The 219,041-nt window shown below is 67.9% G+C and carries 217 protein-coding genes and 3 pseudogenes (1 of these 220 running past the window's edge); 123 read left to right on the forward strand and 97 right to left on the reverse strand.

Features of this window, described 5'->3' with window-relative positions; all coding sequences use genetic code 11:
- Window positions 1-194: 194 nt before the first annotated feature.
- From dnaA to PHLH3_RS00025, 5 genes are all read left to right on the forward strand, one after another.
- A complete protein-coding gene (gene dnaA / locus PHLH3_RS00005) occupies window positions 195-1,658 on the forward strand; it encodes a chromosomal replication initiator protein DnaA (protein WP_213627395.1) in 1,464 nt (487 codons plus the stop codon).
- A gap of 38 nt (window positions 1,659-1,696) precedes the next feature.
- The gene (dnaN, locus tag PHLH3_RS00010) at window positions 1,697-2,800 is read left to right on the forward strand and encodes a DNA polymerase III subunit beta (protein ID WP_173174623.1); all 1,104 of its coding nucleotides are present in this window, start codon (window positions 1,697-1,699) and stop codon (window positions 2,798-2,800) included.
- A 7-nt stretch (window positions 2,801-2,807) separates the two neighbouring features.
- Complete coding sequence (gene recF, locus PHLH3_RS00015) at window positions 2,808-3,917, forward strand: DNA replication/repair protein RecF (RefSeq protein WP_213627396.1); 1,110 nt, start codon at window positions 2,808-2,810, stop codon at window positions 3,915-3,917.
- Window positions 3,914-6,334: a DNA topoisomerase (ATP-hydrolyzing) subunit B gene (gyrB, locus tag PHLH3_RS00020; protein WP_213627398.1), complete on the forward strand. Its 2,421-nt coding sequence runs from the start codon at window positions 3,914-3,916 to the stop codon at window positions 6,332-6,334. Before recF ends, gyrB begins: the two co-directional genes overlap by 4 nt.
- Before the next feature lie 79 nt (window positions 6,335-6,413).
- Window positions 6,414-6,605, forward strand: a complete 192-nt coding sequence (locus PHLH3_RS00025; RefSeq protein ID WP_173174627.1) for a hypothetical protein — start codon at window positions 6,414-6,416, stop codon at window positions 6,603-6,605.
- 129 nt (window positions 6,606-6,734) lie between these two features.
- On the opposite strand, the gene PHLH3_RS00030 is transcribed toward PHLH3_RS00025, so the two are convergent.
- The 4 genes from PHLH3_RS00030 to glyQ all read right to left on the reverse strand — a co-directional run bounded on the left by PHLH3_RS00030 (window position 6,735) and on the right by glyQ (window position 11,132).
- Window positions 6,735-7,505 carry a lysophospholipid acyltransferase family protein gene (locus tag PHLH3_RS00030; protein ID WP_173174629.1) on the reverse strand — a complete coding sequence of 257 codons (771 nt, stop codon included), beginning with the start codon at window positions 7,503-7,505 and terminating at the stop codon, window positions 6,735-6,737.
- A 13-nt stretch (window positions 7,506-7,518) separates the two neighbouring features.
- Window positions 7,519-8,055: a D-glycero-beta-D-manno-heptose 1,7-bisphosphate 7-phosphatase gene (gene gmhB, locus PHLH3_RS00035; RefSeq protein WP_213627400.1), complete on the reverse strand. Its 537-nt coding sequence runs from the start codon at window positions 8,053-8,055 to the stop codon at window positions 7,519-7,521.
- Window positions 8,056-8,133: 78 nt separating this feature from the next.
- The gene (gene glyS, locus PHLH3_RS00040) at window positions 8,134-10,188 is read right to left on the reverse strand and encodes a glycine--tRNA ligase subunit beta (protein ID WP_213627402.1); all 2,055 of its coding nucleotides are present in this window, start codon (window positions 10,186-10,188) and stop codon (window positions 8,134-8,136) included.
- On the reverse strand, window positions 10,185-11,132 hold the full coding sequence (gene glyQ / locus PHLH3_RS00045; RefSeq protein WP_111259243.1) for a glycine--tRNA ligase subunit alpha: 948 nt from the start codon (window positions 11,130-11,132) through the stop codon (window positions 10,185-10,187). The genes glyS and glyQ overlap by 4 nt, the downstream gene beginning before the upstream one ends.
- Before the next feature lie 207 nt (window positions 11,133-11,339).
- Between glyQ and PHLH3_RS00050 the strand changes: the two genes are divergently transcribed.
- From PHLH3_RS00050 to PHLH3_RS00060, 3 genes are all read left to right on the forward strand, one after another.
- Window positions 11,340-11,891, forward strand: coding sequence for a DNA-3-methyladenine glycosylase I (locus PHLH3_RS00050; RefSeq protein ID WP_173174633.1), 552 nt, complete (start codon window positions 11,340-11,342; stop codon window positions 11,889-11,891).
- 82 nt (window positions 11,892-11,973) lie between these two features.
- The gene (locus PHLH3_RS00055; RefSeq protein WP_173174635.1) at window positions 11,974-12,861 is read left to right on the forward strand and encodes a lysophospholipid acyltransferase; all 888 of its coding nucleotides are present in this window, start codon (window positions 11,974-11,976) and stop codon (window positions 12,859-12,861) included.
- A 94-nt stretch (window positions 12,862-12,955) separates the two neighbouring features.
- The gene (locus PHLH3_RS00060) at window positions 12,956-13,219 is read left to right on the forward strand and encodes a PilZ domain-containing protein (RefSeq protein ID WP_173174637.1); all 264 of its coding nucleotides are present in this window, start codon (window positions 12,956-12,958) and stop codon (window positions 13,217-13,219) included.
- Here the strand turns inward: PHLH3_RS00060 and PHLH3_RS00065 are convergent.
- The 6 genes from PHLH3_RS00065 to def all read right to left on the reverse strand — a co-directional run bounded on the left by PHLH3_RS00065 (window position 13,216) and on the right by def (window position 18,228).
- Window positions 13,216-13,647 (reverse strand): hypothetical protein, encoded by a 432-nt coding sequence (locus PHLH3_RS00065; RefSeq protein WP_213627404.1) that lies wholly within the window; start codon window positions 13,645-13,647, stop codon window positions 13,216-13,218. The genes PHLH3_RS00060 and PHLH3_RS00065 overlap by 4 nt on opposite strands.
- Before the next feature lie 8 nt (window positions 13,648-13,655).
- The gene (locus tag PHLH3_RS00070; protein WP_213627406.1) at window positions 13,656-13,976 is read right to left on the reverse strand and encodes a tetratricopeptide repeat protein; all 321 of its coding nucleotides are present in this window, start codon (window positions 13,974-13,976) and stop codon (window positions 13,656-13,658) included.
- 38 nt (window positions 13,977-14,014) lie between these two features.
- Window positions 14,015-15,388 (reverse strand): Trk system potassium transporter TrkA, encoded by a 1,374-nt coding sequence (gene trkA / locus PHLH3_RS00075; protein WP_021219935.1) that lies wholly within the window; start codon window positions 15,386-15,388, stop codon window positions 14,015-14,017.
- Between the two features lie 11 nt (window positions 15,389-15,399).
- Window positions 15,400-16,713 carry a 16S rRNA (cytosine(967)-C(5))-methyltransferase RsmB gene (rsmB, locus tag PHLH3_RS00080; protein ID WP_213627408.1) on the reverse strand — a complete coding sequence of 438 codons (1,314 nt, stop codon included), beginning with the start codon at window positions 16,711-16,713 and terminating at the stop codon, window positions 15,400-15,402.
- Window positions 16,710-17,654 carry a methionyl-tRNA formyltransferase gene (fmt, locus tag PHLH3_RS00085; protein WP_213627410.1) on the reverse strand — a complete coding sequence of 315 codons (945 nt, stop codon included), beginning with the start codon at window positions 17,652-17,654 and terminating at the stop codon, window positions 16,710-16,712. Before fmt ends, rsmB begins: the two co-directional genes overlap by 4 nt.
- A 67-nt stretch (window positions 17,655-17,721) precedes the next feature.
- Window positions 17,722-18,228: a peptide deformylase gene (gene def / locus PHLH3_RS00090; protein ID WP_213627412.1), complete on the reverse strand. Its 507-nt coding sequence runs from the start codon at window positions 18,226-18,228 to the stop codon at window positions 17,722-17,724.
- 141 nt (window positions 18,229-18,369) lie between these two features.
- Here def and PHLH3_RS00095 point away from each other — a divergent pair, with 141 nt between their 5' ends.
- The 3 genes from PHLH3_RS00095 to PHLH3_RS00105 all read left to right on the forward strand — a co-directional run bounded on the left by PHLH3_RS00095 (window position 18,370) and on the right by PHLH3_RS00105 (window position 21,171).
- Entirely contained in the window at window positions 18,370-19,395 is a 1,026-nt protein-coding gene (locus PHLH3_RS00095; protein WP_213627414.1) for a LysM peptidoglycan-binding domain-containing protein, read from the forward strand.
- Window positions 19,396-19,478: 83 nt separating this feature from the next.
- Complete coding sequence (gene dprA, locus PHLH3_RS00100; RefSeq protein WP_213627416.1) at window positions 19,479-20,573, forward strand: DNA-processing protein DprA; 1,095 nt, start codon at window positions 19,479-19,481, stop codon at window positions 20,571-20,573.
- A gap of 40 nt (window positions 20,574-20,613) precedes the next feature.
- Window positions 20,614-21,171 carry a Sua5/YciO/YrdC/YwlC family protein gene (locus PHLH3_RS00105; protein ID WP_213627419.1) on the forward strand — a complete coding sequence of 186 codons (558 nt, stop codon included), beginning with the start codon at window positions 20,614-20,616 and terminating at the stop codon, window positions 21,169-21,171.
- Here PHLH3_RS00105 and PHLH3_RS00110 read toward each other — a convergent pair whose 3' ends face one another.
- A complete protein-coding gene (locus PHLH3_RS00110; RefSeq protein WP_213627420.1) occupies window positions 21,172-22,149 on the reverse strand; it encodes a quinone oxidoreductase in 978 nt (325 codons plus the stop codon).
- A 156-nt stretch (window positions 22,150-22,305) separates the two neighbouring features.
- Here PHLH3_RS00110 and hemF point away from each other — a divergent pair, with 156 nt between their 5' ends.
- Both hemF and aroE read left to right on the forward strand, forming a co-directional pair.
- Window positions 22,306-23,226, forward strand: a complete 921-nt coding sequence (hemF, locus tag PHLH3_RS00115; RefSeq protein ID WP_213627422.1) for an oxygen-dependent coproporphyrinogen oxidase — start codon at window positions 22,306-22,308, stop codon at window positions 23,224-23,226.
- On the forward strand, window positions 23,226-24,050 hold the full coding sequence (aroE, locus tag PHLH3_RS00120; RefSeq protein ID WP_173174671.1) for a shikimate dehydrogenase: 825 nt from the start codon (window positions 23,226-23,228) through the stop codon (window positions 24,048-24,050). The genes hemF and aroE overlap by 1 nt, the downstream gene beginning before the upstream one ends.
- A gap of 61 nt (window positions 24,051-24,111) precedes the next feature.
- Here the strand turns inward: aroE and PHLH3_RS00125 are convergent, their stop codons facing one another.
- The 3 genes from PHLH3_RS00125 to betC form a co-directional block, all read right to left on the reverse strand.
- Window positions 24,112-25,671, reverse strand: a complete 1,560-nt coding sequence (locus PHLH3_RS00125; protein WP_213627424.1) for a SulP family inorganic anion transporter — start codon at window positions 25,669-25,671, stop codon at window positions 24,112-24,114.
- 374 nt (window positions 25,672-26,045) lie between these two features.
- A complete protein-coding gene (gene choX, locus PHLH3_RS00130) occupies window positions 26,046-26,972 on the reverse strand; it encodes a choline ABC transporter substrate-binding protein (RefSeq protein ID WP_213627426.1) in 927 nt (308 codons plus the stop codon).
- A 52-nt stretch (window positions 26,973-27,024) separates the two neighbouring features.
- On the reverse strand, window positions 27,025-28,530 hold the full coding sequence (betC, locus tag PHLH3_RS00135) for a choline-sulfatase (protein ID WP_213627428.1): 1,506 nt from the start codon (window positions 28,528-28,530) through the stop codon (window positions 27,025-27,027).
- A 112-nt stretch (window positions 28,531-28,642) separates the two neighbouring features.
- On the opposite strand from betC, the gene PHLH3_RS00140 reads away from it, so the two are divergent.
- Both PHLH3_RS00140 and PHLH3_RS00145 read left to right on the forward strand, forming a co-directional pair.
- Window positions 28,643-29,596 (forward strand): LysR family transcriptional regulator, encoded by a 954-nt coding sequence (locus PHLH3_RS00140; RefSeq protein WP_213627430.1) that lies wholly within the window; start codon window positions 28,643-28,645, stop codon window positions 29,594-29,596.
- An 82-nt stretch (window positions 29,597-29,678) separates the two neighbouring features.
- A complete protein-coding gene (locus PHLH3_RS00145) occupies window positions 29,679-30,047 on the forward strand; it encodes a DOPA 4,5-dioxygenase family protein (protein WP_213627432.1) in 369 nt (122 codons plus the stop codon).
- Between the two features lie 51 nt (window positions 30,048-30,098).
- Here PHLH3_RS00145 and PHLH3_RS00150 read toward each other — a convergent pair whose 3' ends face one another.
- Entirely contained in the window at window positions 30,099-31,538 is a 1,440-nt protein-coding gene (locus PHLH3_RS00150; protein WP_213627434.1) for an FAD-dependent oxidoreductase, read from the reverse strand.
- Window positions 31,539-31,605: 67 nt separating this feature from the next.
- On the reverse strand, window positions 31,606-32,286 hold the full coding sequence (locus PHLH3_RS30595; protein WP_213627436.1) for a GntR family transcriptional regulator: 681 nt from the start codon (window positions 32,284-32,286) through the stop codon (window positions 31,606-31,608).
- A 107-nt stretch (window positions 32,287-32,393) separates the two neighbouring features.
- Here PHLH3_RS30595 and PHLH3_RS00160 point away from each other — a divergent pair, with 107 nt between their 5' ends.
- Window positions 32,394-33,248, forward strand: a complete 855-nt coding sequence (locus PHLH3_RS00160; protein WP_213627438.1) for a carboxylate/amino acid/amine transporter — start codon at window positions 32,394-32,396, stop codon at window positions 33,246-33,248.
- A 90-nt stretch (window positions 33,249-33,338) separates the two neighbouring features.
- On the opposite strand, the gene PHLH3_RS00165 is transcribed toward PHLH3_RS00160, so the two are convergent.
- The 3 genes from PHLH3_RS00165 to trpB all read right to left on the reverse strand — a co-directional run bounded on the left by PHLH3_RS00165 (window position 33,339) and on the right by trpB (window position 35,971).
- Window positions 33,339-33,863 (reverse strand): transposase, encoded by a 525-nt coding sequence (locus PHLH3_RS00165; protein WP_213627440.1) that lies wholly within the window; start codon window positions 33,861-33,863, stop codon window positions 33,339-33,341.
- A gap of 93 nt (window positions 33,864-33,956) precedes the next feature.
- Window positions 33,957-34,766, reverse strand: a complete 810-nt coding sequence (gene trpA / locus PHLH3_RS00170; protein WP_213627442.1) for a tryptophan synthase subunit alpha — start codon at window positions 34,764-34,766, stop codon at window positions 33,957-33,959.
- A complete protein-coding gene (gene trpB / locus PHLH3_RS00175) occupies window positions 34,763-35,971 on the reverse strand; it encodes a tryptophan synthase subunit beta (protein WP_173174685.1) in 1,209 nt (402 codons plus the stop codon). Before trpB ends, trpA begins: the two co-directional genes overlap by 4 nt.
- Window positions 35,972-36,078: 107 nt before the next feature.
- Between trpB and PHLH3_RS00180 the strand changes: the two genes are divergently transcribed.
- Window positions 36,079-36,972 (forward strand): LysR family transcriptional regulator, encoded by an 894-nt coding sequence (locus PHLH3_RS00180; protein ID WP_213627444.1) that lies wholly within the window; start codon window positions 36,079-36,081, stop codon window positions 36,970-36,972.
- Between the two features lie 190 nt (window positions 36,973-37,162).
- Here PHLH3_RS00180 and PHLH3_RS00185 read toward each other — a convergent pair whose 3' ends face one another.
- Window positions 37,163-37,483, reverse strand: a complete 321-nt coding sequence (locus PHLH3_RS00185) for a DUF883 domain-containing protein (protein WP_213627446.1) — start codon at window positions 37,481-37,483, stop codon at window positions 37,163-37,165.
- A 138-nt stretch (window positions 37,484-37,621) separates the two neighbouring features.
- On the opposite strand from PHLH3_RS00185, the gene PHLH3_RS00190 reads away from it, so the two are divergent.
- The 3 genes from PHLH3_RS00190 (at window position 37,622) to PHLH3_RS00200 (ending at window position 39,409) form a co-directional block, all read left to right on the forward strand.
- On the forward strand, window positions 37,622-37,837 hold the full coding sequence (locus PHLH3_RS00190; protein ID WP_043241890.1) for a dodecin: 216 nt from the start codon (window positions 37,622-37,624) through the stop codon (window positions 37,835-37,837).
- A 157-nt stretch (window positions 37,838-37,994) separates the two neighbouring features.
- The gene (locus PHLH3_RS00195; RefSeq protein WP_213627448.1) at window positions 37,995-38,219 is read left to right on the forward strand and encodes a DUF1161 domain-containing protein; all 225 of its coding nucleotides are present in this window, start codon (window positions 37,995-37,997) and stop codon (window positions 38,217-38,219) included.
- 191 nt (window positions 38,220-38,410) lie between these two features.
- Window positions 38,411-39,409 (forward strand): LLM class flavin-dependent oxidoreductase, encoded by a 999-nt coding sequence (locus PHLH3_RS00200; protein ID WP_213627450.1) that lies wholly within the window; start codon window positions 38,411-38,413, stop codon window positions 39,407-39,409.
- A gap of 2 nt (window positions 39,410-39,411) precedes the next feature.
- On the opposite strand, the gene PHLH3_RS00205 is transcribed toward PHLH3_RS00200, so the two are convergent.
- A complete protein-coding gene (locus PHLH3_RS00205) occupies window positions 39,412-39,831 on the reverse strand; it encodes a hypothetical protein (RefSeq protein WP_213627452.1) in 420 nt (139 codons plus the stop codon).
- Between the two features lie 51 nt (window positions 39,832-39,882).
- Window positions 39,883-40,299: a hypothetical protein gene (locus PHLH3_RS00210; protein WP_173174697.1), complete on the reverse strand. Its 417-nt coding sequence runs from the start codon at window positions 40,297-40,299 to the stop codon at window positions 39,883-39,885.
- A gap of 49 nt (window positions 40,300-40,348) precedes the next feature.
- On the opposite strand from PHLH3_RS00210, the gene PHLH3_RS00215 reads away from it, so the two are divergent.
- Both PHLH3_RS00215 and PHLH3_RS00220 read left to right on the forward strand, forming a co-directional pair.
- Complete coding sequence (locus tag PHLH3_RS00215; protein WP_213627454.1) at window positions 40,349-41,446, forward strand: aminopeptidase; 1,098 nt, start codon at window positions 40,349-40,351, stop codon at window positions 41,444-41,446.
- Between the two features lie 29 nt (window positions 41,447-41,475).
- Window positions 41,476-41,709: a DUF1161 domain-containing protein gene (locus tag PHLH3_RS00220; protein WP_213627455.1), complete on the forward strand. Its 234-nt coding sequence runs from the start codon at window positions 41,476-41,478 to the stop codon at window positions 41,707-41,709.
- A gap of 36 nt (window positions 41,710-41,745) precedes the next feature.
- Here PHLH3_RS00220 and PHLH3_RS00225 read toward each other — a convergent pair whose 3' ends face one another.
- Together PHLH3_RS00225 and PHLH3_RS00230 are read right to left on the reverse strand one after the other, a co-directional pair.
- On the reverse strand, window positions 41,746-42,396 hold the full coding sequence (locus PHLH3_RS00225; RefSeq protein ID WP_213627458.1) for an HAD family hydrolase: 651 nt from the start codon (window positions 42,394-42,396) through the stop codon (window positions 41,746-41,748).
- 91 nt (window positions 42,397-42,487) lie between these two features.
- Complete coding sequence (locus PHLH3_RS00230; protein WP_213627460.1) at window positions 42,488-43,033, reverse strand: gamma carbonic anhydrase family protein; 546 nt, start codon at window positions 43,031-43,033, stop codon at window positions 42,488-42,490.
- A gap of 165 nt (window positions 43,034-43,198) precedes the next feature.
- Here PHLH3_RS00230 and PHLH3_RS00235 point away from each other — a divergent pair, with 165 nt between their 5' ends.
- From PHLH3_RS00235 to PHLH3_RS00285, 12 genes and pseudogenes are all read left to right on the forward strand, one after another.
- The gene (locus tag PHLH3_RS00235) at window positions 43,199-43,387 is read left to right on the forward strand and encodes a hypothetical protein (RefSeq protein WP_173174710.1); all 189 of its coding nucleotides are present in this window, start codon (window positions 43,199-43,201) and stop codon (window positions 43,385-43,387) included.
- Between the two features lie 81 nt (window positions 43,388-43,468).
- Window positions 43,469-45,517, forward strand: a complete 2,049-nt coding sequence (gene prlC, locus PHLH3_RS00240; protein WP_213627462.1) for an oligopeptidase A — start codon at window positions 43,469-43,471, stop codon at window positions 45,515-45,517.
- Window positions 45,514-45,795, forward strand: coding sequence for a YheV family putative zinc ribbon protein (locus PHLH3_RS00245; RefSeq protein ID WP_021219893.1), 282 nt, complete (start codon window positions 45,514-45,516; stop codon window positions 45,793-45,795). Before prlC ends, PHLH3_RS00245 begins: the two co-directional genes overlap by 4 nt.
- Before the next feature lie 22 nt (window positions 45,796-45,817).
- Window positions 45,818-46,596 (forward strand): annotated as a pseudogene (locus tag PHLH3_RS00250) (DUF3658 domain-containing protein).
- Window positions 46,597-46,632: 36 nt separating this feature from the next.
- On the forward strand, window positions 46,633-47,034 hold the full coding sequence (locus tag PHLH3_RS00255) for a hypothetical protein (RefSeq protein WP_244862961.1): 402 nt from the start codon (window positions 46,633-46,635) through the stop codon (window positions 47,032-47,034).
- Window positions 47,031-47,273 carry a hypothetical protein gene (locus PHLH3_RS30235; protein ID WP_244862962.1) on the forward strand — a complete coding sequence of 81 codons (243 nt, stop codon included), beginning with the start codon at window positions 47,031-47,033 and terminating at the stop codon, window positions 47,271-47,273. The genes PHLH3_RS00255 and PHLH3_RS30235 overlap by 4 nt, the downstream gene beginning before the upstream one ends.
- Window positions 47,274-47,400: 127 nt before the next feature.
- Window positions 47,401-48,225 carry a hypothetical protein gene (locus PHLH3_RS00260; RefSeq protein ID WP_213627464.1) on the forward strand — a complete coding sequence of 275 codons (825 nt, stop codon included), beginning with the start codon at window positions 47,401-47,403 and terminating at the stop codon, window positions 48,223-48,225.
- Window positions 48,222-48,737: a hypothetical protein gene (locus PHLH3_RS00265; protein ID WP_213627466.1), complete on the forward strand. Its 516-nt coding sequence runs from the start codon at window positions 48,222-48,224 to the stop codon at window positions 48,735-48,737. The genes PHLH3_RS00260 and PHLH3_RS00265 overlap by 4 nt, the downstream gene beginning before the upstream one ends.
- Window positions 48,738-48,819: 82 nt before the next feature.
- Window positions 48,820-49,878, forward strand: coding sequence for a PA0069 family radical SAM protein (locus tag PHLH3_RS00270; protein ID WP_213627468.1), 1,059 nt, complete (start codon window positions 48,820-48,822; stop codon window positions 49,876-49,878).
- Window positions 49,879-50,026: 148 nt separating this feature from the next.
- The gene (locus PHLH3_RS00275) at window positions 50,027-50,731 is read left to right on the forward strand and encodes a carbonic anhydrase (RefSeq protein WP_213627470.1); all 705 of its coding nucleotides are present in this window, start codon (window positions 50,027-50,029) and stop codon (window positions 50,729-50,731) included.
- A gap of 361 nt (window positions 50,732-51,092) precedes the next feature.
- The gene (locus tag PHLH3_RS00280) at window positions 51,093-51,743 is read left to right on the forward strand and encodes a carbonic anhydrase (protein WP_213630372.1); all 651 of its coding nucleotides are present in this window, start codon (window positions 51,093-51,095) and stop codon (window positions 51,741-51,743) included.
- Window positions 51,744-51,810: 67 nt separating this feature from the next.
- Window positions 51,811-53,340, forward strand: coding sequence for a SulP family inorganic anion transporter (locus PHLH3_RS00285; RefSeq protein ID WP_213627472.1), 1,530 nt, complete (start codon window positions 51,811-51,813; stop codon window positions 53,338-53,340).
- A gap of 3 nt (window positions 53,341-53,343) precedes the next feature.
- On the opposite strand, the gene PHLH3_RS00290 is transcribed toward PHLH3_RS00285, so the two are convergent.
- Window positions 53,344-54,003: a hypothetical protein gene (locus tag PHLH3_RS00290; protein WP_213627474.1), complete on the reverse strand. Its 660-nt coding sequence runs from the start codon at window positions 54,001-54,003 to the stop codon at window positions 53,344-53,346.
- 376 nt (window positions 54,004-54,379) lie between these two features.
- On the opposite strand from PHLH3_RS00290, the gene coxB reads away from it, so the two are divergent.
- Genes coxB through PHLH3_RS00310 form a run of 4 tightly spaced genes read left to right on the forward strand, consistent with a single transcriptional unit; the run spans window position 54,380 to window position 58,564 of the window.
- Window positions 54,380-55,507, forward strand: coding sequence for a cytochrome c oxidase subunit II (gene coxB, locus PHLH3_RS00295; RefSeq protein WP_213627476.1), 1,128 nt, complete (start codon window positions 54,380-54,382; stop codon window positions 55,505-55,507).
- Between the two features lies 1 nt (window position 55,508).
- Window positions 55,509-57,098 carry a cytochrome c oxidase subunit I gene (gene ctaD / locus PHLH3_RS00300; protein WP_021219881.1) on the forward strand — a complete coding sequence of 530 codons (1,590 nt, stop codon included), beginning with the start codon at window positions 55,509-55,511 and terminating at the stop codon, window positions 57,096-57,098.
- A gap of 1 nt (window position 57,099) precedes the next feature.
- Entirely contained in the window at window positions 57,100-57,651 is a 552-nt protein-coding gene (locus tag PHLH3_RS00305) for a cytochrome c oxidase assembly protein (RefSeq protein WP_213627478.1), read from the forward strand.
- A gap of 25 nt (window positions 57,652-57,676) precedes the next feature.
- Window positions 57,677-58,564 carry a cytochrome c oxidase subunit 3 gene (locus tag PHLH3_RS00310; RefSeq protein WP_173174735.1) on the forward strand — a complete coding sequence of 296 codons (888 nt, stop codon included), beginning with the start codon at window positions 57,677-57,679 and terminating at the stop codon, window positions 58,562-58,564.
- A gap of 78 nt (window positions 58,565-58,642) precedes the next feature.
- On the opposite strand, the gene PHLH3_RS00315 is transcribed toward PHLH3_RS00310, so the two are convergent.
- On the reverse strand, window positions 58,643-58,846 hold the full coding sequence (locus PHLH3_RS00315) for a twin transmembrane helix small protein (protein ID WP_111259294.1): 204 nt from the start codon (window positions 58,844-58,846) through the stop codon (window positions 58,643-58,645).
- A gap of 71 nt (window positions 58,847-58,917) precedes the next feature.
- Between PHLH3_RS00315 and PHLH3_RS00320 the strand changes: the two genes are divergently transcribed.
- The 14 genes and pseudogenes from PHLH3_RS00320 (at window position 58,918) to PHLH3_RS00385 (ending at window position 73,948) form a co-directional block, all read left to right on the forward strand.
- Complete coding sequence (locus tag PHLH3_RS00320; protein WP_213627480.1) at window positions 58,918-59,646, forward strand: SURF1 family protein; 729 nt, start codon at window positions 58,918-58,920, stop codon at window positions 59,644-59,646.
- Entirely contained in the window at window positions 59,621-60,208 is a 588-nt protein-coding gene (locus PHLH3_RS00325; RefSeq protein ID WP_213627482.1) for a hypothetical protein, read from the forward strand. Before PHLH3_RS00320 ends, PHLH3_RS00325 begins: the two co-directional genes overlap by 26 nt.
- Window positions 60,209-60,322: 114 nt before the next feature.
- Window positions 60,323-61,309, forward strand: a pseudogene (locus PHLH3_RS00330) (COX15/CtaA family protein); the annotation flags it as partial.
- An 80-nt stretch (window positions 61,310-61,389) separates the two neighbouring features.
- The gene (cyoE, locus tag PHLH3_RS00335; protein ID WP_213627487.1) at window positions 61,390-62,295 is read left to right on the forward strand and encodes a heme o synthase; all 906 of its coding nucleotides are present in this window, start codon (window positions 61,390-61,392) and stop codon (window positions 62,293-62,295) included.
- Window positions 62,296-62,385: 90 nt separating this feature from the next.
- Window positions 62,386-63,021, forward strand: coding sequence for an SCO family protein (locus PHLH3_RS00340; protein WP_173174743.1), 636 nt, complete (start codon window positions 62,386-62,388; stop codon window positions 63,019-63,021).
- An 81-nt stretch (window positions 63,022-63,102) separates the two neighbouring features.
- Window positions 63,103-63,618 carry an RNA polymerase sigma factor gene (locus PHLH3_RS00345; RefSeq protein WP_213627489.1) on the forward strand — a complete coding sequence of 172 codons (516 nt, stop codon included), beginning with the start codon at window positions 63,103-63,105 and terminating at the stop codon, window positions 63,616-63,618.
- Window positions 63,615-64,694 (forward strand): FecR family protein, encoded by a 1,080-nt coding sequence (locus PHLH3_RS00350; protein ID WP_213627491.1) that lies wholly within the window; start codon window positions 63,615-63,617, stop codon window positions 64,692-64,694. Before PHLH3_RS00345 ends, PHLH3_RS00350 begins: the two co-directional genes overlap by 4 nt.
- 206 nt (window positions 64,695-64,900) lie before the next feature.
- Window positions 64,901-67,504, forward strand: a complete 2,604-nt coding sequence (locus PHLH3_RS00355; protein ID WP_244863109.1) for a TonB-dependent receptor — start codon at window positions 64,901-64,903, stop codon at window positions 67,502-67,504.
- Between the two features lie 86 nt (window positions 67,505-67,590).
- Window positions 67,591-68,190 carry a heme acquisition protein HasA gene (locus PHLH3_RS00360; protein WP_173174751.1) on the forward strand — a complete coding sequence of 200 codons (600 nt, stop codon included), beginning with the start codon at window positions 67,591-67,593 and terminating at the stop codon, window positions 68,188-68,190.
- Between the two features lie 159 nt (window positions 68,191-68,349).
- The gene (locus PHLH3_RS00365) at window positions 68,350-70,125 is read left to right on the forward strand and encodes a type I secretion system permease/ATPase (protein ID WP_213627495.1); all 1,776 of its coding nucleotides are present in this window, start codon (window positions 68,350-68,352) and stop codon (window positions 70,123-70,125) included.
- A gap of 3 nt (window positions 70,126-70,128) precedes the next feature.
- Entirely contained in the window at window positions 70,129-71,469 is a 1,341-nt protein-coding gene (locus tag PHLH3_RS00370; protein ID WP_213627497.1) for an HlyD family type I secretion periplasmic adaptor subunit, read from the forward strand.
- Window positions 71,470-71,474: 5 nt separating this feature from the next.
- The gene (locus tag PHLH3_RS00375) at window positions 71,475-72,803 is read left to right on the forward strand and encodes a TolC family outer membrane protein (protein ID WP_213627499.1); all 1,329 of its coding nucleotides are present in this window, start codon (window positions 71,475-71,477) and stop codon (window positions 72,801-72,803) included.
- Between the two features lie 166 nt (window positions 72,804-72,969).
- On the forward strand, window positions 72,970-73,563 hold the full coding sequence (locus PHLH3_RS00380; RefSeq protein ID WP_173174759.1) for a biliverdin-producing heme oxygenase: 594 nt from the start codon (window positions 72,970-72,972) through the stop codon (window positions 73,561-73,563).
- Complete coding sequence (locus tag PHLH3_RS00385; RefSeq protein ID WP_213627501.1) at window positions 73,556-73,948, forward strand: YbaN family protein; 393 nt, start codon at window positions 73,556-73,558, stop codon at window positions 73,946-73,948. The genes PHLH3_RS00380 and PHLH3_RS00385 overlap by 8 nt, the downstream gene beginning before the upstream one ends.
- 517 nt (window positions 73,949-74,465) lie before the next feature.
- Here PHLH3_RS00385 and PHLH3_RS00390 read toward each other — a convergent pair.
- The 4 genes from PHLH3_RS00390 to PHLH3_RS00405 all read right to left on the reverse strand — a co-directional run bounded on the left by PHLH3_RS00390 (window position 74,466) and on the right by PHLH3_RS00405 (window position 77,958).
- Window positions 74,466-75,236 (reverse strand): MetQ/NlpA family ABC transporter substrate-binding protein, encoded by a 771-nt coding sequence (locus PHLH3_RS00390; protein WP_213627503.1) that lies wholly within the window; start codon window positions 75,234-75,236, stop codon window positions 74,466-74,468.
- A 55-nt stretch (window positions 75,237-75,291) separates the two neighbouring features.
- Complete coding sequence (locus PHLH3_RS00395) at window positions 75,292-75,957, reverse strand: methionine ABC transporter permease (protein WP_173174765.1); 666 nt, start codon at window positions 75,955-75,957, stop codon at window positions 75,292-75,294.
- A complete protein-coding gene (locus PHLH3_RS00400; protein WP_173174767.1) occupies window positions 75,957-76,964 on the reverse strand; it encodes a methionine ABC transporter ATP-binding protein in 1,008 nt (335 codons plus the stop codon). The genes PHLH3_RS00395 and PHLH3_RS00400 overlap by 1 nt, the downstream gene beginning before the upstream one ends.
- Before the next feature lie 241 nt (window positions 76,965-77,205).
- Window positions 77,206-77,958, reverse strand: a complete 753-nt coding sequence (locus PHLH3_RS00405) for a hypothetical protein (RefSeq protein ID WP_280527447.1) — start codon at window positions 77,956-77,958, stop codon at window positions 77,206-77,208.
- Between the two features lie 279 nt (window positions 77,959-78,237).
- Here PHLH3_RS00405 and PHLH3_RS00410 point away from each other — a divergent pair, with 279 nt between their 5' ends.
- Window positions 78,238-79,884: a GMC family oxidoreductase N-terminal domain-containing protein gene (locus PHLH3_RS00410; protein WP_213627507.1), complete on the forward strand. Its 1,647-nt coding sequence runs from the start codon at window positions 78,238-78,240 to the stop codon at window positions 79,882-79,884.
- On the opposite strand, the gene znuB is transcribed toward PHLH3_RS00410, so the two are convergent.
- From znuB to PHLH3_RS00425, 3 genes are read right to left on the reverse strand one after another with little or no spacing between them, the layout of a single operon-like run.
- Window positions 79,881-80,666, reverse strand: coding sequence for a zinc ABC transporter permease subunit ZnuB (znuB, locus tag PHLH3_RS00415; RefSeq protein ID WP_021219858.1), 786 nt, complete (start codon window positions 80,664-80,666; stop codon window positions 79,881-79,883). The genes PHLH3_RS00410 and znuB overlap by 4 nt on opposite strands.
- Window positions 80,659-81,462, reverse strand: coding sequence for a zinc ABC transporter ATP-binding protein ZnuC (gene znuC, locus PHLH3_RS00420; RefSeq protein ID WP_213627509.1), 804 nt, complete (start codon window positions 81,460-81,462; stop codon window positions 80,659-80,661). Before znuC ends, znuB begins: the two co-directional genes overlap by 8 nt.
- The gene (locus PHLH3_RS00425) at window positions 81,459-81,959 is read right to left on the reverse strand and encodes a Fur family transcriptional regulator (RefSeq protein WP_173174775.1); all 501 of its coding nucleotides are present in this window, start codon (window positions 81,957-81,959) and stop codon (window positions 81,459-81,461) included. The genes znuC and PHLH3_RS00425 overlap by 4 nt, the downstream gene beginning before the upstream one ends.
- Window positions 81,960-82,022: 63 nt before the next feature.
- On the opposite strand from PHLH3_RS00425, the gene PHLH3_RS00430 reads away from it, so the two are divergent.
- The 4 genes from PHLH3_RS00430 (at window position 82,023) to PHLH3_RS00445 (ending at window position 87,589) form a co-directional block, all read left to right on the forward strand.
- The gene (locus PHLH3_RS00430; protein WP_244862963.1) at window positions 82,023-82,937 is read left to right on the forward strand and encodes a zinc ABC transporter substrate-binding protein; all 915 of its coding nucleotides are present in this window, start codon (window positions 82,023-82,025) and stop codon (window positions 82,935-82,937) included.
- A gap of 167 nt (window positions 82,938-83,104) precedes the next feature.
- Window positions 83,105-85,240 carry an adenosylcobalamin-dependent ribonucleoside-diphosphate reductase gene (locus tag PHLH3_RS00435; protein WP_213627513.1) on the forward strand — a complete coding sequence of 712 codons (2,136 nt, stop codon included), beginning with the start codon at window positions 83,105-83,107 and terminating at the stop codon, window positions 85,238-85,240.
- 15 nt (window positions 85,241-85,255) lie between these two features.
- A complete protein-coding gene (locus PHLH3_RS00440) occupies window positions 85,256-85,942 on the forward strand; it encodes an NrdJb (protein ID WP_213627515.1) in 687 nt (228 codons plus the stop codon).
- 567 nt (window positions 85,943-86,509) lie between these two features.
- A complete protein-coding gene (locus PHLH3_RS00445; RefSeq protein WP_213627517.1) occupies window positions 86,510-87,589 on the forward strand; it encodes a DUF4419 domain-containing protein in 1,080 nt (359 codons plus the stop codon).
- On the opposite strand, the gene PHLH3_RS00450 is transcribed toward PHLH3_RS00445, so the two are convergent.
- Together PHLH3_RS00450 and PHLH3_RS00455 are read right to left on the reverse strand one after the other, a co-directional pair.
- Window positions 87,586-88,536 (reverse strand): homoserine kinase, encoded by a 951-nt coding sequence (locus PHLH3_RS00450; RefSeq protein ID WP_213627519.1) that lies wholly within the window; start codon window positions 88,534-88,536, stop codon window positions 87,586-87,588. The genes PHLH3_RS00445 and PHLH3_RS00450 overlap by 4 nt on opposite strands.
- A gap of 32 nt (window positions 88,537-88,568) precedes the next feature.
- Window positions 88,569-88,853 carry a DUF2782 domain-containing protein gene (locus PHLH3_RS00455; RefSeq protein ID WP_111259321.1) on the reverse strand — a complete coding sequence of 95 codons (285 nt, stop codon included), beginning with the start codon at window positions 88,851-88,853 and terminating at the stop codon, window positions 88,569-88,571.
- 77 nt (window positions 88,854-88,930) lie between these two features.
- On the opposite strand from PHLH3_RS00455, the gene polA reads away from it, so the two are divergent.
- A complete protein-coding gene (polA, locus tag PHLH3_RS00460) occupies window positions 88,931-91,678 on the forward strand; it encodes a DNA polymerase I (protein WP_213627521.1) in 2,748 nt (915 codons plus the stop codon).
- 251 nt (window positions 91,679-91,929) lie between these two features.
- Here the strand turns inward: polA and yihA are convergent, their stop codons facing one another.
- On the reverse strand, window positions 91,930-92,577 hold the full coding sequence (yihA, locus tag PHLH3_RS00465; protein ID WP_173174797.1) for a ribosome biogenesis GTP-binding protein YihA/YsxC: 648 nt from the start codon (window positions 92,575-92,577) through the stop codon (window positions 91,930-91,932).
- A 175-nt stretch (window positions 92,578-92,752) separates the two neighbouring features.
- Here yihA and PHLH3_RS00470 point away from each other — a divergent pair, with 175 nt between their 5' ends.
- The 5 genes from PHLH3_RS00470 to PHLH3_RS00490 all read left to right on the forward strand — a co-directional run bounded on the left by PHLH3_RS00470 (window position 92,753) and on the right by PHLH3_RS00490 (window position 97,433).
- Window positions 92,753-93,043, forward strand: a complete 291-nt coding sequence (locus tag PHLH3_RS00470; protein WP_111259379.1) for a c-type cytochrome — start codon at window positions 92,753-92,755, stop codon at window positions 93,041-93,043.
- Window positions 93,044-93,096: 53 nt separating this feature from the next.
- Window positions 93,097-93,702 (forward strand): c-type cytochrome, encoded by a 606-nt coding sequence (locus PHLH3_RS00475; RefSeq protein WP_111259324.1) that lies wholly within the window; start codon window positions 93,097-93,099, stop codon window positions 93,700-93,702.
- Between the two features lie 153 nt (window positions 93,703-93,855).
- Window positions 93,856-94,485 carry a thiol:disulfide interchange protein DsbA/DsbL gene (locus tag PHLH3_RS00480; protein WP_213627523.1) on the forward strand — a complete coding sequence of 210 codons (630 nt, stop codon included), beginning with the start codon at window positions 93,856-93,858 and terminating at the stop codon, window positions 94,483-94,485.
- 21 nt (window positions 94,486-94,506) lie between these two features.
- Window positions 94,507-95,385 carry an endonuclease/exonuclease/phosphatase family protein gene (locus PHLH3_RS00485; protein ID WP_213627525.1) on the forward strand — a complete coding sequence of 293 codons (879 nt, stop codon included), beginning with the start codon at window positions 94,507-94,509 and terminating at the stop codon, window positions 95,383-95,385.
- Window positions 95,382-97,433 (forward strand): GGDEF domain-containing protein, encoded by a 2,052-nt coding sequence (locus PHLH3_RS00490; protein WP_213627527.1) that lies wholly within the window; start codon window positions 95,382-95,384, stop codon window positions 97,431-97,433. The genes PHLH3_RS00485 and PHLH3_RS00490 overlap by 4 nt, the downstream gene beginning before the upstream one ends.
- A 6-nt stretch (window positions 97,434-97,439) precedes the next feature.
- On the opposite strand, the gene PHLH3_RS00495 is transcribed toward PHLH3_RS00490, so the two are convergent.
- Entirely contained in the window at window positions 97,440-98,861 is a 1,422-nt protein-coding gene (locus tag PHLH3_RS00495) for a DASH family cryptochrome (protein WP_213627529.1), read from the reverse strand.
- A gap of 196 nt (window positions 98,862-99,057) precedes the next feature.
- Here PHLH3_RS00495 and PHLH3_RS00500 point away from each other — a divergent pair, with 196 nt between their 5' ends.
- From PHLH3_RS00500 to PHLH3_RS00515, 4 genes are all read left to right on the forward strand, one after another.
- Window positions 99,058-99,738: a hypothetical protein gene (locus PHLH3_RS00500; protein ID WP_213627531.1), complete on the forward strand. Its 681-nt coding sequence runs from the start codon at window positions 99,058-99,060 to the stop codon at window positions 99,736-99,738.
- A gap of 74 nt (window positions 99,739-99,812) precedes the next feature.
- The gene (locus tag PHLH3_RS00505; protein ID WP_111259329.1) at window positions 99,813-100,406 is read left to right on the forward strand and encodes a MarC family protein; all 594 of its coding nucleotides are present in this window, start codon (window positions 99,813-99,815) and stop codon (window positions 100,404-100,406) included.
- The gene (locus tag PHLH3_RS00510; RefSeq protein ID WP_213627533.1) at window positions 100,403-101,215 is read left to right on the forward strand and encodes an N-acetylmuramoyl-L-alanine amidase; all 813 of its coding nucleotides are present in this window, start codon (window positions 100,403-100,405) and stop codon (window positions 101,213-101,215) included. The genes PHLH3_RS00505 and PHLH3_RS00510 overlap by 4 nt, the downstream gene beginning before the upstream one ends.
- A 96-nt stretch (window positions 101,216-101,311) precedes the next feature.
- Complete coding sequence (locus PHLH3_RS00515) at window positions 101,312-102,616, forward strand: EAL domain-containing protein (RefSeq protein ID WP_213627535.1); 1,305 nt, start codon at window positions 101,312-101,314, stop codon at window positions 102,614-102,616.
- 137 nt (window positions 102,617-102,753) lie between these two features.
- On the opposite strand, the gene PHLH3_RS00520 is transcribed toward PHLH3_RS00515, so the two are convergent.
- On the reverse strand, window positions 102,754-104,529 hold the full coding sequence (locus PHLH3_RS00520; RefSeq protein WP_213627537.1) for an ATP-binding protein: 1,776 nt from the start codon (window positions 104,527-104,529) through the stop codon (window positions 102,754-102,756).
- On the reverse strand, window positions 104,526-105,872 hold the full coding sequence (algB, locus tag PHLH3_RS00525) for a sigma-54-dependent response regulator transcription factor AlgB (protein ID WP_213627539.1): 1,347 nt from the start codon (window positions 105,870-105,872) through the stop codon (window positions 104,526-104,528). Before algB ends, PHLH3_RS00520 begins: the two co-directional genes overlap by 4 nt.
- A gap of 228 nt (window positions 105,873-106,100) precedes the next feature.
- On the opposite strand from algB, the gene PHLH3_RS00530 reads away from it, so the two are divergent.
- The 6 genes from PHLH3_RS00530 to PHLH3_RS00555 all read left to right on the forward strand — a co-directional run bounded on the left by PHLH3_RS00530 (window position 106,101) and on the right by PHLH3_RS00555 (window position 108,793).
- Window positions 106,101-106,934 carry a BON domain-containing protein gene (locus PHLH3_RS00530; RefSeq protein ID WP_213627541.1) on the forward strand — a complete coding sequence of 278 codons (834 nt, stop codon included), beginning with the start codon at window positions 106,101-106,103 and terminating at the stop codon, window positions 106,932-106,934.
- 29 nt (window positions 106,935-106,963) lie between these two features.
- Complete coding sequence (locus tag PHLH3_RS00535; RefSeq protein WP_213627543.1) at window positions 106,964-107,398, forward strand: PA2169 family four-helix-bundle protein; 435 nt, start codon at window positions 106,964-106,966, stop codon at window positions 107,396-107,398.
- Between the two features lie 250 nt (window positions 107,399-107,648).
- Window positions 107,649-107,912, forward strand: coding sequence for a hypothetical protein (locus tag PHLH3_RS00540; RefSeq protein WP_173174818.1), 264 nt, complete (start codon window positions 107,649-107,651; stop codon window positions 107,910-107,912).
- 19 nt (window positions 107,913-107,931) lie between these two features.
- Entirely contained in the window at window positions 107,932-108,126 is a 195-nt protein-coding gene (locus tag PHLH3_RS00545) for a hypothetical protein (RefSeq protein ID WP_213627545.1), read from the forward strand.
- A 31-nt stretch (window positions 108,127-108,157) separates the two neighbouring features.
- The gene (locus PHLH3_RS00550) at window positions 108,158-108,319 is read left to right on the forward strand and encodes a DUF1328 domain-containing protein (protein WP_021218842.1); all 162 of its coding nucleotides are present in this window, start codon (window positions 108,158-108,160) and stop codon (window positions 108,317-108,319) included.
- Window positions 108,320-108,328: 9 nt separating this feature from the next.
- Window positions 108,329-108,793 (forward strand): inhibitor of vertebrate lysozyme family protein, encoded by a 465-nt coding sequence (locus PHLH3_RS00555; RefSeq protein WP_111259338.1) that lies wholly within the window; start codon window positions 108,329-108,331, stop codon window positions 108,791-108,793.
- Window positions 108,794-109,078: 285 nt separating this feature from the next.
- Here PHLH3_RS00555 and wrbA read toward each other — a convergent pair whose 3' ends face one another.
- On the reverse strand, window positions 109,079-109,675 hold the full coding sequence (gene wrbA, locus PHLH3_RS00560; RefSeq protein ID WP_213627547.1) for an NAD(P)H:quinone oxidoreductase: 597 nt from the start codon (window positions 109,673-109,675) through the stop codon (window positions 109,079-109,081).
- Between the two features lie 139 nt (window positions 109,676-109,814).
- Between wrbA and PHLH3_RS00565 the strand changes: the two genes are divergently transcribed.
- Window positions 109,815-111,041, forward strand: a complete 1,227-nt coding sequence (locus tag PHLH3_RS00565) for a spore maturation protein (RefSeq protein ID WP_213627549.1) — start codon at window positions 109,815-109,817, stop codon at window positions 111,039-111,041.
- 152 nt (window positions 111,042-111,193) lie between these two features.
- Here PHLH3_RS00565 and PHLH3_RS00570 read toward each other — a convergent pair whose 3' ends face one another.
- The 6 genes from PHLH3_RS00570 to PHLH3_RS00595 all read right to left on the reverse strand — a co-directional run bounded on the left by PHLH3_RS00570 (window position 111,194) and on the right by PHLH3_RS00595 (window position 119,300).
- Window positions 111,194-112,219, reverse strand: coding sequence for a DUF6602 domain-containing protein (locus tag PHLH3_RS00570; RefSeq protein ID WP_213627551.1), 1,026 nt, complete (start codon window positions 112,217-112,219; stop codon window positions 111,194-111,196).
- Window positions 112,220-112,438: 219 nt separating this feature from the next.
- Complete coding sequence (locus PHLH3_RS00575) at window positions 112,439-113,476, reverse strand: DUF5924 family protein (RefSeq protein ID WP_213627553.1); 1,038 nt, start codon at window positions 113,474-113,476, stop codon at window positions 112,439-112,441.
- Between the two features lie 91 nt (window positions 113,477-113,567).
- On the reverse strand, window positions 113,568-114,959 hold the full coding sequence (locus PHLH3_RS00580; protein WP_213627555.1) for a pitrilysin family protein: 1,392 nt from the start codon (window positions 114,957-114,959) through the stop codon (window positions 113,568-113,570).
- Window positions 114,960-115,019: 60 nt separating this feature from the next.
- Window positions 115,020-116,603 (reverse strand): methyl-accepting chemotaxis protein, encoded by a 1,584-nt coding sequence (locus tag PHLH3_RS00585; RefSeq protein ID WP_213627557.1) that lies wholly within the window; start codon window positions 116,601-116,603, stop codon window positions 115,020-115,022.
- The gene (locus PHLH3_RS00590) at window positions 116,600-118,831 is read right to left on the reverse strand and encodes an EAL domain-containing protein (RefSeq protein WP_213627559.1); all 2,232 of its coding nucleotides are present in this window, start codon (window positions 118,829-118,831) and stop codon (window positions 116,600-116,602) included. The genes PHLH3_RS00585 and PHLH3_RS00590 overlap by 4 nt, the downstream gene beginning before the upstream one ends.
- A 163-nt stretch (window positions 118,832-118,994) precedes the next feature.
- Entirely contained in the window at window positions 118,995-119,300 is a 306-nt protein-coding gene (locus tag PHLH3_RS00595; protein ID WP_213627560.1) for a hypothetical protein, read from the reverse strand.
- Window positions 119,301-119,480: 180 nt separating this feature from the next.
- Here PHLH3_RS00595 and PHLH3_RS00600 point away from each other — a divergent pair, with 180 nt between their 5' ends.
- Both PHLH3_RS00600 and PHLH3_RS00605 read left to right on the forward strand, forming a co-directional pair.
- On the forward strand, window positions 119,481-120,398 hold the full coding sequence (locus tag PHLH3_RS00600) for a bile acid:sodium symporter family protein (protein ID WP_213627561.1): 918 nt from the start codon (window positions 119,481-119,483) through the stop codon (window positions 120,396-120,398).
- Window positions 120,386-121,348 carry an NAD-dependent epimerase/dehydratase family protein gene (locus PHLH3_RS00605; RefSeq protein WP_213627562.1) on the forward strand — a complete coding sequence of 321 codons (963 nt, stop codon included), beginning with the start codon at window positions 120,386-120,388 and terminating at the stop codon, window positions 121,346-121,348. Before PHLH3_RS00600 ends, PHLH3_RS00605 begins: the two co-directional genes overlap by 13 nt.
- Window positions 121,349-121,363: 15 nt before the next feature.
- Here PHLH3_RS00605 and PHLH3_RS00610 read toward each other — a convergent pair whose 3' ends face one another.
- Together PHLH3_RS00610 and PHLH3_RS00615 are read right to left on the reverse strand one after the other, a co-directional pair.
- A complete protein-coding gene (locus PHLH3_RS00610) occupies window positions 121,364-122,404 on the reverse strand; it encodes an AraC family transcriptional regulator (RefSeq protein WP_213627563.1) in 1,041 nt (346 codons plus the stop codon).
- Window positions 122,405-122,449: 45 nt separating this feature from the next.
- Complete coding sequence (locus PHLH3_RS00615) at window positions 122,450-124,147, reverse strand: Na/Pi cotransporter family protein (RefSeq protein WP_213627564.1); 1,698 nt, start codon at window positions 124,145-124,147, stop codon at window positions 122,450-122,452.
- A 263-nt stretch (window positions 124,148-124,410) separates the two neighbouring features.
- On the opposite strand from PHLH3_RS00615, the pseudogene recC reads away from it, so the two are divergent.
- The 3 genes and pseudogenes from recC to recD all read left to right on the forward strand — a co-directional run bounded on the left by recC (window position 124,411) and on the right by recD (window position 133,041).
- Window positions 124,411-127,658: pseudogene (recC, locus tag PHLH3_RS00620) on the forward strand (exodeoxyribonuclease V subunit gamma).
- Window positions 127,655-131,194: an exodeoxyribonuclease V subunit beta gene (gene recB, locus PHLH3_RS00625; RefSeq protein ID WP_213627565.1), complete on the forward strand. Its 3,540-nt coding sequence runs from the start codon at window positions 127,655-127,657 to the stop codon at window positions 131,192-131,194. The pseudogene recC and the gene recB overlap by 4 nt, the downstream one beginning before the upstream one ends.
- Complete coding sequence (gene recD / locus PHLH3_RS00630) at window positions 131,191-133,041, forward strand: exodeoxyribonuclease V subunit alpha (RefSeq protein ID WP_213627566.1); 1,851 nt, start codon at window positions 131,191-131,193, stop codon at window positions 133,039-133,041. Before recB ends, recD begins: the two co-directional genes overlap by 4 nt.
- A 10-nt stretch (window positions 133,042-133,051) precedes the next feature.
- Here the strand turns inward: recD and PHLH3_RS00635 are convergent, their stop codons facing one another.
- The 4 genes from PHLH3_RS00635 to phoB form a co-directional block, all read right to left on the reverse strand.
- Entirely contained in the window at window positions 133,052-133,849 is a 798-nt protein-coding gene (locus PHLH3_RS00635) for an alpha/beta hydrolase (RefSeq protein ID WP_213627568.1), read from the reverse strand.
- A gap of 270 nt (window positions 133,850-134,119) precedes the next feature.
- Complete coding sequence (locus tag PHLH3_RS00640) at window positions 134,120-135,460, reverse strand: hemolysin family protein (RefSeq protein ID WP_173174856.1); 1,341 nt, start codon at window positions 135,458-135,460, stop codon at window positions 134,120-134,122.
- 101 nt (window positions 135,461-135,561) lie between these two features.
- Window positions 135,562-136,866 (reverse strand): phosphate regulon sensor histidine kinase PhoR, encoded by a 1,305-nt coding sequence (gene phoR / locus PHLH3_RS00645; protein WP_213627570.1) that lies wholly within the window; start codon window positions 136,864-136,866, stop codon window positions 135,562-135,564.
- A 24-nt stretch (window positions 136,867-136,890) separates the two neighbouring features.
- Window positions 136,891-137,580 (reverse strand): phosphate regulon transcriptional regulator PhoB, encoded by a 690-nt coding sequence (phoB, locus tag PHLH3_RS00650; RefSeq protein WP_111259356.1) that lies wholly within the window; start codon window positions 137,578-137,580, stop codon window positions 136,891-136,893.
- Window positions 137,581-137,849: 269 nt separating this feature from the next.
- On the opposite strand from phoB, the gene PHLH3_RS00655 reads away from it, so the two are divergent.
- Window positions 137,850-138,221, forward strand: coding sequence for a hypothetical protein (locus PHLH3_RS00655; RefSeq protein ID WP_213627572.1), 372 nt, complete (start codon window positions 137,850-137,852; stop codon window positions 138,219-138,221).
- Window positions 138,222-138,256: 35 nt separating this feature from the next.
- Here PHLH3_RS00655 and ubiA read toward each other — a convergent pair whose 3' ends face one another.
- Together ubiA and PHLH3_RS00665 are read right to left on the reverse strand one after the other, a co-directional pair.
- Window positions 138,257-139,147: a 4-hydroxybenzoate octaprenyltransferase gene (gene ubiA / locus PHLH3_RS00660; RefSeq protein WP_213627574.1), complete on the reverse strand. Its 891-nt coding sequence runs from the start codon at window positions 139,145-139,147 to the stop codon at window positions 138,257-138,259.
- Window positions 139,148-139,174: 27 nt separating this feature from the next.
- On the reverse strand, window positions 139,175-139,729 hold the full coding sequence (locus PHLH3_RS00665; RefSeq protein WP_213627576.1) for a chorismate lyase: 555 nt from the start codon (window positions 139,727-139,729) through the stop codon (window positions 139,175-139,177).
- Window positions 139,730-139,897: 168 nt separating this feature from the next.
- Between PHLH3_RS00665 and PHLH3_RS00670 the strand changes: the two genes are divergently transcribed.
- Window positions 139,898-140,065: a rubredoxin gene (locus tag PHLH3_RS00670; protein ID WP_021218867.1), complete on the forward strand. Its 168-nt coding sequence runs from the start codon at window positions 139,898-139,900 to the stop codon at window positions 140,063-140,065.
- Between the two features lie 49 nt (window positions 140,066-140,114).
- On the opposite strand, the gene PHLH3_RS00675 is transcribed toward PHLH3_RS00670, so the two are convergent.
- A complete protein-coding gene (locus PHLH3_RS00675; protein ID WP_173174866.1) occupies window positions 140,115-140,489 on the reverse strand; it encodes a winged helix DNA-binding protein in 375 nt (124 codons plus the stop codon).
- Window positions 140,490-140,701: 212 nt separating this feature from the next.
- Here PHLH3_RS00675 and PHLH3_RS00680 point away from each other — a divergent pair, with 212 nt between their 5' ends.
- The 7 genes from PHLH3_RS00680 (at window position 140,702) to PHLH3_RS00710 (ending at window position 145,850) form a co-directional block, all read left to right on the forward strand.
- Window positions 140,702-141,550: a TIM barrel protein gene (locus PHLH3_RS00680; protein WP_213627577.1), complete on the forward strand. Its 849-nt coding sequence runs from the start codon at window positions 140,702-140,704 to the stop codon at window positions 141,548-141,550.
- Window positions 141,547-142,548 carry a fatty acid desaturase gene (locus tag PHLH3_RS00685; protein ID WP_213627579.1) on the forward strand — a complete coding sequence of 334 codons (1,002 nt, stop codon included), beginning with the start codon at window positions 141,547-141,549 and terminating at the stop codon, window positions 142,546-142,548. Before PHLH3_RS00680 ends, PHLH3_RS00685 begins: the two co-directional genes overlap by 4 nt.
- A gap of 93 nt (window positions 142,549-142,641) precedes the next feature.
- The gene (locus PHLH3_RS00690) at window positions 142,642-142,809 is read left to right on the forward strand and encodes a rubredoxin (RefSeq protein WP_111259362.1); all 168 of its coding nucleotides are present in this window, start codon (window positions 142,642-142,644) and stop codon (window positions 142,807-142,809) included.
- A gap of 72 nt (window positions 142,810-142,881) precedes the next feature.
- On the forward strand, window positions 142,882-144,030 hold the full coding sequence (locus PHLH3_RS00695) for an FAD-dependent oxidoreductase (RefSeq protein WP_213627582.1): 1,149 nt from the start codon (window positions 142,882-142,884) through the stop codon (window positions 144,028-144,030).
- Between the two features lie 188 nt (window positions 144,031-144,218).
- On the forward strand, window positions 144,219-144,491 hold the full coding sequence (locus PHLH3_RS00700; RefSeq protein ID WP_021218870.1) for an HU family DNA-binding protein: 273 nt from the start codon (window positions 144,219-144,221) through the stop codon (window positions 144,489-144,491).
- 136 nt (window positions 144,492-144,627) lie between these two features.
- The gene (locus tag PHLH3_RS00705) at window positions 144,628-145,020 is read left to right on the forward strand and encodes a helicase (RefSeq protein WP_213627583.1); all 393 of its coding nucleotides are present in this window, start codon (window positions 144,628-144,630) and stop codon (window positions 145,018-145,020) included.
- A gap of 107 nt (window positions 145,021-145,127) precedes the next feature.
- Complete coding sequence (locus tag PHLH3_RS00710; RefSeq protein WP_213627585.1) at window positions 145,128-145,850, forward strand: hypothetical protein; 723 nt, start codon at window positions 145,128-145,130, stop codon at window positions 145,848-145,850.
- Between the two features lie 67 nt (window positions 145,851-145,917).
- Here PHLH3_RS00710 and PHLH3_RS00715 read toward each other — a convergent pair whose 3' ends face one another.
- The 6 genes from PHLH3_RS00715 to exbB all read right to left on the reverse strand — a co-directional run bounded on the left by PHLH3_RS00715 (window position 145,918) and on the right by exbB (window position 152,839).
- Window positions 145,918-147,324 carry an aminoacyl-tRNA deacylase and HDOD domain-containing protein gene (locus PHLH3_RS00715; RefSeq protein WP_213627587.1) on the reverse strand — a complete coding sequence of 469 codons (1,407 nt, stop codon included), beginning with the start codon at window positions 147,322-147,324 and terminating at the stop codon, window positions 145,918-145,920.
- 91 nt (window positions 147,325-147,415) lie between these two features.
- A complete protein-coding gene (gene recG / locus PHLH3_RS00720; RefSeq protein ID WP_213627589.1) occupies window positions 147,416-149,491 on the reverse strand; it encodes an ATP-dependent DNA helicase RecG in 2,076 nt (691 codons plus the stop codon).
- Complete coding sequence (locus PHLH3_RS00725) at window positions 149,488-150,429, reverse strand: hydrogen peroxide-inducible genes activator (RefSeq protein ID WP_213627591.1); 942 nt, start codon at window positions 150,427-150,429, stop codon at window positions 149,488-149,490. Before PHLH3_RS00725 ends, recG begins: the two co-directional genes overlap by 4 nt.
- An 87-nt stretch (window positions 150,430-150,516) precedes the next feature.
- The gene (locus tag PHLH3_RS00730; protein ID WP_173178555.1) at window positions 150,517-151,257 is read right to left on the reverse strand and encodes a TonB family protein; all 741 of its coding nucleotides are present in this window, start codon (window positions 151,255-151,257) and stop codon (window positions 150,517-150,519) included.
- Window positions 151,258-151,680, reverse strand: coding sequence for a TonB system transport protein ExbD (exbD, locus tag PHLH3_RS00735; RefSeq protein WP_173178554.1), 423 nt, complete (start codon window positions 151,678-151,680; stop codon window positions 151,258-151,260).
- Between the two features lie 4 nt (window positions 151,681-151,684).
- Window positions 151,685-152,839: a tonB-system energizer ExbB gene (gene exbB / locus PHLH3_RS00740; protein ID WP_213627600.1), complete on the reverse strand. Its 1,155-nt coding sequence runs from the start codon at window positions 152,837-152,839 to the stop codon at window positions 151,685-151,687.
- Window positions 152,840-153,041: 202 nt separating this feature from the next.
- Here exbB and PHLH3_RS00745 point away from each other — a divergent pair, with 202 nt between their 5' ends.
- From PHLH3_RS00745 to PHLH3_RS00755, 3 genes are all read left to right on the forward strand, one after another.
- Entirely contained in the window at window positions 153,042-153,899 is an 858-nt protein-coding gene (locus PHLH3_RS00745) for an SDR family oxidoreductase (protein WP_213627602.1), read from the forward strand.
- A 2-nt stretch (window positions 153,900-153,901) separates the two neighbouring features.
- Window positions 153,902-154,702, forward strand: a complete 801-nt coding sequence (locus tag PHLH3_RS00750; protein ID WP_213630374.1) for an AraC family transcriptional regulator — start codon at window positions 153,902-153,904, stop codon at window positions 154,700-154,702.
- 66 nt (window positions 154,703-154,768) lie between these two features.
- Complete coding sequence (locus PHLH3_RS00755; RefSeq protein ID WP_213627604.1) at window positions 154,769-155,389, forward strand: LysE family translocator; 621 nt, start codon at window positions 154,769-154,771, stop codon at window positions 155,387-155,389.
- A 4-nt stretch (window positions 155,390-155,393) separates the two neighbouring features.
- On the opposite strand, the gene PHLH3_RS00760 is transcribed toward PHLH3_RS00755, so the two are convergent.
- From PHLH3_RS00760 to PHLH3_RS00785, 6 genes are all read right to left on the reverse strand, one after another.
- Complete coding sequence (locus tag PHLH3_RS00760; RefSeq protein ID WP_213627606.1) at window positions 155,394-156,131, reverse strand: hypothetical protein; 738 nt, start codon at window positions 156,129-156,131, stop codon at window positions 155,394-155,396.
- A 59-nt stretch (window positions 156,132-156,190) separates the two neighbouring features.
- Window positions 156,191-156,571: a RidA family protein gene (locus PHLH3_RS00765; RefSeq protein ID WP_021218912.1), complete on the reverse strand. Its 381-nt coding sequence runs from the start codon at window positions 156,569-156,571 to the stop codon at window positions 156,191-156,193.
- Window positions 156,572-156,599: 28 nt separating this feature from the next.
- Complete coding sequence (gene spoT, locus PHLH3_RS00770) at window positions 156,600-158,708, reverse strand: bifunctional GTP diphosphokinase/guanosine-3',5'-bis pyrophosphate 3'-pyrophosphohydrolase (protein WP_111262950.1); 2,109 nt, start codon at window positions 158,706-158,708, stop codon at window positions 156,600-156,602.
- A gap of 60 nt (window positions 158,709-158,768) precedes the next feature.
- Window positions 158,769-159,032, reverse strand: coding sequence for a DNA-directed RNA polymerase subunit omega (gene rpoZ, locus PHLH3_RS00775; protein WP_111262951.1), 264 nt, complete (start codon window positions 159,030-159,032; stop codon window positions 158,769-158,771).
- Window positions 159,033-159,154: 122 nt separating this feature from the next.
- Window positions 159,155-159,775: a guanylate kinase gene (gene gmk, locus PHLH3_RS00780; protein ID WP_213627608.1), complete on the reverse strand. Its 621-nt coding sequence runs from the start codon at window positions 159,773-159,775 to the stop codon at window positions 159,155-159,157.
- Window positions 159,776-159,786: 11 nt separating this feature from the next.
- Window positions 159,787-160,650: a YicC/YloC family endoribonuclease gene (locus tag PHLH3_RS00785; protein ID WP_213627610.1), complete on the reverse strand. Its 864-nt coding sequence runs from the start codon at window positions 160,648-160,650 to the stop codon at window positions 159,787-159,789.
- Window positions 160,651-160,788: 138 nt separating this feature from the next.
- Between PHLH3_RS00785 and rph the strand changes: the two genes are divergently transcribed.
- Window positions 160,789-161,508, forward strand: a complete 720-nt coding sequence (gene rph, locus PHLH3_RS00790; RefSeq protein ID WP_111262954.1) for a ribonuclease PH — start codon at window positions 160,789-160,791, stop codon at window positions 161,506-161,508.
- Between the two features lie 22 nt (window positions 161,509-161,530).
- Window positions 161,531-161,896, forward strand: coding sequence for a DUF4870 domain-containing protein (locus PHLH3_RS00795; RefSeq protein WP_111262955.1), 366 nt, complete (start codon window positions 161,531-161,533; stop codon window positions 161,894-161,896).
- A 54-nt stretch (window positions 161,897-161,950) separates the two neighbouring features.
- On the opposite strand, the gene PHLH3_RS00800 is transcribed toward PHLH3_RS00795, so the two are convergent.
- Window positions 161,951-162,730: an exodeoxyribonuclease III gene (locus PHLH3_RS00800; protein ID WP_031287526.1), complete on the reverse strand. Its 780-nt coding sequence runs from the start codon at window positions 162,728-162,730 to the stop codon at window positions 161,951-161,953.
- 81 nt (window positions 162,731-162,811) lie between these two features.
- Here PHLH3_RS00800 and pyrE point away from each other — a divergent pair, with 81 nt between their 5' ends.
- Window positions 162,812-163,453: an orotate phosphoribosyltransferase gene (gene pyrE, locus PHLH3_RS00805; RefSeq protein WP_111262956.1), complete on the forward strand. Its 642-nt coding sequence runs from the start codon at window positions 162,812-162,814 to the stop codon at window positions 163,451-163,453.
- 26 nt (window positions 163,454-163,479) lie between these two features.
- Window positions 163,480-164,064, forward strand: coding sequence for a DUF4124 domain-containing protein (locus tag PHLH3_RS00810; protein ID WP_173178546.1), 585 nt, complete (start codon window positions 163,480-163,482; stop codon window positions 164,062-164,064).
- Window positions 164,065-164,070: 6 nt separating this feature from the next.
- On the opposite strand, the gene PHLH3_RS00815 is transcribed toward PHLH3_RS00810, so the two are convergent.
- From PHLH3_RS00815 to coaBC, 5 genes are all read right to left on the reverse strand, one after another.
- Complete coding sequence (locus tag PHLH3_RS00815) at window positions 164,071-164,520, reverse strand: thioesterase family protein (protein ID WP_213627612.1); 450 nt, start codon at window positions 164,518-164,520, stop codon at window positions 164,071-164,073.
- A gap of 136 nt (window positions 164,521-164,656) precedes the next feature.
- On the reverse strand, window positions 164,657-165,562 hold the full coding sequence (argB, locus tag PHLH3_RS00820; RefSeq protein ID WP_111262959.1) for an acetylglutamate kinase: 906 nt from the start codon (window positions 165,560-165,562) through the stop codon (window positions 164,657-164,659).
- 16 nt (window positions 165,563-165,578) lie between these two features.
- The gene (gene algC, locus PHLH3_RS00825) at window positions 165,579-166,973 is read right to left on the reverse strand and encodes a phosphomannomutase/phosphoglucomutase (RefSeq protein WP_213630375.1); all 1,395 of its coding nucleotides are present in this window, start codon (window positions 166,971-166,973) and stop codon (window positions 165,579-165,581) included.
- Window positions 166,974-168,221: 1,248 nt separating this feature from the next.
- Window positions 168,222-168,677, reverse strand: a complete 456-nt coding sequence (gene dut / locus PHLH3_RS00830) for a dUTP diphosphatase (protein ID WP_111262961.1) — start codon at window positions 168,675-168,677, stop codon at window positions 168,222-168,224.
- Window positions 168,678-168,683: 6 nt separating this feature from the next.
- Window positions 168,684-169,892 carry a bifunctional phosphopantothenoylcysteine decarboxylase/phosphopantothenate--cysteine ligase CoaBC gene (gene coaBC / locus PHLH3_RS00835; RefSeq protein WP_111262962.1) on the reverse strand — a complete coding sequence of 403 codons (1,209 nt, stop codon included), beginning with the start codon at window positions 169,890-169,892 and terminating at the stop codon, window positions 168,684-168,686.
- 136 nt (window positions 169,893-170,028) lie between these two features.
- On the opposite strand from coaBC, the gene radC reads away from it, so the two are divergent.
- Entirely contained in the window at window positions 170,029-170,703 is a 675-nt protein-coding gene (radC, locus tag PHLH3_RS00840) for a DNA repair protein RadC (protein WP_111262963.1), read from the forward strand.
- Here radC and PHLH3_RS00845 read toward each other — a convergent pair.
- Complete coding sequence (locus tag PHLH3_RS00845; RefSeq protein WP_173178543.1) at window positions 170,700-171,257, reverse strand: hypothetical protein; 558 nt, start codon at window positions 171,255-171,257, stop codon at window positions 170,700-170,702. The two genes, radC and PHLH3_RS00845, sit on opposite strands and share 4 nt — an antisense overlap.
- Window positions 171,257-172,834: an ABC transporter substrate-binding protein gene (locus tag PHLH3_RS00850; protein ID WP_213627614.1), complete on the reverse strand. Its 1,578-nt coding sequence runs from the start codon at window positions 172,832-172,834 to the stop codon at window positions 171,257-171,259. Before PHLH3_RS00850 ends, PHLH3_RS00845 begins: the two co-directional genes overlap by 1 nt.
- 354 nt (window positions 172,835-173,188) lie before the next feature.
- Here PHLH3_RS00850 and rpmB point away from each other — a divergent pair, with 354 nt between their 5' ends.
- Both rpmB and rpmG read left to right on the forward strand, forming a co-directional pair.
- Entirely contained in the window at window positions 173,189-173,425 is a 237-nt protein-coding gene (gene rpmB, locus PHLH3_RS00855; protein ID WP_039806568.1) for a 50S ribosomal protein L28, read from the forward strand.
- A gap of 10 nt (window positions 173,426-173,435) precedes the next feature.
- A complete protein-coding gene (gene rpmG, locus PHLH3_RS00860; RefSeq protein WP_003457707.1) occupies window positions 173,436-173,591 on the forward strand; it encodes a 50S ribosomal protein L33 in 156 nt (51 codons plus the stop codon).
- A gap of 143 nt (window positions 173,592-173,734) precedes the next feature.
- On the opposite strand, the gene PHLH3_RS00865 is transcribed toward rpmG, so the two are convergent.
- Window positions 173,735-174,097: a cupin domain-containing protein gene (locus PHLH3_RS00865; protein WP_111262965.1), complete on the reverse strand. Its 363-nt coding sequence runs from the start codon at window positions 174,095-174,097 to the stop codon at window positions 173,735-173,737.
- Window positions 174,098-174,405: 308 nt separating this feature from the next.
- Here PHLH3_RS00865 and PHLH3_RS00870 point away from each other — a divergent pair, with 308 nt between their 5' ends.
- Window positions 174,406-175,899: an aldehyde dehydrogenase gene (locus tag PHLH3_RS00870; protein WP_173178541.1), complete on the forward strand. Its 1,494-nt coding sequence runs from the start codon at window positions 174,406-174,408 to the stop codon at window positions 175,897-175,899.
- Window positions 175,900-176,065: 166 nt separating this feature from the next.
- Window positions 176,066-177,229 (forward strand): MFS transporter, encoded by a 1,164-nt coding sequence (locus PHLH3_RS00875; RefSeq protein ID WP_213627616.1) that lies wholly within the window; start codon window positions 176,066-176,068, stop codon window positions 177,227-177,229.
- 1 nt (window position 177,230) lies between these two features.
- Here the strand turns inward: PHLH3_RS00875 and PHLH3_RS00880 are convergent, their stop codons facing one another.
- From PHLH3_RS00880 to PHLH3_RS00890, 3 genes are all read right to left on the reverse strand, one after another.
- Window positions 177,231-178,763 carry a phospholipase D family protein gene (locus PHLH3_RS00880; RefSeq protein ID WP_244863110.1) on the reverse strand — a complete coding sequence of 511 codons (1,533 nt, stop codon included), beginning with the start codon at window positions 178,761-178,763 and terminating at the stop codon, window positions 177,231-177,233.
- Between the two features lie 103 nt (window positions 178,764-178,866).
- Window positions 178,867-180,198 carry an FAD-binding oxidoreductase gene (locus PHLH3_RS00885; protein ID WP_213627620.1) on the reverse strand — a complete coding sequence of 444 codons (1,332 nt, stop codon included), beginning with the start codon at window positions 180,196-180,198 and terminating at the stop codon, window positions 178,867-178,869.
- Window positions 180,199-180,334: 136 nt separating this feature from the next.
- Window positions 180,335-180,823 carry an Lrp/AsnC ligand binding domain-containing protein gene (locus PHLH3_RS00890; protein ID WP_031287530.1) on the reverse strand — a complete coding sequence of 163 codons (489 nt, stop codon included), beginning with the start codon at window positions 180,821-180,823 and terminating at the stop codon, window positions 180,335-180,337.
- Window positions 180,824-180,981: 158 nt separating this feature from the next.
- Here PHLH3_RS00890 and dadA point away from each other — a divergent pair, with 158 nt between their 5' ends.
- From dadA to PHLH3_RS00920, 6 genes are all read left to right on the forward strand, one after another.
- Complete coding sequence (dadA, locus tag PHLH3_RS00895; RefSeq protein ID WP_173178537.1) at window positions 180,982-182,280, forward strand: D-amino acid dehydrogenase; 1,299 nt, start codon at window positions 180,982-180,984, stop codon at window positions 182,278-182,280.
- Window positions 182,255-182,608, forward strand: coding sequence for a RidA family protein (locus PHLH3_RS00900; protein WP_111262971.1), 354 nt, complete (start codon window positions 182,255-182,257; stop codon window positions 182,606-182,608). The genes dadA and PHLH3_RS00900 overlap by 26 nt, the downstream gene beginning before the upstream one ends.
- A gap of 59 nt (window positions 182,609-182,667) precedes the next feature.
- Window positions 182,668-183,735: an alanine racemase gene (gene alr, locus PHLH3_RS00905; protein ID WP_213627622.1), complete on the forward strand. Its 1,068-nt coding sequence runs from the start codon at window positions 182,668-182,670 to the stop codon at window positions 183,733-183,735.
- Window positions 183,736-183,923: 188 nt separating this feature from the next.
- Complete coding sequence (locus tag PHLH3_RS00910) at window positions 183,924-184,472, forward strand: cupin domain-containing protein (RefSeq protein ID WP_111262973.1); 549 nt, start codon at window positions 183,924-183,926, stop codon at window positions 184,470-184,472.
- Window positions 184,473-184,638: 166 nt separating this feature from the next.
- On the forward strand, window positions 184,639-185,169 hold the full coding sequence (locus PHLH3_RS00915; RefSeq protein ID WP_213627624.1) for a sterol desaturase family protein: 531 nt from the start codon (window positions 184,639-184,641) through the stop codon (window positions 185,167-185,169).
- A 142-nt stretch (window positions 185,170-185,311) separates the two neighbouring features.
- Window positions 185,312-185,734, forward strand: a complete 423-nt coding sequence (locus PHLH3_RS00920) for a c-type cytochrome (protein ID WP_111262975.1) — start codon at window positions 185,312-185,314, stop codon at window positions 185,732-185,734.
- Window positions 185,735-185,817: 83 nt separating this feature from the next.
- Here the strand turns inward: PHLH3_RS00920 and PHLH3_RS00925 are convergent, their stop codons facing one another.
- Together PHLH3_RS00925 and rep are read right to left on the reverse strand one after the other, a co-directional pair.
- Complete coding sequence (locus PHLH3_RS00925) at window positions 185,818-186,390, reverse strand: xanthine phosphoribosyltransferase (protein WP_111262976.1); 573 nt, start codon at window positions 186,388-186,390, stop codon at window positions 185,818-185,820.
- A 127-nt stretch (window positions 186,391-186,517) separates the two neighbouring features.
- On the reverse strand, window positions 186,518-188,530 hold the full coding sequence (gene rep / locus PHLH3_RS00930; protein ID WP_213627626.1) for a DNA helicase Rep: 2,013 nt from the start codon (window positions 188,528-188,530) through the stop codon (window positions 186,518-186,520).
- Between the two features lie 277 nt (window positions 188,531-188,807).
- On the opposite strand from rep, the gene PHLH3_RS00935 reads away from it, so the two are divergent.
- A complete protein-coding gene (locus PHLH3_RS00935; protein WP_213627628.1) occupies window positions 188,808-190,484 on the forward strand; it encodes a bifunctional diguanylate cyclase/phosphodiesterase in 1,677 nt (558 codons plus the stop codon).
- Here the strand turns inward: PHLH3_RS00935 and PHLH3_RS00940 are convergent.
- Window positions 190,481-191,869, reverse strand: coding sequence for a NorM family multidrug efflux MATE transporter (locus PHLH3_RS00940; RefSeq protein ID WP_213627629.1), 1,389 nt, complete (start codon window positions 191,867-191,869; stop codon window positions 190,481-190,483). The genes PHLH3_RS00935 and PHLH3_RS00940 overlap by 4 nt on opposite strands.
- A 137-nt stretch (window positions 191,870-192,006) precedes the next feature.
- Between PHLH3_RS00940 and PHLH3_RS00945 the strand changes: the two genes are divergently transcribed.
- Both PHLH3_RS00945 and PHLH3_RS00950 read left to right on the forward strand, forming a co-directional pair.
- The gene (locus tag PHLH3_RS00945) at window positions 192,007-192,927 is read left to right on the forward strand and encodes a LysR substrate-binding domain-containing protein (RefSeq protein ID WP_173178530.1); all 921 of its coding nucleotides are present in this window, start codon (window positions 192,007-192,009) and stop codon (window positions 192,925-192,927) included.
- 150 nt (window positions 192,928-193,077) lie between these two features.
- On the forward strand, window positions 193,078-195,054 hold the full coding sequence (locus PHLH3_RS00950; RefSeq protein WP_213627631.1) for a methyl-accepting chemotaxis protein: 1,977 nt from the start codon (window positions 193,078-193,080) through the stop codon (window positions 195,052-195,054).
- A gap of 73 nt (window positions 195,055-195,127) precedes the next feature.
- Here PHLH3_RS00950 and PHLH3_RS00955 read toward each other — a convergent pair whose 3' ends face one another.
- The 3 genes from PHLH3_RS00955 to PHLH3_RS00965 all read right to left on the reverse strand — a co-directional run bounded on the left by PHLH3_RS00955 (window position 195,128) and on the right by PHLH3_RS00965 (window position 197,819).
- Entirely contained in the window at window positions 195,128-195,934 is an 807-nt protein-coding gene (locus PHLH3_RS00955) for a TlpA disulfide reductase family protein (protein ID WP_213627633.1), read from the reverse strand.
- A 90-nt stretch (window positions 195,935-196,024) separates the two neighbouring features.
- A complete protein-coding gene (locus PHLH3_RS00960; protein WP_213627636.1) occupies window positions 196,025-197,521 on the reverse strand; it encodes a YifB family Mg chelatase-like AAA ATPase in 1,497 nt (498 codons plus the stop codon).
- Window positions 197,522-197,555: 34 nt separating this feature from the next.
- Complete coding sequence (locus tag PHLH3_RS00965; RefSeq protein ID WP_213627638.1) at window positions 197,556-197,819, reverse strand: accessory factor UbiK family protein; 264 nt, start codon at window positions 197,817-197,819, stop codon at window positions 197,556-197,558.
- A gap of 409 nt (window positions 197,820-198,228) precedes the next feature.
- Between PHLH3_RS00965 and glnK the strand changes: the two genes are divergently transcribed.
- The 4 genes from glnK (at window position 198,229) to sutA (ending at window position 200,955) form a co-directional block, all read left to right on the forward strand.
- Entirely contained in the window at window positions 198,229-198,567 is a 339-nt protein-coding gene (glnK, locus tag PHLH3_RS00970) for a P-II family nitrogen regulator (RefSeq protein WP_003457590.1), read from the forward strand.
- Window positions 198,568-198,601: 34 nt separating this feature from the next.
- Window positions 198,602-199,921, forward strand: coding sequence for an ammonium transporter (locus PHLH3_RS00975; RefSeq protein WP_111261183.1), 1,320 nt, complete (start codon window positions 198,602-198,604; stop codon window positions 199,919-199,921).
- Between the two features lie 208 nt (window positions 199,922-200,129).
- The gene (locus tag PHLH3_RS00980) at window positions 200,130-200,603 is read left to right on the forward strand and encodes a secondary thiamine-phosphate synthase enzyme YjbQ (protein ID WP_213627640.1); all 474 of its coding nucleotides are present in this window, start codon (window positions 200,130-200,132) and stop codon (window positions 200,601-200,603) included.
- Window positions 200,604-200,631: 28 nt separating this feature from the next.
- The gene (gene sutA / locus PHLH3_RS00985) at window positions 200,632-200,955 is read left to right on the forward strand and encodes a transcriptional regulator SutA (protein ID WP_111261181.1); all 324 of its coding nucleotides are present in this window, start codon (window positions 200,632-200,634) and stop codon (window positions 200,953-200,955) included.
- Window positions 200,956-201,014: 59 nt separating this feature from the next.
- Here sutA and PHLH3_RS00990 read toward each other — a convergent pair whose 3' ends face one another.
- The 6 genes from PHLH3_RS00990 to PHLH3_RS01015 are packed head-to-tail and all read right to left on the reverse strand — an operon-like array spanning window position 201,015 to window position 205,587.
- The gene (locus tag PHLH3_RS00990; RefSeq protein WP_213627642.1) at window positions 201,015-201,719 is read right to left on the reverse strand and encodes an HAD family hydrolase; all 705 of its coding nucleotides are present in this window, start codon (window positions 201,717-201,719) and stop codon (window positions 201,015-201,017) included.
- Complete coding sequence (gene xerC / locus PHLH3_RS00995; RefSeq protein WP_173176749.1) at window positions 201,716-202,615, reverse strand: tyrosine recombinase XerC; 900 nt, start codon at window positions 202,613-202,615, stop codon at window positions 201,716-201,718. Before xerC ends, PHLH3_RS00990 begins: the two co-directional genes overlap by 4 nt.
- A 35-nt stretch (window positions 202,616-202,650) precedes the next feature.
- Complete coding sequence (locus tag PHLH3_RS01000) at window positions 202,651-203,352, reverse strand: DUF484 family protein (RefSeq protein WP_213627644.1); 702 nt, start codon at window positions 203,350-203,352, stop codon at window positions 202,651-202,653.
- Window positions 203,353-203,365: 13 nt separating this feature from the next.
- Entirely contained in the window at window positions 203,366-204,196 is an 831-nt protein-coding gene (gene dapF / locus PHLH3_RS01005; RefSeq protein ID WP_213627646.1) for a diaminopimelate epimerase, read from the reverse strand.
- A gap of 4 nt (window positions 204,197-204,200) precedes the next feature.
- Window positions 204,201-205,448, reverse strand: a complete 1,248-nt coding sequence (gene lysA / locus PHLH3_RS01010) for a diaminopimelate decarboxylase (RefSeq protein ID WP_213627648.1) — start codon at window positions 205,446-205,448, stop codon at window positions 204,201-204,203.
- A 10-nt stretch (window positions 205,449-205,458) separates the two neighbouring features.
- Window positions 205,459-205,587 carry a lipoprotein gene (locus PHLH3_RS01015; protein ID WP_173176741.1) on the reverse strand — a complete coding sequence of 43 codons (129 nt, stop codon included), beginning with the start codon at window positions 205,585-205,587 and terminating at the stop codon, window positions 205,459-205,461.
- Between the two features lie 151 nt (window positions 205,588-205,738).
- Between PHLH3_RS01015 and PHLH3_RS01020 the strand changes: the two genes are divergently transcribed.
- The 4 genes from PHLH3_RS01020 (at window position 205,739) to rnk (ending at window position 207,855) form a co-directional block, all read left to right on the forward strand.
- Window positions 205,739-206,782: an AraC family transcriptional regulator gene (locus PHLH3_RS01020; RefSeq protein ID WP_173176739.1), complete on the forward strand. Its 1,044-nt coding sequence runs from the start codon at window positions 205,739-205,741 to the stop codon at window positions 206,780-206,782.
- 10 nt (window positions 206,783-206,792) lie between these two features.
- Window positions 206,793-207,125 (forward strand): iron donor protein CyaY, encoded by a 333-nt coding sequence (cyaY, locus tag PHLH3_RS01025; RefSeq protein WP_111261173.1) that lies wholly within the window; start codon window positions 206,793-206,795, stop codon window positions 207,123-207,125.
- Window positions 207,106-207,303 (forward strand): DUF1289 domain-containing protein, encoded by a 198-nt coding sequence (locus PHLH3_RS01030; protein ID WP_213627650.1) that lies wholly within the window; start codon window positions 207,106-207,108, stop codon window positions 207,301-207,303. The genes cyaY and PHLH3_RS01030 overlap by 20 nt, the downstream gene beginning before the upstream one ends.
- A 144-nt stretch (window positions 207,304-207,447) precedes the next feature.
- Window positions 207,448-207,855 (forward strand): nucleoside diphosphate kinase regulator, encoded by a 408-nt coding sequence (gene rnk / locus PHLH3_RS01035; RefSeq protein WP_213627652.1) that lies wholly within the window; start codon window positions 207,448-207,450, stop codon window positions 207,853-207,855.
- Window positions 207,856-207,882: 27 nt separating this feature from the next.
- Here rnk and PHLH3_RS01040 read toward each other — a convergent pair whose 3' ends face one another.
- The 4 genes from PHLH3_RS01040 to PHLH3_RS01055 all read right to left on the reverse strand — a co-directional run bounded on the left by PHLH3_RS01040 (window position 207,883) and on the right by PHLH3_RS01055 (window position 212,296).
- On the reverse strand, window positions 207,883-210,729 hold the full coding sequence (locus PHLH3_RS01040) for a class I adenylate cyclase (protein ID WP_213627654.1): 2,847 nt from the start codon (window positions 210,727-210,729) through the stop codon (window positions 207,883-207,885).
- 88 nt (window positions 210,730-210,817) lie between these two features.
- Complete coding sequence (locus tag PHLH3_RS01045) at window positions 210,818-211,069, reverse strand: TIGR02647 family protein (protein WP_111261169.1); 252 nt, start codon at window positions 211,067-211,069, stop codon at window positions 210,818-210,820.
- Between the two features lie 72 nt (window positions 211,070-211,141).
- Window positions 211,142-211,927 (reverse strand): transporter substrate-binding domain-containing protein, encoded by a 786-nt coding sequence (locus tag PHLH3_RS01050; protein WP_213627656.1) that lies wholly within the window; start codon window positions 211,925-211,927, stop codon window positions 211,142-211,144.
- A 78-nt stretch (window positions 211,928-212,005) separates the two neighbouring features.
- Window positions 212,006-212,296: a hypothetical protein gene (locus tag PHLH3_RS01055; protein WP_213627658.1), complete on the reverse strand. Its 291-nt coding sequence runs from the start codon at window positions 212,294-212,296 to the stop codon at window positions 212,006-212,008.
- A gap of 136 nt (window positions 212,297-212,432) precedes the next feature.
- Between PHLH3_RS01055 and PHLH3_RS01060 the strand changes: the two genes are divergently transcribed.
- Entirely contained in the window at window positions 212,433-213,098 is a 666-nt protein-coding gene (locus PHLH3_RS01060) for a glutathione S-transferase (RefSeq protein ID WP_213627660.1), read from the forward strand.
- A 9-nt stretch (window positions 213,099-213,107) separates the two neighbouring features.
- Here the strand turns inward: PHLH3_RS01060 and PHLH3_RS01065 are convergent, their stop codons facing one another.
- Complete coding sequence (locus PHLH3_RS01065) at window positions 213,108-213,680, reverse strand: AAA family ATPase (protein WP_213627662.1); 573 nt, start codon at window positions 213,678-213,680, stop codon at window positions 213,108-213,110.
- Window positions 213,681-213,714: 34 nt separating this feature from the next.
- Window positions 213,715-215,109 carry an argininosuccinate lyase gene (gene argH, locus PHLH3_RS01070; RefSeq protein WP_213627664.1) on the reverse strand — a complete coding sequence of 465 codons (1,395 nt, stop codon included), beginning with the start codon at window positions 215,107-215,109 and terminating at the stop codon, window positions 213,715-213,717.
- 226 nt (window positions 215,110-215,335) lie between these two features.
- On the opposite strand from argH, the gene PHLH3_RS01075 reads away from it, so the two are divergent.
- The 5 genes from PHLH3_RS01075 to PHLH3_RS01095 all read left to right on the forward strand — a co-directional run.
- Complete coding sequence (locus PHLH3_RS01075) at window positions 215,336-216,418, forward strand: sensor histidine kinase (RefSeq protein ID WP_213627666.1); 1,083 nt, start codon at window positions 215,336-215,338, stop codon at window positions 216,416-216,418.
- The gene (locus PHLH3_RS01080; protein WP_173176722.1) at window positions 216,415-217,161 is read left to right on the forward strand and encodes a LytTR family DNA-binding domain-containing protein; all 747 of its coding nucleotides are present in this window, start codon (window positions 216,415-216,417) and stop codon (window positions 217,159-217,161) included. The genes PHLH3_RS01075 and PHLH3_RS01080 overlap by 4 nt, the downstream gene beginning before the upstream one ends.
- 97 nt (window positions 217,162-217,258) lie before the next feature.
- Window positions 217,259-218,197 (forward strand): hydroxymethylbilane synthase, encoded by a 939-nt coding sequence (hemC, locus tag PHLH3_RS01085; protein ID WP_173176720.1) that lies wholly within the window; start codon window positions 217,259-217,261, stop codon window positions 218,195-218,197.
- The gene (locus PHLH3_RS01090) at window positions 218,194-218,964 is read left to right on the forward strand and encodes a uroporphyrinogen-III synthase (RefSeq protein WP_213627668.1); all 771 of its coding nucleotides are present in this window, start codon (window positions 218,194-218,196) and stop codon (window positions 218,962-218,964) included. The genes hemC and PHLH3_RS01090 overlap by 4 nt, the downstream gene beginning before the upstream one ends.
- Before the next feature lie 16 nt (window positions 218,965-218,980).
- A protein-coding gene (locus PHLH3_RS01095; protein ID WP_213627671.1) for a uroporphyrinogen-III C-methyltransferase crosses the window boundary here: on the forward strand, window positions 218,981-219,041 show its 5' portion. It continues 1,100 nt past the right edge of the window; only the first 61 of its 1,161 coding nucleotides appear in the window; it begins with the start codon at window positions 218,981-218,983; the stop codon falls past the right edge of the window.

A 219,041-nucleotide genomic window follows, 5' to 3' on the forward strand; every position in this document is an offset into this window, starting at 1 on the left:
GGGGGCGGTTGTCCAGAGGGTTGTTGCGTGGTTATCCACAAAGTTCCGGTATCTTTGCAATGGCACGTAGATATCCAATAACGTCTTGATTTTCCTTGGTGAAATGGCGTTCTTCATGTGGATAACTTTTTCCCCGGCAGCTACAATGACGCCTGTTTTTTCGCGTCGTACTCCTTTCCTTTTGGGGGATATCCGTGTCAGTGGAACTTTGGCAGCAGTGCGTCGAGCTACTGCGTGACGAGCTGCCCGCCCAGCAATTCAACACCTGGATCCGCCCGCTGCAGGTTGAGGCCGAGGGAGACGAGCTTCGTGTCTATGCGCCCAACCGTTTCGTGCTGGACTGGGTCAATGAAAAGTACATGGGGCGCCTTCTCGAACTGCTCGGTGAGCGTGGCAACGGGCTTGCACCCGCCCTCTCCTTATTAATAGGCAGCAAGCGCAGCATGCCGCCGCGTGTGGCGCCGGTCCCTCTCTCCGCCCCTCCGGTCATGGCGGCGCCCCCCGTGGCACCGGTCGCCGCGCAGCGGGTCGAGACGGTGGAAGACTCCCGTGGCGGTTTCGATCCCCTCGCCTCGGTATCCGCTCCTCCGGCCGTGCGCACCGAGCGCGCGGTGCAGGTTGAAGGTGCGCTCAAGCACACCAGCTACCTGAACCGTACCTTCACCTTCGAGAACTTCGTCGAGGGCAAGTCCAACCAGCTGGCCCGTGCGGCGGCCTGGCAGGTCGCCGACAACCCCAAGCACGGATACAACCCGCTGTTCCTCTATGGCGGCGTTGGCCTCGGCAAGACGCACCTCATGCACGCGGTGGGCAACCACCTGCTGAAGAAGAACCCCAACGCCAAGATCGTCTACCTGCATTCCGAGCGTTTCGTGGCGGACATGGTCAAGGCGCTGCAGCTGAACGCGATCAACGAGTTCAAGCGGTTCTACCGTTCGGTTGACGCGCTGCTGATCGACGACATCCAGTTCTTCGCCCGCAAGGAGCGCTCCCAGGAGGAGTTCTTCCACACCTTCAACGCCCTTCTTGAGGGCGGCCAGCAGGTGATCCTCACCAGCGACCGCTATCCGAAGGAGATCGAAGGCCTGGAGGAGCGGCTCAAGTCCCGCTTTGGCTGGGGCCTGACCGTTGCCGTCGAGCCGCCCGAACTTGAGACCCGCGTCGCCATCCTGATGAAGAAGGCCGAGCAGGCGAAGGTCGACCTGCCGCACGATGCCGCGTTCTTCATCGCCCAACGCATCCGTTCCAACGTCCGTGAGCTGGAAGGTGCACTGAAGCGGGTGATTGCCCACGCCCACTTCATGGGACGCGATATCACCATCGAGCTGATCCGCGAGTCGCTCAAGGACCTATTGGCCCTGCAGGACAAGCTGGTCAGCATCGACAACATCCAGCGCACGGTGGTCGAGTACTACAAGATCAAGATCTCGGACATGCTCTCCAAGCGCCGCTCGCGCTCGGTGGCGCGTCCACGCCAGGTGGCCATGGCCCTTTCCAAGGAGCTGACCAACCACAGCTTGCCGGAGATCGGCGACGCCTTTGGCGGACGAGACCACACCACAGTTCTGCACGCCTGTCGTAAGATTGCGGAACTCAGGGAATCCGACGCGGATATCCGCGAGGACTACAAGAACCTGCTGCGTACGCTCACCACTTGATAGCTCAAGCGCAGCCCATTGAGGCAAGGGACTAGACCATGCATTTCACCATTCAACGCGAAGCCCTGTTGAAACCCCTGCAACTGGTCGCCGGCGTCGTCGAGCGCCGCCAGACCTTGCCGGTTCTATCCAACGTCCTGCTGGTGGTCGAAGGCCAACAGCTGTCGCTGACCGGCACCGACCTCGAAGTCGAGCTGGTTGGCCGAGTGACCCTGGAAGAGACCGCCGAGCCTGGCGAGATCACCGTACCGGCGCGCAAGCTGATGGACATCTGCAAGAGCCTGCCGAGCGACGCGCTCATCGATATCCGTGTCGATGAGCAGAAGCTGTTGATCAAGGCCGGGCGCAGCAAGTTCACCCTGTCCACCCTGCCGGCCAACGATTTCCCCACAGTCGAGGAAGGCCCGGGTTCCCTCACCTTCAGCCTGGTACAGAGCAAGCTGCGTCGTCTCATCGAGCGCACCAGTTTCGCCATGGCCCAGCAGGACGTCCGCTACTACCTGAACGGCATGCTGCTGGAAGTCAGCGCCAACCTGCTGCGTGCCGTCGCCACCGATGGCCACCGCCTGGCGATGTGCTCCATGGAGTCCGGCATCGAGCAGGCCGACCGTCACCAGGTCATCGTGCCGCGCAAGGGCATCCTCGAACTGGCCCGCCTGCTCACCGAGCAGGATGGTGAGGTACGCATCGTGCTCGGTCAGCACCACATCCGCGCTACCACCGGCGAGTTCACCTTCACCTCCAAACTGGTGGACGGCAAGTTCCCCGATTACGAGCGTGTGCTGCCTCGCGGTGGCGACAAGCTTGTGGTCGGTGATCGCCAGGCACTGCGCGAAGCGTTCAGCCGCACCGCGATTCTTTCCAACGAGAAGTACCGGGGCATTCGCCTGCAGCTCGCCTCCAGCCTGCTGAAGATCCAGGCCAACAACCCGGAGCAGGAGGAGGCCGAGGAAGAAGTGGCCGTCGAGTACAACGGCAGCAACCTGGAAATCGGTTTCAACGTCAGCTACCTGCTGGACGTTCTGGGTGTGATGACCACTGACCAGGTGCGTCTGATCCTCTCCGACTCCAACAGCAGCGCCCTGCTCCAGGAAGCGGGCAACGACGACTCCGCTTACGTCGTCATGCCGATGCGCCTGTAACCACTCGATGTCCCTTAGCCGCGTCACTGTCACCGCGGTGCGAAATCTGCACCCGGTGACACTCTCCCCCTCCCCTCGCATCAACATCATTCACGGCGCAAACGGCAGCGGAAAAACCAGCCTGCTCGAAGCGATCTATCTCCTCGGTCTCGCCCGCTCCTTCCGCAGCGCCAAGCTGCAGCCAGTCATCCAGTATGAACAACCGGCCTGCACCGTTTTTGGCCAGGTCGAACTGCTTGAAGGGCGTACCAGTAGCCTGGGCATTTCCCGAGATCGCCAGGGTGAGTTCCAGATCAGGATCGACGGGCAGAACGCCAAGAGCGCCGCGCAACTCGCCGAAACCCTGCCGTTGCAGGTGATCAATCCGGATAGTTTTCGCTTGCTGGAAGGCGCGCCGAAGATCAGGAGACAGTTCCTCGACTGGGGAGTGTTCCACGTGGAACCTCGTTTCCTTCCAGCCTGGCAACGCCTGCAGAAGGCCCTGAGACAGCGGAACTCGTGGCTCCGGCATGGTACACTTGACGCCGTTTCGCAAGCGGCTTGGGACCGGGAACTGTGCTTGGCCAGCGATGAAATCGATGGCTACCGAAGGGCTTACATACAGGCGCTGAAGCCGGTTTTCGAACGCACCCTGGGTGAGTTGGTCGAGCTCGACACCCTCAGCCTGAGTTACTACCGCGGCTGGGACAAGGACAGAGAGCTTGCAGAAGTACTCGCGTCCTCCCTCCTCCGGGACCAGCAGATGGGGCACACCCAGGCTGGCCCTCAACGAGCCGACTTGCGACTGCGCTTTGGAGCGCACAATGCGGCCGACATCCTCTCGCGTGGTCAGCAGAAGCTGGTGGTCTGTGCGTTACGAATCGCACAAGGCCATCTGTTGAACCAGGCGAAGCACGGCCAATGTATCTATCTGGTCGACGATCTTCCGTCTGAACTGGATGAGCAGCATCGACGCGCGTTGTGTCGATTGCTGGACGATTTGGATTGCCAGGTGTTCATTACCTGTGTCGATCGAGAACTAATGAGGGACGGCTGGCGAACGGATACGCCGGTAGCCATGTTCCACGTGGAACATGGCGGTATCACCCAGACCTTTGATCATCGGAGTGAAGCATGAGCGAGAACAACACGTACGACTCTTCCAGCATCAAGGTGCTGAAGGGACTGGACGCCGTACGCAAGCGCCCCGGTATGTACATCGGCGATACCGATGATGGTACCGGTCTGCACCACATGGTGTTCGAGGTCGTCGATAACTCCATCGACGAAGCGCTGGCGGGCTTCTGCTCCGAGATCAGCATCACCATCCATACCGACGAATCCATCACCGTCCGAGACAATGGCCGTGGGATTCCTGTGGATATCCACAAGGAAGAAGGCGTCTCGGCAGCTGAAGTCATCATGACCGTGCTTCACGCCGGCGGTAAGTTCGACGACAACACCTACAAGGTGTCCGGTGGCCTGCACGGTGTCGGTGTGTCGGTGGTGAACGCGCTTTCCGAAGAGCTGCGCCTGACCATTCGCCGCGCTGGCCAGGTCTGGGAGCAGATCTACCACCATGGTGTCCCGCAGTTCCCGCTGCGCCCGGTCGGCGAGACCGATGGAACCGGTACGGAGGTCCACTTCAAGGCTTCCAGCCAGACCTTCAACAATATCCATTTCAGCTGGGATATCCTGGCGAAGCGCCTGCGTGAGCTGTCTTTCCTCAACTCGGGCGTGGGGATCGTCCTGCGTGACGAGCGCTCCGGCAAGGAGGAGCTGTTCAAGTACGAGGGCGGCCTGAAGGCGTTCGTCGAGTACCTGAACACCAACAAGTCCGTGGTGAACCAGATCTTCCACTTCAACATGCAGCGCGAGGAAGATGGCGTTGGCGTCGAAGTGGCCCTGCAGTGGAACGACAGCTTCAACGAGAACATCCTCTGCTTCACCAACAACATTCCCCAGCGCGACGGTGGCACCCACCTGGCGGGCTTCCGCTCGGCGCTGACCCGTAACCTGAACAACTACATCGAGCAGGAAGGGCTGGCGAAGAAATTCAAGATCGCCACCACCGGCGACGACGCTCGCGAAGGTCTCACCGCCATCATCTCGGTCAAGGTTCCGGACCCGAAATTCAGCTCGCAGACCAAGGACAAGCTGGTTTCCAGCGAGGTCAAAACTGCGGTGGAACAGGAAATGGGCAAGTATTTCGCCGACTTCCTGCTGGAAAACCCCAACGAAGCCAAGGCTGTGGTCGGCAAGATGATCGATGCCGCGCGCGCCCGTGAAGCGGCACGCAAGGCCCGTGAGATGACCCGCCGCAAAGGCGCCCTGGATATCGCAGGCTTGCCCGGCAAGCTGGCGGACTGCCAGGAGAAGGACCCTGCCCTCTCCGAACTCTACATAGTGGAGGGTGACTCCGCGGGCGGTTCTGCCAAGCAGGGCCGTAACCGCAGGACCCAGGCGATCCTGCCGCTCAAGGGCAAGATCCTCAACGTCGAGAAAGCCCGTTTCGACAAGATGCTGTCCTCGCAGGAAGTCGGCACCCTGATCACCGCGCTCGGTTGCGGTATCGGGCGTGAGGAATACAACATCGAGAAACTGCGTTATCACAACATCATCATCATGACCGACGCCGACGTCGACGGTTCGCACATCCGTACCCTGCTGCTGACCTTCTTCTTCCGTCAGATGCCCGAGCTGATCGAGCGTGGCTACATCTACATCGCCCAGCCGCCGCTCTACAAGGTCAAGCGTGGCAAGCAGGAGCAGTACATCAAGGACGACGAGGCCATGGACGAATACATGACCCAGTCGGCCCTGGAAGATGCCAGCGTGCATGTCAACGAGAGCGCCCCTGGCCTTGCCGGTGAAGCCCTGGAGCGCCTGGTCAACGAGTACCGCGTGGTGATGCGTACCCTCAAGCGCCTGTCGCGCCTGTACCCGCAGGAACTCACCGAGCACATGATCTACCTGCCCCGTGTGAGCCCGGAGCAACTGGCTGACCAGGCTGCCATGCAGTCCTGGCTGGAAGCCTTCCAGGAGCGCCTGAGGGCCTCCGAGAAGTCGGGCCTCACCTATTCCGCCAGCCTGCGTGAAGACCGCGAGCGCCACCTGTGGCTGCCGGAAGTGGAGCAGGTTGCGCACGGCCTGTCCCACTACATCACCTTCAACCGCGACTTCTTCGCCAGCAATGACTACAAGATGGTGACCGCGCTCGGCGACCAGTTGAACAATCTGCTGGAAGAGGATGCATTCGTGCAGCGTGGTGAGCGCCGCAAGGCCATCTCCAGCTTCAAGGAAGCCCTGGGCTGGTTGATGACGGAGAGCACCAAGCGTCACACCATCCAGCGATACAAAGGCTTGGGCGAGATGAACCCGGAGCAGCTCTGGGAAACCACGATGGATCCGAACGTGCGCCGCATGCTCAAGGTCACCATCGAGGACGCCATCGGTGCCGACCAGATCTTCAACACCCTGATGGGTGATGCGGTCGAGCCCCGTCGCGACTTCATCGAAAGCAATGCCCTGGCTGTGTCCAACCTCGACGTCTGAGTCCGGATCTGGAATGGCTCGAAGAAGAAGCCCCGGCATGTCCGGGGCTTTTTATTGGATTGGAAAGAAGGAAGACGCGATGAGCGATGCAGATCGGAATGCAGTGCCCAGCGACGAGGAGATCGCCGCCTACATGCAGCGACTGGTGCGTTCGGGAAGGGTGAAAGCGGCGGTGCTGGTAGCCCAGACGGAGAAGCAATTTCCGACGGCGGGAAGAGACAGGATCATTCGCTGCTACAACGCGCTGGACTCGAAATACCTCAAGGGTTAGCGCGATCGGAAAGAAGCTTATGCACTTTTTCCCGAGATTTCCTGTTGCTGCTGAAAGCCGCGCCAACCGGGGCTTTCAGCGATTCAAATGGCACAAAGCCGGTATTTAATCCACAGCTTATCCACAAATTCAGGCCTGGCTGGAAACCGGCTCGTCCAAGGGCTGTTGCTGGCCTTCGATTTCACGCTGGGCTTGTTCTACCCAGGCGTGGGCGCGGTCGTTGAGCTCGGCGATGGCGCGGGGGCCGGTGCCTTCGGCGAACATCAGCGGTCCGATGACGACCTGGATGGTGCCGGGGTACTTCGCCCAGCCTTCCTTGGGCCAGAAGCTGCCGGCGTTGTGGGCGATGGGCAGTACCGGCATGCCGGCATTCACCGCCAGCGCCGTGCCGCCACGGGAGAACTTGCCCATCTGCCCCACCGGGACGCGGGTGCCCTCCGGGAAGACCAGCACCCAGGCACCCTGCTTCAGGCGTTCGTCACCCTGCTTGGCCAGTTGCTTAAGTGCGGCCTTGGGGTTGTTGCGGTCGATGGCGATCGGCTTGAGCAGCGCCATGGCCCAGCCGAAGAACGGCACGAACAGCAGCTCGCGCTTGACCACCTGGCTCAGTGGCTCGAAGAAGCCGGAGAGGAAGAAGGTCTCCCAGGTGCTCTGGTGCTTGGCCAGGATCACACAGGGTTCGGCGGGTACGTTCTCCAGTCCGTGCACCTCATAGCGCACGCCGGCCACCACCCGGGCCAGCCAGGTCGCGAAGCGACACCAGCGCCAGACGACGAAGCGGTAGCGGGCCCGGAACGGCAGGAAGGGGGCGACGAAGAAGCTCAGCGTGCCCCAGACGAAGGCGCTGGACGACAGCAGCAGGTAGAAGAAGAAGGTTCTGATTGCCTGCACTGTCGTCATGGTGTCCTTGGCCTTAGTTGAGAAGGTGTGCGGCTATCGCCGCCAGATCGTCGAATAACAGGGTATCGCCCGGCAAACCCTTCGCCAGGGTGATCTCGCCCTTGCCGGTCCTAACCAGAACGGGCTGACAATCGACGGCCCGAGCGGCTTCCAGGTCACCACTGCTGTCGCCGACGAACCACACGCCGACCAGAGGTACGCCGTAGTGCGCAGCGATCTGGTGCAGCATGCCGGGCTTCGGCTTGCGGCACTCGCACCCGTCGTCCGGGCCATGGGGGCAATGCACGATCAGCCCCACTTCCCCGCCCTGCTCCGCCACCAGCTCGCGCAGGCGTGCGTGCATGGCATCGAGGGTTGCCAGGGGGTAGTAGCCGCGGGCGATGCCCGACTGGTTGGTGGCCACGGCCACGGTCCAGCCAGCACGTGACAGGCGCGCGATGGCCTCGATGGAGCCCGGGATGGGGATCCATTCGTCGACCGACTTGATGTACGCGTCGGAGTCCTGGTTGATGACACCGTCGCGATCGAGGATGAGTAACTTCATTAACAAGCCTCAAGCGGCAAGCCACAAGCTGCAAGCGTGCTCAAGACCAGGTCTTGTGGCTTGCTGCTTGTGGCTTGCAACCGCTTATCCCAATACCGAAATATCGGCGACGCCGAGGAACAGCCCGCGAAGCTTCGCCAGCAGGGCGTAGCGGTTGGCGCGGACGGCGGCATCTTCGGCGTTGACCAGCACCGCTTCGAAGAAGGCGTCCACCGGCTCGCGCAGGCTCGCCAAGTGGGCCAGGGCTTCGCTGTAGCAGCGAGCCGCCGCCATGGGCTGCACGGCACGCTCGGCGGCCGCCACGGCCTCGGCCAGGGCCTTCTCGGTGGCTTCCTGCAGCAGGGCTGCATCGACACTGGTCGGCACCGCGCCTTCGGCCTTGCTCAGCAGGTTGGACACGCGCTTGTTGGCGGCGGCCAGGCTGGCGGCTTCCGGCAGCTTGCGGAAGGCCTGCACGGCCTGCACGCGCTGGTCGAAGTCCAGGGCCGAGGTGGGTTGCAGCGCGCGCACCGAGAGGTACACGGCAACATCCACGCCTTCGTCTTCATAGCGTGCGCGCAGGCGGTCGAAGATGAAGTCCTGCACCTGGGCGGACAGGCCTTCGGCCTTCACCTTGGCACCGTACTGGGCGATGGCGAAGTCCACGGCGGCGGCGAGGTCCAGGTCGAGCTGTTTCTCGATGAGGATGCGCAGCACCCCCAGGGCCTGGCGACGCAGGGCGAAGGGGTCCTTGCTGCCGGTGGGCAGCATGCCGATGCCGAAGATGCCCACCAGGGTATCCAGCTTGTCGGCCACGGCCAGGGCGGCCCCGGTCAGGGTCTGCGGCAGCTCGGCGCCGGCACCGCGCGGCATGTACTGCTCGTTCAGCGCCTGGGCGACGTCGTCGGCCTCACCGTCGTTCTTCGCGTAGTAGTAGCCCGCGATGCCCTGCATCTCGGGGAACTCGCCGACCATCTCGGTGGCCAGGTCGCACTTGGCGAGGATGCCGGCACGGGCCGCCTTGACCGGGTCGGCGCCAACCTGCTCGGCGACGTAGGCGGCCAGCGCTGAAACGCGCTCGGCCTTCTCGAACACGGTGCCGAGCTGGGCCTGGAACACCACGTTCTTCAGGCGCTCGTTGAAGGTCTCGAGCTTGTGCTTCTTGTCCTGCTTGAAGAAGAACTCGGCGTCGGTCAGGCGCGGGCGCACGACCTTCTCGTTGCCCGAGATGATCTGTGCCGGGTCCTTGCTCTCGACGTTGGCCACGGTGATGAAGCGCGGCAGCAGCTTGCCGTTGGCATCCAGCAGGCAGAAGTACTTCTGGTTGTCCTGCATGGTGGTGATCAGCGCTTCCTGGGGCACCTCGAGGAAGCGTTCCTCGAAGGAGCACACCAGCGGGACCGGCCACTCGACCAGCGCGGTGACCTCGTCCAGCAGGTCGGCGGGCACCACGGCGCTGCCCTTCTGCTCGGCCGCCAGCTCGGCGACGCGGCGGGCGATGATTTCGCGCCGCTCGGCGAAGTCGGCCAGCACGTGGGCGGCGCGCAGGTCGTCCAGGTAGCTGGCGGGGCTGCCGATGCGCACCTGGTCGGGATGGTGGAAGCGATGGCCACGGGATTCGCGGCCCGCCTTCTGGGCGAGGATCTCGCACTCGACCACGTCATCGCCGAACAGCACGACCAGCCACTGGGTGGGGCGCACGAACTCCTCGCGACGTGCCGCCCAGCGCATGCGCTTGGGGATCGGCAGGGCGGCCAGGGAGGCCTCGATGATGCCAGCCAGCAGGCCGGCCGCGGCCTGGCCGGGGATGGTCTGGCTGAACTTCAGCTTGGGGCCGCTCTTGTCGATCTGTTCGAGGTCGACGCCGCACTTCTTGGCGAAGCCGAGGGCGGCCTGGGTCGGGTTGCCGGCGGCGTCGAAGGCGGCCTGCAGCGGCGGGCCGTCGAGGTTGACGCTGCGGTCGGGCTGCTGGGTGGCCAGCTGCTCGATCTGCACCGCCAGGCGACGCGGGGCGGCGTAGACGCGGGCGGCGCCGTGGCTCAGGCCGGCGCTCTTGAGGCCGGCGAGGATGCCGGCGAGGAAGGCGTCACCGAGGGCCTTGAGGGCCTTGGGCGGCAGCTCTTCGGTGCCCAGTTCGACGAGGAAATCTTGTGCACTCATTCTGCCGCCTCCAGCTTGGCCAGTACTTCGTCACGCAGTTCGGGGGTGGCCATGGGGAAGCCCAGGCGCGCGCGCGCCTGCAGGTAGCTTTGCGCCACGGCGCGGGCCAGCGTGCGTACGCGCAGGATGTAGCGCTGGCGCTCGGTCACCGAGATGGCGCGGCGGGCATCCAGCAGGTTGAAGGTGTGGGAGGCCTTGAGGACCATCTCGTAGGTCGGCAGCGGCAGCTGCAGCTCGATCAGGCGGTTGGCCTCGCTCTCGTAGAAGTCGAACAGTTCGAACAGCTTCGGCACGTTGGCGTGCTCGAAGTTGAAGGTGGACTGCTCCACCTCGTTCTGGTGGAACACATCGCCGTAGGTGACGGTGCCGAACGGGCCGTCGGTCCAGATCAGGTCGTAGACCGAGTCCACGCCCTGCAAGTACATGGCCAGGCGCTCCAGGCCGTAGGTGATCTCGCCGGTCACCGGGTAGCACTCGATGCCACCGACCTGCTGGAAGTAGGTGAACTGGGTGACTTCCATGCCGTTCAGCCAGATTTCCCAACCCAGGCCCCAGGCGCCGAGCGTGGGGGATTCCCAGTTGTCCTCGACGAAGCGGATGTCGTGAACCAGCGGATCGATGCCGATGCGCTTGAGCGAGCCCAGGTACAGCTCCTGGAAGTTCTCCGGGTTCGGCTTGAGTACCACCTGGAACTGGTAGTAGTGCTGCAGGCGGTTGGGGTTCTCGCCATAGCGGCCGTCGGTCGGACGGCGGGAGGGCTGCACGTAGGCGGCGTTCCAGGTTTCCGGGCCGATGGCACGGAGGAAGGTTGCGGTGTGGAAGGTGCCGGCGCCAACTTCCATATCGTAGGGCTGCAGCACCACGCAACCCTGCTCCGCCCAGTACTGCTGCAGGGCGAGGATCAGGTCTTGGAAGGTGCGCACGGCAGGCATAGTCTGGCTCACGAAATTTACCTGTGCTGAGGCTGCGACAAAGCCGGGGAGTATACCCGATCGAATCCCGCCGGACCCAGCAGCCACAGGCGTTTCGCTGATTGATCCACAGGCGGCCGGCGCGCGCTTCCCACGCTCGTTTTCCGGCTCTTCCATTACTGGTTTTTTATACAGTCGGGTGCGTATAGTGCGCTTTTTCCCGTTCCAGGAAGGAATGCCATGCCCCGCTGCTTCTGGTGCAACGACGACCCGCTCTACATCGACTACCACGACACCGAATGGGGCGTGCCCCAGCGCGATCCGCAGTGGCTCTTCGAGATGCTGCTGCTGGAAGGCTTCCAGGCCGGGCTGTCGTGGATCACCGTGCTGAGGAAGCGCGAGCGCTACCGCCAGGTGATGTTCGGCTTCGATGCGGCGCGCCTGGCACGCATGAGCGACGAGGAGATCGAGGAGCGCATGCAGGACCCCGGCATCATCCGCAACCTGGCCAAGCTCAGGGCCGCGCGGCAGAACGCCCAGGCCTGGCTGCGCCTGGAGGACCCGGTGGCGCTGCTCTGGTCCTTCGTCGGCGGCACGCCGCGCATCAACCACTTCAGTGGGCGTGGCGAGGTGCCTGCAGTGACGCCCGAGGCGGAGGCCATGAGCAAGGCGCTGAAGAAGGCCGGCTTCACCTTCGTCGGGCCGACCATCTGCTACGCCTTCATGCAGGCCGCCGGGATGGTCATGGACCACACCACCGACTGCGATCGCTACCAGGCGCTGAAGGGCTGAAGTCTCCGTCTGGACCAATTGGTCATCGACGCTGGCGCGCGGCTGGTTAGAATACGCGCCTCGTCGATTCCTGGAGTTGCCCGTGGAGAAGTTCAAAGGCGCGCTGGTCGTGGGGTTTCTGCGGCTCTTCGCTCTGCTGCCCTGGGGCGTGGTCCAGCGCCTGGGGGCCGCCATCGGCTGGCTGATGTGGCGCCTGCCGAACCGCTCGCGCGAGGTGGTGCGCATCAACCTGTCCAAGTGCTTCCCGGAGCTGAGCGCTGCGGAGCTGGACGAACGCACCCGTCTCAGCCTCATGGACATCGGCCGCACCCTGACCGAAAGCGCCTGCGCCTGGATCTGGCCTGCGCAGAAGTCCATCGGCCTGGTGCGCGAGGTGGAAGGCCTGGACGTGCTGCAGGAGGCCTTGGCCAGCGGCAAGGGCGTGGTGGGCATCACCAGCCACCTGGGCAACTGGGAAGTGCTCAACCACTTCTATTGCGACCAGTGCAAACCGATCATCTTCTACCGCCCGCCGAAGCTGAAGGCGGTGGACGAGCTGCTGCGCAAGCAGCGCGTGCAACTGGGCAACCGCGTGGCCCCCTCCACCCGCGAAGGCATCCTCAGCGTCATCAAGGAAGTGCGCCGGGGCGGTGCCGTGGGCATTCCGGCCGACCCGGAGCCGAGCCTCTCCAGCGGCCTTTTCGTGCCCTTCCTCGGCACCACCGCGCTGACCAGCAAGTTCGTCCACGGCATGCTCGCCGGCGGCAAGGCCCGTGGCGTGTTCCTGCATGCGCTGCGCCTGCCCGACGGCACAGGCTTCAAGGTCATACTCGAAGCGGCGCCCGAGGCGATGTACAGCGAGGACGTGGAGACCTCGGTCGCGGCCATGAGTGGCGTGGTGGAGCGCTACGTGCGTGCCTACCCGACCCAGTACATGTGGAGCATGAAGCGTTTCAAGAAGCGCCCCGAGGGCGAGCAACGCTGGTATTGAGGCGCCTTATGGCGCCTTTTTTCCGTCACCGCTGTGCGGCGCCCCGGTTTTAGGCTATTAACGGCACACCACGGCTGAGGATGGCGAACAGACGATGTCGAACCAGCGGCAGTACCCGCGCACTCCGATGAAGTGCCGCATCAAGATCAGTCACGAGAGCTTCGGCGAACTCTTCGCCCAGACCCGCGACCTCTCCGACGGCGGCGTCTATGTGCGTCATCCCGATCTGGTCGCGTTGCCCCTGGGCACCGTGGTCACCGGCCAGGTGCAGGACCTGCCCTTCGAGGCGCCGGTGTTGCAGATGGAGATCATGCGTGCCGATGGCGAAGGCGTCGGGTTGCGCTTCCTCGACCGCTAGTCCGCTTCGGCCGCCATCAGCACCAGGTCTTCACAGCCCTTGCGGCGGCAACCCCAGCGATACTCTTCCCGCGTCGGCCCGTCGCCGCGCCAGGTGGTGGCCGTGGCGGCGCCGTTGATGCGGAAGTTCCACACCTGCCCCGCCCCATCGTGCAGGCGCCCCTCGATGCTGCACGGCAGCCAGTAGAACTGGTGGTGCAGCACCACGCCGTCGAGCAGCTCGCCCAGCTGGAAGAAGCGCTCGACCTGTTTCGGCGACAGCGACCACTGCTTGCAGGCATCGGCCATCGCCATGTCGGAATTACTGACCCCCTCGAACAGTGGGCGCGAGGCGTCGAGCACCGTGAACGGGCCCCTGGGGTCGGCGGCCTGGGCACCAGGCGGCAGGGCCAGCGCCAGGGCGAGGGCGAAGGGACGATGCATCCGCATGAGGGCGCTCAACTGGCGGGCGCCTGTCGGTCCAGGCGCTTGAGGAACACCGATATCTCCTTCTCGGCCTGCTTGTCGCCATGGGCCCGGGCGGCGGCCAGGCCGCGCTCCCAGGCATCGCGGGCAGCCGAGTCGTCACCACTGGCCTGCAATGCCTTGCCCAGCAGCTTCCAGGCGGCGGAGTACTTCGGGTCCTGCTCCACGCAGCGGGCCAGGTGCCCGGCCGCGCGGGTGGCGTCGCCCTGGTCGAGGTAGCCCTTGCCCAGGCCGAAGCGCAGCAGCGGGTTGTCGGTGCCCTTGGCGAGCATCTTCTCCAGTCCTTCGAGCATGGCGCTCTCCTTGTTGGCGGCGATCCGGCGGGCAGGCCTCAGAAGAAGGTGAGGCCCACCTGGAACAGACGCTCGGCGTCGCGGATGTACTTCTTGTCGACGAGGAACAGGATCACATGGTCGCCGGACTCGATCACCGTATCGTCGTGGGCGATCAGCACCTCGTCGTTGCGGATGATGGCGCCGATGGTGGTGCCCGGCGGCAGGGCGATGTCCTCGATCATGCGGCCCACCACCTTGCTCGACTTGGCGTCGCCATGGGCGATGGCCTCGATGGCTTCGGCCGCCCCGCGGCGCAGGGAGTGCACGCTGACGATGTCGCCACGGCGCACGTGGGTCAGCAGGGTGCCGATGGTGGCCAGCTGCGGGCTGATGGCGATGTCGATGTCGCCGCCCTGCACCAGGTCGACGTAGGCGGGGTTGTTGATGATGGTCATCACCTTGCGCGCGCCCAGGCGCTTGGCCAGCAGCGAGGACATGATGTTGGCCTCGTCGTCGTTGGTCAGCGCCAGGAAGATGTCGGCATCGTTGATGTTCTCCTCTACCAGCAGGTCGCGGTCGGAGGCGCTGCCCTGCAGCACCACGGTGCTGTCGAGGGTGTCGGAGAGGTAGCGGCAGCGGGCCGGGTTCATCTCGATGATCTTCACCTGGTAGCGGCTCTCGATGGCCTCCGCCAGGCGCTCGCCGATGTGGCCGCCACCGGCGATGACCACGCGCTTGTAGCTGTCCTCCAGGCGGCGCATCTCGCTCATCACCGCACGGATGTGCGCCTTGGCGGCGATGAAGAACACCTCGTCGTCGGCCTCGATCACCGTGTCGCCCTGGGGCGTGATCGGGCGGTTGCGACGGAAGATTGCGGCGACGCGGGTATCGACGTTGGGCATGTGCTGGCGCAACTGGCGCAGCTCCTGCCCCACCAGCGGGCCGCCGTAGTAGGCCTTGACGCCCACCAGCTGGGCCTTGCCCTCGGCGAAGTCGATCACCTGCAGCGCACCGGGGTATTCGATCAGGCGCTTGATGTAGTTGGTGACCACCTGCTCGGGGCTGATCAGCACGTCCACCGGGATGGCCTCGTTGTCGAACAGGCCGGCTCGGGTCAGGTAGGCCGCCTCGCGCACGCGGGCGATCTTGGTCGGCGTATGGAACAGGGTGTAGGCGACCTGGCAGGCCACCATGTTCACCTCGTCGCTGTTGGTCACCGCCACCAGCATGTCGGCGTCGTCGGCGCCGGCCTGGCGCAGCACGGTGGGGAAGGAACCCCGCCCTTGCACGGTGCGGATATCGAGACGGTCGCCGAGGTCGCGCAGGCGGTCGCCGTCGGTGTCCACCACCGTGATGTCGTTGGCTTCGCCGGACAGGTGCTCGGCGAGGGTGCCGCCGACCTGTCCCGCACCGAGGATGATGATCTTCACTGATCGCTCCGTTAGCCGCGCGGTGAGGCGGCGATCTTTATCAGCTTGGCATAGTAGAAGCCGTCGTGGCCGTTCTCCCGGGCCAGCAACTGGCGCCCGTGGGGCTGCTTGAGGCCGAAGGTGCCGGCGATGTCCAGTTCGCGCGCGCCAGGGGTGCGCTGGAGGAAGGCGGCGATGTTCTCGCTGTTCTCCCTCGGCAACGTGGAACAGGTGGCGTAGACGAGGATGCCGCCGACCTCCAGGGTCGGCCAGAGGGCATCGAGCAGCTCGCCCTGCAGCTGCGCCAGGGCGGGTATGTCCTCGGCCTGGCGGGTCAGCTTGATGTCCGGATGGCGGCGGATCACGCCGGTGGCCGAACAGGGGGCATCGAGGAGGATGCGCTGGAACGGCTTGCCGTCCCACCAGGCGCCGGTATCGCGGCCATCGGCGGCGATCAGCGTGGCCTCCAGGCCGAGGCGCTGGAGGTTCTCGCGTACCCGCGCCAGGCGGCTTTCCTCCAGGTCGACGGCCACCACGCCAGCCAGGCCGGGCTCGGCTTCCAGCAGGTGGCAGGTCTTGCCGCCGGGGGCACAGCAGGCGTCGAGCACGCGCTGGCCGGGGGCGAGTTCGAGCAGGTCGGCGGCCAGTTGCGCGGCTTCGTCCTGCACGCTGACGCGCCCTTCGGCGAAGCCGGGCAGGGTCTTCACGTCACGCGCTTCGATCAGGCGGATGCCGTCGCGGCTGAATTCGCAGGGCTCGGCTTCGATGCCCGCCGTGCGCAGCTCGGCGAGGTAGGCATCGCGCTCGCCATGGCGGCGGTTGACCCGCAGGATCAGCGGCGGGTGGGCGTTGTTGGCGGCGCAGATGGCCTCCCAGTGCTCGGGCCAGGCGGCCTTGAGTGCCTTCTGCAGCCAGCGCGGGTGGGCGGTGCGCACCATCGGGTCGCGCTCCAGCTCGGCGAGGATCGCCTCGCCATCGCGTTGCGCATTGCGCAGCACGGCGTTGAGCAGGCCCTTGGCCCAGGGCTTCTTCAGCTTCTCGGCGGCGCCCACGGTCTCGCCGATGGCGGCATGGGCGGGGATGCGGCTGTAGAACAGCTGGTAGAGGCCGACCAGCAGCAGCGCCTCCACGTCCTTGTCGGCCGTCTTGAAGGGCTTTTGCAGCAGGCGCTCGGCCAGCGCGCCGAGGCGTGGTTGCCAGCGCGCGGCGCCGAAGGCCAGGTCCTGGGCGAGGCCGCGGTCGCGCGGGTCGACCTTGTCCAGCTGCGCGGGCAGGCTGCCGCCCAGCGAGGCCTTGCCGGAGAGGACGGCGGTCAGCGCGCGGGCCGCGGCGAGACGTGGGTTCATGCGCCGAGCACCTGGCCGGCGGCGAACTGCTCGCGGCGGCTGTTGAACAGGTCGGCGAAATTCAGCGGCTTGCCGCCGGGCAATTGCAGGCGGGTCAGGCGCAGGGCGCCGCTGCCGCAGGCCACGGTCAGGCCATCCTTGCTGGCGGCGAGAATCTGCCCGGGCTGGCCGCTGCCGTCGGCGAGCTGCGCGGCGAGCACTTTCAGCGGCTCGCCGCCGAGGGTGCTGTGGCAGATCGGCCAGGGATTGAAGGCGCGAACCAGGCGTTCCAGCTCCTCGGCGGGGCGGTTCCAGTCGAGGCGTGCCTCGTCCTTGTTCAGCTTGTGCGCGTAGGTGGCCAGGGCGTCGTCCTGCACGTCGCCCACCAGGGTGCCGGCGGCGAGCTGGGCGATGGCCTGCACCACGGCCTGCGGGCCGAGGCTGGCGAGACGGTCATGGAGGGTGCCGCCGGTGTCTTCGGAGGAGATCGGGGTGGCGACCTTGAGCAGCATCGGCCCGGTGTCCAGGCCCGCTTCCATCTGCATCACGGTCACGCCGCTCTCGGCATCGCCGGCCTCTACCGCGCGCTGGATCGGCGCGGCGCCCCGCCAGCGTGGAAGCAGGGAGGCGTGGCTGTTGATGCAGCCGAGGCGCGGGGTGTCGAGCACCACCTGGGGCAGGATCAGGCCGTAGGCGACCACCACCATCAGGTCGGCACCGAGGGCCTTGAGCTCGGCCTGGGCGTCGGCATCGCGCAGGGTGGGCGGCTGCAGGACGGGAATGCCGTGCTGCAGGGCGAGCTGCTTGACCGGGCTCGGCATCAGCTTCTGGCCGCGACCCGCCGGGCGATCGGGCTGGGTGTAGACGGCGACGATGCTGTGCGGCGTATCGAGCAGGGCCTTGAGGTGCTCGGCGGCGAATTCCGGGGTGCCGGCGAAGACGAGGCGCAGGGCTTGGGTCATGCGGGGCTCACTTGGTCACTCTGAAAAAGAAAAAGGCTTGCCGGAGCAAGCCTTTGGGGTTCGGCGATCAAGCCTGCTGGCGGTGCTGCTTTTCCAGCTTCTTCTTGATCCGGTCACGCTTGAGGGTCGACAGGTAGTCGACGAACAGCTTGCCGTTGAGGTGGTCGCACTCGTGCTGGATGCACACCGCGAGCAACCCTTCGGCAACCAGTTCGTAAGGCTTGCCGTCGCGGTCCAGGGCCTTGATGCGGACCTTCTGCGGGCGGTCGACGTTCTCAAAGAAGCCCGGCACCGAGAGGCAGCCTTCCTGGTACTGGTCCATCTCGTCTGTCAGGGATTCGAACTCGGGGTTGATGAAGACCATGGGCTCCGACTTGTCTTCGGACAGGTCCATCACCACCACGCGCTTGTGCACGTTGACCTGGGTGGCGGCGAGGCCGATACCCGGTGCGTCGTACATGGTTTCGAACATGTCGTCGATCAACTGGCGCACAGCGTCGTCCACCACGTCCACCGGTTTGGCGATGGTACGCAGGCGTGGATCGGGAAATTCGAGGATGTTCAGGATCGCCATATGCGTTTGTGATGCACTTGTAGAATAAAGTCAAAATCCGCTGCTAAGATGATGAGCAGCATTGAAAAACGCCTGCAAAGCCCGGTTGGGGCGGCTTTCAGGCCGTTTCGCGTGAACGCACATAATAAAGGGATTCACCGCATGAGGAAATCACTACTCGCCCTGCTGCTCCTTGCTGCCAGTGGGTTGGCACAGGCTGCGGTGGAACTCAAGGATGGCCACCCGGAGCACTACACGGTAGTGCGCGGGGATACCCTCTGGGATATCTCGGGCAAGTTCCTGCGCGAACCCTGGAAATGGCCGGAAATCTGGCACGCCAACCCGCAGATCGAGAACCCGCACCTGATCTACCCGGGCGACACCCTGAGCCTCGTCTACGTCGACGGCCAGCCTCGCCTGATGCTGGATCGCGGCGCATCCCGCGGCACCATCAAGCTGTCGCCCCAGGTGCGCAGCACGCCGATGGCCGAAGCCATTCCGACCATCCCGCTCGAAGCCATCAACAGCTTCCTGCTGAGCAACCGCATCGTCGACACGCCCGAGCAGTTCAAAGGCGCTCCCTACATCGTCGCCGGCAATGCCGAGCGCGTGGTGAGCGGCGCGGGTGACCGCGTCTATGCCCGCGGCAGCTTCGACGAGCAGAACCCCACCTACGGCATCTTCCGCCAGGGCAAGACCTACATCGATCCCGATACCAAGGAATTCCTCGGCATCAACGCCGACGATATCGGTGGCGGTGACCTGGTCGCCCAGGAAGGCGACGTGGCGACCATGACCCTCACCCGCTCGACCCAGGAAGTCCGCCTGGGCGACCGCCTGTTCCCGACCGAACAGCGCTCGGTGAACTCCACCTTCATGCCCAGCTCGCCGACCATCGACGTCAAGGGCCTGATCCTCGACGTGCCGCGCGGCGTGAACCAGATCGGCCAGTTCGACGTGGTGACCATCAACAAGGGCAAGCGCGACGGCCTGGTCGAAGGCAACGTGCTGGCGGTCTACAAGACCGGCGAGACCGTACGCGACCGCATCACCGGCGAATCGGTGAAGATCCCCGACGAGCGCGCCGGCCTGCTGATGGTGTTCCGCACCTACGACAAGCTCAGCTACGGGCTGGTCCTGGCGGCCAGCCGACAGCTGGCGGTGATGGACAAGGTGCACAATCCCTAAGCAAACCAAGCCCCCGTCCTACGGGGGCTTGTTGTATACAGGGCGGCCTGCCGCCCTGCGCGGCGCTGGTCAAGGACGATCCCATGCCGCCCCCCTCCCCGGCCGAACTCGAAGCACGCCTGCGTCTGCACAGCCTTCCCGAACTCGGCCCCCGCCGCTTCCGCATCCTCATCGACGCCTTCGGCAGTGCCTCCGCCGCCCTCAGCGCCCCTGCCGCCGCCTGGCGTTCGTTACGCCTGCCCGACGCCTGCGCCGGCCCCCGGCGCAGTGAAGAGGTGCGCACCCGCGCCGCCCGGTCACTGGCCTGGCTGGACGCGACGGACAACCACCTGCTGATGTGGGACGACCCCCGCTACCCCGCCCTGCTCGCCGAGCTGCCCGACGCGCCGCCGCTCCTGTTCGTCCGTGGCGTCCCGACGCTGCTCGAGCGTCCGCAACTGGCCATGGTCGGCAGCCGTCGCGCCTCGCGGGCCGGGCTGGATAACGCCCATGCCTTCGCCCGCAGCCTGGCGGCCGGAGGCTTCTGCATCACCAGCGGCCTCGCCCTCGGGATCGACGGCGCCGCCCACCAGGGTGCGCTGGATGCCGGCGGGCATACGGTCGCCGTGCTCGGCACGGGCCTGGAGCGCATCTACCCGAACCGGCACAAGGGCCTGGCCAAGGCGATAGTCGCCGGCGGCGGCGCGCTGGTTTCAGAGCTGCCGCTGGACTGCGCGCCCCAGGCCAGCAACTTCCCCCGCCGCAACCGCATCATCAGCGGGCTCTCCGTTGGCGTTCTCGTGGTCGAGGCAAGCCCTGCCAGCGGCTCGCTGATCACCGCGCGCCTGGCCGCCGAGCAGGGGCGCGAGGTCTATGCCATCCCCGGCTCCATCCATCATCCCGGGGCGCGTGGTTGCCACCAGCTGATCCGCGACGGCGCCACACTGGTGGAAACCGTCGGCCACGTGCTCGAGGCCCTGCGCGGCTGGCAGGCGCTCGCGCCCGGTCCCGCCGAGCCGAGTGCCCAGCTGCATGACCACGCCCTGCTCGACCTGCTACGCGCCGCGCCCTACAGCAGCGAGGCCCTGGCCGCCGCCAGCGGCTGGGACCTGCCCCGCGTACTGGCCGCGCTCACCGACCTCGAGCTCGATGGCTGCATCGCCCGTGACGCCGGGCTTTGGGTTCATCGGCGCGGTTGAGGGCTGTACACTCGCGCCATCGTTTTTCCGGGAGTGGGCAATGGTCAGCAACTGGCAGGTTCGGCAAGTGGCGCGGGTGGTACGGGGCGGCGGTGTGATCGCCTATCCGACGGAGGCCGTGTGGGGGCTCGGCTGCGACCCCTGGAACGAGGAGGCCGTCTATCGCCTGCTGGCGCTCAAGGCGCGACCGGTGGAGAAGGGGCTGATCCTGGTGGCCGACGCCATCGAGCAGTTCGATTTCCTCCTCGATGACCTGCCCGATGCCTGGAAGGAGACGCTGGCCGCCTCCTGGCCCGGTCCCAACACCTGGCTGGTGCCGCACCGGGACATGCTGCCCGAGTGGATCACCGGCAAGCACGACAGCGTCGCCCTGCGCGTCAGCGACCACCCCCTGGTGCGCCGCCTGTGCGCCGAGGTCGGCCCGCTGGTCTCCACTTCCGCCAACCCCGCCGGGCGGCCCTCCGCCGTATCGCGCCTGCGCGTGCAGCAGTACTTCCCCGGCGAGCTGGATGCCGTGCTCTGCGGCGCCCTCGGTGGGCGCCGCAACCCCAGCACCATCCGCGACCTGGTCACCGGGCGGGTCGTGCGCGCTTCCTGATCAGGGCAGCAGCACGCTCGAACCGCGCGTGCGCCGGCCGGCCAGGTCGGCATGGGCGCGAGCGATGTCGGCCAGTGCATAACGCTGGCCGATCTCCACCTTCAGTGCGCCGCTGGCGATCATCCCGAACAGCTCGTCGGCCATGGCCTGCAGGTTCTCCGGGGTGTCGGCGTAGCTGCCCAGGGTGGGCCGGGTCACGTAGATCGACCCCTTCTGCGCCAGCACCCCGAGGTTGACCCCGGTGACCGCCCCCGAGGCGTTGCCGAAGCTCACCAGCAGGCCGCGCGGGGCCACGCAATCCAGCGAGATTTCCCAGGTGTCCTTGCCCACCGAGTCGTAGACCACCGGGCACTTGCGCCCGTCGGTCAGCTCCAGCACCCGTTGCACCACGTCCTCGCGGCTGCTGTCGATGCACGCCCAGGCACCCAGCGCCTTGGCACGCTCGGCCTTCTCGGCGGAACCGGCGACCCCGATCAGGCGCGCGCCGATGGCCTTGGCCCACTGGCAGGCGATGGAGCCGACACCCCCGACGGCGGCATGGAACAGCACCGTCTCGCCGGCCTTCAGCGCGTGGGTCTGGCGCAGCAGGTACTGCACCGTCAGGCCCTTGAGCATCACCGCGGCGGCCTGCTCGTAGCCGATGGCGTCCGGCAGCTTCACCAGGTTGGCCGCCGGCAGCACGTGGTACTCGCCGTAGGCGCCCAGGGGGCCGGTGCCGTAGCCGACCCGGTCGCCCACCTTCAGGTGCTCGACGCCCGCGCCCAGGGCATCCACCTCGCCCGCGCCCTCGTTGCCCAGCCCGGAGGGCAGCGACGCCGCCGGGTAGAGCCCGCTGCGGAAATAGGTCTCGATGAAGTTGAGGCCGATGGCGTGGTTGCGTACCCGCACCTGGCCAGGGCCGGGTTCGGCGACTGGCGCCTCCACCAGTTCGAGCACCTCGGGACCGCCGTACTGGGAAAACTGCACACGCCTGGCCATGGTCGACTCTCCTTCCGGGAAAAGCCTCAATCCAAGCCTTCCGCTTGATCGGCGTCAAGCCACCGCGAGCCGCTCGCGGTGGTATGCTTGCGCCCTCTTTTTTCCCTGCAAGCCCCGTCCTGCGGCGCGCGCAAGCCGATCCAAGGTGCATTCGACGTGAGTAAACACATTGAGGCCGTGAAGGCCTACCTGCTCGATCTGCAAGACCGTATCTGTGCCGAACTGGCGGCCGAGGACGGCGGTGCCGGCTTCGTCGAGGACGCCTGGGAGCGCCCCGCCGGCGGTGGCGGTCGCACCCGCGTGCTGGAGAACGGCAAGCTGATCGAAAAGGGCGGGGTCAACTTCTCCCATGTGTTCGGCAGCAGCCTGCCGCCTTCGGCCAGCGCCCATCGCCCGGAGTTGGCCGGCCGTGGCTTCCAGGCCCTCGGCGTGTCCCTGGTGATCCACCCGGAGAACCCGCACATCCCCACTTCCCACGCCAACGTGCGTTTCTTCATCGCCGAGAAGGACGGCGAGGAGCCGGTCTGGTGGTTCGGCGGCGGCTTCGACCTGACCCCCTACTACGCCCATGAGGAAGACTGCGTGCTCTGGCACCAGGTCGCCCGCGACGCCTGCGCCCCCTTCGGCGCGGACGTCTACCCGCGCTACAAGGAATGGTGCGACCGCTACTTCCACCTCAAGCACCGCAACGAGCCGCGCGGCATCGGCGGCCTGTTCTTCGACGACCTGAACCAATGGGACTTCGACACCAGCTTCGCCTTCATGCGTGCCATAGGCGATGCCTACATCCAGGCCTACCTGCCCATCGTGCGCAAGCGTCGCAACACCCCCTTCACCGAGCAGCAGCGCGAATTCCAGGCCTTCCGCCGTGGGCGCTACGTGGAATTCAACCTGGTGTTCGACCGCGGCACCCTGTTCGGCCTGCAGTCGGGCGGGCGCACCGAATCCATCCTCATGTCCCTGCCGCCGCACGTGCGCTGGGGCTATGACTGGAAGCCCGAGCCGGGCAGCGAGGAAGCGCGCCTGACGGAGTACTTCCTGCAGGACCGCAACTGGCTCGGGGAGGCGGGGCTCTGATGGACCGCTACGCCGTCTTCGGCAACCCCATCGGCCACAGCAAGTCGCCGCTGATCCACCGCCTGTTCGCCGCGCAGACCGGCCAGGCGCTGGAGTACGAGGCGCTGCTGGCGCCCCTGGACGACTTCACCGGTTTCGCCCGCGCCTTCTTCGCGCAGGGCCTGGGCGGCAACGTCACCGTGCCCTTCAAGGAACAGGCCTTCCAGATGGCCGACAGCCTCAGCGAGCGCGCTCGTCGCGCCGGCGCGGTGAACACCCTCAAGCGCCTGGATGACGGCCGCCTGCTGGGCGACAACACCGACGGCGCCGGCCTGGTGGGCGACCTGGTGCGCAACGCCGGGCTCGAACTCGCCGGCAAGCGCATCCTCCTGCTCGGCGCCGGTGGTGCCGTGCGCGGCGTGCTCGAACCCCTGCTGGCGCAGCGCCCGGCGGCGGTGGTGGTGGCCAACCGCACGGTGGAGAAGGCCGAGCAGCTGGCCCGTGAGTTCGCCGACCTGGGTCCGGTGCTGGCCAGTGGTTTCGACTGGCTGGAAGAACCGGTGGACCTGATCGTCAACGGCACTTCCGCGAGCCTGGCCGGCGAGCTGCCGCCGATCTCGCCAAGCCTGATCGAGGCCGGCCACACGGTCTGCTACGACATGATGTACGGCGCGCAAACCACCGCCTTCAACCGCTGGGCCCATGAGCAGGGCGCCGCGCGCACCCTCGATGGCCTGGGCATGCTGGTGGAGCAGGCGGCCGAAGCCTTCCTGCTCTGGCGCGGTGTGCGCCCGGATACCGCACCGGTCCTCGCCGAGCTGCGCCGGCTGCTCGCCCAGGGCTGAGTGGATCGTCCCGGACGTAGGATGAGTAGAGCGCAGCGAAACCCATGCTGCTGCGCCTGTTCTAGCCCTCGATCACCAACCGGCTCTGCTCGTCCTCCAGCTTGCGCAGCTCGCGTTCCACCTGCGGCCGGGCGCGGCGCAGCACCAGGGTGCGGCCCTGCCCGTGCAGGCGACGGGCCTCGTTGTGCAGCAGGCTCACCCCGGCGAAGTCGATGAAGTTGATGTGGTGGGCGTCCAGCACCAGGCGCTTGCCCTGGCTGCGCTGGATCAGCCGCTGCACGTAGGGGCAGGCGCCGAAGAAGATCGAGCCCTCGATGCGCAGCACCTCCTCCTCGGCATCACCCGATTGCAGCACGCGCGGCCGCGAGGTGCGCTTGAGGTAGAAGAACAGCGACGCCAGCACCCCCGCATAGATCGCCGTCTGCAGCTCCAGCACCAGCGTGGCGAGGGCCGTCAGCGCCATCACCACGAACTCCGCCCGGCTCACCCGCCACAGCTGGCGCATGCCCGGCACATCGATCAGGTTCCAGCAGATCAGCAGGATGCTCGCCGCCATCGCCGGCAGCGGGATATGCGCGATCAGGCCGGCGCCCACCAGGGCGAACAGCGCCACCCATAGCGCCGAGCACACCCCGGCCAGGGGCGAGTGGGCGCCGGCCTGCAGGTTCAGCGCCGAGCGGGTGAAGGAGCCGCTGGAGAGGTAGCCGGAGAACCAGGCCCCGACCAGGTTGGACAGGCCCTGGCCACGGGTTTCCCGGTTGGCGTCCAGCACCTGCTGCGACTGGGTGGCCAGGGCCCGGGCGATGGCCAGGCTCATCACCAGGCCGAGCAGCCCGCAGGCCACCGCCGAAGGCAGCAGGCGGAGGATGTCGTCGAGGTCGAAACGCAAGGCCGTGAACGGCGGCAGGCGGCCCTCGAAAGGCGGCACCAGCGGCACGCCGGCCATGCTCCCGGGCAGCGCCAGCACCAGCAGGCTGCCCGCCAGCAGGCCCAGCAGCAGCGCCGGCAGGCGCGGGGCGAAGCGCCGCAGCAGCAGTGTCACCACCAGGGTGGCCATGGCCACCAGTACGGATGGCCCATGCACCTCGCGCACGTGCCCCGCCAGCTCCAGTGCACCTTGCAGCGCCGTGGCGCGGCCCTCCAGGCTCGGCAGGCCGAGCAGGTTGGGAATCTGCCCCAGGGCGATGACCAGCGCCGCGCCGCCGGTGAAGCCGATCACGACCGACTGCGAGACGAAGTTGGCCAGCGCGCCGAAGCGCAATGCGCCGAGCAGCCACTGGAACAGCCCGGCGAGGAAGGTCAGCAGCAGTACCAGGGCGATGTAGTCGCCGCTGCCGGGCAGGGCCAGGGGGCTGACGCTGGCGAACAGCACCACCGAGATCGCCGCCGTCGGGCCGCCGATCAGGTGCCAGGACGAGCCCCAGAGGCAGGCGATGATCACCGGCACCACGGCGGCGTAGAGGCCGTATTCCGCTGGCAGGCCGGCGATCAGCGCATAGGCGATGGATTGCGGCAGGGCGAGGATGGCGCCGGTCAGGCCGACCAGTGCGTCACGCCCCAGGCTGCGCCCGGTGGTCCGGGGCAGCCAGTCGAGGAAGGGGAAGAGGGTGGTGATTTTCATCGTGGGACGGGGCCCGGTCTCGTCGGCAGTGTGGGTGGGCGAATTCATTCGAACGTGGGAAACCACGTCCTTACGACGTGGTCATCAGACATCGGTTCTGCCCGTGACGATTCGAGCCGAGGCGTCGACAGGATGCGCTCGTGCCGTAGGGTGTGCCATGCGCACCGCCGCACGGTGCTTCCGGCGAGTCCCAGGTGCGCGCAGCACACCCTACGTCCGGAGTGAGTCGCGGGCTGCAACTCCGATGTCGGGTTGCGCACCCTTCCAGGGCACCAAAAGCAAATCCGCGCCTTGAGAACCTGGATTTTCACTCGCGACGGGCAGCGACCGTACGCCACCTCTTGTGGAAAGGGCCATGCCATCGGCCCCATGAATCACAGTTTCGCCTTCACCGCCGCCAGTGCGTCGCCGCCCTCGCGGGTGGTCACGCCCTGCAGCCAGCCCTCGACCACCTGCGGGTTGGCCTTGAGCCAGGCCTTCACCGCCTCGTCGTTGCCGGCGTTCTTGCTCAGCACTTCGTTCATCACCGCGTTCTCCATCTCCTGGGTGAACGCCAGGTTGGCCAGCAGCTTGCCGACGTTGGGGCACTGCTGGGCGTAGCCCTTGCGCGCCAGGGTGTTCACCGTGCCGCTTTCACCGAAGTACTTCTCGCCGCCCTTGAGGTACTTCATGTCGTACTGCACGTTCATCGGGTGCGGCGTCCAGCCCAGGAACACCACGAAGTCCTTGCGCTTCACCGCACGGCCCACCTGCACCAGCATCGCCTGCTCGCTGGATTCCACCAGCTTCCAGTCGCCGAGGCCGAATTCGTCGCCCTTGATCATGTCCTGGATGGAGATGTTGGCCGGGGAGCCGGCGGCGATGCCGTAGAGGGTGTGCTTGAACTTGTCGGCGTGCTTGTCCAGGTCGGCGAAGGTCTTCACCCCCGCGTCATAGGCGTAGCTCGGCACGGCCAGGGTGTACTCGGTGCCACCGAGGTTCTGCGCCACCTTGTCCACCTCGCCGGAGGCGACGAACTTGTCGTAGTTGCTCTGCTGGGCCGGCATCCAGTTGCCGAGGAAGACGTCCACCTGGCCCTTCTGCAGGCCGGCGAAGATGATCGGCACCGCCAGGGTCTGGGTCTCGGCCTTGTAGCCCAGGCCGTCGAGGAGCAGGCGGGCGACGCCGTTGGTGACGGCGATGTCGCTCCAGCCCGGGTCGCCCAGCTTCACGGTCGCGCAGCGGGCGTCCTCGGCGTGGGCGGTGGCGATCAGGGCGCTGCAGAGCAGCGTGGCGGCGAACAGCGTGGTGGTGGTCTTCATGCCTTTTCCTTGTGAGTGGAGGTGTGGCCGGCCGTGGGTTCGTCCCCTCTGGTCATGGCTGTGGATAACGTGCGCGGCGCTCCAGATCGTCGAGGTCGATGTGGTTGCGCATGTACTGCTGGCTGGCGTCCACCCAGGGCTGGTGGTCCCAGCTGGTGAGCCGGCCCTGCTCCAGGGCACCGGCGACGAAGCGGCGGCGACGCTGGCTGGCGAGGGTGGCGCCGTGGATCGCGGGGATGTCCCAGCGTGCCCGGGCTTCGGCGAGGAAGGCCGCGAGCACCTCGCGGTGGCTGGCGGAGGCCGCCAGGTTCTCCAGCTCGCGGGGGTCGCTTTCCAGGTTGAAGAGCAGCAGCGGGTCCTGCTCCGAGTAGATGAATTTCCAGGGGCCGCGACGGATCATCATCAGCGGGCCGGTGGTGCCTTCGGCCATGTATTCGCCGAACACCTCGTCGTGCCCGCCCTCGCCCGCCAGGTGCGGCAACAGCGAGCGGCCATCCAGTGGCAACTGCGGGTCCAGGGTGCCGCCGGCCAGCTCCACCAGGGTCGGCAGCAGGTCCATGGTCGACACCGAGGCCTTCACCCGGCGCGGCGCGAAACGCCGTGGCGCATGCACCAGCATCGGCACCCGCGCGGCCATCTCGAACCAGTGCATCTTGTACCAGAGGCCGCGCTCGCCAAGCATGTCGCCGTGATCGCCGGAGAACACCACCAGGGTGTCCTCGGCCAGGCCGCAGTCCTCCAGCGTCGCGAGCAGCGCGCCGACCTGCGCGTCGATGTAGCTGCAGGCGCCGAAGTAGGCGCGGCGGGCATCGATGACCTTGGACTCGGGCAGCGGCTTGTCCCACAGGTCGATGACCTTGAGCAGGCGCTGCGAGTGCGGGTCCTGCTCGTGCTGGGCCAACTGCACCGAGGGCAGCGGGATGTCGTCCTCGCGGTACAGGTCCCAGTACGCGCGGGGGATGGTGTAGGGGTCGTGCGGGTGGGTCATCGACACCGTCAGGCAGAACGGCCGCCCGGCCTGCTCGCGCACGTGGTCGTAGAGGTACTGGCGGGCCTTGAACACCACCTCCTCGTCGAAGTCCAGCTGGTTGGTGCGCACGCAGGGCCCGGCCTGCAGCACCGAGGACATGTTGTGGTACCAGCTCGGGCGCACGTCCGGCTCGTCCCAGTTCACCGCCCAGCCGTAGTCGGCGGGGTAGATGTCGCTGGTCAGGCGCTCCTCGTAGCCGTGCAACTGGTCCGGGCCGCAGAAGTGCATCTTGCCGGACAGCGCGGTGCGGTAGCCCAGGCGGCGCAGGTGATGGGCGTAGGTGGGCACGTCGGCGGGGAAGTCCGCCGCGTTGTCGTAGGCGCCGATCTTCGAGGGCAACTGGCCGCTCACCAGGGTGAAGCGCGAGGGCGCGCACAGCGGGCTGTTGCAGTAGGCCGAGTCGAACACCACGGCCGCTTCGGCCAGGCGTGAAAGGTTGGGCATGTGCAGGGGCAGGCCGCCGTGGAAGGGCATCAGCGGCGCGGCCATCTGGTCGGCCATGATGAAGAGGATGTTGGGGCGGGTCATGGGGCCTTCATCCATACGATCGGTTTATGCGAGAGTGCTGGCGTCGATCATGGAATCCCGGAAGTCCTCCGGTAAACCGCATGTGCGCACATGCCTCGGATAAGTGAATCTTATGGCAGACCTGCAACCCGAACTCTCCCTCGACCTGCTGCGCGTGTTCGAGGCGGCCGCTCGGCACCTGAGCTTCACCGCTGCGGCGGTGGAGCTGGGCACCACCCAGCCGGCGGTGAGCCAGCAGATCCAGCGCCTGGAGAAGCAGTTGGCCACGCGGCTGTTCGACCGTGTCTACCGCGGCATCGAACTGACTGACAGCGGGCGCCTACTCTTCGTTCATGTGCAGGATGGCCTGCGCGCCATCAACCTCGGGCTCGAGGCCGTCGGTGCGCGGACCCAGCACGAGGTGCTGCAGGTGGCCACCGACTTCGCCTTCGCCGCCTACTGGCTGATGCCGCGCCTGCATCGCTTCCACGAGTCCCACCCGGAGATCGACGTCAGCCTGGTGACCAGCGACCGCACCATGAACATGCTGCGCTCGGAGATCGACGTCGGCATCGCCTTCGGCGACGGTCGCTTCAAGCACGGCGATGCGCTGCTGCTGTTCCGCGAGGAGGTGTTCCCGATCTGCAGCCCGCGCCTGCTCAAGGACCAGGCAGCCCCCCTGCCCGCCGCCGCGCTCGCCCAGCTGCCGCTGCTGCATCTCAAGCCCGAGGTGCGCACCCGCTGGTTCGACTGGGAGGCGTTGTTCCGCGGCTTGGGCATCGACCGGCCACCGGGCTCCGGGTCGCTGCGCTTCGACAACTACACCCTGCTGGTGCAGGCCGCCATCGCCGGCCAGGGCGTCGCCATCGGCTGGCGCTACCTGGTCGACGAGCTGATCGACCAGGGCCTGCTGGCGCGGGTGATCGAGGGCAGCCTCACCTCCGACTTCGGCTATTACGTGGTGCTGCCCGAGCGCAAGCGCCGTGCGCGGGTGGTGGCCTGTTTCGTCCAATGGCTGCAGCAGGAGCTGGGCGACGGCGCCGACCCGGTACAGAGGATCCGCCATCGCGAAGGCATCGCCGTCTGAGCCCTGCCCCTGGCGAACCCCGAGCGGAGCCGCTCGGCTTGCGGGTACCATGCGAGCTTGCCGGTACCCGAGAGAGGCGAACATGCAGGCCGCATCCCAACCCCGCATCAAGGGCTTCCACGCCCATGTCTACTACGACGCCGAAAGCTACGAGCAGGCGCGCGAACTCTGCGAAGAGGCCGCGCGCCGTTTTCCCCTGAAGATGGGCCGCCTGCACCGCGAGCCGGTCGGCCCGCACCCGGACTGGAGCTGCCAGCTGGCCTTCCGCCCCGAGCTGTTCGGCGAGCTGGTCCCCTGGCTCGCCCTCAACCGCGCGGGCCTCAACGTGCTGGTGCATCCCATCACCGGCAGCGACCTGCGTGACCACCGCGACTACCCACTGTGGATGGGCGAGGTGCGGCCGCTGGACCTTTCCGATCTCAGCGACGGCGCCGTCGAGTACGACTTCTAGCAGGCCGCCTGAAAACCTGGACGAGGCAGCCGATGCAGGCGTGCCAGCCACTCAGTCCGGGTGCAACGCCGCCAGCACCTCATCGGCCGCCCGCCGGCCGGCGCGCACCGCGCCCTCCAGGTAGCCGCACCAGACTGGCGATGTCTCGCTGCCGGCCCAGTGCAGGTTGCCCAGCGGGGCACGCAGGTGGTGGCCATGGCGGCTCAGCAGGCCCGGCGGCAGGGGGGATACGCAGCCGGCGGTCCAGGGCTCGCGGTTCCAGTCCTGCTCCACGTACGCCAGTGGCCGGCCCGCTTCCTCGCCGAACAGTTGCACCAACTCCTTCAGCACCCGGGCCTGGCGCTTGCGCGGGTTGTTCCCCGCCCGCGCCGGGTCGAGGAAGGCCAGCAGCACGCCCAGGCCCTGGTCGGAAGGGCTGCTGTCGAAGGTCATCTGCACCAGAGCGGTGTCGATGAAGCCGGCGCCCGATAGCTGCGCCTCCCGCCAGAAGGGGCGCGCATAGCTGAGGTGCACCTTCATGCCGCTGCCGCCGGTCCAGCCCTTCTGCAAGGCGGCGCGACCTTTTGGCAGCGCCGGGGCGAAGCCGATACGGGCCATGTCGGCGGGCATCATCGCGACTATCACGCGGCGGGCACCTACGCGGCCCAGGGTGCAATCCAGGGTGACCGCTTCCCGGTCCCAGCCCTCGATGCGCCGCACCGGCGCGCCCAGCAGCACCGAGGGCCCGAGCTGCTGCGCCAGGTTCAGGGACAGCCGCTGGGCGCCGCCCTGCAGGCGGAACTGCTGGGCCTGGTCGTCCAGCGCGGCGAAACCGCCAGCGGAGTGCAGGTAGAACAGGAACCACAAGAGCGAGACCCGTGCCGGCGCGCTGTTCAGGGTGGTGGCGACCGTGGTGGACACCGCCTCGACCGCCTCGGCGTCGGCGCGCTCGGCCCTGAGCCAGGCGGCCAGGCTCCAACGGTCCCACTCCTCGGCATGGGGCGCAGCCCAGGGCGCTTCCAGGGGCACCTGCTGGGTCATGGCCTCCAGCCGCAGCTGAAGTGCGCGAACGGCCTCTCCCGGCGGCTCGTCGGCATCGAAGGTGTAGCGTTCGCCGCCCAGCAGGGCGGCCATCTGCCCTGCGCGGTACTGCGGCACCAGGGGCACGCCCAGGTCACCGGCCAGGGCCATCACCATCGGCTGGTCGCCGCCGACCCACTGGCCGCCGCCGTCCACTTCCAGGCCCTCGCCCAGCGGCTGGTTGACGGTGCGCCCGCCGACCCGCTCGCGCGCCTCCAGCACCACCACCCTCAGGCCGCTGCCGGCCAGGTGTCGTGCCGCCACCAGCCCGGACAGGCCTGCGCCGATGACCGCGACGTCCACATCCAGGACGGAAGGCTCGGGCACCGCCGCGCGGCCGGTCCGGGTGACGGCTGCGAGCAATGCCGCGCCGCTGAGGCACAGCAGGTGCCGGCGGGTCAGGGAAGGGGTTTCGAGCAGTCGATAGCGCATGGTGTTCTCCACTTGGTAACCAAGTTGCCGGAGGCAAAAAAACGACCGCTTCCCGCGGTCGTCGGGTTCAGGCCGAGGGGGTACGCACCGAGGCCAGGTAGAAGGGCACGGGGTCCTGGCGCGCCAGCAGCTGGCGGGACAGGGTCAGGTAGAACCAGCGCAGCTCGGCAGGGTCGTCGTCGGTGGCGTCGCGGTCGTCGGTCCAGCGCTGCCAGAGCGCCATTTCCATCTGCAGGATGCGATTGCGGCCGATGGCGGTGATGCGTTTCCAGAACGCGTCTTCCAGGCGCTGCGCCCCTGCGGCATCGAGCGTGGCCGGGCATGCCTCGACCTGCAGCAGCAACTGCTCCCGCTCGGCGTCCGTGGCATGGCGCGAGGCCGCCTCCAGCAGGCCGATGGCATAGAGCTGCTGGTATTCGGCCAGATCCCGCAACAGGCGCGAGGCGGCGTCGGACTGCAGCCGGTCGGCGCAGCGCAGCAGCAGCTCGAAGATCCGCGCATCGGCCCGGCCCGGGTCCAGCACGCGGCTGGCACCGCCCTGGCGGACTTCCACCAGGCCGGCGTCCTTCAGCTTGTGCACGGCCTGGCGCACGGTGATGCGCGAGACGCCGTAGCGCTCGGCCAGCAGGCGCTCCGCCGGCAGCGATTCACCGGGCGCAAGGTGACCGTCGAGTATCTCGATGAACAGGCCTTCCAGCGCGGCGTCAGCGGCGTGCCCCCTGGGGGCGGGTGTCTTGGATTCGTTCATGGCGGGAAAATCTACTTGGTTACCAAGTTAAGTCAAGGCCCCGTGGCGAATCGACGCGCAGACAGCCACACCCTATGATCCGCCGCCTGTTTTCGTGGAGTCCCGCCATGCGCCATCTGCTCGTCGTCACCCTGCTCTGGGCCTTTTCCTTCAGCCTCATAGGCGAGTACCTGGCCGGGCGGGTGGACAGCGATTTCGCCGTGCTGGCGCGGGTGCTGATCGCCGCCCTGGTGTTCCTCCCCTTCACCCGCTGGCGCGGCTTGCCGGCCAGGCTGCTGGCGGGGTTCTGGCTGGCCGGGGCGCTGCAGTTCGGCATCACCTACCTGTGCCTGTACCGCAGCTTCGCCGTGCTCACGGTGCCGGAGGTGCTGCTGTTCACCGTGCTCACGCCCATCTACGTGACCCTGCTGGACGATGCCCTCGCCCGGCGCTTCAGCCCCTGGGCGCTGTTGGCTGCGCTGGTGGCGGTGGGCGGCGGGGTGATCATCCGCTTCGATCGCCTGGAGGGTGACTACCTGCAGGGCTTCATCCTCCTGCAGGTGGCCAACGCCACCTTCGCCGCCGGCCAGGTGCTGTGCCGCCGCCTGCTGGTGCGTCACCCGGTGGAGCAGCCGCTGCACCGCTTCTTCGGCCACTTCTTCCTCGGCGCGCTGCTGCTGGCGCTGCCCTCCTACCTGCTCTTCGGCAACCCGGAGCGCCTGCCGCAGACGGCCGTGCAATGGGGAGTGCTGGTGTGGATGGGCCTGTTCGCCACGGCCCTGGGCATGTTCTGGTGGGTGAAGGGCAGCACCGCCGTGAGCGCCGGCACCCTGGCGGTGATGAACGAACTCCACGTCCCCGCCGGCCTGGTGGTCAACCTGCTGATCTGGAACCGCGACGCCGATCTCCCCCGCCTCGCCCTGGGCGGATTGGTGATCCTCGCCTCCCTGTGGATAAGCCGCTTCGGTCGGGCCCGGGCCTAGGGCTGGTGGGCTGAAGCCCACCCTACGTCTGAAGCAGAGTGCCCCCCGGCTGGATCGTAGGGTGGGCTTCAGCCCACCGAGATGCTTTTGCTACTCACCGAAGCCACCGGCATCTCCCCCGATCCCGGCCCAGTCCTCTGGCAGCAACCCATCACGCACGTAACGGTGGAAGCTTGAATAGGGCCAGTCCTTCGCTTGAGTGACCAGCCCATGCTTCACCGGGTTGTAGTGGATGTAGTCGACGTGCCGTTCCAGGTCGGCCTGGTCCCTTATCTGGTGCTCCCAGAAGCGCCGTTGCCAGATGCCTTTCTCCCGCCGGTTCGCCTTGCTTGCCGAGCGCGGGGACGGGGGAAGCGTCATGGAGAACTGGCTCTTGATCAGGCTCCAGCGGCGGGAGAAGTCAGCATCCCCGGGCGGCAGGGTCCAGATGGCGTGCAGATGGTCCGGCAGTACGCAGATGGCGACGGTGTCGAAGGGCATGCGTTGCAGGGCGATGGAGTAGGCCCGGCGCAACGAAGGGATGGCATCGGTCAGCAGAGTGGCGCGGCGATCGGCCAGGGTGATCGTGAAAAAGAAGGTGCCGCCGGGCACCAGGCTTCGGCGGTAGTTCGACATGGCAATCCGTTGCCTCGTGATCGGGTCCCATTCGGTGGGCTGAAGCGGAACGCCGCCCGGCCCACCCTACGGGCTTCAGCTCACTCGTATGGCTCAGGCGCGGGCGCTGCGCACGCCATCGGCCAGGGTCTTGCAGAGGGTGAGAACGCCGTCGACGGCCTGTTCGGCGGTCTCGGCCTTGGCGATCTGGTCGACCAGGGCGGAGCCCACCACCACGCCGTCGGCGAGGCGGGCGATGCTGGCGGCGTGTTCCGCGGTGCGGATGCCGAAGCCGATGGCCACCGGCAGGTCGGTATGGCGACGCAGGCGGGCCACCGCGTCCTGCACGTGTTCCAGGGTGGCGGAGCCGGCACCGGTGACGCCGGCCACGGAGACGTAGTAGACGAAGCCGGAGCTGCCTTCGAGCACGGTGGGCAGGCGCTTGTCGTCGGTGGTCGGGGTGGTCAGGCGGATGAAGTCGATGCCTGCGGCCTGGGCCGGGTGGCAGAGGTCTTCGTTATGTTCCGGGGGCAGGTCGACGACGATCAGGCCGTCCACGCCGGCTTCCCTGGCATCACCGATGAAGCGCTCGACGCCGTAGTGGTGGATGGGGTTGAAGTAGCCCATCAGCACCAGCGGGGTGCTCTGGTTGCCTTCGCGGAACTCGCGGACCATCTGCAGGGTTTTCACCAGGTTCTGCTTGGCCGCCAGGGCGCGGATGTTGGCCAGCTGGATCGACGGACCGTCGGCCATCGGGTCGGTGAAGGGCATGCCCAGTTCGATCACGTCGGCGCCGGCGTCCGGCAGGCCCTTGAGGATCGCCAGGGAGGCGTCGTAGCCCGGGTCGCCGGCGGTGACGAAGGTCACCAGGGCGGCGCGGTTCTGCTGTTTCAGTTCGGCAAAGCGGGTCTGCAAGCGGCTCATGCCTGGGGCTCCTGTTGCATGTGGTGCATCACGGTCTGCATGTCCTTGTCGCCACGGCCGGAGAGGTTGACCACCATGATGTGGTCCTTCGGCAGGTTCGGCGCGCGCTTGAACACTTCGGCCAGGGCGTGGGAGCTCTCCAGGGCCGGGATGATGCCTTCGAGGCGGCAGCACTGGTGGAAGGCGTCCAGGGCTTCGTCGTCGGTGATGGAGGTGTACTCGACGCGGCCGATGTCGTGCAGCCAGGCGTGTTCCGGGCCGATGCCGGGGTAGTCCAGGCCGGCGGAGATGGAGTGGGCGTCGATGATCTGGCCGTCCTCGTCCTGCAGCAGGAAGGTGCGGTTGCCGTGCAGCACGCCGGGGATGCCGCCGTTGAGGCTGGCGGCGTGCTTGCCGGTCTCGATGCCGTGGCCGGCCGCCTCGACGCCGATGATCGCCACGCTCTGGTCATCGAGGAAGGGGTGGAACAGGCCCATGGCGTTGGAACCGCCGCCGATGCAGGCGACCAGGGAGTCGGGCAGGCGCCCTTCCTTCTCGGCCAGCTGCTCGCGGGTTTCCTTGCCGATCACCGCCTGGAAGTCGCGGACCATGGCCGGGTACGGGTGCGGCCCGGCGACGGTGCCGATCAGGTAGAAGGTGTTGTGGACGTTGGTCACCCAGTCGCGCAGCGCTTCGTTCATCGCGTCCTTGAGGGTGCCGGTGCCAGCGGTGACCGGGATCACGGTGGCGCCGAGGAGCTTCATGCGGAACACGTTGGCCTGCTGGCGATCGATGTCCGTGGTGCCCATGAAGATCACGCATTCCATGCCGAAGCGCGCGGCCACGGTGGCGGTGGCCACGCCGTGCATGCCGGCGCCGGTCTCGGCGATGATGCGTTTCTTGCCCATCCGCTTGGCCAGCAGGATCTGGCCGATGCAGTTGTTGATCTTGTGCGCGCCGGTGTGGTTCAGCTCTTCGCGCTTGAGGTAGATCTTCGCGCCGCCGCAGTGCTCGGTGAGGCGCTCGGCGAAGTACAGCGGGCTCGGGCGGCCGACGTAGTCGCGCTGGAAGTAGGCCAGTTCCTTGAGGAATTCCGGGTCGTCCTTGGCGGCTTCGTACTCGCGGGCCAGGTCGTGGATCAGCGGCATCAGGGTTTCGGCGACGTATTGGCCGCCGAAGGAGCCGAACAGGCCCTTGGCGTCGGGGCCGGTGCGCAGTGAAGTCATGGTGGAACTCCTGGGAGTGGTGTCCGATGGCCGCCATTCTAACGCTGGCCGCTCCCGGGAAAAGCGATTAGATTGCGCTGACCTGTCAGTAAAACTCACATATAGCCATGAGCCGCGACCTCCCTCCCCTGAATGCCCTGAAGGCTTTCGAAAGCGCCGCCCGCCTGCTCAGCGTAAGCCGAGCGGCAGAGGAGCTGCATGTCACCCATGGCGCGGTGAGCCGGCAGGTGCGCGCGTTGGAGGATCAGCTGGGCGTGGCCCTCGTGGCCAAGGACGGGCGTGGCATAAAACTCACGGATGCCGGCCAGCGCCTCGCCGAGGCGGCGGGGGATGCCTTCGAGCGCCTGCGCGGCGTCTGCGCCGACCTGCGGCGCCAGGAAGAGGACCGTCCCTTCGTCCTCGGTTGCCCCGGCAGCCTGTTGGCGCGCTGGTTCATCCCGCGCCTGGACCGCCTCGACCGCGAGCTGCCGGAGCTACGCCTGCAGCTTTCCAGCAGCCAGGGCGAGCTGGACCCGCGCAGCCCGCAGCTGGACGCCACCCTGCTCTTCGCCGAACCGCCCTGGCCGGCGGACATGCAGGTGTTCGAGCTGGCCGGCGAGCGCATCGGCCCGGTGTTGAGTCCGCGCTACGCCGGGTTCGCGGAGCTGGAGCAGGCGCCGCCGCAGCGCCTGTTGCAGCGCGCCCTGCTGCACACGGCGTCACGCCCCCAGGCCTGGCCGCAATGGGCCCGGGCCGAAGGGCTGGACGAGGGGGGGGTGCAGCTGGGCCAGGGCTTCGAGCACCTGTACTACCTGCTGGAGGCGGCGGTGGCCGGCCTGGGCGTGGCCATCGCGCCGCAGCAACTGGTGGCCGACGACCTGGCCGCCGGCCGCCTGGTGGCGCCCTGGGGCTTCGTCGACACCCCGGCGCGGCTGGCGCTGTGGGTGCCGCTCGGGCGCCAGGGCCCACGTGCCGAGCGCCTGGCGCAGTGGCTGCGCCAGGCTTTTGTCCAGCCTGGCTGAGGTCCCCTACGCGCAGCATGGGAGAAGAGGCGGGCACGGGAGAGGACGGATGAAATGGGATTGGTCGCCTTTTGTAGAGATGGCGGCCGCTCTCGTGATCCTCCCCGTTCAAGCACCGGGCCGGCCCCGTGGCGGGGCCGGCCCGGTGAGGTACTGCATGGGGCCGGATGGCCACGCAGGTGCGTCGGGCTCAGCTCCGCTGGCGCAGCATGTAGGTGGCCAGTGCCACCACGCCCACGGCGCCCGCTGCCATTCCGGCGGTGGCCAGCGGGTGCTCGCGGCTGTAGTCGCGGGTGGCGATACCGGCCTTGGCCGTGCGCTCCCAGGCCTGGCCGGCGAGGTCGCGAGAGCGGCTCAGGGTATGCAGGGCGCTGCTCTGGATGGCGTCGAGCGAGTGCTGCGACTCGGCCTCCACCACGTTCTTGATGCGTTCGATACCGCTGCGCAGCTGTTCGATTTCCTGCTCGATGCCCTGCAGGGTGGATTTCTTGCGAGACATGAAGAGAGCCATGTCGTACCTCCTTTTTCGGGTTGGGGTATGAAGTCCGACCCCTGTATCGCCGAGGAGTGCAGCTAATCTGAACTTATTCGCGGAATCCCGGGCCTGAGATGGCAAGTGGCCCATTTCTGAAACGCAAGGAGAACATCCATGTCGGATCATCACACCTACAAGAAGATCGAGATTGTCGGCTCCTCCCGCACCAGCATCGACGAGGCGATCAACAACGCCCTGGCCGAGGCGGCCAAGTCCATCCGCAATCTCGACTGGTTCGAGGTAGTGGAGACCCGGGGGCACATCGAGAACGGCAAGGTGGGCCATTACCAGGTCACCTTGAAGGTCGGCTTCCGACTCAGCGATAGCTGATCGTCTTACAGATAACGCCCGGTCTCTGGGCTAGGCTCACACAGGTTTGGCCATGTGGTGTCGAATCGAACAAGACCACAGATGCCATCCCCTTGGAGACGGCTGGTCTCCGCGGCTCGCTCGAGCCTTTCTTTTCTACAACGAGGGAGCGTTACCGATGAAGAAACTGTTGTTGGCCATTGGCCTGTTCACCCTTGCCGGCTCCGCCTTCGCCGCGGGCAAGCCCTGTGAAGAGCTGAAGTCCGAGATCGACGCGAAGATCAAGGCGAACGGAGCGACCTCCTACACCCTTGAGATCGTCGACAAGGGCAGCGCGACCGACAAGAAGGTGGTCGGCAGCTGCGAAGCGGGTACCAAGGAAATCGTCTACCAGCGCAATTGATCGCGCGATCAGCAGTCAAGCCGGCGTCCGCGCCGGCTTTTTCATGGGCGCTCGCCGGCCCGCCTTGCTTACCCCGAGGTGCCCTGGTTACCGAAAAGTGCCTTCTGGTGGCTGCCTGCGGGTCGGCCTAGAGTAGGTCCCCTGTGTCACGTGGAAGGCGCGAGTCTTCCCCTCAGTAAGGTCCCTTCGCTATGTCAGCCCTTTCTTCCCTGCCCCTTTCCGTCCTCGACCTGGCGCCCATCCGCGACGATGGCGGCCCCGCCCAGGCGCTGCACAACTCCCTGGCCCTGGCGCGCCATGTGGAGCAGCTCGGCTTCTCGCGCTTCTGGGTGGCCGAGCACCACAACATGGAAGGCATCGCCAGTTCCGCCACCTCGGTGCTGCTGGGTTACCTGGCGGCCAATACCTCGACGCTGCGCCTGGGTTCGGGCGGGATCATGCTGCCGAACCACGCGCCGCTGGTGATCGCCGAGCAGTTCGGCACCCTCGCGACGCTCTACCCGGGGCGCATCGAGCTGGGCCTTGGCCGTGCGCCGGGCGCCGATCATCTGACCGCCCGCGCCCTGCGTCGCGAACGTTCAGGCAGCGCCGACGATTTCCCCCAGGACGTGGAGGAACTGGAGTTGCTGCTCGGCCCGCGCCTGGAAGGACAGAAAGTCATCGCCATGCCCGGCATGGACACCCGGGTGCCGATCTGGCTGCTCGGCTCCAGCCTGTTCAGCGCGCAGCTGGCCGGGCAGAAGGGTCTGCCCTACGCCTTCGCCTCGCACTTCGCGCCGCGCTACATGCACGAGGCGATCCGCGTCTACCGCAACCATTTCCGTCCCTCGGCGGTGCTCGACTCGCCCTACGTGATGCTCGGCGTGCCGCTGGTGGCGGCGCCCACCGACGAGGAAGCGGATTTCCTCGCCACCACCGTCTACCAGCGGGTGCTGAGCCTGATGCGCGGCGAGAGCCTGGTGTTGCGCCCGCCGGTGGACAGCATGGCCGGGCGCTGGCTGCCCCACGAGAAGGAAGCGGTCGGCAGCTTCCTGGCGATGGCCATGGTCGGCGGGCCGGAGAAGATCCGCGGCAAGCTGGAGGTGCTGCTGGAACAGACCGGCGCGGACGAGCTGATCTTCACCTGCGACGTCTACGAGCATGAACATCGCTTGCGCGCCTTCGACATCCTCGCTGGCCTGCGCGGCTGAGGTCAGATAGGACCGCAGCCCAGCGTCTCGCCACGCGCCACCACCTGGCGTCGGGCGTCGTACATCAGCACCTGCGGGCGCATGACGATGGGGCGTGCGTCGATGCGGTAGCGCTCGCCGGCGGCGAATCCGTCATAGCGGATGCGCACATGGCAGGTGAGCTGGAAGGGGCCTGCGTCGCTGTTGAGGCCGCCGCCACTGGAAACCTCGAACTGGTAGCGCATCTCCAGTTCATGGCGACCGGGGGTGACCTGGTAGTAGCGGCCGTCGGCGGTGCGCCCGCCGTCCAGGCGGTCGGCCATGAAGGTGGTGCCCGGCTCGCCGCGCAGGTCGATCCAGGCCTGGCCGGGGTCGGGTTGGGGAAGCGGGCCGGCGCAGGCCGTCAGGCTGGCCAGCAGGCACGCGGCAGGTAGCTTGCGCATGGCGGAATCCTCGGAAGGGCGTGGCGTTCAGGATAAACCCGGCGCCCGTCTTCAGACATCGCCGCAGCGACTTTCCCGTGCCCGCGCCACCTCGCGGTTGTCTTCGCTGTAGAGCCGCGCCCAGGGGCGGAAGCCGATGCCGCCGGCCTTGAGCTGGTAGCGCTGGCCGGCGGTGAACTCCGGGTAGTCCAGCTTCAGCAGGCAGGTGCGGGTCATGGGCTCGCGCTGGGGGCCGATGTCGTCGCCGTCCACGTCGAAACTGAAGCGCACTTCCAGCTCGTGGTTGCCGGGGGTGACCTGGAAGTAGCGGTCGTCCTGCAGCGGCTGGCGGTCGACGCGGGTCGCCTGCAAGGCATGCCTTTGCGGCGGGTCCAGGTCGATCCAGGCCTGGTCGGGGTCGGGGCTGGGCATGATCAGCGAGCAACCGCCGAGATTGAGCAGCAGGACAGTGGGAAGCAGGCGACGCATGCGGCAACTCCTTGTGGCGTGCTTTGGGGCCATGCGCTAGCTTCACGCCATGCCGGCCCCCATTCTTCTAGCCTTTCTCGACCGCGCCCGCGCCCTTGCGGTTCCGTTGCTGCTCGCCCTGGCGCTGAACGGTTGCTCCAGCCTGGACTACTACGGCCAGCTGGCCAGCGGACAGTTCCAGCTGCTGCGCGCCCGCGAGCCGGTAGCGCAGGTGCTCGCCGATCCCGCCCGCGATGCCGCGTTGCGCCAGCGCCTGGCGCTGTCGCAACGGGCGCGGGATTTCGCCAGCGCCGAACTGGCCCTGCCGGACAACGGCAGCTACCGCGTCTATGCCGATATCCACCGGCCCTTCGTGGTGTGGAACGTCTTCGCCACGCCGGCGCTGTCCCTGGCGCCGATCACCCACTGCTTCCCCATCGCCGGTTGCGTCGCCTACCGCGGCTACTACCAGCCCGGCCGTGCACGCGGCGCCGCGGCGCTGATGCGCGAGCAGGGGCTCGATACCTGGATCGGCGGCGTCGAGGCCTATTCCACCCTGGGCTGGTTCGACGACCCGATCCTCAGCAGCATGGCGCGCTGGGACGATGACCGGCTGGCGGCCGTGATCTTCCACGAGCTGGCGCACCAGAAGCTGTATGTCGCCGACGACAGCGCCTTCAACGAGTCCTTCGCCAGCTTCGTCGAGCGCGAGGGCCTGCGTCGGTGGCGTGCCAGCCAGGGCCTGCCGGTCGGCGGCGAGGACGGCGTGCGCCAGCGCGAGCAATTCACCGCGCTGGTGCTGGCCTGTCGCGAGCGCCTGGAGCGGCTCTACGCCAGCGACCTGCCCGAGGCGCAGAAGCACAGGGCCAAGCAGGCCGAGTTCGAGCGCCTGCGTCTCGACTATCGCCAGCTGCGTGACAGCCAGTGGCAAGGCGTGGGCCGCTACGACGGCTGGATCGAAAGCCCGCTGAACAACGCCAAGCTGCTGCCTTTCGGCCTTTACGATCGTTGGGTGCCGGCCTTCGCCGAGCTGTATCGGCGTAGCGCCGGCTGGGCGGATTTCCACGGGCGGGTGGCGGCGCTGGCGGCGCGTCCGCCGGTCGAGCGCCAGGCCGCCCTGGCCGAGCTGATGGCGGAGAACTCGCCGGTGGCCGCATCGGTCGAATGAACGCGGATTCGCCTGACAGGAGGTGTGCGATGAACAGATGGGGATTGGCCGTGCTGCTCGGCCTGCTGGGGAGCTCCGCCGTGGCGGCGCCCAAGCCGTGCGAGGCGCTCAAGCAGGAGATCGAGGTGAAGATCCAGGCCGCCGGGGTGACCGCCTACACCCTGGAAATCGTGCCGGCCGCGGAGGTGGAAGACCCGAACATGGTGGTCGGCACCTGCGAGAACGGCACGAAGAAGATCGTCTACCAGCGCAACGGGACCTGAGCCCGCAGCCCTGGAATCCCCGGACTGAAGCCCGGGCTACACGCCTTCGAAGGCCTGGTGCATTTCCGCAAGGGTGGCGAAGTACCAGGCCGGTGATTCCGCCATCAGCTCCTCGTGGCTGCCGAAGCCGTAGCCGACGCCGATGGCCTGCAGGCCATTCTCCCGGGCGCCGATCAGGTCGTGCTTGCGGTCGCCGATCATCAGCGTCTGCGCCGGGTCCAGCCCCTCCTCGTCCAGCAGGTGGCGGATCAGCTCCACCTTGTTGGTGCGGGTGCCGTCCAGCTCGCTGCCGTAGATCACCTTGAAATGCCTGGCGAAGTCGAAGTGCCGCGCAATCTCGCGGGCGAACACCGCCGGCTTGCTGGTGGCGATGTACAACGTGCGGCCCTGCTCGCCGAGCATCCCCAGCAACTGGGCGACGCCGTCGAACACACGGTTCTCGTAGAGCCCGGTGACCTTGAAGCGATCGCGGTAGTGGTTCACCGCCTCCCAGGCGCGGGGCTCGTCGAAACCGTAGGTCTGCATGAAGCACTGCAACAGCGGCGGGCCGATGAAATGCTCCAGGCGGGTGAGGTCCGGCTCGTGGATATCCAGCTTGCCCAGGGCGTACTGGATGGAGCGGGTGATGCCCTCGCGCGGGTCGGTGAGGGTGCCGTCGAGGTCGAAGAGGATGTTCTGCTGGTGCATGGCGGTCAGGCGGTCCGGTCTCGGGGCTGGCAGGATATCCGGGTTGGCGGGCCATTCCGAGCATGCGCTGGAAGCGGCCCGCCTCACGGCGTCAGCGGTCGTACCCCTCGGCGATATGCAGGTCCTTCAGCTTCACGTAGTTGGCGGCGCTGTAGGTGAAGAAGGCCCTTTCCTTGTCGCTCAGCGGGCGGGCCTGTTTCACCGGGCTGCCGATGTAGAGGAAGCCGCTCTCCAGGCGCTTGCCCGGCGGCACCAGGCTGCCGGCGCCGATCACCACCTCGTCCTCGACCACGGCGCCGTCCATGACGATGCTGCCCATGCCCACCAGGATGCGGTTGCCGAGGGTGCAGCCGTGCAGGGTCACCTTGTGGCCGATGGTCACGTCGTCGCCGATGAGAAGGGGAAAGCCGTCCGGGTTGAAGGGACCGGCATGGGTGATATGCAGGACACTGCCGTCCTGTACGCTGGTCCGTGCCCCGATGCGGATGCGATGCATGTCGCCGCGTATCAGGGCGAAGGGCCAGACCGAGCTGTCCTCGCCCAGTTCGACATCGCCGATGACGACCGCGGATCGATCGACGAAAACCCGCTGGCCCAGCTGGGGGGCGGTGCCGCGGTAGGTTCGTATCGCGCTCATAGAAAGTCCTGTGGCTGCGTTGTGCGCCGATTGTAATTAAGATGTTCGCCGTCGACCCGGGTTAAACCTCGCGGCCCGATGGTTGTCCCACTCTTCAGTCCCTTCCCGAAAGGCCCGTCAAAATTCTGGCATAGTGGCCGGCCGTCTCTGGAAAGGAGAGTGTCCATGACCACCTTGCGTTTCAGATCTTCCGCGAATCGTTCCAAGGCCGCAGCGGCCACGGTGACCCGCGAAGCCCTCGAGGCCCATGTAGCCGCCTATCTGCGGCGCGGAGGGCAGATCCAGAAGATCGCCAAGGGCGTGAGCGGTATGCCACTGAACGGCTCCTGGCATCTGTCCAGGCGCGGGAAATGATTTGCGGAGGGGGCCTTGTGCCCCTCTCTCTTTCCCGGTATCAACGATCCATCAACTTTCCAGACGCAACAGGTGAATGCCGTGAGTTCCAGCAATCCCCTCCTTCAGGATTTCGACCTGCCGCCCTACTCCAGCATCCGTCCGGAACATGTAGAGCCCGCCATCGACACCATCCTCGCCGACAGCCGTGCCGCCATCGATGCGCTGCTCGCCGGCCAGCAGGGCACGCCGACCTGGCAGGGCCTGGTGCTGGCGCTGGACGAGCTCGGCGAGCGCCTGGGCCGTGCGTGGAGCCCGGTCAGCCACCTCAACGCCGTGTGCAACAGCGCCGAGCTGCGCGGCGCCTATGAGGCCTGCCTGCCCAAGCTCTCCGAGTACTGGACGGAACTCGGCCAGAACCGCGAACTGTTCCAGGCCTACGAGGCACTGGCCGGCAGCCCCGAGGCCGCCGGCTTCGACGTGGCGCAGAAGACCATCCTCGAACACGCCCTGCGTGACTTCCGTCTCTCCGGCATCGACCTGCCGGCCGACAAGCAGCAGCGCTACGGCGAGATCCAGATGAAGCTCTCCGAGCTCACCAGCCGCTTCTCCAACCAGTTGCTGGACGCCACCCAGGCCTGGACCAAGCACGTCACCGACGAAGCCGTGCTCGACGGGCTCACCGAGTCCGCCCGCGCGCAGATGGCCCAGGCCGCCCAGGCCAAGGGCCTGGATGGCTGGCTGATCAGCCTGGAGTTCCCCAGCTACTACGCGGTGATGACCTACGCCAACGACCGCGCGCTGCGCGAAGAGGTCTACACCGCCTACTGCACCCGCGCCTCCGACCAGGGGCCGAACGCCGGCCAGAACGACAACGGCCCGGTGATGGAGCAGATCCTCGACCTGCGCCAGGAGCTGGCCGGCCTGCTCGGTTTCGCCAGCTACGCCGAGCTGAGCCTGGCGACCAAGATGGCCGAGTCCAGCGACCAGGTGCTGAGCTTCCTCCGCGACCTGGCCGTGCGCAGCAAGCCCTTCGCCCGGCAGGACCTCGACGAGCTCAAGGCCTTCGCCGCCGAACAGGGCCTGGACGACCTGCAGAGCTGGGACACCGGCTACTACAGCGAGAAGCTGCGCGAACAGCGCTACAGCATCTCCCAGGAAATCCTCCGCGCCTATTTCCCCATCGACAAGGTGCTCACCGGCCTCTTCGCCATCGTGCAGAAGCTCTATGGCATCGAGATCCGCGAGCTGTCGGGCTTCGACACCTGGCACCCGGATGTCCGCCTCTTCGAGATCCGCGAGAACGGCCAGCACGTCGGACGCTTCTTCTTCGACCTCTATGCCCGCGCCAACAAGCGTGGCGGCGCGTGGATGGACGGTGCCCGCGACAAGCGCCGCACCTCCGCCGGCAAGCTGGTCAGCCCGGTGGCCAACCTGGTGTGCAACTTCACCCCGGCCGTCGGCGGCAAGCCCGCGCTGCTGACCCACGACGAAGTCACCACCCTGTTCCATGAATTCGGCCACGGCCTGCACCACCTGCTGACCCGCGTCGAGCACGCCGGGGCCTCCGGCATCAACGGCGTGGCTTGGGACGCGGTCGAGCTGCCCAGCCAGTTCATGGAGAACTGGTGCTGGGAGCCGGAAGGCCTGGCGCTGATCTCCGGCCACTACCAGACCGGCGAACCCCTGCCCCAGGACCTGCTGGACAAGATGCTGGCGGCGAAGAACTTCCAGTCCGGCCTGATGATGGTGCGCCAGCTGGAGTTCTCCCTGTTCGACTTCGAGCTGCATGCCACCCACGGCGATGGCCGCAGCGTGCTGGAGGTGCTCGAAGGCATACGTGCCGAGGTCTCGGTGATGCGCCCGCCGGCCTTCAACCGCTTCGCCAACAGCTTCGCGCACATCTTCGCCGGTGGTTACGCAGCCGGTTACTACAGCTACAAGTGGGCGGAAGTGCTCTCCGCCGACGCCTTCTCGAAATTCGAGGAAGAGGGCGTGTTCAACGCCGACACCGGCCGCGCCTTCCGCGAGGCCATCCTCGCCCGGGGCGGCTCCCAGGAGCCGATGGTGCTGTTCGTCGATTTCCGCGGTCGTGAGCCCTCCATCGACGCCCTGTTGCGCCACCTCGGCCTGTCGTCGGAGGCCGCATGAGCGAAGGTCCCGTGAACGTCACCAAGAAGCGCTTCATCGCCGGTGCCGTGTGCCCGGCTTGCAGCGAGCAGGACCGCATCCAGATGTGGGACGAGGACGGCGTGCCGCACCGCCAGTGCGTCGCCTGCGGCTATGCCGACACCCTCAACGCGCAAGGCCAGTCGGTGCCCAAGGAACTGGGCACGCGGGTCAACAAGGCCGTGCCCAAGCCGGCCGACCCGAAGGTCCAGGGCGTGCAGTTCTTCCCCAATCCGAAACTGAAGAAGCCCAGCGAATAGCGTCGAGGCCAAGGAGGGCGTGATGTGGCACCTGGTATGCGGTGACAACGCGGTCGAAGGCGTCGCGTCCGTGCTGGGCGAAGACGTGGCGCGCAGCTTCCTGCGGGTGCTGCCCGAGACCTCGCGGTCGGCCCGCTGAAGGACATCGAACAGCCGCCCTGCACCCGCCGCGCCGCCTTCTGGCGGGCGGTCTGGCCAGCGGCGGTGCAGCCGGTGCCGGATTTCGAAGCAGGCCTGGGCGAAGACGCGCAATGGCTCGCCGGCCTCGCCCTGCAGAGCCACGCGGTTACCGTCTGGCATGGCGACAGCGCCTCCGAGCAGCTGTTGCTGGCACGGGTCGCGGCGGCGCTGGAACACAGCCAGCTGCCGCTCTGGGAAGTGCCCTGCGGCAGCGGCGATAGCCGCGTGGAAAGCCGTCGCGCCGTGGCCATGCATGCGCCGGACGAGCTGGCCGAGCTCTACCTGCCCAGGCTGATCGAGGCGGAGCGCCGGCAGGCGCTGGCCGCCCAGTGGCGCGGCGCGCTGGCCGAAGGCGCGGGCATCCGCCGCTGGCGCGGAGGGGCTTTCCATGGCGAGGACTTCAGCTTCATCGATGCCGACCTGATCGGCTCCTGCACGTCGGAGTGGCGCTCGCTGGGCCGCGCGATGGCCGACGTCATGGCCCGTTGCGATGGCTTCTTCGCCACCGACTTCTTCCTCTTCTGGCGCGCCCGTGAACTGGCCGCCCAGGGCCGTGTCGAGATCCAGGGCGAGCCCGGGGCCAATGGCTACGGCGGCCTGCAGGTGCGCCTGCAAGGCTGACCCGGGCGGCACCCACCCCCACGAGCCGGAGGCTCCATGCACGGACCCGACCCCCGCAACCCGCACCCCATGGCGGGCTTCCCCCAGGTCTGCTTCATCCGCAACACGGTGAGCAACCCGCAGATCGAGATCGGCGAGTACACCTACTACGACGACCCGGAGGATTCGGAGAACTTCGAGCGCAACGTCCTCTATCTGTACCCCTTCATCGGCGATCGCCTGGTGATCGGGCGCTTCTGCGCCATCGCGCGCGGGGTGAAGTTCATCATGAACGGCGCCAACCACAAGCTCTCCGGCTTCTCCACCTACCCTTTCCAGATCTTCGGCGGTGGCTGGGAGCGGCACATGCCGGAGCTGTCCGAGTTTCCCAACAAGGGCGACACCCTGATCGGCAACGACGTGTGGATCGGCTACGAGGCGCTGATCATGCCCGGGTGAAGATCGGCGACGGTGCCATCATCTCCTCGCGCTCGGTGGTGACCCGCGACGTGCCGCCCTACACCCTGGTCGGCGGCAACCCGGCCGAGCCGCTCAAGCAGCGCTTTCCCGACGCGGTGGTGGAGCGCCTGCTGGCCATTGCCTGGTGGGACTGGCCGGTGGAGAGAATCAGCCGGCACCTGGGGGCGATCATGGCGGCGGACCTCGATGCCCTGGAGCGCTGCGCCCGCGAAGACTGAGGCGAACTGCGTCACTTCCGCCGACCGGGCGCCTTGCCGCAGCGCGGGGCCGGGAGTAATTTTCCCTGCTGTGCCCCGCTGCACAGGGAGCCGCCGCAGAGGGCGGCGATACAGCAAGGAGACCCAGGTGCCCACCTTTACCCGCAACAAACTTCCGGTCGTCGGCAGCCTCGAACTGGTGGTCGGCAACGTCCTCAAGCTGAAGCTCAACGGCCTGGGCCCGGGCAAGAAGCACTACCGGGTCAAGAGCGCCAACACCTGCCTGGAAGTGAAGCAGGACGCGAACGATCGCCAGAGCGAGCAGAGCATCACCATCAAGGCGCTGCGCGCCTGCCAGTCGGTGCGCGTGGAAGCCTTTTCCGCCACCGACGACCTGCCTTCCGGCATCCACGTGGTGATCACCGTGCTGGAAGCGTTGACGCTGCCCGATGCCAGTACCGACGAAGGCTGCCTCGCCCGCCTGCTGCTGGCCGAATCGGTGGTGCCGAAGAATGCCGGCGGCCTGGAGGAAGCCCTGTTCTCCATGCAGCTGATGCGGCAGGTCATCGAGAACCGCATGGCGTTCTCCGAACCCAAGCACTTCGGCAAGCCGGCCAACAAGACCATGACGGGCTTCATCACCGCCCGCGATCCGCTGCAGTTCGAGGGGTTCGGCAACTACCCGTCCATCGGCAGCAAGGAAGGCAAGATCGACAGCTACCTGCGCCTGGCCAACGACGGTTCCGACCTGCGCTTCTCCTTCGTCCGCCAGCATGTGCAGAACGCACTGGACGTGGCGGCGGGCAAGAGCCTGGCCAAGCCCTACAAGCCGCCGGTCTACGGCTGGATGACCGAAGGCAGCAACCCGGGCGGCTATTTCATCAAGGCGGTCGACAAGGGAGGCCAGACCTTCTTCAGCCTCACCCAGGCCTTCATCGACAACCCCAACAACCCCGGTAAACCGAAGAAATGAACAGCCCACGCCTGGCCGGACTCTTCCCCGGCGCCCTGCTCCTCGTCGCCCTCGGTGCCTGCGCGGCCGAGTCCTTCGGCCCGTCGATCTACAGCGGCCAGGTGGCGCGCTTCGACATCGCCCAGGACAAGGCCTTCGCCGATCCCGAGCAGGACATGCGCTTCCTGCTGGTGCAGGCCAAGCGCAACGACAGCGCCAATCACTTCTGCGTGATCGGCTACCAGTGGCCGGACGGCAAACGCAAGGCGGCGGTGCACTGGCAGGAAGGCCAGCGCATCGTCCTCTGGACCGGCAAGTCCGGCTGGGGCGATGACTTCAAGTACGCCGACTCGATGGCCATGGCCAACAGCGTGGACCTCAAGGACGGCCTGGTGGATACCGACGAGCAGCGCTTCGGCAGCAGCTTCCTGCAACTGCGCTCCTCCGCCGAAGGCACCCTCGCCGACTGCAAGGCCCATGGCCGCCAGTACCTGATCGAGCCGTTCACGCCGCCGGTGGACGAAGACGAGTAGGGCTTTCCGACGAAAACCGGCTGGCGCAGGACGCTGTAAGAATATACTGTTCATGCATACAGTATTTTCGGAGCGCCCCGCCATGTCCGTCACCCTTCCGCCCCGTGGCCGTGGAACCGGTAGCAACCCCTACAACCGCTTCGCCCCGACTCTCTCGGTGGCCGAGGACGACGGCTGGTACCAGGAGGTGCCGCCGACCCGCGCCACCGAGGTGCGCATCGAGACGGCCAAGAGCATCATCGCCCGCAACCAGTCGCCGGACCTGCCCTTCGACCGTTCCATCAACCCCTACCGTGGCTGCGAGCACGGCTGCATCTATTGCTACGCGCGGCCCAGCCACGCCTACTGGGACCTGTCGCCGGGCATCGACTTCGAGACCCGGCTGATCGCCAAGACCAACGCCGCCGCCCTGCTGGAGCAGCAGTTGAGCAAGCCCGGCTACCAGTGCGCGCCCATCGCCCTGGGCGCCAACACCGACCCCTACCAGCCCATCGAGCGCGAGCACCGCATCACCCGCCAGGTACTGGAAGTGCTGCTGCGCTACCGCCATCCGCTGACCATCGTCACCAAGGGCTCGCTGCTGTTGCGCGACCTCGACCTGCTGACCCAACTGGCCGAGCAGCGCCTGGTCAAGGTGATGATCAGCCTCACCACCCTCGACGATGAGCTCAAGCGCATCCTCGAACCACGTGCGGCGGCGCCCTCCGCGCGGCTGCGGGCGATCCGCGTGCTGCGCGAGAACCGCGTGCCGGTGGGCGTGCTCTGCTCGCCGATGATCCCGATGATCAACGACAGCGAACTGGAGAGCCTGCTGGAGGCGGCCCGCGATGCCGGCGCGCGCAGTGCCTCCTACATGCTGGTGCGCCTGCCCCGGGAGGTGGCGCCGCTGTTCGAGGAATGGCTCCAGGCCCACTACCCGCAACGCGCGGCCCACGTGATGAGCATCATCCGCCAGTGCCGGGGCGGCGAGGTGTACGACAGCCGCTTCGGCAAGCGCTTCAGCGGCGAAGGCGCCTTCGCCGAGCTGCTGGCCCAGCGCTTCGCCGTGGCCATGCGTCGCCTGGGCCTGGAGAAGCGCGGCGACGTGGCGCTGGATTGCTCGCGCTTCTGTCCGCCCGGCGGGCAGATGGCCCTGCTGTGAGCGAAAGGATGGGCGGAAGGGCTTTTGCGGGGCCGAAGTGTGACCGGAACGCGCCGAACGGTGTCCTGTAGGGGGGCGGATAAATCCGACCATGTCGGTAAAGTAATCCCACCTACCCCTACAGAGTCCCAAGGCGAACGAGGTCGGCATGAGCGACGAGCACGATACCCCGCAAACCCAGGAAAGCGCTGAAGAAGCGCTGCGCAACATCGTCGAAGGTTTCCAGCGTTTCCGCGACCAGGTCTACCCGGAGCAGGAAGAACTGTTCAAACGCCTGGCCCATGAGCAGAAACCCCGCGCCATGTTCATCACCTGCGCCGACTCGCGCATCGTCCCGGAGCTGATCACCCAGAGCTCCCCCGGCGACCTGTTCGTCACCCGCAACGTCGGCAACGTGGTGCCGCCCTATGGGCAGATGAATGGCGGTGTTTCCACCGCCATCGAGTTCGCCGTGATGGCGCTCGGCGTTCACCACATCATCATCTGCGGCCACTCCGATTGCGGCGCCATGAAGGCGGTGCTCAACCCCGAGCAACTGGAGCGCATGCCCACCGTCAAGGCCTGGCTGCGCCACGCCGAAGTGGCCCGTACCGTGGTCGCCGAGAACTGCGGCTGCGCCAACCACGAGACCCTGGGTGTGTTGACCGAGGAGAACGTGGTGGCCCAGCTGGACCACCTGCGCACCCACCCCTCGGTGGCGGCGCGACTGGCCAGCGGCCAGCTGTTCATCCACGGCTGGGTGTACGACATCGAGACTGCCGCCATCCGCGCCTACGATGCCGAGAGCGGCCACTTCCGCACCATCGGCGACGGCCCGCTGCCGATGGCCACGCCCCGCGCCCGCTACCTGTGACCCTGGTGCCCCGGTTTCGGCCGGGGCACCGTCCGTTTCTTCCTCCCTTTCGCGGATGCGCCTTCGCCGCGTCGAGCGCCTGCACGGTGGTCCCATCGCCGGCCCGGGCTGGCAGACTGCTATCGGCCATTCGTCTGTAATGCTCATTCCAGAGCGGTTTCTTCAGTTTGAGTTAAGTCTTCGCGCCTAAGGTTTTTCTCCATCCCGACTGCCCGGTCGGGTTGCAGGCCGCCATCAATCGGCAGGTCACGAGGGCCAACGGCCCGCTCGGAAAGCAAACAGGAGAAAGCATGAAACAGGACATCCGCAGCATCCCGCCCGCCCCCAGGCAGATAGTGACGCCGCAACCACCTTCGACACCCTGGTGCGTGGCTGCCGGCGCTTTCGCGAGGAGACCTTTCCCCAGCAACGCGGCCTCTTCCAGCGCCTGGCCCGGCAGCAGTCGCCGCGCGCCATGTTCATCACCTGCGCCGACTCGCGGGTGGCGCCGGAGCTGATCACCCACAGCTCGCCCGGCGATCTGTTCGTCACCCGCAACGTCGGCAACCTGGTGCCGCCCTACGGCCAGATGAACGGTGGCGTCTCCACCGCCATCGAGTACGCGGTCATGGCCCTTGGCGTGCATCACATCATCGTCTGCGGGCACTCCGACTGCGGCGCGATGAAGGCCGTGCTGGCTCCGGATGCCCTGCGCGGCATGCCCACCGTCAGCGCCTGGCTGCGCCATGCCGAGGTGGCTCGCAGCCTGGTGGAGCGCAACTGCGATTGCGCCGGGCACGATGCCCTGGGTGTGCTGACCGAGGAGAACGTGGTGGCCCAGCTGGACCACCTGCGCACCCATCCCGCCGTGGCGGCGCGCATGGCCGCCGGGCAGCTGTTCATCCATGGCTGGGTCTACGACATCGAGACCGCCGCCATCCGAGCCTATGACGCCGAAGCCGGGGGCTTCCTGCCGCTGCAGCAGGGCCGCGTCGCCATGGCCACGCCCCGCCCGCGCTACCTGGCGTCCTGACACCCTCCCCATACGCCGTGGCGGCCGAGACCGCCGCGCCCCCCTTCGTGCCGCAGGAGATCGCGACATGCGCCTTGCTTCCTTGAAATCCACCTTGCCCCGGGACCTGCTGGCCTCGGTGGTCGTCTTTCTCGTCGCCCTGCCGCTGTGCATGGGCATCGCCATCGCGTCCGGCATGCCGCCGGCCAAGGGGCTGATCACCGGCATCGTCGGCGGCCTGGTGGTCGGCTGGCTGGCGGGCTCGCCCTTGCAGGTCAGCGGCCCGGCGGCCGGCCTCGCCGTGCTGGTCTTCGAACTGGTGCGCGAGCACGGCATGGCCATGCTCGGGCCCATCCTGGTGCTGGCCGGGCTGTTGCAGTTGTGCGCGGGGCGCCTGCGCCTGGGCTGCTGGTTCCGGGTCACGGCGCCGGCGGTGGTCTACGGCATGCTCGCCGGCATCGGCGCGCTCATCGTGATGTCGCAGGTACATGTGATGTTCGATGCCAGGCCCCAGGCATCGGGGCTGGAAAACCTGCTGGCGTTCCCCGAGACGCTGATCAACGCGCTCGCCCAGGTCGGTCCCGGCGGCGGCCTGGCGGCTGCCGCGCTGGGCCTTGGCACCATCGCCTGCATGTGGGGCTGGGAGCGCTGGCGCCCGCAGTCGCTGCACTTCCTGCCCGGCGCGCTGATCGGCGTCGGCTTGGCGACCCTGGCCAGCCTGGCCCTGGCGCTCGATGTGCAGCGGGTCAGCGTGCCGGCGACCCTGGGCGAGGCCATCGACTGGTTGCGCCCGGCCGACCTGCTCGGCCTGGCCGACCCGCAGATCCTCCTGGCGGCGCTGGTGGTGGCCTTCGTCGCCAGTGCCGAGACGCTGCTCTCCGCCGCAGCGGTGGACCGCATGCATGGCGGGCCGCGTTCCGACCTCGACCGTGAGCTGTCGGCCCAGGGCGTGGGCAACCTGCTGTGTGGCGTCCTGGGCGCGTTGCCCATGACCGGGGTGATCGTGCGCAGTTCCGCCAACGTCCAGGCCGGCGCCCGCACGCGCCTGTCCGCCGTGCTGCACGGTGGCTGGCTGCTGGCCTTCGTCGCCCTGCTGCCGATGGTGCTGCAGAGCATTCCGGTGGCGGCGCTGGCCGGCGTGCTGGTCTTCACCGGCTGCAAGCTGGTGGATGCCAAGGCCATGCGTAATCTCTCGCGCTATGGCCGTGCCCCGCTGCTGATCTACGCGGCCACCGCGTTGGGGATCGTCGCCCTCGACCTGCTCAGCGGGGTGCTGATCGGCTTCGCCCTGACCCTGGCCAAGCTGGCCTGGAAGGCGTCGCGCCTGAAGATCGTCCTGGTGCACGGCGCTCCCGGCGAGGCGGAGCTGCGCCTGGCCGGCGCGGCCACCTTCCTGCGGGTGCCGCAACTGGCGCGGGTGCTGGAGGGCGTGGCGCCGGGCACGCGGCTGCAGGTGCCGCTGGATAACCTCAGCTACATCGACCACGCCTGCATGGAGCTGCTGGAGGACTGGGGGCGGGCCGCGCAGCGACAGGGTGGGGCCCTGCAGATCGAGCCCCGTGCCCTGAACCGGCGCCTGGAAGGACGGCTGCTCAGCCTGCGCGGCCGCGCCGTCTGAAGTTCAGCCGGCGGCGCGTTGCGCCTGGTCCAGCTGCAGTTCGACGCCGAGCTGGCGCGAGAGGCAGGGCCAGCACTTCCACGCCGCTTCCACCTTTGGGTCGTGCAGCCTGTCGCGGTAGTGCTGCACCGAGGCGCGCTCGAACACCGCCTCCTCGAGCATGCCGTCCACCGCGTGGTGCACCGCCTCGTCGAGCTGGTTGGCGAAGGGTTCGCCGATCAGCTGGTGGGCGATGAGGTTGGCCACGGTGGTGTCCAGCGGGATCAGCGGCTCGCCGAGGTGGGCGATGTAGCGGTCGTTCACTTCCTCCACCAGGCGGTGGGCGAGGTAGGCCTCGTCGAGCAGGCCGTCCAGGCCCTCGTGGCCGTCCACCATGCTCGGCGGCTGCAGGAAGAACTGCTCGGCGACCTTAAGCACCGGCTTCACCTGCGCCTCGATGCCGGCCTCGCGGGCAACGTTGGCGGCGGCGTCGAGCACATCCGGCACCTGCTCGATGTAGGCGCTGACGAAGCGCGCCAGCACGCCTTCGGCGTCGCTGGCGGGCAGGTGGATGGCTGGGTGGAGGCGGTCCATCTGGGTTGCGAGGATGCGTGCCAGATGCCCGCTTTGGGCTTCCTGTTCGTGGGCTCGCTGGATGAGTTCGCGCAGGGCGAGGGTATTCATGACTGCTCCTGGGTAGGACATGGATCGAAGGGTGGGGAAGACACAACTTAGCTCGCCGCCGCGCTCAGCTAAGACCCGATTGTCATAATGAAGAAATACTTATGCATGGTCGCGATAACGTCGGCCCCTCATCTGCGTCAACCCCGCGCCAGCCGTGGCGTTTAGGACAAGGCTTGTGGCCCTTGCGCCAATTTTTCCGTCGCGTTGCCAGCTTCAAGTCGGTGTCTATACTCCGACTCGAAAGGCGTTACCTGATGACACCCGACTGCGCACCACCGTGCTGAAGGTCGGCCGTTAAAGTCAGCCGTATTAACGACCGCTCCCTTAGCCGCTGGCCCAGCCGGCGGGATAACAAGAACGATAAGGGGAACCCGCAATGATGCGACATCCACGAGTCTGGATGGGACTCCTGCTGTGGTCGATTTTCAGCCAGGCGCAGGCCGCCTGGACCGTCAACATGGCACCTGGTGCCACCGAGGTCAGCCGTACCGTTTTCGATCTGCACATGACGATCTTCTGGATCTGCGTCGTGATCGGCGTGATCGTGTTCGGCGCCATGTTCTGGTCGATGATCATCCACCGCCGCTCCACCGGCCAGGAACCTGCGCATTTCCACGAGAGCACCACGGTGGAGATCCTCTGGACGGTCGTGCCCTTCGTCATCCTGGTGCTGATGGCGATACCCGCCACCAAGACCCTGATCGACATCTACGACAGTTCCGAATCCGAGCTGGACATCCAGGTCACCGGCTACCAGTGGAAGTGGAACTACAAGTACCTGGGCCAGGACGTCGAATTCTTCAGCAACCTCGCCACGCCCGCCGAGCAGATCCACAACAAGGCGGAGAAGGACGAGCACTACTTGCTGGAGGTGGACGAGCCGCTGGTGATCCCGGTGGGCACCAAGGTGCGCTTCCTGATCACTGCCGCCGACGTCATCCACTCCTGGTGGGTGCCGGCGCTGGCGGTCAAGCGCGACGCCATCCCCGGCTTCGTCAACGAGGCCTGGACGCGCATCGACAAGCCCGGCATCTACCGCGGGCAGTGCGCCGAGCTGTGCGGCAAGGACCACGGCTTCATGCCCATCGTGGTCGAGGCCAAGTCCAAGGAGGACTTCGCCAAGTGGCTCGCCGGTCGCAAGGAGGAGGTCGCCAAGCTCAAGGAGCTGACCGACAAGGAGTGGACGCTCGAAGAGCTCTCCGCCCGTGGCGACAAGGTCTACCACACCACCTGCGCCGCCTGTCACCAGCCCGAGGGCCAGGGCATGCCGCCGATGTTCCCGGCGCTCAAGGGCTCGAAGATCGCCACCGGGCCGAAGGAAGACCACCTCAGCATCGTCTTCCACGGCAAGCCCGGCACGGCCATGGCCGCCTTCGGCAAGCAGCTGTCGGAAGTCGACATCGCCGCCGTCATCACCTACGAACGCAACGCCTGGGGCAACGCCAAGGGCGACATGGTGACGCCGAAAGAAGTGCTTGCGCTCAAGCAAGCCGAGGAGAAATGACATGAGTGCAGTGATCGACCACGATCATGCCGGGCATGATCACCACCACGGCCCGGCCAAGGGCCTTATGCGCTGGGTGCTCACCACCAACCACAAGGACATCGGCACCATGTACCTGTGGTTCGCCTTCGCCATGTTCCTCCTCGGAGGTTCCATGGCGATGGTGATCCGCGCCGAGCTGTTCCAGCCCGGCCTGCAGATCGTCGAGCCGGCCTTCTTCAACCAGATGACCACCATGCACGGCCTGATCATGGTCTTCGGCGCGGTGATGCCGGCCTTCGTCGGCCTGGCCAACTGGATGATCCCGCTGATGGTCGGCGCGCCGGACATGGCCCTGCCGCGCATGAACAACTTCAGCTTCTGGCTGCTGCCGGCGGCCTTCGGCCTGCTCATCAGCACCCTGTTCACCGCCGGCGGCGGGCCCAACTTCGGCTGGACCTTCTACGCGCCGCTGTCCACCACCTACGCGCCGGAGAGCGTCACCTACTTCATCTTCGCCATCCACCTGATGGGCATCAGCTCGATCATGGGCGCGATCAACGTGATCGCCACCATCCTCAACCTGCGCGCCCCGGGCATGACCCTGATGAAGATGCCGCTGTTCGTCTGGACCTGGCTGATCACCGCCTTCCTGCTGATCGCGGTGATGCCGGTGCTGGCGGGCTGCGTGACCATGATGCTGATGGACATCCACTTCGGCACCAGCTTCTTCAGCGCGGCCGGTGGCGGCGACCCGGTGCTGTTCCAGCACGTGTTCTGGTTCTTCGGCCACCCCGAGGTGTACATCATGATCCTGCCCGCCTTCGGCGCGGTCAGCTCGATCATCCCGGCCTTCGCGCGCAAGCCGCTGTTCGGCTACACCTCGATGGTCTACGCCACCGCCTCCATCGCCTTCCTGTCCTTCATCGTCTGGGCGCACCACATGTTCGTGGTCGGCATCCCGCTGACCGGTGAGCTGTTCTTCATGTACGCCACCATGCTGATCGCCGTGCCCACCGGGGTGAAGGTGTTCAACTGGGCCAGCACCATGTGGCAGGGCTCGATGACCTTCGAGACACCGATGCTGTTCGCGGTGGCCTTCGTCATCCTCTTCACCATCGGCGGCTTCTCCGGGCTGATGCTGGCCATCGCCCCGGCGGACTTCCAGTACCACGACACCTACTTCGTGGTGGCCCACTTCCACTACGTGCTGGTGCCCGGCGCCATCTTCGGCATCTTCGCCTCGGCCTATTACTGGCTGCCGAAGTGGACCGGCCACATGTACGACGAGACCCTCGGCAAGCTGCACTTCTGGATGAGCTTCATCGGCATGAACATGGCGTTCTTCCCCATGCACTTCGTGGGGCTGGCCGGCATGCCGCGACGCATCCCGGACTACAACCTGCAGTTCGCCGACTTCAACATGATCTCCTCCATCGGTGCCTTCACCTTCGGCGCCACCCAGCTGCTGTTCCTGTTCATCGTCATCAAGTGCATCCGTGGCGGCAAACCCGCACCGGCCAAGCCCTGGGACGGTGCCGAGGGGCTGGAGTGGACCGTGCCCTCGCCGGCGCCCTACCACACCTTCAGCACCCCGCCGGAGGTGAAGTGAGATGAGCGGGGAACTGGACAATCGCCGCCTCATCCCGCGCCTCCTGGTGCTGGTGGTGGCGATGTTCGGCTTCGGTTTCGCCCTGGTGCCCATCTACGAAGTGATGTGCGTGGCCTTCGGCATCAACGGCAAGACCAACGCCAACGCCTACGAAGGCAGCCAGGCGCTGGACGAGAAGCGCCAGGTGCGGGTGCAGTTCCTCGCCACCAATGCGGCGGACATGACCTGGGAATTCCGCTCCAAGGCGGACGACCTGGTGGTGCACCCGGGGGCGAGCAACGAAATGCTGTTCATCGCCCACAACACCACCGACAAGCCCATGACCGCCCAGGCGGTGCCGAGCATCTCGCCGTCCAAGGCCGCCGCGTACTTCCACAAGACCGAATGCTTCTGCTTCACCCAGCAGGTCCTGCAGCCGGGCGAGCGCATCGAGATGCCGGTGCGCTTCATCGTCGACCGCGACCTGCCGCCCGACGTGCACCACCTGACACTCGCTTACACGCTGTTCGATATCACGGCCCGCAAGCCCCCGGTCGCCAAGACCGGCAGCTGACGCGCCGACAAGGAGAACAACAACGATGGCAAGTCACGAGCAGTACTACGTTCCCGCCCAGAGCAAATGGCCGATCATCGCCACCATCGGCATGCTCGTCACCGTCTACGGCCTGGGCACCTGGTTCAACGACCTCAAGGCTGCGCGCCCGGATTCAAACGGCCCGCTGATCTTCTTCGTCGGCGCCCTGTGCCTGGCGTACATGCTGTTCGGCTGGTTCGGCGCGGTGATCAAGGAAAGCCGCGGCGGACTCTACAGCCCGCAGATGGACCGCTCGTTCCGCTGGGGCATGAGCTGGTTCATCTTCTCCGAGGTGATGTTCTTCGCCGCCTTCTTCGGGGCGCTGTTCTACGTGCGCGCCTGGGCCGGCCCCTGGCTGGGCGGTGAAGGCGACAAGGGCGTGGCCAACATGCTCTGGCCCAACTTCCAGTACACCTGGCCCCTGCTCAACACCCCCGACCCGAAACTCTTCCCCGGGCCGAAGGAAGTGATCGACCCGTGGCACCTGCCGCTGATCAACACCATCCTGCTGGTGACCTCCAGCTTCACCGTCACCTTCGCCCACCACGCGCTGAAGAAGGCCAACCGCAAGCTGCTGAAGATCTGGCTGGGGCTGACCATCCTGCTGGGCGTGTCCTTCCTCGCCCTGCAGGTCGAGGAATACGTCCACGCCTACACCGAGCTGGGCCTGACCCTGGGCTCGGGCATCTACGGCGCCACCTTCTTCATGCTCACCGGCTTCCACGGCGCCCACGTGACCATGGGCACGCTGATCCTCACCGTGATGCTGGTGCGCATCCTGCGCGGCCACTTCGACGCCGACCACCACTTCGGCTTCGAGGCCGCCAGCTGGTACTGGCACTTTGTGGACGTGGTCTGGGTGGGGCTGTTCATCTTTGTGTATGTGCTTTGAAGAGGCAGCTGCAAGGGGCAAGTGGTGGCTGAGCCCGGCTTTTCTTGCAGCTTGAAACTTGCAGCTTGCAGCTCCGACCTACCAGGTCGTATGCGATACCAGCTGTCCGCTGTAGAAGCCCCAGGCCACCAGGCCGATGGTGAGGGCGGCAAGGATGACGCGGACGGTGAGGGCGTTGACCACGCGTGAGCCGCGGCCCTCGTCCTTGACCAGGAAGAACAGGCCGCTGAACAGGCTGACCACGGTGGCCAGCAGCAAGAGAACGATGAGCGCCTTGAGCATGGGGCGACTCCGGGGGCAAGGGGGATGTCGTGCAGTATAGCCAGAGCTTTCCAGGCTCCAGGCCTCGCCGGGTGAGGTCTTTCCGGCCCGGCCTCGTGCCCACCCTCGTGGTGCTGGCGCTGCTGCCCGTGCTTGTCGGGCTGGGCATCTGGCAGCTCTCCCGCGCGGAGGAGAAGCGCCAGCTGCTGGCCGGCTACGAGGCGCGCCGCAATGCCGAGCCCATCGCCATCACCGATCTGGAGCGCCTGCCCGACCCGGCCTATGCGCGGGTGCGCCTGCAGGGCCATTTCGATGACCAGCACAGCCTGCTGCTGGACAGCCGCATCCGCGCCGGCAAGCCCGGCGTCGAGCTGCTGCAACCCTTCTACGACCAGGCCAGCGGGCTCTGGCTGCTGGTCAACCGCGGCTGGCTGCCCTGGCCGGACCGGCGCACCCCGCCGCAATTTGACACCCCGCACCAGGCCCTGGCCCTCGACGCCTGGGTCTACGTGCCGCCGGGGGCCAGCTTCGAGCTCAAGCACGTCGAAGGCACCGAATGGCCGCAACTGGTCAACCAGGTCGAGCCGCGCAGCCTATGGCAGAAGCTCGGCCGTGGCGGCCTGCCCTTCGAGCTGCGCATCGAGCCCGGTCTTGCCGCCTACGAGGCCGACTGGCCGGTGGTGGCCATGGGGCCGGAGAAGCACCTCGGCTACGCCGTGCAGTGGTTCGCCATGGCGGCGGCCCTCTGCGCGCTCTTCATCTATTTCGGTTTTCGCCAAGCACGGGAGACAACGGATGAATCCAGCACTCGCTCTGCCTGATACGCCGCCGCGCCGCTCGCGCGGGCGCCTGCAACTGCTGCTGATCCTCGCAGTGGTGATCGGGCCCATGGTGCTGGCATCGGCCATGTACCACCTGCGCTTCTGGGTGCCGGACGGGCGCAGCTACCACGGCGCGCTGATCGGCAACGGCCAGACCCGCACCGACCTCGGCGTGCAGGGCGCGGGGGACGAGGCGCTGTGGCAGCTGCTGGTCACCGCACCGCAAGGCTGCGAGGCCGACTGCCAGCAACTGGTCTACGTCGCCCGGCAGATCCATATCGGCCTCGGCCGTGAGGCCGGGCGCGCCAGCCACGCCTTCGCCGTCGGCCAGCCATTGTCGGCGGACTACCAGCAGACCCTGGAACGCGAATACCCGCGCCTGCAGCGCTACGGCCTGGACCCGGCCGTGTACGGCAAGGCGGTGGAAAGCGACGTCACCGGCCCGCAGCTGTGGATAGTCGACCCCCACGGCAACCTGGTGCTGCGCTACGACGCCAGGATCAAGGGCAAGCAGATCCTCAACGACCTGCGGCACCTGATGAAGCTTTCGAATATAGGGTGAGGGCAGCGGCAAGCTTCAAGCTACAAGCGGCAAGTCATGAAGCGAGCGCAAGCGTGCAGCTTTTTCTTGCAGCTTGAAGCTTGCAACTTGCAACTGAGAAAACGGAGTTCTCCCATGCAACGATCGTCCCGTCCCGGTTTCTACCTTGCGGTGCTGGCCACCGCGCTGGCTGTGGTGGTGGTGCTGCTGGGCGCCTACACCCGGCTGACCCATGCCGGCCTCGGTTGCCCCGACTGGCCGGGCTGCTATGGCTTCATCGGCGTGCCCAAGACCGAAGCCCAGCTGGCCCACGCCGAGGTGCATTTCCCCGAGGCGCCGGTGGAGGCCGACAAGGGCTGGAACGAGATGATCCACCGCTACTTCGCCGGCACCCTGGGCCTGGCCATTCTCGGCCTCGCGGTGCACGCCCTGGTGCGGCGCGGGCGTGACGGCCAGCCGCGCAAGCTGCCGCTGCTGCTGCTCGGCGTGGCCATCGCCCAGGCCGCCTTCGGCATGTGGACGGTGACCCTCAAGCTCTGGCCCCAGGTGGTCACCGCGCATTTGCTCGGCGGCTTCACCACCCTGGCGCTGCTGTTCCTGCTCAGCCTGCGCCTGTCCGGCGCCTTCGCCCCGCTGCAACTGCCCGCGCGGCTGCGGCGCCTGGCGGCACTCGGCCTGTTGCTGGTGATCGGGCAGATCGCCCTCGGCGGCTGGGTCAGCTCCAACTACGCGGCGGTGGCCTGCGTCGACCTGCCCACCTGCCACGGCCAGTGGTGGCCGGCGATGGACTTCGCCAACGGCTTCCACCTCAGCCAGCACATCGGCCCCAACTACCTGGGCGGGCAGCTGGACAGCGACGCCCGCACCGCCATCCACATGACCCACCGCCTCGGCGCCCTGGTGGTGACCCTCACCCTGCTGGCGCTCGCCTGGCGCCTGCGCGGGGCCGGTCTCGGCCGCCTCGCCGCGCTCGTGCTCGGCGCCCTGGCGCTGCAGGTCGGCCTGGGCATCAGCAACGTGATCTTCCACCTGCCGCTGCCGGTGGCGGTGGCCCACAACGGCGGCGGCGCGTTGCTGCTGCTGACGCTGGTGCTGGTGAACTACCGCGTGCGCGCGCCGGCCCTCGCCGCCGAACGCTCGACAACGGCTGTCCGGCTGCACGCCGGCAAGCCCGCCTGAACACAAGAAGAAGGAGAGACGCCATGGCCATTCTGCTCAGTGAACGCCAGGCCCGGGTCCACGCCAGCTGGCGCGATTACCTTGAGCTGACCAAGCCCAAGGTGCTGGTGCTGATGCTCATCACCTCCCTGGTGGGGATGTTCCTCGCCACCCGCGCGGGCGTGGCCTGGGAGGTGCTGATCTTCGGCAACCTCGGCATCGCCCTGTGCGCCGGGTCGGCGGCGGCGGTGAACCACGTGGTGGACCGGCGCATCGACTCGATCATGGCGCGTACCCTCAAGCGCCCGGTGGTCAATGGCCGCGTCTCGCCCGCCGCGGCGCTGGTCTTCGCCCTGAGCCTGGCGGTGGCCGGGCAGGTGCTGCTGCTGCACTTCACCAACGAACTCACCGCCTGGCTGACCCTCGCCTCGCTGCTGGGCTACGCGGTGATCTACACCGGCTTCCTCAAGCGCGCCACGCCGCAGAACATCGTCATCGGCGGCCTCGCCGGCGCCGCCCCGCCGATGCTCGGCTGGGTCGCGGTCACCGGCCACCTGTCCGCCGAGCCGCTGCTGCTGGTGCTGATCATCTTCGCCTGGACCCCGCCGCACTTCTGGGCCCTGGCCATCCACCGCAAGGAGGAATACGCCAAGGCCGACATCCCCATGCTGCCGGTGACCCATGGCGAGCACTACACCAAAGTGCACATCCTGCTCTACACCCTGGTGATGTTCGCCGTGAGCCTGCTGCCCTACGCCATCCACATGAGCGGCATGCTCTACCTGGTCTGCGCCATCGTCCTGGGCGGGCGCTTCCTGCAATGGGCCTGGGTGCTCTACCGCGACAGCCGACCGCACGCCGCGATCAAGACCTTCAAGTACTCTATCGCCTACCTGTTCCTGCTGTTCATCGCCCTCCTGGTGGATCACTACCTGCTGCTGAACATCTGACTCCAAAGGCTGTTACACCGCGGACCGTGCCATCGGCACGCTTCGCGGTTAGTCTTGCCGCCACCGAATTCCCCGAGTGAAGACCGCCCCATGACCCGTGTGCAGAAAACCGTATTCGTCCTCATCGCCCTGGTGGCGCTGGTGCTCGGCCTGACCGTGCACAAGGTGCTCAACAACCAGCGCCAGGCCGACCCGACCCAGTTGCTCGACGCCGGCATCGTGCTGCTGCCGCAGAGCCGCACCCTGCCGTCCATCAGCCTCACCGACCAGGACGGCAAGCCGGTGGCGGTCAACGAGCTCAAGGACAAGTGGAGCCTGCTGTTCTTCGGCTACACCTTCTGCCCGGACATCTGCCCCACCACCCTGGCGCAGATGCGCGAGCTCAAGGGCCTGCTGCCGGAGGCGGCGCGCAACAACCTGCGCGTGGTGCTGGTCAGCGTCGACCCCAACCGCGACACCCCGCAGCAGCTCAAGCAGTACCTGGGCTACTTCGACCCGGCCTTCGTCGGCTACACCGGCGAGCTGGCCTCGATCCAGAAGCTCGCCAATGCCGTGAGCATCCCCTTCATCCCGGCCGACACCAGCAAGGAAAACTACACCGTCGACCACAGCGGCAACCTCGTGGTGATCGGCCCGGATGGCACCCAGCGCGGCTTCATCCGCGCGCCGCTGAACAACCAGAAGCTCAAGGACCAGTTGCCGACCCTGCTGGCGCCGGCCAGCTGAGAAGTTTCTTTCTCAATTGCAACTAATTCTCAATAAAAATAAGATGGCGCTCCCTCACCCTCCGCCAGTCAGGGAGCGCGCTTGTCGGAGCCCGATCTCAAGAGCCTTTTCATCAAGCATGCGAAGGCCCTGCAAAGCCTGTTGACGCGCAAGGTGCGCGACCCGCAGCTGGCCGCCGACCTGGTCCAGGAGAGCTTCCTGCGCCTGGCCGAACAGCGCGGCAAGGAACGCATCGACAACAGCCCCGCGTACCTCTACCGCACCGCCCACAACCTGATGATCGACCACGCCCGGCAACAGTCGCGGCGCAGGACCGAGTCGGTGCCCCACGAGGCGCTGGAGGAGGTAGTCGAGGAGCGCCCCGGTCTCGATGACCAGGCCGCCGAGGCCCAGCACATGCGCAGGCTGCGCGAGGCGGTGGCGGAACTGCCGCCGCGCACCCGCGAGATCTTCCGCCTCAACCGCCTCGAAGGCCTGACCCATGCCGAGGTCGCGCGGCGACTGGAGATCTCCGACAGTTCGGTGCAGAAGCACCTGTCCCGGGCCCTTGCGCATGTCATGCAGCGCCTGCAGGACGACGCCCGGGACGCCACATGACCAACGGTTTACCGAGTATCGGCCCCTCGGACGTCAGCATTCCTATAACGAGAACTCGAGAGACCGACGTGATCAGCCACGACCTGCGCGAGCAGGAAATCCGCCAGCAAGCCGCCGACTGGGCCGTCCGCCTCGGTGCCGGGCCCCTGGACGCCGAACAGGCGCGGGCCCTGGCCCTCTGGCAGGCCGAGGACGCACGCCACCCGCCCGCCTTGCAGTTCGCCCAGCGCACCTGGGCCGACCTCGCGCGCCTGGGCGAGATGCCCGCGCCCGCCCATGCGCCCGCCGCGCAGGCGACACACCTGGCCCGGCCGCGCCTGTCTACACGCCGTCGCCCGCGCCTGCGCTGGGTGGCCAGCGCCGCCGCCGTGCTGCTGCTGGCGGGGCTCGGCGTGGAGCAGGGCCGGCAGATGCTGCGGCCGCTGCTCGCCGACCACGCCACCGCCAAGGGCGAGGTGCGCCAGGTGCAGTTGCCGGACGGCAGCCGGGTGGAGCTCGACACCCGCAGCGCCATCGACCTGGAATTCAGCGACACCGAGCGCCGGGTGCGCCTGCTCGGCGGTGATGCCTATTTCACCGTGGCACCGCTGGGGCCGAACGAGTCGCGCCCCTTCGTGGTCGAGAGCGCCGGGGGCACCACCCGCGCGCTGGGCACCCAGTTCCTGGTCAGCCAGGACGATGCGCGCGGCGCCTGGGTCGGCGTCACCGAACACAGCGTCGCCCTGGCGCTGGAACAGGCGCCCGAGCGGGGGGCGCGCGAGCAGGTCCTGCAGGAGGGCCAGAGCGCCCGCTACGACGCCCTTGGCGGTATCGAGGCCCTCGCCCCGCGTGACTTGCAGCGTGCCACCAGCTGGCGACGCGGCGTGCTGGTGTTCGAGCGCGTGCCCCTGGGGCAGGTCGCCGAGCAGCTCAACCGCTACCGGCCCGGCCGCGTGCTGATCAGCGACTCCGCCCTGGCCGGTCGCGAGGTCAGCGGCGTGTTCCGCCTCGACATCCTCGACGAGGCCCTGGACACCCTCACCCACGAACTCAAGGTCAGCCGGCTCGACCTGCCCGGCGTCACCTTTCTCTACTGAGCCGGCAGCCCGCCCGGTGCGGGCTCCGGCGTCCCCCCTGCAAGAATCCCGAAAAAAAACTTACTGAGTTTTCCCGGCTGGCTCGTCTTGGTGTTGAGAGTGATTTTCATTCACCAAACACGAAGCCGTAAGGAAGACCGATGAACGTATGCAAGGGGCCGGGCCAGCGATGCCGTCGTGCGCTGCTCGCCTTGGGGGGAAGCTGGATGCTGGCCTGCGTGGGGGCGCTGCAGGCCGCCGAGTCCGATCCGCTGGCGACGCAGGCGCAGCAGGTCCTGGTCGCCTTCGACATTCCGGCGCAGCCGCTGGACAGCGCGGTGCTGGCCTTCGCCGAGCAGTCCGGCGTGCAGGTGATCTTCGACGCCGCCCTGCTCGAAGGGCTGCAGGGCAATGCGGTGCACGGTCGCCTCGACGTGCGAGCGGGCCTGCGGGCCCTGCTGCTTGGCCACCCGGTGAGCTACAGCTTCGCCTCGCCGCGCCAGGTGAGCCTGAGCCGTACCTACGCCGAGGCGGATGGCCGGGCCCTGCAACTGGGCGCCACCCATGTGCAGGGGCAGGCGATCGCCGATGACTGGGTCTATGAGGCGCCCCGCTCCGTCGCCGTGATCGGTCGCGAGCAGATCGACCGCAACCCGCCGCGCCATGCCGCCGACATGCTCGAACAGAGCGCCGGCGTGTACACCGCCGTCAGCCAGCAGGACCCGGGGCTTTCGGTGAACATCCGCGGCCTGCAGGACTATGGCCGGGTCAACATGAACATCGACGGCATGCGCCAGAACTTCCAGCAGAGTGGCCACCAGCAGCGCAACGGCACGATGTACATCGACCCGGAGCTGCTCTCCGCCGTGACCATCGAGAAGGGCGCCACCTCGGGCATGGGCGGCGCCGGGGTGATCGGTGGCGTGGCCGAGTTCAGCACCCTCGATGCCCGCGAATTCATCCACCCGGGCAAGGAGTTCGGGGGCCGCCTGCGCGCCACCAGCGGGCTCGGTGGCCATGCCAATGGCACCGACTTCATCGGCAGCAGCGCCTTCGCCCTGGGCAACGAGATCGGCGACATCCTCGTCGCGGCCAGCGAGCGCCACCTGGGCGACTACGATCCCGGCACCCACGGCAGCATCGGCGCGCTGCGCACCGGTTCCGCGAGCGACCCCGGCATCGCCGACCGCATCAAGCACTCGACCGTCGCCTACTCCGGCTCCACCATGCGCTCGCGCCTGGCCAAGCTGGGCTGGAACCTGCCCGCCGACCAGCGCCTCCAGTTCGCCTACCTGCGCACCCAGGTCTCCTACGACGACGCCAACATGATGAACGTGCAGAACGCCGAGCTCTGGGAAAAGCTCGGCAGCAGCAACGTGGTGTCGCAGAACTTCGCCCTGGACTACAGCTACAGCCCGGACGACCCGCTGGTCGACCTCAAGGCCAAGCTCTATTACGTCGACAATCGCAATGAGCAGAGCACCCTGACCCGCGGCACCGCTGCCGGCTACGACGTCACCTACCAGACCGACACCTACGGCCTGCAGCTGCAGAACACCTCGACCCTCGCGTTGCTCGACCATGCCGGCCTGAAGGCCAACTATGGCCTCGAGTACTTCCTCGACAAGGTCCGCCCCGACTCCACCCAGGCCACGGCCGCCAGCTCGGCGGTGGACTATCCGGTATCCGAAGGCATGACGCCCCGGGGCGAGCGCGCCATGGGCAGCCTGTTCGGCAACCTCGAATTCGACTACGACGACTGGCTGACGCTGAGCGCGGGCCTGCGTTACGACCGCTATCGCCTCGAGGGCGAGACCGGCATGAACATCAGCACCTTCGCCCTCGGCACCACCCAGCAGGTCACGGTGCCGCTGCGCTATGACGTGGACCGGGAAGAGGGCCGGTTTTCCCCGACCTTCGGCATCTCGGTCAGGCCCGGAGTGGACTGGCTGCAGCTGTTCGCCCGCTACGGCGAAGGCTGGCGCCCGCCGGCGGTGACCGAGACGCTGATCTCCGGGCGCCCCCACGGCGGCAGCGCGGAGACCCTGTACCCCAACCCGCTCCTCGAGCCGGAGCGCTCGCAGTCCTGGGAGGTGGGGTTCAACGTCTTCACGCGGAGCCTCATCACCGAGGGCGATGCCCTGGGCCTGAAGGTCGCCTATTTCGACACGCGCATCGAAGACTTCACCTTCATGTCGGTCGGCCTGCAGCGCCCCGGCTATGGCCTGCCCGCGCTGGGCATCGCCGCCTACGTGAACGACCTCAGCAGCACGCGCTTCCGGGGCGTCGAATACGCCCTCGACTACGACACGGGCGGCTACTACGGCAACCTCACCTACACCCACATGATCGGCGAGAACCAGTACTGCCGGAACCAGGCCTGGCTGGGTGGCGTCACCTCGCCGGTGTACGGCACCGGGCGCCGCCCGCCGGTCATCGGCATGGTGCCGAACCAGGCCGCGAACGCCATGGTCGGCTGTGGCGGGATGATGGGCACCGCCGAGCACATGCCCATGGACCGCGGCAGCCTCACCCTCGGCACCCGCCTGCTCGACCGCCGCCTGGATGTCGGCGTCCGCGCCCGCTACAGCGAAGGCTACGCCCTGGACAGCGGGGACCCGGATGCCCGCGACCAGATCTACCCCGCCGACTGGAAGTCCTACACCGTCTACGACCTCTTCGGCAGCTACCGCGCCAGTGACTCCCTGACCCTGCGCCTGGCCCTCGACAACGTCACCGACCGCGCCTACCTGGTGCCGCTGGGCGACGTGCTGGCCTTCACCCTCGGCCGTGGCCGCACCTTGCAGGGGACCGTGGAATACAGCTTTTGAGCCGCATTTGCCCATGAAGGGCAAAACCGCCGTGCGGCTGCCTGCCGTGCGGCGCCAACCTGTGAAACCTCAATCGGAGAACGAGCATGAGCCTTTCCATCACCTACTCCACCACCTACTCCAGCTGGACCATCAGCGATTACCTGGCCGACTGGGCGGGCTACTTCGGTGACGCCAACCATCGCGTCGGTGAAGTCGAGGACGGCGTGAACACCGGTGGTTTCTACCCGGGCACCCTCAGCGGTACCCAGTACGCGCTGACCAGCCCGAACAGCGATGCCGGCTTCGTCGCCGAAGGCAACCTGACCTACTCGCTGTTCTCAGCGCCGGCCCACACCCTGTACGGCTCGCTGGACACCGTCTCGCTGGGCACCGACGTCACCCGGGATGCGTCCGGCTTCGGCTTCAGCGGCGGCGCGGAAGCCAGCTTCAGCGGCCTGGGCCTGTCCAGCCTGCTCAGCGAAGGCCATGCCGGCATCGTCCACCAGGTCGTCTACGGCCTGATGAGCGGCGACGCCACCGCCTTGCAGGGCGTGCTCGACGGCCTGCTGGACGACTACGGCGTGGACACCGGCGACACCTTCGACGTGGTGGCCGCCGCCCTGGCCGCCGGCCCGCTGAGCCTGGCTCCGGCCGAGGCGGTGGGCGTGCAGGCGCCGGTCGAGGACCTGGCCCTGGCCGCCTGAGCCCGGGCGTAAAAAAAGCGAATGGAAGATCACGCCTCCATTCGCTCCGTTGACGCCACCGCAGCCCGTGTCTTGCAGGGCCCAGGCTGCGGTGGCGCGAATTCTGTGGCCGCGCCCGGCAGGCGTCAATCGCCGGGCGCGGCTCTTCTGGGGGCTTAGATGAAGCGCATGCCTTCTACCAAGCCGGACGACCTGCTGCAGGCCCTCGGGGGTTGCAGGGCCGCCCTGCTCAACATCGGCCTGTTCACCGCCGTGACCAACCTGCTGATGCTCGCCCCGGCGATCTACATGCTGCAGGTCTACGACCGGGTGCTGTCGTCCGGCAACGAGATGACCCTGCTGATGCTCAGCATCATGGTGCTCGGCCTGTTCGCCTTCATGGGCGTGCTGGAGTGGGTGCGCAGCCTGGTGGTGATCCGCCTCGGCAGCCGGTTGGACATGCAGCTCAACCCTCGCGTCTTCGCGGCCGCCTTCGAGGCCAGCCTGGCGGCGGACGGCCGGGGCGCGGCGTCACAGGCCCTGGGCGACCTCAATGCCTTGCGCCAGTTCGCCACCGGGCAGGCGCTGTTCGCCTTCTTCGATGCGCCCTGGTTCCCGCTCTACCTGCTGGTGATGTTCATGTTCAGCCCCTGGCTGGGGCTGCTGGCGCTGGCCGGTGCCCTGGCACTGATGGCGCTGGCCTGGCTCAACGAGCGCGTCACGCTGGAGCCCCTGAGCGAGGCCGGGCGGCTCTCGCAGCTGGCCGGGCAGCAGGCTGCCGCCAACCTGCGCAACGCCGAGGTGGCCGAGGCCATGGGCATGTTCGCGGCCCTGCGCCAGCAGTGGACGGGCCTGCACCAGGGCTTCCTGGCACGGCAGAGCCAGGCCAGCGAGCGCATGGCGGCCATCACCGCGCTGTCCAAGGTCGCGCGCCTGGCCCTGCAGTCGCTGGTGCTGGGGCTGGGGGCCTGGCTGGCCATCGAGCAACTGATCAGCCCCGGGATGATGATCGCCGGCTCCATCCTCATGGCCCGGGTGCTGGCCCCCATCGACCAGCTCATCGCCGTCTGGCGGCAATGGAGCTCCGCGCGCCTGGCCTATGCCCGGCTGCGCGACCTGCTCCAGGCCCAGCCGCCGCGCAGCGCCGGCATGCCGTTGCCGCCGCCCGAGGGGCGCCTGGCGGTCGAGCAGCTCGCAGCGATGCAGCCCGGCACCCGCAAACCCTGCCTGGCCAACATCGGCTTCGAGCTGGCCGCGGGCGAGACCCTGGGCATTCTCGGCGCCTCCGGCTCGGGCAAGTCCACCCTCGCCCGCCTGCTGGTGGGCGCGGCGCAGCCCGCCTCCGGCAAGGTGCGCCTGGATGGCGCCGACCTGCAGCACTGGGACAGGGGCGCACTCGGCCCGCATATCGGCTACCTGCCCCAGGACGTGCAGCTGTTCGCCGGCAGCATCGCCGAGAACATCGCGCGCCTGGGTGCCGTCGACCCGGCCGGGGTGGTCGAGGCGGCCCGGCTCGCGGGTGTGCACGAGCTGATCCTCAAGCTGCCGCAGGGCTACGACACCCGTCTCGGCGAAGGCGGCGCGGGGCTCTCCGGCGGCCAGCGCCAGCGTATCGGCCTCGCCCGCGCGCTCTACGGCCTGCCGGCGCTGATCGTGCTGGACGAACCCAACGCCAACCTGGACGAGGCGGGCGAACAGGCGCTGCTGGCCGCCATCGCCCGGCTGCGCGCGTGCAGGCGCACCCTGGTCCTCATCACCCACAAGCCGGCCCTGATCGCCGGTGCCGACCAGTTGCTGGTGCTGCGGGGCGGGCAGATGCAGGCCTTCGGGCCCGCCGCCCGGGTGCTGCAGGACCTGCAGCGCGGCGCCCGGCCCGCGCCGACCGCCCCTCAACCGGCCCCGGCCCTGCGGGTCGCGCCCACCATCAGCATGAGCTACGGCTCCCCGGGTAACTGACCGATGACCGCCTTGCACAGCTCGCCCCTCCCGCCGCGCCCCGCCCTGCACGAAGCCCCCCGGGTGGATGATCGCCACCCTGCCCGGCTCGGGCTCTGGCTGGTGTTGCTCGGCTTCGGCGGCCTGCTCCTGTGGGCCGCCCTGGCCCCGCTCGACAAGGGCGTACCGGTGGCGGGCACCGTGGTCGTCTCCGGTCATCGCCAGGCCGTGCAGCACCCGCTGGGCGGCGTGGTCGAGCGCCTGCTGGTGCGGGACGGCGACCGCGTGCAGGCCGGGCAGGTGCTGCTGCGGATGGACACCACCCGGGCGCGCGCCCAGCGCGATGCCCTGCGGGCGCAGTACCTCAACGCCCGCGCCAGCGAGGCCCGCCTGCGCGCCGAGCGCGAGGGCAGCGTGCGCATCGCCTTCCCCGAGGCGCTGCGTGCCGATGCCGGCGAGCCCTGGGTGAACGATGCCCTGGCGTTGCAGGAAGCGCTTCGCGCCAGCCGCCACGAAACGCTGGAGAGCGAACTGGACGGCCTGCGCGAAAGCATCGCCGGCGCCCGGGCGATGCTCCAGGGCATCACCGCCTCGATGGCCCACAAGGAAGAGCAGCGCGCCGCCCTGCAGGAGCAGTTGGGCGGCCTGCGCGCGCTGGCCCGGGACGGCTATATCGCGCGCAACCGCTTGCTGGACAACGAGCGGCTCTACGCCCAGGTCAACGGTGCGATCGCCGAGGACCTCGGCAACATCGGCCGCACCCGGCGGCAGATTCTCGAGCTGAAGCTGCGCATCCAGCAGCGCCGGCAGGAATTCCAGCGCGACGTGCACCAGCAGCTCGCCGATACCCAGGCCAGCGCCGAAGACCTGGCCAGCCGCCTGCGCAGCGCCGAGGCCGAGCTGGCGGCCACCCAGGTGCGGGCACCGGCCAGCGGCACCGTGGTCGGCCTCGCCGTGTTCACCGAGGGCGGTGTGGTCGCGGCCGGCCAGCAGCTGATGGAGATCGTCCCGGCCGATGCGCCCCTGCTGGTGGACGCACGGGCCCCGGTGGAGCTGGTGGACCGGCTGCGCCCCGGGCTGCCGGTGGAGCTGCGCTTCGTCGCCTTCAACCAGAGCCGCACGCCACGGGTGGACGGCGAGGTGGCGCTGGTCTCGGCCGACAGGCTGCTGGACGAGGCCACGCAGCAGCCCTACTACCAGGTGCGGGTCAAGGTCGCCGGCGCAGGCATGCGCCAGCTCGCCGGCGAGGACATCCGCCCCGGCATGCCGGTGGAGGCCTTCGTGCGCACCGGCGAGCGCTCGCTGCTCAACTACCTGTTCAAGCCGCTGACCGACCGCGCCCACGTCGCGCTGGCGGAGGAGTGAGCCCGATGCGCCTGTTGCTGGCCATGCTCCTGCTGCTGCCCTGCCTCCCCGCCGTGGCCCTCGACCTGCGCGACGCCTACGCCCTGGCGCTGCGCAACGACCCGACCTTCCACGCCGCCCTCGCCGAGCGCGACGCCGGCCACGAAGAGCGGGTGATCGGTCGGGCCGCGCTGTTGCCCAGGCTGTCCTACAGCTACAACAGCGGTCGCAATGACTCCGAGGTGACCCAGTCCACCGCCCTCGGCGACATCACCAGCGAGCGCGACTACCGCAGCTACTCCTCCACCTTCACCCTGCAGCAGCCGCTGTTCGACTACGCCGCCTGGGCCGAGTACCGCCAGGGCCAGGCCAAGGCGCTGCTGGCCGACGAGCGCCTGCGCAGCCGCAGCCAGGAGCTGGCGGTGCGCCTGTTCAACGCCTATTGCGAGGCGCTGTTCGCCCACGAGCAGATCGCCCTCGCGCAAGCCCAGCGCCGCGCCTACGCCGAGCAGCTGCAGCTCAACCAGCGCCTGTTCGAGGCTGGCGAGGGCACCCGCACCGACCTGCTGGAGACCCGTGCCCGCCATGACCTCGCCCAGGCCCAGGAGATCGAGGCCGCGGACAACCTCGATGCGGCCCTGCGCGAGCTGCAGGCCATCGTCGGCGAGCCGCTGGATATCCAGGACCTCGCGCCCCTGGCCGACGGCTTCCGCGTGCAGCCGCTGCAGCCGGCGCGCTTCGAGACCTGGCGCGACCTGGCCCTGGCCAGCAACCCCGAGCTGGCCTCGCAGCGCCACGCCCTGGACGCCGCGAGCTACGAGGTGGAACGCAACCGCGCGGGGCACCTGCCCACCCTCAGCGCCTACGCCAGCACCAGCAAGACCCGCTCCAGCTCCGAGAGCACCTACAACCAGAAGTACGACACCGACAGCGTCGGCATCCAGATCAGCCTGCCGCTGTTCGCCGGCGGCGCGGTCTCCGCCTCCACCCGCCAGGCCGCCGCCGAGATGGAGCGTGCCAGCCACGCCCTGGATGCGCAGACCGCCGAGACCCTCAACCAGCTGCGCAAGCAGTTCAACCTCTGCGTCAGCAGCGGCGCCAAGGTGCGTGCCTATGAGCTGGCAGTGGAATCCGCCAGCACCCTGATCGAAGCCACCAGGCGCAGCGTGACCGGTGGCGAGCGGGTCAACCTCGATGTGCTCAACGCCGAGCAGCAGCTCTACGGCGCCCGCCGCGACCTGGCCCAGGCACGCTACGGCTACCTGCGCGCCTGGTTGCAACTGAAATACCACGCCGGCCTGCTGGAGGCCGGCGACCTGGATGTGCTGGCGGGGTACTTCCAGGCCCGTGGCTGACGCATGGTTTCAACCGAAACCCCGGTGCCGCCCCTGGATGTAGCCCGGGCTTCAGCCCGGGGAAAACCGTTCGGAATATTTTTTACTGAGTTTCATTCGCTACAACGTCATTCAGTGCAAAGCCCGGCCGATCGACCGGGCATGCCACCCGAATCGAGACACCGTCATGACCGCTTCCCAGCCGCAACTCTCCCATCCCCTGCGCTCCCAGCGCCTCAACCAGTTGACCCACGAGCCCCACAGCCGTCTGGACGCCCTGGTGAAGAGCCACGACCCCTTCGGCAATCGCGAGAACTTCGCCCGCTTCGTCGCCGCCCAGTACCTGTTCCAGTACGACCTGGCGGCGCTCTACGCCGATGCCGGGCTGGGTGCGATCTTCGACGGCCTCGCCGGCCGGGCCCGCCATGAGCAGGCGCGCCTCGACCTGGCCGACCTGGGCCATGCGCTGCCGGAGGGCGACGAGACCGTGCGTGGCGCAAGCCACGGGCTCGGCGCCGCCCTGGGCTGGCTGTTCGTGTCCGAGGGCTCCAAGCTCGGTGCCGCGTTCCTCTACAAGCGCGCCGAGGCGCTGCAGCTGTCCGACAGCTTCGGCGCCCGCCACCTGGGCGACCCGGAAGGCGGTCGTGCCCAGGGTTGGAAAAGCTTCGTCGCCACCCTCGACGGCATCGAGCTGGACGCCGAGCAGGAGCGCCAGGCAGAGGCCGCGGCCATCGCCGCCTTCAACCGCTTCGCCGACCACCTGGAGCGCTGCTTTGCCTGAGGCCGTTGCGCGGGGGCCGCTGCGCTGGTTGTGGCAGGCCCTCGCCTACCTCCTCATCGGCCTGGCGCTGCTGGGCGTGGTGCTGCCGGGGCTGCCCACCACCGAATTCGTGCTGCTGGCGGCCTGGGCGGCGGCCAAGGGCTCGCCGCGCCTCAGCGCCTGGCTGGAGAACCACCGCCTGCTCGGCCCCTCGCTGCGCAATTGGCGCAACGGCGGGGTCATCACCCGGCGCACCAAGCTGGTCGCCACCCTGAGCATGAGCCTGGGCCTGACGCTGATGGCCTGCACCGTGTCGCACACGCCGTCGGTGATCATGGCTGGCATCGGCATGGCGATCGGCGCCGCGTGGATCTGGTCGCGGCCGGAGCGTGTGGAGATCGGCTGATGGCGCTCGCTAACAGATGCTTCTTTCAATTCCGGCTCGAACGCGGCCTACACAATCGTCATGTACTGATCTTCTGTTGCCGCTCTCCAAAGCCCTGCAACTGACCTTGCCCCCACTCCCTGTATCGAAAGCGTTAGCAAGTCGTGAGCGCACGCTGTGCTTGCATTGAGCGTGGGAGGGTGGGGCGGCAACAGTGCCCCTTCAGGAGGCCGAGTGGAATCGTTGTGGAAGGGGTTGAGCGACATGGATGTCGCGAGAGCGCCGCCGGGCCATGGATGGCCCGTCGGCGCGTGCCCCTGTAACGACGATGGAGTGAGGGTACCCGGCGTAGCCGGGCCGGATGCAGGGGCGAGCCTTTTTGGTTTCTTTGGCGACTGAAAAAAGAGACTCGCCCGGCAAGGCGAAACAGGTGACCTCCACAGAACTCGATAATCAGCTTGGCTCCGCAACAAAGCGCTGGGACAGCACCACAAAAAAGCCCGCTCGATGAGCGGGCTTCTTCATGGCCGGACAGCGATCAGAACGCCGGAACCACGGCGCCCTTGTACTTCTCGAGGATGAACTGCTTCACCTCGGGGCTGTGCAGGGCCTTGGCCAGTTTCTGCATGTCGGCGCTGTCCTTGTTGTCCGGGCGGGACACCAGGATGTTCACGTAGGGCGAGTCGCTGCCTTCGATGGCCAGGGCGTCCTTGGTGGGGTTCAGCTTGGCTTCCAGGGCGTAGTTGGTGTTGATCAGGGCCAGGTCGACCTGGGTCAGCACGCGCGGCAGGGTGGCCGCTTCCAGTTCACGCACCTTGATGCCCTTGGGGTTCTCGGCGATGTCCTTGGGGGTGGCGGTGATGCTGGTGTTGTCCTTCAGCTTGATCACGCCGACCTTGTCCAGCAGCAGCAGCGCACGGCCGCCGTTGGTGGCGTCGTTGGGGATGACCACGGCGGCGCCCTGGGGCAGCTCGTCGAGCTTCTTGATCTTGCTGGAGTAGGCGCCGAAGGGCTCGATGTGCACGCCGGCGACGCTCACCAGCTGGGTGCCCTTGGCCTTGTTGAACTCATCCAGGTACGGCTGGTGCTGGAAGAAGTTGGCGTCCAGGCGCTTCTCGGCCACCTGCACGTTGGGCTGCACGTAGTCGGTGAAGACCTTGATCTTCAGGTCCACGCCTTCCTTGGCCAGCTGCGGCTTGATGAATTCGAGGATTTCCGCATGCGGCACCGGGGTGGCGGCCACGGTCAGGGTGTCGGCCTGGGCGGAGAGGGCAGCGAAGGCGGCAGCGGCCACCAGCAGTTTTTTCATGGAACGCTCCTTATGGGAATGCGAGGGCCGGGTCGGGTGGACGCCGGCCATCCTTTCATTTGCGGGAGAAATGCACCACCAGCTTGTCGCCGATGGTCTGCAGGATCTGGACGAGCACCAGCAACAGCACCACGGTGACCACCATCACGTCGGTCTGGAAGCGCTGGTAGCCGAAGCGGATGGCCAGGTCGCCCAGGCCGCCCGCGCCCACCACGCCGGCCATCGCGGTGTAGGACACCAGGGTGATGGCGGTGACGGTGATGGCGGCGATGATGCCCGGCCGGGCTTCCGGCAGCAGGGCGTTGACCACGATCTGCCGGGTGGTGGCGCCCATGGACTGGGTGGCCTCGATGATGCCGCGGTCCACCTCGCGCAGGGCGGTTTCCACCAGGCGCGCGAAGAATGGCGTGGCGCCCACCACCAGCGGCGGGATGGCGCCGGCGACACCCAGGGAGGTGCCGGTGATGAACACGGTGAAGGGGATCATCACGATCAGCAGGATGATGAACGGCAGCGAGCGCAGCACGTTCACCACCAGCGACAGCAGGCTGTAGACGGCGCGGTTCTCGAACAGCTGGCGCGGGCTGGTGAGGAACAGCAGCACGCCCAGCGGCAGGCCCAGCAGCACGGTGAACAGCAGCGAGCCGCCCAGCATCAGCAGGGTGTCCAGGCTGGCCAGCCAGATTTCGTACCAGTCGATGTTGGCGATGAGCTCTTGCATCAGCGCAGGACCTCCAGGTGCACGTCCGCTTCGCGGAAGCAGGTCAGCGCGGCCTCGATGTCGCCGCCGGTCAGGGCCAGGGTGAGCTGGCCGTAGGGGGTGTCCTTGATGCGGTCGATACGCCCCGCGAGGATGCTGTAGTCGACGCCGGTGCGGCGCGCGACGGTGCCTAGCAGCGGCGCGTAGGTGGCCTCGCCACGGAAGGTCAGGCGCAGGATGCGGCCCTGGACGTGGGCGAAGTCGTCACGCTGCTCGCCCTCGTCCACCTGCTCGTCTTCCTGGACGAAGCGCTGGGTGGTGGGGTGCTGCGGGTGGAGGAAGACATCGGCCACCGGGCCCTGCTCGACGATGACGCCGGCATCCATCACCGCGACGCGGTCGCAGACGCGACGGATCACGTCCATCTCGTGGGTGATGAGGACGATGGTCAGGTTCAGCTCGCGGTTGATCTCCGCCAGCAGCTGCAGGACCTGGCCGGTGGTCTGCGGGTCGAGGGCGCTGGTGGCTTCGTCGCAGAGCAGGATCTTCGGTTGGGTGGCCAGGGCGCGGGCGATGCCGACGCGCTGCTTCTGGCCGCCGGAGAGCTGCGCGGGGAATTTCTTCGCGTGGTCGCTGAGGCCGACGCGGGCCAGCAGCTCGGCGACGCGGGCGTCGATCTCGGCGCGGGACAGCTCGCCCGCCAGCTTCAGCGGCAGGGCGACGTTGTCGGCGACGGTCTTGGACGACAGCAGGTTGAAGTGCTGGAAGATCATGCCGACGCGCTGGCGGAAGCGGCGCAGGCCTTCGGCATCGAGGGCGGTGACATCCTCGCCGGCGATGACGATGCGGCCGCCGCTGGGTTCCTCCAGGCGGTTGATCAGGCGCAGCAGGGTGCTCTTGCCGGCGCCGGAGTGGCCGATCAGGCCGAACACCTCGCCCTGCTCGACGCGCAGGTCGGTGGGCTGCAAGGCTGGAATCTCGCGGCCTTCGACGCGATACGCCTTGTGGACGTCATGGAATTCGATCACGGGGGAAACCTTGTGGGTTCTCGGGGGCCGGGTGGGCCTAAAAAGCCGGGTAGTCTACCTGTTCGCGCATAGGCGCCGAAAATCTTTGTCGGCCTAGGGCTATAGCCAGATGGAATATGGGTGACGTGCGCGCACGCCCTAGCGGTGATGCCGCAGGGGGGGAGTGGACGCGGGTGTCACCCGCCCTGCGCAACGGCATCGCGCTTCACGTCGCTCGGGTGCCACCCGGCGCGGGAGGGGCTCAGCTTTTAGGGCTGAGTACCAGGCTCGGCACCTTGGCGGGGTCGACGCTGTGGTCGACGCGCAGCTTGTAGGCGGGGTCGAGCTTCTTCACCCGGGCGGACAGCAGGGCCACGACCCAGGGGTACTGTTTGGCTTCGCGCACTTGCAGGCGCACGCCGCAATCGAAGGCGACCACGTCGGCGGCGACGGCGTCGAGCAGGCTGCGCAGGCGCTCGTTGTCATCGTTGTCGAGCATCGGCAGGGCCACCTGGTTGGCCACGCGGCGCACGGGTTTGGCGGGCTCGGCCTTGGCGGCGGGCTGGATGGCGACCAGCTTCGCCGCCTCGGCGGCCTGGCGCTCTAGGGCGAGGCGCTGCTGGCGGGCCTGCTCGGCGGCGCGGGCGGCGTCCCTGGCGGCGGCCTGCTCGCTGGCGGTGCGGGCCTGTTCGGCACGGTCCAGCTCGCTGGCGCGGGCCTGGGCGATGGCGCCGTCGAGGCCGGTGGTCAGCGCCGGTGCCTGGGGCATCAGGCTGCGGGCGTGGCTGAGGGCGGTGGTGGCGGTGTCCAGGTCACCCTGCTGCAGCGCGGCCTGGCCCTTCTTCAGCCAGGCTTCGGTGAGCTGGCGCTGGTACTGCTCCAGGCGGGTGTCGCCGGTGGCGCGTTGCTGGAGATCCTTGAGCTGGGTTTCGGCGTCGGCCAGTTGGCCGTTGTTCAGGCTCAGGTCGAGCTGGCGGAAACGGGTGACCAGGTCGTCGGTGGGCAGGCTGGCCACCTGCGGTTTGCTCTGGCACGCGGCTAACAGCAGGGAAATCGCGATAACGGGAAGGTATCGGGTTGCGAACTGCATCATTCCTGCAAGTCTCGTGTTGCTCAAAAAACGCGCAATTCTACACTGCGCGGCCGGGCAGGACAAAAGTCGAGGTCACTTTTTTGCCATCTGCGTGCTATCAGACCAGGCGGCCTGCGCGCCGTTCGCCGTTCGTCCTGTATTTCTGCGGCGGCTTCCCTACCATGGTGAACGACAACAATTACAAGCGCTGGCGAGGTCCCCATGCAGCCTGACAACAGCCCTCACGACTACCTGATCGTCGGTGCCGGCCCCGCCGGTTGCCTGCTGGCCAACCGGCTTTCGGCCGACGGGCGGCACCGGGTTCTACTGCTGGAAGCCGGGGGACGCGACAACCATCCCTGGATCCACATCCCCGTGGGCTACCTCTATTGCATCGGCAATCCGCGCACCGACTGGTGCTACCGCACCGAGGCCGAGCCGGGCCTCAATGGCCGCGCGCTGGGCTACCCGCGTGGAAGGGTGCTGGGCGGCAGTTCGTCGATCAACGGGATGATCTACATGCGCGGCCAGGCGGCGGACTACGACCACTGGGCCGCCCTGGGCAACCCGGGCTGGGGCTGGGATGACGTGCTGCCGCTGTTCAAGCATTGCGAGGACCACCACGGCGGCGCCTCGGAGCACCACGGCGCCGGCGGCGAATGGCGGGTGGAGCGCCAGCGCCTGTCGTGGGACCTGCTGGACGCCTTCCGCGCGGCGGCGGGCGAAACCGGCATCGCCCCGGTGGAGGACTTCAACACCGGCGACAACGAAGGCTGCGGCTACTTCCAGGTCAACCAGCGCGCCGGGGTGCGCTGGAATGCGTCCAAGGCCTACCTGCGCCCGGCGCGGCAACGCCCCAACCTCACCGTGCTCACCGGCGTCGAGGCCGAGCGGGTGCTGCTGGAGGACGGCCGCGCCCGGGGCGTGCTGGCCCGCTGGCAGGGCCAGGCCCGCGAATTCCGCGCGCGCGAGGTGATCCTCAGTGCCGGGGCCATCGGTTCGCCCACCCTGCTGCAGCGCTCGGGAATCGGCCCGCGGCCCTTGCTGGAGGGGCTGGGCATCGGCGTGCGCCACGCGCTGCCGGGTGTCGGCGGCAACCTGCAGGACCATCTGCAGTTGCGGCTGATCTTCAAGGTCAGCGGCGTGCCCACCCTCAACCAGTTGGCCGGCAGCCTCTGGGGCAAGGCCGGCATGGGCCTGCGCTATTTGCTCAGCCGCAGCGGGCCGCTGGCCATGGCGCCGAGCCAGCTGGGCGCCTTCGCCCGCAGCGGCCCGGAGCAGGACAGGGCCAACCTCGAATACCACGTGCAGCCCTTGTCGCTGGAGCGTTTCGGCGAGCCGCTGCATGCCTTCCCGGCCTTCACCGCCTCGGTGTGCAACCTGCGCCCGGCCAGCCGGGGGCGCGTGGACATCCGCGCCGCCGAGGCCAGTGCCGCACCGCTGATCCAGCCCAACTACCTGAGCGAGGAGGAAGACCTGCGCGTGGCCGCCGACGCCATCCGCCTGACTCGGCGCATCGCCGCCGCGCCGGCCCTGGCGCGCTACCGTCCCGAGGAATACCTGCCGGGTGCGGCATTGCAGAGCGAGGAGGAGCTGCGCCGGGCGGCGGGCGACATCGGCACCACCATCTTCCACCCGGTGGGCACCTGCCGCATGGGCGCCGACCGCGAGGCGGTGGTCGATGCGCGCTTGCGGGTGCACGGGGTGCCGGGGCTGCGGGTGGTGGACGCGTCGATCATGCCGACCATCGTTTCCGGCAACACCTGCTCGCCGACCCTGATGATCGCCGAGAAGGCGGCACGGATGATCCTGGAGGATGCCGCCACGGGCCCCCTGAAGGCGGCCGTGGCGCGGGCGGTGAGCGGCTAGGCGCGCTTGGGCAGGGCGAAGCTGAGGAGGAACAGCGCCGCCGCCGAGACGACGATGGAGGGGCCGGCGGGGGTGTCCTTGAACCAGGACAGCGCCAGGCCGGCGCACACCGCCACCAGGCCCAGCAGGCTGGCACCGGCGGCCATCTGCTCCGGGGTGCGCGCGTGGCGCTGGGCGGCGGCGGCGGGAATGATCAGCAGCGAGGTGATCAGCAGCACGCCGACGATCTTCATGGCGACGGCGATGACCACGGCGATCAGCAGCATCAGCGCCAGGCGGATGGCCGCCACGGGCAGGCCTTCCACCCGCGCCAGCTCCTCGTGCACGGTGATGGCCAGCAGCGGTCGCCACAGCGGGATGAGGATCAGCATCACCAGGGCGCTGCCGCCGAGGATCCAGGCGAGGTCGGTGGGGCTCACCGCCAGCAGGTCGCCGAACAGGTAGCCCATCAGGTCGATGCGCACTTCGCTCATGAAGCTCAGGGCCACGAGGCCCAGGGACAGGGTGCTGTGGGCGAGGATGCCCAGCAGGGTGTCCGAGGCCAGCGGCTGGCGCTGCTGCAGGGTGACCAGCAGCACGGCCAGCAGCACGCAGCCGACGGTCACCGCGAGGGTCGGGCTGACGTCGAGCATCAGGCCCAGGGCGACGCCCAGCAGGGCGGCGTGGGACAGGGTGTCGCCGAAGTAGGCCATGCGCCGCCAGACCACGAAGGAGCCGAGCGGGCCCGCCACCAGGGCCAGGGCGAGGCCGGCGAGAAGCGCGTTGACGAGGAAATCAGCCATGGTTGCAGTCGGGGCCGTGCGTGTGGACGGGCGTGAAGCGGGTGCCCTCGGGGAAGGTGGGGGTGGCCACGACCTCGCCGTGCAGGTCGTGGGCGTGATCGTGGTGGTGGTGATAGACCGCGAGGCTCTTGGCGTCCTGGCCGAACAGCTCGACGAAGGCCGGGTCGAAGCTGACCTGCTCGGGGTGGCCGGAGCAGCACACGTGGCGGTTCAGGCAGACCACCTGGTCGGTGGTGCTCATCACCAGGTGCAGGTCGTGGGAGACCATCAGCACGCCGCAGCCGAGGCGGTCGCGCAGGCGGGTGATGAGGCGGTAGAGCTCGGCCTGGCCGGCGACGTCGACGCCCTGCACGGGCTCGTCGAGCACCAGCAGCTCGGGCTGGCGCAGCAGCGCGCGGGCCAGCAGCACCCGTTGCAGCTCGCCGCCGGAAACGCTCTGCAGCGGGCTGTCGATGACATGGGGGGCGCCCACTTCCTTGAGCGCGGCCAGGGCGGCGTCGCGGTCCACCCCCGGCACCAGGCGCAGGAAACGCAGCACGGAAAGCGGCAGGGTGGCGTCCACCTGGAGCTTCTGCGGCATGTAGCCGATGCGCAGGCGCGGCTTGCGCCAGACGCTGCCGCGCTCGGGCTTGAGCAGGCCGAGCACGGTGCGCACCAGGGTGGTCTTGCCGGCGCCGTTGGGGCCGATCAGGGTGACGATCTCGCCCGGCTTCAGGCACAGTCCGACGTCCTGCAGCACCGCCTGGCCGGCGAAGCTGACGCCGACGCCGTCGAGGCGGATCAGCGCATCGCTCATGCCGCCTCCCGGCAGGTGGCGCAGAGGCCGACGATCTCCACGGTTTGCCCTTCCACGGCGAAGCCGACGGCCTGGGCGCTGGCGACTATGGCGTCGCTGATGGTCGGCTGTTCCAGCTCAATGGCGGTCTGGCATTCGCGGCAGATGAGGAACTGGCCCTGGTGGGCCTCGCCCGGGTGGTTGCAGCCGACGAAGGCGTTGAGGGAAGCGATGCGGTGCACCAGGCCGTTTTCCAGGAGGAAATCCAGCGCCCGATAGACGGTGGGCGGCGCGGCGCGGCGACCGTCTTCCTCGGTGAGCACGCCGAGGATGTCGTAGGCGCCCAGCGGCTTGTGGCTGGCCCAGACCAGCTCCAGCACGCGCTTGCGCAAGGTGGTCAGGCGCAGGCCGTCGCGAGCGCAGAGCACCTCGGCTTCGGCCAGGGCATCACGCACGCAATGGGAGTGGTCGTGGGGCAGGCAGGCCAGGGGGGCTTTGGTCTTGATGGGCTTGAGCATGGGCGGCGACGTCCGGGCAAAGAGACGTTATTCTATTACGCTTTCGAGCCGGAGTCTTTTCCCGTGTCGCGTCTGTTCGTTCTCATCGTCCTTGCCTGCCTGGCCATCCCGGCCCAGGCCGAAGTGCGCCTGCTGGCCAGCATCAAGCCGCTGCAACTGATCGCCGCCGCGGTGCAGGACGGCGTCGGCGAACCCGAGGTGCTGCTGCCTCCGGGCGCCTCGCCGCACCAGTACGCGCTGCGCCCCTCCGACGTGCGGCGGGTGCGCGAGGTGGACCTGCTCTACTGGGTCGGCCCAGACCTGGAAGGCTTCCTCCCCCGCGTGCTCGAAGGGCGCGGCAAGCCGGCGGTGGCGGTGCAATCCCTGCCCGGCATGACCCTGCGCCACTTCGAGGCCATCGGCCATGACGAGCACGAGGCCGAGGACGAACACGAGCATGACCACGATCACCGCCCCGGCTCACTCGACGCCCACCTCTGGCTGCTGCCGGCCAACGCCCGGGTGATCGCCGCGCGCATGGCCGCCGACCTGGCCGCCGCCGACCCGGCCAACGCCGCCCGCTACCAGGCCAACCTCAAGGCCTTCGACGAGCGCCTGGGCCAGCTCGATGCGCGCCTCAAGGCACGGATGGCCGCCGTCGCCGGCAAGCCGTTCTTCGTCTTCCACGAGGCCTTCGACTACTTCGAAGCCGCCTACGGCCTGCGCCACGCCGGGGTCTTCAGCGTCGCCGCCGAGGTGCAGCCCGGTGCCCGCCACGTCGCCGCCATGCGCGCGCGCCTGCAGCAGGCCGGGCCCAGCTGCGTGTTCAACGAGCCGCCGGTGCGCCCGCGCCTGGCCGATACCCTGACCGCCGGCCTGCCGGTGCGCCTGGCCGAACTGGATGCCCTGGGCATGCAGGCGCCGCTGGACGCGGGAGGCTACGAGGCGCTGCTGGAGAGCCTCGGCACCGGCCTGGCGGGCTGCCTGGAAAAGCTCTGAAGGATCGGACGGAACGCCCGGCGGGGAGGCGTTCCGACGGCTAAGGTGTCACCGAGGGTTTTGCGGCGGTGACACAAGATATTGATATGCGTCATCGACCTGGCACTACATGTTGATAGGGTGAGCCCCTTCCAAAGGTTCATCCAGGCGACAGGAGGTTCCGGCGAATGGCCAAGACAGGCACCACGATCCAGGCGCGCGAGGGCATCGCCCTGCAGGCCGCGTCCGAAGACATCTGGGACAGCAAGTACCGGCTCAAGCACAAGGACGGCACCCCGGTCGACGCCACGCTCGACCACACCTGGCAGCGGGTCGCCAAGGCCCTGGCCGAGGTCGAGACGAACGACCCCGGGCACTGGTACGAACGCTTCCTCTGGGCGCTGCGCAACGGCGCCATCCCCGCCGGGCGGATCATCTCCAACGCCGGCGCCCTGGGCCACAAGCCGGCCACTTCCACCATCAACTGCACGGTCTCCGGGATCATCCACGACTCCATGGACGACATCCTGGCCAAGGTCCACGAGGCCGGACTGACGTTGAAGGCCGGCTGCGGCATCGGCTACGAGTTCAGCACCCTGCGCCCACGTGGCGCCTACGTTTCCGGCGCCGGCGCGCATACCAGCGGGCCGCTGTCGTTCATGGATATCTACGACAAGATGTGCTTCACCGTGAGCTCCGCCGGTGGGCGCCGGGGCGCGCAGATGGGCACCTTCGACGTCAGCCACCCGGACGTGCGCGAGTTCATCCGTGCCAAGCGCGAGGATGGCCGCCTGCGCCAGTTCAACCTCAGCCTGCTGATCACCGACGGCTTCATGCAGGCGGTGGAGGCCGATGGCGACTGGCCCCTGGTGTTCCCCGTGCACGCCAAGGAGCTGGATGAGGTCGACCTGGGCGACCCCGAGCAGGTGGTCTGGCGCGAGTGGCCGGTGCACGAGGGCTACCAGGTGCGCGAGGACGCTCTGGTGGCCTGCCGCGTCTATGGCCGGCTCAAGGCTCGGCACCTGTGGGACATGATCATGGTCTCCACCTACGACTACGCCGAGCCGGGGTTCATCCTCATCGACCGGGTCAACGACCTGAACAACAACTGGTGGTGCGAGGCGATCCGCGCCACCAACCCCTGCGGCGAGCAGCCGCTGCCGCCCTACGGCTCCTGCCTGCTGGGCTCGATCAACCTGACCCGCTTCGTCGAGGCGCCCTTCAGCGAGGACGCGCGCTTCGACTGGGACCGCTTCCGCGAGGTGGTCGGGGTCTTCACCCGCATGCTCGACAACGTGGTGGAGATCAACGGCCTGCCGCTGGAACAGCAGCGCGAGGAGATCACCGACAAGCGCCGCCACGGCATGGGCTTCCTCGGCCTGGGGTCGGCACTGACCCTGCTGCGCCTGCGCTACGGCAGCCCGGAGGCCTGTGTGTTCACCGAGGAAGTGGCCCGTGAGATGGCCTTGGTGGGCTGGCAGCAGGCCCTGGAGCTGGCCCGGGAGAAAGGCCCCGCGCCGCTGCTGGCGAAGCGCTTCGCGGTGACCGCGGAGATGCTGCGCAAGCGCCCGGAGATGGCCGCGGACGGCCTCAAGGTGGGTGACGAGGTGCCGGGCAGCGTGCTGCATGCGCGCTACTCGCGCTACATGCAGCGCGTCGCCGAGTACGCGCCGGAACTGGTCGAGGAGCTGGCACGGGTCGGCGCGCGCTTCACCCACCACAGCTCCATCGCCCCCACCGGCACCATCAGCCTGAGCCTGGCCAACAACGCCTCCAACGGCATCGAGCCGAGCTTCGCCCACGCCTATTCACGCAACCTGATCCGCCCCGGGCGCAAGACCAAGGAGAAGATCGAGGTGTGCAGCTACGAGTTGCTGGCCTACCGCACCCTGGTCAACGCCCGCGCCGTGCCGGGGGCCGAGACGGCGGCGCAGAAGCTGCCGGACTACTTCGTCGCCGCCGACGACATCAGCCCGGCCGAGCACGTGGACATCCAGGCGGCGGCGCAGAAGTGGGTGGATTCGTCCATCTCCAAGACCGCCAACGTGCCCACCGACTACCCCTTCGAGGACTTCAAGGACATCTACCGCTACGCCTGGCGCCAGGGGCTCAAGGGCTGCACCACCTTCCGCTTCAACCCGGCGGCCTTCCAGGGCGTGCTGGTGAAGGACGCGGACCTGGAGAAGACCCGCTACCGCTTCGAACTGGAAGACGGCAGCGTGGTGGAGCTCAAGGGCAACGAGCAGGTGGAGTACGACGGTGAGTTGCACACCGCCGCCAACCTCTTCGACGCCTTGAAAGAAGGCTATTACGGCAAGTACTGATTCGCGGAGGCAGCGATGAGCGTGAAGATCAGCCAGAAGATCAAGGGCTTCAAGGTGGTCGACGTCGAGGCCGAGCGCGTGCGCCTGGCCGCCGAGGAAGCGGCCGCCGTGGTGCAGATGGACGAGACCCTGCAGCGCCCGGAGACCCTGGTCGGCGCCACCTACAAGATCAAGTCGCCGCTGTTCGAGCATGCCCTGTACGTGACCATCAACGACATCGTGCTCAACCCCGGCACGGCCTACGAGCAGCGCCGGCCCTTCGAGATCTTCATCAACTCCAAGGGCATGGAGCACTTCCAGTGGATCGTCGCCCTCACCCGCATCATGTCGGCGGTGTTCCGCAAGGGCGGCGACTGCACCTTCCTGGTGGAGGAGCTGAAGGCGGTGTTCGACCCGCGCGGCGGCTACCTCAAGCGTGGCGGCATCTACATGCCCTCGCTGGTGGCGGAGATCGGCGCGGTGCTCGAACGCCACCTGATCGCCATCGGCCTGATGGAAGGCCAGCAACTGGGCGAGGAACAGAAGCTCTACCTCGCCGAGAAACGCGCCGCCTACGAAGCCAGCCTGGGGACCAGCACCGCCGAACCCGGCGAAGGCTTCCCGCCCGGCTCCCAGCTCTGCGGCAAGTGCAACACCCAGGCGGTGGTGCAGATGGACGGCTGTGCCACCTGCCTCAACTGCGGGCACTCGAAATGTGGGTGAGCCCGCTCAAAACGCATGCGTTTTGAAGGGCGAACGCCCGGCCAAGGATGGCCGGGCCGGGGTCGAACCGAGGCAGCGGAGCACCGACAGGGACGTCCACAGCGGGCTTTATCTTCACACGGACAAGCATGCGTTTTTGAAGGGCGAACGCCCGGCCATGGATGGCCGGGCCGGGGTCGAACTGAGGCAGCGGAGCACCGACAGGGACGTCCACAGCGGGCTTTACCTTCACTCGGTCAACGCATGCGTTGCGCCGGCGAACGCCCGGCCAAGGATGGCCGGGCCGGGGTCGAACCGAGGCAGCGGAGTACCGACAGGGATGTCCACAGCGGGCTTCACCTTCACACGGACACGCATGCGTTGCGCCTGAGCGCATATTTCCTGGGCTGAAGCCCAGGCTACATCGAGTCTCAATCCGGGCTTCGGAGCCCACGTAGGGTGTGCTGCGCGCACCTGCGACGTTCCAGCCCATGCATCGTCTACCCCTGATAGCGAGGCCTGGGGTAGCTGCACCACATTCGGCAAACCGGCAACATGTCGCCTTTTCCAGGTTCAGGGAGAGCCCGAATGATCCGCTTCACCCTCTCGGATGTTGAACACGGCGCGCGCTATCGGCCCGTGCCGGCGGATACGGTCATGCGCGCGTTGCTCAACCGGCCGGTGGAGGCGCTGGACTGCATGGCCGCCGAGCTGCTGGAGGAGGACAACTGCAACGCTTTCGCCAAGGCCGCCTGCCGGGCCTTCTATGGGCACCACCCGCTGGTCATCCGCCCGGACGACATCTGGTTCTGCATCGCCCAGGGTTTCGCCAACCACATGGCGCTGCACGGCGAGCAGCTCCGGCCCGATCTGGTGAGCCACCAGGGCAAGAAGAAGCTCTCGGTGTTCTGCCCCGACTATCCCTTTGCCGACAAGAGCCGGTGGGTCGAGCTGTTCGGTGATTTCTCCCGGCAGATCGCCGGGGAGATCCCGCAGTTCTCCGACTTCATCGCCACGGCCTTCTCCACCACCGGCCCCATCGAGAGCGCCGCCTTCTCGCTGTGCTGGATGGATGCCTTCAGCGGCTATTTCGACTACGAGATGCTGGCCGGCTGCGGTATCCCCGAGATCGAGCTGCAGGGCAGCGAGGATGACTGGCAGCTGATCATCGAGCGCTTCACCGTACTGGAGGGCTACGGCCTCGGCGCCTGGGTCGCGAGCCTGAAGCCGGTGCTGGAAGCCATCGCCCGCACGGCTTCCGGCGAAGTCGACCGGGCCTTCTGGGAGTCCTTCTTCCGCTATCGCAGCGGTTCGGGCCCGTCGGAGCTGACCGGCTGGATCCTCACGCTGTTCCCCTACCTCACCGACCCCTGGACGGACGCGCTGCAGCCCAACCCCTACCTGGGGGATTGGCAGGTGCGCTTCGAGCGGGCGCGTGCAGCGGCGATCCCGGGTGACTGGCTGATGGCGGACCAGGCCCAGGGGCCGGGTCTGCAGGCGATACCCAAGAGCCTGGTGAGCGCGGTGCTGCTGATCGATGACCTGACGACCGGCACCAGGCGCGACGCGCGGCTGGTGGGCGGGCTGTTCGGCGTGGCCCAGCGCGACGCGGACGGCGCGCTGTACCCGGCGTTCGGCTGGGCGGTGGTGGAGGAGCCCGCTGCCTAGAGGGCGAAGGGCAGCGGCAGGTGCACGTCCTGGCGGTGGGCCAGGCGGCGCTGGAATTCGGCGGGGTCGTGGATCAGCACGTCCTGGCCGGCGAAGGCGTTGGCGGCGATCAGGCGCGACAGCCAGAAGCGCACGCAGGCGACGCGCAGCAGGGTCGGCCAGAGTTCCGCCTCGGCGGCGCTGAAGGGGCGCAGGGCGGCATAGGCGCCGAGCAGGGCGCGGGCGCGCTGGGCGTCCAGGCGGCCTTCGTCGTCGGAGCACCAGTCGTTCAGGCAGATCGCCAGGTCGTAGAGCATCGGCCCCGAGCAGGCGTTGTAGAAGTCGATCAGCCCGGCCAGGTGCGGGCCGTCGAACAGCACGTTGTCGCGGAACAGGTCGGCGTGCAGGTTGGCGCGGGGCAGGGCGAGGATGCGCGGCTTGAGCTCGGCGATTTCCTTCAGGGCGTCACGCAATAAAGGCAGCGCGGCGTCGTCCAGTTGCAGGGCGAGGGACGGGCCCTCTTCGATCATCCAGTCCAGGCCGCGGTCGCTCTTGCGCTCGATGGGGTGTTCGCGGGTGGCCAGGTGCAGGCGGGCCAGCAGTGCGCCGACCTCGCTGCAATGGTGCGCGTTGGGCTCGCGCACATGCTTGCCGGCGAGCCGGGGTTGCAGCAGCGCGGGCTTCTCCGCCAGCTCGCGCAGGGCCTGGCCGTCGGCGGTACGCAGGGCGTAGGGCACTGGCAGGCCGGCGTCGTGGAGCACGTCGAGCAGTTCGATGAAGAACGGCAGGTCGTGGCTGGGGCCGCGCTCCACCAGGGTCAGCACGTATTCACCCCGCTCCAGGCTGACGAAGAAGTTGCTGTTCTCCGAGCCTTCGGCGATGCCCTTGAAGTCCTTGAGGCGCCCCAGCCCGTAGGGGGCCAGGAAGGTTTCGAGTTCGGGGCGTTCGAGCGGGGTGAAAACGGACATTGGACTACCTTGTTACGGCCGGCACGACGGCCTTACCAGCTGAAGATTTCCCACTGCGGGATCAGCATGTCCGGGTTGTCCGACCGGATGAAGTTGCTGTCGCCGTCTGCGCGGACCAGGAAATAGGGCTTGCCACCCTTGGGGGTGACCTTGATGGCATAGAGGAAACCGTTGACGCGGTATTCCTGGATGGTCTTGTCGCCGTCCTGGCGGATGGTCACGTCGGGCTCGGCAGAGGGGGCGTCGTCGGCGGCGAATACGCCGGCCGGGGCGACGACCAGCAGGCTGGCAAGCAACAGGCGGTTGATGGCGCGCATGGTGGTAACCTTGTCCCTTATCGTCAATGATCGGGCCATTCTACTGCGGGTCCGGCGAATAAAGGTTGAATTCACGCATGAGCCAAGCCCCTCTCGTCCTGGTGGACGGTTCCTCCTACCTGTACCGCGCCTTTCATGCCCTGCCCCCGCTGACCACCTCCGCCGGCCTGCCGACGGGCGCGGTCAAGGGCGTGCTGAACATGCTGAAAAGCCTGCGCAAGCAGTACCCGGACAGCCCCTTCGCGGTGGTCTTCGACGCCAAGGGCGGGACCTTCCGTGACGAGATGTTCGCCGAGTACAAGGCCAACCGGCCGTCGATGCCGGACGAGCTGCGGGTGCAGGTCGAGCCGCTGCACGCCACCGTGCGCGCACTGGGGCTGCCGCTGCTGTGCGTGGAGGGCGTGGAGGCCGACGACGTGATCGGCACCCTCGCCCGGCAGAGCGCGGCGCTGGGGCGCGCGGTGGTGATCTCCACCGGCGACAAGGACATGGCGCAGCTGGTCGACGGGCACATTACGCTGGTCAACACCATGACCGGAAGCGTGCTGGACATCGATGGCGTGAAAGAGAAATTCGGCGTCGGTCCTGAGCTGATCATCGACTACCTGGCCCTGATGGGCGACAAGGTCGACAACATCCCCGGCGTGCCCGGCGTCGGCGAGAAGACCGCCCTGGGCCTGCTGACCGGCGTCGGTGGCGGCCTGGACGTGCTCTACGCCAGCCTCGACAAGGTGCCCGAGCTGGCGATCCGCGGCGCCAAGGGCCTGCCGGCCAAGCTCGAGGAGCACAAGGAGATGGCCTACCTCTCCTACAAGCTGGCCACCATCAAGTGCGACGTCGAGCTGAACGTTGAGATCGAGGCGCTGCACCCCGGCGAGCCGGATGTGGAAGCCCTGACCGAGCTGTACCGCACCCTGGAATTCAAGACCGGCCTGGACGACCTGCAGCGCCAGGCCAAGGCCGCCGGCGAGACGCTGCCGCCGCCCGTGCAGCCGGCCGAAGCGGTCGAGACCCGCTATGAAACCGTGCTGGATCAGGCGCAGTTCGATGCCTGGCTGAAGAAGCTGCAGGACGCGCCGCTGTTCGCCTTCGACACCGAGACCACCAGCCTCGACCCGCAGCAGGCGCAGGTGGTCGGCGTGTCCTTCGCCGTCAGCCCGCACGAGGCGGCCTATGTGCCGCTGGCCCACTCCTATATGGGCGTGCCCGAGCAGTTGGACCGCGACGCCGTGCTCGAGGCCCTCAAGCCGCTGCTGGAGGACCCGGCCAAGGGCAAGATCGGCCAGCACGCCAAGTACGACATGAACGTCCTGGCCAACGCCTCGACGCCCATCCTCATGCAGGGCATCGCGTTCGACACCATGCTCGAGTCCTATGTGCTGGATTCCACCGCGACCCGCCACGATATGGACAGCCTGTCGCTGAAGTACCTCGGCCACAGCACCATCCGTTTCGAGGACATCGCCGGCAAGGGTGCCAAGCAGCTGACCTTCGACCAGATCGCCATCGAGCAGGCCGGCCCCTACGCCGCCGAGGACGCCGACATCACCCTGCGCCTGCACCAGACCCTATGGCAGAAGCTGGAGGCCACGCCGTCGCTGGCCTCCGTGTTCCGCGACATCGAGATGCCGCTGGTGCCGGTGCTGGCGCGTATCGAGCGCAACGGCGCCTACGTCGACGCCAGGTTGCTCGGCCAGCAGAGCATCGAGCTGGGTACGCGCATGGTGGAGCTGGAGCGCCAGGCCTACGAGCTGGCCGGCCAGGAGTTCAACCTCGGCTCGCCCAAGCAGCTCGGTACCATCCTCTACGAGAAGCTCGGCCTGCCGGTGCTGTCCAAGACCGCCACCGGCCAGCCTTCGACCGCCGAGAACGTGCTGGCGGAGCTGGCCGAGCAGGACTTCGAGCTGCCCAAGGTGATCATGCAGTACCGCACCGTGAGCAAGCTCAAGAGCACCTACACCGACAAGCTGCCGGAGCAGATCAACCCGCGCACCGGGCGCATCCACACCTCCTATCACCAGGCGGTGGCGGCGACCGGGCGGCTGTCCTCCACCGACCCGAACCTGCAGAACATCCCGATCCGCACCGCCGAGGGCCGGCGCATCCGCCAGGCCTTCGTCGCGCCCAAGGGCTACAAGCTGCTGGCGGCGGACTACTCGCAGATCGAGCTGCGCATCATGGCCCACCTGGCCAAGGACGAAGGCCTGCTGGACGCCTTCCGTCACGACCGCGACGTGCACCGGGCCACGGCGGCGGAAGTCTTCGGCGTCGAGCTGGAGCAGGTGAGCAACGACCAGCGCCGCAGCGCCAAGGCGATCAACTTCGGCCTCATCTACGGCATGAGCGCCTTCGGCCTGGCCAAGCAGATCGGCGTCGATCGCAAGCAATCCCAGGCGTACATCGACCGCTACTTCGCCCGTTACCCCGGCGTGCTCGCCTACATGGAACGCACCCGCGAGCAGGCCGCGCAGCAGGGCTTCGTCGAGACACTGTTCGGGCGGCGCCTGTACCTGCCCGAGATCAACTCGAAGAACCAGGCCATGCGCAAGGGCGCCGAGCGCACCGCGATCAACGCGCCGATGCAGGGCACGGCCGCCGACATCATGAAGCGCGCCATGGTGGCAGTGGATAACTGGCTGAGCGAATCCGGCCTGGACGCGCGGGTCATCCTCCAGGTGCACGACGAACTGGTGCTGGAGGTGCGCGAGGACCTGGTGGAACAGGTGCGCGAGGCCATCCGCCCCTTGATGAGCGGCGCGGCGCAGCTGGATGTGCCGCTGCTGGTGGAAGTCGGGGTGGGTGACAACTGGGACGAGGCGCACTGAGGCGGCGCCAGCTCTGGCTTAGGCCTCCGGCGCATAACGCCGGAGGCCTTCATAACGAACGGATTTCAGAGAGAGGGTGAACTTTTCCGCTAGGCACAGAGTCAGAGTTCGGGAATGGCTGGTGAAGCCTTCGATGCTCCTTTTGCTGTGTTTAGTGTTGGCAGATATCTGGACCCCGCCCTAGCGGTTCAGACTTGAACCCCGAACTTCCCCCTCCCCATACGAAGCTCGGGGTTTTTTTTGCCTGCGATTCAGGCTTCCGGCTCGACCTGCTCGAATTCCTCGCCCAGTTGCAGCCAGTTGGCCAGCACCGCTTGCGCTTCCTCGACGCCCTGGCGCTTGGGCGCCGAGAACAGCTGGATGGTCACGCCCTCGCCCCACCCCTTGCGGATGTCCTGCTGGACCTTGAGCAGCGCGTTCTTCGCGGCGCCGAACGCCAGCTTGTCGGCCTTGGTCAGAAGGATGTGCATGGGCATGTTGCCGGCGGCGGACCAGTCGAGCATCAGGCGGTCGAAGTCGGTCAGCGGGTGGCGGATGTCCATCATCAGGATCAGCCCGGCCAGGCTTTCGCGGCTGCTCAGGTAGGCTTCCAGGTGGCGTTGCCAGTGCTGCTTGAGCGGGATCGGCACCTTGGCGTAGCCGTAGCCGGGCAGGTCGACCAGGCGCCGCTGCTCGTCCAGCGAGAAGAAGTTGAGCAGCTGGGTGCGCCCCGGGGTCTTCGAGGTGCGCGCCAGGCTGGCGTGGGTGAGCGTATTCAGCGCGCTGGACTTGCCGGCGTTGGAACGCCCGGCGAACGCCACTTCCAGGCCTTCGTCGGGAGGGCACTGGTCGACCTTGGCGGCACTGATGAGAAAGCGGGCCTGTTGGCACAGGCCGATGATCGGGTTCTTGAATGACATGAGGTGTCCACGGGTGCGACGCGGTGTCGCAGGGGGCTGTTTCGTTTCCGTTTGAGCATCGCCAGTATATAATGCCGCAGATTTAGTGTGCGCTTTATCCCCCAGGGTTCAGTGTCCACGGGACTGACCGTTGCGCGACAGAACGCATGGCAGGGCCCCTCTGATGAGGTTGATCATGAAGAAAGTGCTACTCGTCGCAAGCCTTGCGGCGCTGGCCTTTGGCGCTCAGGCCGCCCAGGATCCGGAAGCGGTTTTCAACCGGGCCTGCGGTGCCTGTCACAACGGTCAACTGCCTATGGCGCCGAAAAAGGGCGACAAGGCCGCCTGGGAGCCGCGTCTGGCCAAGGGCAACGATGCTCTGGTCAAGAGCGTCACCAATGGTTTGAACGCCATGCCTCCCCGAGGCTTGTGCATGGACTGCAGTGCCGAGGACTACCAAGCGGTCATCCAGTGGATGAGCCAATAATCAAGGTAGCCCGGCGCTAACTCTTTCACCCTTAGCCGTAATTGGATTAGCTGATGAACAAAGTACTCGTGAGTCTGCTGTTGACCCTGGGCATCACCGGTCTGGCCCACGCCGCTGGCGACGCCAAAGCCGGTCAGGCGAAAGCTGCCGTATGTGGTGCCTGCCATGGTCCGGACGGCAACAGCGCCGCCCCCAACTTCCCGAAACTGGCCGGCCAGGGCGAGCGCTACCTGCTCAAGCAGCTGCACGACATCAAGTCCGGTAACCGCCAAGTGCTGGAAATGACCGGCCTGCTGACCAACCTGAGCGACCAGGACCTGGCTGACATCGCCGCCTACTTCTCCAGCCAGTCCGGCAGCGTCGGCGCCGCCGATCCCAAGCTGGTCGCCCGTGGTGAAGCCCTGTTCCGTGGCGGCAAGCTGGAAGAAGGCATGCCCGCCTGCACCGGTTGCCACTCCCCGAACGGTGCCGGCAACGCCGCCGCCGGCTTCCCGCACCTGGGTGGCCAGCACGCCCAGTACGTGGCCAAGCAACTGACCGACTTCCGCGAAGGCAACCGCACCAACGACGGCGACAGCATGATCATGCGCGCCATCGCCGCGAAGCTGAGCAACAAGGACATCGAAGCCGTGTCCAGCTACATTCAGGGTCTGCACTGAGTCCGACCCAGCGGTAGAAATCGGTAAATAAAAGGGTGGCCATGGCCACCCTTTTTCATTGGTTCCGCCGCTACAATTGCCGGAACCCGACGCACAGCGATCGGTCGAAGCAAGGCCCGCCGCAGAACCATACTGACCGCTTAGGAGTTAAGCATGCGTAACCTGATTCTTTCCGCCGTTCTTGCCAGTGCGAGCCTTTTCGGCATGACCGCACAGGCCGAGGACATCCAGGCCGGCAAACAGTACGTCGAACTGAGCAGCCCGGTCCCGGTGTCCAAGCCCGGCAAGATTGAAGTGGTGGAACTGTTCTGGTACGGCTGCCCCCATTGCTACCAATTCGAACCCACCCTGAACGCCTGGACCGAGAAGCTGCCCGAAGACGTCAACTTCGTGCGCATCCCCGCCATGTTCGGCGGCGTGTGGAACGTCCATGGCCAGCTGTTCATCACCCTGGAGAGCATGGGCGTCGAGCACGCCGTGCACAAAGCTGTGTTCGAGGCCATCCACAAGGAAGGCAAGAAGCTCTCCACCCCCGACGAGATGGCCGAGTTCCTCGCTGGCCAGGGCGTCGACAAGGCCGCCTTCATCAAGGCCTATAACTCCTTCAGCGTGAAGAGCCAGATGGAGAAGGCCAAGAAGCTCGCCATGGCGTATCAGATCTCCGGTGTACCGACCCTGATCGTCAACGGCAAGTACCGCTTCGACATCGGCTCCTCCGGCGGCCCCGAGCAGGCCACCCAGGTTGCCGACTTCCTCATCGCCAAGGAGCGCGCCGCGAAGTAAGCGGCGCCCGGCAGAGCGAAGATGCTGCGCCGCTGGAGCAATGATCGCACCGCGGGCCTGCGGACCCCGCAGGTCAACCCGCATTGCAATTCCAGCGGCCTGCCCCAGGACGGTCGCCTCCGGCTGCTCAGCTTCAATATCCAGGTCGGCATCAGCACCGGCCACTACCGTCATTACCTGACCCGCAGCTGGCAGCACCTGTTGCCCCATGCCGGCCGTGCAGGCAACCTGCAGCGCATCGGTGCCCTGCTCGGCGATTTCGACCTCGTGGCCCTGCAGGAAGTCGATGGCGGCAGTCTGCGCTCGGGCTACGTCAACCAGGTCGAGCACCTCGCCCACCTGGCCGCGTTTCCCTTCTGGTACCAGCAGCTCAACCGCAACCTCGGGCGCATCGCCCAGCACAGCAACGGGTTGCTCAGCCGCCTGCAGCCCACCTGCCTCGAAGACCACCCCCTCCCCGGCCCGCCTGGTCGCGGCGCCATCCTCCTGCGCTTCGGCGAGGGCGAGGACGCGCTGGTGGTGGTGATGATGCACCTGGCCCTCGGCACCAAGGCCCGTACCCGCCAGCTCGCCTACATCCGTGAGCTGATCGGCGGCTACCGCCACCAGGTGCTGATGGGCGACATGAACACCCATGCCAACGACCTGCTGAAGACCTCGCCCCTGCGTGATCTCGGGCTGCTCGCGCCGCAGGTCGAGGCCACCTTCCCGAGCTGGCGCCCACAGCGCTGCCTCGACCACATCCTGCTCAGCCCCAGCCTCGCCCTGGAGCGTGTGCAGGTGCTCAGCCAACCCATCTCCGACCACCTGCCAGTGGCGGTGGACATCCGCCTCCCCGCCTCCCTCACCGGGGATGCGCTGCCGGCCCTGATGGACACCCCCCACGGAACACCTTCATGAGCGACGACGGCCAGCGCTGGAAAGAAAAGTACCTGCAGAGCCTCGAACAGCAGGAGAAGCTGGAGCGCCGCTGGGACGCCCGCCTCGACCTCTTGCGCCGTGGCCTGGTGCGCAGCTCCCTCGCCGCCGAGGGCACCGACAAGGCCGTCGACCAGTGCATGCAGGAGCTGCGCGAGATCATCCGTGGCGACCAGATCGACGCCGGCCTCTCCGCCCTGATCCCGCGCCTGGAAAAGGCCGTGCTCGATTCCGAGCAGCGCCGCCAGCAACGGATCGACCAGAACGTCGGCGCCCTCACCGGGCTGACCAACCAGCTGCTCAAGCTGGATGTGCCGCGTGACGTGCGCAAGGCCCTCAAGCAGTTCGCCAAGCGCATCGACGAGCGCGCCAGCCAGGCGCGGGAGATGCCCGCCCTCCTCGGCGAGCTCAGCGGCCTACAACAGCGCGCCCTCGACGAAATCGTCAATGCCGAATCCGCCACGCCCAGGCCCGGCCTGCTGCAGCGCCTGTTCGGAGGCCAGGGCGACAGCGCCGAAGAGCCCCAGGCGGGCGGCGCGCCGCTCCCGGGTGGCGAAGCCTTGGCCCCGCCGCCGGCCGTCCCCGCACCCGCCGCGTTGCAGGCGGCTGCGACGCCTGCCGAGGATGACGAGCCCGCCGCGCCGGCTGCCGGCGCACCCGTTCCCGCGCCTGCCCAGGCCCCGGTGGCCCAGCCAGCGCCGGCCGCCCCCGGGGCCCTCGAACAACCGGCCCCGCTCCAGGCCGCCGCCGAGGCCGCGCCTGCCGCTGTCCCGGCGCCTGCACCCGCAGCGCCCGCCGCCGCCCCGGTCGATCCGCTCGCCGTGGAGCCCATGGCGTCCGTCGCGGCAGCGGCGCCCGTCACCGCTGTCACCGGTGGCGTGAGCCCGAGCCTGTCCCCGCGCCTCGACAGCCTGCCGCTGCCAGCGGCGCTGCTCACCGGCGAAGGCGACCCGGGCTACGCGCTGCCCACGCCGCCCGAGCCTGGCTACAGCGCCGTCGCGCCGCACGTCGCCGCCAGCCTGCGGGGGCTTCTGGACGAACTCGACCTGCCCGAGCGCCACAAACCCCAGGGCGAAGCCCTGCGCGAGCGCCTGGAGGGCGGCCTGAACTGGTACGAACTGGTGCCGGTGCTGGACGACCTCGCCGTGCTGGTGCTGGCCGTCACCAACAGCGAACACCGCGACTTCGCCCTCTACCTCAAGCAGCTCAACGAGCGCCTGGTCGCCTTCGTCGCCTCCATTTCCGCCGCCCAGGAGGGCTACAGCGAGACCCTGGAAAGCGCCCGCGTGCTCGACGACCAGTTGCGCGAGCAGGTCAGCGACCTGCAGAGCAGCGTGCAGGACGCCACCGACCTGGACGACCTCAAGCGCGCCGTGGAAAAGCGCCTCGACGGCCTGCTCAGCACCATGAACGACTACCAGCGCCAGCGTGCCGCCCGCGAAGAAGAAGTCGGCGGGCGCCTCAAGATGCTGGTGGACCGCGTCGCGACCATGGAACAGGAAGCCAGCGCCTTCCGTGACCATCTCGAGGAGCAGCGGCAGAAGGCACTCAGCGACCCGCTCACCGGCCTGCCCAACCGGGCCGCCTGGAGCGAGCGCCTGGAGCTCGAGGTGGCGCGCTGGAAGCGCTACGGCGGCGAGCTGCTGCTGGCCGTGCTGGACATCGACCACTTCAAGCGCATCAACGACAACTACGGCCACCTGGCCGGCGACAAGGTGCTCAAGATCATCGCCGGCGAGATCGCCAAGCGCCTGCGCAAGACCGACTTCATCGCTCGCTTCGGCGGCGAGGAGTTCGTCCTGCTGATCCCCGCCACTCCGCTGGAGGGTGGCCAGCAATTGCTCGACACCCTGCGCGGGGCCATCGAGCAGTGCCCGTTCCACTTCAAGGGCGAGCCCGTGACCATCACCTTGTCGGGGGGGCTGGTGTCCTTCGTCGAGGGCGAGAAGGACGACCAGGCGTTCGAGCGTGCCGACCAGGCGCTGTACCGCGCCAAGCGCGACGGTCGCAACCGCATCGTGCTGGGCTGAGTCGCCTCAGGCGGCGTAGGTGAGGTAAGGCTTCCAGTCTTCAGGCACGTGCTCCAGGCGCGGGTAGTCCAGGGCGTCGAGTTGCAGGCGCGACAGCTGGAAGGGCGTGTGACGCAGCTCCGGCGGTAGCGCCCGCAACTCGGGCAGCCAGAGGCTCACATAGGTCGCATCCGGGTCGTAGTGACGGGCCTGGCGCAGCGCATTGAAGGCCTGGCTGCGTTGCGGGTCGCTGGCCACGCCGGCCAGGTAAGCCCAGTTGCCCCAGTTGCTCGCCGGGTCGTAGTCCAGGAGGTGTTCCTCGAACCAGGCCGCACCGTGGCGCCAGTCCTGCTCCAGGTCGTGCACCAGGTAGGCGGCCACCACCTGGCGACCGCGGTTGGACATGAAGCCCGTGGCGGCCAGCTCGCGCATGCTGGCGTCCACCAGCGGCATGCCGGTGCGGCCTCGACACCAGCTCTCGAAACGTTCATCCAAGTGTTGTGGCGCCCGCGCGGTGGCCTTCAGCCCGCCGGCCTCGAACAACGCGCTGCCATGGCGCAGCAGGGTCCAGCGGAAATAGTCGCGCCACAACAGCTGCTGCCAGAGCTGATGGGTGGAGGCATTGGCGCCGTACTGCGCCTCGTGACGGCGCAGCTCGGCGGCGACGCGCCGTGGCGAGAGGCTGCCGTTGGCCAGCCAGGGGGAGAACTTGGAGGAGTACTCACTGCCCACCATGCCGTTGCGGCTGTCCTGGTAGCCGCGCACGCTCTGGCTGGTCCACAGGTAGTCGCGCACCCGTGCCAGCGCGGCGGTCTCGCCACCGGAGAAGGGGAACGCACTGATCGATAGGCTGACCGGCTCGCCCAGCCCCAGGCGGGTCGGCGTCGGCAGGGGTTCGAACAGCGCATCCACCGCCTCGGGCAGCGGTGGCAGGGACTCGGGGGCCGGCCGCGGCTGGTACACGCTGGGGCGCTGCTCGATTTGCTCGCGGAACTGGCTGAACACCGCCGGCAGCCGCTCCACCGGCGTCGGCAGCTCCTCGCGGCGCAACAGGCTGTTGCCGGCCAGCTCGCGCAGGCGGATATCGCCCAGGGCCTGGCGCACCTCCTCGACCAGGGCGCGCTCCCGGGGCGCCACCTCTTCGAGGGTCAGCACCTCGTTCAGGTCCAGGTGCTCCATCAGCGCCGGGATCACCTGCGCAGCGTCGCCCTGCACCACCAGCAGGCGCGAGCCGCGCTGGCGCAGCTCGGCGTCCAGGGCGGTGAGGCTTTCCAGCTGGAAGCGGGCGCGGTGCACGCCCATGCGGCGGATGCCCAGGTCGCCCGGACGCAGCAGCTTCGGGTCGAAGACGAACAGGGGAAGAACCCGGTCGGCCGCCAGCGCGGCCTGCACGGCGGGGTGGTCGTCCAGACGCAGGTCCTGTTTGAACCAGAGCAGATGGCGGCGCATGACGTTGATCCTCGGCAGGCATTTCCCTATGCCAACGGATTCCGCTGGCCACTAGAAGTTATAGGCTTTTCGAAGGCGTTGAACAGTGCCGCCCGGAGGATGACCGGTGGCGTTGCTGCCCTCGGGCCGGGAGCTGCGTATAATCCGCCCCTTTTTTCGCGGGCCCCGCCCGCATTCACCTGTGGAGACATCGTCAATGCGTCTTTCCCTTTCGCGTATCGCCAGCTGGTTGGGTGGTTTTGCCCTGACCTTCGGCGCCGTCCAGGTCGCCGGCAACGAACTGCTGCAACTGCAGGACGGCAACCTGCAGTTCGCCACCCTTCCCTATTCCGCCGGCGAGAGCTTCCTCAGCTTCGCCTCCGAGCGCCCGGCCTTCACCGCCGGCCTCTCGCCCAAGGCCCTGGCCGACCTGCCCGGCCACACCCCCGCCCCCCTGCGCATGCGCATCGCCGGGGCCCACGCCACCCCGGCCCCCGGGCAGGGCGGCAACCTGCTCGGCCCCGCCTTCGACCTCCAGGCCCCGGGCTTCGACTACCTGACCCTCAGCCTCTACGACCGCGACGACCAGGACGAGCCCGGTCACAGCGTGCAGTTCAGCGGTGCCTGGGCCTACGCCTTCCGCCTCGGCGACGCCAGCTGGCTGCTGGACGGCGGCCTCGACTGGGCCGGCGCCGAAGGCGAGCGCGAGCAGGGCCTGAGCTTCAGCCCGCAGCTGAGCTTCGATGCCGGCGACTACTTCTTCGCCCAGGGTCGCCAGCTGTTCCTCGGCATCCAGTACCTGCAGCAGAGCGGCGGCTACAGCGAGCTGGACGACGTGCGCGGCAACGCCTCGCGCGACCAGCGCGCGGTCAACACCACCCTCAAGTACCACTTCTGACACCCGACCCGGCACGGCGGCGAGACGTCGCCGCCAGCGCCCTTTACACTTCGTCCTTCAGTTGAGGAGCGCCCATGGAAATTCTCGGCATCGCCGTGCTGATCTTTCTGGTCACCGACCCGTTCGGCAACATCGCCATCTTCCTCGCCGCGCTGAAGAACGTCGCGCCGGAGCGGCGCCTCAAGGTGGCCCTGCGTGAACTGGTGTTCGCCCTCGGCCTGCTGCTGCTCTTCCTCACCTTCGGCGAGAACATCCTCAGCGGCCTCGGCCTCTCCCGCGAGGCCATCGCCATCGCCGGCGGCATCATTCTCTTCATCATCGCCCTGCGCCTGATCTTCCCGCGCCCCGAAGGCGTGCTCGGCGACCTGCCCGACGGCGAGCCGATGCTGGTGCCCCTGGCCACCCCGGCCGTGGCCGGCCCCTCCGCGCTGGCGGTGCTGATGACCCTGCGCAACACCCACCAGGGCGAGCTCTGGGAGCTCTACGTCGCCGTGCTGGTGGCCTGGGCCTGCACCGCCCTGATCCTGCTCCAGGCCGCCTTCCTGCAGCGCTTCCTCGGCCAGCGCGGCCTGATGGCGGTGGAGCGCCTGACTGGCATGCTGCTGATCATGCTCAGCGTCGACATGCTCCTGGACAACCTGCAAAGCGTGCTACACATCAGCCCATGAGAACCCTAGCCCTCGGCCTGTTGCTGGCCCTGCTCGCCGGTTGCGCCAGCGGCCCGCGCATCGACCGCAGCCAGACCTCGGTCAACCAGAACAGCCGCGTGCAGTACGTGGTGCTGCACTACACCTCGACCGACCTGGAGCACTCCCTCGCGCTGCTCACCCATGGCGAGGTCAGCGCCCACTACCTGATCGGCGCCCAGCCGCCGACCATCTACCAGCTGGTGGACGAGAACCGCCGTGCCTGGCACGCCGGCCAGAGCGAATGGCAGGGCCGCACCTGGCTCAACGCGAGCACCATCGGCATCGAGCTGGTCAACGAGGGCTACGAGCAGACCGCCACCGGGCGCAACTGGCAGCCCTTCGACGAGCAGCAGATCGACGCCCTGATCGTGCTGCTCAAGGACATCGTCAAGCGCCACAACCTGCCCCTGGGCAGCATCATCGGGCACAGCGACATCGCCCCCCAGCGCAAGGTCGATCCCGGCCCCCTGTTCCCCTGGAAGCGCCTCGCCGACGCCGGCCTCGTGCCCTGGCCGGAGGCTTCCGCCGTGGCGGTGGAGCAGGCGCGCTTCGCCCAGGCGCTGCCCACCGTCGGCTGGTTCCAGATGCAGCTGGCCCGCCAGGGCTACCCGGTGCCGCGCAACGGGCAGCTGGACGAGGCCACCCGCAACGTCATCGCCGCGTTCCAGATGAAGTACCGCCCGCACCTGTTCGACGGCCAGCCCGATGCCGAGACCGCCGCCCTGTTGCTGGTGCTCAACCGCACCCCGGGGGAGGGCCTGCCGCCCCGCCCCGTGACATTCAATTGACGCAATGACGCCGACGCGCGCCGGTCGGCGTCCGGCGCGATGATTTCCTGGCGGTGGGCTATACCTCACTGATCTCGCCAAGACGCGCTTGCCATCATGCAGCCCCCACTTTCCCGTTGGCGCCGCACCCTCTACCAGCCCCTGCCCGTGGCCATCCTGGCCGGCCTGCTGAGCGCCTGCCTGTTCGTGCTGGCGAGCCTGTGGCTGGCGGCCCAGCAGGCCCAGCGTGCCGAGCAGGAACAGATGAAGGTCCAGGGCGAACGCTTCCTGCAGCGCCTGGAGCAGGTGTTCGGCCAGCTCCACGAGGCCCTCGACAAGCTCGAAGCCCAGCCCCTGCGTGGCTGCGACATGGCCATGGTGGAGACGCTGCGGCAGATCAACTTCCGCTACCGCTTCATCTACGAGGCGGCCTTCATCGGCGGCGGCCAGCGCTGCTCCTCCTGGCCGCGGCAGAACTCCTTCGGCCCGGAGCGCCCGGCGGACATCGTCGGCCAGCGCCAGAGCTACTGGCTCAACAGCACCGACCAGCCCGACGACAACCTCGCCGCCCTGCTGTCGCTGCTCTGCGGCGTGCTCGCCTACTACGCCATGTGCCGCCGCCAGTCCCTCAGCGGCGAGCTGCAGGGCGCCATCCGCCGGCGCGAGCTGCGGGTGCGCTACCAGCCGCTGTTCGACCTGGCCAGCCGCCGCTGCGTCGGTGCCGAGGCCCTGGTGCGCTGGCGCCGTACCGACGGCAACATGATGAGCCCGGACCTGTTCATCCCCCTGGCCGAGAGCACCGGGCAGATCCGCGACATCACCGACTTCATGATCGAGCAGGTGCTGGCCCAGCAGAGCGCCTTCCTGCGTGCCAACCCGGAGCTGTACATCTCCATCAACCTGGCGGCCTGCGACGTCGGCTCGCCGCGCATCGCCCCGCTCACCGCCGCGCTGCTGGCGCGCTACCAGGTGCCGGCGCGGCAGATCGCCTTCGAGGTCACCGAGCACGGCCTGGCCGATATCCAGGCCGCCCAGGAGGTGCTCGGCCAGCTGCGTGCCCAGGGCCATCGCATCCTCATCGACGACTTCGGCACCGGCTACAGCAGCCTCGCCTACCTGCAGGCGCTGCCGGCGGATGTGTTGAAGATCGACAAGGCCTTCGTCGACGCCCTCGGCCACGACGCGGCCAGCAGCGGCGTGGCCCCGCACATCGTGCACATGGCCCAGGCGCTGCAACTGAAGGTGGTGGCCGAAGGCATCGAGCACGAGGCCCAGGCGCTGTTCCTCGCCAGCGAGGGTGCCCACTACGGCCAGGGCTGGCTGTTCTCGCGGCCGCTCACCGCCGCGCGTTTCCGTGACCTGGTGGCCGGCCAGCTCGACCTCGCCCAGGCCCTCAACGACGAAACCCTGCCCGCCGCCTGATCGCATCGGGAAACCCGTCGCTCCGAGGTGATGGGTTTCGCTTCGCTCTACCCATCCTACGAGGACGTTCGAGCCCGCCCTCGTAGGAGCGAGCTCTGCTCGCGAAGCGCCCCGGGGATGAAGGGAAAGGCGCGCCGCTAGAGCGGCAGCGCCAGGTAGAACTGCGCGCCCTCGCCGGGTCGCGAGTAGATGCCGATGCGCCCGCCATGGAGCTGGACGATCTCCTTGCACAGCGCGAGACCCAGGCCGACGCCGCCGGTGTAGCTGCCCAGCTGCACGAAGGGCTCGAAGATGCGCGCCTGCTGGCTGTAGGGCACGCCCTCGCCGTTGTCCTCGACGCTGAGGATCACCCGCTCGCCATGGCGCCGCGACTGCAGGCGGATGTGCCCGCCGTTGGGCGTGTGGCGGATGGCGTTGCTCACCAGGTTGTCCAGCACGCGCTCCACCTGCGGCCGGTCGATGGGCACGCGGGGCAGCGGCTCCAGGAGGTCCAGCTCGATGCTGATGCCCTTGGCCTGCGCCGGCTCCTGGAAGCGCGCGCGCAGGCTGCCGAGCAGGTCGTCGATGTCGCAGGGCGCCAGGTTCAGGGTCTGCATGCCGTTCTGGTAGCGGGAGAAGTGCAGCAGGTCGTTGATCAGCCGCACCAGGCGCTGCATCTCCTCGTCCACGGTCAGCAGCAGGTCGGACTCGCGCGACTCCTCGGCGAAATCCAGGCGCTCGCGCAGCAGGCCGAACGCCATCTGCATGCCGGTCACCGGGGTGCGCAGCTCGTGGGAGGCGCGCAGCACGAACTCGTTGCGCACCCGCTCGAACGCGCGCTGCTCGGTGACATCGCGCAGCACCATCACCGCCCCGAGGATGCGCTCCTCGTCCAGGCTCACCGGCGTCAGGCGCCAGCTCAGCAGGCGGCTCTCGCCGTCGGCCTCGATGCTCAGGTCGTCCGGCTCCTGGGCCAGGGTCTCGCCGCGCAGCACCTGCTGGGTGGGCAGCTCCATGGCGGGGTTGTTCATGGCATGGCTGAGGGTCTGGCCGAGCTGCTCGGTCTCCCAGGCCAGCTGGCGCTGGGCCACCGGGTTGGCGTGCTCGATGCGGCCCTGGCGGTCGAGGATCAGCAGGCCGTCGTCGATGCTGTCGAGCACCGCCTTCAGGCGCCGCTGCTCGGCCAGCAGCTTTTCGATATTGGTTTCCTTGAACAGCCGCAGGCCCTCGGCCATCAAGCCGAAGCGACGGCTCAGCGAGGCCATCTCGCTGACCGTGGAAATCGGCAGGGTCACCTGGAAGTCGCCCTGCCCGATCCGGTCGGCCGCGCGCGCCAGTGCCTCGATGGGCTGGCCGAAGCGGCGGGCGATGCCGTGGGCGGTGACGAAGCCGATCATCAGTACGGCGATGCCCAGCACGCCCAGCAGCGTCGCGACCAGGCTGGCGCGCTCGCGGGCGGACTGCTCGGCCTCGGCGGCGCTGTGCAGCGCGTGCTTCTGCAGCGCCAGCATGGCGTTGCGGGTGGCGTTGAGCGCCTGGCTGAAATCGTCGTCGCGGCTATCTCCGTCCGCGCGCTCGCTGACCCGCAGGAAGTCGCCATAGGCATCGGCGATGGCCTGGAAGCCCTGGCGGGTCTGCTCGTCGCGGGCATTCATCAGCCCCTGCTGGAGGATGCCGAGGAAGCGCTTCTGCGAAGCCTGCAGCCCCGGCACGTCGGGGCGCTCGCGCGTCAGGTTGACCAACTGGTCGCCCAGGTGGGTGCGCAACTGCTCGCCCAGGCCGATGGTGGCGAAGTTGTAGGTGATCAGTTGCTCCTGCGAGCGGGCCAGTTGCATGACGCTGATCAGCCCCAGCAACAGGCCCAGCAGGGCGACGGTGATCAGGGCCGAGATGCTGAGAAAAAGCCGCGTGCGCAGCTTCATCGGCAGTTTCATAGACCGTACTGCTTGCGTTTTCGATAGAGCGTCGAGGCGTCGATCCCCAGGGTCCTGGCGGCCTGGTCGAGGGTTTCGCTGGCCGCGAGGACGGCAGCGATATGGGCCTTCTCCAGGTCTTCCAGGCTCATCGAGGCGCCAACGCGCGGTGCGTTGTTGGCCGGCGCCTCGCTCAGGCCCAGGTGGGCGATCTCCACCAGCTCCTGGCCGCAGATGATGCTGGCGCGCTCGATGACGTTGCGCAGCTCGCGCACGTTGCCCGGCCAGTGATAGCCCAGCAGGGCATCGCGCGCGGCGTCGCTGAAGCCGCGTGCCGGGCGCGCGTAGTCCTTCACGAAGCGGGCGAGGAAGCGCTCGGCCAGGCCGATCAGGTCCTCGGTGCGCTCGCGCAGCGGCGGCAGGTGCAGGGTGATGACGTTGAGGCGGTAGAGCAGGTCCTCGCGGAAGCGGCCCTCGCGGACCATTTCGTCGAGGTTGAGGTTGGTGGCGGCGAGGATGCGCACGTCGGCGCGGCGGGTCACCGCGTCGCCGACCCGCTCGTATTCCTTGTCCTGGATGAAGCGCAGCAACTTGGGTTGCAACGTGAGGGGAAAGTCGCCGATCTCGTCGAGGAACAGCGTGCCGCCGTCCGCCTGGTTGACCCGGCCGAGGGTGCTCTCGCTGGCCCCGGTGAAGGCCCCGCGGCTGTGGCCGAAGAGCTCGCTTTCCATCAGCTCCGCCGACAGCGACGGGCAGTTGATGGTCACGCAGGATTTCTTCGCCCGCTTGCTCCAGCCGTGAATGGCGCGGGCCAGCTCGCCCTTGCCGGTGCCCGACTCGCCGAGGATGAGGATGTTGGCGTCGGTGCTCGCCACCTGACGCGCGGTTTCCAGTACCGCCATCATCGCCGGGCTCTGCGAGTCCAGGCCGTCGCCGGGCTTGCGCACCTCGCCTTCCAGGGCCTCCAGGCGCGCCGTGAGCTGGCGTACCTCCAGTTGCTTGGCGGCCGAAAGGCGCAGCTGGTCGGGGCTGCACGGCTTGACCAGGTAATCCGCCGCGCCGGCCTGCATGGCATCCACGGCGGTGTCCACCGCCGAATGCGCGGTGACGATCACCACGCGCATCCAGGGTGCCTGCACGCGCACCTGCGCGAGCACATCCAGGCCGTTGTCCTCGCCCAGGCGCAGGTCGAGGAAGCACAGGTCGAAGACCTGGCGCTGCAGGATGGCTTCGGTCTGCGCCGCGCTGCTGGCGGTGGCCACGCTGTAGCCCTCGTCTTCCAGGCAATAACGGAAGGTGCGCAGGATCGCCGACTCGTCGTCGACCAGCAGGATGCGTCCCTTGGTTTCCGTCGCTGTTGCCATTTTTTCGCTCCGCATTGTTCAGTCGTACCGCTTAGTCCAGGAATTATCGTGCAAGTTGCATGGTTCTTTCATACATGTATTGCAGCCTGCATGCAGTGCCTATTTTGAAGCTGAGAATAACTAGCTGATTCAAAAGGAGAAAATATACATTTCAGAGGTGGCACAGCCCTTGCGATTCACCTGCATCAGGAGGCGCTCCAGCGCCGGAATGGATGACAGGAGGTTCCCATGCGGCAATTGCGCAGGCTCGTGCTGATGGCCGTCTGCAGCACGCTGGTCGTCGCCTCGCCGACTCGTTCGCTGGCACGCGAGGGGGTGACCCAGCAAGTGCACGAAGCTCGTCAGGAAGGCTCGGTGTGGACCGCCTTCGCCTTCAACCGTCATCTGTCCCCCTTTTCCCTCAACGTCGATGTCGAAGGCAGCGTGGCCACACTCACCGGTACGGTGGAGAACGAGGTCAAGCGCGAGTTGGCCGAACAGGTGGCGCTCGGCATCGATGGCATCGAGACGGTGGACAACCGCATCCGCGTCGATCCCGGCGTTCGCCCGCGGCTGGTCTCGGTGGCTGCAGTGGACGAGCGCCTCGACGATGCCACCGTCGAGGCGCGGGTGAAATCCAAGCTGCTGTGGAATACCCGTACCGAGGGCCTGGATATCGGTGTCGAGTCGCGTGAAGGCCTGGTGACCCTCAGTGGCGAATCGGCCAGCGCGCAAGCTCGCGAACTGGCCGGCAAGCTCGCCGCCAGCACCGAGGGCGTCGAGCGGGTGGACAACGCCATCCGCGTGACCGGCGAGCCCGGTACGGTCGCCCGCGCGCAGAGCGAGGTGGCCCAGGCCGGCAACCTGCTCGGCGATGCCTGGATCACCGGCCGGGTCAAGACCCGCTTTCTTTCCAGCGACAACCTTGGCGCCCTCGACATCTCCGTACGGACGGACGAAGGCGTGGTCCACCTCGCCGGCACCGTGGCCACGGCTGCCGAAAAGGAACTGGCCGTGGAAACCGCACGCAATGTCCGCGGCGTGCTCGACGTGCAGGCCGCATCCCTCAAGGTCGCCGGCTGAGGCGATCACCATCGGCAAGGAGAAACTCCATGACCCGTACCACCGCGCAACTCAACGAACTGATCGAGATCACCCGTGACGGCGAGCGCTTCTACCAGCACGCCATCGAGGAAGTGAAGGACCCGGCCCTGCAAGGCCTGTTCCGCGACATGGCCCAGGCCAAGACCCAGGTCATCCAGGCCCTGGCGGTGAAGGTCGCTGCCAACCACGAGGACCCGTCCACCGGCGGCACCTTCGTCGGCAAGCTGCGCCAGGTCTATGCCGATACCCGCGCGTCGCTCTCCAGCGACGAGAAGGCCACCTATGTCGGCCAGCTGGAGGAAGCCGAAGACCGCATCCTGCACGCCTTCGAGGATGCGCTGGAAAGCGCGGAGCCCGAGGTCCGCGGCCTCATCGCCCAGGAGATGCCCCGGGTCAAGGCCTGCCACGACCGCATGCGCAGCCTGAAGCAGTCGATGAAGTGAGCCGGCACCGGACAGGGATGTCCGGCCATGCAAAACGCACGACGCCGCACCGGTGATCATGCAAGTTGCCAGTCACGACGCTCGACGATAGAGAGATAAGTTGTTGAATTTAAAGAGATTTAGTCGGAAGTAAAAACTGGCATGCGCTCTGCAATCTACAGATCAGGAAGCGTCGCCAGGTGGCGATGAAAGCAGGACAGGCAGGGACTCCGGTCCCCCGATCGATCAACGGCCCAGGAGGTTTTTCAGGATGAACCGTCGTCACGCACGTATCGCCCTCGCGGGCAAGCTGCTGCTGGCCACCCTCGCCGTGGCGCTGGTCGTGCTCGCCGGTCAGTCCTGGCGCCTGCACCTGCAGGCCGGGGAGCGCCAGCAGCCGCTGCCGGCGCGGATCGACATCCTCCCGACGCCTGCCGCCTTCCATGCCAACGGGATGCTCCATGACGGCTCGCTGCAGAGCGTGGCCCAGGAGCGCTGGAACGACCAACCCCAGCAGCCCCGCTGGGTGTTCTGAGCCAACAAGGAGATTCGAGATGTGGACCATCGCCCTGTTCCTGGTAGCCCTTCTGGCCCTTCCCCTGCTGATGCTCGGCAGCGCCCTGGCGGTCGGCCAGGCCCTGCAGGACAGCAATGATTTCAGCGGCATCGATTTCGTAAACCCGGCTGCGGAGGAAACGTCCGAAGCGCAGCCCACTCAGCCGCAACCGGCCTGGTCGCCCGCGCGCTGAGAACCCGACAAACCGAAGAAGGAGAACCACCATGCTCAGCTGGGCACTTACATTCCTCGTCATCGCCATCGTCGCTGCGGTACTGGGCTTCGGCGGCATCGCCGGCACCGCTGCGGGTATCGCGAAGATTCTCTTCGTGCTGTTCCTGGTCCTGTTCGTAGTGTCCTTCATCTTCGGCCGCCGCCGGGGCTAGGGAGGCGCGATGCACATCCTGCGCACCCTCTGCGCCGCCACCGCGTTCGGCTTCGCCAGCACCCTGGTGCTGGCGGCCGACACGGACGCGCAGCACAGGCTCAACGAACTGCTGGGCACCGACCCGCAGTACCGCGAGACCTGGCAGGCGCTGGTGGAAGATGAAAGCCGTCTGCCCGATTGGGTGATGAACCTGAGCGGGACGGCACCGCCGATGAAGGCGGTGGACCAGGACGGTGACAAGTTTCTGGTCGGCGAGTTGTGCGAGCCGCACGCCTGCGCCAGCCAACGCCTCCTGGTCGCCTTCAGCTGGGACAAGGAGGACGCCTACGCCCTGCTGGTGCAAGTGCCGGAAGGCCTGCCCCAGGACAAGTCGCCGAGCCGTCACGCCAGCTTCCGATGGCTGGGCGAACCGGACGACGAGGTGAAGGCGATTCTGGACGAACAGCTCAAAAGCGATCCGAACTGGTACTGAAGCCGTTCAGACCACAGGCCCCGCAGGCGGGGCCATGACCAGGGGGCCGGGTTGTACCGCGTCGGTAGAGCGGCACGACCTAGGGGTAAAGGGGTTACCTCCGCGACTGCGGGCCGGGTCAGGCGAAGCCGCCGCCGGGAAGCTGCGATCCAGCTTCCCGGGGGCAGCGTTATCAAGAGCAGCTGCAAGCTGCAAGTTACAAGCTGCAAGTCAAGCCAAGAACAGAAGCCGCGAGCCACTCGCTTTTAACTTGGCGCTTGTAGCTTGCCGCTTGCCGCTATCCCTCTATTGCAACCTGATTGCCAACTTGGCCACGTGGGCGCCCTGGAACTTGGCGAGCGCGAGTTCCTTGCCGGTCGGCGTGCGCGAGCCGTCGGCGCCGGCGATGGTGGCCGCGCCGTAGGGCGAGCCGCCGCGTACTTCGCTGATGTCGGTCAGCTCGGGGGCTGCGTAGGGCAGGCCGACGATGAGCATCCCGTGGTGGGCCAGGGTGTTCCAGAACGAGGTGATGGTGGTTTCCGAACCGCCGCCGGTGCCGGTGGAGGTGAACACGCTGCCGAGCTTGCCCACCAGCGCGCCCTTCACCCAGAGTCCGCCGGTCTGGTCGAGGAAGGTGCGCATCTGCCCGGCCATGTTGCCGAAGCGGGTCGGGGTGCCGAAGAGGATGGCGTCGTAGTCGGCCAGCTCCTGCGGGCTGGCCAGCGCGGCCGGCTGGTCGAGTTTGGCACCGGCGTTGCGCGCGACGTCCTCGGGCATGGTCTCGGCGACGCGCTTGAGGGTGACCTCAACGCCCGGCACGCTGCGCGCACCCTCGGCCACCGCTTCGGCCAGGCGTTCGATATGGCCGTACATGGAGTAGTAGAGCACCAGGATCTTCTTCATCGTCATCTCCCAGGTCTGAGGTCATAAGCGACCGACCCGGTTCAGCCTAGATGGCTTTCATGACATTGCCGGGCGGCTTCCTGGCGCGGGCCGGCTTCGCGCCGCTATCATCCGCGCATCGTTTTTCGGGGGATCGTCCATGCTCAACGGCCTTTGGCTCGGCTTCTTCATGGTCGCCGCGACCGCGGCGCTGGTGCGCTGGATCGGCGGCGACCCGGGCGTCTGGGCGGCCATGGTGGAAAGCCTGTTCGCCATGGCCAAGCTCTCGGTCGAGGTGATGATCCTCCTGTTCGGCACCCTGACCCTGTGGCTGGGCTTCTTGCGTATCGCCGAGAAGGCCGGCCTGGTGGAGGCGCTGGCGCGCCTGCTCGGCCCCCTGTTCCACCGGCTGATGCCCGAGGTACCACCGGGGCATCCCGCCCTGGGGCTGATCACCCTCAACTTCGCCGCCAACGGCCTGGGCCTGGACAACGCCGCCACGCCCATCGGTCTCAAGGCCATGCGCGCCCTGCAGGAACTCAACCCCAGCGCCACCACGGCAAGCAACGCGCAGATCCTTTTCCTGGTGCTCAACGCCTCGTCCCTGACCCTGCTGCCGGTGTCGATCTTCATGTACCGCGCGCAGCAGGGCGCCGGCGACCCGACCCTGGTGTTCCTGCCCATCCTGCTGGCCACCAGCGCCTCCACCCTGGTGGGCCTGCTGTCGGTGGCCGTCATGCAGCGCCTCAGGCTTTGGGACCCGGTGGTGCTCGCCTACCTGGTGCCCGGCGCCCTGCTGCTGGGCGGCTTCATGGCGGTGCTGGCCGGCCTTTCCGCCACCGCCCTCGCGGCGTTGTCGTCGCTGCTGGGCAACCTGGTGCTGTTCGGCCTGATCCTGTCGTTCGTGTTCGTCGGGGCGTTGAAGAAGGTGCCGGTGTACGAAACCTTCGTCGAGGGCGCGAAGGAAGGCTTCGACGTCGCCAGGAGCCTGCTGCCGTACCTGGTGGCCATGCTCTGCGCGGTGGGGGTGCTGCGCGCCTCCGGTGCCCTGGAGTTCGGCCTGGACGGCATCCGCCTGCTGGTGGAATGGGCGGGGCTGGATACGCGCTTCGTCGACGCCCTGCCCACGGCCCTGGTCAAGCCGTTCTCCGGCAGCGCCGCCCGCGCCATGCTCATCGAGACCATGCAGAGCCAGGGCGTGGACAGCTTCCCCGCACTGGTGGCGGCCACCGTCCAGGGCAGCACCGAGACCACCTTCTACGTGCTCGCGGTGTACTTCGGCGCCGTCGGCATCCAGCGCGCCCGCCATGCCGTGGGCTGCGCCCTTTTGGCCGACCTCGCCGGCGTCATCGCCTCGATCCTGGTGTGCTACTGGTTCTTCGGCTGATCCCGGTTCGGCGATTCCCGGGCTGAAGCCCGGCTACCTGCCGAGCCTGTGGGAGCGAATTCATTCGCGATTGGCCGCGCGGGTCGCACCCGCCCTGCGGCCCGTGTCCAGCCTCGTAGGGGCGAATTCATTCGCCCAGCGCCGCCAGGGGCTCAAAGCCCCTTGGCCTTGGCGAAGTCCAGCTTGGGGTCGCGCACGTTGGTGAGGTTCACCGCCGCGCCGGACCAGCCCCCTTCCATGTCCTCGGTCATGTGGTAGCGCAACAGGTTGTACTGGATGGCGGTACCCCCCAGTTGCTGGTGGCCGATGCGCGAGATCACCGTCTCCAGCAGGCTGGAGATCAGGTACTGCAGCGGCGTCGCGGAAGTCTTCAGGGCCAGGCCATAGTCGAAGCGCGCCTGCTCGCTGGTGCGGAAGGCCGAGTAGAACGCCTGCTTGCCGAGGGCAGCGTTCATCGTCTGGTTGTATGACCGGCGACAGGCCTCGAGGTCGTCCGCACCCGGGCGCGGCAGGTCGAGGAAGTTGCTGAGGTTCTTCAGGCTCACGCAGCCCTGGGCGGCGATGACTTCCGGCATCAGCGTGACGTCCAGTTCGCCGGCGGCGTTGGGCACGTTGTGCCAGCGGTTGAGGCTCCCGCGCAGGTCTTCCAGGCTGTTGGCGGTGTAGCCGCGATAGCCGTAGACGTAGGTGGGCGGCAGCACCAGGCCCATGAGCGAGTTGTACTGCTGGATCGAGAGTTCCGTGTGCGGCATGCCGAAGACGCAGCGGCTGTAGTCGTCCAGCGAGGCCTTGAGCAACGAAGGCCTGAGGTTGCGCACCGACTTGCCGTTCTCCAGGGCCTCGAACAGTGTCTTCTCGTTGAGTTGCGACTTGACCTCCACCGTGGCGACCACGCCTTCGATCAGGTACACGTCCGCCGAGCCGAAGGTGCGCAGGGTGGGGAAATCGTTGCGGTAGATGATCAGGTCGATCTGCCTGGAGATGCCGCCTTCGCTATCGACGATCTGCCCCGAGCCGATGCTGATGTTGCTCGGCAGGAAGCGCTTGAGCACATCGCGGATGAAGCTCTCACGCGCATCGCCGAGAACGGTCGAGTGATCGGCGATGGTGCTGCTGACGGCAAAGCTGCTTTCCAGTACCCGGGCGATGGACTTCGCCCAGTCGCTGATGATGGCCATGGCTTCTTCCTTGAGTGGGTGAGCGCAGGGGAATCTACAGGCCCTGAGCCTGTGGGAGCGAATTCATTCGCGATTGGAGGCGGGTTGCACGCCCCTACGGGCCGCCGTCTGCCCAGGGACCTTGTAGGGGCGACTTCAGTCGCCAAGCGGTGCGTAGCAACGCCAACGGCTTCGCGAGCAGAGCTCGCTCCTACGGTCGTGCCTGCGCTGCGCCAGGGCTCAATGGGGCTTGGGCGGCAGCGGGTCGTCGGTGACCTCGAAGCGCAGGGTGCCGATCATCTGGCCGGCCTCGGTCACCACGCGCACCTGCCAGTGGCCCACCGGGTTGGCGGGGAAGTTCTGCTTGTGGGTCCAGGCGCGGTAGCCCTTGTCGCGGCCGCCGTGGATGTCCAGGGCGATGCGGTCCACTTCCTTGCCCTCGAAACGCCACAGGTGATAGATGCGCTCGTTCAGCCCGCGCGGCGCATTGATCGCGGTGTAGGCGTAGAGGCCGTCGCTGCGCAGGTCGGCGGCGGTGACGGTGTGCACGCCCTTGCCGGGGGTGCGCTGGTGGTCGTCGAGCTCCGGGGTCACCGCCACTTCGGTCAGCCAGAGAGTCGCCGGCGGCACCATCACCCGGGTCAGCCAGCCGGCGGCGCCCAGTGCCAGGGTCAGCCCGACCAAGGCCAGGCCGCGCCACCAGCGCTGCACGCGGATGGTGCTGTAGAGGCTGAGGAAGGACAGCAGCACGGCGATGCCCAGGGACCACTCGAAGCTCTGTGCGGTGGTCAGGTGGAGGATGATCGGCAGCGCCGTGAGCAACACGGCGAACAGGGTCAGCGTGTGATACGCGAGGAACAGCCAGCGGTGCGGCGCGAGGAAGCGGTTGTACAGCGGGTCGGTGATGGAAACCACCGCGGCCACCGCCAGCAGCCCGGTGAACAGGGCCTGTCCGCTGTTCCAGCTGGTGGTGATGAGGAAGAAGGGCAGCACGAAGAACAGGCTTTCCTGGTGGATCAGCTGGGTCAGGAAGCGCGTCAGCGGTGGCGGCAGCTCGATCTTGAACAGACGCTCGATGCTGCTGCGGAACAGGTTCTCCAGCAGCAGCCAGAGCCAGCTCACCAGCATGATGATGGCGATCACCTTGGCCAGGCGCGCCCCGCGATCCACCAGCAGGAAACTGCCGACACCCGAGCAGAAGCCGTAGAGCGCGATGAGCCTGGGGTGGCGCTGGATCAGCGCGATCAGGGCGAGCAGGCGGTTCTTCCAGATCGACATGGGCAAGTCGGACAAGGCTGCGGGGGCCGCAGGATACTGCCCGCCCGCCGGCCTGAGAAGGCGCGCGGCTGTCTGGCCGACGGCCTGCGGCTCAGGCGGGTGCGTTGCGCGGAGGCTTGCGGCGCCGGTGCCACAGCAGGGCGCCGGGCAGGGGCAGGGCGAGCAGTGCCGGCAGCAGCCAGCCCAACTGGTCGTAGCCCAGCAGCGGCTGTTCGATGCGGACGTAACCCGGCTGGCGGAACAGCTCGCGGGCGATCGCATCGACCTGTTCCCGTGTCACCGCGCGCAGGGCCGCGGTTTCGTCACCGAAGTGGCCGTCCTGGTAGTCGCCCAGGGCGCCCCAGTAGTAGTCGGCAAGCGCGGTGTTGCCTTGCGCCGCCCACGCCTGGCGGCTGATGGCGAGGCCGCGCAGGCGCTCGAAGGTGGCCGGGTCCAGCCCCTGGTCGCGCAGGCGGGTGGTGATCCGTCGCAACACCGCGAGGGCGGGTTCCACGTCGTCGCGCTCCAGGTCGGCGTTGAGGCTGAGGAAGACCTCGGCGCCGAAGGCACGGCGCTCGGTCCAGGGCCCGTAGGACAGGCCTCCCTGGATGCGCAACTGCTGGTAGAGCTCCCAGTCCAGGTAGTCCTTGAGCAGTTCCCAGGCGGCGTAGTCGGCACCCGCCACCTCCGGTTCCGGGAAGATCCAGTGCAGCGTGGCGCTCTCGCCCACCAGGCCGCGACGCAGGGTGCGGCGCTCGGCGGCGTTGCCGTTGCTGGTGGGCAGCTCCGGGTGCTCGCGCACCTCCACCGGCGCCAGGGCGCCGAAGCGGCGCTCGATGAAGGCCGGCAGCAGGCGATCGAGGTCGCCAACGACGATCAGGCTCATGTTGTTCGGCGCGTACCAGTCGTGGCGCAGGGCCTCCAGGGCCTCGCGCTGCAGGTGCGCCACCTGGGGCCGCTCGGCGCAGGCCAGGCCCAGTTCGACGGCGAGCTGCTCGTGGGCCTCGCGGCCCAGGTCCTGCCGGTCCAGCAGGCGCTCAAGGTGCGAGTAGTGGCCACCACCCTCGCGCTCCACCACCTGCTTGGCGGTGGCGATGCGGGCGTCGTCCAGGGGCGTGTCGCCGAGCACCTGCAGCAGCAGGTCGAGTACCTTGCGCTGGTTCTGCGCCGGCGCCTCGATGACGAAGGCGGTGTCGCTGGTGCTGGTGAAGGCGTTCCATTCGCCGCCAAGGGCCTGCATGCGCGCCTCCAGGCCCGCTTCGCCGTCACCGTCCAGGCCGCTGAAGAACAGGTGCTCCAGCAGGTGCGGCAGCTCCTTGTCGCGGCAGGCGAAGTCGTCGAAGCCGACGCCCACCACCAGGCGGATGGCGACATGGCCACGCTCGGGCGTGGGTTTGAGGATCACCTGCAGGCCGTTCTGCAGTTCGTAGCCTTCGACCTTGTTGCGGTCGGCAGCGTGCACCGGGGTGCCGAGCAGGAGCAGCAGGCAGAGCAGGTAGCGCATGACATGGGTCTGATGGCGAGGAAGCGCCGAGCATAGCGGATCGCCCCCGCCCCTGCGCAATCACCCCAGGCCGCGGCGGCTGCTCCAGAACTGCAGGGCCAGCTGGCGCAGGTCGGCGGCCAGGCCGGCCACCTCGCCGGCGCTGCGCTGGCTGCACAGGCCGCTGTTGGCGTTGTCGTCGGCGGCGCGGCGGATGGTTGCCAGGCTGCGCTGGATCTCCTCGCTGGCAGCGCTCTGCTGCTCCACCGCGCTGGCGATCTGCAAACTCATGCCGTTGATGGCGCCGACCTGCTGGTTGATCCGCTCCAGGGACTCTGCCGCGCGCTGGGCCTGGGCCAGGCTGCTCTCGGCCTGGGCGCAGCTGCGCTGCATGGCCGCGACGGCCTGCTCGGCGCCGCTCTGCAGGCTGTTGATCATCTGGTTGATCTGCGCGGTGGACTGCTGGGTACGCCCGGCCAGGGCGCGCACCTCGTCGGCCACCACGGCGAAGCCGCGCCCGGCATCCCCAGCCCGCGCGGCCTCGATGGCGGCGTTCAGGGCCAGCAGGTTGGTCTGCTCGGCGACGCCCTGGATCACGTCCAGCACCTGGCCGATCGCGCTGCTGTGGTCCTGCAGCTCGCGCACCACGCGGGTGGCGTTGCGCACCTCCTCGTCCAGCTCGGCGATGCGGGCGCGGGTCGCGCTCACCTCGTGCTGGCCGATGCGCGCGGCGTCGTCGGTCTGGTCGGCGGCGCAGGCGCTCTGCTGGGCGCTGCGCGCCACTTCCTGGACGCTGCCGGCCATCTGCCCGACGGCGGCGGCCACCTGGTCGGTCTCCAGCTGCTGGCGGTGGCTGCCGGCACTGCCGTGGGCGACGGCGGCGGCCAGCTCATCGGCGTGTTCGGCGAGCTGGCGCGAGGATTCGGCGATGCGCCCGACCAGCGCGCCGGTCTCCATCTCCAGCATCTGCAGGCAGAAGCCGAGCTGGCCGAATTCGTCGCTGCGCTGGCCGTAGACCGCCTGGCTCAGCGGGTTGTCGGCGATGCCACGGGCGCGGTGCAGCAGCTCGCGCAGCGGGCGCAACTGGCGGTGCAGCACCAGCCCCGCGCAGCCCAGCGCCAGGCCCCAGGCCGGCACGGCGGCGAGCAGGCCATAGGGCGCCAGGGCCTGGTACAGGGCGAGGCCCAGCGCCATGCCCAGGGCCGGGCCGGCGAGCAGGCGCAGGTGCAGTGGCAGGCGCGCGCGGGCGGGCATGCGGCCGGCCTCGAGCCGGGCGTAGGCCCGTTCGGCACGCTGCACCTGCTCGGCGCTGGGGCGGGTGCGCACCGACTGGTATTCCAGCACCTGGCCGTCACGCACCACCGGGGTGACGAAGGCGCTGACCCAGTAGTGGTCGCCGTTCTTGCAGCGGTTCTTCACCAGGCCCATCCAGCTGCGCCCGGCCTTGAGCGTCCGCCACAGGTGGGCGAAGGCTGCGGCCGGCATGTCCGGGTGGCGCACCAGGTTGTGGCTCTGGCCGATCAGCTCGGGGCGGCTGAAGCCGCTGATGTCGACGAAGTCCTGGTTGACGTGGGTGATCACGCCCTTGAGGTCGGTGGTGGAGAGGATGTTGGCGTCGTCGGCGAAGGCGACGGCACGCCCGCTGACCGGCAGGTTGCGTTTCATGGGGTGGCTCTCGTGGTGGCTTCGGGCAGCAGGCACCAGTGCCCGTCGAAGCATTCCTCGCCGTTGAACAGGCGCTCCAGCGCCTCGGGCGGACGGGGACGGCTGAACCAGAAGCCCTGGGCGTAGTGGCAGTCCTCGGCAGCGAGGAAGTCCAGGTGTTCGGGGCGTTCGACACCTTCGGCGATCACTTCCAGCCCGAGGCTGCCGCCCAGGCCGATGATGGCGCGGGAAATGGCGCGCAGCTCGGGGTCCTCGGGTGCGCCGTCGATGAAGCTGCGGTCGACCTTGAGGATGTGCAGCGGAAAGCGCTTGAGGTAGCCGAGGGACGAATAACCGGTGCCGAAGTCGTCCAGCGCCAGGCGCACCCCCTGGCAGGCCAGTTCGCGCAGGCAGGCGAGGGTGTCGGCGCCGTCCTGCATCAGCAGGCTCTCGGTGATCTCCAGCACCAGGCTGGAAGGGGCGAGGCCCGATTCCTCGAGTATCGACTGGAGCCGCGTGGCGAAGCCCGGCTGGTGCAGCTGGCGGCTGGAGAGGTTGACCGAGCAGCGCAGGTCCCGCTGACCTTCCTGCTGCCAGGTGCGGGTCTGGCGGCAGGCTTCGCGCAGCACCCAGTCGCCGACGGCGATGATCTCGCCGGACTCCTCCAGCGCCGGGATGAACTGTGCCGGCTGCACCAGGAGGTCGCCCTGGCGCCAGCGCAGCAGGGCCTCCACGCCCACCAGCAGCGGCTGGCCCTGGTCGGTTCGGCAGATGGGCTGGTAATGCAGTTCGAACTCATCGCGCGCCAGGGCCTGGGCGAGAGCGCTTTCCAGGTCCAGGCGGTTCTTGGCGGCGGCCTGCAGGTCGCTGCTGTAGCGGGCGATCTGCGCCTTGCCGGCCTCCTTGGCGCGGTACAGGGCGAGGTCGGCGGCCTGCAGCGCGTCGATGGTCTGGCCCTCGGCCTGGAGCCCGGTGATGCCGATGCTGGCGCTGACCACCAGGGTGCGTTCGTCCAGGTGCAGCGGCTGGTGCAGGCTGTCGAGCATGCGCTGGGCGACGACTTCGGCATCGCCCAGGCAGGCGAGGTCGTCGAGCAGCACGACGAATTCGTCGCCGCCGAAGCGCGCCAGGTGGTCGCCCGGACGCAGGCAGCGTTCCAGCCGATGGGCCACCTCCACCAGCACGCGGTCACCGACGGCGTGGCCGAGGCTGTCGTTGATCAGCTTGAAACGGTCGAGGTCGATGAAAAGCAGCGCCGCCTGGCGCGCGCCGGGCTTGAGCTGGCGCTGCAGGGCCTGCTGCAGGAGCTCGTCCAGGCGCATGCGGTTGGCCAGGCCGGTGAGCGGGTCGTGCCGCGCGGCGTGGCTGAGCTGGTGCTCGGTGGCCTTGCGCTGGCTGATGTCGGTCTGCGAGCCGGCCATGCGGTGGCCCTCGGCGACGCCGCGCACCAGCACCCAGAGGTAGCTGCCGTCCTGCTGGCGCATGCGGTATTCGTGGCTGAGCCAGGGGCTGTCACCGCGCAGGTGGGTGTCGATGGCTTGGCGCAGGGCCGGCAGGTCGTCGGGGTGCACGCGGGCGAACCAGCCGGCACTGCTCTCGCCGAAGGCATCGCGGGAGCGGCCGAGCATGCTCGCCCAGCGCTCGGAGATATACAGCCGGTCATGCTCCAGGTCCCAGTCCCAGAGGCCGTCGTTGGCGCCGCGCAACGCCCGTGCGAAGCGCGCCTCGCTGTCCTCCAGGGCTTGGCGCTGGGCGGCGCTGTAGGTGTCGATGGCCAGGGCGATGTCGAAGAACACCGCTTTCATCAGGCTACCCAGGGTGCGGGTGGACTCGCTGTCGCCGAGCAGGCCGGTGAGCATCTGGTCGAGGTACAGGCGGTACGCGCCGAGGTACCACTTCAGCTCGACGCCGACATGCTGGTGAACCAGGCCTACCTGCAGGCGGTGCATGACGTAGTCGCGGTCGTAGGGGCCCTTCCACAGGCGCTGGTAGTAGTCCAGCTGGCTGGCCTTCAGTCGTGCCAGGGTCGCCGGGTCGCGGAGGATGCTGGCGGTCGGCTCGAAGTGCTCGAGGTGGGCGTAGAGGCTTTCGACGAATACCTTGTGCAGGGCCTCCACCGCTTCCGCCTGGCGGTTCAGGCGCGCGCCATCGAGTGCCTGCCAGTCCAGGTAGCGGCAGCGCTGGTCGATCTCGCGGCGGCCGAGGCCCATCCTGCCGAGCATCTCCTTGAGCTGTGTTGCGAACCCCATACCTCGTCCCTCGTAAAACCTGCGGGCAATAAAAAAGGCGCCACGCGTGGCAGCTCCAATGAACTGCCACGCGTGGCGCCTTGTCTTGCAGGCCCTTGCGTCCTGCCCGGCAAAGCCGGTTTCCGCCCTGAGCGGAACCTTGCAGCGCGAGGTTGTACACCAGTCAGGCCGGGCGCGACAACTCTTCCAGCGCCTGCTCCAGGCGCCGACGCAAACGCCCGAGCTCCCGGGACTTGAAGGCATGGCGGGTGCGATCAAGCACGGTAACCGCCTCGTCGAGGAGCAGGCGCAAGCGGGTGGTTTCGCTGAGGGGCGCGTCCTTGAGCCATCGGCACACCGGAGCGCGCTGGCATTGGCCGGTTTCGGTGATCACTTCGCAGACGACGCCCATGGAGGGCAGCATTTCGCGCAGCAGGCAGGCGAGCGCGGGATCGGTTATGGCGGCGATCGGCGGATCGGAGCTGTCCATGGTCGGGGGCTACGGCTGATGGCAATTGGCTATGAACTCTAGCCATCGCCCGGTCGTCCGGCATTGATCGGCGTCAGTCTGTCGCGAATCGCCACGGAGCCTGGCGGCTTAGGCCACTGCCGTCTGTAGGAATCTGCCGTTACATTGGCGACCATAACAAGAACCACGGGCGGCCTTGCCATGAACTACGACGCGAACCAGCAGCTGATCCTCGCTCTGGTACTGGCGGTGATGATCTTCGGTGTTTCCCTGGAGCTGCGCATCGGGCAGTTCCTCGCGGTGCTGCGCCAGCCGCAGCCGGTGCTGGCGGGCATGCTCGGGCAGTGCCTGATCCTGCCCTGGGCGACCCTCGCGGTCACCCTGCTGGTGGACCTGCACCCCGGCCTGGAGCTGGGCCTGCTGCTGGTGGCCTGTTGCCCTGGCGGCAACCTTTCCAACGTGATGACCCACCTGGCGCGCGGCAACACCGCGTTGTCGATGAGCATGACGGCGCTGTCCAGCCTGCTGGCGCTGGTGCTTCTGCCGCTCAACTTCGCCCTCACCAGCGGCCTCAACCCGGAGGCCTCGGCCTACCTCGCCGGGCGCCTCAGTGCGCTGCAGATGGATCGCGGCAGCATCCTCGTCAGCGTCGTCGTGCTGCTCGGCCTGCCGCTGGTGGCCGGGATGCTGGTGGGCAACCTGTGGCCGCGCCTGGCGACCCGGGTGATGCCCTGGTTCAAGCGTTTCTCGCTGCTGGCCTTCGTGGTCTTCGTCGGCGGCGCGGTGGCCGGCAACTGGCGCCTGTTCGTCGACAACCTGGGCCTGGTGTTCTTCATCGTGGTGCTGCACAACGCCAGCGCCATCGTCCTCGGCTGGGCCATGGCCAGGCTCGCCCGCCAGCGCGGGGCCAACCTGCGGGCCATGGTCATCGAGATCAGCATGCACAACTCCGGCCTCGCCCTGGGGCTGATCTTCGCCCAGTTCGGCGGCGAGCCGAACATGGCGCTGGTGGCCGCCTTCTGGGGCACCTGGCACCTGGTCAGCGGCCTGCTGCTGGTGGCGTTCTGGCGCAACCGCCCGCTGCCGGTCGGCGAGGAGGCCCTGCCATGCGCGTCCTGATCACCGGCGCCGCCGGCTACATCGGCCACCAGTTGCTGGAAGCGCTGGTCGCCCGGCATCCCGACTGGAGCCTGGTGGCCGCGGACATCCGCCCGCTGCCGGCCAGCGCCCGGGGGGCGAACGTCGAGGAGGTGCAACTGGACATCGCCCGGGCCGAGGCGGTGGAAGCCTGCATCGCCCACTGGAAGCCCCGGGCCATCGTCCACCTCGCTTCGGTGGTGACCCCGCCGCCGGGGATGAGCGAGGCGACCCTGCACGCCATCGACGTCGAGGGCACCCGCGCGGTGGTCGCGGCGGCGGCGACCCATGGCGTCGAGCAACTGGTGGTGACCAGTTCCGGCGCCGCCTATGGCTACTACCCGGAGAACGCCGAGTGGATCGACGAAGCCGACCCGCTGCGCGGCCATGACGCCTTCGCCTACGCCCGTCACAAGCGCGAGGTGGAGGAGCTGCTGGCCGAGGCCCGCGAGCGCCACCCGCAGTTGCGCCAGCTGGTGCTGCGCCCGGGCACCATCCTCGGGCGGCGGGTGGACAACCAGATCACCGCGCTCTTCGACAAACCCTCGGTGATGGGCGTGCGCGGCCACGACAGCCGCTTCGTGTTCATCTGGGACCAGGACGTGGTGGCGATCATCCTCCAGGGCCTGGAGCGCGGTGCCGAGGGCATCTACAACCTGGCCGGCGACGGTGCGCTGAGCATGGCCGAGATCGCTGCCATCCTCGGCAAGCCCTACCGGCCGCTGCCGGCGACGCTGATCCTCGCCGCGCTGGCGCTGTTCAAGCCCCTCGGCCTGACCCGCTACGGCCCCGAGCAGCTGGACTTCCTGCGCTACCGCCCGGTACTCGCCAACCGCCGCCTGAAGGAGGAATTCGGCTACCGGCCGCGTTACTCCAGCCGCGAGGCGTTCCTGGCGTTCCTCGATGCGCGGGGCATGTTGCCGCGTGCCTGAGCCGGGCGCCGCACCCTACGTCCTGGCCAGATGCCCTGCCTGTTGCTGGCGATATTCGCCGGGGGTCTTGCCGGTCCACTGGCGGAAGGCGCGGAAGAACACGCTGGGTTCGGAGTAGCCCAGCAGCACGGCGATCTCGGCGATGGGCAGGCTGCCTTCCTGCAGGTGACGCTCGGCCAGTTGCAGGCGGGTGTCGCCGAGCAGTTGCTGGTAGCTGCTGCCCTCTTCGGCAAGGCGCCGTTGCAGGGTGCGCTCGCTGAGGCCGAGGCTGGCGGCAAGGGCGCTGCGATCGGGTTCCCCGTGGGCCAGTTGGGCACTCAGCAGTGCCACTACGCGGGCGCGCAGGCCTTCGCTGGGCAGGCGCGCGAGCAGGGCTTCGGCGTGCTGGCGCAGCAATGCCTGGAGCGGCGGGTTGGCCTGGCGCAGGGCGGCGCCCCGCAGCTTCAGCGGCAGCACCAGGGCGTAGTCGGGGGCGTCGAACTCCAGCGCGCAGGCGAAGCAGTCCTGGTAGGCGGCCAGGCTCTCGGGCCGCGAATGGATGAAGCAGGCACGCAGCAGGCGGAAGTCATCCAGCAGCGGCTGCATCAGGCGCATCCAGAAGGCCATCAGCGCCAGTACCCGCGTGCGGGTGGCGGGCACGTGCGGGTGCAGCGGACGGTACAGGGTCCAGAGCTGGTCGCCACGGATCTCCACCGCCAGGGTGCCGCCTTCGCCCACCAGGCGCTGGTAGCGCAGCTCGGCTTCCAGGGCGTCGCCCAGGGTCGGGCTGCTCTGCAGCAGGTAGCCGAGCACGCTGAACTGGCCGGGCGCGAGCGCCTGGCCCAGCACCAGGCCGGGCTCGGGGTGGGCAAGGCGCGATTCGATGGCGCTCCAAAGCACTTCCTGGGCCCGGAAGGGGATGCGCGCGTCAGGGTCACCCAATTGGGCTTCACCCAGGCCGCTGGCGGCCAGAAGCTCGGCACGCGGCAGGCCGAGGCTTTCGGCGGCGTGGAGGATGGCCTGGGTGAGGCTGGCGCTGACCGAGGCCTGGTCGGGTGATGCGGCGGTTGGGCTCATGGGTTGGATTCTGCCCAAGCCGCCGTTACTCAGGAAGGGCCATGTTCAGCGGTGGGAGCCGATCTCCGGCTGGTAGTCCACATCGTCCTCGACCAGCGGCTCGACGCCCCCGTCTTCCAATGCCACCGGCGGTGCGTCGGGGTTGTCCAGCACGGCGTAGGAGATGGCGCAGAACAGCGAGTTGAGGCGCTTCATGTCGCTGATCAGGCCCAGGTGCAGGGCGCTGGTCTCGATGCTCTGCACCACCTGCTGGTGCAGGCGCTCCACGTGGGCGTGGGACAGGCGCCGTTCGAGGATGCGGAAGCGCTGCTTGGCGCGGCGCAGGCGCTTGGCGTTCTCCAGGTCGCCGTTGAGGAACACCGAGAGGCTCAGGCGCAGGTTGTTGACCAGCTGGTTGTGCAGCTCGGCGATGTCCGCCAGGCCCGCCTCGGAGAAGGAGCGCTGCTGCGAGGTCTTCTTGTGCTGCACGTCGCCGACCATGCGCTCGATCAGGTCGCCGGCCTGCTCCAGGTTGATGGTCAGCTCGATGATCTCGGCCCAGCGCCGGCTGTCGCGCTCGCTCAGGTCCTCGCGGGGCATGCGCGCCAGGTACAGCTTGATGGCGGTGTAGAGGGCGTCGATGTCGTCGTCGAGGCGGTGGATCTCCTTGCCCAGCAGCGGATCGCCACCGCGCATCAGCTTCAGCAGGTTGTTCAGCATCTGCTCGACGATGTCGCCCAGGCGCAGGGTCTCGCGCACGGCGTTGGCCAGGGCCAGGCTCGGCGTGTCCAGGGCGCTCTTGTCCAGGTGGCGCGGCTTGGCCACGTCGCTGGCCTGCTCGCGGTCCGGCAGCAGCCAGTCGCAGAAGCGCGCCATGTAGGGCGTCAGTGGCAGCAGCAGGAGGCAACGCACGCTGTTGTAGAGAACGTGGAAGGCGATCACCAGCTCGGCGGTGGAGAAGGACCAGGTGTCCAGCCACTCCGCCGCCGGCCCCACCACCGGCAGCACCAGAGCGCAGCCGGCCAGCTTGAACAGCAGGCTGCCGAGCGCGACCCGGCGGCCGGCGGCGTTCTGCGAGGTGGCGCTGATCATGGCGAGGATGCCGCTGCCGACGTTGGCGCCGATCACCAGGCAAAGCGCCACCTTGAGCGGGATCACCTTGGCCGCGGCCAGGGTCGCGCTGAGCAGCACGGCCGCCAGGCTGGAGTAGGTGACCATGGCGAACAGCGCGCCGGTCAGGGCGTCCAGCATCACATCGCCCGTGAGCGAGGAGAACAGCACCTTCACGCCCTTGGCGGTGGTTATGGGCTCGGCGGCGGCGACGATCAGCTGCAGCGCGAGGATGATCAGCCCCAGGCCGATGGCCACGCGGCCGAGCTGGCCGAGGCGGGTCTGCTTGCGCGAGAGGAAGAAGATCACCCCGAAGAAGATCAGCAGCGGCGACAGCCATGACAGGTCGAAGGTCAGCACCCGCGCCATCAGCGCGGTCCCGACGTCGGCGCCGAGCATGATCGCCAGGCCCGAGGACAGGCCCATCAGGCCCTGGGCGACGAAGGAGGTGACCAGCAGCGCGGTGGCGTTGCTGCTCTGCACCAGGGCGGTGACGCCGATGCCGGCGGCGAAGGCCAGGGGCGCGCGCTTCATACTGTGGCTGAGCCAGCGGCGCAGGTCGCTGCCGTAGACCCGGAGGATGCCGGTGCGCACGATGTTGGTGCCCCAGACGAGCAGGGCGACGGCGGAGAGCAGGTTGAGCAATGTCAGCATCGGTTCCCTCCTGACGGTAACGACGTGAGCCGCTCCTGGAGGTGGAGCGACTGTATGGGGGGGCGGGTTTGTAACATATCCGTCATGTTCTGACTTGCCGGCCAGCGTCCCGTTCGCCCCTGTCGGTCACCTTTTCTACCCGTCAGTTAAGTCGCAAAACGCCGCCCCCGCTTCGTTGGGAGCTGGCGACAGACCCTGTCGCGCGGTGCCGATAGCCTCGGTGAACTGATAACCTGTGGCATCCCTGCGGACGCGACCTTCCGATGCTCAACCTCTACCACGCCAACGACCTGGAAAGCCTCGGCGAGCTGGCTTGTACCCTGCTCGTGCAGCCCCAGCGCGACCCTTTGGCGCCCTCGCGCGTGGTGGTTCCCAGCCAGGGCATGGGGCGCTGGCTGACCCTGCAGCTGGCGCGGCGCCAGGGCATCGCCATGCAGCTCGACATCCAGCTGCCGGCGCGCTTCATCTGGGACCTGACCCGCAAGGCCCTGGGGGAGCTGCCGCCGCAATCGGCGTTCAACCCGGTGACCCTGTCCTGGCGCCTCTACGACTGGCTGTGCGAGCCCGCCAACCTCGAACGCACGCCGCGCCTGGCGCAGTACCTGGACGGCGGCGACGAGCGCCGTCGCCTGACCCTGGCGGCGCGCATCGCCGACGTGCTCGACCAGTACCTGCTGTACCGCGACGACTGGCTGGCCGCCTGGGAGCGTGGCGAGCTGCTCGGCCTCGGTGCCGACGAACAGTGGCAGGCGCTGCTCTGGCGCGAGCTGACCGCCGACGGCCACCCGCACCGGGCGCGCCTGCTCGGCGACCTGCTGGCCCGGCTGCACGATGACGCGCCCATCGAGGGCCTGCCGGAGCGGCTCATCGTCTTCGGCATCAGCAGCCTGCCGCCGCACCACATGCGCGTGCTGGAGGGGCTGGCGCGGCATTGCGAGGTCATCCTCTTCGCCCTCAACCCCTGCCGCGAGGCCTGGGGCGACATCCGCGACATCCGCGAGCTGGCCGCCCTGCCGGAGCCCGGCATCGACGACTGGTACCTCGATGTCGGCCATCCGCTGCTGGCCAGCCTGGGCAAGCAGGGGCGGGATTTCTTCGATGCCCTCTTCACCCTCGGCGGCCAGGAGGTCGGCATCTACGCCGAAGACCAGGACCTGGCCGACGACAGCCTGCTGCGCGCCATCCAGAACGACATCCTGCGCCTGCGCACCCGCCGCGCCGACGAGCGCATGGCCCTGCGCGCGGGCGACCGTTCGCTGGAAGTGCACGTCTGCCATTCGCCCCTGCGCGAAGTGGAGGTGCTGCACGACCAGCTGCTGGCGCGCTTCGCCGCCGACCCCGGGCTGACCCCCGACCAGGTGGTGGTGCTGACCCCCGACATCGAGCGCTACGCCCCCTACATCGAGGCGGTGTTCGCCCCGCGCGAAGGCGTGCCGCGCATCCCCTTCAGCCTCGCCGACCGCAGCCTGCGCGCCGAGCTGCCCTTGGTGGAAGCCTTCCTCGCCCTGCTCGACCTGGCCCAGAGCCGCTTCGCCGCCGAGGAACTGCTCGGCTGGCTGGAGCAGCCGGCCCTGGCCGTGCGTGCCGGCATCGAGGCCGAGGATTTGCCCCTGGTCCGCGACTGGCTGCGCGAGGCCGGTGTGCGCTGGGGCCGCGATGGCCGCCATCGCGCGCGCCTGGGCCTGCCGGAAGAGGACGCCTTCAGCTGGCGCCAGGGCCTCGAGCGCCTGGTGCTGGGCTTCGCCGCCCCGCCCCGGTTGGCTGGCGATGCCCCGCCCCTGCTGGGCGACAGCTGGCCGCTGGACGCACTGGAAGGCGCCCGCGCCCAGTTGCTCGGGCGCCTGGCCGGCTTCATCCAGCGCCTGGGGCATCTCGCCGACGACCTGGCGCGCCCGCGCCCGCTGGCGGACTGGGCCGAGACCCTGCAGGGCCTGATCGACCAGCTGTTCGACGAGCGCGAGGCCGGCGAAACCCTGCTGCTGCTGTCCCAAGCCTGCGGCGATTTGCGCAAGCAGGCCGAGGCGGCGGGCATCGAGCGGCCCATCGACATGAGCCTGGTGCGCCAGCAACTGGTGGCCGCGCTGGACGCCGGCAGCGGCGCCTCGGGCTTCCTCACCGGCGCGGTGACCTTCTGCACCATGGTGCCGATGCGCAGCCTGCCGTTCCGCCTGGTGTGCCTGCTCGGCCTGGACGACGGCGCCTTCCCCCGGCGCACCCCTGCCGCCGGCTTCGACCTGATCACCCGCAAGCCGCGCCGGGGCGACCGCGCGCGGCGCCTCGACGACCGCTACCTGTTGCTGGAAACCCTGCAGTCGGCGCGCGACGGCCTCTACCTCAGCTACGTGGGCCGCGACCCGCGCGACAACGCGCACCTGCCGCCCTCGGTGCTGATCAGCGAGCTGCTGGAAACCATCGACCTCACGGCCACCGCAGGCGACGCCAAGGCCAGCGAGCAGGTGCTGATCAGCCACCCGCTGCAGCCCTTCGCTTCCGGCAACTTCGCCGGTGGCAGCCATGCCGGCTTCTCCGCCCCCTGGTTCCGGGCGGCGCAGCGCCTGGCCGAAGTGCCCCGCGAGCCGGACGCGCCCTTCGCCCTGCCGCTGCCCGAGCCCGACGCCGACTGGCTGACCCTGGAACCTGCGCAACTCATCCAGTGCTTCCGCCACCCGGCGCGCTTCCTTCTCGAACAGCGCCTGGGCCTGCGCCTGGCCGAGGCCGAGGAGGCGCTGGCCAGCGACGAGCCCTTCGCCCTGGAAGGCCCCGCCTGGCGCGGCCTGCGCCAGCTGGCCCTGGACGCCGTGGAGCGCGGCTGGTCGGAGGCGGACGAACGCCGCATCGCCCGTGCCGCCGGCTGGCTGCCCACCGGCGAGCTGGGCCATGCGCTCTGGGGCCAACTGCGCGGTCCGGTGCGCGCCTTCGCCCCGCGCCTGTTCGAGGCGCGCCCGGACAGCGCCCCGCAGCCGCTGCTGGTGGACATCAGCCTGGCCGGCGTGCGCATCCACGGCTGGCTGGACGGCGTCACCGAAGACGGCCTGTTCGGCTGGCGCCTCAACCGCCTCGGCGAATGGGAGCTGGCGCCCTTCTGGCTGCGCCACCTGCTGCTCAACCTCTCGGCCACCCCGGCATCGCCCGTGAAAGCCGCCTGCTCTCGCCCGCCGGCGACTGGCAGGCCGGCCCCCTGGCCGACGCCGGGGCGCTGCTCGAGCCCTGGCTGCGCGCCTACCGCGAAGCCCTGTGCGAACCCCTGCCGCTGCTGACCAAGGCCAGCCATGGCTTCGCCTCCGGCTGGCGCAAGCCCGGCCGCAAGGAACCCCTCGACGCCGCCCGCAGCAAGGCGCGCCTCGCCTGGGACGGCATCGACTTCGGCCCCGTGGGCGAATCCCGCGACCCCTGGTACGCCCTCGCCTTCCGCGACCGCGACCCGCTGGACGGACGCTTCGAGCTTCTCGCCGAAACCCTCCTCGGCCCGGCCCTGGACGCCCTGGCGGACGACGGGGAGGAGGACGCATGAGCCTCGACCTGCTCAACGATCCCTTCACCGGGCGCAGCCTGATCGAGGCCAGCGCCGGCACCGGCAAGACCTGGACCCTGACCGCGCTCTACGCTCGGCTGCTGCTGGAGCGCCGGCTGGGCGTGGGGCAGATCCTGGTGGTCACCTACACCACCGCCGCCACGGCCGAGCTGCGCGAGCGCATCCGCGCGCGGCTGGCGGCGCTGCTCGCCGTCTATGAAGGCGCGGAGGCACCCGACCCGGTGCTCGCCGGGCTGCATGCACAGTACCCGGGCGAGGACGCCCATCGGCGCCTGCTGCTGGCGGTGCACGGCTTCGACGAGGCGGCCATCTTCACCATCCACGGCTTCTGCCAGCGGGCGCTGCAGGACGCGGCGTTCGAAGCCGGTGGCGATTTCGACAGCGAGCTGACGGCGGACGACCGCGAGGTGCTCGACGGCCTGCTCGCCGATCTGTGGCGCGCCGAGCTGGCGGCGGCGGAGCCCGCCTGGGCGCGTTTCCTCGCGCAGAAGCGCATCACCCCGCAGTCGCTGCGCCAGCGCCTGCGCTCGCACCTGGGCAAGCCCTACCTGCGCATCGAACCGCGCGACGGCGAGCTGGGTGACCTGGGCGCGGCCAGCGAGGCCTGGACCCACGCCCGGGACATCTGGCTGCGTGATGCACAGGCCTGCCTGGCGGACCTGGCCGCCTTCGACGGGCTCAACAGGCGCAGCTACGACGCCGCCAGGTTCGCCCTCTGGCAGGGTGAGCTGGACGCCTATTTCGCCGACCCGGCGGCGCTGTTCGCCGCGCCAACGGGCCTGGAGAAGCTGGGTCGCGAAGCCCTGTCCAAGGCGTGCAAGAAGGGCTTCGAGCTGCCCGGGCACGCGCTCAATGCCGCGCTGCAGGGTCTGCTGGAGGCGCTGGAGGAGGCCAAACCCGCTGGCGAGGCGCGACTCATCGACCTGCAGGTGCGCCTGCTCGACACCCTCAACCGCGAGCTGCCGGCGCGCAAGGCGGCGCAGCGCATGCTGGCCTTCGACGACCTGCTCAACCGCCTCGACCAGTCGCTGCAGGGCCCCGCCGGCGAGGCACTGGCCGCCGCCCTGCGCGAACGCTACCCGGTGGCGCTGATCGACGAATTCCAGGACACCGACCCGGTGCAGTACGCCATCTTCCGGCGCATCTACCCGGGTGGGGACGAGGGCGGCGACCTGTGCTTCGTCGGTGACCCCAAGCAGGCGATCTACGCCTTCCGTGGCGCCGACCTGGCCACCTACCTCAAGGCCCGCGACGAAGCCGCGCGGCAGTACAGCCTGAACACCAACCACCGCTCGGTGCCGGCGCTGATCGCCGCGCTCAACCGCGTCTTCGACCGCCCCCTGCCCTTCGCCGAGCCGGGCCTGGCCTACCCGCCCGTGGGCGCCAGCGACAAGGCCCGCGCGCAACTGGTGCTGCCCGAGGCGGGGGCGCCGCTGGAGCTGGTGTGGCTGGGCGACGAGCCCCTGGGCAAGGGCGAGGCCGGCAACGCCGTGGCCATCGACACCGCGCGGCGCATCGCCGCCCTGCTGGCCGCCAGCGGCCGAGGCGAGGCCTATTTCGACGAGGCCGGCGTGCGCACGCCCCTGCGCGGCGGTGACATCGCCGTCCTGGTGGCCAGCCACCGCCAGGCGGGCGACGTGGCCGAGCAACTGGCCGCGCGTGGCGTGCCCAGCGTGCGTCGCGGGCGTGACAGCGTCTGGCACAGCGCCGAGGCCGAGGAACTGGCCGCGGTGCTCGCCGCCTATGCCGAGCCCGGCCGCGAGGGCGTGCTGCGCTATGCCCTGGCCACCCGCCTGCTGGGCCGCGACGCCCAGGCCCTGGCGCGCTGCCAGGACGACGAGCACGCCTGGGACCAGGAGCGCGAAGACGCCGAGCGCTACCACCAGTTCTGGCAGCAGCAAGGCTTCATGCGGGCTTTCCGCGCCTGGCTCGACGAGCAGCGCGTCGCCGAGCGGCTGATCGCCCTGCCCGACGGCGAGCGCCGCCTGACCAACCTCCTGCACCTGGCCGAGCTGCTGCAGGCCGAGAGCCTCCAGCGCCCGGGCCTGGAGCCGCTGCTGGCCTGGTTCAACGCCCAGCGCGCGGCCGAGAGCCATGGCGACGATGCCCTGCTGCGCCTGGAAAGCGATGCCGAGCGGGTGCAGATCGTCACCGTGCACACCAGCAAGGGCCTGGAATACCCGCTGGTGTTCTGCCCCTATCTCTGGGACGGCGCGCTGTTGCGCCGCGACGAAGACATCACCTGCCACGCCGAGGACGGCACCCCGTTGCTGGACCTGGGCGGCGCCGACTACGACGACAACCGCGAGCGTGCCCGGCGCGAGCGCTTCGCCGAACGCCTGCGCCTGGCCTACGTGGCCCTGACCCGCGCCCGTGACCGCCTCTGGCTGCACTGGGGCCCGGTGGCCCTGCCCAGGGCGAAGAAGGATGGCGAGCTGCCCGAGGACGGCCTGCACAGCAGCGCCCTCGCCTGGCTGCTGCACGGCCGTGAATTGCCCGGCGAGGCGTTGCTCGGCGAACTGGCCGGCCACCTCGCCGCGCTGGATGGCGCCGGCCTGCGCCATGAGCTGCAGAGCCTGGCCGATGCCAGCGGCGGCGACATCGCCCTGGTGCCCTGCCGCGACGCCGAGGCCAGCGCCCAGGGCGAAACCCGCGCCGCGCCGCCGGCCGCCCTGGCGCACCTGCAGCGCGGCCTGCACAGCGCCTGGCGGGTCGGCAGCTTCTCCGGCCTGGCCGCCGGCATGCACATGGAGGCGCCGGACCGCGACGCCTTCTTCGTCCCGCCGGCCACCGACCCGGGCGCCGGCTTCTACGGCTTCCCCCGTGGCGCCCGTGCCGGCACCTGCCTGCACGCGATCCTGGAGGACTGGGTGCGCGGCGAGGGCGAGCTGGAGGACCTGGTGCCGCTGCACCTGCTGGGCCACGGCCTGCCGGAGGACTGGGCGGCGATCGCCATCGAGCAGCTGCGCAAGGTGCTGGATGCCGACCTGGACGGCCGGGGGCTCGCCCTGTCGCGCCTGGAGCCGAGCCGGCGCCTGCCGGAGCTGGGCTTCACCTTCCCGGTGGCGCAGCTGGACATCCAGGGCCTGCGCACGGTGCTGGCCGACCCCGCCCACGGCCTGCCCGAGCCCATGCGCGCGGCCGCCGAGCGTCTGGAGTTCGACACCCTCAACGGCTTCATGAAGGGCTTCATCGACCTGACCTTCGAGCACCAGGGGCGCTGGTACATCGCCGACTACAAGTCCAACTGGCTGGGCCCGGACGCCAGCTACTACGGCGGTGAGCGCCTGGAGCAGGCCATCGCGGCCGAGCACTACCACCTGCAGTACCTGATCTACCTGGTGGCGCTGCGGCGCTTCCTGCGCCTGCGCCTGGACGGCTTCGCCAGCGAGCAGCTGGGCGGCGCCTACTACCTGTTCCTGCGCGGCATGCCGGATGCCGGCGTGTACTTCCACCGCCCCGGCGATGCGTTGCTCAATGCCCTGGATCGCCTGTTCGAGGAGGGCCGCCCGTGAAGCTCGCCGAATGGCCGCTGGGCCCGCTGGAGCGTTTCTTCGCCGAAAGCCTGCTGCGCCTGGACCCTGACGCCGGCGAGGCGGTCACCGCTGCCGCCGCGCTGTGCTGCCAGGCCCTGGCCAACGGCGATGTCTGCCTGCCCCTGGCGCGCCTGGCCGGGCAGCGGGTGTTCGACGAAGGCGTCGCCGGGCTCGACCTGCCGGCCCTGCACGACTGGCTCGCCGCGCTGCGCGCCTCGCCGCTGGTGGCCAGCCCCGGTGGCTACGCGCCGCTGACCCTGGATGGCGAGCGCCTCTACCTCAGTCGCTACCACGCCTACGAGACGCGCCTGGCCGCCAGCCTGCTGGCCATGGCCGGCGCCCGCCCGCCGGTGGACGAGGCGCGGCTGGCCGAATCCCTGGCCCGGCTGTTCGCCCGCAACACCCAGCAGCCCGACTGGCAGCGCCTGGCCGCCGCCCAGGCGGTGCGGCGCAACCTGGCGGTGATCTCCGGCGGCCCCGGCACCGGCAAGACCACCACCGTGGTGCGCCTGCTCGCCGCGCTGCTCGAACAGCCCGGCGGCGAGCGCCTGGCCATCGGCCTCGCCGCACCCACCGGCAAGGCCGCCGCGCGCATGGCCGAGGCCATCCGCAACGCCAAGGCCGAGCTACCGGTGGACGATGCCATCAAGGCCCTGCTGCCCGAGGAGGCACGCACCCTGCACCGCCTGCTGGGCAGCCGTGGCGACAGCCCGCAGGTGCGCCACCACGCCGACAACCCCTTGCCGCTGGACGTGCTGGTGGTGGACGAGGCCTCGATGGTGGACCTGGCGCTGATGGCCAAGCTGCTCGACGCCCTGCCGCCGGGCGCCCGCCTGGTGCTGCTGGGCGACAAGGACCAGCTCTCGGCGGTGGAAGCCGGCGCGGTGTTCGCCGAGCTCTGCGAGGGGCGTGGCCTGGACGCCGCCGCCAGTGCCGACCTGGAGCGCATCACCGGCCAGCGCGTGCCCGTGGAGCAGCCGCGCTCGCGCCTGGGCGACGCCGTGGTGCTGCTGACCCACAGCCACCGCTTCGCCGGCGACAGCGGCATCGGCGAGCTGGCGCGGCGCATCAATGCGGGTGACGCGCGGGGCACCCTTGAACTGCTGCGCGAGGCGCGCCCCGATCTCGGCTGGAACCCCGGCCCGCTGCAAGGCCCGCTGCTGGAGCGCCTGGACGCCGGCTACGCGCCCTTCATCGTCGCCGCGCGCACGGGTGATGCGCAGGCCGCCTTCGCCGCCTTCGCCGACTTCCGCGCCCTCACCGCCCAGCGCGAGGGGCCCTGGGGCGTCAACGGCATCAACGAGGCGCTGGAGGCGCGGATCAAGCGGCGCCTGGGCATCGCCAGCCGCGAGCGCTGGTATCCGGGGCGCGCGGTGATGGTGCGGCAGAACGACTACGCCCTGGGACTGTTCAACGGCGATATCGGTATCTGCCTGCCCACGGCCCACGGCCTGCGGGTGTTCTTCGAGGGCGAGGCCGGCCATCGTCCCTTCGCCCCGGCACGGTTGCCCAGCCACGACAGCGCCTTCGCCATGACGGTGCACAAGAGCCAGGGGTCGGAGTTCCGCGAGGTGCTGCTGGCGCTGCCGGAGCAGCCGAGCCCGTTGCTCAGCCGCTCGCTGTTCTACACCGGCATCACCCGCGCCAAGCAGCGCGTGGAGGTCTGGGGCCTGCCGCAGCGCCTGGCCGAGGCGGTGAGCACCCGCGCCGAGCGCGCCGCCGGGTTGGCCGCGCGCCTGGCCGAGGCCCAGCCGGTGGTGGCCGAACCGGCCCCCGTCCCGCCCCCGCCCGCGCCACCTACGGGCGGGCAGATGGACCTGTTCTAGCGGGCTGCTCTCACAGGGTGACGAAGCGCTGCAGGCCACCGGCGAAGCTGGCCTGGATGTAGTCGTACACCGCCGCCGCGCGCTTGTAGCCGCCATGGTTGGAGACCACCTTCTTGCAGTTGGCGACGAACACCGTACGGGTGGCCACCTCGATATAGGTCTTGTCCTCGGGGCCGTAGAGGCCCAGGGCGAGGTCGCGCTCGGAGGAGGCGTAGGCGAAGCGCAGCACCTCGTCACGCGAGGAGTGGAAGATGTAGACCCGCTCGCAGGAGGGGATGGCGTCGGCGAACTCCTCGTCGCTCTCGAAGCATTCGTTGTCCACCGCCGGCGCGGTGCAGAAGTAGTTGCGCACGATGCGCCCGGGCGAGCCCTTGAGGGCCTTGAGCGTGACCCGCGCGCCGAGGCTGTGGGACATCACGTCCACGGCGCCGGCATCCCCGGCGAGGTTGTCCAGCAGGAAGCGGAACATCCGCGCCACGGCATTGGCGCGCTTCTTCGCCTGCCACCAGTCGAGCTTCTGGTCGCCGCCGGGCCAGGAATAGCCGAGCACCATGTCGTAGGCATTGGCGAGGTGGACCATGGCCTGCTGCTCGATCACCTGGTAGGAGTCGAACACCTCGTACTGCTCGTTGTTGTAGCCGTGCACCAGCAGGAGCAGGCGCTTGCCCTTGACCAGCTGCAGCAGGTCCTTGAAGTCCAGCACGGCGGTGACGGTGTCGTTGGCCAGGTCCACCTCGCGAATCAGGTGGCCGGTCTCGGAGAGCTGGTCGGGATTGGAGAAGTCCTTGCGCGAACTGATGATGATCATGAGTGACTCCGCGTTCCTTGCGGCGAGGGGCCGGTCGCGGCCCGGCGATGAGCCGTCATGACCGGAACCCGTGGCACACCGCAGCGTTGATGGGGGGTTCAGCACGGGCGGCCGACGGCATCGCACGCCAGCGCCGGGGCCGGGGCCAGGCGCAAGCGAAACGGCGGGTGCAGGTGAACTCTAGATCAGGGAGGGGCGGTCAGGGGGCGAGTGCGTGGGCAGGAACGAGAACGGGGCCCGTGGGCCCCGTCTTTGCTGCCGGATGGCGGGTCAGTCGATGCTGACCACCTTGGCGAGGACGATCTTCGGGCCTTTCATCTTCTTGACGATGATGCGCAGGCCTTCGGTCTCCAGCACTTCCTCTTCCTCGGGGACGCGGTTGAGGGTTTCGTAGATCAGGCCGGCGAGGGTGTCCGCCTCGACGTGGTCGAGGTCGATGCCCAGCAGGCGCTCGACCTTGAACAGCGGGGTGTCGCCGCGCACCAGCAGCTTGCCGGGCTGGTAGGCAAGGATGCCGCGCTCGGTCTTGCGGTGTTCGTCCTGGATGTCGCCGACCAGCACTTCGAGCACGTCTTCCATGGTCAGGAAGCCGACCACCTTGCCGTCGGCCTCCTCGACCAGGGCGAAGTGCGCGCCGCCCTGGCGGAACTGTTCCAGGAGGCGCGACAGCGGCATGTGCTTGGTCACGCGCTCCACGGGACGGGTCAGTTCGGCCAGGTCGAAGGACTCGGGCAGGCTGTCCAGCGCGGAGAGGGCCAGGAGCAGGTCCTTGATGTGCAGCACGCCGATGAACTCGCCGGTCTGGGCGTTGTGCACCGGGTAGCGGCTGTACTTGTGGCGGCGGATCACGCTGAGGATGTCGGCCAGCGGCGCGTCGTGCTCCAGGTAGATCAGGTCCTCGCGGGAGTTGGCCCAGTCGACCACTTCCAGCTCGCCCATCTCGACGGCGGAGGCCAGCACGCGCATGTCCTGGTCGCTGGGGTCGCGGGCGCGGCTGGAGTGGAGGATCAGCTTCAGCTCGTCGCGGCTGTAGTGGTGCTCGTGGTGCGGGCCGGGCTCGCCTTGCCCGGCGATGCGCAGGATGGCGTTGGCGCTGGCGTTGAGCAGCCAGATGGCCGGGTACATCAGCCAGTAGAAGAGGTACAGCGGCACCGCCGTCCACAGCGACAGCAGCTCGGGCTTGCGGATGGCCCAGGACTTGGGCGCCAGCTCGCCGACCACGATGTGCAGGTAGGAAATGATGAAGAAGGCGGTGAAGAAGGAGATGCCGTGGGCCAGTTTCTCCGACTCGATGCCGACGGCGCCGAGCAGCGGGCCGAGCAGGTGGGCGAAGGCCGGCTCGCCGACCCAGCCGAGGCCGAGCGAGGCGAGGGTGATGCCCAACTGGCAGGCCGAGAGGTAGGCGTCCAGCTGGTTGTGCACGGTGCGCAGGATGCTGCCGCGCCAGCCGTGCTTGTCGGCGATGGCTTCGACACGGGTGGCTCGCAGCTTGACCATGGCGAACTCGGCGGCCACGAAGAAACCGTTGAGCACGACGAGGAACAGGGCGAACAGAACGAGGCCGAAGTCGGCGAAATAGGAAGTCAGTGAACTAGCGGGGGACGGGTCCATTGGGGGCTTTGGTCAGCGAATGATCGGCTAAGGGTGAGGGCTGGGACGGCAGTTTGCAAGACGCCGGGCCCTGTCCGGGCCCGGTGCCGCCTGGCGCGCGTTCAGGCGCGCGGCGCGACCTGGCTGGGCGGGAAGTGGCAGGTGAAGGTGCTGCCGTGGTTGAGCACGGAGCTGATGTCCAGGCGGCCACGGTGGCGGATCAGCACGTGCTTGACGATGGCCAGGCCCAGGCCGGTGCCGCCGGTGTTGCTGGCGCGGCTGGAGTCGACCCGGTAGAAGCGCTCGGTCAGGCGCGGCAGGTGCTTGCCCTCGATGCCGATGCCGGAGTCCTGCACGGCCAGGTGCGCGCCCTGCTCGTCGCTCCACCAGCGGATGCGCACGTCGCCACCGTCGGGGGTGTACTTGACCGCGTTGAACACCAGGTTGGAGAAGGCGCTGCGCAGCTCGGCCTCGCTGCCGCGCAGCCTGCAGGCGGCGTCGGCTTCCAGGGTGATCCTGTGCTGGCGGCTGCCGGACAGGGCGATGGCGTCGTGGCGGATGCTCTGCAGCAGGGCGTCGACCACCACCGGCTGGTTGTCCGAGGGGTAGTCGGTGGCTTCGAGCTTGGCCAGCAGCAGCAGGTCGTTGAGCAGGTTCTGCATGCGCCCGGCCTGCGAGTTCATCTGTTGCAGGGCGCGGGCCCAGCGCGGGTTCACGTCCTCGACGTTGTCCAGCAGGGTCTCCAGGTAGCCGGCGATCACGGTCAGCGGGGTGCGCAGTTCGTGGGAGACGTTGGCGACGAAGTCCTTGCGCATCTGTTCCAGCTGGTGGATGCGGGTGACGTCGCGCACCAGCATCAGGTGCTCGCGGTTGCCGTACTGGGTGATGTGGAACTGCAGGCGCAGGCGGTCGTTGACCGGCGAGGGCAGGTCGAGGGACTCGCGGTAGTTTTCCTGCTCGAAGTATTCCTTGAAGCGCGGGTGGCGGATCAGGTTGGTCACCGGCTGGCCGCTGTCCTGCGGGGTCTTGAGGCCCAGCAGGTTCTCGGCGGCGCGGTTCCACCAGTCGAGGTTGCCCTCGCTGTCGAGCATCACCACGGCGTCCTTGAGGGCGGCGGTGGACTCCTGCACGCGGTCGATCACCGCCTGCAGGCGCCCGCGCACGCGCTGGTCGCGGCGCTGCAGGTGGTAGATGCTGTCGAACACTTCGCCCCACAGGCCGTAGCCGTCCGGCGGCGGCTCGTCGGGTTTGTGTTCCTTGAGCCACTTGTGCAGGCGCAGCAGTTGGCTGAGGGTCCAGCCGAGGTAGGCACCGAGGCCGACGGCCAGCGCCCAGCCGTACTCGCCGGTGATGAATCCGCCGAGCAGGCAGGCGACGAGGAGGAGGAGCAAACGGCGGATTACGGCGCGACGCCAGTCCTGGTTCAACGGTCGCTTCCTTGTTCGGTGGGATCAGCCCTTGGTGGAAAAACGATAACCGGTGCCGCGCACGGTCTGCACCAGGTTTTCGTAGGCATCGCCCAGGGCCTTGCGCAGGCGGCGGATGTGCACGTCCACGGTGCGCTCCTCGACGTACACGTTGCCGCCCCAGACCTGGTCCAGCAGCTGGCCACGGGTGTAGGCACGCTCCTGGTGGGTCATGAAGAACTGCAGCAGGCGGTACTCGGTCGGGCCCATTTCGGCGGGCTTGCCGTCGATGGTGACGCGGTGGCTGATGGGGTCCAGCAGCAGGCCGCCGATCTCGATCGGCGCTTCGCTGTCGGTGGGGCCGGCGCGGCGCAGCACGGCCTTGAGGCGGGCCACCAGCTCGCGGGGCGAGAAGGGCTTGGTGATGTAGTCGTCGGCGCCGACCTCCAGGCCCTGGATCTTGTTGTCCTCCTCACCCTTGGCGGTGAGCATGATGATCGGGATGTCGCCGGTCAGCTCGTCGCGCTTCAGGCGGCGGGCCAACTCGATGCCGGAGGTGCCGGGGAGCATCCAGTCGAGAAGGATCAGGTCGGGTTTGCGGTCGACGATGATGGCGTGCGCCTGCTGGGTGTTCTCGGCCTCCAGGCACTCGTAGCCGGCCATTTCCAGGGCCACCGCGATCATTTCGCGGATGGGCGCTTCGTCGTCGACTATCAGGATGTTCTTGCCAACCATGTATCCGCCTCGGGTCGCTTGTTCAGCTGGTTTGCGCGCATTAGATAACGGAATTATTGCAGCTATATGACATCGGGATGTTGCCGCCGGCTCCGCCGCGCGTCGACGGGCGGCGCGCTGGCCTCGACTATGCTCAGCGGGCTGCCGGCGCAATGCCGCAGCCGGACCGGCGCGGCCCATTCCAGGGTGCCGGCTGCCTGCCTGCCGTACCCCTTGCAATGGGGCCGGTGGTTGCCGGGCCGAGGTGATCCCACCCGAGGAGAAACATGATGAGCAGAACCTATCCACAGATCCTGGCCGTCCTGGCCGGCGCCCTGCTGTCCTGGCCGTTGCTGGCTGCGGAGCCGGCGATGGAGAAGGACGGCTTGCTGGTCGACCAGCAGGGCATGACCCTCTACACCTTCGACAAGGACGCCGTGGGCATGTCCCACTGCAGCGGCGAATGCGCGAAAAACTGGCCACCGCTGATGGCCGAGGCCGGCGCCAAGGCCGAGGGCAAGTGGAGCCTGGTCCAGCGTGACGACGGCTCCAGCCAATGGGCCTACGACGGCAAGCCGCTCTACACCTTCGTCATGGACAAGAAGGCTGGCGACAGGACCGGCGACGGCAAGATGCAGGTCTGGCACGTGGCCAAGCCCTGAGCCCTGGTTCGCCTTGAAGTCCGCGCTGCGCGGGTTCAGCGCAGCGCGTAGTCGGCCACCAGGCCGATGAAGATCGCCATCCCCGCCCAATGGTTGTGCAGGAAGGCCTTGAAGCAGGCCTGCGGATCTCGCGTGCGTGTGCTCCAGGATTCCCAGGCGAAGCAGGCGGCGGCGCCGAGCAGGCCGAGGTGGAAGTACAAGCCCAGCTCGAAGCGGCTGCCGGCCAGCAACAGGCACAGGAGCGCCAGGCCATGCAGGGTGGCGATGATGATGCGGTCGGCATCGCCGAAGAGGATGGCGGTGGATTTGACGCCGATCTTCAGGTCGTCCTCGCGGTCGGTCATGGCGTAGTAGGTGTCGTAGGCCACCGTCCACAGCAGGTTGGCGATGTACAGCAACCAGGCTGCCGCCGGCAGCTCGCCGGTCTCGGCGGTGAAGGCCATGGGCATGCCCCAGGAGAAGGCCGCACCGAGCACCACCTGGGGGTAGAAGGTGTACCGCTTCATGAAGGGGTAGCAGGCGGCCAGGGCCAGGCCGCCGAATGACAGCCAGATGGTGGTGGCGTTGGTCAGCAGCACCAGGCCGAAGCTGAGCGCCACCAGCACGGCGAAGAACACCAGCGCCTCGCGCGGCCTGATCGCGCCGCTGGCCAGGGGGCGGGCCTTGGTGCGGGAGACGTGGCCATCGAAATGGCGGTCGGCGTAGTCATTGATCACGCAGCCGGCTGCGCGCATCAGCACCACGCCGAGGACGAACACCAGGACGTTCTTCAGGCTCGGGCGGCCCTCGCCGGCGACCCACAGCGCCCAGAGCGTCGGCCAGAGCAGCAGGTAGATGCCGATGGGCTTGTCCATGCGCGTCAGCTGGACGAAGTCCCAGGCGCGGGGGTGTAGGCGGTTGAGCGATTGCAGGAGCTTGAGGTACATCGGCGGTCTCCGCTGGGCGTGGGCGGATTATACGGGCTCGATGCCGGCGTGCTGCCACAGGGTGGGCAGGAATATCTCGGCCACCAGCACCGCCAGATCACCCCGGCGGAAACAGGAGCGGCGCCCCCACAGGCGCTCTGCGCGTACCTCTGCCGGCAGCCAGGCGGCGGGATAGCGGGTGACTTCGATGGGGCCGCGGGCGAAGGCGCGGTCGCTGAACAGCAACTCGCCGAGGGAGCGGCTGCCCAGCTCGCCCAGGGCGAGGCCGGAGCCCTCCAGCGCACTGCGCGCCGCCACGCTGCGGGCGAATACCCAGGCTTCGCCGTGGCCGCGCAGGTAGACCTCGCGGACCCAGCCCTGGCTGCCGTCCGGCACGCCGAGGGCGGTGCATTCGTCGGTGCGCAGCACCTGCCAGCCCTCCACCAGCGGGGTGACGCTGAAGGCGTCGGCCGAGAGGGTGGTGAGGCGACGGGTCAGCGAGCCCTGGTCGAACAGCCAGTCACGCAGCCCTGCCGGGGGCGCGGGGTGCAGTTGCGTGGCGCTGAGCCAGCGGGGCGGATGGGCGAGGGCGGCGTCTGGCACGATGGTCCTGGCGGTCTGGGCGGCGCGGGAGTCTAACACGGTGCCAGGGGCGTTTCGTGGGGTGGCGCTTTGCCGCAGGCGCTCTTCATCCCGTCGCCCGGCGTCTTGGCGCTGTGGCGCGTTTGGTATAGGTTGCGCGCCAAACCGTGAGTTCCGCCGAGGACGATAATGAAAAAGTGGCAATGCGTGGTCTGTGGTCTGATCTATGACGAATCCCAGGGCTGGCCGGACGACGGCATCGCGCCGGGCACCCGCTGGGAAGACGTGCCGGCCGACTGGCTGTGCCCCGATTGCGGCGTCGGCAAGCTGGACTTCGAGATGATCGAGATCGGCTGATCCACCCCGGGCCCCCGTGCAAGGCGGCGGGCCCGTATCCCCTTTCGCTTCAGCCCCTGGCCAGTGCCGCGAAGTGTTCGCAGGCCTGGTCGTAGAAGCGCTCCAGGCGCTCGATCACCGGCTCGGTCAGGGCCACCTGGCGCACCCGCCTGTCATCTTCCGAACCGGTTTCCTCCAGCAGGCCCTGGTCGATCAGCTGCTGCACGTATTTCACCGCGGTGCGCCGGCTGATGCTGGGCATGCAGGCGTAGAGGTCGGTCTTGCGCAGCAACTGGTCACGGCGCAGCCACATGTGGGTGAACAGGTCGCTGTAGCAGAGGTCCCCCAGGCCGAGGTCGGCGAACAGGGCGATCCAGCTTTCGTCCATGTCGATGATCGCCTGGGCGACGGCGCGGCGATTGCTCTGGCTGTGGCGGCGGGTCATGGATCGAGGCTTCCTCGGGTGTGGTGTTTATGGTGCAGATTTGCATGTTCTTGCACGGTCTTCGTGCAGGGGGGCGAAGAGGCGCGAGCCGGCCGCTCGCCCATTAATGTGCAAATTTGCATTCAAAACAACGGCTTTGTCCGCTTGCCACCTGGCTGGCACGGCCGTTGCTCCCGCCTCTCCATCGGCCCATCCCGGGCGTGGAGAATGCGATGCAGTTTAAGTTATTCAAGACCCTGTGGGGGTTCCACGGAGCGCCCGATGAGGCGGCCCGGCTGGCGCTGGAGGCCGGCTTCGACGGTCTCGAAGCCGCGGTACCGGAAGCGCCCGAGGCCCGTGATGCGTTGGGCCAGGCGTTGAGCGAGCACGGCGTGCCCTTCATCGCCGAGGTCTGCACCGGCGGCAGCTATGTTCCCGATCGCCATGCGACCCCTGCCGAGCACCTGGCGGACCTGCGGCGCAAGGTGCGGGCCGCCCAGCCGCTGAGGCCGTTGCTGTGTAACGTGATCGCCGGTTGCGATGCCTGGCCGCTGGCGGTGCAGCGCGATTTCTTCGCCGCCGCCCTCGAACTGGAGGTGGACCTGGGCGTGCCCTTGAGCTTCGAAACCCATCGCGGGCGCTCGATGTTCAATCCCTGGGTCACCGAGACGCTGCTGCGGCAACTGCCGGACCTGCGCCTGACGGCGGACATCAGCCACTGGGTGGTGGTCGCCGAGCGCCTGCTGGACGATGACTGGGACCTGCTGCTGGCGGTGGCCGAACAGGTCCGGCACGTGCACGGGCGGGTGGGTTATCCACAGGGGCCGCAGGTGCCGCACCCGGCCGCGCCGGAGTACGCCGACTGCCTGGCGTTCCACCAGCGCTTCTGGGAGGCGGTATGGCGTGCCCAGCGGCGACGTGGTGCAAGCCTGAGCAGCATGACCCCGGAGTTCGGTCCCGATCGCTACCTGCACACCCTGCCCTTCACCGACCAGCCGGTGGCGGACCTGTGGCAGGTGAACCGCTGGATGGGCTACACCGAGCGCGAGCACTTTTGCCGCTGGATCGGAGGTGACGCATGAACCTGCCCCGCCTGCGTCATGACGACGGCCTGTGGCCGACCCTGCTCGCGACCCTCTATGCCTTCGCTGCCTGGGGCGGCGGCCTGGCGCTGATGGTGCTGGCCGAACCCTGGAGCTGGCCCCTGGGGGTGCTGGCGCTGGCCCACGGGATGGTCATCGGTGCCTACCTGATCCACGACTGTGCGCACCAGGCGGTGTTCCTCCAGCGCGAATGGAATACGCGCCTGGGCGCCCTGCTCAGCGTGCTGGTAGGTGGCTGCTACGGGGACTACGACGGGCTCCGGCGCAAGCACATGCGCCATCACGTCGACCGTGCCGACGTGGTGGCTTTCGACTACCGCGCCCTGCTCCTGGCGCGGCCCGCCCTGTTGCGCGCGGTGCAGGCGCTGGAGTGGCTGCATGTGCCGGCGGTGGAGCTGCTGATGCATGCCTCGGTGATCGCCAGCCCCTTCCTGGTCGAGGGCTATCGCGCCCGTCGTCGCCGCGTGCTGGGCTGCCTGGTGCTGCGCGGGGCCGCCTTCGTCGCCCTGGGCGTGCTGGCCTGGCCGGCGCTGCTGGGCTACGGCCTGGCCTACCTGTTGTTCCTCTGGGTGATGCGCCTGATGGACATGCACCAGCACACCTACGAGGTGGTGGTCGGCCTGGACCAGCCGGCCGGCGCGCGTCCCGATGCGGCCTATGAGCAGCGCAACACCTTTTCCAACCCGTTCGGCCATTCGCCGTTGCTCAACCTGCTGGTGCTCAACTTCGGCTACCACAACGCCCACCACGAGAAGCCGACCATGCCCTGGTACCGCCTGCCGGCTTTGCATCGCGAGCTGTATGGAGCGCAGGACGAGCCGGTGCTGCCGGCGCGCCGGCTGCTGGCCAATCTGCACCGGCATCGCGTGGAGCGGGTGCTGAACGTCGACCAGGGCGACCAGGTGGCGAGCCTGCCCCACCGCGAAGGCCCCGGGTTCATCGGTGTCTACGGGGTGTCGTTCCTCACCGCGATCTGAGCCCAACCTCCGTCGGGCGGGCCGCGCCAAGCCTTGGCGAGGGGTTGGCAATTGGAGTAGGGTCTCAACGTTTTTCGCCTGGAGGAGGTGCTCATGCGCAAGTGGCAATGCGTGGTTTGCGGCTTCATCTATGACGAGGCCCTGGGCCTGCCGGACGAGGGCATCGCCCCGGGCACGCGCTGGGAAGACATCCCGCCGGACTGGGTCTGCCCCGACTGTGGCGTGGGCAAGATCGACTTCGAGATGATCGAGATCGCCTGATCCGCGACATCCCCCCGATATTCAGCGACGGCCCCTGGGCCGTCGCGTCGTTTTGCAGCTGAGGAGTGAGAGATGAGTGCACCCGTGGTGATCGTCGGGACCGGCCTGGCCGGCTACAACCTGGCCAAGGAGTTCCGCAAGCTGGACGGCGAGACGCCGCTGTTGCTGATCAGCGCCGACGATGGTCGCTCCTACTCCAAGCCGATGCTGTCCACCGGCTTCGGCAAGAACAAGGACGCCGACGGCCTGGCGATGGCCGAAGCCGGCGCCATGGCCGACCAACTGAAGGCCGAGATCCGCACCCACACCTGCATCACCGGTATCGACCCGGGCCACCGCCGCCTGTGGATAGGCGAGGAAGCGGTGGACTACCGCGACCTGGTGCTGGCCTGGGGCGCCGAGGTCATCCGCGTGCCGGTGGAGGGCGACGCCGGGGACGCGGTGTTCCCGATCAACGACCTCGAGGACTACGCGCGCTTCCGCAACGCGGCGGCGGGCAAGAAGCGCGTGCTGGTGCTCGGCGCCGGCCTGATCGGCTGCGAATTCGCCAACGACCTGACCCTGGGCGGCTACGAAGTGGAACTGGTGGCGCCCTGCGAGCAGGTGATGCCCGGCCTGCTGCACCCGGCGGCAGCCGCGGCGGTGCAGGCCGGCCTCGAAGGGCTGGGCGTGCGCTTCCACCTCGGTCCGGTGCTGGCCAGCCTCAACCACGCCGGCGATGGGCTGGACGCGCACCTTTCCGACGGCACCCGCATCGCCTGCGACCTGGTGATCTCGGCGGTCGGCCTGCGACCGCGCACTGCCCTGGCAGCGGCGGCCGGGCTGGACGTCAACCGCGGGGTGATGGTGGACCGCCACCTGAAGACCTCCCACGCCAACATCTATGCCCTGGGCGATTGCGCCGAGGTGGATGGCATCAACCTGCTCTACGTGATGCCGCTGATGGCCTGCGCCCGGGCCCTGGCACAGACCCTGGCGGGCAACGCCACCGCCGTCAGCTACGGACCGATGCCGGTGACGGTGAAGACGCCTGCCTGCCCGCTGGTGGTCTCGCCACCGCCCCGTGGCCTGGAAGGCGCCTGGACGGTGGAAGGCGCGGGCGCCGATATCAAGGCCCTGTGCCGCGACACCAGCGGCCGCCTGCTGGGCTACGCGCTGACCGGCGCGGCGGTTCAGGAGAAGCTGGCCCTGAACCGTGAACTGCCTCCCTTGCTGGCGTGAATGGCCGGCCTTCTGTCGGAATAGTCATCGGGTTCGCGTCCAAAACTGTCGGACAACACTGGCGCGGCCCTTTGCGGCATGCCATCCTCCCTCTGGTCTGCCGCAGCGCAGAGCTGTTGCGGCGCCTTGGGCGCTGTTCTGGATGGACAGCACGGACACAAAAACAACAAACCGTCAAAGAGGCATCTATGCGTAAACCGGAACTCGCCGCCGCCATCGCCGAAAAGGCCGATCTCACCAAGGATCAGGCCAATCGTGTACTCAACGCCGTTCTTGAAGAAATCACCAGTGCGCTGAACCGCAAGGACAGCGTGACCTTGGTCGGTTTCGGCACCTTCCTGCAGCGCCACCGCGGTGCTCGCACGGGCAAGAATCCCCAGACCGGCCAACCGGTCAAGATCAAGGCCAGCAACACCGTCGCCTTCAAGCCGGGCAAGTCCCTGAAGGACGCGGTCAACTAAGGCCATGGACACCCGGGGCCGCCAGGCCCCGGGTGTGATCTGACAGCACTTCTTGCCCATCCCAAGTCTGGCTGTAGTCCTTCTCGCAAACCGCTACAATGCGCCGCCGTTCCATTTTCAGCCGAGGCTCGTGCGCATGAAATTCCGTCTTCTCCTCTGGATGCTGGGCCGCCTGATGGCCAAGGCCAGCCGTGACAACGCCGCTTTTCAGGAGCAGCTCGCCGGCAAGGACCTGGTCTTCCAGCTGCATACCCTGGACGGCAAGGTCGCGCGGCACTTCATCGTCAGAGACCAGCGCGTGACCAGCAAGCGCGGCACCGCCGAGGCCCCGGCCTTCGCCATCGGCTTCAAGGACGGCGCCTACGGCTTCGCCACCATGAACGCCAAGAACAAGCAGCTGGCCTTCATGCATGGCATCCAGAACAAGGACATCCAGATCCAGGGCAACCCCGCGCTGGTGATCTGGTTCCAGGGCCTGACCAAGTACCTGGTGCCTAAGAAGAAGGCTGCCGCCAAAAAGGCTGCCTGATCCGCATTCGGCCGCGGCGTCGCTGGTCGGCGCGCGGTGCTTTCGCTAGGCTGATTCCTGTGCGCCCCTCTCTGGCGAGGGGCGCTCGTATCGATGGAATCCAGCTCATGCGTGCCCTCCTCGCCCTACCGCTGCTGCTCGGCAGCCTCACCGCTTTCGCGGCCCCGAAATCCGACGATCTGGCCAAGGCCTTCGAGCTGGCCGGTGTACGCCTGCTCTGCGAGCAGAGCGGCCCGCTGTTGCAGCGCGGCGCGCCGGAACGCTACCTCAAGCAGCTGAACAAGGCCTTCGAAGCCGACGCGATGTGCCGTGACCTGGCCGCTGCCGTCGCGCCCAAGGTCAGCGCCGAGCAGCTCGCCGAGGTCGAGGCCGCCCTCGATAGCCCCTTGGCGCAGCGCTTCACTGCGGCTGAGCGCGATGTGGGCGAAGGGCTGGCCAGCTACCGCACCCAGCTGGCGAGCAAGCCGCCGCGTGCCGATCGCCTGGATCTGGTGCGCCGGCTCGACCGCGCGGCGCGAACCACCGACCTCGCCGCGCTGCTGCGCTACGAAGTGGGCAAGACCCTGGCCATGCTGACCCTGCGCCAGCGCGGCGAGAAGATCGGCGAGAAGGCCCTGGCCGAACAGACCGCCAAGCAGGCCGAAGGCATCCGCGCCAGCAGTGAGCAGGCGGTGGAGTCCTTCATGCTGTACGCCTACCGGCAGATGCCCAGCGACGATGTCCGGGCCTATGCGGAGCTCTACGAGCGGCCTGCGGTCAAGCAGCTGCTGGAGCTGAGCCTGGAGGCGCTGCCCGGGGTCTTCGCCAAGCGCCGGGCGCTGCTCAAGTAGTGCGCAGCGCGTCGCCAGCGCAGCCATGAAAAAGGGGCCACCAGGCCCCTTTCTTCGACTGCCCGCGTCAGTGCGGCGGGTTGAACTGGGACGCCAGCTCGCGCAGCGCGGCCTCGGCCTCCAGCACCTTGCTCACCGATTCCTCGGCCTTGTCGCGGGACAGCCCCAGGCGCTCGAACAGCTCGTCGGGGATTTCCTCCACCGGGCCGGTGCCGATGCCGCGGGAGCGCAGCAGGCTGACGGCCAGGCAGACGAGGTTCGGGTAGGCGGCATGGGCGCCGTCGTAGTGCGGGTCGTGCTGGAAGCGCAGGCTGGTGGCCAGCTCCTCCGGCATGTCCCAGAAGCGCATCAGCCAGCTGCCGATCTGCTCGCGGGTGATGCCCAGCAGGTGCTGCTCGACATAGCCGTGCGCCAGGTGCGGGTTGACCTCCAGGTGGCGGCAGATCAGCGTGAAATGCGGCGGGAAGACATGGGCCAGCACCAGGTAGCCGAAGTTGTGCAGCAGGCCGCCGAGGTAGGTCAGCCCGGCTTCCGGGCGCTGCGCGCGGGGGATGGCGCGGGTCAGGCCCTCGATCACGGCGGCGGTGTAGATCGCCTGGTGCCAGTAGGGCGTGGCGTGTTGCGGCTGCTCGCGGGGCAGGCTCAGGGTCTTGCCCAGGGCCAGGCCGAGGGCGAGGTTGATCACCAGGTCGAAGCCCAGCACGCGGACGATGGCGTCCTCCACCGAGCGGATCTTGCCGGGCGCGGCGTAATAGGGCGACGCCGCCCAGCTCACCACCTGGGCGGCCAGGGCCGGGTCGGTCTCGACCACGCCGGTGATGTCGTCGACGGTGGCGTTGGGGTCGACCCGCAGCTTGATGATCTTCTGTGCGGTTTCCGGCAGCGGCGGGATCTCGATGGTCTCCTCGAGGCGCTGCTGGATGCGGCGGGCGGTGAAGGCCTGCACCGCCTGGGTGATCTCGGCGCGGTCGTCGTCAGGGCGATCGAGGTTGAGGCGGATACTGCTCAGCGGCACGCCGAAACGGGCGGCGCTGGCCTTGCTCAGCAGCTGGCGGAAATCCTCGGCGGCCAGTTCCAGCAATACGCCGGAGTGGCCGGATTCGATCAGCAGCTGCGGTTCCTGCAGCAGGCGCTCGTCATACAGGCAGGGCGAGCTGGTCAAGGGCGGCAGGGCCGGCAGGGTGTTGAGGTCGTGCTTGCCGAGCATGCGGTCGAAGCGCTCCGGCTTCACCGCCACCAGCTTGCGGCCGGTGAGTTCGGCGAGACGGTTCAGGTCCAGCAACTGGTTGCGCGGGTAGAACACCAGCAGGGTGCCGACCGCGTCTTCCAGCAGAACCGCCTGCACGCGACGGGCCGGCTCCAGGGAGGGCTCTTCGAGGCGTATCCGGTAGGCCAGGCCCAGTTTGTCCAGCAGTTGCAGGATCACCGACGGGGCTTGGGGTTCTGAATCTGGAGCGAGAGCGACTTCGGTCATGGGTAGCATCCAGCGAAAAAGCGACTGCCCGGAGTATAACGAGCGGCCTGGGTGACTGATGGGTCAGGCGACCGGCGCAATGTGCGCCACGTCACACTTGGCCGTATTGCTGGCCGTGGCGCAACCAGCGCTCCAATAACGGACTCACGTGCTGGGGCCAGCGTTCCATCAAGGCTTGCGCGGCGTCGCGCACGGCCGGCAGCAGGTCGGCGTCGCGCATCAGGTCGGCGACCTTGAACTGCAGCAGGCCGGTCTGCCGGGTGCCCAGCATCTCGCCGGGCCCACGCAGCTCCAGGTCCTTCTCGGCGATCACGAAACCGTCGCTGGTCTCGCGCATGATGCCCAGGCGCTCGCGGCCCAGCTGCGACAGCGGCGGGTGGTAGAGCAGCACGCAGTGGCTGGCGGCGCTGCCTCGGCCGACACGCCCGCGCAGCTGGTGCAGCTGGGCCAGGCCCAGGCGCTCGGGGTTCTCGATGATCATCAGGCTGGAGTTGGGCACGTCGACGCCCACTTCGATCACCGTGGTCGCCACCAGCAGCTGCAGCCTGCCCTGCTTGAACTCGTCCATCACCGCCGCCTTCTCCGGCGCCTTCATGCGGCCGTGGATCAGCCCCACGCGCAGCTCGCCAAGGGCGGACGACAGCTCCTCGAAGGTGGTTTCCGCAGCCTGGCAGGTCAGCTCCTCGGATTCCTCGATCAGGGTGCAGACCCAATAGGCCTGGCGCCCTTCCTGGCAGGCGGCGCGGACCCGCTCGATCACCTCCATGCGGCGGTTGTCGGCCACCAGCACGGTATTGACCGGGGTGCGTCCGGGGGGCAGCTCGTCGAGGATCGACGTGTCGAGGTCGGCGTAGGCGCTCATGGCCAGCGTCCGCGGAATGGGCGTGGCGGTCATGATCAGCTGGTGCGGGCTGAGGCGGCCGTCGATGCCCTTCTTGCGCAGGGCCAGGCGCTGCTGCACGCCGAAGCGGTGCTGCTCGTCGATGATCACCAGGGCCAGGCGCTTGAACTGCACTTCGTCCTGGAACAGCGCATGGGTGCCCACGACCATGGGGGCGCCAGCGGCGATCTGTTCCAGCGCGGCGGCGCGTGCCTTGCCCTTGAGCTTGCCGGCGAGCCAGGCGACTTCGATGCCCAGCGGCTGCAGCCATTTGCTGAAGTTGAGGAAGTGCTGCTCGGCGAGGATCTCGGTGGGCGCCATCAGCGCGACCTGGTAGCCGGCCTCCAGGGCCTGCAGGGCCGCCAGCGCGGCGACCACGGTCTTGCCGGCGCCGACGTCGCCCTGTACCAGGCGCAGCATCGGCTCGGGCTGTGCGAGGTCGTAGGCGATCTCGGCGCCGACCCGTTGCTGGGCGCCGGTGGGCTTGAAGCCGAGGTTGGCCAGGTAGCGTTGCGGCAGTTTCTTCGCCGGTGGCAGCTGGGGTGCCTGCTGGGCGCGCTGGGTTTCACGCAGCCGCTGCAGGGAAAGCTGGTGGGTGAGCAGTTCCTCGAAGGCGAGGCGGTGCTGGGCCCAGTGCTGGCCTTCGGCGAGTTCGTCGAGATCGGCGTCCGGCGGCGGCCGGTGCAGGTAGCGGATGGCTTCGTCGAGCGGGCCCAGGCGGTAGTCGCGGGCCAGCTCCTCCGGGAGCCAGTCCGGCAGGCTTTCCGGGCCCAGGCGGGCGAGCGCCAGCTGGCTGAGCTGGCGCAGGCGTTGCTGGGTCAGGCCTTCGGTGGTCGGGTAGATGGGCGTCAGGGTCTGCTCCACCGGGGCCGGTTCGTCGCCGTTGAGTGCGCGGTACTCGGGGTGGTAGATCTCCAGGCCCGAGGCGCCGGGGCGGGCCTCGCCGTAGCAGCGCAGCTGGGTGCCGCGCTTGAGGCCTTCCTTCTGCGCGTTGCTGAAGTGGTAGAAGCGCAGGCTCAGCGCGCCGGTGCCGTCGTGCAGGCGCACCAGCAGGCTGCGGCGCTTGCCCATGACCACGTCGGCGCCGGTGACGGTGCCTTCGACCACCGCGTCCTGGCCGGGGCGCAGGGCGCCGATGGGCACCACGCGGGTGCGGTCCTGGTAGCGCAGCGGGAGGTGGAAGAGGATGTCCTGGAGGTTCTCCAGGCCGACCTTGGCGAGCTTCTCCGCCAGCGCGTCACCGACGCCCTTGAGCACGGTGACGGGAACCTGAGAGAGCTCGGTCATGCCGGTTGCGGTTCGGCCTGTGCCTGCTGCGGGCGGGCCACCGAGCACAGGCGGATGGAGTCGGCCAGTACCTCGATGGCGCGCGGGCGCGGGAAGCTGGCGCGCCAGGCGATGGCGACGGTGCGGAACGGCACCGGCGGGGTCAGCGGGCGGATCTCGATCACGCCCGGGGCGTAGTGATGGCTGTCCACCGCCGAGAACGGCAGGATCGAGACACCGAGGCCGGAGGCGACCATGTGGCGGATGGTTTCCAGGGAGCTGGACTCCACGGTCGTGTGCTTGGCGCTGTCCTCGCCACCCTTGCGCAGGGTCGGGCAGGCTTCGAGCACCTGGTCGCGGAAGCAGTGGCCTTCACCGAGCAGCAGCAGGCTCTTGTCGTTGAGCAGCTCGCTGTCGATGGTCTTCTTCGTCGTCCAGGGATGGTTGGCCGGCAGCAGCACGTAGAAGGGCTCGTCGTAGAGGGGCTTGGTCAGCACATCGGCTTCGGCGAAGGGCAGCGCGATGATGATCGCGTCCAGCTCGCCGGTGCGCAGCTTGTCGCGCAGGATGTGGGTGAAGTTCTCTTCGATGTACAGCGGCATCTGCGGTGCGACGCGGTGCAGCTGGGGAATCAGGTGGGGGAACAGATAGGGGCCGACGGTGTAGATGGCGCCGACCTTGAGCGGTGCGGTCAGCTGGTTCTTGCCGGCCTGGGCCAGTTCGCGGATGCCCTGGGCCTGCTCCAGCACCTTCTGCGCCTGGGTGACGATGCCCTCGCCCACCGGGGTCAGGCGCACCGCGCTCTTGCTGCGCTCGAAGATCAGCACGCCCAGCTCGTCCTCGAGCTTCTTCACGCCCACCGACAGCGTCGGCTGGCTGACGTGGCAACGCTCCGCCGCGCGGCCGAAGTGCTGTTCCTGAGCGAGGGTGACGATGTAGCGCAGTTCGGTGAGGGTCATAGTCTTATTCCATTGGAGTGGCCCAAGCATAGCGGCTGCTCTCAATGGAACCAACAGCAGCCGCCCCCTTTGCGGGGGCGGATCAACTCAGCGGCGGCGATCCAGGGAGTAGACGAAGGGGGCCGTCACTTCCAGCACGCCGTCGGTCAGCAGCTCCGGCGGAGGGGGCGGCAGCGGCTGGGCGCGTCGGATCATCTCCAGGGTGGCGCGATCGAGCGAGGCGCTGCCCGACTTGCCGGTGATGCTGTAGGCGGTGACCTTGCCTTCTCCGTCCACGGTGAAGCGCAGGCGGTTGACGCCCTCGAAGTTCCGGCGACGTGCGTCTTCCGGGTACTTCTTGAAGCGTGCCAGGTGAGCCATCAGCTTGCTCTGCCAGGTTTCCCTGGCTTGTGAGGGCGCGCTGGCCATGCTCTGTTGCGGCGCGGCCGGCTTGGCGTCACTCGGTGCTGCCGTGGTCGGCGCGGAAACCGTCTCCTTGGTCGATTCCTGCTCCTGGGGTTTCTGCTCGGGCTTGGGCTCCGGGGGCTTGGGTTTCGGCGGCTTCGGCTTGGGTTTCGGCTTGGGCGCGATGGCGATGGTCGGCTTCGGCGCCTCGGCCAGCTTGGGCAGCGGGTCCGGTTCCGGCTCGACGCGCGGGGGCGGCGGCGGAGTGGGCACGGGGGCCGGTGCGGGCAGCGGTTCCAGCTCGATCATCATGGCCGCCGGCGGCAGCTCGATGGGCTCGACGGTGGCGTGCCAGAACAGGGCCCAGACGAACACCAGTGCATGGATGCCGAACACGACGAGGAGGCTGAAGGCCCACCACAGGTTGCGTTTTGCCTGGCTCATCTACTTCCCGACCGTCTCGAGTCCCACTAGGCCGATCTTCAGGTAGCCGGCGCCGCGCATGGCGTCCATCACTTCCATCAGCTTGCCGTAGTCGACCGACTTGTCGCCGCGGACGAAGATGGTCTTGTCCTTGTCGGCGTTGGTCAGCTTGTCCAGTTCGGCGCCGAGCCGCTCCTGCGGGACCTGCACGTTGTCCAGGTACAGGCTCTGGTCTTCCTTGATGCTCAGGTAGATCGGCTTGTCCGGGCGTGGCGCGGGCTTGGCGGTGGAGGCCGGCAGGTCGACCTTGATGTCGACCGTGGCCAGGGGCGCCGCGACCATGAAGATGATGAGCAGCACCAGCATGACGTCGATGAATGGGGTGACGTTGATCTCGTGGGTTTCCTGGAGATCGTCACCGCCCTCGTTCAGATGCAGGCCCATCGGATCAGCTCACCTTGACCATGTGCGGGGCCTGGCTGCGGTCGGCAGGCAGGTGGTCCAGGTCGCGGCTGACCAGCAGCAGGACCTGGGCGGAAGCGTCGGCCACCTGGGCCTTGTAGCCGGCAATGGAGCGGGCGAAGACGTTGTAGATCACCACGGCGGGGATCGCCGCGACCAGGCCCATGGCGGTGGCCAGCAGGGCCTCGGCGATGCCGGGGGCGACCACGGCGAGGTTGGTGGTCTGGGATTTGGCGATGCCGATGAAGCTGTTCATGATGCCCCACACGGTGCCGAACAGGCCGACGAAGGGGGCGGTGGAACCGATGGTGGCGAGTACGCCGGTGCCCTGGCTCATCTGCCGGCCGCTGGCGGCGACCAGGCGCTCAAGGCGGAAGCTGACGCGCTCCTTGATGCCCTCCTTCTCGCGGGTGTTGGCCGAGAGCTTCATCTCTTCCAGGGCGTCGTGCACCAGGACGCGTGACAGGCTGCCTTCGCGGCTGGCGCTTTCGGCGGCTTCCGGCAGGTTGCGTGCAGCTTTCAGCCGGGCCAGCTCCTCGCGCAGGCGGCGCTTGGCGCCCAGCAGCTCGATGCCCTTGGCGACCCAGACGGTCCAGGTGAGGATCGAGGCCAGTACCAGGCCGATCATCACGCCCTTAACCACCACGTCGGCGTTCTGGTACATGCCCCAGGGCGACAGGTCGTGGCCCAGGCCGTTGTCGGCTTCCTCGCCGGCCAGCGCGCCATCCAGGGCGGCGCCGCTCAGCGCGGCGGCCAGGTCCTGGCCGAGCTTCTCGCCTTCGGCGAGGCGGTCCATGGTGGTGGTGATCTCCTCGGCGGAGGCGCCACGCTCCTGCATCTTCTGGCGGGTCGCCTCGCGGATCTGCTCCGGGGTGGCCTGCGGGCCCAGGGTGTCGATGGACTCGCGCAGGGCGGTCAGTCCGAGGGACTCCGGTGCGCCAGCCTGCGCCGGGGCGGCCTGCGCGGCACCCGATGCCGCTGCGGTTGCCGGGGCCTCGACCGCTGCCGGGGCGGCACTGGTGGGTTCCTCAGCCAGCGCCGCGCCAGCCGGGAGCAGCATCAGGCTGATCATCAGCGCCGCGACGGGGCGGGAAAAGCGAGAGACGAGGGTGGGCTGGACGAGGGATGCAATAGGTTTCATGGCCGGACCTGAAAAGAAAATTGCGGTTTCGTCCGTATTCGATAGAGGTATCACGGACAAAAGGGCGAACATTATTGCAAGTAATTCTTGTTTATAAAAGTGACAATGTAACTTTATTACCTTTGTCCGGCCCGGCGGCGGGGGTTTGGCGATTGCTCCTGCGCCCCCTATGCTCTGCACTTTTCCCTGGAGCCCACCCCCTATGTCCGCCTCCCCCTCCTTGCTGATCGCCGGCTGCGGCGATGTCGGCAGCCGGCTCGCCTTACGTATGCTCGAAGCGGGCTGGCCCGTCCATGGGTTGCGACGAAATGCCTCGGCGCTGCCCCTCGGCGTGCTGCCGGTCGCGGGTGACCTTGAGGCGCCCGCCCGCCCGCAGGCCTGGCCGCAGGGCCAGCTGGACTACCTGGTCTACTGCGCCGCCGCCACCCGGCACGACGAGCCCGGCTACCGCTCCGCCTATGTCGAGGGGCTGCGTCATGTGCTGGCCTGGCTGGAGCAGTCCGGCCAGCGCCCGCGTCGCCTGCTCTTCGTGTCCAGCAGCGGCGTGTACGCCCAGGCGGATGGCCAGTGGGTCGACGAGGATTCGCCTGCCGAGGCGGAGAGCTATTCCGGGCGGATCATGCTGGAGGCCGAGCGCCTCGCCCGCAGCAGCGGCATCCCGGCGACCGTGGTGCGCCTGACCGGCATCTACGGCCCCGGCCGCGAATGGCTGCTGAAGCAGGTGCGCATGGGCTACCGCGTGGTGAGCGAGCCGCCGCTGTTCGCCAACCGCATCCACGCCGAAGACGCCGCCGGCCTGCTGGCCTTCCTGCTCCAGGCCGATGCCCGCGGTGTCGAGCTTGCCGGGGATTACCTGGGCGTCGACGATGCGCCGGCGCCGCTGCACGAAGTGGTGGGCTGGCTGCGCGAGACCCTGGGTGTCACCGAGTGGGCGGAGGAGTCCACCGTGCGCCGTGCCGGCAGCAAGCGCTGCAGCAACGCCCGTGCCCGGGCGCTGGGCTGGCAACCGCTCTACCCCAGCTACCGCGAAGGCTACGCCGCCGTGCTGAAGGGGGCCTGAGCCTGGACGCCAATCGCATGCTCGCCCGTCCCTGGCTGCCGGGGGTGGAGTTGTTCCATGCGGATTTCTCCGGGCAGCCCTTCGGCCGTCACAGCCACGATGCGTTCGCCATCGGCGCGATCCTCCAGGGTATCGGCGGCTACCAGTGCCGGGGCGCGCGCCATGCCCTGGCGGCGGGCACGCTGTCGCTGATGAACCCGGAGGAGCCGCATACCGGGCATGCCATCAGCGAGCGGCTGGTCTACCGCATGCTCTATGTCGAGGAAGCACGCCTCCCGGCGCTGCTGGGGCGCAAGCGCCTGCCGACCGGCTTCACCGCGCTCAATCCGGTGGATGACGGTGCCGTCGCGGCGGGGCTGGCGCGCCTGGCCGAGGAATTCGGGCGCAATGATCCTTTGACCCTGGAAAGCGAGCTGCTGGCGCTGCTGGAGCGCGTCTTCGTGCGCCATGGCGGGTTGCGCGCAGCGGCGCCGGCGAGCCGGGATGGGGGCATGACCGCCTTCCTGCGCGACTACCTGGAGGCCCACCATGCCGAGGCCGTCAGCCTGGAGCGGTTGGCGGCACTGGTGCAGCGCCATCCGCGCCACCTGATCGAGGCGTTCCGCCGTGCCTATGGCGTGCCGCCGCACACCTACCTGCTGCAGCGCCGGGTGCGCGAAGCCAAGCGCCTGCTGCTGGGGGACCAGACGCCGCTGGAGGTGGCGCTCGGCCTCGGCTTCTACGACCAGGCGCACTTCTCCGGCACCTTCAAGCGTTTCACCGGGGTGACCCCGGGGCAGTTCCGCCGCGCCGCGCGCACCTGAGTTTTCTCCAAGACCGGGCCGCTGCCAGGCCATGACACTGGTGCCTCGATTCTGGAGGCCCTCTCGATGTTCGCTCTGTTCCTGCTGGTCGCCGGCACCCACTTCGCCGCCTTGCTGTCCCCCGGCCCGGACTTCTTCCTGCTGTTGCGTGCCGCCCTGACCCGGGGCCGCCGTCATGCCGATGGCTGCGCGGCGGGCATCGCCCTGGCCAACCTGGCGAGCATGCTGCTGGTGCTGCTGGCATTGAGCCTGCTACCGGCCGAGGGCGGCGGGTTGTGGCGGGGGCTGCAGTTGCTGGGCGGCGCCTACTTCCTCTGGCTGGGTGGGCAGGCGCTGATGGCGCGGCGCCGTCTGCAACTGCCCGGGGAGGGCGATACCGGAGCGGAGGGCTCCTGGCGGCGGGGAATGCTGGAGGGGCTGGCGGCGAGCAGCCTGAACCCCAAGCTGCCGATCTTCTACGCGGGGCTGTTCGGCGCGCTGCGGGGTGCGGCGATGCCCGGATGGGGGCTGGGGCTGTCGATGCTGTGGATGACCCTGGTGGTGCTGGCCTGGGACATGGGGCTGGTGCGCCTGCTGGGGCATTCGCGCTGGCGGCTCTGGCTGCAGCGCCGGGTGGCGCTGCTGGACAGGGCCTGCGGGGCCTTGCTGGCGGCGTTGGGCGCGTGGCTGGTGGCCGGCGCCTGCTGAGGGCCTACTGGCGTTCCAGCAGCCAGGCGCGCTTGCCGGGGGCGTACTCGGGCATCTCGTCGATCTGCGAACGGTTGCCGGCCTCGAGTATCTCCAGGCGGTTGCCGTCGTGGACGAAGATCCAGGGGTTGCCCTGGGCGCCCAGTTGCAGCCAGATGCTGTCGTTTTCGCCGCTCATGGCCGCGCAGTCGCCCGCCAGGCACAGGGCGAAACGGTCGGCGCCGGGCAGGCCTTCGAGGCGGCCGTCGGGGTGGAACAGCACCAGGCCGCCCTGGCCCGTGCCTTCGAGGATCTTCCAGGTGCCGCCGAGGTAGGCCTGGTAGAGGGCATATTCGAAACTGCTGCCTTCCGGGGCGTCGGCCGCGGCGGGCTTGGCGGGATGGACGAAGCGCTGCTCGGGCAGGTTCTCGCTGGCTTTCTGTACCAGTTCCTTGCCATCGAGGCTGAGCTGCTCGTGGAATTCATCGCCGTAGAAGTCGACGCGCCAGTGTGCCTTGCCCTGGTTGACCAGGCGGCCTTCGCCCAGCTCGAAGCCGTTGCTGTAGTTGGCGGTGCCGGCCTTGGCGTCGATCTGCCATTCCAGGTTGGGGCCGTAGGCGAGCAGGGATTCGCGCAGCTTGCCCTCCTTGGCGGCCTCGTCGATGGCGGTCTGGTTGATCCAGATGCCGCTCGGGTCGGTGGGCGCGCTGGAGCAGCCGGCGAGGACGGCCGTGGCGATCAGCAGGGCGAGGGTCGAGCGCATGGCGGGTTCCTTCCTGAAGCGGGTGGAGCGGCGGGGCCTGCGCCCCGCACGGGCGATCGTTATTCGATCACCAGGATGGCGTCCATTTCCACCTGCGAGCCGCGCGGCAGGGCGGCGACGCCGATGGCGGCACGGGCGGGATAGGGCTGTTCGAAGTAGCGGCCCATCACTTCGTTGACCTTGGCGAAGTGCGACAGGTCGGTGAGGAAGATGTTGAGCTTGACGATGTCCTTGAAGGAGCCACCAGCGGCTTCGGCGACGGCTTTCAGGTTCTCGAACACCTGGACGGTCTGGGCTTCGAAGCCTTCCACCAGCTCCATGGTCTTGGGGTCGAGCGGGATCTGCCCGGACATGTAGACGGTGTTGCCGGCCTTGATCGCCTGGGAGTAGGTGCCGATGGCGGCGGGGGCCTTGTCGCTGTTGATCACGGTCTTGCTCATGCGGAACTCCTTGGTCCTGGGGGTTCTGCTACGCGCGCACCCGGGTGATGCGGATCACCCCTTTCAGCGCGCGCAGCTTCTTGATCACGCGGGCCAGGTGCACGCGGTCGTGCACGCTGACCACCAGCTGGACGACGCTGATGCGGCCATCGCGCTCGTCCATGCTGATCTTCTCGATGTTGCCGTCGGCGGCGTTGACGCTGCTGGCCAGCAGGGCGATGAGGCCGCGCTGGTGCTCCAGTTCGACGCGCAGTTCGACGTTGAACTCGCCCGCGACGTCCTTGGCCCAGGAAAGCTGGATGCACTTCTCCGGGTTGTGGCGGATGTCGCCGATGTTCTTGCAGCTTTCCAGGTGCACGACCATGCCCTTGCCGGCGGACAGGTGGCCGACGATGGGGTCGCCCGGGATCGGCGTGCAGCACTTGGCATAGCTGAGCACCAGGCCTTCGGTACCGCGGATCGCCAGTGGGCCCTCGGGGCTGGGCAACTGCTCGCCTTCGCTGGCCAGCAGGCGCCGGGCGACCACATAGGCCATGCGGTTGCCCAGGCCGATGTCTTCGAGCAGGTCTTCGATCACGTCCAGGCGGTACTCGGCCAGCACGGCCTGCACACGCTCGGGGGCGATGCGGTCGAGGCCGCTTTCGAAGCCGGCCAGCACCTTGTTCAGCAGGCGTTCGCCGAGGCTGATGGACTCGGAGCGGCGTTGCAGCTTGAGGGCGTGGCGGATGTGGGTGCGGGCCTTGCCGGTGACCACGAAGTTGAGCCAGGCCGGGTTGGGCCGCGCGCCGGGGGCGGTGACGATCTCCACCGTCTCGCCGCTCTGCAGCGGTTCGGACAGCGGCGCCAGGCGGCGGTTGATGCGGCACGCGATGCAGGTGTTGCCGACGTCGGTGTGCACCGCGTAGGCGAAGTCGACGGCCGTGGAGCCCTTGGGCAGCTCCATGATGCGGCCCTTGGGCGTGAAGACGTAGACCTCGTCCGGGAACAGGTCGATCTTCACGCTCTCGATGAATTCGAGGGAGTTGCCGGCACGCTGCTGCAGTTCCAGCACGCCCTTGACCCATTGGCGGGCGCGGGCGTGGGTGCCCTTGGGCTGGTCGTCCTCGGCGGACTTGTAGAGCCAGTGGGCGGCGATGCCGTTGTTGGCCATCTCTTCCATCTCGCGGGTGCGGATCTGGATTTCGATGGGCACGCCGTGCATGCCGAACAGCGTGGTGTGCAAGGACTGGTAGCCGTTGGCCTTGGGGATGGCGATGTAGTCCTTGAAGCGGCCTGGCAGCGGCTTGTACAGGTTGTGCACGGCGCCGAGCACGCGGTAGCAGGTATCGACCTTGTCGACGATGATGCGGAACGCGTAGACGTCCATGATCTCGTTGAACGCCCGGCGCTTGCCGCGCATCTTCTTGTAGATGCTGTAGAGGTGTTTCTCGCGGCCGATGACCTCGCCTTCCATGCCTTCGCGGGCCAGGCAGTGGGTCAGCGATTCCTCGATCTTGTTGACGATTTCCTTGCGGTTGCCCCGCGCGCGGCGGACGGCTGCGCGGATGCGCTCGGAGCGCATCGGGTGCATCGCCTTGAAGCCCAGGTCCTCGAACTCGATGCGCATGCTGTGCATGCCCAGGCGGTTGGCGATGGGGGCGTAGATTTCGAGGGTTTCCTTGGCGATGCGCCGGCGTTTCTCGCCGGACAGCACTTCCAGGGTGCGCATGTTGTGCAGGCGGTCGGCCAGCTTGACCAGGATCACGCGGATGTCGCGCGCCATGGCCATGGCCATCTTCTGGAAGTTCTCGGCCTGGGCCTCGGCCTTGGACTCGAAGTTCATCTGGGTCAGCTTGCTGACCCCGTCCACCAGCTCCGCGACGGTATCGCCGAATTGCGCGGTGAGCGCTTCCTTGGCGATGCCGGTGTCCTCGATGACGTCGTGCAGCATCGCGGCCATCAGGCTCTGATGGTCCATGTGCATGTCGGCGAGGATGCTGGCGACGGCGAGCGGGTGGGTGACGTAGGCCTCGCCGCTGCGGCGGCGCTGCCCGTCATGGGCTTGCTCGGCGTAGAAATACGCTCGGCGGACCAGGTTGACCTGGTCATTGCCGAGGTAGGTCGAAAGGCGTTCGGCGAGGGCGTCTATGCTCGGCAAGGTGATGCTCCTTCCCGGCTGTTGCGGCCCTGCGCCGTACGACGTCGACCCGGCATGGACTTACAGGGCCTCGTTGGCCTCGTCCTCGAATGCGGCGAACAGCGGCTCGTCCTCGACGATGTCGTCCTGGGCGATGACGTCGTAGTCCACCAGGCCGGCAGCGATTTCACGCAGGGCCACAACGGTGGGCTTGTCGTTTTCCCAGGCTACCTTGGGCTCTTTGCCGCCGGTAGCGAGCTGACGGGAACGCTTGGTCGCGAGCATGACCAGCTCGAAGCGGTTATCGACGTTGTCCAGGCAGTCTTCAACGGTAACGCGGGCCATGGTGTTCCTCGTAGCACTAGATTTGGATGCGGAAGCATTTGCCCGAGTGGGCGAGCGGACTGGATAGTCTAAAAAATCACCAGCATTTATGGAAGCGCTGATTTAACAGCGCTTCCGGGCGGTCAGTCCAGCAGCTGCGCCAGCAGGGCGCCGTGGGCCAGTTGCTGGTGCGCCTGCTGCAGGCGGTTGGCGCGGAAGATCGCCTTGAGGTCTTCCAGGGCCACGTCGAAGTCGTCGTTGATCACCAGGTAATCGTATTCGACGTAGTGGCTCATCTCGCTGACGGCTTCGCGCATGCGCCGCTCGATGATCTCGGCGCTGTCCTGTCCCCGATTGTCCAGGCGCTGGCGCAGGGCTTCCTGGCTCGGCGGCAGGATGAAGACGGACTTGGCCTGGGGCATCAGGTGGCGGACCTGCTGGGCGCCCTGCCAGTCGATCTCGAGGATCAGGTCGAAACCTTCGGCGAGGGTCTTCTGCAGCCAGCGCTGCGAGGTGCCGTAGAGGTTGCCGAAGACCTCGGCGTGCTCCAGGAAGTCGCCATGCTCGAGCATCTGCACGAACTGTTCGCGGCTGACGAAGTGGTAGTTGATGCCGTCCACCTCGCCCGGGCGCATGCCGCGGGTGGTGTGGGAGACCGATACGCGAACCTGCGGCTCGGCGTCGATCAGGGCCTTGACCAGGCTGGTCTTGCCGGCGCCGGAGGGCGCGGAAACGATGTAGAGGGTGCCGGGAGTGACGCTCATGTGTCTGTCTCTTACTCGATGTTCTGCACTTGTTCGCGCATCTGCTCGATCAACACCTTGAGGTTGACCGCCGCCTGGGTGGAGCGCGGGTCGAAGGCCTTGGAGCCCAGGGTGTTGGCTTCGCGGTTGAGTTCCTGCATCAGGAAGTCCAGGCGACGGCCTGCCGCGCCGCCGGCCTTGAGCACGCGGCGGACTTCGCCGACATGGGTGCTCAGGCGGTCCAGTTCTTCGGCGACGTCGCTCTTCTGCGCCAGCAGGACCAGTTCCTGCTCCAGGCGCTGGGGGTCCAGCTCCGCTTTCATCTCGCCGAAGCGGTCGAGGATCTTCTGGCGCTGGTTGGCGAGCATCTGCGGCACCAGCTTGCGCAGGGCCTCGACCTCCTCGAGGATGCCGTCGAGGCGCTCGTTGAGCAGCCGTGCCAGTTCGGCACCCTCGCGGGCGCGACCATTGCGCAGTTCCTCCAGGGCCTTGGCGAAGACGTTCAGGGCGGCGGCGTTGAGCGCCTGCGGGTCGGCCGAATCGGCGACCAGGACGCCCGGCCAGGCGAGGATCTCCAGGGGATTCAGCGGAGCCGGCTGCTTGACCAGCGCGGCGACGGCCTCGGCGGCCTCGACCAGTTGCGCGGCGCGTTCGCGGTCCACCTGCAGGGATTGGCTGGCATTTTCCTCGGCGAAACGCAGGGTGCATTCCACCTTGCCGCGGGAGATGCCCTGGCGCAGCGCTTCGCGCACTGCGCCTTCGAGGTCGCGGAAGGACTCGGGCAGGCGCAGGTGGGGCTCGAGGTAGCGATGGTTGACCGAGCGCAGTTCCCAGATCAGGGTGCCGTGGGTGCCGGCCTGCTCGACGCGGGCAAAGGCGGTCATGCTGTGCACCATGGGTTTCCTCTCGGTGTTGGCAGGGTTGAAGAGGGCGATTGTAGCCCAGAGCGGCGGCCCTCCCAACGCGGCGATGTCCCAGCGGCTGGCTGCCCTCTATAATGGCCGTCAGATTTTCCCCTCGACAGGTATTCCCAGATGAAACGTCCCAGTGGCCGCGCGGCTGACCAGCTGCGTTCGATCCGCATCACCCGCAACTACACCAAGCATGCCGAAGGCTCGGTGCTGGTCGAATTCGGGGATACCAAGGTGATCTGCACCGCCAGCGTCGAATCCGGCGTGCCGCGTTTCCTCAAGGGCCAGGGCCAGGGTTGGCTCACCGCCGAGTACGGCATGCTGCCGCGCGCCACCGGCGAGCGTAACCAGCGCGAGGCCAGCCGTGGCAAGCAGGGTGGCCGTACCCTGGAGATCCAGCGCCTGATCGGTCGCTCGCTGCGTGCCGCGCTGGACATGAGCAAGCTGGGCGAGAACACCATCTACCTGGATTGCGATGTGATCCAGGCCGACGGCGGCACCCGCACTGCGTCCATCACCGGCGCCATGGTCGCCCTGGTGGATGCGCTGAAGGTCCTGAAGAAGCGTGGCGCGCTGAAGGGCGAGCCGCTGAAGCAGATGGTCGCCGCCGTTTCCGTCGGCATCTACCAAGGCGAGCCGGTGCTGGACCTGGACTACCTTGAAGATTCCGCCGCCGAAACCGACCTGAACGTGGTCATGACCGATGCCGGCGGCTTCATCGAGGTACAGGGCACTGCCGAGGGCGCGCCCTTCCAGCCGGAAGAGCTGACCGCCATGCTGGCCCTGGCCAAGCAGGGCGTCACCGAGCTGTTCGAGCTGCAGCGCGCCGCGCTGGTCGACTGATCACCCACCCGAGGAAACACGCATGAATGAGCCAACCCAAGTTCCGCAGCCCAACCAGGAAGTTAGGCAATGGGCGATGTTCTGCCATTTCGCCGCTTTCCTCGGCGTGGTGCTGCCTTTCGGCAATCTGCTGGGCCCGCTGATTCTCTGGCAGGTGAAGAAGGACGTCGATCCGTTCATCGACCAGCAGGGCAAGGAAGCGCTGAATTTCCAGATCACCGTGACCCTCGCCGGCCTGCTGTGCATGCTGCTGATGCTGGTGCTGATCGGCTTCGTGCTGTTGCCGCTGGTGGGTCTGATAGCGCTGGTACTGACCATCATCGGTGGCATCAAGGCCAACGAAGGCCAGGCCTATCGCTATCCCTTCACCTGGCGCCCGGTGAAGTAGCCATCGCGGAAACGAAAAAGCCGGCTGATGCCGGCTTTTTTCATGCTTGCGATTTCAGATGCTCAGCAGCCAGTCGTAGTCGACGATCAGCGGCGCATGCTGGGAGAAGCGCGGCTGGCGCGGCAGGCGTGCGCTGCGTACGGAGCGGCGCATCCCCGGCGTGAGGATGTGATAGTCGAAACGCCAACCGAGGTTGAGCATGTCGGCCTGCTCGCTGTCAGGCCACCAGCTGTACTGGTCGCCTTCGCGGCTGACTTCGCGCAGTGCGTCCACGTAGCCCATGGTGCCGAACACCTCGTCCATCCACGCGCGCTCCGGCGCGAGGAAGCCGGGCAGTTGCTGGCAATCGCGCCAGTTCTTCACATCCAGCTTCTGGTGGGCGAGGTAGAGCGAGCCGCAATAGATGTACTCGCGGCGCTTGCGGCGCTGCTTGTTCAGGTAGTGGGTGAAGTCGTCCATGAACTTGAACTTGTGGTTCAGGTTCTCGTCGCCGCCCTGGCCCGAAGGCAGCAGCAGGGTGGCGATGCTCACCTTGTCGAAGTCCGCCTGCAGGTAGCGCCCATAACGATCGCAGGTCTCGAAACCGAGACCCCAGATCACTGCCTTGGGTTGCAAACGCGAATAAAGCGCCACGCCGCCTTGGCTTGGCACTTCAGCATCGCTGGCATAGAGGAAATAGCCGTCCAGTTGGAAGGCCGGGTCGTCCAGATCAAAGGCAGAGGCGCGGGTGTCTTGCAGGCAGATCACGTCGGCATTCTGTGCCTGCAGCCAGCTGAGGAGTCCTCGCTCGGCTGCCGCATGAATACCATTCACGTTCACACTGATGATCCGCATAAATGGCCCCTAAAAACTCGTGCGTGTATGATACCCGAGCTCTTTCTATTTAGCTAAATCCGTGCCGTCCGGGGCTTTTACATGCAGGCGTATCAACGCGATTTCATTCGCTTCGCCATCGAACGCGGTGTGCTGCGTTTCGGTGAGTTCACTCTCAAGTCCGGGCGTACCAGCCCTTATTTCTTCAATGCCGGCCTGTTCAACAGCGGGCTCGCGCTGTCGCAGCTGGGTCGCTTCTATGCGGCGGCGGTGGTCGACAGCGGCATTCCCTTCGATGTGCTGTTCGGGCCCGCCTACAAGGGCATTCCCCTGGCCGCCTCCACGGCGGTGGCGCTGGCCGAGCACCATGGCATCGACATCCCCTGGTGCTTCAACCGCAAGGAAGCCAAGGATCACGGCGAAGGCGGCACCCTGGTGGGCGCCCCGCTGGCCGGCCGCGTGCTGATCATCGATGACGTGATCACCGCCGGGACCGCGATCCGCGAGGTCATGCAGATCATCCAGGCGCAGCAGGCCCAGGCCGCCGGCGTGCTCATCGCCCTCAACCGCCAGGAGCGCGGCAAGGGCGAGCTGTCCGCCATCCAGGAAGTCGAGCGCGACTTCGGCATGCCGGTGGTGAGCATCGTCTCCCTGGAGCAGGTGCTGGAATATCTCGCAGGTGATGCTGAACTGAAGACGTATCTGCCTGCGGTCGAAAGCTACCGCGCCAGTTACGGAATCTGATTCGCCAACAACGACAGGGTGTCCCTATGCCGAAATCCGGTGCAGTCCGCTTTGCCTTGCTCATGGGTGTGTTGATGCCTGCTCTGGCGCAAGCCGAGCTCTATCGCTACACCAATGACAAGGGCGTGATTGTGCTCGACCGGCTCGGGGTGCCCTCGCAGTACATCGACAAGGGCTACGAGGTCCTCAACGACCAGGGCCGTGTGGTCAAGACCATACCGCCGGCGCCCACCCTGGAAGAGCGCAAGCGCATGCAGGAGGAAAAGGCCCGTGCCGGCTCCGATGCGCAGCTGCTGCGCCTTTACACCAGCGTCGAGGATGTCGATCGCGCTCTGCAGCGCAAGCTGGCCGAGCTCGACGGCCTGATCAGCGTGGCCCGTGGCAACCAGCAATCCCTGCGCACCCAGCAGGCCAACCTGCAGGCCCAGGCCGCCGACAACGAGCGTGCCGGGCGCCAGGTGCCGGAGCAACTGGTGTCGCAGATCGACAACCTGCGTGCCGAGCAGCAACGCCTGGAGCAGGACATCACCCGCTACCAGCAGGACCGCAAGAATGCCCAGGCCGGCTTCGCCGCCGACCGTGAGCGCCTGGCCCAGCTGCTGCAGCGCTGAGCCGCATCAACCCTCGGCGGCACGCCGCTCGAATGCCCTGACCTTCTCCCGCAGCCAGTCCGGCAGCCGCTTGCTGCTGCGGCTCGTGCCGTCCGCGTGGACGTAGACGATCTCGCCCGCCGTCAAGGCCGCCTCGCCGCGCCAGATACCGATGTTGAACGTGAGGCTCGAGCCCCCCAGCCGGCCTACCCGTACGCCGATGGACAGTTCGTCGTCGAAGCGCGCCGGGGCCAGGTATTCCAGGAGCGTGCGCACAGCGAAGAAGTCGCCGCCGTCCTGTGCCAGGTCCTCCGGGTAGCGAATGCCCAGCGCGCGGAAGTATTCGGTGATGCCGACGTCGGCATAGGTCAGGTAGTGGCCATTGAAGACGATGCCTTGCGGGTCCACTTCTGCCCAGCGCACGCGCAGCGGCATGAGGAAGGTGAAGTCGTTCAGGGAGGGGGGTGTGGCGGCCATGCTCGTGCTCCATGCAGTGAGCGGCCAGCTTCGACGCCCGGGCGCGCCACGGCAAGAGCGGAGATGGGTGGATCGCGGATATGAATAAGCCGGATCGCTCCGGCTTATTCGACTACCGCCTGGGCTTCGGGAAGGCTCAGTGACGCTTGCGGTTGGAGATCAGGGTGCCGACGCCGCTGTCGGTGAAGATCTCCAGCAGCACCGCGTTGGGCACGCGGCCGTCGATGATGTGGGCGCTGGTCACGCCGCCTTGCACCGCTTCGAGGGCACAGCGGATCTTCGGCAGCATGCCGCCGTAGATGGTGCCGTCGGCGATCAGCTCGTTGACCTGCTCGGTGGAGAGGCCGGTGAGCACCTGGCCCTGCTTGTCCATCAGGCCGGCGATGTTGGTCAGCAGCATCAGCTTCTCGGCTTTCAGCGCTTCCGCCACCTTGCCGGCCACCAGGTCGGCGTTGATGTTGTAGGACTCGCCATCCGGGCCCACGCCGATGGGCGCGATGACCGGGATGAAATTGCCCTTCACCAGCATGTTCAGCAGCTCGGTGTTGACCCCGGTGACTTCGCCCACATGGCCGATGTCGATGATTTCCGGCTGGGTCATCTCCGGCGTCTTGCGGCTGACGGTGAGCTTCTTGGCGCGGATCAGCTCCGCGTCCTTGCCGGTGAGGCCGATGGCGCTGCCGCCGTGGCGGTTGATCAGGTTGACGATGTCCTTGTTCACCTGGCCGCCGAGGACCATCTCCACGACGTCCATGGTCTGCGCGTCGGTGACGCGCATGCCGTCGATGAAGTGGCTCTCGATGGACAGGCGCTTGAGCAGGTCGCCGATCTGCGGGCCACCGCCATGCACGACCACCGGGTTGATGCCCACGGCCTTCATCAGGACCATGTCGCGGGCGAACCCGGCCTTCAGCTCGTCGCTCTCCATGGCGTTGCCGCCGTATTTCACGACCAGGGTCTTGCCGACGAAGCGGCGGATGTACGGCAACGCTTCGGACAGGACCTGGGCGACTTGGGATGCGGCGTCACGGCTGAGGGTCATGCAGGGCTCCGGTGGATCAGAACGGCAGGTTGATGTCGGGGGCTACGGTGTAGAGCTGGGCGCGGAACACTTCCTTGATGCGCTCGAGCTCCTCCTCGGTGTCCGCCTCGAAGCGCAGCACCAGCACCGGCGTGGTGTTGGAGGCGCGTACCAGGCCCCAGCCCTTGGGATAGTCGACGCGCACGCCGTCCAGGGTGGTGAGGTTGGCGTCGCCCCAGGTGCCGTCGCGCTGCAGGCGCTCGATCAGGCGGAACTTGTTCTCGTCGGTGACGGTGATGTTGATCTCCGGCGTCGAGATGTCGCTGGGGAAGGCGGAGAACACGTGCTCGGCGTCGCGCTTGTCCTGGCTGAGGATCTCCAGCAGGCGGGCGGCGCTGTAGATGCCGTCGTCGAAGCCGAACCAGCGCTCCTTGAAGAAGATGTGGCCGCTCATCTCGCCGGCCAGCAGCGCGCCGGTCTCCTTCATCTTCTTCTTGATCAGCGAGTGGCCGGTCTTCCACATCACCGGGCGGCCACCGTAGCCGCTGATCAGCGCGGTCAGGCGGCGGGTGCACTTGACGTCGAAGATGATGTCGGCGCCCGGATTGCGCGAGACGACGTCCTTGGCGAACAGCATCAGCAGGCGGTCGGGATAGATGATGGTGCCCTGGTTGGTCACCACGCCGACGCGGTCGCCGTCGCCGTCGAAGGCCAGGCCCAGGTCGGCCTTCTCTTCCTTCACCTTGGCGATCAAGTCGACCAGGTTCTCGGGCTTGCCCGGGTCCGGGTGGTGGTTGGGGAAGGTGCCGTCCACGTCGCAGTACAGCGGGATGACGGTGCAGCCCAGGGCTTCGATCAGTTGCGGGGCGATCACGCCGGCCACGCCGTTGCCGCAGTCCACCACCACCTTCATGGGCTTGGCCATGGCGATGTCGTCGCGGATCTGCTTGAAGTAGCGGTCGAGGATCTCGACCTGCTCGACGCTGCCGACGCCGCTGGCCAGGTCGTTTTCCTTGATGCGGGTGTGCAGCGCGGTGATCTGCTCGTTGGCCAGTGTCTCGCCGGCGACGACGATCTTGAAGCCGTTGTAGTCCGGCGGGTTGTGGCTGCCGGTGAGCATCACGCCGGACTTGCCGGCCAGCACGTTGGCGGCGTAGTAGAGCACCGGGGTCGGCACCATGCCGACATCGCTGACCTGGCAACCGCAGTCCAGCAGGCCCTGGATCAGCGCCTGCACCAGCTCGGGGCCGGAGAGGCGGCCGTCGCGGCCGACCGAGACGTTCGGTTCGCCACGGGCGAGGCTCTCGGAGCCGATGGCGCGGCCAACCCAGTAGGCGGTTTCGGCGGTCAGGGTATCGCCGACCACGCCACGGATGTCGTAGGCGCGGAAGATGCTTGCGGGCAGGGTGGGTGCTGCTTGCGGGGTGCTCATGGCGGGGGCTTGCTCCAATCCCAGGAGGTCCTGGTCTTCGTCGAGGATGTCGATATCGAGGATGTCGGTATCTTGGAAAAGCGGATCGGCCAACACGGGTGGCTCGATCATCTGGGCCGGGGCGGGGGTAACCGCCGGGCCGGGTTGCCGATCGCCGTTAGCGCTGCCCGCCGCCGGCTCAGACTTGCGCCGCGACTGTCGCGCGAGCGACTGGGCCAGGGCCTCAAGCGCCGACAGGCGCAGACTGAAGGCTTTGACGCTTTTGCCGCTGGAGAGTTCTTGCACCATCTGATTGAGCTGCACGACGTCCATGAGCAACTTGCGTTGCAGGCTGCCGCGCAGCAGATAGAGGCCGACCAGGGCTCCGGCCAGGGCCAGCAGCCCGGCGATGGCCAGCAGGATCGGCGACATGCCCGAATCGCTCAGTTGCGCGCCGGGGGTGAACGACAGCTTCCAGTTCGGGTTGCCGGTGTTCAGCGCGATGGGCGTGCCTTCGGCTTGCGCGCCGCGTGAGGCCAGGGTCTGCGCCGGGGCGTTGCCGAACTGCTGGGTGAATTGCAACTGGCCGACGCCATCGGGCAGCGGCGCGAGGGCGCCGAGCAGGCGTTCGAGGTCCACCACCAGCAGCAGGGTGCCCTGCACCGGTGAACTGTCGGTCAGGCGCAGTGGCGCGGCGCTGTAAACCAGCCAGCGCTGGCCGACCCGATAGGCTTCGGGCGCGGGCTTCTGCCCGGCCTCGACGCGGCGCAGCATGTCCAGGGCGGCGAAGTTCATCGGGGCTGCGCGCTGGCTGTTTTGCTGGGCCTGGCCTGGCAGGTTGAGGTGCGCGTCGACCACGGCGTTCCAGTAGCCGAGCCCGCGCTCGGCGGCCTGCACCTGGCCGGCATCACCGCTGTTCAGCGCCTCGGCCAGGGCCGGGTTGCGAGCGGCGGCGGCGGTATCGGCGACGAGCTGCGCCAGGGCCTGGCGCAGTGCACCGGCCTGGCTTTCACCCCAGGCCTGGCTGAGCTGGTTGCGTTGGGTCTGCTGGGCGCCGTTGATCAGCGCGGCCCAGAGCAGCACGCCAGCGGCGGCGACACCCAGGGCCGCGGCGATGGCGCCGGGCAGCAGCTCGCCCAGGCCCTTGTCCCGGGCTGGCGTCTTCTTTTCGGCAGGGCTGGCCAGGATCTCGGTGTCGGCGTCCTTGGCGTTGCGCTTGAAGAGTTTCACTGAAGGTCCCCCCGCGGATCATCCTGAAGTCGTTCCGAATCAGTGGCTGCCGGAGTGACCGAAGCCGCCGGCGCCGCGCTGGCTTTCGTCGAACTGGTCGACCAGCTCGAAGTGCGCCTGCACGACTGGCACCAAGACTAGCTGAGCGATGCGCTCGCCGATGGCGATGGTGAAGGCGCTCTGGCCGCGGTTCCAGCAGGAGACCATCAGTTCGCCCTGGTAGTCGGAGTCGATCAGGCCGACCAGGTTGCCCAGCACGATGCCGTGCTTGTGGCCCAGGCCCGAGCGCGGAAGGATCAGCGCGGCGAGGCCCGGGTCGGCAATGTAGATGGACAGCCCGGTGGGGATCAGCACGGTCTGGCCCGGCTCCAGGGTCAGGTCTTCCTTGAGCATGGCGCGCAGGTCGAGGCCGGCGGAGCCCGGGGTGGCGTACTGGGGCAGCGGGAAGTCGCGGCCGATGCGGGGGTCGAGGATCTTTGCTTGCAGTGAGTGCATGGGGTCTCAGGCCTGGTTGAGGCGTTCGGCGATGAAGGCGATCAGCTGGCGGGCGATCTTGCCCTTGCTGGTCTGCGCGAAGCTGTTCTGGTGCAGCGCGCGATCGATGATGGTGATCGCGTTTTCCTCGCTGTTGAAGCCGATGCTGGGGTTGGCCACATCATTGGCGACGATCAGGTCGAGGTTCTTGTCCTTGAGCTTGCGCGAGGCGTATTCGAGCAGGTTCTCGGTCTCGGCGGCGAAGCCCACGCTGAAGGGGCGATCGGCACGCCCGGCGAGGGTCGCGAGGATATCCGGGTTGCGCACCAGTTGCAGCAGCAGGCCTTCGCCGCTGGTGGGGTCCTTCTTCATTTTGTGCGCCGCCACCACTTCCGGGCGGTAGTCGGCCACGGCGGCCGCCGCGATCAGCAGGTCGCAGGGCATCGCCGCCTCGCAGGCCGCGAGCATGTCGCGGGCGCTGACCACGTCGATGCGGTTGACCCGGTCGGGCGTGGGCAGGTGCACGGGGCCGGTGATCAGGGTGACCTTGGCGCCCGCCTCCACCGCCGCTTCGGCGAGGGCGAAGCCCATCTTCCCGGAGCTGTGGTTGGTGATGTAGCGCACCGGGTCGATGTTCTCCTGGGTCGGGCCGGCGGTGATCAGCACGTGGCGGCCGGTCAGGGCCTTGTGCTGGAACAGATCGGCGGCCGCCTGGGCGAGCTGGTCGGCTTCGAGCATGCGGCCGAGGCCGACGTCGCCGCAGGCCTGGCTGCCGGCGGCCGGGCCGAACAGGTGCAGGCCACGCTTGGCCAGGGCTTCGGCATTGGCCTGGGTGGCCGGGTCGCGCCACATGGCCTGGTTCATCGCCGGGGCCAGGGCGACCGGCGCATCGGTGGCCAGCACCAGGGTGGTCAGCAGGTCGTCGGCGACGCCCTGGGTCAGGCGCGCCATCAGGTCGGCGGTAGCGGGGGCGATCAGTACCAGGTCGGCCCAGCGCGCCAGCTCGATATGGCCCATGGCCGCTTCGGCGGCGGGGTCGAGCAGGTCCAGGTGCACCGGGTGGCCGGAAAGGGCCTGGAGGGTCAGCGGGGTGATGAACTCGCGCCCGCCATGGGTCATCACCACCCGTACTTCCGCGCCCTGGTCGCGCAGGCGGCGAACCAGCTCCGCGCTCTTGTAGGCCGCAATGCCGCCGCCCACGCCCAGTACGATGCGTTTCCGATAGAGCCGCTGCATAGGCCTGCCTTATGGATGTTTGAATTTGCGCTGCGGCGACGACGCCTCCCCAGGCCAATCGCCGCGCAAAAAAGGTGGAATAAGATAGCACAGCGACCGCATGGGAACAGCGGCCCCGCTCAACCACGGAGGTGCCATGAGCATCCGTCACTGGCCTGCGGCGGAGCGCCCGCGGGAGAAGCTTCTCGAACAGGGCGCGGCGGCCCTCACCGACGCCGAACTCCTCGCCATTTTCCTGCGTACCGGGGTCTCCGGGCAGAGCGCGGTCGACCTCGCCCGCCACCTGCTCAACGACTTCGGCGGCCTGCGTCCCCTGCTGGAGGCGGACATCGATTCCTTCTGCCTCCGGCTCGGCCTCGGGCCGGCCAAGTACGCGCAATTGCAGGCCGTGCTGGAGATGGCGCGGCGGCACCTGGCTGAAGGATTGCGCCGCGATTCGGTGCTGGAGAGTCCTCAGGCCGTGCGTGATTACCTGAAGGCGCAGCTGCGCCACGAACCCCACGAGCTGTTCGGCTGCCTGTTCCTCGACTCCAGGCACCGGGTACTGGCCTTCGAGGTGCTGTTCCATGGCTCCATCGATGGCGCCAGCGTCTACCCGCGCCAGGTGGTCAAGCGCGCGTTGGCGCATAACGCTGCCGCGCTGATCCTCACCCACAACCATCCGTCCGGGGTCGCCGAGCCGAGCCAGGCCGACCGTGCGCTTACACAGCGCCTGAAGGAGGCGTTGGCGCTGGTCGAGGTGCGGGTGCTGGACCACTTCGTGGTGGGTGATGGCGAGCCGCTGTCGATGGCCGAGTACGGTTGGCTCTAGGGCGCGTCGACCTGGCGCTGGATGGCTGCCAGCAGGCGGCGGCGGATCAGCCCGCTGGCCGGTCGGATGGCCAGCCAGTAAGGAGTGAAGAGCAGGCGGCTGCGGCGGTCCGGGCAGTGCACGCGGGTCTCTGTGTGCAGGACGATGCCGCCGTCGGTGCCGGGGCTGCAGTGGAAGCCCATGAGCAGCTTGGCGACACCGGGCTCGGCATAGGCGCTGAAGGCATTGGCGTCATCCACCCGCTCCAGTCCGAAGTCGCTGCGCCAGAAACGGCCGATCAATCCATAGGCCAGTGCCTGGTCGGCGTCCCGCTCCAGCAGGGTGAACTCGTGCAGCCCGAACGGCGGCCGGTCCTTGAGGCGGTTCTCGCGCCCTAGTGCGCCGGCCAGGCGGGCCGGCGCCTCGCGGATGCGCAGCAGGGTGCGCACCAGCGGGTCGTCATGCACGGTGAGATCGCCCACCGCGTCCAGCGCCTGCCGCGCGGTTGCCCGCAACGGCAGCTGGTGCCGCTCGACGAACTGGAACTGCGGCAGATAGCGCTCGCCCAGCTCCATCAGGGCTTCACGCTGACGTGGGAGAAGTCCTGGCGACCGAAGGGGTTGGCCTGGTAGCCGTCGACGCCGGAGCGGGCCAGGGCGAAGGCGGTGGGGTGTGCCAGCGGCAACCATAGGGCCTGCTCCTGGATGATCTGCTGCGCCTTTATATAGAGAACGCTGCGGTCGGCCTGGCTGCCCTGGGTCTTGCCGTCGCTGATCAGCTTGTCCAGCGCAGCGTCGCAGTAGCGCGCGAAGTTGAGGCCGGACTGCACCGAGGCGCAGGAGAATTGCGGGGTGAGGAAGTTGTCCGGGTCGCCATTGTCACCGGCCCAGCCCATGAACAGCAGGTCGTGCTCGCCGGCCTTGGCGCGACGGATCAGCTCGCCCCACTCGATCACGCGGATCTCGGCCTGGATGCCGACCTTGGCCAGGTCGGCCTGCAGCAGTTGGGCGCCAAGGCTGGGGTTGGGGTTGAGCAGGCTGCCGGAGGGGCGTGTCCAGATCGTGGTCTTGAAGCCGTCCTTGAAGCCGGCTTCGGCCAGCAGTGCGCGAGCCTTTTCCGGGTCGTGGGGGTAGCCGGGCAGGTCCTTGGCATAGCTCCAGGTGTTGGGCGGGTATGGGCCGCTGGCGGCGCTGGCGCTGCCCTCGAACACCGCTTTCAGGTAGCTCTGCTTGTCGAAGGCGAGGTTGATGGCCTGGCGCACCCTGGCCTGGTCCAGCGGTGGGTGCTGGCTGTTGATGCCGACGAAGGCCGTCATGAAGGCCGGGGTCTGCAGCACCTTAAGGCTGGCATCCTGGGTCGCGGCCTGGACATCCAGCGGCTTGGGCGAGAGGGCGATCTGGCATTCGCCGCGGCGCAGCTTCTGCAGGCGCACATTGGCGTCGGGGGTGATGGCGAAGATCAGCCCGTCCACCTTCGGCTTGCCGGCGAAGTAGTCCGGGTTGGCGGCGTAGCGCACGGCTGCGTCCTTCTGGAAGCGCTTGAAAACGAAGGGGCCGGTGCCGATCGGCTGGGCGTTGAGCTTCTCCGGCGTGCCGGCCTGCATCAACTGCCCGGCGTACTCGGCGGAATAGATGGAGGCGAAGCCCATGCTCAGGGTGGCGAGGAAGGTGGCGTCAGGCTTGTTCAGGGTGAAGCGCACCTGCAGCGGGCCGACCTTGTCGATGGCCTTGACCAGCTGCGGCAATTGCATCGACTGGGCGTGGGGGAAGCCGCTCTGGGCCACCTTGTGCCAGGGGTGGGCGGTGTCGAGCATGCGCTGGAAGCTGAACAGCACGTCATCGGCATCCAGTTCGCGGCTGGGCTTGAAGTACTCGGTGGCATGGAAGCGCACGCCAGGGCGCAGCGTGAAGAGGTAGCTCAGGCCATCGGGCGAGACCTCCCACTGCTGCGCCAGGCCCGGGACCAGTTCACCGCGCTGGGCATCGAACTCCACCAGGCGATTCATCAGCATGTCGGCGGAGGCGTTGGTGGTGGTCAGCGAGTTGTACTGCACCACGTCGAAGCCCTCGGGGCTGGCCTCGGTGCAGACGCTCAGGCTGGCTGCCTGGGCGAGCAGCGGGGCGAACAGCAGGGGCAGGGCGGCGAGACGCATGGGGTGCTCCTTGTGCGAGGGCCCGGGGCGGGCTGCGGGCGAAGGCCTTACGCTAGACCATGGCCGGAGCCGGAGCAACGCGCTTTTGGCGACGAGCGGTCATTTTTCATGCAGGCCGCACCGATGCGGCCGCAGGCGCCCCCTGCGTTGCCTGGCCTTTCGCCCGGATGCCGCAGCCCTTGCTGCTCCAGGGGGTTTCTGATATAAAGCAGCGCTCTTTTCTAGGGGCCCGGTCTTTCGCAGTCTTTGTGTGGCCGGTAAGACCCTGACGAGACGGGCGCTAAAACGCCCACAAGTGAGAGTTCAAGCGGCCAACCCATGCCGGGTTGGGCATGAGGTTTAGAGGGCTGAGGCATGTCTAGAGTCTGTCAAGTAACCGGTAAGGGTCCGGTTACCGGGAACAACATTTCCCACGCAAACAACAAAACCCGTCGTCGTTTCCTGCCGAACCTGCAGCACCACCGCTTCTGGGTCGAGTCCGAGAAGCGCTTCGTGCGTCTGCGCGTTTCCGCCAAGGGCATGCGTATCATCGACAAGCGTGGTATCGACGTAGTTCTCTCCGAACTGCGCGCCCGCGGCGAGAAGGTATAAGGAGCTAATCATGCGTGAACTGATCCGTTTGGTGTCCAGCGCCGGTACCGGCCACTTCTACACCACCGACAAGAACAAGCGCACTACTCCCGACAAGATCGAAATCAAGAAATTCGATCCGGTCGTGCGTAAGCACGTGATCTACAAGGAAGCCAAGATCAAGTAATTGATCCGGCCCTTGTCGAAGAAGCCCGCCTACATGGCGGGCTTTTTCATGCCCGCGATTTGCCGTCGACTGCGACGACACCCATAAAAAAGCCCGCTTGCGCGGGCTCAAGGGGGTGACAAGCATGGAGGTGAAGCGGTGGATCACTTGGCCTGTTCGAAGATCACATAGACCTTGCGGCAGGCCTCGAGCACTTCCCAGGTGCCGGAGAAGCCGGCCGGGATGACGAAGCGGTCGCCGGCGCGAACGGTCTTGGCATTGCCGGCGGCGTCGCGGATGACGGAGACGCCCTGGAGGATCTCGCAGTATTCGTGTTCGGTGTAGTTCACCGTCCACTGGCCGATGGCGCCCTCCCAGATCCCTACGTTGAACTGCCCGCACGGGCTGCCGTAGTGGTTGCGCACGCTCTGCTCCGGGTCGCCCTTGAGGATTTTCTCGGGGGCGGGACGGTAGTGTTCGGCGGCGGCTGGGCTGTTGGCGAAGTCGACGATGGATTCGATGTTCATGGCGGTTCCGTTGCGGCTGGCGGATGGCCCTCGTTCGTTGGGCCTGTTTTTTATTCTGCCCGGCTGTGGGGTCTTTCCACGCTCCCGAAGAGTGAAAGGAAAAACGCCTGGGCGATCCGACTTGGAGTCTATGTTTAATAAAACGAACATGACAAGGGCGTTTGGCTGAATTTTGTCAAAAATATTGAAAATCCAGGGCCCTCTGGTTTAGGGTTGCGATCAGGTCCGGCCGCATGCCGGCCTTGCAGAATTCTTGACAGTGCCGGGTCTGGAATCCGGCACTTATCGACTAATAAGAGGAACGCCCCATGACCACCCTGACTCGCGCCGACTGGGAACAGCGCGCCAAGTCCCTGCAGATCGAAACCCGCGCCTTCATCCATGGCGAGTACACCCACGCCGTCTCCGGCGCGACCTTCGACTGCATCAGCCCGGTGGATGGGCGCGTGCTCGGCCAGGTGGCCAGCTGCGACCTGGCCGATGCCGAACTGGCGGTGAAGGATGCCCGTGCCGTCTTCGAGTCCGGTGTCTGGTCGCGCCTGGCGCCCACCGCGCGCAAGGCGGTGATGATCCGCTTCGCCGACCTGATCGACGCCCATGCCCAAGAGCTGGCGCTGCTGGAAACCCTGGACATGGGCAAGCCGATCAGCGACTCGCTGAACATCGACGTCTCCAGCGCCTCCCGCGCCATCCGCTGGAGCGGCGAGGCCATCGACAAGATCTATGACGAAGTCGCCGCCACCCCGCACAACGAGCTGGGCCTGGTGACCCGCGAGCCGGTGGGCGTTGTCGCCGCCATCGTGCCGTGGAACTTCCCCCTGCTGATGACCTGCTGGAAGCTCGGCCCGGCGCTGTCCACCGGCAACTCGGTGATCCTCAAGCCGTCCGAGAAGTCGCCGCTGACCGCCATCCGCATCGCCCAGCTGGCCATCGAGGCCGGCATCCCCGCCGGCGTGTTCAACGTCCTGCCGGGCTTCGGCCATACCGTGGGCAAGGCCCTGGCGCTGCACATGGACGTCGACACCCTGGTGTTCACCGGCTCCACCAAGATCGCCAAGCAGCTGATGGTCTACGCCGGCGAATCCAACATGAAGCGCGTCTGGCTGGAAGCCGGCGGCAAGAGCCCGAACATCGTCTTCGCCGACGCGCCGGACCTGCAGGCCGCCGCCGAGGCCGCCGCGGGCGCCATCGCCTTCAACCAGGGCGAAGTCTGCACCGCCGGTTCGCGCCTGCTGGTGGAGCGTTCGATCAAGGACAAGTTCGTGCCCATGGTGGTCGAGGCGATCAAGGCCTGGAAGCCGGGCAACCCGCTGGACCCGGAAACCAACGTCGGTGCCCTGGTCGACACCACCCAGATGAACAACGTGCTGTCCTACATCCAGGCCGGCCATGACGACGGCGCCAAGCTGGTGGCCGGCGGCAAGCGCGTGATGGAGGAAACCGGCGGCACCTACGTCGAGCCGACCATCTTCGACGGCGTGGACAACGCCATGCGCATCGCCAAGGAAGAAATCTTCGGCCCGGTGCTCTCGGTGATCGCCTTCGACGACGTCGAGGACGCCATCGCCATTGCCAATGACACCGTCTATGGCCTGGCTGCCGCGGTGTGGACCAGCAACCTGTCCAAGGCCCACCTGACCGCCAAGGCACTGCGCGCCGGCAGCGTCTGGGTCAACCAGTACGACGGTGGCGACATGACCGCGCCCTTCGGCGGCTTCAAGCAGTCGGGCAACGGCCGCGACAAGTCGCTGCACGCCTTCGACAAGTACACCGAGCTGAAAGCCACCTGGATCAAGCTCTGAACCAGGGCGGCGCGACCGCCCCATAAAGGTCCGCCTTCCTTCGGGAGGGCCGGCTCCACGGAGCCAAGCCTGCGGCCGGGTTTCCTTCACAGGAGCCCGGCCGTTTTTGCTTTTCTGCCTGCCAGGATCCTCCGGGATACCGGCCCATGGAATGAAGGACACCTGCATGCGTTGGGGGACCTACTTCGCCGTCTGCGGCGCGGTGATCAGCATCGGGCTCGCGCTGGGGGTGACCATGCCCCTGGTCTCGCTGCGCCTGGAAAGCTGGGGCTACGACGCCTTCGCCATCGGCGTGATGGCCGGCACCCCGGCGGTCGGCGTGCTGCTCGGTGCCTCCCTGGCCGGCCGGCTGGCCGCGCGTTTCGGTACCACGACCCTGATGCAGCTGTGCCTGCTGGTCAGTGCCGTGTCGGTGGCGATGCTGGCGCTGGTGCAGAGCTACCCGATCTGGCTGGCCCTGCGCCTGTTCATCGGCGTGGCGCTGACCGTGGTGTTCATCCTCGGCGAGAGCTGGATCAACCAGTTGGCGGTGGAGAAGTGGCGCGGTCGCCTGGTGGCGCTCTACGGCACCGGCTACGCGCTCAGCCAGCTGTCCGGGCCGCTGCTGCTCAGCGTGCTGGGCACCGGCAACGACCTTGGCTTCTGGACCGGCACCGGGCTGCTGGTGGGCGGTTCGCTGATGCTCCTCGGGCGCACCGGCGCGCCCAGCGTCGACGCCCACAGCGCCTCCGGGCGCGGGTTGCTGACCTTCTGCACGCGGCTGCCGACCATCGCCTGGGCGGTGGTCCTGTTCGCCGCCTTCGAGGCGATGATGCTGACCCTGCTGCCCATCTACGGGCTGCGCCAGGGCTTCAACCAGGAGATCGCGCTGCTCATGGCCAGCGTGGTGGTGGTCGGCGATGCGGCACTGCAGCTGCCCATCGGCCTGCTGGCGGACCACATGTCTCGGCGCACGCTGTTCCGTGGCTGCGGGCTGGCCCTGCTGGTGTCGAGCCTGAGCATCCCGCTGTTCCTGCACACGCCGTTGATCTGGCCGATCTGGGTCGTGTTCGGCGCCAGCGCGGGTGGGCTCTTCACCCTGGCGCTGATCCTCATCGGCGAGCGTTACCGCGACGATGAACTGGTCCGCGCCAATGCCCACGTCGCGCAGCTCTGGGGTATCGGTTGCCTGATCGGCCCGCTGGTGACCGGCGCCGCCAGCCAGTGGATCAGCGGCCATGCGCTGCCGCTGATGATGGCCATCGGCGCGGCCGGCTTCGTCTGGCTGGCCTGGACCCGCGAGCTGTTCGACGACGAGGGCGAAGAGTCGGCCGTCGCGGGCAGCCGCTGAGTCAGAGCATCCGCTCGAGCCCCACACGCTCGGCGAACCACGCATTGAAGTGCCGCCACAGGCTGCCCGGCTCGCGGCGCAGCTCCTGCTGGCGCTCACCCTCCCCGGTTATCCACAGCATCTCTCCGCCCGGGCCCAGCCTTACCTGGTAGCTGCGCCCGGGGCTCATGCCCTGCAGCGCCAGGCGGCGCAGGTGCGCGCTCAGCGCGGGGCTGTCGATCAGCACGCCGACCTCGGTGTTCCATAGCACCGAGCGCGGATCGAAGTTGAAGGAGCCGATGAAGGCACGGCGCCGGTCGAGGATCATCGCCTTGCTGTGCAGGCTTGAGTTGGACGAGCCGCTGAAGCTGTATTGGCCGCTGCCCGCGCCATCTCCCGGCTGGCGGCGCAGCTCGAACAGGTGCACGCCGTGCTCCAGCAGCCGCTGGCGATAGGGCGCGTAGCCGCCGTGGACGGCGGGTACGTCCGTGGCTTCCAGGGAGTTGGTCAGCAGGCGGATGTCGACGCCGCCATCGGCCTTGCCGATCAGGTAGTCCATGCCTTCCGGGGCGGGAACGAAATAGGCCGAGACCAGCACCAGGTCCTCCTTCACCTCGTCCAGCACCGGCTGCAACTGGCTGGCCAGCAGCAGGTGCGGGTCGGGTGGACCGCTGGCCAGCACCTTGCTCGGCGCGTCCCACAGGGCGCTGGCCGGCGCCCAGATCAGCTCGCGCAGCCAGAGGTCCAGGCGCGGGTCGTCGCGGTAGGTGTGCAGCCGATCGTAGAGGGTCTTCTGCCGGGCCCGCGCCTGGGCCAGGTAGCCGCGCAGGCGCTGGCGGGCTTCGTCCAGCTCCTGGCGTTCCGGCTGGCGCCAGAGGAATTGCTGGATCGGCTTGCTCAGGGCGCTGTTCCAGTACTGGTCGAAGCTCTGCCCCAGCTGCTCCGCCACCGGACCGATGGCCAGCAGGTCGATGTCGGTGAAGTTGAGGCTGGGCTCGGCATCGAAGTATTCATCCCCCAGGTTGCGCCCGCCGACGATGGCGGCGGCGTTGTCGGCCAGCCACAGCTTGTTGTGCATGCGCCGGTGCTGCTGGCCCAGGTCCAGGGCGCGACCGAGGGTGCGCGTGACGCCGGTGGCGCGGCCCAGGTGCAGCGGATTGAACAGCCGCACCTGGATGTTCGGGTGTGCGGTGAGCAGGGCGATGCTGGCGTCGCGGCCGTCGCTGCTGGTGTCATCGAGCAGCAGGCGCACGCGTACGCCGCGGTCGGCGGCGCGCAGCAGTTCATCGAACAGGGCGCGGGTGGAGAGGCCGTCGTGGACGATGTAGTACTGCAGGTCGAGGCTGTTGCGGGCCGAGCGGATCAACTCGGCGCGGGCGCTGTAGGCCTCGTTGCTGGCCGGCAGCAGGCGGAAGCCGGATTGCCCGGGATGGCTGGCCGCGAGGGCCAGCAGGCGCTCACCGAAGGGCGACTTTGCAGCGGCGACGGCCTGGCTCGGTGACGCCGGGGGTGGCGTGACGCAGCCTGTGAGCGTGGCCAGCAGGCAGATGAACAGAAGGGAGATGCGCACGTCGGCCTCCGACTCGCCGGGTCCTTGAGCTCAGACGCCAGCGCAGCCGGAAGATTCAGGTAAACCCGCGGCTGGCGCGGGTCGTGGGTCATTTCGCCAGGCTGTTGCCGACGCTTTCCCTGATCCGGTACCAGAGCATGCCGAGGGCCAGCAGCGGCGAGCGCAGCAGCTTGCCGCCGGGGAAGGTGATGTGCGGCACCTTGGCGAACACGTCGAAGCCGCCGCCCTGTTCGCCGCTGATGGCCTCGGCCAGCAGCTTGCCCGCCAGGTGGGTGGCGTTGACCCCGTGGCCGGAATAGGCCTGGGCGAAGTAGACGTTGGGCTGGTCCGGCAGGCGGCCGATCTGCGGCAGGCGGTTGGCGCCGATGCCGATCATGCCGCCCCACTGGTAGTCGATGCGCACATCGGCCAGTTGCGGGAACACCTCCAGCATCTTCGGCCGCATGTAGGCGCCGATGTCCGCCGGGTCGCGCCCGGAATAGTGGCAGGCGCCGCCGAACAGCAGGCGGTTGTCGGCGGAGAGGCGGTAGTAGTCGAGGGCCACGCGCTGGTCGCACACCGCCATGTTCTGCGGCAGCAGCTGCCTGGCCAGCGCCTCGGGCAGGCGCTCGGTGGCGATGATGTAGCTGCCCGCCGGGAGCACCTTGCCGCCGAGGGTCGGGTTGAGGTCGTTGAGGTAGGCGTTGCAGCCGAGCACCAGGGTCTTCGCGCGGACCTGGCCCTGGGCGGTGTGCACCTTGACCTCCGGGCCGTAGTCGATGCGCTGCACCGCGGAGTGTTCGAACAGGCGCACACCCAGCGAACTGGCGGCGGCGGCCTCGCCCAGGGCCAGGTTCAGTGGGTGCAGGTGGCCGGAGCCCATGTCGATCAGGCCGCCGGCGTAGCGGTCGGACCCCACCACGCTGCGCATCTCGCCCGGCTGCAGCAGGCGCATCTCGTGGCGGTAGCCGAGGGACTTGAGGTCCTCCATGTCCTCGGCGAAGCCGGCGAGGTCGCGGGCCGTATTGGCCAGGTCGCAATAGCCCCAGGTGAGGTCGCAGTCGATGGCGAATTCCTCCACCCGGCGGCGCACCAGCTCCACGGCTTCCAGGCCCATCAGCTTGAGCGCGCGCACGCCGTCCCGGCCGACCACCGATTCGAAATGCTCGACGTCGTGGCCGACACCGCGGATCAATTGGCCGCCGTTGCGCCCGCTGGCGCCCCAGCCGATCCTGTGCGCTTCCAGCAGCACCACCGAGAAGCCGCGCCTGGCCAGTTCGATGGCGGTGTTCAGCCCGGAGAAGCCGCCACCGACGACGCAGACGTCGGCCACCTCCTCGCCCGCCAGGGGCGGATGCTCGATGCGACGGTTGGCAGTCGCGGCGTAATAGGAGGGGGCGTGCTGGTCGCTGTGGACCGGATGGCGAACGCGGGCGTTCATGTGCGGAATCCTGATTATTATGTTTGGAAAATTTGACGGAGGATAAGCACGAAGCACGCCAACCGCCAAGGGGCGCCCAGGAAAAATCCCTGTGCCCCGCAGGCAACTATCCAGGGGCGCGTCGGCGCCCCGGGGTTCACTCCGGAATGGGCAGGTTGAGGGATTCCTTGACCTCTTCCATCACGATGTAGGACTTCGACTCGCGCACGTGCGGCAGCTTCAGGAGGATGTCGCCGAGCAGCTTGCGGTAGGACGCCATCTCGTTGATCCGCGCCTTCACCAGGTAGTCGAAGTCACCGGAAACCAGGTGGCATTCGAGCACGTGGGGCAGCTTGAGGACGGCGCGGCGGAAGTCCTCGAAGGTATCGCCGGACTTGTAGTCCAGGCTGATCTCGACGAACACCAGCAGGCTCGCCTTGAGGTGCTGCGGGTTCAGCCGGGCGTTGTAGCCCATGATGATCCCCTCGCGTTCCAGGCGGCGTACCCGTTCGGTGCAGGGTGTGGTGGAAAGGCCCACGCGCTCGCCCAGCTCGGTGAAGGAGATACGGCCATCCTCCTGGAGGATTCGTAAAATATTCCGGTCTATCTTGTCTAACTCACGACGCGATTGATGCTGGGTACGCATGGTGGATGCCCCTCCGCAAAAGCCGTATTGGCCAAGAATTATCGCCAAATATAGCTGGCTATATAGTGAATATCACTGGGGCGCTCTTCATATACTGCGCGGCATCTACGCTCAAAATAACAAACGCAACGGTGACGCCCGTTGCGCTGGAGGCAGACATGCGAGTGATGGTGCTGGGCAGCGGTGTGATCGGTACGGCGAGTGCCTACTATCTGGCCCGGGAAGGCTTCGAAGTCGTGGTGGTCGACCGGCAGAACGCCGTCGCCATGGAAACCTCCTTCGCCAACGCGGGCCAGGTCTCTCCTGGCTATGCCTCGCCCTGGGCCGCCCCGGGCGTGCCGCTGAAGGCCATCAAGTGGCTGCTGCAGAAACACGCGCCCCTGGCCATCAAGGCCACCGGCGACATCGGCCAGTACCTGTGGATGGCGCAGATGCTGCGCAACTGCACCGCCGCCCGCTACGCGGTGAACAAGGAGCGCATGGTGCGCCTGTCCGAGTACAGCCGCGACTGCCTCGACGAGCTCCGCGCCGAGACCGGCATCGCCTACGAAGGCCGCCAGCTCGGCACCACCCAGCTGTTCCGCACCCAGGCCCAGCTCGATGCCGCCGCCAAGGACATCGCCGTACTGGAAAGCTCCGGCGTGCCTTATGAAGTGCTCGACCGCGCCGGCATCGCCCGCGCCGAGCCGGCCCTGGCCAAGGTCACCGACAAGCTGGCCGGTGCCCTGCGCCTGCCCAACGACCAGACCGGCGACTGCCAGATGTTCACCACCCGCCTCGCCCAGATGGCCCGTGACCTGGGCGTGGAGTTCCGCTTCGGCCAGGACATCCAGCGCCTGGACTTCGCCGGTGACCGCATCAATGGCGTATGGATCGACGGCAAGCTGGAAACCGCCGACCGCTACGTGCTCGCCCTCGGCAGCTACAGCCCGCAGCTGCTCAAGCCGCTGGGCATCAAGGCCCCGGTCTACCCGCTCAAGGGCTACTCGCTGACCGTGCCCATTACCAACCCGGAGATGGCCCCGACCTCCACCATCCTGGATGAGACCTACAAGGTCGCGATCACCCGGTTCGACGACCGCATCCGCGTCGGCGGCATGGCCGAGATCGCCGGCTTCGACCTGTCGCTGAACCCGCGTCGCCGCGAGACCCTGGAAATGATCACCGCCGATCTCTACCCGCAGGGTGGCGACCTGGCCCGCGCCGAGTTCTGGACCGGCCTGCGCCCGGCGACCCCGGACGGCACGCCGATCGTGGGCGCGACCCCGTTCCGCAACCTGTTCCTGAATACCGGACACGGTACCCTTGGCTGGACCATGGCCTGCGGTTCCGGCCGCCTGCTCGCCGACCTGATGGCGCGCAAGCGTCCGCAGATCAGCGCCGAAGGCCTGGACATCTTCCGTTATGGCAACACCAAGGAGAGCCAGAAACATGTCACTACAGCGCCTGCGCACTGAAGCCCGCTACAGCGAGATCGTCATCCACAACGGCACCGTCTACCTGGCGGGCCAGCTGGATGAAGCGCTGAACCCGGGCATCGAGCGCCAGACCCGCGAAACCCTCGATGCCATCGACCGCATGCTCGCCGAGGCCGGCACCGACAAGAGCCGCATCCTCTCGGTGACCATCTACCTCAAGGACATCGACGCGGACTACGCCGGCATGAACGCCGTGTGGGACGCCTGGGTCGCCAAGGGCGCCGCCCCGGCCCGTGCCTGCGTCGAGGCGAAGATGTACTCGCCCGAGGTGCTGGTGGAAATGACCGTGGTCGCCGCCCTGCCCTGAACCCTTGCTCTGCCCGGCGTCCGCGCCGGGTTTTTACATAACCAGAAGAAGCCCCTGCCATGCGTCCCGCCCGTGCCCTGATCGACCTCGAAGCGCTGCGCCACAACTACCGCCTCGCCCGTGAAACCACCGGCGCCAAGGCCCTGGCCGTTATCAAGGCGGACGCCTACGGGCACGGTGCGGTGCGTTGCGCCCAGGCGCTGCAGGCGGAGGCCGACGGCTTCGCCGTGGCCTGCATCGAGGAAGCGCTGGAGCTGCGCCAGGCGGGCATCACCGGTCCCATCCTGTTGCTGGAAGGCTTCTTCGAGGCGGACGAACTCCCCCTGATCGAGCAGCACGCACTCTGGTGCGTGGTGCATTCCACCTGGCAGCTGGAGGCCATCGAGCGCGCCAGCCTGCGCCGGCCGCTCACGGTGTGGCTGAAGATGGACTCGGGCATGCACCGGGTCGGCCTGCATCCCGCCGAGTACCGCGACGGCTACCAGCGGCTGATGGCCAGCGGCAAGGTCGGCAAGATCGTGCTGATGAGCCACTTCGCCCGGGCCGATGAGCTGGACAGCGGCAGTGCCGCCGAGCAGGTCGCGGTATTCGAGCAGGCCCGCGCGGGCATCGCGGCGGAGGTCAGCCTGCGCAACTCCCCGGCGGTGCTGGGTTGGCCACAGGTGCCGAGCGACTGGGTGCGCCCCGGGATCATGCTCTACGGCGCCACGCCCTTCGAGCAACCGCACGAACTGGCTGCACGCCTGAAGCCGGTGATGACCCTGGAGTCGAAGGTCATCAGCGTGCGTGAGTTGCCGGCCGGCCAGCCGGTCGGCTATGGCGCGCGTTTCGTCACCGAGCGGCCGACCCGCGTCGGCGTGGTCGCCATGGGCTACGCCGATGGCTATCCCCGGCATGCGCCGACCGGCACGCCGGTGGCCATCGACGGGCAGCTCTCGCGCCTGATCGGTCGCGTGTCCATGGACATGCTCACCGTCGACCTCACCGATCTGCCGCAGGCCGGGCTCGGCAGCCGCGTCGAGTTCTGGGGCACTCAGGTACCGGCCAGCGAGGTCGCCATCCAGGCCGGCACCATTCCCTACCAGATCTTCTGCAACCTGCGCCGGGTGCCGCTGATCTACCTCTAAAGCCGCGGCCGGCGGTCATCCGGCGCGCTGATGATGGTCCAACTATCTGATTTTCCTTGGGGTTTCCCGGGGTGGTGAAAGTTTGCGCAGGATTTACGGCCGAAGTGTTGTAAATACTGAACGCTGGCCGCATGATACGGCCACCGTGACCACCCCCCTCAACAAGAATCCCAAGGAGGATCCCACCATTGGACGTCGGTGTTCGACTGCAAGCTATCCGCAAGCTCAAAGGCCTCTCCCAGCGTGAACTCGCCAAACGTGCAGGCGTTACCAACAGCACGATTTCCATGATCGAAAAGAACAGCGTGAGCCCCTCCATCAGTTCGCTGAAGAAGGTGCTCGGGGGCATCCCCATGTCGCTGGTGGAATTCTTTTCCCTCGATCTGGAACAGGACAACCAGACCCAGGTCGTCTACCGGGCTTCCGAACTTACCGATATCTGCAGTGGTGCGATCACCATGAAGCTGGTGGGCAAGGCCCATCCCAGCCGGGCCATCGCCTTCCTCGACGAGACCTACCCGCCGGGCAGCGACACGGGTGACGAGATGTACGCCCATGAAGGCGAAGAGGCCGGGATGCTGGTCGAGGGCCGCCTCGAACTGACCGTCGGCAACGAGCTGTTCATCCTCGAGCCGGGCGACAGCTACTACTTCGAGAGCAGCAAGCCGCACCGCTTCCGCAATCCGTTCGACCTGCCGGCCCGCCTGATCAGCGCGACCACGCCGGCCAATTTCTAACCTGTTCCGACCCTGCGCGGGGGCTTCGCGCCACCTGCGCGGTGCATGCCGTGCAGCCCAACCGTTCTGCACCGGCCTGCGGCACCCGCATGCGCCGCCAGAGGGCGGCCTGACCCCGTACACCAGAGTCGTGCCGCCTGCGCCGGGCCCATGACAGGGAGATCCCATGGCCGCCTCCAACAAATGGCTGATGTCCTCGCTCGCCTACTACCTGGACTTCTTCACCGCCCCGCTGTTCGTCCTCATCGCACTGCTGATCGGCCCAGTCCTGCCCTGGCAGCTGGTCGGCGGCCTGTTGCTGTGGTCGTTCATCGAGTACGGCGTGCACCGCTTCCTGTTCCATTCGCTGTATCGCCGCGAGCACTGGACCCACCACCTCGACGTGCTGGCATTCATCGGCATCTCCAGCTGGAAGACCAGTGCGGTCTACGCGCTGCTGCTCCCGCTGTGCGCCTACCTCGGCCTGGCCTCGCTCTATGCCGGGCTGGTCGCGGGCTACTTCCTCTACATTTCCCTGCACTACGTCATGCATCGTCCCGGGCACTGGTTCTACCGCTTCATTCCCGGCCTGGTGTTCAACCATGACCTGCACCACAGGAAGGGGATCGAGAAGAACTTCGGCGTTTCTTCGCCGCTCTGGGATCACGTCTTCGGCACCTACGTCCGCGTTGCCGAAAAGGAGACCGCGGCGGGCTGACCCCCGACCCTGGTCGCAGCGGCCTCATGCTTTGGTCGTGCGACAAGCTGGGTTGTTTCAGCCTGGCGGGCTAACCGTTATACTGGCGCCCGCCCGCGAAACCGTGGCCGCGGGCGTCACTAGCCACGATGAGGGTGTAAGGGTGAACCTAATAAACAAAATGCTGGCAGCGCACGTTGCCGTATTGGCCCTTTGGGCTGTAAGCGCTCAGGCCGCGACCGACGATGCCATCGCCGAACGCATCAAGCCGGTGGGCGAAGTCTGTGTCCAGGGCCAGGAATGCAAAGGCGTCGAAGCCGTAGCCGCCGCTGCTGGCGGTGGCGCGAAGACGCCGGACGACATCATCGCCAAGCACTGTGGCGCCTGCCACACCGCCGGCGTCCTGGGTGCACCGAAGATCGGCGACACCGCTGCCTGGAAAGAGCGTGCCGACCACCAGGGCGGCCTCGACGGCATCCTGGCCAAGGCCATCACCGGTATCAACGCAATGCCCCCGAAAGGCACCTGCGCCGACTGCACCGATGACGAGCTGAAAGCGACCATCAAGAAGATGTCCGGCCTGTAACAGGAACCTGGCATCAATGAAAAAGCCGCCCTCGGGCGGCTTTTTCGTGTCCGGCTGCTGCGACCCGTTGTCGCAGGTGCCCGTCAATCTATGAAGGTGACGCTGCCGTCGGCCAGGGAGCCGACGCGGGCCAGGGATTCCACCCGGTAGCCTTCGCTTTCCAGCAGGGCGCGGCCATCCTGGAAGGACTTCTCGATGACGATGCCGAGGCCGGCGATGCTCGCGCCCGCCTGGCTGATCAGGTCGATCAGCGCCTTGGCGGCGTGGCCGTTGGCGAGGAAGTCGTCGATCACCAGCACATGGTCGGAGGCCGTCAGGTGCTTGGCGGAGATGGCGATGGTGCTCTCGGTCTGCTTGGTGAAGGAGAACACCTTGGAGATCAGCAGGTCGTTCTTCAGCGTCAGCGACTGGAACTTGCGGGCGAAGATCACCGGGATGCCCAGCTCCAGGCCGGCCATCACCGCCGGGGCGATGCCCGAGGCCTCGATGGTGACGATCTTGGTGATGCCCTGGCCGCGGAAGCGCTCGGCGAACTCATGGCCGATGTGCTTCATGAGCTGCGGGTCGATCTGGTGGTTGAGGAAGGCGTCCACCTTCAGCACCTGGTCGGAAAGCACGATGCCTTCGGAGAGGATCTTTTCTTTGAGAATGTTCACGGGAGGGGCTTCCTGCGAAGCTGCTGTCGCTGATGAAGCGCGGCATTCTACCTCGGCGCGGGGGCATCGCGCGATGCCCTTGTGACAGCACGCGCGGGAGTCCCCGGCAGCCAGGCGGCCGGGGGCCTCAGGGCTTCCTGAGCATGGCGCGGATGTCCGCCAGCGCCGTGTTGCCGCGCACCGCCTTGACCTCGACCGGCGTGTCCTCCATGCCTTCCCACTGCAGGTCTTCCTGCGGCAGCTCGTCGAGGAAGCGGCTCGGCGCGCAGTCGATGATCTCGCCGTACTGCTTGCGCTTGGCGGCGAAGGTCATGGCCAGGTTCTGCCGGGCGCGGGTGATGCCGACATAGGCGAGCCGGCGCTCTTCCTCGATTGTGTCGGCCTCGATGCTGGAGCGGTGGGGCAGGATGTCTTCCTCCACGCCCATGATGAACACATAGGGGAATTCCAGGCCCTTGGACGCGTGCAGCGTCATCATCTGCACCCCGTCGGCGCCCTCCTCCTCTTCCTGCTGGCGCTCCAGCATGTCGCGCAGCACCAGCTTGGCGATCGCCTCCTCGATGGTCATCTCGCCGTCCTCGTCGCGCTCGAGGGTGTTCTTCAGGGCGTCGATGAGGAACCAGACGTTGCCCATGCGGAACTCGGCGACCTTGTCGCTGGAGGCGTTCTGGCGGATCCAGTTCTCGTAGTCGATGTCCATCACCATGCTGCGCAGGGCGGCGATGGGATCGGTCTGCGCACATTGCTGGCGGACCTTGTCCATGAAGCGCTTGAAGCGCTGCAGGCGCTCGGTGTAGCGGCTGTCGAGGTGCTCGCCGAGGCCGACCTCGTCGGCGGCGGCGTACATCGAGATCTTGCGCTCGGTGGCGTAGTTGCCGAGCTTCTCCAGGGTGGTGGAACCGATTTCCCGGCGTGGCACGTTGATCACGCGGAGGAAGGCGTTGTCATCGTCCGGGTTCACCAGCAGGCGGAAGTAGGACATCAGGTCCTTCACTTCCTGGCGGCCGAAGAAGCTGGTGCCGCCCGACAGCCTGTAGGGCACCTGGTGGTGCTGCAGCTTCAGCTCCATCAGCTTGGCCTGGTGGTTGCCACGGTAGAGGATGGCGAACTGGCTGTAGGGGCGTTCCGTCTTCAGGTGCAGCGTGAGGATCTCCATGGCGATGCGCTCGGCCTCGGCATCCTCGTTGCGGCAGCGGATCACCCGGATCGGGTCGCCGACGCCCATCTCGCTCCACAGCTGCTTCTCGAACACGTGGGGGTTGTTGGCGATCAGCACGTTGGCGCACTTGAGGATACGGCTGGTGGAGCGGTAGTTCTGCTCCAGCATCACCACCTTCAGCGACGGGAAGTCTTCCTTGAGCTGCATCAGGTTTTCCGGTCGCGCGCCGCGCCAGGCGTAGATCGACTGGTCGTCGTCACCCACCACTGTGAACTGCGCCCGGTGCTGCACCAGCATCTTCACCAGCAGGTACTGGCTGGCGTTGGTGTCCTGGTATTCGTCCACGAGCATGTAGCGCACACGCTGTTGCCATTTCTCGAGGATGTCCGGGTTCTCCTGGAACAGCTTCACCGGCAGCAGGATCAGGTCGTCGAAGTCGACCGCGTTGTAGGCCTTGAGGGTGCGCTGGTAGTGCAGGTACACCACGGCGGCCGTCTGCTCCTTGGGATTGCGCGCGTTGGCCAGCGCTTCCTCGGGCAGGATCAGGTCGTTCTTCCAGGAGCCGATGTAGTTCTTCACCTCGTCGGCGCCATCGTCCCCGGCGTACTCCTTCTGCATGATGTCCGTCAGCAGCGCCTTGATGTCCGACTCGTCGAAGATCGAGAAGCCCGGCTTGTAGCCCAGCCGGGCGTGCTCCTTGCGGATGATGTTCAGGCCCAGGTTGTGGAAGGTGGACACCGTCAGGCCGCGGCCTTCGGCGCCGCGCAACAGCGTGCCGACGCGCGCCTTCATCTCGCGGGCGGCCTTGTTGGTGAAGGTGACGGCCACGATGTACTGGGCGCGGATGCCGCATTCCTGCACGAGGTAGGCGATCTTGCGGGTGATCACGCTGGTCTTGCCGGAGCCGGCGCCGGCGAGCACCAGGAGAGGGCCGCCGACATAGTTCACGGCTTCCTGCTGCCGGGGATTGAGTCGGGACATGCTGGATGTATCACGGGGGAATGGCCGCGCATTCTAGCAGGCCGGCCCGGATATGCCGATGTGTGCCGAACAGTGTGACGCAGCGCCCCTTGATGAAGGGTCATGCTTGGATATTTCCATTCATCAAGTACGATTGTTCCGACAATCGGTGTTGATGGCTGTTCACATTTCGCGCAGAGTTCGCGGCAATGTGCCAGGAACGCACTAGAAGAACGACGTCGATCACGACGCGAATCAGGCCTTAGAAGCCATTGTTTTGTGACCCCGGGGAGGTCATTTGTCCGCGCTTGCCGAGCCCACGCGCATGCTCCTGCTGGCGGAAACGCCTGGCTGGGCGGAATCCTTACGCGAGCTGCTCGGCTCGCTGGGCAGCGTCGCCCCGCTCATAACCGCCCCTTCCTGGGAAGCCGCGAGCAGCCTGTTCGACGATGCCGACGGCGGCCTGCTGCTATGCACCCCCGGCCTGCTGCCGGCACCCGGTCGCTGCCACCTGCCCACCATCCTGCTGCTGGAGCACGAGCCCGAAGAGGCCCCAGCCGGTGTCAGCGACTGGCTGGTGCATGACCAACTGACCCCGGACCTGCTGCGCCGCAGCCTGCGCTACCTGCGCGAGCGCCGCACCCTGCAGGACACCCTGCAGAGCCTGGCCGAACAGGACCCGCTCACCGGCATCGCCAATCGCCAGGGCTTCCAGACCCTGCTGGCGGCCCGCCTTGCCGAATTCGCCGGGCGCGGCCTGGCGTTGGGCCACCTGGACCTCGACAACTTCCGCCACGCCAACGACGCCCTCGGCTACCAGGCCGGCGACCGCCTGATTCTGCAGGTGGTGGCGCGGCTCAAGGGCGAGCTGGCTGCCGGCGACCAGCTCGCCCGCCTGGGCAGCGACGAGTTCGCCCTGCTGCTGGATACCCGCCGCGACCCGTCCCGCGCCGAGAAGGTCGCCGAACGAATCGCCGAAGCGCTCGGCGAGCCCTACTGGGTCGATGGCGAGAGCCTGCTGATCGGCTGCAGCCTGGGCATCGCCCATGCCCGCTCCGACGAGGGTGCCGACCCGCTGATGTGGCACGCGCACATCGCCATGCAGCAGGCCAAGGCCGTGCAGGGCTGCACCTTCCACGTGTTCGACGAACGCATCAACCGCAGCGCCCGCAGCCTCGCCGACCTGGAAAGCGAGCTGCGCCGGGCCTTGCGCCGTGACGAGCTGGAGCTGCATTACCAGCCGCGCCTGTGCCTGGAGACCGGCCGCATCGTCGGCCTCGAGGCCCTGGTGCGCTGGCGCCACGCCGAGCGCGGCCTGCTCTCGCCCAACGAATTCGTGCCCCTGGCCGAGGAAAGCGGGCTGATCGTACCGCTCGGCTACTGGGTCATCTCCCGTGCCCTGCGCGACATGCAATGGCTGCGCGGACGCGGCCTGCCGGCGTTGCACATGGCGGTGAACCTGTCCTTCCGCCAGTTCCAGGACAGCCAGCTGCTGCCGACCCTCAACCGCCTGATCAGCGAGCGCGGCGTCGACGCCCAGTGGCTCGAGTTCGAACTCACCGAGACGGCGGTCATGCGCCGCAGCGAGCAGGTGCAACAGACCATGCAGGCACTGGGCAAGGTCGGCGTGCGTTTCTCCCTGGACGACTTCGGCACCGGCTTCTCCTCCTTCGTCCACCTCAACAGCCTGCCCATCACCCTGCTGAAGATCGACAAGAGCTTCGTCGGCGGCATGCAGGACCGTCCCGAGAACCGCCAACTGGTGCGCGCGATGATCAACCTGGCGCACAACCTCAACCTGGAAGTGGTGGCCGAAGGCGTCGAGACCTCCGAGCAACTGGCCCTGCTGCGCCAGTTCGGCTGCGACCAGGTGCAGGGCTACTGGATCAGCAAGCCGCTGCCATTGGCCGACCTCGCGCGCTTCCTGGTGTTCGGCGTGCGCCAGCCGCTGCTGGGCAACCTGCCGAGCCTCTAGAGGGCCTTGCAGGCCCCGGCCAGCGGCACCTGCGGGCGCAGCATGCGCAGGGTCTTCCATTCGAAGCCCAGGGTCAGCCCGACCGCCGCGCAGGCCAGCCCCGAAGCCAGCCCCCACCACACGCCCTGGGCGCCCATGCCGAGCGGGAAGGCCAGCAGCCAGGCCGCCGGGGCACCCACCAGCCAGTAGCAGCCGAGGCCGACGAGGAAGGTGGTCTTGGCGTCCTTGAGCCCTCGGATGGCGCCCATGGCGATGGTCTGGATGCCGTCGAAGAGCTCGAACAGCGCGGCGATGGCCAGCAGGCTCACGGCCAGGGCGACCACTTCCTGGTACTCGCCCGCCGTGCGGTCGAGGAACAGCCCCACCACCCATTCCGGCGCCAGCCAGAACAGCGCGGCGAAGCTCAGCATGCAGCCGGCGCCCACGGCGATGCCCAGGCGCCCGGCGCGGCGCGCGTCCTCCAGGCGGCCGGCGCCGAAGTGCTGGCCGATGCGGAAGGTCACCGCGTAGGAGATGCCCACCGGCACCATGAAGGCGACGTACACGGACATGATCGCGATCTGGTGCGCCGCCAGCGACAGGCTGCCCAGCGCCCCCATGCACAGCGCGGCGAAGGCGAAGAGCCCGGACTCCACCGCATAGGTGCCGCCGATGGGCAGGCCCAGGCGCAGCAGCTCGCGCAGGTCGTCCAGGCGTGGGTGCAGCAGGCCGTGGCGCAGGGAATAGGCGGCGTAGGCCGGGTGGCGGGTCACGTGCCAGGCCAGCAGCGCCGCCATGGCGCTCATCACCAGCGCGGTGACCAGGCCGATGCCGGCCAGGCCCAGTGGCGGCAAGCCGAACCAGCCATGGATGAGCATGTAGTTGAGGGCGAAGTTGGCCAGCGCACCGCCGATGCTGATGGCCATCACCGGCCCGGGACGGCCGATGGCGCTGGTGAAGCCGCGCAGGGCCATGAAGGTCATGTAGCCGGGCAGGGCGAACACCAGGGTGGAGAGGAAGCGCATGCCGCCCTCGATGTTGTGCGCCTCCTGGCCGAACAGGGCCAGCAGCGGGCCCAGGTTCCACAGCAGCAGCCCGGCGCCCAGGGCCAGGCCCCAGCCGAGCCAGAGGCCGGCCTGGGTCAGGCGCGCCGCCCCGGCGCTGTCGCCCGCGCCATGGCGGATGGCGACCAGGTTGCCCACGGCGGCGATCACGCCGACGCAGAAGATCGAGACGAAGGAATAGCTCGCCGCCCCCAGGCCGCCGGCGGCCAGTTCCGCCGGGCCGAGCAGGCCCATCATCACCGTGTCGGTGAACACCATCAGCACGTTGGCCAGTTGCGCCGCGATCAGCGGGCCGGCGAGGCGGAGAATGGCCAGGAGTTCGGAGCGGATCTGCTGTGGCATGAGTCTGGGTCACTTGTGGGGAGCGGAGCCCGAAAACGCACCGGGCCAGGGACGATGGATTCTCCAGCGCTTGAATCCGCGCCACAAAGGGAAAAAAATGATGCCTTCCATGACTCTGACTCATGAGTGGGTTCATCATGACGCGCCGCCTGCCACCGCTCTACGCCCTGCGTGCCTTCGAAGCCGCGGCGCGCCACGCCTCCTTCACCCGTGCCGCCGAGGAGCTGGCCATCACCCAGAGCGCGGTGAGCCGCCACATCCGGACCCTGGAGGAGCACTTCGCCTGCCGCCTGTTCGAGCGCAAGGGGCGCAACCTGCAGCTCACCGAGCCGGCACGGATGATCCTGCCCGGCCTGCGCGAGGGCTTCGATTCCCTGGAACGTGCCTGCGCCACCCTGCGGGTCGACGACAGCATCCTCTGCCTCAAGGCACCCTCGACCCTGACCATGCGCTGGCTGCTCGCCCGGCTGTCGCGCTTCCGCCTGCAGAACCCGGACGTGGAGGTGCAGCTGACCAGTGCCTGGATGGACGTCGACAAGGTCGACTTCAACCACGAGCCCTTCGACTGCGCGGTGTTGCTGAGCAGCGGCGGCTTCAGCGACGAGTGGGAAAGCGTCGAGCTGTTCGCCGAGTGGCTGATCCCGGTGAGCGCGGCCTCGGCCGCCGCCGACGGGCCCTGGGACCTGGCACGGCTGAAGCAGGCCGAGTTGCTGCACCCGACGCCGGACCGGCGTGACTGGCGGCGCTGGCTGCAGGCGATGGGGCTGGAGCAGGACATCCCGCTCAAGGGCGGGCAGGTGTTCGACACCCTGGAGTTGGGCATCGTCGCCGCCACGAGGGGTTACGGCGTCTCCATCGGCGACCTGGTGATGGTCGCCGAGGATGTGGAGCAGGGCCGCATCGGCCTGCCCTGGCCCACGGCGGTGCCCAGTGGCGACAGCTACCACCTGGTCTGGCCGAAGGTACGCAGCGGCCAGGACCGCCTGCGTCGCCTGCGCGACTACCTGCTGGCCGAGGTGGCGGCCATGCGCCTGCCGGCGGTGGAATTCAAACGCTAGAACCGCGTGGCGTCTGCTTACAGATTTTTCCGGTGCTTTGAGCAGATGCGTCCTATACCTCACTAGGGCGGTCAAGTATTCTCGCCGCCCGCCGAAGGAGCCACAGAAGTTCCTCGCCAGCCTTGCCTGCAAAATACTGGAGAAAACCCCATGAACCCGCCCAGGTCACGAATCGCCTGGCAGCTCGCCGCCGCCCTCGCCCTCATCCTCGTGCTGCTGATCAGCGGCAGCACGCTCTTCGCCCTGCGTTCCCTCGACCAGGCCAACATCGCGACCCGTGAAGAGCACCTGGCCAGCGAAGCGCGCCTGCTCGCCGACCAGCTGAGCACCTTCCACGGCAGCCTGCGCGAGAGCACCCAGCGCCTGGCCAGCCTGTTCGAGCAGCGCTTCGCCAGTGGCGTCACCCTGCATGCCGACGAGCGCGTGCCGGTCGCCGCGCTCAACCCGCCGGCCCTGTACCTCAACGGCCAGGCGCTGAACAACGACTTCACCCTGGTGGACGAATTCCGCCACCTCACCGCCGGTGTCGCCACGGTGTTCGTCCGCGATGGCGAGGACTTCGTGCGCATCACCACCTCGCTGAACAAGCAGGACGGCAACCGCGCCATCGGCACCGTGCTCGACCACGCCCACCCCGCCTACCAGCGCCTGCTGTCCGGGCAGAACTACGTGGGCCGGGCGCTGCTCTTCGATCGCTACTACATGACCCAGTACACGCCGGTGCGCGACAGCGGCGGCCAGGTCATCGCGGTGCTCTTCGTCGGCTTCGACTACACCGACGCGCAGAACGCCCAGTTCGCCAACCTGCAGCGCTTCCGCATCGGCAAGACCGGCTCCCTGGCGCTGATGGACGAAGCCGGCAAGTGGCTGGTGACCCCGGCCGGCGTGCACCGCCCCGAGGCCATCGGCGACACCCTCGCCGCGCTGGCCCGCGAGTCCGGCCATGGCCGTTTCTGGAATGACGGCGCGCAGGACTTCTTCAGCGTCGCCGTGCCGTTCGCCGACGGCCCCTGGCAGGTGGTGGCGAGCATGCCCAAGGCGGAGATCCGCGAGGTCACCTGGAGCGTCGGCGGCCAGCTGGCCTTCGGCAGCCTGCTGGCCATGGCGCTGGCGGTGGCGGCGGTGATCTGGCTGCTGCGCAAGCGCCTGCGCCCGCTGGGCGAGCTGGTGGAACAGGCCCGGGCACTGGGCGCGGGCGACCTCAGCGTGCGCCTGGATGTTTCCAGCCACGACGAGATCGGCGAGCTGGCACGCAGCTTCAACCAGATGGGCGAGGCGCTGTCGACCATGGTGGCGCACATCCGCAGCTCCGCGCAGCAGGTCGGTAGCCGTTCCCAGGTGCTGTCCGGGCTCTCCAGCGGTGCCTATGAAGGCATGGAGCAGCAGTCCGGCGAGATCAGCAGCATGGCCGGTGCGGTAGAGGAATTCAGTGCCACCTCGTTGAACATCGCCGACAACATGCGCGCCACCGAGCGCCTGGCCAGTGACAACGCCCAGCAGACGCGCATCGGCCAGAGCTCGATGGGCGAGGCCTCGGCGGCGCTGGAACAGATATCCACAGCCCTCAACGGCACCGCCGAAGTGATCAACACCCTCGGCCAGCGCTCCCAGGAGATCGGCGGCATCGTCGGCGTGATCACCGCCATCGCCGACCAGACCAACCTCCTGGCGCTCAACGCCGCCATCGAGGCGGCCCGGGCCGGTGAGCAGGGCCGTGGTTTCGCCGTGGTGGCGGACGAGGTGCGCAACCTGGCTGCCCGCACCCGCGAGGCGACCACCGAGATCTCCAGCATGATCGGCAGCATCCAGGACGAGACGGCCAGCGCCATCAGCACCATGGAGCACGGCAAGGCGCTGATGCAGGACGGCCTCGCGCGCAACGCCAAGGTCGCCGCTGCCCTGGCGCAGATCGCCCAGCAAAGCAGCGCCGCCGGCGAGCAGTTCGCCGCCATCACCACCGCCACCCAGGAGCAGAGCAGCACCGCGACCCTGCTCAGCAGCAACCTGCAGAGCATCGCCCTGGCCAACAGCGAGCAGCGCGAGGTGGTCGCCAACCTGGCGCAGACCGCCCAGGAGCTGGATCGCCTGGCCGAGGAGCTGCGCCAGGAAGTGGGGCGCTTCCGCTAGGCCCCGGTTTCACCGCAATGAGAAAAGGCGCCCCTCGGGGCGCCTTTTTCATGGGGGCCGGTCGTGCCGGCGCTCATTTTCCGGCCAGGTCCTCGAGCGCCCGGCTCAGGCTGGCGCTGGACAGCTCGCCCATGTGGCTCTTGAGCAGGCGCCCCTTGCGGTCATAGAACAGCGTGGTCGGCAGGCCGTAGGAGCCGGTCAGGGCGCCGAAGCGGTTGCTGCCGTCGATCAGTACGTCCTGCACGTCCAGGCCCTGCTCCCGCAGGAAGCGTTGCACCTGCTCGCGGTTCTCGCCCTGGTTGACCAGCACGAAGCGCAGGTCGGGCCGGGCCTTCTGCGCCGCCTGCAGGGCCGGCATCTCGCGGCGGCAGGGCGGGCACCAGGTGGCCCAGAGGTTGACCACCAGCGGGCGGCCATCCCGTTCGCGCAGGTCGACGGGCTTGCCCGCCAGGTCGGTCAGCGCCACCTCCGGCAGTTGCCGGCCACGCTCGAGTGCCGCGATCACCGCGCTGCCGCCGCCCCAGAGCAGGGCGCCCACCAGCAGCGCGATGCCCAGCGGGCGCCGCACGGCCGGCTGGCGGCGGGCATGCAGGAACCCCACCAGCGCTGCCATCGCCAGCCCGGGAAGCAACAGGAAGCCGCCATCGCGGATGTCCAGCATGCGCCAGGGTTCGGTGCGGTACTCGGCGAAGTAGAGGGCGACGAAGGCGAGTCGCGCCGCCAGCACGCCGGCCAAGAGCATGGCGAACAGCACGGGCTCGGGATTGCCTCCGCGTCGGCGGCCCTGCCACCAGCCGCAGGCGAGCGCGGCGAAGAAGCCCAGGTAGAACAGGGCTTGTGCGGAGGAAATGGCCAGGGGGCCGAGTTGCAGGCTGTTCATCGCACGGGACCGGGGCTGGGCGGGTGGGGCCGCAGTATGCCATCGGCTCCGGCGGGCGCCTGGGTGCAAGTGTTTCCCTGCTTTGCCGGCTCAGGGCTCCGAGGAGGGACGGTACTGCAGTGCCTCGGCGAGGTGGTGGCGGGCGACGGCCTCGGTGTCTTCCAGGTCGGCGAGCGTGCGGGCGACCTTGATGATGCGGTGTGCGGCCCGCAGCGACAGGCCGAGGCGCTCGCAGGCACCCTCCAGCCAGCGGCGGTCCTCCTCGGGCAGCGGGCAATGGCGACGCAGGCCCTGGAGATCGAGGAAGGCGTTGGCGCAGCCCTGGCGATCGAGCTGGCGCTGGCGGGCGCGGGCCACCTCGGCGGCGGCGCTGGCGCTGTCCTGGCCACCGGGAAGCGGGTCGTCCAGCGACGTGGCTTCGCGGGCGACGGTCAGGTGCAGGTCGATACGATCGAGCAGCGGGCCGGAGAGCTTGGCGCGGTAGCGCTGGATCTGTTCGGGCGTGCAGCGGCAGCGGTTGGCGCTGTCGCCCAGGTAGCCGCAGGGACAGGGGTTCATCGCGGCGACCAGCTGGAAGCGTGCGGGGAAGCGCACACGGTCGTTGGCGCGGGCGATGACGATCTCGCCGCTTTCCAGGGGCTCCCTGAGCACTTCGAGCACCTTGCGATCGAACTCGGGCAACTCGTCGAGGAACAGCACGCCCTGATGCGCGAGGGTGATCTCGCCGGGCCTTGGCTTGCTGCCTCCGCCCACCAGGGCGGGGCCGGAGGCGCTGTGGTGCGGTTGGCGGAACGGGCGCAGGGGCCAGGCATCCAGCGGGGCATGGCTGGCCACCGAGTGGATGGCGGCGACTTCCAGCGCCTCCTGCTCCTGCAAGGGGGGTAGCAGGCCCGGGAGGCGGCTGGCGAGCAGCGTCTTGCCGGTGCCCGGCGGCCCGGAGAGCAGGAGGTTGTGAGCCCCCGCCGCCGCCACCAGCAGGGCGCGCTTGGCCGCCACCTGGCCTTGCACCTCGATCAGGTCGGGGTAGGAGGCCGCCTGGTCGGGCAGGCCGGCGGAAACGAAGGGTTCGAGGGGCGCCTGCCCGTTCAGGTGCGCGGCCAGCTCCAGCAGGTGGCCGATGGCGATCACCCGAAGGCCACTGGCGAGGCTGGCTTCCTCGGCGTTCTCCCGTGGCACCACCAGGGTGCGTCCGGCGGTGCGGGCGGCGAGCGCGGCCGGCAGCACGCCCTGGACCGGGCGCACGGCGCCGGAGAGGGCCAGCTCGCCCAGGCACTCGAGCATCTCCAGGCTGGAGGCCGGCACCTGGCCGCTGGCGGCGAGGATGCCGAGCGCGACGGCGAGGTCGAAGCGACCTCCGTCCTTGGGCAGGTCGGCGGGAGCGAGGTTGAGGGTGATGCGGCGCAGCGGGAATTCGAAGCCGCTGGTGAGGATGGCGCTGCGGACGCGGTCCTTGCTCTCCTTCACCGCCGTCTCCGGCAGGCCGACCAGGGCCAGCGAGGGCAGGCCGTTGGTCAGGTGCGCCTCGACCGTGACGGCCGGCGCTTCCACGCCCACCTGGGCGCGGCTGTGGACGAGGGCCAGGGACATGATCACTCCTTGATCGCTGTCACCGGCCGCCGGGTCATTCGGTCGGCGGCGGTGTCGGCGTGGCTTCGAGCTCGGCGACCTTGGCTTCCAGGGCCTCGAGGCGGGCGCGGGTACGGGCGAGGACGGCCATCTGGCTGTCGAATTCCTCGCGGCTGACCAGGTCGAGCTTGCTGAAGGCGCTCTGCAGCAGGGCTTTGAACTGGGTTTCGAATTCGGCGCGCGGCAGCGGGGTATCACCGTTGAACAGGCGGGAGGCGTGGGCACCGAGGGCGTCTAGCAGGGCTTTGGGCGGCAGCATGATGGACTTCCATGGACAGGCGGTGCGCAGTCTACCACGGGCGGTGGCAGGCCGATCCGGATGGACGGCGCACGATTTTTGAGCAACGGCCGATCATCCGCTGCGCCAAGTTGGTGCGTGTCGCCGGTGCCGCAACGGGCACCGAGGGGGCATACGGCCAGTATCTGCTTGAAAAGAAGCGCTTTTGACGGAGCTGGCAAGCTTTCTGCTTTAGGGCTCATGACGCATGCACCGATGCAGTACCGGTGTGTCGGGCGAGGCGGGGGAGTGTTTCGCCGGAAGCGGTTGGTTTGCGTTCGAAGTGGCCGAGCCAGGGCGGTTCGACGCGTTACAAAGCCAGACACTGCGCTTAGACTTGAGCCGGGTTCGTTTTTCCTGGGGCAAGTCCACCAATACGGGAGAGAGTTTCATGAAGCTAGTCACTGCCATCATCAAGCCGTTCAAACTCGATGACGTGCGCGAGTCGCTGTCCGAGATCGGCGTGCAGGGCATCACCGTTACCGAGGTCAAGGGCTTCGGTCGCCAGAAGGGTCACACCGAACTGTACCGTGGCGCGGAATACGTGGTCGATTTCCTGCCCAAGGTGAAGATCGATGTCGCCATCGCCGACGATCAGCTGGATCGCGTGATCGAGGCCATCACCAAGGCAGCCAACACCGGCAAGATCGGTGACGGCAAGATCTTCGTCGTCAATCTGGAACAGGCCATCCGTATCCGTACCGGCGAAACCGGCACAGACGCGATCTAAGCCTCCGAACCCCAACGCCCCAGGAGAAAACAACATGACTCTGCGTAAAGCCGCAGGGCTAGGAGCCCTTTTGTCCCTCGTCACCCCCGGCCTGGCCATGGCCGCCGACGAGGTCGTGCTGAACAGTGGTGATACCGCGTGGATGCTGACCGCGACCGCGCTGGTGCTGTTCATGACCATCCCCGGCCTGGCGCTGTTCTACGGCGGCATGGTGCGTTCCAAGAACATCCTCTCGGTGATGATGCAGTGCTTCGCCATCACCGGCCTGATCAGCATCCTCTGGGTCATCTACGGCTACAGCCTGGCCTTCGACACCACCGGGATGGAACAGGGCGTCGTCAACTTCAACTCCTTCGTCGGTGGCTTCGGCAAGGCCTTCCTGTCCGGCCTGACCGTCGACAGCCTGACCTCCGCCTTCCCTGAAAGCGTGTTCATCACCTTCCAGATGACCTTCGCCATCATCACCCCGGCCCTGATCGTCGGTGCCTTCGCCGAGCGCATGAAGTTCTCCGCGATGCTGATCTTCATGGCCATCTGGTTCACCCTGGTCTACGCGCCGATCGCCCACATGGTGTGGAGCGGCAACGGTGGCCTGATGTGGGACTGGGGCGTACTGGACTTCGCGGGCGGCACCGTGGTGCACATCAACGCCGGTGTCGCCGGCCTGGTGGCCTGCCTGGTTCTGGGCAAGCGCAAGGGCTACCCGACCACCCCGATGGCCCCGCACAACCTGGGCTACACCCTGGTCGGCGCCGCCATGCTGTGGATCGGCTGGTTCGGCTTCAACGCCGGCTCCGCGGTCGCCGCCAACGGCACCGCCGGCATGGCCATGCTGGTGACCCAGATCGCCACCGCCGCCGCCGCCCTGGGCTGGATGTTCGCCGAGTGGCTGACCCACGGTAAGCCGAGCGCCCTGGGCATCGCTTCCGGCGTGGTCGCAGGCCTGGTCGCCATCACCCCGGCCGCCGGCACCGTCGGCCCGATGGGTGCCCTGATCATCGGCCTGGCCGCTGGCGTCCTGTGCTTCTTCAGCGCCACCAGCCTCAAGCGCAAGCTGGGCTACGACGACTCCCTGGACGCCTTCGGCGTGCACGGCATCGGCGGCATCATCGGCGCGCTGCTGACCGGTGTGTTCGCGGCCCCGGCCCTGGGTGGCTTCGGCACCGTCGAAGACATCGCCAGCCAGGTGTTCATCCAGTTCAAGGGTGTCGCCTTCACCGTGATCTACACCGCTGTCGTGACCTTCGTGATCCTCAAGGTCCTGGACCTGGTGATCGGCCTGCGTGTAAGCGAAGAGGAAGAGACCGTGGGCCTCGACCTGGCGCAGCACAACGAGCGCGGCTACAACCTGTAAGCGACGGGGCCCGGCCTCAGTGCCGGGCCGTTCCACGGTGGCCCGGTGCCGCCGGACCTGGGGCCCTGGCTCGCTCGAGGTTGCCGTCGCCACGCGGCGTCGGCAGAGATTGCAACACGAGCCACGAAGGGCGCCCGCAAGGCGCCCTTTGCTTTTTCTGGAGCCGCGCTAGAATGCGCGCCGGACGACTTCGCAGCGGGAGACGCGCATGTGGCAGCAGACACTGATCACCCTTGGCGCGCGACCGCGGGGCTTTCATCTGGTGACCGATGAACTGCTGGCGAACTTGCCGGAACTGCGACGCTGTCGTGTCGGTCTGTTGCACCTGTGGCTGCAGCACACATCGGCATCACTGACCGTCAATGAGAATGCCGACCCCTCCGTGAGGCGCGATTTCGAGCGATTCTTCAATCGCCTCGTGCCCCAGGGGGAAGGTGGCTACGAACATGACTACGAAGGCCCGGATGACCTGCCGGCGCATTTCAAGTCGAGCCTGCTGGGCTGCCAGCTGACGCTGCCGATACAGGAAGGGCGGCTCGCGCTGGGGACCTGGCAGGGCATCTACCTGGGGGAACATCGCGATCATGGCGGTGCACGCCGGGTAGTCGCCACGCTCAATGGCGAGGCGATCAGATTTTTTTCCAGTGGCGTTAGCGCGCTGGCGCGGCTGGGCTATAACTAACCTGCTTTGGCAAGACAAGAGGTAGAACATGAGCGACGAAGATCTGGAACAAGACGAGCTCGAGGCATCCGACGAGGATGAGGGCGAGGAGCTCGCCGCAGCCGAAGACAGCGACGACGGCGACAGCGAAAGCGACAGTGAATCCCCCGCGCCTGCCGGCAAGAGCAAGAAGGCGGCGGTAGAGGTCGAGGAACTGCCGAGCATCGAAGCCAAGCAGAAGGAGCGCGATGCGCTCGCACGGGCCATGGAGGAATTCCTGGCGCGTGGCGGCAAGGTGCAGGAGGTCGAGCCCAACGTGGTCGCCGACCCGCCGAAGAAGCCCGACAGCAAGTACGGCAGCCGTCCCATCTGAGGTTCGTCGCCCCATGAAGAAGCCCGCTTTCAGCGGGCTTTTTCATGGGCGCCGGTTACTCAGCCCGGGGTGTTCCAGCGGCCCAGCAGGGCTGGCAGTTCCGCCAGGCTGCGAATCTCCGCGTCAGGATCGGTCTCGCCCTCCCAGGGCTTGCCCTGCGGGTTGAACCAGATGGCGCGCATCCCGGCGTTGCGTGCGCCGTGGATGTCGTCGCTGGGGTGGTCGCCGATGTGGACCGCCCGCTCGGCCGCGACCCCGGCGCGCTTCAGGGCTTGCTCGAAGGGGTGCGGGTCGGGCTTGCCGACGCCCAGCTCCTCGGCGCACAGGGCGAACTGGAAGTAGTCGGCCAGCCCCAGGCGGCGCACATCGGCGTTGCCGTTGGTGATCACCGCCAGGCGATAACGGTTGGCGAGAATCTCCAGGGTCGGGTGCACCTCGGGGAACAGGTCGATGCGGTGGCGTGCCTCGAGGAAGACCTCGAAGCCGCGGCTGGCCAGGGTGCCCGCCTCGTCACGGGGATAACCGGCCTCTTCCAGTGCATGGAAGAGGATGCGCCGGCGCAGCTCGCTGAGGCGGTGCTTGAGCCCGGGCTCGTCCGCCAGCAGCCGCGCGCGGATCGCCCACAGGTGCTCGATGGGCACTGGGCCTAGCTTCGGTGCCTGCAGCGCCAGCCACTCGCGCAGCGCCGCCTCGGCGCCGTGCATCACGGTGGCGACATCCCAGAGGGTGTCGTCGAGGTCGAAGGTGATCAGCTGGATGCTCATTCGTCGCTCGCCTTGTTCCGCTTGGCCCGGGGATGGGCCTTGTCATAGACCGCCGCGAGGTGCTGGAAGTCCAGGTGGGTGTAGATCTGCGTGGTGGAGATGTCCGCGTGGCCGAGCAATTCCTGCACGGCGCGCAGGTCCTGGGACGACTCCAGCATGTGGCTGGCGAAGGAGTGGCGCAGCATGTGCGGATGCAGGTGCTGGCCCAGCTCGCGCACCCCGGCGGCGCGCACGCGCAACTGGATGGCGCGCGGCCCCAGGCGGCGCCCGGTGCGGCCGATGAACACGGCGCCGTCCTGCGGGTTGGCCAGGGCGCGCAGTGGCAGCCATTGTTCCAGCGCCTGCCGGGCCATGCGTCCGACCGGCAGCTCGCGCACCTTGTTGCCCTTGCCGTGCACGCGCACGCTGCCGTCGGCCAGGTCGAGGCCGTCGAGGTTCAGGCCCACCAGCTCGGACAGGCGCAGGCCGGAGGAATAGAACAGCTCGAGGATCGCCTGGTCGCGGCGGGCGATGAAGTCGTCTTCGACCGCGCCGTCCAGCAGCTGCTGGGCGCGATCGGCGTCGAGGGTCTTGGGCAGGCGGCGCTCGCCCTTGGGCGCGCTGAGCCCGCTGGCCGGGTCGTGGCGGCAGACGCCTTCGCGTACCAGGTAGCGGTAGAGCCCCCGTACCGCGGAGAGCAGGCGTGCCAGGCTGCGGCTCGACTGCCCCTGCTGGTGCAGCCGGGCGACCATGCTGCGCAGGGTGCGCGGGTCGAGCGCGGACCAGTCGGCGACGGCGAAGGCCTCGCACAGGGCGACGACCTTGCCCAGGTCGCGACGGTAGCCGTCGAGGGTATGGGGGGAAACCTGGCGCTCGCTGCGCAGGTGCTCGATGTAGCGGTCCAGATCGGCGTTCATCCGTCTACTCCTGCCGCTGTGCCGTCGCCCGCCGCCTACCTCACCGAACGCAGCGGGGAGGCGAAGAGGGGTAGAACACGGGCCAGGACCTCGGCGATGTAGCCGAGGAACAGGGTGCCCAGCGAGCTCTTGTAGTGCTGCGGATCATGGCTGCCGATGGCCAGGATGCCGTGCTGGCCCTGGTGGTTGAGGGAGACCACGGCGGCGGAGCCGACCTTGGCGCCCTCTTCCTTGCCGAAGAGGAATTCCAGCTCATGGGCACGCAGCACGCCGCAGATGGTCTTGCCGGCGACCAGCAGGCCGCCGACGGCCTGTTGCGCTTCCACGCTGGTGACGCTGCGGCCTACCGGCAGGGTGCTGTCGCTGAACAGGATGAGGCTGACGAAGGGCACCTGGAACTCGTGGCGCAGGCTGTCTTCCACTGCGCTGACCACCTCTTCCAGGGTGCCGGCGTCGAGCAGGTCGAGCACCAGGCGGCGGGTCTTGTCGAACAGCCGGTCATTGTCCCGGGCGACGTCCATCAGCTGCGAGAGCCGATGGCGCATCTCGATGTTGCGCTCGCGCAGCAGCTTGACCTGGCGCTCCACCAGGGAGACGGCCTCGCCCGGCTGGTGCGGGATGCGCAGTTCGGGGATCAGCTCCTCGTGGTCGACGAAGAACTCCGGGTGGTGCCGCAGGTAGGCGGCGACCGTCTCGGCCTCGAGGTGCTGAGGCGGTTCCTGGTGCTTGTCACTCATGCTCGCTGCTCGCTCATAGGCGGACCTGCCCTTCGTACACGCGTACGGCGGGTCCGGTCATCATCACGGACTGGTCGGGGCCGGCCCATTCGATGGACAGCTTGCCACCCGGCAGCTCCAGTTGCACGGGCGAGTCCATCCAGCCCTGGCGGATGGCGGCGACCGCGGCGGCGCAGGCGCCGGTGCCACAGGCCTGGGTTTCCCCCGCACCACGCTCCCACACGCGCAGGCGCGCCTGGTGGCGGTCGATGACCTGGAGGAAGCCGACGTTGACCCGTTGCGGGAAGCGCGGGTGGTGCTCGATCTTCGGGCCCAGCTCGTGGACCGGGGCGCTGCCGGTGTCGTCGACCCGCAGCACCGCATGGGGATTGCCCATGGACAGGGCGGCCAGCTCGACCTGGCGACCGTCGACCTCGACGGCGTAGCTCAGCGTCTCGGCGTCGGCGACGAAGGGGATCTGCTGGGGCGCCAGGCGGGGCGGGCCCATGTCGACGCGGACCTGGCCATCGGCGCGCACGTCCAGCTCGATGATCCCGCTCTTGGTCTCGACGCGGATCTGCTTCTTCACCGTCAGGCGCTTGTCCAGCACGAAGCGGGCGAAGCAGCGGGCGCCGTTGCCGCACTGTTCGACCTCCGAGCCATCGGCGTTGAAGATGCGGTAGCGGAAGTCGACGTCCGGGTTGGTCGGCGCCTCGACGATCAGCAGCTGGTCGAAACCGATGCCGGTGTGGCGATCGCCCCATTGCTTGGCGTGCTTGGGCTGGATGTGCGCGTGCTGGCTGACCAGGTCGAGGACCATGAAGTCATTGCCCAGGCCGTGCATCTTGGTGAAACGCAGCAGCATGGGTTCACTCCGGTAGCAGGCTTTCGCCGGCGTAGAGTTCCTCGACGGTCTCGCGACGGCGGACCTCGTATGCCCGCTCGCCGTCCACCAGCACCTCGGCGGCGCGGCCGCGGGTGTTGTAGTTGGAGCTCATGACGAAGCCATAGGCACCGGCGGAGCGCACGGCCAGCAGGTCGCCTTCGGCCAGCGCCAGTTCGCGGTCCTTGGCGAGGAAGTCGCCGGTCTCGCAGATGGGGCCGACCAGGTCGTAGCGGCGCTTCTCGCCATCGCGAGGCTCGACCGGCACCACGTCCATCCAGGCCTGGTACAGGGCCGGGCGGATCAGGTCGTTCATGGCCGCGTCGATGATCGCGAAGTCCTTGTGCTCGGTGTGCTTGAGGTATTCCACCTGGGTCAGCAGCACGCCGCCGTTGGCGACGATGTAGCGGCCCGGTTCGAAGACCAGGGTCAGCTCGCGCCCGGCGATGCGCTCGCGCACGGCCTTGATGTAGTCGCCGGCGACCGGCGGCTGCTCGTCCTTGTAGCGCACGCCCAGGCCGCCGCCGAGGTCCAGGTGGCGGATGTGCACGCCCTGGGTGGCGAGGCGGTCGATCAGCGCCAGCAGGCGGTCGAGGGCATCGAGGAAGGGCGGCAGCGTGGTCAGCTGGGAGCCGATGTGGCAGTCGACACCGATCACGTCCAGGTTCGGCAGCGAGGCGGCGCGCAGGTAAACGGCCTCGGCCTGCTCGATGGCGATGCCGAACTTGTTCTCTTTCAGGCCGGTGGAGATGTAGGGGTGGGTGCCGGCGTCCACATCGGGGTTCACCCGCAGGGAGACCGGGGCCTGCATGTCCATCTCGGCAGCGACGACCTGCAGGCGCTCGAGTTCCTCGGTGGACTCGACGTTGAAGCAGTGCACGCCCACTTCCAGGGCGCGGCGCATGTCGTCACGGCTCTTGCCGACGCCGGAGAAGACGATGCGGTCGGCGCGGCCACCGGCGGCGAGCACGCGTTCCAGTTCGCCGCTGGAGACGATGTCGAAGCCCGAGCCCAGGCGCGCCAGGAGGTTCAGCACGCCGAGGTTGGAGTTGGCCTTGACCGCATAGCAGACCAGATGCGGGACGCCTGACAGGGCATCGGCATAGGAGCGGTACTGCGCCTCGATATGGGCGCGGGAGTAGACGTAGGTGGGCGTGCCGAAGCGCGAGGCGATGGCGGACAACGCCACGCCCTCCGCGAACAGCTCACCGTCGCGGTAAGTGAAGGCGTCCATCAGCGCCCCCTCAGTGCGAATGTTCGGCGGAAGACGGCTTGGATTCGTCCGGCAGATACAGCGGGCCCTTCTGGCCGCAACCGGCGAGCAGGCAGGCAACGGCGACGAGCGCGACGAAAGGGGTGAGCAGTCGCTTCATGGCGAAATCCTTGAAGAAAGCGTGAATTGCCCGGGAGTATACCGACCGCCCGGCGCCTTGCCTATGCGCCGGAAAACCCGCCGGACGTGGCTTGCGGCTAGCCAATAGGCCCTCCACGGGCCTAGGATTGGCGCCCAAAAACGGAGGCCGAATGGACCTATCCACCCCGCTGGCCAGCTCGGTTTCGGTGGCCTACCTGCAAGGCCTGGTCGATCACCTGGCGCGCCAGGGCATCGAGCCTGCCGAGCTGCTGGCGCACGTCCAGCTGACCCCGGCCATCCTCGGCCAGCGCGACCAGCGCATTGCCGCCAGCGCCTACCTCGAGCTGCTCGCCCAGGGCATCCGCCTGACCGGCGACACGCGCCTCGGCCTGCACCTGGGCGAAGCGGTGCGGCCCGGCTACTACGGTGTGCTCGGTTACCTGCTGATGAGCTGCGCGACCCTGGCCGATGCCCTGCACCGCCAGGCGCGCTATGCGGCGCTGGTGGGCAACCTGGGGCGGGTCGACCTGGCCGACGAGCCGGAGCGCCCGGGCCATGAGCCGCTGGTGGTGCATAGCTGGGAACCCTTGCTGCCGCAGCAGCGCGAGCAGGTGGCGGAGGAGTCCCTCGCCGGCTGGGTGACTTTCGGGCGCTGGATCAGCGGCCTGGACATCCCGCCCACCGAGGTGCGTTTCCAGCATGCCGCGCCGGCCGATCTCACCGAGTACCAGCGGATCTTCCGCTGCCCGGTGCTGTTCGGCCAGGCGGACAACGCGCTGGTCTTCCCCCGTCGCCTGCTGGCCACTCCCCTCGGCCAGGCCGATGCCCAGGTGCGGCAGATGCTCGATGCCTACGCCGATCGCCTGCTTGGCGAGATCAACCGGGGCAACAGCGTGCTCGACCGGGCCCGGGTCATCCTCGCCGGCCAGCTGTCGGAGCAGGGCCCCGACCTGGAGCGCCTGGCCGAGGCATTGGCGCTGAGTCCGCGTACACTGCAGCGTCGCCTGCGCGAGGCCGGCCTGTCGTTCAGCCAGCTGGTGGACGAGACGCGCCAGCAGCTGGTGCTGCATTATCTGCGCGATCCGGCGCTGGAACTCGCCGATATCGCCTTCTTCGTCGGTTTCAGCGAGCCCGGTTCGCTGGCCCGAGCCTTCCGTCGCTGGACCGGGCAGAGCCCCGGCGAGTACCGGCGCCATTTGTCACCCTTTCCCTGAGGAGCCCCCAATGAGTTTGAGCGAAGCGCGTTTCCACGATCTGATCGATGCCGCTCAGGAAGCCATCGAAGATATCTTCGACAGCAGCGACCTGGACGTCGACCTGGAGAACAGCGCAGGCGTCCTGACCATCCGTTTCGAGAACGGCACCCAGGTCATCCTCAGCCGCCAGGAATCGCTGCGCCAGCTGTGGGTGGCGGCGCGTTCCGGCGGTTTCCACTTCGACTACGACGAGGCCGCCGGCCTGTGGATCTGCGACACCAGCGAGGAGCCCCTGGGCGAACTGCTGGGCCGCGTGACCCGCGAGCAATCCGGTGAAGAACTTGAGTTCGAAGAGCTCTGACGAACCCGCTCCGCAGGCCTCGCCCTGCATCCGCAGGTGCTGCCTGGACGACACCGACGTTTGCGTCGGATGCGGACGCACCCTGGGTGAGATCCTGGAGTGGAACGAAGCAGGCGATGAACGTCGCCGGCAGATCCGCGAGCAGGCTGCTCGGCGCGTGCGCCAACGTGCCCGCTGACCGCCCGGTCTTGCCAACAGCGCCCGCACTGACGTAGTGTCGGCCGGGCCGGTGCTCGAACGCATCGGCTCACAGATCTGAAACCCCGCCTCCGGGCGGGGTTTCGCTTTTTTGAGCCAAGGATTCAGGAGTTTCGGATTTGCCATGACCACTCAACCCTCGATCATCATCACCCGCCTCGACCTGCAGCGACTGGAGCGTCTGCTCGATGAACTGGAGGACTTCGGCCCCGGCGCCGAGGCGCTGGAGCGGGAGCTCGCTCGCGCCCAGGTGGTGGGCCACGAGGAGGTACCGCCGGGCGTAGTGACCATGAATACCCGCGTGCACTGTCGTGAAGAGGGGAGCGGCAAGGATTACCACCTGACCCTGGTCTACCCGCAGGACGCCGGTGGCGAAGGCACCGTCTCCATCCTCGCGCCTATCGGCAGCGCGCTGCTCGGCCTGTCCGTGGGCCAGCACATCGACTGGCCGGCCCCGGGTGGCAAGACCCTCAAGCTGCAATTGCTGGCGGTCGAGTACCAGCCCGAGGCGGCTGGCGAATACGATCGCTGATCGACGACCTGGCCGCCTCCCCGGCGGTCAGGCCTTGTTCAGCGCCTGGTTGAGCTGCTTTTCGAGCTCGGCCTTGTAGCGCAGGTAATGAACCGTCTGCGCATGGCCCTCGCCGAGGACCCGCGACAGGTCCAGGTCGGTGATGTAGCAGGGGTAACGCTCGGCCTCGCTGCGCTGCGAGAGGATGTGCCGGGCCACGGAGGCGAACAGCTCGCCGCCGTATTCCAGTTCCGAGAATTCCCGATGGTTGCAATAGAGCGTGACGTGGACGCGATCCGCGTCCAGCGGCTCGACGATCGCCTGCACGTCGTAGAACGGATGGCTGACCGGCGCCTGCGGCGCGGCGCGGCGCTCGACCTGCTGCGCGCGCTGCGGGGGTGAGGGCAGCACTTCGTAATAGAGGATCTCCAGGTCGCTCGGTGGCGTCGGGCTGTCCAGGGGCAGCAGGGCGTTGCGTCGGTAGAGCACCGATTGCAGGAAGCGTTGCAGCGGCGTGAGCAGGCTCTGCTGGTCGCGGAACGGCTGGCGCTGGCGCCACAGGGCGTTGTGCTCGTCGAGCAGGGTCAGTTCGGCACTCTCGCCGTCCTGGCGGAAGAACACCTGGATGCAGTTCGGCCGGCCCAGCGGCAGGATCAGCGCCAGGTCCTCGCCTTCCAGGGCGTAGCGGTCGAGGAACAGCGGGCTGTAGGTCGGCAGGTCCTCGCCCAGGTGTTCCAGCAGCGCCGGCAGGTCATCCAGGGCGGTGTGGCTGACCTGCCCGGGCAGCAGCTCCAGTACGTGGTATTGCTGGCGGACCTGCAGCAGGTAGCGGGTGGTGTCGGGGCTGCCCAGGTGCGCCAGGGCGTCACGGAACAGCTCTTCCACGCGTTGGGCGATGGCCTGGGCGCGGTTGCGGCAGAAGCAGCGCACGCGCAGGTTCGGCTGCATGTCCGCAGGCGTCGCGTTGAGGAAGTCGCGCAGGCAGTCCAGCGGGGCGAAGGGGCCGTCGTAGCGGGTCACCAGCAGCTCGTTCCAGCTGTTCAGGGTGACCTGGTCGATGGTCAGCACCAGGTTGTCGCGCACGCCGGAGTAACCCAGGGAGTCGGTGCGCTCGGTGGTCATGTGCACGTTCATCTGGCTGTGCTGCTTGAGCGGGTCGACGCCGACGTTGATCAGCAGCAGCACCTCGCTGGGCGCGCTGGCACGCAGCAGCGCGGCCTCGCCCACCGGCGGCAGCGGCAGCGGAATGCACTGCTGCAGGCTGGCGATCAGGTTGGACAGCTCGAACTCGGACAGGTCGCTGGTGCCGGGGTTCAGGGACAGGCGCGTGCTGGGGTCGATCACACCGTTGCGGTGACACCAGGCGAGCAGCTCGATCAGCTCGCGGGCGCGCTTGATCGGCGCGAAGTCGCGCCACTCCTGGGCGTTCAGGCTGCCCGGGAAGAGCGCCCACTGGGTCTCGCCCTGGGCCTCCGGGCTGGGGCACTGCACCAGGGTCAGGGTGTCCTCGGCCAGGTCCGGGGCGATGCCGGGGTTGATGAATTCCACCTTGCCGGCCTTGCGTTCGAAGGCGGCATAGAGGCGCCGGCCGAGCACGCCGAGGTCGCGGCTGTTGAGCGAGCTGATGGCGTGCTGGCTGCGGCCGAACTCGGAAAGGAAGCGATAGCTGTAGGTCAGCTCGTTGACCAGCGCGCGGCGCTCGGCGCCGACCTGGCGCACTTTCCACTGGCTGCGGCTGTCGAGCATGGCCAGCTGCCGCGCATCCCACTGCCACTCGCGGGTCAGGCGCTCGAACAGCAGGCGTTGCCAGCTCTTGCGGCGGTTGCGCGGTGGGCGGCTGAGCTTCTTGTTGACCTTGAGGTAGAGGCAGCGGCGGATCAGCTCCAGGCGCTCGCGGTCGCCGCGCGCCGTCAGGTATTCCTCCAGGCGGCGGTACACGACTATGTAGGGGTCGAGCTCGTCGAGGTCGAGGTGGTTGGCGTAGACGGCGTGCTTGAAGCGCAGCGACAGGCAGTGCACCCGTGGGTGCTCGCTGGCGTAGACCTCGGTGAGCAGCAGCTTGAGCACCGACTTGTAGGGCGACTCGATGCCCTTGAACAGCTGCCACATGCCGGCACCGATGAACTCGCCCACCGGGATGTGCGCCAGGTGGCCCAGGTCCAGCACCTCCTCGGCACGGATGAAGCGGCGTGACAGCAGTTTCTCGGTGTACTCGGCGTAGCGCCCTTCCTCGTAGACCGGCACCAGCCACCAGAGCGGCGTACGCCCGGCGAGCCAGATGGCGGTGCGGTAGAACTCGTCCAGCAGCAGGTAGTGCTGGGTGGTGCCGCAGTCGTCGGAAGTGAGCTGGGTTTCGCGGTCGCCGACCACGAAACGCTGGGGGTCGATGAGGAAGAAGTGCGCCTCGGTGCCCTGGGTCGCGGCCCAGGTTTCCAGTTGCTCGCACTTGCGGCGCAGTTCGGCCACCTCGGCGGCGGACAGGTCCGGTGCGTGGCAGACCCAGAGGTCCATGTCGCTCTGCTCGGCCTGCGCCACCGTGCCCAGGCTGCCCATCAGGAACAGGCCGTGGATCGGCATCGGCGGGTTGCCCCGGCGTGCCTTGTAGGCGAAGGAGCGGGTCAGGCGCTGGACTTCGGCCAGCACCTCGTCGTCGGGCTCGTAGTTGGACAGGCCCGCAGGCGTCTGCCCGGACACGTAGCCGGGCAGCAGCGGATGGTTGACGTGGAACAGCAGCGGCAACAGGCGCAGCACCAGCTGCTGGCGCGTGGAAAGGCCCTGCATGGCGCGTTCCAGGCGCCCGCCGTTGACCTTGAGGAAGCGCGCGCGCAGCTGCGCGAGGACCTTGCGGTCGATGCCGTCATCGATGTCGGGGCGGATTTCCTGGGTGCGCGTCATGGAGCTTCTGCCGGGTGGATGGGCACAGCCTACCAGCCGGCGAAGCGGCCGGGCAGGGTTGTGCCCGGGTTATCGGCGCGGACGCGTTTCAGCTTGAATGGACGGGCTCGGTGGTGAGGATGGTGAGCAGGCTCTGGGCGTGTTCGGCGGCGTCCAGCCCCAGGCTGGTGAGGTAGCCGCCATCGGGCTGGGTGATGAGTTTCTTCTGGTGGAGACGGGTGACCGCGCCTATGACCTTGGACGAGGCGTTGTTGTGCACCTTGAGTCCCTCCTGGGTGTTGTCCAGGTTGAACAGGGTCAGCAGTTCCAGTTCGGCGATCAGCTCGGGGGTATACGACATGGTGACTCCTGGGCTTCTGGTGGGCCCGCCTTCGTGCGGGCGGGTGTGACGGATCAGTGTAGTAGGCCGGGCTCAGTCTGCCGGGTAGATCGCCTCGCCGTATTGCCAGCGGTCGAGGATCGCCTGGTAGCGACCGTCTTCCTGGATGCGCTGCATACCCTTGTCGAAACGCTGCAGCAGCCAGCCGGCGCGCGATGCGCTGCGCGAGAACGACAGGTACAGCTCCGGCTGGTGCACCGTGCCCACGGCCTGGAAGCTGCCGGCGAGCTCGGGGTGCTCGCGCAGCAGCTCGGCGGTGGTGGCGCGGTAGGCCACCACGTAGTCGACGCGGCCGTGCTGCAGCATCAGGAAGCCGTTGAGGTCCTTGCGCACCGGCACCCGCTCCAGGGTGCGCAGGGCATCGAAGCGGGCGCCGTACTCGTAGCCGATGGTCACGGCCACCCGCGCGCCCTCCAGGCCTTGCAGGTCCACCACCGGGGTGGCCCGGTCGACACGCGACCAGAGCAGGATGTCGTCGCGGAACAACGGGTGCCGCGGCAACTGGTAGGCCTCGGCGATACGTGCGTCCGGTGCGGTGTTGAAGCAGCCCGCCAGCTTGCCCTGGAGGGCGAGTTGCATGCAGCGGGAGTAGGGATAGGGCACGAGCTCCACCGGGGTGTCGACGGCGGCGAAGGCGGCCAGCACGATCTCCGCAGACATGCCGCGCACAGCGCCATCGCGGAACGCGGTGAAGGGGTACCAGTCGTCCTCGGCGCCGATCTGCAGCGGCTCGGCATGGACGCCTGCGGCCAGCAGGAGCAGCAGGCCGGAGAGCGCTCGGCGAGCAAGGCGGGTGATGCGCAGCGGGCTCGAACTCATGGGGGCCTGGACCTCGACGACGCTCGGGTGGGGTGGCGCGATGCTAGGGCCTGTTGCGACGGGTGATCCCGGCGTGGATCAAGTTTCCTCGTCGTCTTCGTCGCTGTCGTCCGGCAGCTCGGGCAGCGCCCTGAGGGCGGCTTCGTACCAGGCCAGGTCGAAGGGCTGGTCCTGCTCCAGGCGGCCGATCGCCCGAGCCAGCACCAGGGCCATGAGCTGGACGCTCTCCTCGCGCTCGTAGCCCACCAGGGTCAGCTTGTTCAGGGTGGCCTTGGCTGCCGGCGGGTTGTCGGCTTCCAGCTGGTTCTCGATGGCCTGGATCAGGGTTTCCTCGGCGAAGGCTTCTTCGCTGTCGTCGTGCTCGCTCATGGCGCTTGTCCTCGTTGTGCAGGCGCGCAGTGTGCCACGGCGTGCCCGTCCATTCACTGCCCTGATCCTGCTGGCGCGGCCCGGGTGGGCGGGTCTATAAGAACGGACGCCCACCCCGCACGGCCAGGAGGCCCCCATGCTCAAGCTCCACGGTTTTTCCGTCAGCAACTACTACAACATGGTCAAGCTGGCGCTGCTGACCAAAGGCATTCCCTTTGAGGAAGTGCTGGTCCATGGCAGCCAGGAGCCGGCGTTCCTCGCCATCAGCCCGCGCGGCAAGGTGCCGGTGCTGGAGACCGAGCAGGGCTTCATCAACGAGACCGGCGCCATCCTCGAATACCTGGAAGAACGCTTCCCCCAGCGTCCGCTGCTGCCTGCCGATGCGTACCAGCGTGGCGTGGTCCGTGCGCTGGTCCGTGAGATCGAGCTGTACATCGAGCTGCCGGCGCGCAGCTGTTATCCACAGGCCTTCTTCGGCATGCCGCTGCCGGAGGCGATCCTCGAGAAGGGCAAGGCCGAGCTGCTGGCCGGGGTCGCCGCGCTGGCGCGTCACGGTCGCTTCGCGCCCTATGTGGCGGGCGACTCCATGAGCTTCGCCGACCTGTATTTCCTCTACAGCATCGACCTCGCCTGCGAGGTGGCGCATAAGCTGTTCGCCACCGACCTGCTGGCGGATCTGCCCGGCGCCCGTGCGCTGCTGGCCAAGCTCGGCGCCGAAGCCCATGTGCAGCGCATCGCCGCCGACAAGGCGCGGGAGATGCCCGGCTTCCTCGAGGCGGTCAAGGCCCGCGCGCGGGGCTGAGGCCCGGCTTCAGCCGGGCAGGTTGCCCAGCCAGGCGTCGAGTTCCGCTCGCGACCCCAGCCGGATGAAGCGGACCCCGGCGTTGGCCGGGTCCTGCTGCTCGGCGGCGAAGCGCGCGCGGTAGACCGCGTGGCGGGTCCAGGTCCAGAGGATGATCGAGCGCTCCGGGTCCAGGCTCAGCAGGTTGCGCAGGCGTTCGCGGTTGCCGTTCCAGAGCGTCTTGCGCAGCAGCAGGCGGCCCAGGGTGCGGGCGATGACCTGGCGCATCACGACCGGGCGCGGGAGGTCGAGCCAGATCACCGTGTCGGCACGGGAAAGCGTCAACGGGCGCACCGCCGAGTAGGCGCCTTCGACGATCCAGCGCGGTGCTTGCAGGGCGGCCTCGACCCGCGCGCGGAATTCGGCGCGGGGCAGGGGCTGCCAGCCGGGCTGGTGGAAGATCGCGTCGAGCTCGATGTGCGGGCAGCCCAGGCGCGAGGCCAGGCGGCGCGCCAGATGCGTCTTGCCCGAGCCCGAGCAGCCGACGATGGAAATACGCTGGCCGACATGCGTCGGCCAGGTGTCGGGGGTGTGGTCCTGCATGGGCATCCCTGCCGGTCGCGGGGCGACCTGGTGATCAGCGTGCGGCGAGCAGCGCCTTGCCACGGGCGACGGCGGCGCGAACCTGGTTCGGTGCCGTGCCGCCGATGTGGTCGCGGGCATTGACCGAGCCTTCCAGGGTCAGCACGGCGAAGACGTCGTCGTCGATCTGGTCGCTGAACCGGCGCAGTTCGTCGAGGCTCATCTCGGCCAGGTCCTTGCCGGAGTCGACGCCGTACTTCACCGCGTGGCCGACGATCTCGTGGCAGTCGCGGAAGGGCAGGCCCTTGCGCACCAGGTAGTCGGCGAGGTCGGTGGCGGTGGAGAAGCCGCGGCGGGCCGCCTCGCGCATCACCGCGTGGCGCGGCTTGATCGCCGGAATCATGTCGGCGAAGGCGCGCAGGGAGTCACGCAGGGTGTCGGCGGCGTCGAACAGCGGCTCCTTGTCCTCCTGGTTGTCCTTGTTGTAGGCCAGCGGCTGGCCCTTCATCAGGGTCAGCAGGCCGGTCAGGGCGCCGAACACCCGGCCGGACTTGCCCCTTACCAGCTCGGGCACGTCGGGGTTCTTCTTCTGCGGCATGATCGAGGAGCCGGTGCAGAAGCGGTCGGGCAGGTCGATGAACTGGAACTGGGCGCTGGTCCAGAGCACGAGCTCCTCGGAGAAGCGCGACAGGTGCATCATCGCCAGGGAGGCGGCGGCGCAGAATTCGATGGCGAAGTCGCGGTCGGACACGCCGTCCAGCGAGTTGCCGCCGACGGCGTCGAAGCCCAGCAGGCGGCAGGTGACCTCGCGCTGGATCGGGTAGGTGGTGCCGGCCAGGGCGGCGCTGCCCAGCGGCATGCGGTTGACGCGCTTGCGGCAGTCGACCAGGCGCTCGTGGTCACGGCTGAGCATTTCGAACCAGGCCAGCAGGTGGTGGCCGAAGGTCACCGGCTGCGCGGTCTGCAGGTGGGTGAAGCCGGGCATGATGGTGTCCGCTTCACGCTCGGCCTGCTCCAGCAGGCCCTGCTGCAGGCGGGTGATCTCGCCGAGGATGATGTCGATCTCGTCGCGCAGCCAGAGGCGGATGTCGGTGGCCACCTGGTCGTTGCGCGAGCGGCCGGTGTGCAGCTTCTTGCCGGTGATGCCGATGCGGTCGGTCAGGCGCGCCTCGATGTTCATGTGCACGTCTTCCAGGTCGACGCGCCACTCGAAGGTGCCGGCCTCGATCTCGGCCTGGATTTCCTTCAGGCCCTTCTCGATGGCGTCGCGCTCGTCCGCGGTCAGCACGCCGGCTTCGGCCAGCATGGTGGCGTGGGCGATGGAGCCCATGATGTCGTGGCGATACAGGCGCTTGTCGAAGTCGACGGAGGCGGTGAAGCGGGCGACGAAGGCGTCGACGGGCTCGCTGAAGCGGCCACCCCAGGACTGGTTGGTCTTGTCGGTGCTCATGAGTGGGCTCGGTGCTGGAGGTGAAGGAAGGCCGATGGCCGAAAAATTACCGGCGATAATAACAGCGTTGCTGGTGAAACCGGCGCGTCCCGTCCGAGCGACCTGCCGGTCGGCGTTTGTAGCCTGCTTCACAGTTTTTCATCTCCAGCAGCATTTCGGTGCTTTATTTCGCCCGGCCGGAGCGCTCTGGCTTGCTGCCTGGCGGGCGCTTACGGAAACTGCCCGGATGCCTGACGACAGCCGCAACAAGGCGCGCCCCGCCGCGTCCATCGACGATTTCTTCCTGCCCGAGCTGTGCCTGCCGGAGGCGCTGCTCGGCCTCGTGCTGCTCGCCGAGCTGCTGGTGATGGTGCTGGTGCTGGCCGAGCCCATGCTGCCCAACTTCGACTGGGTGCGCCTGGCGCTGACCTCGCTCTTCGTGCAGTGGATCGTGCTGCTTTCCGCCGCCCTGCTGTGTCGGCTGCGTCCGTTGCTGGCGCGCATCAGCGCGGCGCTGGCGGGGATCATCTGCTGCCTGATCGTGGTCGGCCTGACCCTCAGCTGCACCGCCGTGGCCGACTACTACGATCTGGGCGGGCCGCTGCCGCGCGCCGGCGAGGTCAACCTCTACCTGCGCCACGGGCTGATCAGCCTGATCATGTCGGCGCTGCTGCTGCGCTACTTCTACCTGCAGAGCCAGTGGCGCCGGCAGCAGCAGGCCGAGCTGCGCGCGCGCATCGAATCGCTGCAGGCGCGCATCCGCCCGCACTTCCTGTTCAACAGCCTGAACAGCATCGCCAGCCTGGTGGCCATCGATCCGTACAAGGCCGAGCAGGCGGTGCTCGATCTTTCCGACCTGTTCCGCGCCAGCCTGGCCAAGCCCGGCACCCTGGTCAGCTGGGCCGAGGAGCTGGAACTGGCGAAACGATATTTGTCGATCGAGCAATATCGTCTCGGAGAACGGCTACAGTTGGATTGGCAGGTAGACGAAGTGCCCGATGATTTGCCGATTCCACAACTGACCCTGCAACCCCTGCTGGAGAATGCCCTCATCTATGGCATTCAACCGCGTATAGAAGGGGGACTGGTGCGGGTGGAAGCCGAGTACAGGGATGGTGTGTTCCTGCTCTGCGTGAGCAACCCGTTCGACACGGGTGCGGAACCCCAGCCTTCACGCGGAACCCACCAGGCACTGACGAATATTGATGCCCGACTTACGGCACTTTTCGGCTCCAGAGCCAGTCTCAGCGTGGAGCGCCGTGACGGTCGCCACTTCACCTGTCTACGCTATCCTTGTGCGAGACTCACGCAGGAAGCCCGAGCAATATGAATGTCCTGATCGTCGATGACGAACCCCTTGCCCGAGAGCGTCTCAGCCGCCTGGTCGGCGACCTCGACGGATACCGAGTTCTGGAGCCCGCCGCCACCAATGGCGAAGAGGCTCTGACCCTGATCGACAGCCTGAAACCGGATGTCGTGTTGCTCGACATCCGCATGCCAGGGCTCGATGGCCTGCAGGTGGCCGCGCGGCTCTGTGAGAAGGAAGCGCCGCCCGCGGTGATCTTCTGCACCGCCCATGACGAGTTCGCCCTGGATGCCTTCCAGGTCAGCGCCGTGGGCTACCTGGTCAAGCCGGTGCGGCCGGAGTCATTGGCCGAAGCCCTGAAGAAGGCCGAGCGCCCGAACCGGGTGCAGCTTGCGGCGCTCACCCGCCCCGCCGCGGAAAGCGGCACCGGCCCGCGTTCGCACATCAGCGCCAGGACTCGCAAGGGCATCGAGCTGATCCCCCTGGACCAGGTCATCTACTTCATCGCCGACCACAAGTACGTGACCCTGCGTCACGAGCACGGCGAGGTCCTGCTGGACGAACCGCTGAAGGCGCTGGAGGACGAGTTCGGCGATCGCTTCGTGCGCATCCACCGCAACGCCCTGGTCGCCCGCGAGCGCATCGAGCGCCTGCAACGCACCCCGCTCGGGCACTTCCAGCTGTTCCTCAAGGGCCTCAACGGTGATGCGCTGACGGTCAGCCGGCGCCACGTCGCCGGAGTGCGAAAGCTGATGCACAACCTCTAGGACGCATGGCCGCAGACGCCGGGTTTCCCACCTGCGCGCCTGCGGCTGTCTTGCCTGTTATCATTCCGGGCAGTCCTGCTTCCGGAAGTCATCATCCATGTCCCGCGAGATTCGCATCGCCACCCGCAAGAGTGCCCTGGCCCTGTGGCAGGCCGAGTTCGTCAAAGCCAGCCTGGAGAAGGCCCATCCCGGGCTCAAGGTCAGCCTGGTTCCCATGGTCAGCCGCGGCGACAAGCTGCTCGACGCGCCCCTGGCGAAGATCGGTGGCAAGGGCCTGTTCGTGAAGGAGCTGGAAACCGCCCTGCTGGAGAACGAGGCCGATATCGCCGTGCACTCCATGAAGGACGTGCCCATGGACTTCCCCGACGGCCTCGGCCTGTTCTGCATCTGCGAACGTGAAGACCCGCGCGATGCCTTCGTCTCCAACACCTTCGAAAGCCTCGACGCGCTGCCCGCCGGTGCCGTGGTCGGCACCTCCAGCCTGCGCCGCCAGGCCCAACTGCTGGCGCGTCGCCCGGACCTGAAGATCCAGTTCCTGCGTGGCAACGTGAACACCCGCCTGGCCAAGCTCGACGCCGGCGAATACGACGCCATCATCCTCGCCGCCGCCGGCCTGATCCGCCTCGGCTTCCAGGAACGAATCCGTTCCTCCATCAGCGTCGACGACAGCCTGCCCGCCGGCGGCCAGGGCGCGGTGGGCATCGAATGCCGCACCGCCGACACCGAGATCCACGCCCTGCTGGCGCCCCTGCACCACCGCGACACCGCCCTGCGCGTCACCGCCGAGCGCGCCCTGAACAAGCGCCTCAATGGCGGCTGCCAGGTGCCCATCGCCTGCTACGCGATCCTCGAGGACGACCAGCTGTGGCTGCGCGGCCTGGTCGGCCAGCCCGACGGCGGCACCCTGCTGCGCGCTGAATCCCGCGCGCTGGCCAGCGACGCCGAGAGCCTTGGCGTGCGTGTCGCCGAAGACCTGCTGGGCCAGGGCGCAGAGGCCATCCTCCAGGCCGTCTATGGTGAGGCCGGCCACCCGTGACCGGCTGGCGCCTGCTGCTGACGCGCCCCGCCGACGACAGCGCCGTGCTGGGCGAGATCCTCGCCTCGCACGGCGTGCACAGCGCCAGCCTGCCACTGCTGGAGATCCAGCCGCTGGACGAAGCCCCCGAACACCGCGCCACCCTCCTGGGCCTCGACCGCTATCGCGCGGTGATCGTGGTCAGCAAGCCCGCCGCCCGCCTCGGCCTCGAGCGTCTCGCGCGCCACTGGCCGCAACCTCCCGGCCAGGTCCGCTGGTTCAGCGTCGGCGCCGCCACCGGCGAGGTGCTCGCGGCTGCCGGCCTCGATACCCACTGGCCGGAAAGCGGCGACGACAGCGAAGCCCTGCTGGCGCTGCCGGCATTCACCGAGGCGCTGGCCGCCCCGCACGCGCGCGTGCTGATCATGCGTGGCGAGGGTGGCCGAGAATTCCTCGCCGAGCGTTTGCGCGGCCAAGGCGTGACGGTGGACTATCTGGAACTCTACCGCCGCCGCCTGCCCGACTACCCGCCGCGCAGCCTGCAGCGGCTGATTCGAGCGGAACGCCTGAACGGCCTGGTGGTCAGCAGTGGGCAGGGTTTCGAGCACCTGAACGCACTGGCCGGGGATGATTGGCCCACCCTGGCCCGTCTACCCTTGTTCGTACCGAGCCCGCGCGTGGCCGAACTGGCGCGCGATGCGGGCGCGCAAGTCGTTGTGGACTGCCGGGGCGCCAGCGCCTCGGCCTTGCTGGCGGCGCTGGAGAATCAACCGGCCCCGGCCCCCTGATGCAAAGGATGGATACGTGAGCGAAGCAGATCTGGCTAAAACCGAGCAGCAACCCCCGGCCTCCGAGCCCGTCATTC

It is taken from the genome of Pseudomonas sp. Pc102, assembly GCF_018408275.1.
Taxonomy (GTDB): domain Bacteria; phylum Pseudomonadota; class Gammaproteobacteria; order Pseudomonadales; family Pseudomonadaceae; genus Metapseudomonas; species Metapseudomonas tohonis.

What these genes read in the sequence shown, in the direction of transcription:
- PHLH3_RS00765 (WP_021218912.1), bottom strand. Translation starts at nt 156,571, where the DNA reads ATGAGCAAGACCGTGATCAACAGCGACAAGGCCCCCGCCGCCATCGGC.
- PHLH3_RS01055 (WP_213627658.1), bottom strand. Translation starts at nt 212,296, where the DNA reads ATGAGCGAGCACGACGACAGCGAAGAAGCCTTCGCCGAGGAAACCCTG.
- PHLH3_RS00965 (WP_213627638.1), bottom strand. Translation starts at nt 197,819, where the DNA reads ATGCTGCCGCCCAAAGCCCTGCTAGACGCCCTCGGTGCCCACGCCTCC.
- exbB (WP_213627600.1), bottom strand. Translation starts at nt 152,839, where the DNA reads ATGAAACCTATTGCATCCCTCGTCCAGCCCACCCTCGTCTCTCGCTTT.
- polA (WP_213627521.1), top strand. Translation starts at nt 88,931, where the DNA reads ATGAGCCAAGCCCCTCTCGTCCTGGTGGACGGTTCCTCCTACCTGTAC.
- PHLH3_RS00520 (WP_213627537.1), bottom strand. Translation starts at nt 104,529, where the DNA reads ATGAAACTGCCGATGAAGCTGCGCACGCGGCTTTTTCTCAGCATCTCG.
- ubiA (WP_213627574.1), bottom strand. Translation starts at nt 139,147, where the DNA reads ATGTACCTCAAGCTCCTGCAATCGCTCAACCGCCTACACCCCCGCGCC.
- dadA (WP_173178537.1), top strand. Translation starts at nt 180,982, where the DNA reads ATGCGAGTGATGGTGCTGGGCAGCGGTGTGATCGGTACGGCGAGTGCC.
- PHLH3_RS00180 (WP_213627444.1), top strand. Translation starts at nt 36,079, where the DNA reads ATGAGCCGCGACCTCCCTCCCCTGAATGCCCTGAAGGCTTTCGAAAGC.
- PHLH3_RS00445 (WP_213627517.1), top strand. Translation starts at nt 86,510, where the DNA reads ATGATCCGCTTCACCCTCTCGGATGTTGAACACGGCGCGCGCTATCGG.
- betC (WP_213627428.1), bottom strand. Translation starts at nt 28,530, where the DNA reads ATGACCCGCCCCAACATCCTCTTCATCATGGCCGACCAGATGGCCGCG.
- PHLH3_RS00510 (WP_213627533.1), top strand. Translation starts at nt 100,403, where the DNA reads ATGAGAACCCTAGCCCTCGGCCTGTTGCTGGCCCTGCTCGCCGGTTGC.
- PHLH3_RS01015 (WP_173176741.1), bottom strand. Translation starts at nt 205,587, where the DNA reads ATGAAGCGACTGCTCACCCCTTTCGTCGCGCTCGTCGCCGTTGCCTGC.
- PHLH3_RS00270 (WP_213627468.1), top strand. Translation starts at nt 48,820, where the DNA reads ATGTCCGTCACCCTTCCGCCCCGTGGCCGTGGAACCGGTAGCAACCCC.
- recG (WP_213627589.1), bottom strand. Translation starts at nt 149,491, where the DNA reads ATGACCGAGCTCTCTCAGGTTCCCGTCACCGTGCTCAAGGGCGTCGGT.
- PHLH3_RS00655 (WP_213627572.1), top strand. Translation starts at nt 137,850, where the DNA reads ATGAGCAGAACCTATCCACAGATCCTGGCCGTCCTGGCCGGCGCCCTG.
- yihA (WP_173174797.1), bottom strand. Translation starts at nt 92,577, where the DNA reads ATGTCATTCAAGAACCCGATCATCGGCCTGTGCCAACAGGCCCGCTTT.
- PHLH3_RS00845 (WP_173178543.1), bottom strand. Translation starts at nt 171,257, where the DNA reads ATGGAGCTGGGCGAGCGCTATCTGCCGCAGTTCCAGTTCGTCGAGCGG.
- PHLH3_RS00025 (WP_173174627.1), top strand. Translation starts at nt 6,414, where the DNA reads ATGAGCGATGCAGATCGGAATGCAGTGCCCAGCGACGAGGAGATCGCC.
- PHLH3_RS00475 (WP_111259324.1), top strand. Translation starts at nt 93,097, where the DNA reads ATGAACAAAGTACTCGTGAGTCTGCTGTTGACCCTGGGCATCACCGGT.
- xerC (WP_173176749.1), bottom strand. Translation starts at nt 202,615, where the DNA reads ATGAACGCCGATCTGGACCGCTACATCGAGCACCTGCGCAGCGAGCGC.
- PHLH3_RS00915 (WP_213627624.1), top strand. Translation starts at nt 184,639, where the DNA reads ATGGCCGCCTCCAACAAATGGCTGATGTCCTCGCTCGCCTACTACCTG.
- PHLH3_RS00610 (WP_213627563.1), bottom strand. Translation starts at nt 122,404, where the DNA reads ATGAGCCCAACCGCCGCATCACCCGACCAGGCCTCGGTCAGCGCCAGC.
- PHLH3_RS00955 (WP_213627633.1), bottom strand. Translation starts at nt 195,934, where the DNA reads ATGAACAGCCTGCAACTCGGCCCCCTGGCCATTTCCTCCGCACAAGCC.
- PHLH3_RS00635 (WP_213627568.1), bottom strand. Translation starts at nt 133,849, where the DNA reads ATGATCATCATCAGTTCGCGCAAGGACTTCTCCAATCCCGACCAGCTC.
- rnk (WP_213627652.1), top strand. Translation starts at nt 207,448, where the DNA reads ATGACCACTCAACCCTCGATCATCATCACCCGCCTCGACCTGCAGCGA.
- PHLH3_RS00990 (WP_213627642.1), bottom strand. Translation starts at nt 201,719, where the DNA reads ATGAGCATCCAGCTGATCACCTTCGACCTCGACGACACCCTCTGGGAT.
- PHLH3_RS00575 (WP_213627553.1), bottom strand. Translation starts at nt 113,476, where the DNA reads ATGTCGATCTGGAAGAACCGCCTGCTCGCCCTGATCGCGCTGATCCAG.
- alr (WP_213627622.1), top strand. Translation starts at nt 182,668, where the DNA reads ATGCGTCCCGCCCGTGCCCTGATCGACCTCGAAGCGCTGCGCCACAAC.
- PHLH3_RS00700 (WP_021218870.1), top strand. Translation starts at nt 144,219, where the DNA reads ATGCGTAAACCGGAACTCGCCGCCGCCATCGCCGAAAAGGCCGATCTC.
- PHLH3_RS00565 (WP_213627549.1), top strand. Translation starts at nt 109,815, where the DNA reads ATGCTCAACGGCCTTTGGCTCGGCTTCTTCATGGTCGCCGCGACCGCG.
- PHLH3_RS00375 (WP_213627499.1), top strand. Translation starts at nt 71,475, where the DNA reads ATGCGCCTGTTGCTGGCCATGCTCCTGCTGCTGCCCTGCCTCCCCGCC.
- PHLH3_RS00380 (WP_173174759.1), top strand. Translation starts at nt 72,970, where the DNA reads ATGACCGCTTCCCAGCCGCAACTCTCCCATCCCCTGCGCTCCCAGCGC.
- PHLH3_RS01000 (WP_213627644.1), bottom strand. Translation starts at nt 203,352, where the DNA reads ATGAGTGACAAGCACCAGGAACCGCCTCAGCACCTCGAGGCCGAGACG.
- PHLH3_RS00030 (WP_173174629.1), bottom strand. Translation starts at nt 7,505, where the DNA reads ATGACGACAGTGCAGGCAATCAGAACCTTCTTCTTCTACCTGCTGCTG.
- PHLH3_RS00890 (WP_031287530.1), bottom strand. Translation starts at nt 180,823, where the DNA reads ATGCGTACCCAGCATCAATCGCGTCGTGAGTTAGACAAGATAGACCGG.
- PHLH3_RS00450 (WP_213627519.1), bottom strand. Translation starts at nt 88,536, where the DNA reads ATGTCCGTTTTCACCCCGCTCGAACGCCCCGAACTCGAAACCTTCCTG.
- rpoZ (WP_111262951.1), bottom strand. Translation starts at nt 159,032, where the DNA reads ATGGCCCGCGTTACCGTTGAAGACTGCCTGGACAACGTCGATAACCGC.
- PHLH3_RS00060 (WP_173174637.1), top strand. Translation starts at nt 12,956, where the DNA reads ATGTCGAACCAGCGGCAGTACCCGCGCACTCCGATGAAGTGCCGCATC.
- PHLH3_RS00540 (WP_173174818.1), top strand. Translation starts at nt 107,649, where the DNA reads ATGAACCGTCGTCACGCACGTATCGCCCTCGCGGGCAAGCTGCTGCTG.
- gmk (WP_213627608.1), bottom strand. Translation starts at nt 159,775, where the DNA reads ATGAGCGTCACTCCCGGCACCCTCTACATCGTTTCCGCGCCCTCCGGC.
- PHLH3_RS00810 (WP_173178546.1), top strand. Translation starts at nt 163,480, where the DNA reads ATGCCGAAATCCGGTGCAGTCCGCTTTGCCTTGCTCATGGGTGTGTTG.
- hemC (WP_173176720.1), top strand. Translation starts at nt 217,259, where the DNA reads ATGTCCCGCGAGATTCGCATCGCCACCCGCAAGAGTGCCCTGGCCCTG.
- znuC (WP_213627509.1), bottom strand. Translation starts at nt 81,462, where the DNA reads ATGAGCGATGCGCTGATCCGCCTCGACGGCGTCGGCGTCAGCTTCGCC.
- PHLH3_RS00585 (WP_213627557.1), bottom strand. Translation starts at nt 116,603, where the DNA reads ATGAAACGCAACCTGCCGGTCAGCGGGCGTGCCGTCGCCTTCGCCGAC.
- PHLH3_RS00165 (WP_213627440.1), bottom strand. Translation starts at nt 33,863, where the DNA reads ATGTCGAACTACCGCCGAAGCCTGGTGCCCGGCGGCACCTTCTTTTTC.
- PHLH3_RS00615 (WP_213627564.1), bottom strand. Translation starts at nt 124,147, where the DNA reads ATGCTGACATTGCTCAACCTGCTCTCCGCCGTCGCCCTGCTCGTCTGG.
- PHLH3_RS00900 (WP_111262971.1), top strand. Translation starts at nt 182,255, where the DNA reads ATGTCACTACAGCGCCTGCGCACTGAAGCCCGCTACAGCGAGATCGTC.
- PHLH3_RS01075 (WP_213627666.1), top strand. Translation starts at nt 215,336, where the DNA reads ATGCCTGACGACAGCCGCAACAAGGCGCGCCCCGCCGCGTCCATCGAC.
- PHLH3_RS00440 (WP_213627515.1), top strand. Translation starts at nt 85,256, where the DNA reads ATGAGCGTGAAGATCAGCCAGAAGATCAAGGGCTTCAAGGTGGTCGAC.
- aroE (WP_173174671.1), top strand. Translation starts at nt 23,226, where the DNA reads ATGGACCGCTACGCCGTCTTCGGCAACCCCATCGGCCACAGCAAGTCG.
- PHLH3_RS00265 (WP_213627466.1), top strand. Translation starts at nt 48,222, where the DNA reads ATGAACAGCCCACGCCTGGCCGGACTCTTCCCCGGCGCCCTGCTCCTC.
- PHLH3_RS00535 (WP_213627543.1), top strand. Translation starts at nt 106,964, where the DNA reads ATGACCCGTACCACCGCGCAACTCAACGAACTGATCGAGATCACCCGT.
- PHLH3_RS00185 (WP_213627446.1), bottom strand. Translation starts at nt 37,483, where the DNA reads ATGGCTCTCTTCATGTCTCGCAAGAAATCCACCCTGCAGGGCATCGAG.
- PHLH3_RS00145 (WP_213627432.1), top strand. Translation starts at nt 29,679, where the DNA reads ATGCAGGCCGCATCCCAACCCCGCATCAAGGGCTTCCACGCCCATGTC.
- PHLH3_RS00435 (WP_213627513.1), top strand. Translation starts at nt 83,105, where the DNA reads ATGGCCAAGACAGGCACCACGATCCAGGCGCGCGAGGGCATCGCCCTG.
- PHLH3_RS00705 (WP_213627583.1), top strand. Translation starts at nt 144,628, where the DNA reads ATGAAATTCCGTCTTCTCCTCTGGATGCTGGGCCGCCTGATGGCCAAG.
- PHLH3_RS00225 (WP_213627458.1), bottom strand. Translation starts at nt 42,396, where the DNA reads ATGCACCAGCAGAACATCCTCTTCGACCTCGACGGCACCCTCACCGAC.
- PHLH3_RS01020 (WP_173176739.1), top strand. Translation starts at nt 205,739, where the DNA reads ATGGACCTATCCACCCCGCTGGCCAGCTCGGTTTCGGTGGCCTACCTG.
- PHLH3_RS00210 (WP_173174697.1), bottom strand. Translation starts at nt 40,299, where the DNA reads ATGCGTCGCCTGCTTCCCACTGTCCTGCTGCTCAATCTCGGCGGTTGC.
- PHLH3_RS00355 (WP_244863109.1), top strand. Translation starts at nt 64,901, where the DNA reads ATGCTGGCCTGCGTGGGGGCGCTGCAGGCCGCCGAGTCCGATCCGCTG.
- PHLH3_RS00065 (WP_213627404.1), bottom strand. Translation starts at nt 13,647, where the DNA reads ATGCGGATGCATCGTCCCTTCGCCCTCGCCCTGGCGCTGGCCCTGCCG.
- PHLH3_RS00220 (WP_213627455.1), top strand. Translation starts at nt 41,476, where the DNA reads ATGAACAGATGGGGATTGGCCGTGCTGCTCGGCCTGCTGGGGAGCTCC.
- cyaY (WP_111261173.1), top strand. Translation starts at nt 206,793, where the DNA reads ATGAGTTTGAGCGAAGCGCGTTTCCACGATCTGATCGATGCCGCTCAG.
- znuB (WP_021219858.1), bottom strand. Translation starts at nt 80,666, where the DNA reads ATGGCTGATTTCCTCGTCAACGCGCTTCTCGCCGGCCTCGCCCTGGCC.
- PHLH3_RS00190 (WP_043241890.1), top strand. Translation starts at nt 37,622, where the DNA reads ATGTCGGATCATCACACCTACAAGAAGATCGAGATTGTCGGCTCCTCC.
- PHLH3_RS30595 (WP_213627436.1), bottom strand. Translation starts at nt 32,286, where the DNA reads ATGAACGAATCCAAGACACCCGCCCCCAGGGGGCACGCCGCTGACGCC.
- rph (WP_111262954.1), top strand. Translation starts at nt 160,789, where the DNA reads ATGAAACGTCCCAGTGGCCGCGCGGCTGACCAGCTGCGTTCGATCCGC.
- def (WP_213627412.1), bottom strand. Translation starts at nt 18,228, where the DNA reads ATGGCGATCCTGAACATCCTCGAATTTCCCGATCCACGCCTGCGTACC.
- PHLH3_RS00070 (WP_213627406.1), bottom strand. Translation starts at nt 13,976, where the DNA reads ATGCTCGAAGGACTGGAGAAGATGCTCGCCAAGGGCACCGACAACCCG.
- coxB (WP_213627476.1), top strand. Translation starts at nt 54,380, where the DNA reads ATGATGCGACATCCACGAGTCTGGATGGGACTCCTGCTGTGGTCGATT.
- PHLH3_RS00685 (WP_213627579.1), top strand. Translation starts at nt 141,547, where the DNA reads ATGAACCTGCCCCGCCTGCGTCATGACGACGGCCTGTGGCCGACCCTG.
- PHLH3_RS00390 (WP_213627503.1), bottom strand. Translation starts at nt 75,236, where the DNA reads ATGAAAAAACTGCTGGTGGCCGCTGCCGCCTTCGCTGCCCTCTCCGCC.
- rsmB (WP_213627408.1), bottom strand. Translation starts at nt 16,713, where the DNA reads ATGAACCCACGTCTCGCCGCGGCCCGCGCGCTGACCGCCGTCCTCTCC.
- PHLH3_RS00505 (WP_111259329.1), top strand. Translation starts at nt 99,813, where the DNA reads ATGGAAATTCTCGGCATCGCCGTGCTGATCTTTCTGGTCACCGACCCG.
- coaBC (WP_111262962.1), bottom strand. Translation starts at nt 169,892, where the DNA reads ATGCAGCGGCTCTATCGGAAACGCATCGTACTGGGCGTGGGCGGCGGC.
- PHLH3_RS00815 (WP_213627612.1), bottom strand. Translation starts at nt 164,520, where the DNA reads ATGGCCGCCACACCCCCCTCCCTGAACGACTTCACCTTCCTCATGCCG.
- PHLH3_RS00690 (WP_111259362.1), top strand. Translation starts at nt 142,642, where the DNA reads ATGCGCAAGTGGCAATGCGTGGTTTGCGGCTTCATCTATGACGAGGCC.
- fmt (WP_213627410.1), bottom strand. Translation starts at nt 17,654, where the DNA reads ATGACCCAAGCCCTGCGCCTCGTCTTCGCCGGCACCCCGGAATTCGCC.
- PHLH3_RS00275 (WP_213627470.1), top strand. Translation starts at nt 50,027, where the DNA reads ATGAGCGACGAGCACGATACCCCGCAAACCCAGGAAAGCGCTGAAGAA.
- PHLH3_RS00870 (WP_173178541.1), top strand. Translation starts at nt 174,406, where the DNA reads ATGACCACCCTGACTCGCGCCGACTGGGAACAGCGCGCCAAGTCCCTG.
- PHLH3_RS00410 (WP_213627507.1), top strand. Translation starts at nt 78,238, where the DNA reads ATGCAGCCTGACAACAGCCCTCACGACTACCTGATCGTCGGTGCCGGC.
- PHLH3_RS01080 (WP_173176722.1), top strand. Translation starts at nt 216,415, where the DNA reads ATGAATGTCCTGATCGTCGATGACGAACCCCTTGCCCGAGAGCGTCTC.
- PHLH3_RS00945 (WP_173178530.1), top strand. Translation starts at nt 192,007, where the DNA reads ATGACGCGCCGCCTGCCACCGCTCTACGCCCTGCGTGCCTTCGAAGCC.
- radC (WP_111262963.1), top strand. Translation starts at nt 170,029, where the DNA reads ATGAGCATCCGTCACTGGCCTGCGGCGGAGCGCCCGCGGGAGAAGCTT.
- PHLH3_RS00760 (WP_213627606.1), bottom strand. Translation starts at nt 156,131, where the DNA reads ATGCGCTCGACCCTCGCCCTGCTGATCGCCACGGCCGTCCTCGCCGGC.
- rpmG (WP_003457707.1), top strand. Translation starts at nt 173,436, where the DNA reads ATGCGTGAACTGATCCGTTTGGTGTCCAGCGCCGGTACCGGCCACTTC.
- gyrB (WP_213627398.1), top strand. Translation starts at nt 3,914, where the DNA reads ATGAGCGAGAACAACACGTACGACTCTTCCAGCATCAAGGTGCTGAAG.
- PHLH3_RS00285 (WP_213627472.1), top strand. Translation starts at nt 51,811, where the DNA reads ATGCGCCTTGCTTCCTTGAAATCCACCTTGCCCCGGGACCTGCTGGCC.
- PHLH3_RS00600 (WP_213627561.1), top strand. Translation starts at nt 119,481, where the DNA reads ATGAACTACGACGCGAACCAGCAGCTGATCCTCGCTCTGGTACTGGCG.
- PHLH3_RS00680 (WP_213627577.1), top strand. Translation starts at nt 140,702, where the DNA reads ATGCAGTTTAAGTTATTCAAGACCCTGTGGGGGTTCCACGGAGCGCCC.
- PHLH3_RS00485 (WP_213627525.1), top strand. Translation starts at nt 94,507, where the DNA reads ATGCTGCGCCGCTGGAGCAATGATCGCACCGCGGGCCTGCGGACCCCG.
- PHLH3_RS00730 (WP_173178555.1), bottom strand. Translation starts at nt 151,257, where the DNA reads ATGAGCCAGGCAAAACGCAACCTGTGGTGGGCCTTCAGCCTCCTCGTC.
- PHLH3_RS00755 (WP_213627604.1), top strand. Translation starts at nt 154,769, where the DNA reads ATGTTCGCTCTGTTCCTGCTGGTCGCCGGCACCCACTTCGCCGCCTTG.
- PHLH3_RS00960 (WP_213627636.1), bottom strand. Translation starts at nt 197,521, where the DNA reads ATGTCCCTGGCCCTCGTCCACAGCCGCGCCCAGGTGGGCGTGGAAGCG.
- PHLH3_RS00590 (WP_213627559.1), bottom strand. Translation starts at nt 118,831, where the DNA reads ATGGGGTTCGCAACACAGCTCAAGGAGATGCTCGGCAGGATGGGCCTC.
- PHLH3_RS00605 (WP_213627562.1), top strand. Translation starts at nt 120,386, where the DNA reads ATGCGCGTCCTGATCACCGGCGCCGCCGGCTACATCGGCCACCAGTTG.
- PHLH3_RS00140 (WP_213627430.1), top strand. Translation starts at nt 28,643, where the DNA reads ATGGCAGACCTGCAACCCGAACTCTCCCTCGACCTGCTGCGCGTGTTC.
- PHLH3_RS00095 (WP_213627414.1), top strand. Translation starts at nt 18,370, where the DNA reads ATGAGGAAATCACTACTCGCCCTGCTGCTCCTTGCTGCCAGTGGGTTG.
- PHLH3_RS00495 (WP_213627529.1), bottom strand. Translation starts at nt 98,861, where the DNA reads ATGCGCCGCCATCTGCTCTGGTTCAAACAGGACCTGCGTCTGGACGAC.
- PHLH3_RS00975 (WP_111261183.1), top strand. Translation starts at nt 198,602, where the DNA reads ATGACTCTGCGTAAAGCCGCAGGGCTAGGAGCCCTTTTGTCCCTCGTC.
- PHLH3_RS00425 (WP_173174775.1), bottom strand. Translation starts at nt 81,959, where the DNA reads ATGCTCAAGCCCATCAAGACCAAAGCCCCCCTGGCCTGCCTGCCCCAC.
- PHLH3_RS00340 (WP_173174743.1), top strand. Translation starts at nt 62,386, where the DNA reads ATGACCCGTGTGCAGAAAACCGTATTCGTCCTCATCGCCCTGGTGGCG.
- PHLH3_RS00795 (WP_111262955.1), top strand. Translation starts at nt 161,531, where the DNA reads ATGAATGAGCCAACCCAAGTTCCGCAGCCCAACCAGGAAGTTAGGCAA.
- PHLH3_RS00315 (WP_111259294.1), bottom strand. Translation starts at nt 58,846, where the DNA reads ATGCTCAAGGCGCTCATCGTTCTCTTGCTGCTGGCCACCGTGGTCAGC.
- PHLH3_RS00885 (WP_213627620.1), bottom strand. Translation starts at nt 180,198, where the DNA reads ATGAACGCCCGCGTTCGCCATCCGGTCCACAGCGACCAGCACGCCCCC.
- PHLH3_RS00950 (WP_213627631.1), top strand. Translation starts at nt 193,078, where the DNA reads ATGAACCCGCCCAGGTCACGAATCGCCTGGCAGCTCGCCGCCGCCCTC.
- trpB (WP_173174685.1), bottom strand. Translation starts at nt 35,971, where the DNA reads ATGACTTCACTGCGCACCGGCCCCGACGCCAAGGGCCTGTTCGGCTCC.
- PHLH3_RS00160 (WP_213627438.1), top strand. Translation starts at nt 32,394, where the DNA reads ATGCGCCATCTGCTCGTCGTCACCCTGCTCTGGGCCTTTTCCTTCAGC.
- choX (WP_213627426.1), bottom strand. Translation starts at nt 26,972, where the DNA reads ATGAAGACCACCACCACGCTGTTCGCCGCCACGCTGCTCTGCAGCGCC.
- PHLH3_RS01050 (WP_213627656.1), bottom strand. Translation starts at nt 211,927, where the DNA reads ATGAGTTCGAGCCCGCTGCGCATCACCCGCCTTGCTCGCCGAGCGCTC.
- PHLH3_RS00305 (WP_213627478.1), top strand. Translation starts at nt 57,100, where the DNA reads ATGAGCGGGGAACTGGACAATCGCCGCCTCATCCCGCGCCTCCTGGTG.
- PHLH3_RS00595 (WP_213627560.1), bottom strand. Translation starts at nt 119,300, where the DNA reads ATGGACAGCTCCGATCCGCCGATCGCCGCCATAACCGATCCCGCGCTC.
- PHLH3_RS00110 (WP_213627420.1), bottom strand. Translation starts at nt 22,149, where the DNA reads ATGGCCAGGCGTGTGCAGTTTTCCCAGTACGGCGGTCCCGAGGTGCTC.
- trpA (WP_213627442.1), bottom strand. Translation starts at nt 34,766, where the DNA reads ATGAGCCGCTTGCAGACCCGCTTTGCCGAACTGAAACAGCAGAACCGC.
- PHLH3_RS00640 (WP_173174856.1), bottom strand. Translation starts at nt 135,460, where the DNA reads ATGGACCCGTCCCCCGCTAGTTCACTGACTTCCTATTTCGCCGACTTC.
- PHLH3_RS00205 (WP_213627452.1), bottom strand. Translation starts at nt 39,831, where the DNA reads ATGCGCAAGCTACCTGCCGCGTGCCTGCTGGCCAGCCTGACGGCCTGC.
- PHLH3_RS00235 (WP_173174710.1), top strand. Translation starts at nt 43,199, where the DNA reads ATGACCACCTTGCGTTTCAGATCTTCCGCGAATCGTTCCAAGGCCGCA.
- PHLH3_RS00530 (WP_213627541.1), top strand. Translation starts at nt 106,101, where the DNA reads ATGCGGCAATTGCGCAGGCTCGTGCTGATGGCCGTCTGCAGCACGCTG.
- PHLH3_RS00695 (WP_213627582.1), top strand. Translation starts at nt 142,882, where the DNA reads ATGAGTGCACCCGTGGTGATCGTCGGGACCGGCCTGGCCGGCTACAAC.
- PHLH3_RS00050 (WP_173174633.1), top strand. Translation starts at nt 11,340, where the DNA reads ATGCCCCGCTGCTTCTGGTGCAACGACGACCCGCTCTACATCGACTAC.
- PHLH3_RS00865 (WP_111262965.1), bottom strand. Translation starts at nt 174,097, where the DNA reads ATGAACATCGAATCCATCGTCGACTTCGCCAACAGCCCAGCCGCCGCC.
- PHLH3_RS00325 (WP_213627482.1), top strand. Translation starts at nt 59,621, where the DNA reads ATGAATCCAGCACTCGCTCTGCCTGATACGCCGCCGCGCCGCTCGCGC.
- algB (WP_213627539.1), bottom strand. Translation starts at nt 105,872, where the DNA reads ATGGCAACAGCGACGGAAACCAAGGGACGCATCCTGCTGGTCGACGAC.
- PHLH3_RS00245 (WP_021219893.1), top strand. Translation starts at nt 45,514, where the DNA reads ATGAGCGAAGGTCCCGTGAACGTCACCAAGAAGCGCTTCATCGCCGGT.
- dprA (WP_213627416.1), top strand. Translation starts at nt 19,479, where the DNA reads ATGCCGCCCCCCTCCCCGGCCGAACTCGAAGCACGCCTGCGTCTGCAC.
- PHLH3_RS00570 (WP_213627551.1), bottom strand. Translation starts at nt 112,219, where the DNA reads ATGGCCATCATCAGCGACTGGGCGAAGTCCATCGCCCGGGTACTGGAA.
- PHLH3_RS00715 (WP_213627587.1), bottom strand. Translation starts at nt 147,324, where the DNA reads ATGACCGAAGTCGCTCTCGCTCCAGATTCAGAACCCCAAGCCCCGTCG.
- PHLH3_RS00545 (WP_213627545.1), top strand. Translation starts at nt 107,932, where the DNA reads ATGTGGACCATCGCCCTGTTCCTGGTAGCCCTTCTGGCCCTTCCCCTG.
- wrbA (WP_213627547.1), bottom strand. Translation starts at nt 109,675, where the DNA reads ATGAAGAAGATCCTGGTGCTCTACTACTCCATGTACGGCCATATCGAA.
- PHLH3_RS00255 (WP_244862961.1), top strand. Translation starts at nt 46,633, where the DNA reads ATGCACGGACCCGACCCCCGCAACCCGCACCCCATGGCGGGCTTCCCC.
- PHLH3_RS00785 (WP_213627610.1), bottom strand. Translation starts at nt 160,650, where the DNA reads ATGGTGCACAGCATGACCGCCTTTGCCCGCGTCGAGCAGGCCGGCACC.
- PHLH3_RS00455 (WP_111259321.1), bottom strand. Translation starts at nt 88,853, where the DNA reads ATGCGCGCCATCAACCGCCTGTTGCTTGCCAGCCTGCTGGTCGTCGCC.
- glyS (WP_213627402.1), bottom strand. Translation starts at nt 10,188, where the DNA reads ATGAGTGCACAAGATTTCCTCGTCGAACTGGGCACCGAAGAGCTGCCG.
- recB (WP_213627565.1), top strand. Translation starts at nt 127,655, where the DNA reads ATGAGCCTCGACCTGCTCAACGATCCCTTCACCGGGCGCAGCCTGATC.
- rpmB (WP_039806568.1), top strand. Translation starts at nt 173,189, where the DNA reads ATGTCTAGAGTCTGTCAAGTAACCGGTAAGGGTCCGGTTACCGGGAAC.
- dut (WP_111262961.1), bottom strand. Translation starts at nt 168,677, where the DNA reads ATGCACTCACTGCAAGCAAAGATCCTCGACCCCCGCATCGGCCGCGAC.
- exbD (WP_173178554.1), bottom strand. Translation starts at nt 151,680, where the DNA reads ATGGGCCTGCATCTGAACGAGGGCGGTGACGATCTCCAGGAAACCCAC.
- ctaD (WP_021219881.1), top strand. Translation starts at nt 55,509, where the DNA reads ATGAGTGCAGTGATCGACCACGATCATGCCGGGCATGATCACCACCAC.
- PHLH3_RS00550 (WP_021218842.1), top strand. Translation starts at nt 108,158, where the DNA reads ATGCTCAGCTGGGCACTTACATTCCTCGTCATCGCCATCGTCGCTGCG.
- PHLH3_RS00980 (WP_213627640.1), top strand. Translation starts at nt 200,130, where the DNA reads ATGTGGCAGCAGACACTGATCACCCTTGGCGCGCGACCGCGGGGCTTT.
- PHLH3_RS00365 (WP_213627495.1), top strand. Translation starts at nt 68,350, where the DNA reads ATGAAGCGCATGCCTTCTACCAAGCCGGACGACCTGCTGCAGGCCCTC.
- PHLH3_RS00675 (WP_173174866.1), bottom strand. Translation starts at nt 140,489, where the DNA reads ATGACCCGCCGCCACAGCCAGAGCAATCGCCGCGCCGTCGCCCAGGCG.
- PHLH3_RS00800 (WP_031287526.1), bottom strand. Translation starts at nt 162,730, where the DNA reads ATGCGGATCATCAGTGTGAACGTGAATGGTATTCATGCGGCAGCCGAG.
- phoB (WP_111259356.1), bottom strand. Translation starts at nt 137,580, where the DNA reads ATGGTTGGCAAGAACATCCTGATAGTCGACGACGAAGCGCCCATCCGC.
- PHLH3_RS00515 (WP_213627535.1), top strand. Translation starts at nt 101,312, where the DNA reads ATGCAGCCCCCACTTTCCCGTTGGCGCCGCACCCTCTACCAGCCCCTG.
- PHLH3_RS00710 (WP_213627585.1), top strand. Translation starts at nt 145,128, where the DNA reads ATGCGTGCCCTCCTCGCCCTACCGCTGCTGCTCGGCAGCCTCACCGCT.
- PHLH3_RS00310 (WP_173174735.1), top strand. Translation starts at nt 57,677, where the DNA reads ATGGCAAGTCACGAGCAGTACTACGTTCCCGCCCAGAGCAAATGGCCG.
- PHLH3_RS00150 (WP_213627434.1), bottom strand. Translation starts at nt 31,538, where the DNA reads ATGCGCTATCGACTGCTCGAAACCCCTTCCCTGACCCGCCGGCACCTG.
- cyoE (WP_213627487.1), top strand. Translation starts at nt 61,390, where the DNA reads ATGGCCATTCTGCTCAGTGAACGCCAGGCCCGGGTCCACGCCAGCTGG.
- PHLH3_RS00370 (WP_213627497.1), top strand. Translation starts at nt 70,129, where the DNA reads ATGACCGCCTTGCACAGCTCGCCCCTCCCGCCGCGCCCCGCCCTGCAC.
- PHLH3_RS00490 (WP_213627527.1), top strand. Translation starts at nt 95,382, where the DNA reads ATGAGCGACGACGGCCAGCGCTGGAAAGAAAAGTACCTGCAGAGCCTC.
- PHLH3_RS00875 (WP_213627616.1), top strand. Translation starts at nt 176,066, where the DNA reads ATGCGTTGGGGGACCTACTTCGCCGTCTGCGGCGCGGTGATCAGCATC.
- PHLH3_RS00395 (WP_173174765.1), bottom strand. Translation starts at nt 75,957, where the DNA reads ATGCAAGAGCTCATCGCCAACATCGACTGGTACGAAATCTGGCTGGCC.
- PHLH3_RS01045 (WP_111261169.1), bottom strand. Translation starts at nt 211,069, where the DNA reads ATGTCGTATACCCCCGAGCTGATCGCCGAACTGGAACTGCTGACCCTG.
- PHLH3_RS00230 (WP_213627460.1), bottom strand. Translation starts at nt 43,033, where the DNA reads ATGAGCGCGATACGAACCTACCGCGGCACCGCCCCCCAGCTGGGCCAG.
- PHLH3_RS00940 (WP_213627629.1), bottom strand. Translation starts at nt 191,869, where the DNA reads ATGCCACAGCAGATCCGCTCCGAACTCCTGGCCATTCTCCGCCTCGCC.
- PHLH3_RS00125 (WP_213627424.1), bottom strand. Translation starts at nt 25,671, where the DNA reads ATGAAAATCACCACCCTCTTCCCCTTCCTCGACTGGCTGCCCCGGACC.
- PHLH3_RS00195 (WP_213627448.1), top strand. Translation starts at nt 37,995, where the DNA reads ATGAAGAAACTGTTGTTGGCCATTGGCCTGTTCACCCTTGCCGGCTCC.
- sutA (WP_111261181.1), top strand. Translation starts at nt 200,632, where the DNA reads ATGAGCGACGAAGATCTGGAACAAGACGAGCTCGAGGCATCCGACGAG.
- PHLH3_RS00670 (WP_021218867.1), top strand. Translation starts at nt 139,898, where the DNA reads ATGAAAAAGTGGCAATGCGTGGTCTGTGGTCTGATCTATGACGAATCC.
- rep (WP_213627626.1), bottom strand. Translation starts at nt 188,530, where the DNA reads ATGTCCCGACTCAATCCCCGGCAGCAGGAAGCCGTGAACTATGTCGGC.
- PHLH3_RS00850 (WP_213627614.1), bottom strand. Translation starts at nt 172,834, where the DNA reads ATGCGTCTCGCCGCCCTGCCCCTGCTGTTCGCCCCGCTGCTCGCCCAG.
- PHLH3_RS00360 (WP_173174751.1), top strand. Translation starts at nt 67,591, where the DNA reads ATGAGCCTTTCCATCACCTACTCCACCACCTACTCCAGCTGGACCATC.
- argH (WP_213627664.1), bottom strand. Translation starts at nt 215,109, where the DNA reads ATGAGCACCGACAAGACCAACCAGTCCTGGGGTGGCCGCTTCAGCGAG.
- PHLH3_RS01060 (WP_213627660.1), top strand. Translation starts at nt 212,433, where the DNA reads ATGCTCAAGCTCCACGGTTTTTCCGTCAGCAACTACTACAACATGGTC.
- PHLH3_RS00725 (WP_213627591.1), bottom strand. Translation starts at nt 150,429, where the DNA reads ATGACCCTCACCGAACTGCGCTACATCGTCACCCTCGCTCAGGAACAG.
- PHLH3_RS00290 (WP_213627474.1), bottom strand. Translation starts at nt 54,003, where the DNA reads ATGAATACCCTCGCCCTGCGCGAACTCATCCAGCGAGCCCACGAACAG.
- dnaN (WP_173174623.1), top strand. Translation starts at nt 1,697, where the DNA reads ATGCATTTCACCATTCAACGCGAAGCCCTGTTGAAACCCCTGCAACTG.
- recF (WP_213627396.1), top strand. Translation starts at nt 2,808, where the DNA reads ATGTCCCTTAGCCGCGTCACTGTCACCGCGGTGCGAAATCTGCACCCG.
- PHLH3_RS00745 (WP_213627602.1), top strand. Translation starts at nt 153,042, where the DNA reads ATGTCCGCCTCCCCCTCCTTGCTGATCGCCGGCTGCGGCGATGTCGGC.
- algC (WP_213630375.1), bottom strand. Translation starts at nt 166,973, where the DNA reads ATGAGCACCCCGCAAGCAGCACCCACCCTGCCCGCAAGCATCTTCCGC.
- PHLH3_RS00500 (WP_213627531.1), top strand. Translation starts at nt 99,058, where the DNA reads ATGCGTCTTTCCCTTTCGCGTATCGCCAGCTGGTTGGGTGGTTTTGCC.
- PHLH3_RS00480 (WP_213627523.1), top strand. Translation starts at nt 93,856, where the DNA reads ATGCGTAACCTGATTCTTTCCGCCGTTCTTGCCAGTGCGAGCCTTTTC.
- PHLH3_RS00470 (WP_111259379.1), top strand. Translation starts at nt 92,753, where the DNA reads ATGAAGAAAGTGCTACTCGTCGCAAGCCTTGCGGCGCTGGCCTTTGGC.
- PHLH3_RS00555 (WP_111259338.1), top strand. Translation starts at nt 108,329, where the DNA reads ATGCACATCCTGCGCACCCTCTGCGCCGCCACCGCGTTCGGCTTCGCC.
- PHLH3_RS00350 (WP_213627491.1), top strand. Translation starts at nt 63,615, where the DNA reads ATGACCAACGGTTTACCGAGTATCGGCCCCTCGGACGTCAGCATTCCT.
- PHLH3_RS00200 (WP_213627450.1), top strand. Translation starts at nt 38,411, where the DNA reads ATGTCAGCCCTTTCTTCCCTGCCCCTTTCCGTCCTCGACCTGGCGCCC.
- PHLH3_RS00580 (WP_213627555.1), bottom strand. Translation starts at nt 114,959, where the DNA reads ATGCGCTACCTGCTCTGCCTGCTGCTCCTGCTCGGCACCCCGGTGCAC.
- PHLH3_RS00105 (WP_213627419.1), top strand. Translation starts at nt 20,614, where the DNA reads ATGGTCAGCAACTGGCAGGTTCGGCAAGTGGCGCGGGTGGTACGGGGC.
- PHLH3_RS00215 (WP_213627454.1), top strand. Translation starts at nt 40,349, where the DNA reads ATGCCGGCCCCCATTCTTCTAGCCTTTCTCGACCGCGCCCGCGCCCTT.
- PHLH3_RS01040 (WP_213627654.1), bottom strand. Translation starts at nt 210,729, where the DNA reads ATGACGCGCACCCAGGAAATCCGCCCCGACATCGATGACGGCATCGAC.
- pyrE (WP_111262956.1), top strand. Translation starts at nt 162,812, where the DNA reads ATGCAGGCGTATCAACGCGATTTCATTCGCTTCGCCATCGAACGCGGT.
- lysA (WP_213627648.1), bottom strand. Translation starts at nt 205,448, where the DNA reads ATGGACGCCTTCACTTACCGCGACGGTGAGCTGTTCGCGGAGGGCGTG.
- glnK (WP_003457590.1), top strand. Translation starts at nt 198,229, where the DNA reads ATGAAGCTAGTCACTGCCATCATCAAGCCGTTCAAACTCGATGACGTG.
- PHLH3_RS01065 (WP_213627662.1), bottom strand. Translation starts at nt 213,680, where the DNA reads ATGCAGGACCACACCCCCGACACCTGGCCGACGCATGTCGGCCAGCGT.
- dapF (WP_213627646.1), bottom strand. Translation starts at nt 204,196, where the DNA reads ATGCTGCTGCGTTTCACCAAGATGCACGGCCTGGGCAATGACTTCATG.
- argB (WP_111262959.1), bottom strand. Translation starts at nt 165,562, where the DNA reads ATGACCCTCAGCCGTGACGCCGCATCCCAAGTCGCCCAGGTCCTGTCC.